This window comes from Photobacterium rosenbergii (assembly GCF_003026455.1).
Classification (GTDB): Bacteria; Pseudomonadota; Gammaproteobacteria; order Enterobacterales; family Vibrionaceae; genus Photobacterium; species Photobacterium rosenbergii.
Window position 1 is genome coordinate 403,701 of the sequence record NZ_PYMB01000003.1, and the last position, 174,029, is coordinate 577,729.

The 174,029-nt window shown below is 46.6% G+C and carries 151 protein-coding genes and 1 riboswitch (1 of these 152 only partly in view); of the genes, 77 read left to right on the forward strand and 74 right to left on the reverse strand.

Annotation, left to right across the window (positions count from 1 at the left end):
- The 4 genes from C9J01_RS11695 to C9J01_RS11710 form a co-directional block, all read right to left on the reverse strand.
- On the reverse strand, positions 1-1,634 hold the 5' portion of the coding sequence (locus C9J01_RS11695; RefSeq protein ID WP_237156945.1) for a methyl-accepting chemotaxis protein. It extends 406 nt beyond the left edge of the window; only the first 1,634 of its 2,040 coding nucleotides appear in the window; it begins with the start codon at positions 1,632-1,634; its stop codon lies off the left edge, out of view.
- Positions 1,635-1,917: 283 nt separating this feature from the next.
- Complete coding sequence (locus tag C9J01_RS11700) at positions 1,918-2,265, reverse strand: DUF3802 family protein (protein ID WP_107298310.1); 348 nt, start codon at positions 2,263-2,265, stop codon at positions 1,918-1,920.
- Between the two features lie 146 nt (positions 2,266-2,411).
- Positions 2,412-3,410, reverse strand: coding sequence for a sensor domain-containing diguanylate cyclase (locus C9J01_RS11705; RefSeq protein ID WP_419686833.1), 999 nt, complete (start codon positions 3,408-3,410; stop codon positions 2,412-2,414).
- A complete protein-coding gene (locus C9J01_RS11710) occupies positions 3,401-4,402 on the reverse strand; it encodes a response regulator (protein ID WP_107298312.1) in 1,002 nt (333 codons plus the stop codon). The genes C9J01_RS11705 and C9J01_RS11710 overlap by 10 nt, the downstream gene beginning before the upstream one ends.
- Before the next feature lie 263 nt (positions 4,403-4,665).
- On the opposite strand from C9J01_RS11710, the gene C9J01_RS11715 reads away from it, so the two are divergent.
- The 3 genes from C9J01_RS11715 (at position 4,666) to C9J01_RS11725 (ending at position 7,110) form a co-directional block, all read left to right on the forward strand.
- A complete protein-coding gene (locus C9J01_RS11715; protein ID WP_107298313.1) occupies positions 4,666-5,025 on the forward strand; it encodes a glutathione S-transferase N-terminal domain-containing protein in 360 nt (119 codons plus the stop codon).
- Positions 5,026-5,168: 143 nt separating this feature from the next.
- A complete protein-coding gene (locus C9J01_RS11720) occupies positions 5,169-5,843 on the forward strand; it encodes a DUF3334 family protein (protein WP_107298314.1) in 675 nt (224 codons plus the stop codon).
- 133 nt (positions 5,844-5,976) lie between these two features.
- Positions 5,977-7,110, forward strand: a complete 1,134-nt coding sequence (locus tag C9J01_RS11725; RefSeq protein WP_107298315.1) for a ParB/Srx family N-terminal domain-containing protein — start codon at positions 5,977-5,979, stop codon at positions 7,108-7,110.
- Between the two features lie 37 nt (positions 7,111-7,147).
- Here C9J01_RS11725 and C9J01_RS11730 read toward each other — a convergent pair whose 3' ends face one another.
- Together C9J01_RS11730 and C9J01_RS11735 are read right to left on the reverse strand one after the other, a co-directional pair.
- A complete protein-coding gene (locus C9J01_RS11730) occupies positions 7,148-7,600 on the reverse strand; it encodes a YaiI/YqxD family protein (protein ID WP_107298316.1) in 453 nt (150 codons plus the stop codon).
- 106 nt (positions 7,601-7,706) lie between these two features.
- Positions 7,707-9,302, reverse strand: a complete 1,596-nt coding sequence (locus C9J01_RS11735) for an ABC-F family ATPase (RefSeq protein ID WP_107298473.1) — start codon at positions 9,300-9,302, stop codon at positions 7,707-7,709.
- A gap of 753 nt (positions 9,303-10,055) precedes the next feature.
- Here C9J01_RS11735 and dcuC point away from each other — a divergent pair.
- From dcuC to C9J01_RS11750, 4 genes are all read left to right on the forward strand, one after another.
- The gene (gene dcuC, locus C9J01_RS11740) at positions 10,056-11,417 is read left to right on the forward strand and encodes a C4-dicarboxylate transporter DcuC (RefSeq protein ID WP_107298474.1); all 1,362 of its coding nucleotides are present in this window, start codon (positions 10,056-10,058) and stop codon (positions 11,415-11,417) included.
- Positions 11,418-11,554: 137 nt separating this feature from the next.
- Positions 11,555-12,550 carry a phospholipase A gene (locus tag C9J01_RS11745; RefSeq protein ID WP_107298317.1) on the forward strand — a complete coding sequence of 332 codons (996 nt, stop codon included), beginning with the start codon at positions 11,555-11,557 and terminating at the stop codon, positions 12,548-12,550.
- A 92-nt stretch (positions 12,551-12,642) separates the two neighbouring features.
- Positions 12,643-12,795: a hypothetical protein gene (locus C9J01_RS29620; RefSeq protein ID WP_158264528.1), complete on the forward strand. Its 153-nt coding sequence runs from the start codon at positions 12,643-12,645 to the stop codon at positions 12,793-12,795.
- A 190-nt stretch (positions 12,796-12,985) separates the two neighbouring features.
- Positions 12,986-13,411, forward strand: coding sequence for a universal stress protein (locus tag C9J01_RS11750; protein WP_107298318.1), 426 nt, complete (start codon positions 12,986-12,988; stop codon positions 13,409-13,411).
- A 97-nt stretch (positions 13,412-13,508) separates the two neighbouring features.
- Here the strand turns inward: C9J01_RS11750 and tdh are convergent, their stop codons facing one another.
- The gene (tdh, locus tag C9J01_RS11755; RefSeq protein ID WP_107298319.1) at positions 13,509-14,540 is read right to left on the reverse strand and encodes an L-threonine 3-dehydrogenase; all 1,032 of its coding nucleotides are present in this window, start codon (positions 14,538-14,540) and stop codon (positions 13,509-13,511) included.
- Positions 14,541-14,621: 81 nt separating this feature from the next.
- Entirely contained in the window at positions 14,622-15,815 is a 1,194-nt protein-coding gene (locus C9J01_RS11760; RefSeq protein WP_107298320.1) for a glycine C-acetyltransferase, read from the reverse strand.
- Positions 15,816-16,029: 214 nt separating this feature from the next.
- On the opposite strand from C9J01_RS11760, the gene C9J01_RS11765 reads away from it, so the two are divergent.
- The 3 genes from C9J01_RS11765 to malZ all read left to right on the forward strand — a co-directional run bounded on the left by C9J01_RS11765 (position 16,030) and on the right by malZ (position 19,609).
- Positions 16,030-16,953 (forward strand): LysR family transcriptional regulator, encoded by a 924-nt coding sequence (locus tag C9J01_RS11765; RefSeq protein ID WP_107298321.1) that lies wholly within the window; start codon positions 16,030-16,032, stop codon positions 16,951-16,953.
- A 196-nt stretch (positions 16,954-17,149) separates the two neighbouring features.
- Positions 17,150-17,599, forward strand: coding sequence for a DUF4174 domain-containing protein (locus C9J01_RS11770; RefSeq protein WP_107298322.1), 450 nt, complete (start codon positions 17,150-17,152; stop codon positions 17,597-17,599).
- Positions 17,600-17,752: 153 nt separating this feature from the next.
- Entirely contained in the window at positions 17,753-19,609 is a 1,857-nt protein-coding gene (gene malZ, locus C9J01_RS11775) for a maltodextrin glucosidase (protein ID WP_107298323.1), read from the forward strand.
- A 78-nt stretch (positions 19,610-19,687) separates the two neighbouring features.
- Here malZ and C9J01_RS11780 read toward each other — a convergent pair whose 3' ends face one another.
- Positions 19,688-21,307 carry a response regulator gene (locus C9J01_RS11780; RefSeq protein ID WP_107298324.1) on the reverse strand — a complete coding sequence of 540 codons (1,620 nt, stop codon included), beginning with the start codon at positions 21,305-21,307 and terminating at the stop codon, positions 19,688-19,690.
- Positions 21,308-21,704: 397 nt separating this feature from the next.
- Between C9J01_RS11780 and C9J01_RS11785 the strand changes: the two genes are divergently transcribed.
- The 5 genes from C9J01_RS11785 to C9J01_RS11810 all read left to right on the forward strand — a co-directional run bounded on the left by C9J01_RS11785 (position 21,705) and on the right by C9J01_RS11810 (position 30,090).
- Positions 21,705-23,144, forward strand: coding sequence for a glyceraldehyde-3-phosphate dehydrogenase (locus C9J01_RS11785; RefSeq protein WP_107298325.1), 1,440 nt, complete (start codon positions 21,705-21,707; stop codon positions 23,142-23,144).
- 203 nt (positions 23,145-23,347) lie between these two features.
- Positions 23,348-24,745, forward strand: a complete 1,398-nt coding sequence (locus C9J01_RS11790; RefSeq protein ID WP_107298326.1) for a sensor histidine kinase — start codon at positions 23,348-23,350, stop codon at positions 24,743-24,745.
- A gap of 1 nt (position 24,746) precedes the next feature.
- Positions 24,747-25,382 carry a response regulator gene (locus C9J01_RS11795; RefSeq protein WP_107298327.1) on the forward strand — a complete coding sequence of 212 codons (636 nt, stop codon included), beginning with the start codon at positions 24,747-24,749 and terminating at the stop codon, positions 25,380-25,382.
- Positions 25,383-25,906: 524 nt separating this feature from the next.
- Positions 25,907-27,019 carry an efflux RND transporter periplasmic adaptor subunit gene (locus C9J01_RS11805; RefSeq protein WP_158264529.1) on the forward strand — a complete coding sequence of 371 codons (1,113 nt, stop codon included), beginning with the start codon at positions 25,907-25,909 and terminating at the stop codon, positions 27,017-27,019.
- Positions 27,016-30,090 carry an efflux RND transporter permease subunit gene (locus C9J01_RS11810; protein WP_107298330.1) on the forward strand — a complete coding sequence of 1,025 codons (3,075 nt, stop codon included), beginning with the start codon at positions 27,016-27,018 and terminating at the stop codon, positions 30,088-30,090. Before C9J01_RS11805 ends, C9J01_RS11810 begins: the two co-directional genes overlap by 4 nt.
- A gap of 103 nt (positions 30,091-30,193) precedes the next feature.
- Here the strand turns inward: C9J01_RS11810 and C9J01_RS11815 are convergent, their stop codons facing one another.
- Positions 30,194-30,685: a CIA30 family protein gene (locus C9J01_RS11815; protein ID WP_107298475.1), complete on the reverse strand. Its 492-nt coding sequence runs from the start codon at positions 30,683-30,685 to the stop codon at positions 30,194-30,196.
- A gap of 524 nt (positions 30,686-31,209) precedes the next feature.
- Here C9J01_RS11815 and folX point away from each other — a divergent pair.
- Genes folX through folM form a run of 3 tightly spaced genes read left to right on the forward strand, consistent with a single transcriptional unit; the run spans position 31,210 to position 32,943 of the window.
- On the forward strand, positions 31,210-31,587 hold the full coding sequence (gene folX, locus C9J01_RS11825; protein WP_107298331.1) for a dihydroneopterin triphosphate 2'-epimerase: 378 nt from the start codon (positions 31,210-31,212) through the stop codon (positions 31,585-31,587).
- Position 31,588: 1 nt separating this feature from the next.
- On the forward strand, positions 31,589-32,227 hold the full coding sequence (gene folE / locus C9J01_RS11830) for a GTP cyclohydrolase I FolE (protein ID WP_107298332.1): 639 nt from the start codon (positions 31,589-31,591) through the stop codon (positions 32,225-32,227).
- Complete coding sequence (gene folM / locus C9J01_RS11835; protein WP_107298333.1) at positions 32,224-32,943, forward strand: dihydromonapterin reductase; 720 nt, start codon at positions 32,224-32,226, stop codon at positions 32,941-32,943. Before folE ends, folM begins: the two co-directional genes overlap by 4 nt.
- Positions 32,944-33,164: 221 nt before the next feature.
- On the opposite strand, the gene C9J01_RS29625 is transcribed toward folM, so the two are convergent.
- From C9J01_RS29625 to C9J01_RS11880, 10 genes are all read right to left on the reverse strand, one after another.
- Positions 33,165-33,332, reverse strand: a complete 168-nt coding sequence (locus tag C9J01_RS29625; protein WP_158264530.1) for a hypothetical protein — start codon at positions 33,330-33,332, stop codon at positions 33,165-33,167.
- Between the two features lie 427 nt (positions 33,333-33,759).
- Complete coding sequence (locus C9J01_RS11840) at positions 33,760-34,203, reverse strand: F0F1 ATP synthase subunit epsilon (RefSeq protein ID WP_107298334.1); 444 nt, start codon at positions 34,201-34,203, stop codon at positions 33,760-33,762.
- Between the two features lie 11 nt (positions 34,204-34,214).
- Complete coding sequence (gene atpD, locus C9J01_RS11845; RefSeq protein ID WP_107298335.1) at positions 34,215-35,600, reverse strand: F0F1 ATP synthase subunit beta; 1,386 nt, start codon at positions 35,598-35,600, stop codon at positions 34,215-34,217.
- A 21-nt stretch (positions 35,601-35,621) separates the two neighbouring features.
- A complete protein-coding gene (gene atpG / locus C9J01_RS11850; RefSeq protein ID WP_107298336.1) occupies positions 35,622-36,497 on the reverse strand; it encodes a F0F1 ATP synthase subunit gamma in 876 nt (291 codons plus the stop codon).
- A gap of 53 nt (positions 36,498-36,550) precedes the next feature.
- Positions 36,551-38,092 carry a F0F1 ATP synthase subunit alpha gene (atpA, locus tag C9J01_RS11855; protein WP_107298337.1) on the reverse strand — a complete coding sequence of 514 codons (1,542 nt, stop codon included), beginning with the start codon at positions 38,090-38,092 and terminating at the stop codon, positions 36,551-36,553.
- A 13-nt stretch (positions 38,093-38,105) separates the two neighbouring features.
- Positions 38,106-38,654 carry a F0F1 ATP synthase subunit delta gene (locus C9J01_RS11860; protein ID WP_107298338.1) on the reverse strand — a complete coding sequence of 183 codons (549 nt, stop codon included), beginning with the start codon at positions 38,652-38,654 and terminating at the stop codon, positions 38,106-38,108.
- Between the two features lie 14 nt (positions 38,655-38,668).
- Positions 38,669-39,139, reverse strand: coding sequence for a F0F1 ATP synthase subunit B (gene atpF, locus C9J01_RS11865; RefSeq protein ID WP_107298339.1), 471 nt, complete (start codon positions 39,137-39,139; stop codon positions 38,669-38,671).
- 52 nt (positions 39,140-39,191) lie between these two features.
- Entirely contained in the window at positions 39,192-39,428 is a 237-nt protein-coding gene (atpE, locus tag C9J01_RS11870) for a F0F1 ATP synthase subunit C (RefSeq protein ID WP_004730405.1), read from the reverse strand.
- 48 nt (positions 39,429-39,476) lie between these two features.
- Positions 39,477-40,247 (reverse strand): F0F1 ATP synthase subunit A, encoded by a 771-nt coding sequence (gene atpB / locus C9J01_RS11875; protein ID WP_107298340.1) that lies wholly within the window; start codon positions 40,245-40,247, stop codon positions 39,477-39,479.
- 1 nt (position 40,248) lies between these two features.
- Positions 40,249-40,647 carry an ATP synthase subunit I gene (locus tag C9J01_RS11880; RefSeq protein ID WP_107298341.1) on the reverse strand — a complete coding sequence of 133 codons (399 nt, stop codon included), beginning with the start codon at positions 40,645-40,647 and terminating at the stop codon, positions 40,249-40,251.
- Between the two features lie 551 nt (positions 40,648-41,198).
- On the opposite strand from C9J01_RS11880, the gene C9J01_RS11885 reads away from it, so the two are divergent.
- Positions 41,199-42,080: a hypothetical protein gene (locus C9J01_RS11885; protein WP_201797820.1), complete on the forward strand. Its 882-nt coding sequence runs from the start codon at positions 41,199-41,201 to the stop codon at positions 42,078-42,080.
- A gap of 66 nt (positions 42,081-42,146) precedes the next feature.
- On the opposite strand, the gene ppsA is transcribed toward C9J01_RS11885, so the two are convergent.
- On the reverse strand, positions 42,147-44,513 hold the full coding sequence (ppsA, locus tag C9J01_RS11890; RefSeq protein WP_107298342.1) for a phosphoenolpyruvate synthase: 2,367 nt from the start codon (positions 44,511-44,513) through the stop codon (positions 42,147-42,149).
- A 755-nt stretch (positions 44,514-45,268) separates the two neighbouring features.
- Between ppsA and ppsR the strand changes: the two genes are divergently transcribed.
- Both ppsR and C9J01_RS11905 read left to right on the forward strand, forming a co-directional pair.
- On the forward strand, positions 45,269-46,102 hold the full coding sequence (ppsR, locus tag C9J01_RS11900; RefSeq protein WP_107298344.1) for a posphoenolpyruvate synthetase regulatory kinase/phosphorylase PpsR: 834 nt from the start codon (positions 45,269-45,271) through the stop codon (positions 46,100-46,102).
- 245 nt (positions 46,103-46,347) lie between these two features.
- A complete protein-coding gene (locus tag C9J01_RS11905) occupies positions 46,348-47,028 on the forward strand; it encodes a hypothetical protein (RefSeq protein ID WP_146157078.1) in 681 nt (226 codons plus the stop codon).
- Between the two features lie 254 nt (positions 47,029-47,282).
- On the opposite strand, the gene fruA is transcribed toward C9J01_RS11905, so the two are convergent.
- From fruA to fruB, 3 genes are read right to left on the reverse strand one after another with little or no spacing between them, the layout of a single operon-like run.
- Complete coding sequence (gene fruA / locus C9J01_RS11910; protein WP_107298346.1) at positions 47,283-49,025, reverse strand: PTS fructose transporter subunit IIBC; 1,743 nt, start codon at positions 49,023-49,025, stop codon at positions 47,283-47,285.
- A 21-nt stretch (positions 49,026-49,046) separates the two neighbouring features.
- Positions 49,047-50,006, reverse strand: a complete 960-nt coding sequence (pfkB, locus tag C9J01_RS11915) for a 1-phosphofructokinase (RefSeq protein ID WP_107298347.1) — start codon at positions 50,004-50,006, stop codon at positions 49,047-49,049.
- 2 nt (positions 50,007-50,008) lie between these two features.
- Positions 50,009-51,127, reverse strand: a complete 1,119-nt coding sequence (fruB, locus tag C9J01_RS11920; RefSeq protein WP_107298348.1) for a fused PTS fructose transporter subunit IIA/HPr protein — start codon at positions 51,125-51,127, stop codon at positions 50,009-50,011.
- Between the two features lie 385 nt (positions 51,128-51,512).
- Here fruB and cra point away from each other — a divergent pair, with 385 nt between their 5' ends.
- The gene (gene cra, locus C9J01_RS11925; RefSeq protein ID WP_107298349.1) at positions 51,513-52,511 is read left to right on the forward strand and encodes a catabolite repressor/activator; all 999 of its coding nucleotides are present in this window, start codon (positions 51,513-51,515) and stop codon (positions 52,509-52,511) included.
- Positions 52,512-52,586: 75 nt separating this feature from the next.
- Here cra and C9J01_RS11930 read toward each other — a convergent pair whose 3' ends face one another.
- The 14 genes from C9J01_RS11930 to C9J01_RS11995 all read right to left on the reverse strand — a co-directional run bounded on the left by C9J01_RS11930 (position 52,587) and on the right by C9J01_RS11995 (position 69,636).
- A complete protein-coding gene (locus C9J01_RS11930) occupies positions 52,587-54,143 on the reverse strand; it encodes a GTPase family protein (protein WP_107298350.1) in 1,557 nt (518 codons plus the stop codon).
- The gene (locus C9J01_RS11935) at positions 54,124-55,257 is read right to left on the reverse strand and encodes a YcjF family protein (protein ID WP_107298351.1); all 1,134 of its coding nucleotides are present in this window, start codon (positions 55,255-55,257) and stop codon (positions 54,124-54,126) included. Before C9J01_RS11935 ends, C9J01_RS11930 begins: the two co-directional genes overlap by 20 nt.
- Before the next feature lie 140 nt (positions 55,258-55,397).
- On the reverse strand, positions 55,398-56,348 hold the full coding sequence (locus C9J01_RS11940; protein WP_201797821.1) for an SDR family oxidoreductase: 951 nt from the start codon (positions 56,346-56,348) through the stop codon (positions 55,398-55,400).
- Positions 56,349-56,480: 132 nt separating this feature from the next.
- Positions 56,481-57,626 (reverse strand): AI-2E family transporter, encoded by a 1,146-nt coding sequence (locus C9J01_RS11945; protein ID WP_107298352.1) that lies wholly within the window; start codon positions 57,624-57,626, stop codon positions 56,481-56,483.
- A complete protein-coding gene (locus C9J01_RS11950; protein ID WP_107298353.1) occupies positions 57,619-58,290 on the reverse strand; it encodes a potassium channel family protein in 672 nt (223 codons plus the stop codon). Before C9J01_RS11950 ends, C9J01_RS11945 begins: the two co-directional genes overlap by 8 nt.
- Positions 58,291-58,322: 32 nt before the next feature.
- Complete coding sequence (locus C9J01_RS11955; protein WP_107298477.1) at positions 58,323-59,222, reverse strand: HlyD family secretion protein; 900 nt, start codon at positions 59,220-59,222, stop codon at positions 58,323-58,325.
- A gap of 17 nt (positions 59,223-59,239) precedes the next feature.
- Entirely contained in the window at positions 59,240-59,449 is a 210-nt protein-coding gene (locus tag C9J01_RS11960) for a DUF1656 domain-containing protein (protein ID WP_107298354.1), read from the reverse strand.
- A complete protein-coding gene (locus tag C9J01_RS11965; protein WP_107298355.1) occupies positions 59,450-61,051 on the reverse strand; it encodes a TolC family protein in 1,602 nt (533 codons plus the stop codon).
- Between the two features lie 58 nt (positions 61,052-61,109).
- Positions 61,110-63,356, reverse strand: a complete 2,247-nt coding sequence (locus C9J01_RS11970) for an FUSC family protein (RefSeq protein ID WP_107298478.1) — start codon at positions 63,354-63,356, stop codon at positions 61,110-61,112.
- A 238-nt stretch (positions 63,357-63,594) separates the two neighbouring features.
- Positions 63,595-64,011, reverse strand: a complete 417-nt coding sequence (locus C9J01_RS11975) for an HAD family hydrolase (RefSeq protein ID WP_107298356.1) — start codon at positions 64,009-64,011, stop codon at positions 63,595-63,597.
- A 29-nt stretch (positions 64,012-64,040) separates the two neighbouring features.
- Entirely contained in the window at positions 64,041-65,378 is a 1,338-nt protein-coding gene (locus C9J01_RS11980; RefSeq protein ID WP_107298357.1) for an amidohydrolase, read from the reverse strand.
- 37 nt (positions 65,379-65,415) lie between these two features.
- Positions 65,416-66,519, reverse strand: a complete 1,104-nt coding sequence (locus C9J01_RS11985) for a lipocalin-like domain-containing protein (protein WP_107298358.1) — start codon at positions 66,517-66,519, stop codon at positions 65,416-65,418.
- Positions 66,519-68,984, reverse strand: coding sequence for an ABC transporter permease (locus C9J01_RS11990; RefSeq protein ID WP_107298359.1), 2,466 nt, complete (start codon positions 68,982-68,984; stop codon positions 66,519-66,521). Before C9J01_RS11990 ends, C9J01_RS11985 begins: the two co-directional genes overlap by 1 nt.
- A complete protein-coding gene (locus tag C9J01_RS11995) occupies positions 68,965-69,636 on the reverse strand; it encodes an ABC transporter ATP-binding protein (protein WP_107298360.1) in 672 nt (223 codons plus the stop codon). The genes C9J01_RS11990 and C9J01_RS11995 overlap by 20 nt, the downstream gene beginning before the upstream one ends.
- Before the next feature lie 261 nt (positions 69,637-69,897).
- On the opposite strand from C9J01_RS11995, the gene C9J01_RS12000 reads away from it, so the two are divergent.
- On the forward strand, positions 69,898-71,361 hold the full coding sequence (locus tag C9J01_RS12000) for a DUF2867 domain-containing protein (protein ID WP_107298361.1): 1,464 nt from the start codon (positions 69,898-69,900) through the stop codon (positions 71,359-71,361).
- 40 nt (positions 71,362-71,401) lie between these two features.
- Here C9J01_RS12000 and C9J01_RS12005 read toward each other — a convergent pair whose 3' ends face one another.
- The 9 genes from C9J01_RS12005 to rsuA form a co-directional block, all read right to left on the reverse strand.
- Positions 71,402-72,406: a LacI family DNA-binding transcriptional regulator gene (locus tag C9J01_RS12005; protein ID WP_107298362.1), complete on the reverse strand. Its 1,005-nt coding sequence runs from the start codon at positions 72,404-72,406 to the stop codon at positions 71,402-71,404.
- A complete protein-coding gene (locus tag C9J01_RS12010) occupies positions 72,399-73,166 on the reverse strand; it encodes an MBL fold metallo-hydrolase (RefSeq protein WP_107298363.1) in 768 nt (255 codons plus the stop codon). The genes C9J01_RS12005 and C9J01_RS12010 overlap by 8 nt, the downstream gene beginning before the upstream one ends.
- Complete coding sequence (locus C9J01_RS12015; RefSeq protein WP_107298364.1) at positions 73,156-74,196, reverse strand: ABC transporter ATP-binding protein; 1,041 nt, start codon at positions 74,194-74,196, stop codon at positions 73,156-73,158. Before C9J01_RS12015 ends, C9J01_RS12010 begins: the two co-directional genes overlap by 11 nt.
- A gap of 13 nt (positions 74,197-74,209) precedes the next feature.
- Complete coding sequence (locus tag C9J01_RS12020) at positions 74,210-75,022, reverse strand: carbohydrate ABC transporter permease (RefSeq protein ID WP_107298365.1); 813 nt, start codon at positions 75,020-75,022, stop codon at positions 74,210-74,212.
- Complete coding sequence (locus tag C9J01_RS12025; RefSeq protein ID WP_107298366.1) at positions 75,019-75,888, reverse strand: carbohydrate ABC transporter permease; 870 nt, start codon at positions 75,886-75,888, stop codon at positions 75,019-75,021. Before C9J01_RS12025 ends, C9J01_RS12020 begins: the two co-directional genes overlap by 4 nt.
- 63 nt (positions 75,889-75,951) lie before the next feature.
- On the reverse strand, positions 75,952-77,172 hold the full coding sequence (locus tag C9J01_RS12030; protein ID WP_107298367.1) for an extracellular solute-binding protein: 1,221 nt from the start codon (positions 77,170-77,172) through the stop codon (positions 75,952-75,954).
- A gap of 222 nt (positions 77,173-77,394) precedes the next feature.
- A complete protein-coding gene (locus tag C9J01_RS12035) occupies positions 77,395-78,060 on the reverse strand; it encodes a DUF2913 family protein (protein ID WP_107298368.1) in 666 nt (221 codons plus the stop codon).
- A 9-nt stretch (positions 78,061-78,069) separates the two neighbouring features.
- A complete protein-coding gene (locus tag C9J01_RS12040; protein ID WP_107298369.1) occupies positions 78,070-79,260 on the reverse strand; it encodes a Bcr/CflA family multidrug efflux MFS transporter in 1,191 nt (396 codons plus the stop codon).
- A gap of 191 nt (positions 79,261-79,451) precedes the next feature.
- Positions 79,452-80,147, reverse strand: a complete 696-nt coding sequence (rsuA, locus tag C9J01_RS12045) for a 16S rRNA pseudouridine(516) synthase RsuA (protein WP_107298370.1) — start codon at positions 80,145-80,147, stop codon at positions 79,452-79,454.
- A 298-nt stretch (positions 80,148-80,445) separates the two neighbouring features.
- Here rsuA and C9J01_RS12050 point away from each other — a divergent pair, with 298 nt between their 5' ends.
- The 3 genes from C9J01_RS12050 to C9J01_RS12060 all read left to right on the forward strand — a co-directional run bounded on the left by C9J01_RS12050 (position 80,446) and on the right by C9J01_RS12060 (position 84,153).
- Positions 80,446-80,940 carry a GNAT family N-acetyltransferase gene (locus tag C9J01_RS12050; protein ID WP_107298371.1) on the forward strand — a complete coding sequence of 165 codons (495 nt, stop codon included), beginning with the start codon at positions 80,446-80,448 and terminating at the stop codon, positions 80,938-80,940.
- Between the two features lie 113 nt (positions 80,941-81,053).
- Positions 81,054-82,799, forward strand: coding sequence for a DNA repair helicase RadD (gene radD / locus C9J01_RS12055; protein ID WP_107298372.1), 1,746 nt, complete (start codon positions 81,054-81,056; stop codon positions 82,797-82,799).
- A gap of 202 nt (positions 82,800-83,001) precedes the next feature.
- A complete protein-coding gene (locus tag C9J01_RS12060; protein WP_107298373.1) occupies positions 83,002-84,153 on the forward strand; it encodes a conjugal transfer protein TraF in 1,152 nt (383 codons plus the stop codon).
- A gap of 70 nt (positions 84,154-84,223) precedes the next feature.
- On the opposite strand, the gene C9J01_RS12065 is transcribed toward C9J01_RS12060, so the two are convergent.
- Entirely contained in the window at positions 84,224-86,371 is a 2,148-nt protein-coding gene (locus C9J01_RS12065; protein WP_107298374.1) for a TonB-dependent hemoglobin/transferrin/lactoferrin family receptor, read from the reverse strand.
- Between the two features lie 373 nt (positions 86,372-86,744).
- Here C9J01_RS12065 and rplY point away from each other — a divergent pair, with 373 nt between their 5' ends.
- Positions 86,745-87,023 carry a 50S ribosomal protein L25 gene (rplY, locus tag C9J01_RS12070; protein WP_107298375.1) on the forward strand — a complete coding sequence of 93 codons (279 nt, stop codon included), beginning with the start codon at positions 86,745-86,747 and terminating at the stop codon, positions 87,021-87,023.
- A gap of 133 nt (positions 87,024-87,156) precedes the next feature.
- Here rplY and C9J01_RS12075 read toward each other — a convergent pair whose 3' ends face one another.
- The 4 genes from C9J01_RS12075 to C9J01_RS12090 form a co-directional block, all read right to left on the reverse strand.
- Positions 87,157-88,383, reverse strand: coding sequence for an ABC transporter permease (locus C9J01_RS12075; RefSeq protein ID WP_107298376.1), 1,227 nt, complete (start codon positions 88,381-88,383; stop codon positions 87,157-87,159).
- Positions 88,380-89,081: an ABC transporter ATP-binding protein gene (locus C9J01_RS12080; protein ID WP_107298377.1), complete on the reverse strand. Its 702-nt coding sequence runs from the start codon at positions 89,079-89,081 to the stop codon at positions 88,380-88,382. The genes C9J01_RS12075 and C9J01_RS12080 overlap by 4 nt, the downstream gene beginning before the upstream one ends.
- Positions 89,081-90,484, reverse strand: coding sequence for an efflux RND transporter periplasmic adaptor subunit (locus C9J01_RS12085; RefSeq protein ID WP_107298378.1), 1,404 nt, complete (start codon positions 90,482-90,484; stop codon positions 89,081-89,083). The genes C9J01_RS12080 and C9J01_RS12085 overlap by 1 nt, the downstream gene beginning before the upstream one ends.
- 133 nt (positions 90,485-90,617) lie before the next feature.
- On the reverse strand, positions 90,618-90,872 hold the full coding sequence (locus C9J01_RS12090) for a DUF1289 domain-containing protein (protein WP_107298379.1): 255 nt from the start codon (positions 90,870-90,872) through the stop codon (positions 90,618-90,620).
- A gap of 269 nt (positions 90,873-91,141) precedes the next feature.
- Between C9J01_RS12090 and C9J01_RS12095 the strand changes: the two genes are divergently transcribed.
- A complete protein-coding gene (locus C9J01_RS12095) occupies positions 91,142-91,453 on the forward strand; it encodes a hypothetical protein (RefSeq protein WP_107298380.1) in 312 nt (103 codons plus the stop codon).
- A 57-nt stretch (positions 91,454-91,510) separates the two neighbouring features.
- Here the strand turns inward: C9J01_RS12095 and cobT are convergent, their stop codons facing one another.
- The 3 genes from cobT to C9J01_RS12110 are packed head-to-tail and all read right to left on the reverse strand — an operon-like array spanning position 91,511 to position 95,736.
- Positions 91,511-92,539 (reverse strand): nicotinate-nucleotide--dimethylbenzimidazole phosphoribosyltransferase, encoded by a 1,029-nt coding sequence (gene cobT / locus C9J01_RS12100; RefSeq protein ID WP_107298381.1) that lies wholly within the window; start codon positions 92,537-92,539, stop codon positions 91,511-91,513.
- 18 nt (positions 92,540-92,557) lie between these two features.
- On the reverse strand, positions 92,558-94,936 hold the full coding sequence (locus C9J01_RS12105; RefSeq protein ID WP_107298382.1) for a DNA polymerase II: 2,379 nt from the start codon (positions 94,934-94,936) through the stop codon (positions 92,558-92,560).
- A gap of 29 nt (positions 94,937-94,965) precedes the next feature.
- Positions 94,966-95,736, reverse strand: a complete 771-nt coding sequence (locus C9J01_RS12110; protein WP_107298383.1) for a hypothetical protein — start codon at positions 95,734-95,736, stop codon at positions 94,966-94,968.
- Between the two features lie 391 nt (positions 95,737-96,127).
- Here C9J01_RS12110 and C9J01_RS12115 point away from each other — a divergent pair, with 391 nt between their 5' ends.
- The 3 genes from C9J01_RS12115 (at position 96,128) to C9J01_RS12125 (ending at position 98,663) form a co-directional block, all read left to right on the forward strand.
- Complete coding sequence (locus C9J01_RS12115; RefSeq protein WP_158264531.1) at positions 96,128-97,576, forward strand: EAL domain-containing protein; 1,449 nt, start codon at positions 96,128-96,130, stop codon at positions 97,574-97,576.
- 48 nt (positions 97,577-97,624) lie between these two features.
- Positions 97,625-98,194 (forward strand): elongation factor P-like protein EfpL, encoded by a 570-nt coding sequence (gene efpL, locus C9J01_RS12120; RefSeq protein WP_107298385.1) that lies wholly within the window; start codon positions 97,625-97,627, stop codon positions 98,192-98,194.
- Positions 98,195-98,336: 142 nt separating this feature from the next.
- Complete coding sequence (locus C9J01_RS12125; RefSeq protein ID WP_107298386.1) at positions 98,337-98,663, forward strand: HI1450 family dsDNA-mimic protein; 327 nt, start codon at positions 98,337-98,339, stop codon at positions 98,661-98,663.
- A 70-nt stretch (positions 98,664-98,733) separates the two neighbouring features.
- On the opposite strand, the gene emrD is transcribed toward C9J01_RS12125, so the two are convergent.
- The 3 genes from emrD to C9J01_RS12140 all read right to left on the reverse strand — a co-directional run bounded on the left by emrD (position 98,734) and on the right by C9J01_RS12140 (position 101,589).
- The gene (emrD, locus tag C9J01_RS12130; RefSeq protein WP_201797823.1) at positions 98,734-99,915 is read right to left on the reverse strand and encodes a multidrug efflux MFS transporter EmrD; all 1,182 of its coding nucleotides are present in this window, start codon (positions 99,913-99,915) and stop codon (positions 98,734-98,736) included.
- A 417-nt stretch (positions 99,916-100,332) separates the two neighbouring features.
- The gene (locus tag C9J01_RS12135; RefSeq protein WP_107298387.1) at positions 100,333-100,932 is read right to left on the reverse strand and encodes a GTP cyclohydrolase II; all 600 of its coding nucleotides are present in this window, start codon (positions 100,930-100,932) and stop codon (positions 100,333-100,335) included.
- A 309-nt stretch (positions 100,933-101,241) separates the two neighbouring features.
- Positions 101,242-101,589 (reverse strand): hypothetical protein, encoded by a 348-nt coding sequence (locus tag C9J01_RS12140; protein WP_107298388.1) that lies wholly within the window; start codon positions 101,587-101,589, stop codon positions 101,242-101,244.
- A gap of 208 nt (positions 101,590-101,797) precedes the next feature.
- Between C9J01_RS12140 and C9J01_RS12145 the strand changes: the two genes are divergently transcribed.
- Both C9J01_RS12145 and C9J01_RS12150 read left to right on the forward strand, forming a co-directional pair.
- A complete protein-coding gene (locus C9J01_RS12145) occupies positions 101,798-103,327 on the forward strand; it encodes an EAL domain-containing protein (protein ID WP_107298389.1) in 1,530 nt (509 codons plus the stop codon).
- A gap of 176 nt (positions 103,328-103,503) precedes the next feature.
- Positions 103,504-104,409, forward strand: a complete 906-nt coding sequence (locus C9J01_RS12150) for a manganese-dependent inorganic pyrophosphatase (protein ID WP_107298390.1) — start codon at positions 103,504-103,506, stop codon at positions 104,407-104,409.
- Between the two features lie 75 nt (positions 104,410-104,484).
- Here the strand turns inward: C9J01_RS12150 and C9J01_RS12155 are convergent, their stop codons facing one another.
- Both C9J01_RS12155 and cydH read right to left on the reverse strand, forming a co-directional pair.
- Positions 104,485-105,699, reverse strand: a complete 1,215-nt coding sequence (locus C9J01_RS12155) for a patatin-like phospholipase family protein (RefSeq protein WP_107298391.1) — start codon at positions 105,697-105,699, stop codon at positions 104,485-104,487.
- Positions 105,700-105,800: 101 nt separating this feature from the next.
- Positions 105,801-105,890, reverse strand: a complete 90-nt coding sequence (gene cydH, locus C9J01_RS30175; RefSeq protein WP_107298392.1) for a cytochrome bd-I oxidase subunit CydH — start codon at positions 105,888-105,890, stop codon at positions 105,801-105,803.
- A 139-nt stretch (positions 105,891-106,029) separates the two neighbouring features.
- Between cydH and C9J01_RS12165 the strand changes: the two genes are divergently transcribed.
- The 6 genes from C9J01_RS12165 (at position 106,030) to panP (ending at position 112,251) form a co-directional block, all read left to right on the forward strand.
- On the forward strand, positions 106,030-106,623 hold the full coding sequence (locus C9J01_RS12165; protein WP_237156947.1) for a hypothetical protein: 594 nt from the start codon (positions 106,030-106,032) through the stop codon (positions 106,621-106,623).
- Positions 106,624-107,031: 408 nt separating this feature from the next.
- Positions 107,032-108,519: a sodium-dependent transporter gene (locus C9J01_RS12170; RefSeq protein WP_107298393.1), complete on the forward strand. Its 1,488-nt coding sequence runs from the start codon at positions 107,032-107,034 to the stop codon at positions 108,517-108,519.
- The gene (locus C9J01_RS12175) at positions 108,516-108,611 is read left to right on the forward strand and encodes a MetS family NSS transporter small subunit (protein ID WP_107298394.1); all 96 of its coding nucleotides are present in this window, start codon (positions 108,516-108,518) and stop codon (positions 108,609-108,611) included. Before C9J01_RS12170 ends, C9J01_RS12175 begins: the two co-directional genes overlap by 4 nt.
- Positions 108,612-108,848: 237 nt before the next feature.
- Positions 108,849-109,361 carry a hypothetical protein gene (locus tag C9J01_RS12180; protein WP_107298395.1) on the forward strand — a complete coding sequence of 171 codons (513 nt, stop codon included), beginning with the start codon at positions 108,849-108,851 and terminating at the stop codon, positions 109,359-109,361.
- Between the two features lie 161 nt (positions 109,362-109,522).
- Positions 109,523-110,515 (forward strand): DUF2860 domain-containing protein, encoded by a 993-nt coding sequence (locus C9J01_RS12185; RefSeq protein WP_107298396.1) that lies wholly within the window; start codon positions 109,523-109,525, stop codon positions 110,513-110,515.
- Positions 110,516-110,589: 74 nt separating this feature from the next.
- Entirely contained in the window at positions 110,590-112,251 is a 1,662-nt protein-coding gene (gene panP / locus C9J01_RS12190; protein ID WP_107298397.1) for a pyridoxal-dependent aspartate 1-decarboxylase PanP, read from the forward strand.
- A gap of 493 nt (positions 112,252-112,744) precedes the next feature.
- On the opposite strand, the gene torR is transcribed toward panP, so the two are convergent.
- Positions 112,745-113,458, reverse strand: a complete 714-nt coding sequence (gene torR, locus C9J01_RS12195; protein WP_107298398.1) for a two-component system response regulator TorR — start codon at positions 113,456-113,458, stop codon at positions 112,745-112,747.
- 201 nt (positions 113,459-113,659) lie between these two features.
- Between torR and torC the strand changes: the two genes are divergently transcribed.
- The 4 genes from torC to C9J01_RS12215 all read left to right on the forward strand — a co-directional run bounded on the left by torC (position 113,660) and on the right by C9J01_RS12215 (position 119,052).
- Positions 113,660-114,826, forward strand: coding sequence for a pentaheme c-type cytochrome TorC (torC, locus tag C9J01_RS12200; RefSeq protein ID WP_107298399.1), 1,167 nt, complete (start codon positions 113,660-113,662; stop codon positions 114,824-114,826).
- 71 nt (positions 114,827-114,897) lie between these two features.
- Positions 114,898-117,429 (forward strand): trimethylamine-N-oxide reductase TorA, encoded by a 2,532-nt coding sequence (gene torA / locus C9J01_RS12205; RefSeq protein ID WP_107298400.1) that lies wholly within the window; start codon positions 114,898-114,900, stop codon positions 117,427-117,429.
- A gap of 177 nt (positions 117,430-117,606) precedes the next feature.
- Positions 117,607-118,260 carry a molecular chaperone TorD gene (torD, locus tag C9J01_RS12210; RefSeq protein WP_107298401.1) on the forward strand — a complete coding sequence of 218 codons (654 nt, stop codon included), beginning with the start codon at positions 117,607-117,609 and terminating at the stop codon, positions 118,258-118,260.
- A 225-nt stretch (positions 118,261-118,485) separates the two neighbouring features.
- Positions 118,486-119,052: a hypothetical protein gene (locus tag C9J01_RS12215; RefSeq protein WP_107298402.1), complete on the forward strand. Its 567-nt coding sequence runs from the start codon at positions 118,486-118,488 to the stop codon at positions 119,050-119,052.
- A gap of 53 nt (positions 119,053-119,105) precedes the next feature.
- Here the strand turns inward: C9J01_RS12215 and C9J01_RS29900 are convergent, their stop codons facing one another.
- The 5 genes from C9J01_RS29900 to hutW all read right to left on the reverse strand — a co-directional run bounded on the left by C9J01_RS29900 (position 119,106) and on the right by hutW (position 122,594).
- Positions 119,106-119,297 (reverse strand): hypothetical protein, encoded by a 192-nt coding sequence (locus C9J01_RS29900; RefSeq protein ID WP_107298403.1) that lies wholly within the window; start codon positions 119,295-119,297, stop codon positions 119,106-119,108.
- Positions 119,298-119,460: 163 nt separating this feature from the next.
- The gene (locus C9J01_RS12225) at positions 119,461-119,856 is read right to left on the reverse strand and encodes a hypothetical protein (RefSeq protein WP_107298404.1); all 396 of its coding nucleotides are present in this window, start codon (positions 119,854-119,856) and stop codon (positions 119,461-119,463) included.
- A 194-nt stretch (positions 119,857-120,050) separates the two neighbouring features.
- Positions 120,051-120,608: a heme utilization protein HutZ gene (gene hutZ / locus C9J01_RS12230; RefSeq protein ID WP_107298405.1), complete on the reverse strand. Its 558-nt coding sequence runs from the start codon at positions 120,606-120,608 to the stop codon at positions 120,051-120,053.
- Positions 120,609-120,634: 26 nt separating this feature from the next.
- Positions 120,635-121,153 (reverse strand): heme utilization cystosolic carrier protein HutX, encoded by a 519-nt coding sequence (hutX, locus tag C9J01_RS12235; RefSeq protein ID WP_107298406.1) that lies wholly within the window; start codon positions 121,151-121,153, stop codon positions 120,635-120,637.
- A gap of 55 nt (positions 121,154-121,208) precedes the next feature.
- Positions 121,209-122,594, reverse strand: coding sequence for a heme anaerobic degradation radical SAM methyltransferase ChuW/HutW (gene hutW / locus C9J01_RS12240; RefSeq protein ID WP_107298407.1), 1,386 nt, complete (start codon positions 122,592-122,594; stop codon positions 121,209-121,211).
- A gap of 358 nt (positions 122,595-122,952) precedes the next feature.
- Between hutW and C9J01_RS12245 the strand changes: the two genes are divergently transcribed.
- The 16 genes from C9J01_RS12245 (at position 122,953) to katE2 (ending at position 139,689) form a co-directional block, all read left to right on the forward strand.
- On the forward strand, positions 122,953-123,699 hold the full coding sequence (locus C9J01_RS12245) for an energy transducer TonB (protein ID WP_107298408.1): 747 nt from the start codon (positions 122,953-122,955) through the stop codon (positions 123,697-123,699).
- 19 nt (positions 123,700-123,718) lie between these two features.
- Positions 123,719-124,393 (forward strand): MotA/TolQ/ExbB proton channel family protein, encoded by a 675-nt coding sequence (locus tag C9J01_RS12250; protein WP_107298409.1) that lies wholly within the window; start codon positions 123,719-123,721, stop codon positions 124,391-124,393.
- Complete coding sequence (locus C9J01_RS12255) at positions 124,390-124,812, forward strand: ExbD/TolR family protein (protein WP_107298410.1); 423 nt, start codon at positions 124,390-124,392, stop codon at positions 124,810-124,812. The genes C9J01_RS12250 and C9J01_RS12255 overlap by 4 nt, the downstream gene beginning before the upstream one ends.
- Entirely contained in the window at positions 124,809-125,642 is an 834-nt protein-coding gene (locus tag C9J01_RS12260; protein ID WP_107298411.1) for a heme/hemin ABC transporter substrate-binding protein, read from the forward strand. Before C9J01_RS12255 ends, C9J01_RS12260 begins: the two co-directional genes overlap by 4 nt.
- A gap of 36 nt (positions 125,643-125,678) precedes the next feature.
- Positions 125,679-126,716 carry a FecCD family ABC transporter permease gene (locus C9J01_RS12265; protein ID WP_107298481.1) on the forward strand — a complete coding sequence of 346 codons (1,038 nt, stop codon included), beginning with the start codon at positions 125,679-125,681 and terminating at the stop codon, positions 126,714-126,716.
- Positions 126,713-127,534: a heme ABC transporter ATP-binding protein gene (locus tag C9J01_RS12270; protein WP_107298412.1), complete on the forward strand. Its 822-nt coding sequence runs from the start codon at positions 126,713-126,715 to the stop codon at positions 127,532-127,534. Before C9J01_RS12265 ends, C9J01_RS12270 begins: the two co-directional genes overlap by 4 nt.
- A 375-nt stretch (positions 127,535-127,909) precedes the next feature.
- The gene (locus C9J01_RS12275; RefSeq protein ID WP_107298413.1) at positions 127,910-128,914 is read left to right on the forward strand and encodes a substrate-binding domain-containing protein; all 1,005 of its coding nucleotides are present in this window, start codon (positions 127,910-127,912) and stop codon (positions 128,912-128,914) included.
- A gap of 192 nt (positions 128,915-129,106) precedes the next feature.
- A riboswitch (cyclic di-GMP riboswitch) is annotated at positions 129,107-129,211 on the forward strand.
- Positions 129,212-129,335: 124 nt separating this feature from the next.
- The gene (locus tag C9J01_RS12280) at positions 129,336-129,926 is read left to right on the forward strand and encodes a TfoX/Sxy family DNA transformation protein (protein WP_107298414.1); all 591 of its coding nucleotides are present in this window, start codon (positions 129,336-129,338) and stop codon (positions 129,924-129,926) included.
- A 222-nt stretch (positions 129,927-130,148) separates the two neighbouring features.
- The gene (locus C9J01_RS12285) at positions 130,149-130,541 is read left to right on the forward strand and encodes a DUF3624 family protein (RefSeq protein WP_237156948.1); all 393 of its coding nucleotides are present in this window, start codon (positions 130,149-130,151) and stop codon (positions 130,539-130,541) included.
- A 139-nt stretch (positions 130,542-130,680) separates the two neighbouring features.
- Positions 130,681-131,268: a carboxymuconolactone decarboxylase family protein gene (locus C9J01_RS12290; RefSeq protein ID WP_107298416.1), complete on the forward strand. Its 588-nt coding sequence runs from the start codon at positions 130,681-130,683 to the stop codon at positions 131,266-131,268.
- 10 nt (positions 131,269-131,278) lie between these two features.
- On the forward strand, positions 131,279-133,543 hold the full coding sequence (gene lpdA / locus C9J01_RS12295) for a dihydrolipoyl dehydrogenase (protein ID WP_107298417.1): 2,265 nt from the start codon (positions 131,279-131,281) through the stop codon (positions 133,541-133,543).
- Positions 133,544-133,560: 17 nt separating this feature from the next.
- Positions 133,561-134,736, forward strand: a complete 1,176-nt coding sequence (locus C9J01_RS12300) for an ABC transporter substrate-binding protein (protein ID WP_107298482.1) — start codon at positions 133,561-133,563, stop codon at positions 134,734-134,736.
- A gap of 55 nt (positions 134,737-134,791) precedes the next feature.
- On the forward strand, positions 134,792-136,522 hold the full coding sequence (locus tag C9J01_RS12305) for an ABC transporter permease (protein ID WP_107298418.1): 1,731 nt from the start codon (positions 134,792-134,794) through the stop codon (positions 136,520-136,522).
- Entirely contained in the window at positions 136,519-137,178 is a 660-nt protein-coding gene (locus tag C9J01_RS12310) for an ATP-binding cassette domain-containing protein (RefSeq protein ID WP_107298419.1), read from the forward strand. The genes C9J01_RS12305 and C9J01_RS12310 overlap by 4 nt, the downstream gene beginning before the upstream one ends.
- A complete protein-coding gene (locus C9J01_RS12315) occupies positions 137,172-137,783 on the forward strand; it encodes a CDP-alcohol phosphatidyltransferase family protein (protein ID WP_107298420.1) in 612 nt (203 codons plus the stop codon). The genes C9J01_RS12310 and C9J01_RS12315 overlap by 7 nt, the downstream gene beginning before the upstream one ends.
- Before the next feature lie 463 nt (positions 137,784-138,246).
- Positions 138,247-139,689: a catalase KatE2 gene (gene katE2, locus C9J01_RS12320; protein WP_107298421.1), complete on the forward strand. Its 1,443-nt coding sequence runs from the start codon at positions 138,247-138,249 to the stop codon at positions 139,687-139,689.
- A 136-nt stretch (positions 139,690-139,825) separates the two neighbouring features.
- Here the strand turns inward: katE2 and melB are convergent, their stop codons facing one another.
- From melB to C9J01_RS12340, 4 genes are all read right to left on the reverse strand, one after another.
- Positions 139,826-141,196 (reverse strand): melibiose:sodium transporter MelB, encoded by a 1,371-nt coding sequence (gene melB / locus C9J01_RS12325; RefSeq protein ID WP_107298422.1) that lies wholly within the window; start codon positions 141,194-141,196, stop codon positions 139,826-139,828.
- 308 nt (positions 141,197-141,504) lie between these two features.
- Complete coding sequence (locus tag C9J01_RS12330; protein ID WP_107298423.1) at positions 141,505-143,628, reverse strand: alpha-galactosidase; 2,124 nt, start codon at positions 143,626-143,628, stop codon at positions 141,505-141,507.
- A 277-nt stretch (positions 143,629-143,905) separates the two neighbouring features.
- Positions 143,906-144,106, reverse strand: coding sequence for a hypothetical protein (locus C9J01_RS12335; RefSeq protein WP_107298424.1), 201 nt, complete (start codon positions 144,104-144,106; stop codon positions 143,906-143,908).
- 46 nt (positions 144,107-144,152) lie between these two features.
- Positions 144,153-144,899 (reverse strand): MipA/OmpV family protein, encoded by a 747-nt coding sequence (locus C9J01_RS12340; protein ID WP_107298425.1) that lies wholly within the window; start codon positions 144,897-144,899, stop codon positions 144,153-144,155.
- Positions 144,900-145,398: 499 nt separating this feature from the next.
- Here C9J01_RS12340 and C9J01_RS12345 point away from each other — a divergent pair, with 499 nt between their 5' ends.
- The 6 genes from C9J01_RS12345 to fbpC all read left to right on the forward strand — a co-directional run bounded on the left by C9J01_RS12345 (position 145,399) and on the right by fbpC (position 153,370).
- Complete coding sequence (locus tag C9J01_RS12345) at positions 145,399-146,034, forward strand: response regulator (protein WP_107298426.1); 636 nt, start codon at positions 145,399-145,401, stop codon at positions 146,032-146,034.
- Positions 146,031-147,626: a signal transduction histidine-protein kinase/phosphatase UhpB gene (gene uhpB, locus C9J01_RS12350; RefSeq protein ID WP_107298427.1), complete on the forward strand. Its 1,596-nt coding sequence runs from the start codon at positions 146,031-146,033 to the stop codon at positions 147,624-147,626. Before C9J01_RS12345 ends, uhpB begins: the two co-directional genes overlap by 4 nt.
- A 96-nt stretch (positions 147,627-147,722) precedes the next feature.
- Positions 147,723-149,027, forward strand: a complete 1,305-nt coding sequence (gene uhpC, locus C9J01_RS12355; RefSeq protein ID WP_107298428.1) for an MFS transporter family glucose-6-phosphate receptor UhpC — start codon at positions 147,723-147,725, stop codon at positions 149,025-149,027.
- A 66-nt stretch (positions 149,028-149,093) separates the two neighbouring features.
- A complete protein-coding gene (locus C9J01_RS12360; protein WP_107298429.1) occupies positions 149,094-150,128 on the forward strand; it encodes an ABC transporter substrate-binding protein in 1,035 nt (344 codons plus the stop codon).
- Positions 150,129-150,208: 80 nt separating this feature from the next.
- Complete coding sequence (locus C9J01_RS12365) at positions 150,209-152,296, forward strand: ABC transporter permease (RefSeq protein WP_107298430.1); 2,088 nt, start codon at positions 150,209-150,211, stop codon at positions 152,294-152,296.
- Positions 152,297-152,311: 15 nt separating this feature from the next.
- Positions 152,312-153,370: a ferric ABC transporter ATP-binding protein gene (gene fbpC, locus C9J01_RS12370; RefSeq protein WP_107298431.1), complete on the forward strand. Its 1,059-nt coding sequence runs from the start codon at positions 152,312-152,314 to the stop codon at positions 153,368-153,370.
- 85 nt (positions 153,371-153,455) lie between these two features.
- On the opposite strand, the gene C9J01_RS12375 is transcribed toward fbpC, so the two are convergent.
- Positions 153,456-154,589 carry an ABC transporter ATP-binding protein gene (locus C9J01_RS12375; RefSeq protein WP_107298432.1) on the reverse strand — a complete coding sequence of 378 codons (1,134 nt, stop codon included), beginning with the start codon at positions 154,587-154,589 and terminating at the stop codon, positions 153,456-153,458.
- 499 nt (positions 154,590-155,088) lie between these two features.
- Here C9J01_RS12375 and C9J01_RS12380 point away from each other — a divergent pair, with 499 nt between their 5' ends.
- The 6 genes from C9J01_RS12380 to C9J01_RS12405 all read left to right on the forward strand — a co-directional run bounded on the left by C9J01_RS12380 (position 155,089) and on the right by C9J01_RS12405 (position 164,143).
- Complete coding sequence (locus C9J01_RS12380) at positions 155,089-156,015, forward strand: carbohydrate ABC transporter permease (protein WP_107298433.1); 927 nt, start codon at positions 155,089-155,091, stop codon at positions 156,013-156,015.
- Positions 156,015-156,866: a carbohydrate ABC transporter permease gene (locus C9J01_RS12385; protein ID WP_107298434.1), complete on the forward strand. Its 852-nt coding sequence runs from the start codon at positions 156,015-156,017 to the stop codon at positions 156,864-156,866. The genes C9J01_RS12380 and C9J01_RS12385 overlap by 1 nt, the downstream gene beginning before the upstream one ends.
- Before the next feature lie 36 nt (positions 156,867-156,902).
- On the forward strand, positions 156,903-158,132 hold the full coding sequence (locus tag C9J01_RS12390) for an ABC transporter substrate-binding protein (protein ID WP_107298435.1): 1,230 nt from the start codon (positions 156,903-156,905) through the stop codon (positions 158,130-158,132).
- Between the two features lie 528 nt (positions 158,133-158,660).
- Positions 158,661-159,944 (forward strand): carbohydrate porin, encoded by a 1,284-nt coding sequence (locus tag C9J01_RS12395; RefSeq protein WP_107298436.1) that lies wholly within the window; start codon positions 158,661-158,663, stop codon positions 159,942-159,944.
- Positions 159,945-160,013: 69 nt separating this feature from the next.
- Positions 160,014-160,922, forward strand: a complete 909-nt coding sequence (locus C9J01_RS12400; protein WP_107298437.1) for a MalM family protein — start codon at positions 160,014-160,016, stop codon at positions 160,920-160,922.
- A gap of 113 nt (positions 160,923-161,035) precedes the next feature.
- Positions 161,036-164,143, forward strand: coding sequence for a beta-galactosidase (locus C9J01_RS12405; RefSeq protein WP_107298438.1), 3,108 nt, complete (start codon positions 161,036-161,038; stop codon positions 164,141-164,143).
- A gap of 121 nt (positions 164,144-164,264) precedes the next feature.
- Here the strand turns inward: C9J01_RS12405 and C9J01_RS12410 are convergent, their stop codons facing one another.
- Together C9J01_RS12410 and C9J01_RS12415 are read right to left on the reverse strand one after the other, a co-directional pair.
- On the reverse strand, positions 164,265-164,495 hold the full coding sequence (locus C9J01_RS12410) for a hypothetical protein (protein ID WP_158264532.1): 231 nt from the start codon (positions 164,493-164,495) through the stop codon (positions 164,265-164,267).
- Between the two features lie 295 nt (positions 164,496-164,790).
- Complete coding sequence (locus tag C9J01_RS12415) at positions 164,791-165,810, reverse strand: hypothetical protein (RefSeq protein WP_237156949.1); 1,020 nt, start codon at positions 165,808-165,810, stop codon at positions 164,791-164,793.
- A 213-nt stretch (positions 165,811-166,023) separates the two neighbouring features.
- Here C9J01_RS12415 and C9J01_RS12420 point away from each other — a divergent pair, with 213 nt between their 5' ends.
- The 5 genes from C9J01_RS12420 (at position 166,024) to C9J01_RS12440 (ending at position 171,499) form a co-directional block, all read left to right on the forward strand.
- Positions 166,024-166,845, forward strand: a complete 822-nt coding sequence (locus tag C9J01_RS12420) for a DUF4437 domain-containing protein (protein WP_107298441.1) — start codon at positions 166,024-166,026, stop codon at positions 166,843-166,845.
- Positions 166,846-167,161: 316 nt separating this feature from the next.
- Positions 167,162-168,766, forward strand: a complete 1,605-nt coding sequence (locus tag C9J01_RS12425; RefSeq protein WP_107298442.1) for a BCCT family transporter — start codon at positions 167,162-167,164, stop codon at positions 168,764-168,766.
- Positions 168,767-169,091: 325 nt separating this feature from the next.
- Positions 169,092-170,096, forward strand: a complete 1,005-nt coding sequence (locus C9J01_RS12430) for a substrate-binding domain-containing protein (protein ID WP_107298443.1) — start codon at positions 169,092-169,094, stop codon at positions 170,094-170,096.
- 425 nt (positions 170,097-170,521) lie between these two features.
- Complete coding sequence (locus tag C9J01_RS12435; protein WP_107298444.1) at positions 170,522-171,145, forward strand: hypothetical protein; 624 nt, start codon at positions 170,522-170,524, stop codon at positions 171,143-171,145.
- Between the two features lie 141 nt (positions 171,146-171,286).
- On the forward strand, positions 171,287-171,499 hold the full coding sequence (locus C9J01_RS12440) for a DUF2986 domain-containing protein (protein ID WP_107298445.1): 213 nt from the start codon (positions 171,287-171,289) through the stop codon (positions 171,497-171,499).
- A gap of 22 nt (positions 171,500-171,521) precedes the next feature.
- On the opposite strand, the gene punR is transcribed toward C9J01_RS12440, so the two are convergent.
- Positions 171,522-172,424, reverse strand: a complete 903-nt coding sequence (punR, locus tag C9J01_RS12445) for a DNA-binding transcriptional activator PunR (RefSeq protein WP_107298446.1) — start codon at positions 172,422-172,424, stop codon at positions 171,522-171,524.
- A gap of 271 nt (positions 172,425-172,695) precedes the next feature.
- Between punR and punC the strand changes: the two genes are divergently transcribed.
- Positions 172,696-173,907 carry a purine nucleoside transporter PunC gene (gene punC / locus C9J01_RS12450; RefSeq protein WP_107298447.1) on the forward strand — a complete coding sequence of 404 codons (1,212 nt, stop codon included), beginning with the start codon at positions 172,696-172,698 and terminating at the stop codon, positions 173,905-173,907.
- Positions 173,908-174,029 lie beyond the last annotated feature (122 nt).

The following is a 174,029-nucleotide window of genomic DNA, read 5'->3' on the forward strand; positions in this document are numbered from 1 at the left end:
ACTACGGCAAACCCCCTTCCCTGATCTCCCGCACGTGCGGCCTCAATCGCTGCGTTTAGTGCTAGCAAATTAGTATTATCAGCAATCGCACTGATCAGTTCGACCACTTCAGTGATTTTATCAACATGGCTATCAAGCTCTTTCATGCGAGTCTCATTCACTGCAAAACGCGCATCCAACTGCCGTAGACGAGACGTGCTCTCATCAATAATATCAACACCTTGCTGTGCCATATCATTGGCCTGCTTAGCCTCTTGCTCTGACTCGTAGGTGCTGGCAACAATTTCTTTGATAGACACTTCAAGCTGAGTAATCGCTGTCGCAATGGCGGTGAGTTCGTCGCTCTGATCTTTGATTGCAATGCGCGATTGGGACGCCGCCTTCTGACTGGTTTCTACAGCCGTACTCAATTGGTGGCTGTTTGCGACAAGTTGCCCCAATGTCTGGCTATTATTGAGGTTCGACTGATTGAGCAGCCCTGCCAAAACGGCAAACTCTTTCGGGGCATCCTGAGTGGCCTTAACGGTTAAATCACCGTTACTCGTTGCCTTAACGACACGGTCAATTTTTTGCAGAGAACGTTTTACCGATTGGCTAATCCAGACACTGGCAATAATGGCGACGACTAAGCCTGCAATACTGAAGGTAATAAATAATGCCATCGCATTTTCACTCGCCTGCATTACGCCAGTTTCACCTTGTTCGACTAACCTATTGGCCCCATCTGTTAACGTGTTAATTTGCGAAGCCATAGAGCCAATTTGCTGCTGCGCGTCTTGTACTTTTACGGCTTGTTCTTCCTGCAACCCTAATGTCTGAAGCTGCAAGGCAATGATACCGTTGTCATTGAAAAGCTCTGTCACCATCGTAAAAGGAACAACAACACTCGTATAATCAGAGATGCTTGGATCAAGGCGATTCATTTCACGCCACGCATATTTCATTCCCGACAAATTAGTACTTTGCAGGCTTCGAACAATACCTTCCGCTTTCGACAAATCCCTCTCGAGCATCAATGCCATTAGATGGCTTGCCATTTCTAGTGAATGGTTCACGAAATTAGTCACATGGTTGAGGCCTTCCAAATCATTAGCAAACACTTCTGTGCCGACCCGACTCATCTCTGCACGTACAGAAGAAACGGCGTAATTCATCATCGCTTTATCGGATTCAATTTTATTTTGATTGATCAAAATATCTTGTTGCGATTGATAAAGTACTGCGGCCGTCGTCCCCACCTGTTCAGCCTGAGCACTCAAGATGCTTATATCATTCGTTAGCCAGCCTAATCGGTTATTGTCAGCTAGGCGCTGCATTTCACCAAAGGCTACAGCCATTGTTTTCTGTTCAGCCTCAAAAGCCTGAGAAGCCCTATCAAGTTCATCAATCGAGGAACTATTAATTATTTCACTAAGGTGCTGTGCGGACTGTAACGATGCCCGAACAATAACACTACTATTCATCGTCACAGGTAGCGCCTGATGGCTGAGTATCTCAAATTCCTGGGCAACATTTTTCAGGCCATTATTGCCAAAATAAGAAAGTAAACCACCGGTCGCGACCAGTAGCATAAAGACGATTTGGATTGAGGCAACGATGGAGAGGCGTGTTTTGCCCCGCAGCTGGTTTTTCATGCTGATCATATCCCTGATTAAGTTCAGCCAGTATCTTGACGGTCTGTGTCACCCATAAAACAGAAACATATTAGTTTAATGTCACTATTTCATCGTATTAATGGCACGACATCTTGATGGCAAACTTACTCAATAAATATGACAATTAGATTTCAACTATCAATTTAATCAATAATATCAATAGGTACGGCTTATTTTATTGCACTACAGATTAAATGATGTACAAAAAGAATAATAATATGGGTAATAAAAAGGAAAAAAGCAGCATTAAGCTGCTTTTTATTTAACTTGCGTTTTGGCTTATTGCACTATCGAATAGGTTTTTTACCAAGCCGACATAGTCCTCAAGGAAGCGGACTTGCTCATTGGTTGGGCAACGATTCCACGCACCGGCGAGTACCTCATTCAAATCTTCCATTACTGCGTCGGCTTCCTGCATTAACTTGAAACGGAAATCAGCTTCAAGGTCAGGGTTTTGCGAAAAAACAGTCATTAAATTGGTCGCGATCATATCGGTCACCACGTCTTCCACTGTCTCGTTACAACCTTCCGTTTCTGCATTTTCAAACAGCGACAGGTGCTCCGTAAAGTACTCAATGAGTGCATGATAACCTTCAGATTCAACAACCATAATCTAATCTACTCTTCCAATGAACCACATTCAGACTGAACCATTGATCTTGATAATCAGATAGTTAGCCTAAGCATAATGAGCAGTCATTTTATGACAAATCAGACCAATAAAATAGGCGAAATTAAAATTTTCGGCTTAGCCAGCTATGACACATCAGGCATAATAGCGGATTGTTCCGGCGTTGATTGATACACGGTACACTGGTTTCGTCCATGCCTTTTTGAGTCATATAACGCACTATCTGCACACTCCAACCACTGCTCATGAGACTTCATCCAAGGTGCCCATTCGCAAACGCCCAAGCTGATAGTGACATGTATATTACGAATATCCATTTTGACCAGTGACTCTTCGACACGTTTGCGTAATCGCTCAGTAAAGTACAAGGCTAATTCTGAACTAGTACCGGGAAGAATGACACCAAACTCTTCACCACCGTATCGCCCAGCGATATCTGACTGACGCTTTGCTCTCTTTAGTAAACTGGAAATAGATTTGATAACTGCATCACCGGCAATATGACCATAAGTGTCATTGACCTTTTTAAAGTGGTCTATGTCGAACATAACCAAACTCGATACCGCTTGAAAGTAGTGACAATGCTCAAATTCAGCCGATAAACAAGACTCCCAGTGACCACGATTATAGAGTTGGGTTAGTTTATCCGTAATGCTCAAGTGGGTGAGTTGAGCGTTACTCTCTCGCAAATGGGTTTTGCTCTTGGCAATATCTGACACATCGGTAATCGTTAAGCAAATATGCCGGTACTCCCCATCCAATGCCTTGAGCGGTGTCAGCGTCATGTTTTGGAACATGGTTGCCATGCCACCAGTTACTGGGCTGAAATTGGTGAAATTAAAGATATAGGGCCTATCTTCCCAGCAGGTAAATGAACGTGTTCCCAACTTAAATGCCGACTGAATTTTCCTTTTCAACCAAGCTTCGGGGAGATCAGGAATAGCTTCAAATAAGTTCATCCCCATAATTTGGTCTGCGCTTATACCACTATATGCCTGCATAAAGGTATTCCAGGTCATGACCCTAAATTCCCTATCAAGCATTACTACACCGGCATCGATATTGTCGATAACCTGCGCGGTCAAGTGAAAATCGGATAAGCTCTCTGGATAGTTCACTGTAATGTCTCCATAAATCGTTTAATCACTTGCGTGGAGTTGTGATCCATCATCAGCAACACATCACAGGCTATATCCATTTTTTCAGACTGATAGCTGTACTCAATAGTAAATAGTTGGTCATTGGGGATTTCTGTAATCCCCCTAACCATATACTCTTCAAGGCAAATAGGTTGTCGAATAGAAAAAGGGATATTCATCTGTTCAGTCAAAGAAACTAAAAACGAAGAAACCATCAAATTGGCGATATCAATAATGACTTCGCCCGGTTTAGCATCAAAGGTGCCAAACCCCAAGCGCTTACCAAACATGCTGATATCTTCACCGTATAGGCACACAAGAGCCTCACCGTGGATACCTCCCCCGACAAACCGTTGAGCAACGGCAGTAGAGTCAGCACGTTGGATCTGATTACTGATCATCATTTCAAGTTCACCGCTGCCCAACATTGCAACATTAGGCAATGGCATCGTAATAAACTCGCCGCAATGATCAGATATAATTGCCGCTCCTCTCCCTAAAGCAATATTGGCAACTTCTTTAAATTGATATAAATAATCATTTTCTCGTGCAACAGAATTCCTTTCTCGCCTATTTACCTCTGCTTGAAAATCGCATTTTGGGATTAAGCTTATCCCTAACTTTTTTAGCGTGGCTTTTATTTGTGGTCTAGTGAAAGGTTTAGCTAGAAAATATTTAGCACCAGCATCAACACAGCGCTCAATAGCCTGCTGCTGCACGTCTGCTGACAGTACAATAATCTCGGTTGGGTAACTGTTAACAGGCAGTTCTTGTAACACGCCAAAGCCATCTAGTACTGGCATGGTTAAGTCAAGAAACATCATATCAATATTATTCTGGGCAAGATGCTCCAGCGCTTGCTGTCCATTCTCCGCGAATAAAAGCGCTATGCCTTCATATTCGCTAAAAAACTTTTGCATCGCTCTATGAACCAGCCGTGAGTCATCACAAATTAAAACAGTCTTGTTATATGACACCAAGATATGACCTAGATTGCTTACCAACTTGATTATGATAACGGCTTTATTTGAATTTTATATTTTTAGCTGTATTAAAATATCGACAGAGTGACATGGATCGCTTTTTGTCACTGATTCAATACCATTATTGACACTCTATTAATTCAAACACTTAAGCTTATCAACATGCCTTACTTATTAGCCTTAACATAAGCAGGGTTTTTTGACATTTGATAAACAGGTATGATGAAAAGACTATAAATCTAAAGGAATTTATTACAATGAAAGTAATCCGCCTCGTGCTTGGCAAGCTCATTTTATTGCTCAATGCCGTTTTTTCTCCCAAGCCTCAGCAACGCAGCACTGAAGAGCAACAACGCATCGACAAAGAATTGGAGTCGATGTCGCTTTACCAATTTGAGTCCTGCCCTTTTTGTGTCAAGGTTCGCCGAGCAGCGAAGAAGATGAACCTACCACTAGAGACTGTTGATGCCAAAAAGCCTGATAATGAGCAAGCCCTTATCAATGGCGGCGGTAAGCGTAAAGTGCCTTGCTTACGTATCGAAGATGAAGCTGGCGATGTTACCTGGATGTATGAATCTAACGATATCATCCAGTATCTAGAGCAACGTTTCGCCTAACTCTGCCAATACCACAAGGGTATAAAGCCGTGGCTTATGGGTTGAAAAAGTGAACCAGCTCAAGCCCCTAAGCCATAGGCTGTGCAATTATCTGCTTTTAATGTCACACTTTTCATTCTTATACACAGCAGCACTCTAGCCTAATGAAAAAAACCAAAGTCATCACTACCGACGATATCTTACTCAAGCTTTGCCAATCATTTTCAAGCGTCCTTTCAGCAGCAACCGACAGTCAAGTTAGTTACTCTGCAATGGTACAAAAAATCAATAAGACCAGCCTAAAGCCAGATATTGGGTGTTTCGTTCTTTTTGATGGTGGCTTTACCGGACTGGTAGTCGCCAACTTTTCTCATCAGGCTGCTTTAGAGCTCTACCAAGAATACATGCTCAAAATGGGCATATCGGCAGATGAACTGGCTATTCACCATACGTCAGACGAGGTCGCCGATGTCCTTGGTGAGTTGATGAATCAGGTAGTGGGCGATTTCACTAGTAAAATTCGCCGAGAACTTCAGGTATCAATCACTCAAAACCAGCCCAAAATGCTAGCGCTCAACAAACAGGTTTTACTGTCTGTTGATACTAACCTAGACCGCCCTCAGGCGCGGCGCGTCAGTTTTACAACTGATAAGAACAACATTTTCTACCTTGAACTGGCCATGGACAAAACTGAGTTCATCCAATTGGAAGAGTTTGACCAAGCTGAAGACTGCGATCCCGACAGCATTATCGAAGCCGCGCAAAGTCAGCCTCAGTCAAAAACTGAAACCAAGGTAGCAGAGGTTGATCTAGACCTTCTCGACGAACTCGGCATCTAACCCTTCACATTATCACTTCTACTCCGCCCCAACTGGCTATTTGACCTCTTGGGGCAACACCACTCACTGATGAAACATATGCTTCCGCTCAGCTTTGCTAGACTGAGTTAAAAAAAGGTTTGAGGCTGTGTTTATGTATCGTCAGCGTTGGTGCTCACTTATTCTAGGTGCGGTTCTGTGTACCCCTTCTCTCTTGCACGCAGAGAAGATCAACTATAGCGAGCTGGAAAACGGTGACTCGATTACCATCCCCTTAGATCAACTCCTGCCAACCCAGGCTGTCCTCGATTACGATCAAATCTTTGCCAACCTGCAGCGATATAAAGCTGATCTCAAGAATATGTATAACGACCTGTGCAGGGTTAACGGTGCCAAAGGTGTTAAAAAGTGGGATGACAATTCCATACCGACCGATCCTGAAACCTATCAATGTACAGGAAAAGCAGGCCAAGATACTGATGTACTGAGTACCGTTGTTATTGGCCCAGAAGAAGGAGTGCTTTACCTGACCGAGGGTCTTACACTGCTATCGACATTCTGGGATATGCCCAATGGTGGAACCAGCGTACCAATCACCGTTAAAGTCAATCACAACCTATTGGGTTCCGGCGATGATTTCTGGGCCGAAATGAACAATGACAATGAGGTTTGGTTGGTCAATGAGAAAGGGAAAAAGATAAAACCCGATGACCTGCCTGAATACATCGGCATGAAACAGCTAAAGCATGATAAATACCTCTCATTGGTGAATTTCCTTAATGGCATCAGTTACAAACCACCCAAACCTGATGGCAAAGACAACAAAACCGCTTCAATCCCTTTTCTGGCTCTCAATTGGGCGCTGGAACTGCGCCAGCATATGAAAATCACCGATTACGATCTTAACGATCCGGAAGAATACGCAACTGCCCTAACTGAAGCCGCCACCATTATGGTTGATCTTCCCGATGATGAAGTGATCGGAAAATCCAAGCGCAGTGCAAGTGAAATGGGCCAATTAGATCAGGTCGACAGCAAAGCACTTGAAGAGTTGGTTACCGACGAAAATTCAGCGTTTGGATTAGCCCTTGCCTACCGGGTGGAAAAGAAAGAGAAATCAACACCTAAAGCGGTGCTCGAAGAACAAGAAGCCCAGAAAGAGAAAGAAGAGCAAGAAAAACAAGAGCAGGAGAAAAAAGCTAACGAAGAAAAAGCTAACGGCGATAAAGACGCTGAAGATGGGCAAGACAAAGAGAAATCAGACAAGGACGGTGAAACGAGTGAGTAGTCTCACCGCCCAATCATACTGCGCGTTAATGTAACCGTTACTTACGGTGATTCTTCGCCAAAAACGCATCAAGCTTATTGGCAAAGTTCTGCCTATCGGCCTGACTCAATGGCGCAGGGCCACCGGTTTGTACACCAGAGCTTCGCATTGTTTCCATAAAATCACGCATTTGAAGGCGCTGCTTAATGGTATCTTTGGTGTACATCTCACCACGAGGATTCAAGGCATGGGCTCCCTTGGTGATCACTTCATCGGCAAGCGGGATATCGGCCGTTATGATCAAATCGCCCGGCTCTGCTTGCTGAACAATGTAGTTGTCGGCTACATCAAACCCAGATTCGACCTGAATTGACTTAATATGCGGTGAAGGTGGTACGCGAATAAACTGGTTTGCCACCAAGGTCACAGCCACCCCTACCCGATTCGCGGCACGGAACAAAATTTCCTTAACGACATTAGGACAAGCATCAGCGTCGACCCAAATCTTCATTTTTCTTCCTTCTATGTATTGAACGCAGTTAGCTTCATTACCGTAATATAACAAAAAGCCGCCTCTACTCGGCGGCTTTTATCACAATATGTATCCAGTAACGTGTTTAGCCGTTCAGGCCTTTCTTCGCTAGGTACTCGTCATAGGTACCGTGGAAATCTTCAACACCGTCTTTGGTAATTTCAAGGATACGTGTCGCAATCGAAGATACGAACTGGCGGTCGTGGGAAACGAACATCAGGGTGCCCTTGAAGTTTTCAAGCGCCAGGTTCAATGACTCGATCGATTCCATATCCATGTGGTTAGTTGGTTCATCCATCAGTAGGATGTTTGGCTTTTGCATAATCAGCTTACCAAACAGCATACGACCTTGCTCACCACCAGAAATTACTTTCACAGACTTCTTGATGTCATTTTGTGAGAACAACATACGGCCAAGAATACCACGAACAGTTTGCTCATCGTCGCCGTCTTTCTTCCATTGACCCATCCACTCAAGCAGTGTCATGTCTTCTTCGAAGTCAGCACTGTGGTCCTGAGCGTAGAAACCAATGTTATTGTTTTCTGACCACTTCACCATGCCGTCCATCGGCTCCATTGCACCAGCAAGGGTATTTAGAAGAGTCGACTTACCAATACCGTTCTCACCGATGATCGCGATACGCTCACCAACTTCAACCAACATCTTCACACCGTTGATCAGAATGTTGTCACCGTAGCCTTGCTTCAGGCCTTCAACTTCCAATGCGTTACGGAAAAGCTCTTTTTCCTGATCAAAACGGATAAACGGTGATTGGCGGCTCGATGCTTTCACTTCATCTAGCTGAATTTTATCAAGTTGCTTCTGACGAGATGTCGCTTGCTTCGCTTTAGATGCGTTAGCAGAGAAGCGGCTCACAAAGGTTTGTAGCTCAGCGATCTGTGCTTTCTTCTTGGCATTGTCTGCATGCAGGCGCTCACGAGCCTGTTCCGCAGCAATCATGTACTCATCATAGTTACCAGCGAATAGGCGAAGTTCACCGTAATCAAGGTCAGCCATGTGCGTACAAACACTGTTTAGGAAGTGGCGGTCGTGCGAGATGATGATCATGGTGCAGTTACGCGCCAATAGAACTTCTTCCAACCAGCTGATTGTATGGATATCCAAGTTGTTGGTTGGTTCGTCAAGTAGCATGATGTCTGGGTCAGCAAACAGCACCTGAGCAAGAAGAACTCGTACTTTAAGGCCTGGCGCAACGGCGCTCATTAGGCCAAAATGCTGCTCTTCAGGAATACCAAGACCAAGTAGAAGTTCACCTGCACGCGCTTCAGCTGAGTAACCGTCCATTTCGGCGAACTCAGTCTCAAGGTCGCCTACACGCATACCGTCTTCGTCAGACATTTCAGGCAATGCGTAAATGCGGTCACGTTCTTCTTTGACTTTCCAAAGCTCTTTGTGGCCCATGATTACAGTATCAACCACTGAGTATTCTTCATAAGCGAACTGATCCTGACCTAACTTTGCCATACGTTCGTTAGGGTCAAGTGAAACAGTACCTCCTGACTGCTCTAGTTCGCCGCCAAGGATTTTCATGAAGGTTGACTTACCACAGCCGTTCGCTCCGATTAGGCCATAGCGGTTACCACCACCAAATTTAACTGAGATATTCTCAAACAGTGGCTTGTCGCCGAACTGCATTGTGATATTAGCTGTTGAAATCAATGTACTGTTCCAATAATGATGTCTATCAAGCAATAAAAAAGCCGCCATTAAAGACGACTTCCTCACCATGTACGCGGAGTATAACAGCTTTTGTGAACTTCATCACGGGTTGATTTCAAAGGCGAATAGCACCACACCGTTACCCCGTCACTAGAAATCAAAAACCTACCTCACAAAACCCAACCTCAGAATAGAAACCAGTTGAATATAAACCAAGTTCTTAGGACAATACTATTAAGAACTGAATGTTACCCTTCTCGCTTAATCAATTAAGCATCATTAACAATTAGGTGAAATATAAAACAAATACGCTTATTTTATTGTTAATTTGTTTTTATATTACTTTAATTACATCAAAGCCATTTACTGATATTTCATCATTCATCTCGCGACATGTTTTGTTACAGTGCTCAATATGACCTAGGTCTCAACAAACATGACGTATTCCTTCTTTCAATAACTCTTTTCAGTAAGATTATGTCAGGCATTCGTTAAATCAATTTCTAAGTTTGAAATCAGTTTGTCTATTTCCATTATGCTAGCGTCAATCACATCTTCGTTTTTGCAGTTAAGTTAGATGTCAGATGCAGCAAGGAATTCATGGATCTATGCGTTGCAGGAGCAACATTTGATACAGGGATGTTAAATAGATTCAAGGTTGTTGGTGATTTTTATTTAATGACGCTCATATACATATTTTGATTATCAACCATCAACATTCTGTACCTATTTATTTTTGCGAGAATAAACATGATCATCCCATTGCTATCGCTACCCATCATATTTGGTGCGGGTTATTTGATTGTTAAGAAATACAACACGCAAGCCGCGCTATTTGCAGCTGGTCTATTAATGATCCTTATCGGTGTCGCTGCCGGTAATAGCGATTTCCTGCCTTCTGGTACTAATTCATCTGGTGCCATTGTTTTTGACTTTTTCCTTGTTATTAAAGCACTTTCATCATCCACGGTTGCTAACCTTGGTTTGATCATTATGAGTGTGGCGGGTTTCTCTAGTTACATGAACCACATTGGTGCCGCCAATGCCATGGTACAGGTTTCAACCAAGCCGCTTTCATTGATCAAGAGCCCTTATGTTGTTCTTGCTCTTACCTACGTACTTGGCCAGATCATCAACATCTTCATCCCATCTGCTGTTGGCCTGGCAATGCTACTCCTTGTTGCCATGTACCCAGTATTGGTACGTATCGGGTGTACGCCTGCTTCTACAGCGGCTGTACTAGCCACAACGGCTTGTTTGGACCTTGGCCCAGCCTCAGGAAACTCGCTGAAAGCTGCGGAAGTTATCGGTATTGATGCTGCAACTTACTTTGTTAACCACCAGATCGTTGTTGCCCCGGTGATCATGGCTGTCATCGCGGTTCTTCACTTCTTCTGCCAGCGCTGGTTCGACAAGAAAGATGCAGAAAATGGCGTCACTCACGAGCTAAAAGAAGTTGAGCAAGAAACGGTTGAGGCGCCTAAGTGGTTTGCAATTCTTCCTATCCTACCACTACTGATGCTACTGACATTCAGTAACTTCGCTATCTCTTGGATTAAAGTCGATGTTGTAACAGCGATGTTCACTAGCTTGTTCATCGCAATGGTATGCGACTTCATCGTTAACCGTGACGGCAAGAAAGTGGCGGCTTCATTGAAGATCTTCCTAGATGGTATGGGTAAAGCATTCGCCAGCGTTGTATCGCTAATCATTGCTGCACAAACCTTCGTTGTCGGTTTGAGCACCATTGGTTTTATCGGCATGTTGCTAGGTGCAACATCGACTGCCGGCCTTGGCTACCTTCCGATGATCATTGTTATGGTCACTATCATCGGTGCAACAGCACTGCTATCAGGTTCGGGTAACGCGCCATTCTTCAGCTTCTCGGATCTAGCTCCGCAAATTGCTGGGACACTAGGCGTATCTACAGCCGCCTTTGCTTTACCAATGCAGTTGTCTTCAGGCATCTTCCGTTCATTCTCACCTGTTGCCGGCGTTGTTATTGCTTGTGCAGGCGTTGCTGGTATCTCTCCAATTGAACTGGTGAAGCGTACCGCTATTCCTATGATGGGCGGCTTGGTTACCCTTGTTGCTATGAGTGCTATTATCGGCTAATGCTGATCAGCAACCAACATTCAAAGAAAAAACGGGCTATCTAGCCCGTTTTTTTCTGACAATTTTCAGACACTTCGCTTTGTATTGCCTTCCTTTTCGAACTAAGTTTGATACAGACGTTTGCTAAAGGATGAGCGATGTTAAAGTTATCCCCCTTATTTACCATACTGCCAATGGCTACCTTTCTGCCGGTATCAAGCTATGCTGCACAAGACTGCCACAGTATTACTGACGATACCGAGCGGTTAGCTTGCTATGATTCGCTTTCTCGCTCAATGAAAAGCCCTTCACTTACTACAGATGGACAAGCTGCAGATAAGCAGCCAGACGATTTCAATCTGGATGAAATGTCCATTAGCGGAATTAGCCATTACTTTAACCAACGAGAACTGTTTCGTTTAACGCCCCATGAGCCCAGCTATATTTTACCGGCATCTTATAACGACAAACCTAATGAAGAAATCTGGCAACAGCTTAGGCCCGGTTCAGAAATGGATAACCTCGAGGTCAAATTTCAGATAAGCGGCAAAATAAAGCTCTGGGATAACCTGTACAAAGATAACTGGGATGTGTGGTTTGGCTATACACAAACTGCATGGTGGCAACTCTATAATTCAGGTGAATCCGCACCGTTTCGAGAAACTAACTACAGCCCTGAAGTTTTTGTCAGTTACTATTCCAATTATGACGTGTTCGGCTTTCAACTGATTGCCACTGATTTTGGTTTGATACATCAATCCAATGGTCGCTCTGAACCGCTATCCCGCAGTTGGAACCGGATATATGCCAATTTTGAACTTACCAAAGGCAACTTCCTGTTATCAATCCAGCCTTGGTACCGACTACCAGAAGATGCTGATGACGATGACAATCCGGACATTGATAAATACCTAGGTTACGGCAACTACCGCTTGAGCTATAAAAATGATGGGCATTTAATGAGTATCCTGTTGCGAAATAACTTCCGCACCAGCGATAACAAAGGAGCTGTTGAGCTAAGCTGGGCCTTCCCTGTCTACGAGACCGTTAAACTCTATTTGCAATACTACAACGGCTATGGCGAAAGCCTTATCGACTATGACCATTACACCAACCGAATCAGTCTAGGTCTGTTGATTTATGATTGGATATAACGGTTAAGCCAGCCTGAACCCCCATTAATTTTAATTGAGTTTAAGTGAACCACCTCCAGCAGTAGACTTTAATTACTGAAACGGAGGTGGTTATGCACGAATTAGATGAATACTGTGAAAAAATTGAATTTAACCTTAATCAAGCCGAAGCCAAAGCATTAGGTTTTAAGGAAAGGTCCAGTCATTCTCATCATTATATTCCCCCCCTCCTAACCTTTGCCTTTCTACTGCTTTTCTTTTTTTGAGGTTTCGATGGAAATGAATATGTTCAAGCGCCTAAATGATCTCTGGTCGTCTGAATTTACCGGACTACTAACTCTGTTTTTAGGCGTGTTGGCCTTAATGGTTTGAAAAGCAAATAAAACAAGCACCTAGCATTATCCTGTTGATTTACGTTTTCGCTAGGGCTGCGTTCTATATGATAAGGAGTGAATTATGAGTTACAAAAACATCATGTTAGCACTGGATTTCGATGATAATACCGAGGCCGTACTAAAAAAAGCCGAAGAAGTCGCTACTGCATTCCCAGACGCCAAACTCAACATTATTCATGTCAACATGGATTTTGAAGATTACGATTTTGGTATTTTGGATATTAATCTCGACGACTACGAAAAAAAAGAATTACATGCATCTGTTGATGAGATGAAAAAACAGATCCAAAATATGCAAGTCGCAGTTGATAAATATCTAGTATGTTGCGGTGTGGTTGAAAACGAAATTCGCTACAGTATCAAAGAGCACAATGTTGACCTATTACTTATGGGCCATCATAAAACCAACGCATTCACTCAAATATTTTCTGAAGCCGCTGCGCTGGTACGCAATATGCCATGTGACCTTCTATTGCTAAAAATATAATGGGCAATATCAGGCCATTTAGTCACTATTCGTTACTCGCTAGATGACCAAATAAAAAAACGGGCTCGAAAGCCCGTTTTTCTCTATCCGGTAAGGATTATTCCCAGTCTAGGATAACCTTGCCTGACATCCCAGAACGCATAATGTCGAAGCCTTCCTGGAAATCATCAATCTTGTAGTGGTGAGTGATGATTGGCGTTAGATCAAGGCCTGATTGAATCAAACTTGCCATCTTATACCAAGTTTCGAACATTTCACGACCGTAGATACCCTTGATGATCAAACCTTTGAAGATCACCTGGTTCCAGTCGATGCCCATGTCTGATGGTGGAATACCTAGCAGGGCGATCTTACCACCGTGGTTCATGCTAGTTAGCATGCTGTTAAATGCAGAAGGTACACCAGACATCTCTAGACCAACATCGAAACCTTCAGTCATGCCTAGCTCAGCCATAACGTCTTCTAGCTTCTCTTCAGCAACGTTTACTGCACGGGTAACGCCCATCTGACGTGCAAGATCCAAGCGGTATTCGTTCACATCAGTGATCACAACGTGGCGTGCACCAACGTGCTTAGCAACTGCAGCTGCCATGATACCGATTGGGCCAGCACCAGTGATCAGTACGTCTTCACCAACAAGGTCGAAAGACAATGCAGTGTGTACTGCGTTGCCGAACGGGTCAAAGATAGACGCTAGGTCGTCAGAGATACCTTCAGGGATCTTGAATGCGTTGAACGCAGGGATCACTAGGTATTCTGCGAATGCACCTTCACGGTTTACACCAACACCTGTAGTGTTGCGACAAAGGTGGGTACGGCCACCACGGCAGTTACGGCAGTGACCACATGTGATGTGACCTTCACCCGACACACGGTCGCCAATTTCAAAGCCACGGACTTCCTGGCCAATGCCTACAACTTCACCCACATACTCGTGACCAACAACCATAGGGACAGGAATTGTCTTTTGTGACCACTCATCCCAGTTGTAGATGTGTACGTCTGTACCACAGATAGCCGTTTTCTTGATGCGGATAAGTAGATCGTTATGGCCAAGCTCAGGCTTGTCCACTTCGGTCATCCAAATGCCTTGTTCAGGCTTTAGTTTCGAAAGTGCTTTGATTTTCATTATTTGTTCCTACTGCAGGGTAGAATTGCAAGGGCTGATACATTGCCAGCCCTTTGCCCTTGAACTACTGGGAATATGGGCTTAAATGATGCCCATGTCTTTGCCCACTTCAATGAAGGCATCGATAGCTTTGTCTAGTTGCTCTGGAGAGTGAGCCGCTGACATCTGAGTACGGATACGTGCTTGGCCTTTTGGTACTACAGGGAAAGAGAAACCAATAACGTAGATACCTTTCGCAAGTGCACGCTCGGCAAATTCAGCCGCAACTTTTGCATCACCCAGCATGATTGGGATGATAGCGTGGTCAGCACCGCCCATAGTGAAGCCAGCCGCTTCCATACGTGTACGGAAGTGCTCAGAGTTTGACCATAGGCGATCACGTAGGTCACCGCTTTCTTTCAGCAGGTCAATAACGCGAATAGAAGCGTTAACGATAGCTGGCGCAACAGAGTTAGAGAATAGGTACGGACGAGAACGCTGACGTAGCCAGTCGATGACTTCTTTCTTACCAGAAGTGTAACCGCCTGAAGCACCACCCATTGCCTTGCCTAGGGTACCTGTGATGATGTCGATACGGTCAACCACATCGTGGAACTCGTGCGTACCGGCACCGGTTTTACCCATGAAACCAACAGCGTGAGAGTCATCAACCATCACTAGTGCACCGTACTTGTCAGCAAGGTCACAGATTGCAGGTAGGTTGGCAACAACGCCGTCCATAGAGAATACGCCGTCAGTTACGATAAGCGTATTGCGGGCACCCGCTTCTTTAGCGGCAATCAGCTGCTGCTCAAGCTCTTCCATGTTGTTGTTCGCGTAACGGAAGCGCATTGCTTTACAAAGGCGAACACCATCGATGATAGAGGCATGGTTCAATGCGTCAGAGATGATCGCATCTTCTTTACCAAGAATAGTTTCGAACAGGCCAGCATTGGCATCGAAGCAAGATGTGTAAAGAATAGTATCTTCTTTACCTAGGAATTCAGATAGTTTCTGCTCAAGCTCTTTGTGGATGTCTTGAGTACCACAGATAAAGCGAACAGATGCCATACCGAAACCGTGCTTATCCATACCTTCCTGACCTGCTTTGATTAGCTCAGGGTGGTTAGCAAGACCAAGGTAGTTGTTGGCACAGAAGTTAAGTACTTCTTCACCCGTGCTGATTTCAACAGCAGCTTTTTGCTGAGATGTAATTACACGCTCAGATTTGTACAGACCTTCAGCTTTTACTTCTTCTATTTGCTGTTTGATTTGATCATAGAATGCGGCAGACATGATGTTCCTCACAATAATATCGTTTGCCAGTCGCCACCGATTGACAACCAGCACAAATACGCGTGTAAAACGCCTATTTGAGCAATATTTCCATTTATAGATTAGGTGATTTACCTGCAATTAATGCAATTTCACAGGATCTTTGAACTACAGCCATTCTAATCAAAGAGTATTCAGACTATTATCCCCTCTCGTGGAAAAGGTCTCGTGAATTATGGACACAAATAAACTAATCGCCTTAATGCCTGAATTGGCAGTCTTTAAAATAGTTGTTGATGAAGGCAGCTTTACTGCTGCAGCAAGAAAGCTTGGTGTCACCCCTTCGGCTTTGAGCAAACAGCTTTCCCGATTGGAACAGACCTTATCAACCAAACTGCTCGAACGTACTACCCGCAAGCTAGTAATCACGCAGTCGGGCAAGGGTATCTACGATCAATGCTGTGCATTGCTAGAAGCGACCAAGCAAATTGTCGAGTTCACCAGCTCAGAGCACGAAACGCCTTCAGGCTCAGTTACTGTAGCAGCGCCGAAAGCTTTCTTGAGTATCGTCCTGCAACCTATGGTTCTGCCTTTCTTGACCCAATACCCTGATATCGAGCTAAAACTCAAAGCTAGGGATGGTGACATAGACCTTATTTCCGAAGGTATCGATGTCGTTTTTCGCCTCACAGAAAAACCCACCGAAGGCTTGGTCTTGAAGCAGCTTGGAAAAGTCAGTTTGAGCTTATGTGCTAGCCCAGATTATCTTGAGCAACGAGGTACACCTACTCACCCGACGGAACTGTTGGACCACGACTGCCTCTACTTGGGTGAAACCACAACCGACCATATCTGGGATTTCGTCAAAGATGGCGAGATGCACACTATCCCCGTCAAAGGGCGCTACGCGGTCAATCATTCCCAAATGCGCTTACGCGGTGTCATGGATGGCTTAGGGATAGGCATTTTCCCAGACTTTGTTATCAAACAGGCCCTCGAAGAAAACGAGGTCAAGCCGGTATTGGAAGATTGGACTATCAAAGGTAATTACCAGGGGGATATCGCCTTGCAATTCGCCCAAACCAAATTCATGCCAGCACGTCTCCGTGTGTTTATCGACTATGTTGCTGAGCATATGGCAAAGTACACCGTTTCCTAACCCTTATAGTGGGAGTGTTCCCTCCCGCTTCCCCTGCCCTCCGGCACTTGGTATATACTAAAAGGCACAACAATGAGACAAGATTTGCACCTTTGATCCAATCCGACAAGTATGTCGTTAGTTATTGGCAGCAGCGTTGAATATTACCCAGCGCCATCACCGGCTTTCCACCGTACCACTAGGAAGGAAGACGACAATGAGTAAGCTGTTTCAAAATCTGTTAGCGACGATCGTATTGGTATTTAGTGCAAACGCACTCTCCTATCCTATGGGATCCATGCACTGGAACCATCGCAGTATTCTCTACTTCGCCCCCGAAAAAGACCAACACGTCAATACCTTCATAAAAGAATCCTTGATGCATGATTGTATGTTGCAAGAGCGGGATATTGTCGTTGTTGTGATGACCAAAGATGGTTTCAATAAGCCTTCGGATGTTTTCAGCCCAGAAGATATCGTCAGGTTAGAAAAGCTCTACAAGGTATCCCGAAACGAACATACCGCTATCCTGATTGGTAAAGATGGTCTGGAAAAATACCGCTGGAACGAGCAAACCAATTGGCAGCACATCACCCAGTTGGTCGACAGTATGCCAATGCGCAAAAAAGAAATCGCATATACCTCAAACAGCCGCTGCTCTATCTAGCAGCGGTAAGTCATTTCTCCGCAAAAATACGACATAACAGACATTTCACTCTACGCCCCCGCCTACGCCTGAATTTTTTGAATCGGGAGGATTCATTTTTGCAATAAAACCATTATGGTATTGAGAACATCGACTTCTGAGGGCGGAATAACAATGACGACTAAGCCTTTTTTTTACCACGGACAGGACAAGCAATGGGTAACAGTGTCAGAGAATACCCTAACTCTGACGCTAGCTAGCGAAGCAGATACCCTCATTTCCACCATCTTCATTCGTTGTGAGCCAGACAATGAAGAAATGCTCATTGATATGGAAAAAGGGAAAACCGATGGCAGACTCCAATACTGGCATGGTCAAATCCCACTGAATAAAGACAAAGCGTTAACTCATTACTGTTTCAAAGTGATGCAAAATAGCCGCCAGTGGTGGCTAGACAGTAAAGGGATCAACCCTCGTATGCCGGGCCGAGAGTCCCATTTCAAGTACAACGCCCAGCACCAGCCTCCTCAATGGGTCAAGAACCAAGTCTTCTACCAGATCTTCCCTGACCGCTTTAACAACGGGGACCCATCAATCAGTGTGGTAGATAATGAGTACTACCTAAAAGGCGATGAAAAGCCGACTATCGCCAAAAAATGGGGTGCGCCGGTCTCAGATTCTCATGACAGCAATGGGCCGAATGAATTTTATGGCGGAGACCTGAAAGGTATCGAAGATAAGTTGGACTATCTACAATCTCTAGGGGTCACAGCGCTTTACCTAAACCCTATCTTCCAAGCTCCAAGTAATCATAAATACGATACCACCGACTACACCTGTATCGACCCGCATCTGGGTACCAACGAACAGTTTGGTAAGATGGTAGACAACTTGCATCAGCGCGATATGAAGATTGTGTTGGATGCCGTCTATAACCACACTTCGGTTAATCACCCTTGGTTTAACCGCTATCAACAACCGCAAGAAACGGTGGGCGCATTTGGCAACCCAGACTCCCCTTTTCGTGACTATTACCAATTCGATGGCGAAAGTAACAACTACATTGGTTGGAAAGGGATTGATTCGCTGCCAAAACTCAATTTCTCAAACCCTGAAGTACAAGACTATATCTATGCTGGTGAGGATGCCGTCATCAAGCAATGGCTCCGCCCACCTTACAACATCGACGGCTGGCGCTTTGATGTCATCCATATGCTGGGCGAAGGTGTGGGTGCGGCGAACAATGCCCATTATGTCAAAGCCTTCCGTAACGCGGCGAAATCAGTAAACCCGGAGTGTTATGTACTGGGTGAGCACTTCTTCGAAGCCACCAACTGGCTCGAGGGCGATCAAGAAGATGGCGCAATGAATTACTATGGTTTTGCCCATCCAGTGCGCGCCTTCTTTGCCAACAAAGATATTGCCTACCATAACTGTAAAATTGACGCGGCCGAGTTCGCCGAATGGTTGGAAGAAGTTCGTGGCAAAGTGCCGTGGCATAACCAGTTAGCCCAGCTCAACCAGTTGGACAGCCATGATACCATGCGTTTTTTGACCACCCTAAACGGTGATCAAGACACTATGAGGCTAGCCCTGTTGATGCTGTTTACCTATGTGGGTACACCATGTATTTACTACGGTACCGAGGTTGCGCTAGAAGGCGGACATGATCCAGACAACCGCCGCTGTTTCCCGTGGGAACGTACAGAATCGCCTAACTCAACCTTCGATTTTGTCAGTAAGCTTATCGAGACACGAAAGTCCCATTTGGCGTTACAAGAAGGTAGCATCCAATGGCTGTATGCAGAGCAACAACAATTGGCTTATGCTCGTAAGCTGGAAGGAAAGCAATTAATCACCCTGATTAACAATAGTGACTCATCCAAAGCGATCACTCTACCGATTTGGCAATTAGGCTTGCCGGAGGATAAGGTGTTAACCGACCTGTTAACTGGCGACGAATGGGAATGCAAAGACGGTGAGCTAAACATCACCTTAGCTGGTAAAGAAGGCTTATTACTAAGCGCATAACACTGAGTGTATGAGCAACATTGCTCTCTACATAAGAACTTAATCAGGCCCTTATCATTCGCCATATTGATAAGGGCTTTAACTTACCGCATCTGCACTCAACACACTAAGCAAAGTACTGAACAAATTAATTTTGATAATGGGCTTTGCTAAATATGCATCCATTCCAGCATCAAAACATTGTTGCTTTTCGCTTTCCAACACGTTGGCCGTTAGGGCGATAATTGGGAGCTGCGCACAATTTTGCTTTTCGCGGATTTTTCTTGTTGCTTCTAATCCTCCCATTACGGGCATTTGGCAATCCATTAAGATGAGATCCGGTAGGTTTTTATCTAGGTAGTTAACCGCCTCTTCACCATTGTCGACCACATCAATATTGCACAGCCCCATAGATTTGAGGAATGCAATCACGAGTTGTTGGTTGACGTACTGATCTTCAGCCACGAGTATCCGACAGTGAGAGAACTTGGATAAGTCACAGACTTCATCACTACTAAGAGCAACCGACTGGGGCTCAGTCGTATTCAACGCTTTTTTTAACCTCAAGCGGAACGAGAACTCGCTCCCGACGCCTTTTTGGCTAACCACCTTTAATTTGGACCCGAGTAAATCACAGAGACGACTCGACACTGCAAGCCCTAACCCCGTACCGCCATATTGACGAGAGATAGAACCGTCAATTTGACTGTATGCATCAAATATTTCCTCACATTGACAATCGGAGATGCCGATCCCGCTGTCAATCACCCTGATACAAACTTCAATTTCATTCGCCTCTTCACGCAACCAATCGATGCTGACCTTAACAAACCCTTGATCTGTAAACTTAACCGCGTTACTCAGTAAATTAGTCAATATTTGCCGTAGGTGCTGCCCATCGGCATGAACATCGCAGCGCTCTTCTTCCGGTAAGTTCACCTCAATTTTCAATCCTTTCAGGCTAGCCTCTTGCGCTACAGAGTTAACGCAAGATTGAACCAAACGAGATAAATTACAATCACTTTCACAGAGCTCAACCCGGTCGCTTTCTAACCTTGAAAAATTAAGCACTTCATTGATTAAGGTGAGTAAAGTGAAAGCGGAATCCTTAATATATTCGACCTGCTGGTTTGATTCCCGACCAAGGTTCTTTTGCTGTAGACATTGAATGAAACCGAGTATGCCATTCATAGGAGTGCGAAGCTCATGGCTCATATTTGCCATAAACTCAGACTTTACCTGATATGCCTTTTTAAGTTGGATTGACTGTCGTTCCAACGCCTCATTGAGCTGCAAGAGCTTGTTATTACGATAAAATAGCTTGGAGTCGACGGATTGGATTTGTCGTGCAAGATGGCCTATTTCAGAATCTTTGTCGGTCAACTCTTGCAGGGTCACCTGGCCTTTCCCAACTAAGGAAAGTTGTTCCGCCATTAAAGCAATTGGGCGTGTTACCCGTGAGTGAAAGAGATAACCTGCTACCAAGACGAATATAGTCAGTGGGAGAAGTAGATTAACCAGAATAAACACTGATGATGGTGGGCTTTCACTGCTAACCAATAACATCAACATTGCAGTCATCAATAGCAAACTCAAAGATACAACCCCCATCAAGATTAAGAACTTGCGGGTCAACAATTGGCGATATAGCCCTAATAGCGAAGAGGACAATAAAGAGGAAATTTTCTCAGATGCGGTTACTGCACGTTTATCCACCATCTTACTCCTGTAAATCTTATCGACGAAAAGTCCTGACTATTTTAAGAAAGCAAGATGCGCACCAATAAATAACAAACATAAGCATCTGTTTTTAATAAATAAAATAATAATCAAACTCCCAGTTACGGATAATCACCAATTTGAGAGTCAAATTGCTAACACTATTTGTTATCGCTCAAAAATAAGTCTGAACATTTTTTACGGGCCACAGAATCACAGCAACAAAAAGCTTGCGTTACATCACTGTTTCAACTTGCTCAAGATCACATTTCTAACCCGTTAATTTTACTAGGATAAAAACCGCGCAAACGTTACACTCTTCGCCATAAAATCTATAACAAAAAAATTACAAACCGCTCTGCGGTCTCTTCCCTAACGTGAAAGGTCCTAACTAACGATGAGTCCAGAAAAATACCTTCTAGACTGGCAAACAAGCCAAACCAATGCTGAATCTATTTCCCCGCTACTGGGACAGCTATACCGACAGAAAGGCGTTGAAGTCCTAATGTTCGGCAAGCAGATCGTAAATACCTCAGTTATCGATATCGTTAAATCCCACCGTCTTTCCCGCCGCTACACTGGCTCTGAATTGTCGCCAGCCCAAACGCTGCCTTTGATCCAAACACTGGCAACCCTTGATCTATCACCATGCCGAGTCGATGTTGGCCAACTTGCACATAGCTACTGGTCTACCAATGACGATGAGAACAATATCAGTGACTTCCTACAGACCGCTTTACTGGAATCACTAAACAGCACGCAATCTGTTGAAACCCGTGATGTGGTGCTTTACGGCTTTGGTCGTATCGGTCGCCTACTTGCAAGACTGCTGGTAGAGAAAAGTGGCCAGGGCTACCCGCTTCGCCTCAAAGCCATTGTGGTTCGTGGCGGTAAAGATGGCGACTTAGAAAAACGTGCGAGCTTACTACGTCGTGACTCGGTACACGGCCCGTTCAACGGCAGCATTACCGTTGATGAAAACCGCAAAGCAATCATCGTCAACGGCAACTATATCCAGGTTATCTACGCCAATAGCCCAGCCGAAGTTGATTACACCGCGTTCGGTATTCATAACGCACTTGTTGTTGATAACACAGGTATGTGGCGAGACCGAGAAGGACTAACCCAGCACTTAGGCTGCAACGGCGCAGAAAAAGTGCTACTGACTGCACCAGGTAAAGGTGACCTGAAAAATGTCGTATTCGGGGTCAATGAATCAGTCATTCAAGAAGATGACACCATTGTCTCGGCAGCCAGCTGTACCACCAATGCTATTACGCCAATCCTGAAAGCGATTAACGATAAGTACGGCATTGACTCCGGTCACATCGAAACTGTGCACTCGTTCACCAATGATCAGAACCTAATTGATAACTTCCATAAGGGAGAACGCCGCGGTCGCTCCGCTTCGCTGAACATGGTTCTGACCTCTACCGGTGCAGCGAAAGCAGTTGCCAAAGCGCTACCTGAACTGGCTGGTAAGCTAACTGGTAATGCGATCCGTGTACCGACCCCGAACGTCTCAATGGCCGTCGCAAACCTCAACCTAAACAGCGTGGCTGAAAAAGACGAGCTTAATGCTTACCTGCGTGACATGGCACTTAACTCGCCGCTGTCTGGTCAAATCGACTACACAGAATCAACCGAGATTGTTTCATGTGACATCGTTGGCTCCCGCCATGCCGGTGTGGTCGATGGCGCAGCGACCATCGCCCAGGACAAACGCTGTGTGCTTTATATCTGGTACGACAACGAGTTTGGCTACAGCTGTCAGGTTGTTCACTGTATGGAACAAATGATGGGTGTACGCTACAAGACTTACCCTGAAGTGAAATAGAGTTTGCTAATCACCTCAAGCTACTGACGAGAGTGGGTAGCTTGAGACTATTTCCCTTCCACCACTACAACAATAATATTCCTAGCACTTTTGCCGCCTGTTTCCTGGCGGCTTTCTTTTTTCAACCATATTGTTTAGGTTGCTTAAATTGCGTAAAGCGTAATACCCTCAAGAAGCGGCACTTCACTTCGGACTCGTTTGAAATGAGCTACTTCTCAACCTTTCTCGTCTACTTATTTTATGGCCTTGCCTTCTTTTCTATTGGCTGCGCCATTTTGTTTCGTAACTTTCGCTACAGTAAGCTCACCATTTCCCATAGCTTGTGGGCGCTTGCCGCCTTCAGCTTTGCCTATGCCTTCTATGAGTGGTCTGAGCTATACATCAACCTGTTTGGTGACCGAATTCAAGAGCCCAAATCCACCTACGTGGAATGGTTGCGGCTGAGTAAACTGAGCCTGGCTTTCCTGTTCCTGCTCCTGTTTGCCTGGATGGTCACGGTAGTTCAGAGTAAAAGGATTCGCCAAATAATGAGAGCGGTGTTGCTTATAGTATCTGCCGTTTATTTGGCTGTTTTTCTCAATGGCCTGTCTGGCCCTTCGTTGAGCAAAGAGGCTATCACGAGCTTGGAGGTCTACGCCCGATTCATCCTTGCCTTTCCGGCAACACTCATCGCCGGTGCCTGTATGATCAGTTACGGTCGCCAGCTAGCCGATGACAAAAAAGCCTACGGTCGCTACTTCCGTTACACTGGCTACACTTTTTTGTTTATGAGCCTGAGTGCAGGTGCCTTCCCTGTCGAAATGGACAGCAGTTTCTTTTACTTGCGTGTTGGTGTTGCCTACCTATTGCTATTGTTCCTCTACCTCGCGCTCAATGTCTTCGATAAAGAAAAAGCGCGTATGGTAGAGTCCCAGCTCCATCAAGCGTATTTATCTGATAAATATAAGGCTATCGGCCAACTGGCCTCCGGTGTCGCGCACGAAATCAATAACCCCCTAGCCTCATCGACTCTTTCTCTCGATATGCTAGAAAACCGCTTAACTGAGCAAAAGCAATTGGATTTGGTAAAAAGAACCCGGTTAGGGATAGATAGGGCTGCAACAATTTGTACTGCCCTGCTCAACTATTCTCGCTCTGCGGAGGAAGTGACCCAAAAAACATTCATTAATAAAGCCGTCAGTTCCGCTCTACAATTACTGGCCCATAAAGCGAGGGGCTATAATATTTCCATTTGCGGTAATGACACTATTTATTTATTCTGCAACCCAATAAAACTTGAAGAACTGGTTATCAACTTAGTCAGTAATGCAATAGATGCTTCAGGCAAAAATAAAGACATTATGATAAGGTTCGAAGAAAAGGTTATTGATGGGTATGAATATATTCTCTTAACAGTTACCGATAACGGATGTGGAATGGATATACAAACACAAAATAAAGCAGTTGAACCTTTTTTCACCACCAAACCTATCGGTCAAGGAACAGGATTAGGGTTGGCTATTTGCGCGCAAATTGCAGCAGACCAAAAAGGAACGCTTGCGATTAACAGTTCAAAAGGGGTTGGCACTACCGTCACCGCAACACTGGCCAAGGAGATCTAACATGAGCCATAAAATCCTCGTGGTCGAAGACGATCAACTACTGAGAGAGAACATCACCGATATTCTCGAAGATGCCGGCTATGATGTTTACTCAGCAGAAAGTGCCGAGCCTGCAATGGCATTGTGCCAAGAACATATTTTTGATCTTGCCATCCTAGACTACTTACTGCCGGGCTTGACCGGCACTGAAGCGATATCCAATTTGCGCCAGTTCAACCCAAACCTTTCCATCGTACTTATCACAGCATTTGCAACGGTAGATATCGCGGTTGATGCCATGCAAAAAGGGGCGAATGACTTCATTGCCAAACCCTTTAACAGCACTAAATTACTGATGACCGTAAAACGTTGTATTGCTGAGAAGGCTTTTTTCCCTGAAGACAGCGAGTTGAACCTCGACAAAGTTTATTCGGCACTCTCTAACCCGATCCGTCGCGAAATCATCAAGCAACTCACTGATAATAAAGAGTTGAAGTTCATGGAAATCTTCCATTTACTGGATATAGAAGACCACACCAAACTTAACTTTCATATCCAGCAACTTAAGAAAACAGGGCTAATTACTCAAGATGACAATCGAATTTATCGTTTGTCAAAAGCAGGCGCACAAATTTTCCGCCATCAAGTTAACCGATAAACGACTCACAACCCCTACCGCTTGTTAATTTAACTCAGAATAATAAAAATCAAATCAAGATAACCTCAACTATCAGATATTAATCATCTGATAGTTGAGGTTATCACACCTTAATAAAAGTCATTATATTCATTAAAAAATCTATTTTTCAATTCATTTCAATATAATTTCAACTCCATGATCCTGACTGCAAAATAAATCAAAAATATTGTTTAGCTGAGTTAGCTTACATATATTCCGCTTTTAACTGATGATTATTGGTATATTCAGGAACGCCTAGATGGTTTTTCTCTCTTATTTCGTTGTCTCATTTCTTGCTGTCATCGTCTTCTTTACCCTTTCGCTAACCAGTGAAAGTCGCTGGAGATATATGTTTTTCATGCTCTCATTCGCCTTTTCACTCCTTATCCTTTTCCTGATGATGACTTATGACTCAATGAATGCGCTCGCTGCCAGCACACTTAGTGCCAATTATCGACAGACAGCTTTGACTACTTACTAAATACTCTATGAAACATAAGCTTATGACATACCGATCGCACTTTATTGCCCTGCCTGTAGTGGTGGGTATATTGGCATTGACTGGGTGCAAAGACAACGCAACCCAAGAAGAAGATGCACCTCTCAGACCCGTTAGAATCACCGCGGCAACCAACAGCCCAGTTGACTTCCAACACCGCTTCGCCGGCACCACCGTATCAGCCTCAACAACTAACCTTAGTTTCCAGGTATCCGGCACCATTGAGTCATTTCCGGCAAAAGCCGGCACCCGACTGCGTGCCGGCGATGTCATCGCAACACTCGTTGATGACGACTTGCAGCTCGCCCTAAACAAAAATGAAGCTTTGCTTGAGCAAGCAGTCACCAATGCCAAAGCCAGTACATCCCGCTATCAGCGCATGAAAGAACTCCACACCAAACAACTGATTTCTGAGATGGACTATGACGTAGCAAAGGCTGACTATCAGGTAGGCCTGGCCAAAATCGATCAGGCTCAGCAAGCTGTCGATTTAAGCCAACAGCAAGTTCAATACGCCACCTTGCGAACCAGTGAAGAGCATTGCTCAGTCACCCAAACCTATGTCACCGAAAATGAAAATGTCTCCGCTGGACAGATGATTGCCGTGATGAGTTGCGGCAATGTGATGGAAGTCAAAGCCAATATCTCAGAAGCGACAGTCTCGAGCCTGAGGATCGGACAACCTGTCGAAGCCATTATTTCAGCGGCCCAGTCACAGCCTGTCGATGCCCATATCAGTGAAATCGGTCTGAATACGGGCAGTAACGGTACCTACTTTGTCACAGCGCAAGTTGACACCCGCAACACGAAGCTGCGCCCCGGCATGGCAGCAGAGTTGCTCATCAGCCGTGACTTCCTAGTCAATAATGACAGCCTTTGGGTGCCGATGAACACGGTCAATGAGTCTAATGGACAACGCTATGTCATGACCTTTGAGCCAGAAGACGGCAATCGTGGCATCGTTCGAAAAGTAGCAATAGAAACCGGTAAGTTTGTCGCAGGCTCAATAGAGATCACCCATGGTCTGGTTGAAGGCCAGAAAGTCATTACGGCTGGCCTCAATCAAATCTATGACGGCCAGGAAGTCTTGATGCTCGTCGAGGATAACCGATCATGAATATCACCCAGCTGGCCTTGCAAAAAAAGCAGCTAATGGGGCTTGTTATCCTCGCGGCTGTTATGCTCGGCATCACCTCATTTCTTTCCATACCGCAAGCACAGGATCCGGGCTTTCCTATCCGAACCGCACAAGTGATAACCTCGTTTCCCGGCGCATCACCCGAACATGTTGAAGAGTTGGTGACCGACAAACTGGAAAAGGCTATCCAGGAGATGCCTGAACTCGACAGTGTCAACAGCCTGTCGAAATATGGTGTGTCAATCATCACCGTCGACATCAAAGACAGCTACAAGGAGCTTCGGCCTGTTTGGGACTCACTCCGTCGCAAGGTCGACGGCGTGCAAAACGAGCTACCTGCTGCCGCAGGGCGTTCATCGGTCAATGATGAATACGGTGACGTCTACGGTATAGTTATCTCGGTAGTTGCCAACGACTACCATTACAGCGAACTCAAAGATATTGCCGATCAAGTACGAGATGAGTTCTTGCGCTTGCCGCTGGTTGGCAAGGTCGATATCTACGGTGCTCAAGAAGAACGAATTTTCGTCGAATACGAAAATAGCCACCTTCAGGAGCTTGGGATTTCTCCCAATTACCTGGCGCAATTTCTAGCCAGCAAAAATACCCTGTTAAGCGGTGGAGAGTGGCATACCGAGCATGAGGTCATGAGCATTGAGCCGAGCGGTAACCTTGAGTCTGTTGAAGCGCTAAAACGCACCTTTATCCCGTTGCCAAATACCCACGAAGTGCTTCCGCTCGGCAATATTGCCAACATCTACCGGGGTTACGAGACGCCGGCTCGCTCTATGGTAACGACCAATGGTGACAACAGCCTTGCACTTGCCATCGCCATGATTGATGGCGGAAACATCGTTAAACTGGGCGAGCAAGTCGATGAGTTGCTTGATCAACTCGAGCAAACCTATCCATGGGGGGTAAATTTCGAAATCATCGCTTACCAACCCGAACTGGTAGAAAATACCGTCGATAGTTTTGTCAGCAACCTATTCCAGGCCATCGCCGTAGTGTCTGGTGTTATGCTTGTCACACTGGGGCTTCGGACCGGCCTGATTGTCGCGAGTTTGATCCCGGTAACCATCGCCGCCACTATCGGTATTATGTACTGGTTGCAAATCGGTCTTGATCAGGTCTCGCTCGCGGCCTTGATGATTGCGCTTGGTATGCTGGTCGATAATTCCATCGTCATGGCAGAAAGTATCATGACCAGAATGGAGCGTGGGCAAAAGGCATTTGATGCGGCAATTGATGCCGCCGGTGAACTCAAGCTATCTTTGCTGACCTCCTCCCTCACGACCTCAGCGGCCTTCCTACCGATTTTCCTTGCCGAGTCAACGACCGGTGAATACACCGCCCCGCTGTTCAAAGTGGTTTCTATTACCTTGTTGGCATCTTGGTTTTTCTCGCTAACCATGATCCCTATGTTGTGCCTGCTTTTCTTGAAGATAAAAAGACCGGCGGAGAAAGCAATATCATCTCAAGAACCACAAGATTCCCGCTTCGAAAGGCTTTACAGCCAAGCCTTGTCTACCTTGCTGAGATATCGATACCGGACTCTCTCAGTGGTCGTAGTGGCGTTTGGTATGGCAATTTACAGCTTCAGGTTTATTCCTGTTATCTTCTTCCCGCCGTCAGAGGATCCAACTTTCAAACTGGAAATAGAGCTACCCGTTGGCTCTCCGCTCAGCAAAACTGTCGCAGTCACAGAGAGCATTGATGACTACCTTGAAACACTCAAAGCTGACCCAGAACTAGCGAGTGAAGGACTGACAAACTGGGCGGCTTTTATCGGCAATGGAGGTCCTCGATATGTACTCTCCCACACCTCCAAGCCAGCAAGTCCAAACTATGCCGTCTATTTGTTGAATACCACCAGCGGTGAAGTGGTTGATAAGCTAATGGCGGATATAGACCGGCATTTTTTCAGCCAATATCCCGATGTCGTTCACAGCACCCGGAAGATTGAAAATGGCGCGGCTATCAAGAACCCTATCGAGGTCAGGATCATGGGCAGTGATACCGAGCAGCTTTTCAGCCTAGCCGATGCGGTCAAACAGAAACTCAGCATGATTAACGGTGTTCGTTCTATCAACGACGATTGGGGCAATAAGACCAAGAACCTATTCGTTAATATCGACGAAGCCCAAGCCCAACGCTTGGGGATCAATAATGCTGATATTGCGCAGGTTATCCAAGCCAGCACCACAGGTATCCAGATTTCTGAGTACAGGGAAAACGAGGATATTATCCCCATCATGCTCAAGGCCAGCTCTCAGCAATACAACGGAAAAGATCTGCCTACTAGCATGAACGTGCTGACCCACACGCTTGATTCTATTCCGCTGGGCCATGTCGCCAAAGCCAACTTGGAGTGGCAGCCAGCATTAATCCCGCGCCGCGACCGAATGAAGGCCATTACCGTTTCGGCAAGTTTGGCGCCAAACCTTACCGCCGCCGAAGTCAACAAGCAGCTAAGGCCTTGGCTCAATGAGCAACAAGATAGTTGGCCGACAGGCTATCGCTGGGAGCTAGGGGGAGTGGCGGAATCATCTGGCAATGCCAACAAGTCAATTTTTGACAAACTGCCAATTGCTGCCGTCATTATCTTGATGTTGTTGATGGCACAGTTTAACTGTATCCGTAAAACCAGCATCATTCTGATGACAATCCCATTAGGGTTAATCGGCGTTGCGGTAGGTTTGCATTTGGCCCAATCCTACATTGGTTTTATGACCTTGCTTGGCATCATTTCACTGGCCGGTATCGTGATTAATAATGCCATCGTCCTTATCGACCGGATTGATATTGAAAGGCAGGATGGGCTTGGGCATTACGATGCCATTGTTGAAGCAGCAAAGCGGCGTATGCGCCCTATCCTACTGACAACGGCAACGACAGTTGTTGGTATGATCCCGTTGTGGCTTGGGGGCGGTATCATGTGGGAACCAATGGCAATCGCCATAATCTTCGGCCTGCTAGGCGCTACCCTATTAACATTGGGGGTAGTACCGGTGCTCTATGCGGTATTTTTTAGAGTAAAAGCGAAGTAGAGCAACGGCTGCATATTTTATCACTCAAGCTGGATCTGACGTTGGTCAGATCCACTGCTGTCTTTTGCCCTGAAGCAATATTTTAAGGCGTTTTGTTTTGGAGTTAGTGCCCAGTTTTGAATTGAATCTGGAATAGGTTAATTGCAAAGGGCCCAGATTTTTTATCTGCAATCAACATCCCAACTTGTCTAATATCCCTTGCGGCAAGTGCAGGTGCATCGGTAATAAGCCGGCCTCTGAACACAGCTTGAAAGTTATTGAGATCAAAAACCTTTTTCTGGCGTTGCCCACTATTATCAGTGGAAAACTCGTGCTTGTAGGTAATTCGATTCCCGTTCTTCCATGTCGCAAGCCTCAGTTGGTATGTACGACCATCGCCGATAAACTCCACTTCAACTTGCTCTACCTCGGCAGGCAGTGATTCTATTGGTCGGTTGACCGAACTAAAACCGCCATTGTTGGCTAGCGACAACTCCCCCAAAAACCGACTCGACTGACCATCAAACGTTAGCTGCCCCTGTGAAATTCCCCCCATCACGTTGTCGTTAGTGGCTTGCCACCGTTGGTATTCGCTAGGTCGTGTTAAGTCGATCATAATGGTCCCTGATGCAAAGGTGTTGTGGGAGAATGGGAGGAAGGCGATGAGCAAACTACAGAGCTGTATCATTAACTTGATTTTGTACCGCAAGCGTGAAAACAAATAGCCCATTCATCCACCTAATTTATACTGGTTATCCATTTTGTCACCATGGGAACAAATATAATCGAACACTCTGAGAAACTCTTTTGTGGTGAGTCTATTATCCATGTGTCACTCCTGTTTAGGATTCAAAGCGAACAAGGCTTGGTTTATCCAACACTACTTTCACAAATTACGATTTAGCACGTCTCTCCGATCACCTTTACGACTAAAGACTTCAATGAATACAAGCAGGTACTCTGCTTTACTGGGCATATTCCATCATCCTTGATGCCATGTTGAGCCTCGATTGTATTGCTAACTCAGGTGGAAGGTTACGCTCCCTATCGGGAGAATTCTATGACTGACTTTGACTAAGTTCATGATCCTTTCCAAGTTATCTTGCGTTTAAGTTAGACCTCAATCTGTGAGAATCGACAATGAACCATAATGCGATCATAAAGATTACCAATCTCAGGCTAAGAACTTTTATCGGCTTTAATGACGAAGAAAGGCAGAAACAGCAAGACATCATTATCAATGCTGAAATTCATTACCCTGCTAACAATTTGTGCCTGAGCGATGATGTTGAAAATGCACTTAATTACAAAACCATCTGTAAAAGCATTATTCACCATGTTGAAAATGGGAAGTTTCTATTACTAGAAAAACTCACCAGTGATGTGCTTGGTTTATGTATTGACCACCCATGGGTGACTTACGCCCAAGTGACAATTGATAAACCCCACGCATTGAGATTTGCCGACTCGGTCTCTCTGACATTGAGTTATGTCGCCGACAAAAACGTAAGTGAGTAGCATGATGAATATCGAAGCGAAACTAGTCAAACAAGCTCTAATCCAGCAAGGGCTGGAAACCCCCATGTTACCCAACGAAATGAACCCTGAGCAGAAATATGAGCGCATCAAGGGGTTGCTGACTGAAGTAATTGGAGTATTAGGACTAGACCTAAGGGATGATAGCCTTGCAAGAACGCCTCACCGAATCGCGAAAATGTACGTCAACGAGGTATTTTCAGGTTTGGACTACGATAACTTTCCCAACATATGCGTCATTGAGAACAAAATGCGCGTTGATGAAATGGTCAAAGTATCAGATATCAGCCTCACCTCCACTTGCGAACATCACTTTGTCACCATTGACGGTATAGCCAAAGTGGCTTATCTGCCTGAGTCGAAAGTGATTGGCTTATCTAAAATCAACCGGATTGTGCGCTTTTTCGCTCAACGCCCCCAAGTACAGGAGCGTTTGACCCAGCAAATTCTGGTCGCTGTTCAAACCTTAACGGAAACAGAAAATGTTGCTGTGACCATTGAAGCCACCCATTACTGTGTGAAATCAAGAGGTGTGATGGACGTTAATTCAAAGACCACTACAACGGCACTAGGTGGCCAGTTCAAAACCAACCCTCAGACCCGCGCGGAGTTTCTACAATGAACCAAGTCGTCGTCATCACCGGGGTTGGTAAGCGCCTAGGTTTCCAATTGGCCCAAACTCTTCTGCAAGAAGGTTATGATGTTGTGGGCACTTATCGCACTGAGTACACAATGCTGAGTGAACTCAGAGAATTAGGCGCTGAATTGCATCAGGTCGACCTTTACCAACAAGAGCAGGTTGACACCCTTATAGCGACATTATCAAAGCGCTATCCAACAATTAGGGCCATCATTCACAATGCCTCAGATTGGATGCCCGATCCAAAAGGCAAAAAGAACGCACAGACAAGTGCCGTTGAAGCCATGCAGAAAATGATGGCGATCCACGTCGCAGTCCCCTATCAAATCAACTTAGCATTACAAGACCAGCTCAGGGAGAATGGTCATGCTGATGTTATTCATATTGGCGACTACGTGGCAGAGAAAGGCAGTAAGAAACACATCGCTTACGCCGCAAGTAAAGCGGCTATGAACAACCTAACCTTGTCATTTGCCTCACTACTTGCCCCCGAAGTCACAGTAAATTCAATTTCACCCGCACTGCTCAAGTTTAATCCTGAAGATGGTGAAGGTTACAAACAAAAAGCGCTCGCCAAAGCACTACTGCCAAGAGAAGCTGGATTCGAGGAAATCATAGAGGGCGTTAAGATGCTGCTAAACAGTCATTTTATGACTGGCAGGAACCTACAGTTTGATGGTGGGCGTCATTTAAAATAAAAAAAGCTTCTCTTGCAGCAATCCAACAAGAGAAGCAAAACCAATGATGATAAATTTTAATTGCCTTAAAGCTTAATCAAAGCATGTGTATTATTTCAGATATAAATAATTTAACTAGATAATATTCACTATCAAAAACTGATAAATATATTACTGTTGTTCACATTAACTTCGATAATTTATTTTATTACTTTATAAAGCAAAAGCTTAGGCTGTTTATTTTAAACCATCATTTGAGCAGTACGCGCATGCTCGATAACGTGATCAACTTTCTGGCCTTCTGTTGTAGGCTCATAATATGGTAGAGATTCCATACCACTCTGAACCGAAGAACAACCAGAAACAAGGCCTGAAATTAGAATAGATACAAGTAAAAACAGCTTTTTCATTTCAACTAACCAACAAATAATACGTAAAATTATAATTTGTGCTTTTAATCATTTTTAATGAGCACATGAATACCCTGACCCAAAAAGCCAGAATTAATACGATGAGAGTAATTTTTCGCCGCGAATTGTATGGATTTTGATCAGCCATTACAAGCAAATTTGCTCTTATATATTTAACCGGTCAAACATTACGCACAAGAATGCGATTTGCTTATTTTTTGACCGCGCACGTTTAGCATTCAATATGAATCAATCATCTTATAACTATTGGGTTTCGAAACAATAAAATACATCAAGATAAAAAAGCCCCGAACATTCAATGTCCGGGGCAAAACAACTATAAAGAATGGAATTTAATAAGCTTTTCTGAAACCTTATTGAAAACTGGGCTGCCGGTCGGTAAGCCGTGCCCAGCATCAATATCGGTTTATCGGCGCATTTGCTTTTGACTCAGTTCAACAGCACGAAGCTGTGCCATCGCTTTTGCCAAATCCATCTGTGCCTGTGCGAAGTTCACATCATCTGCATGCTTAACAATGTTCTCTTCGGCTGCACGGCGCGCTTCGTCCGCGCGGGCTTTGTCGATGTCCTTCCCGTGCATCGCCGTATCGGCTAGCACGGTTACTACTGAAGGTTGTACTTCAACAATCCCGCCAGAGATGTAAAGGATTTCTTCAGGATCCTTTAGATCGGTAACGAAACTCGCCACACCTGGTTTGATCCGGCTCAGCAAAGGAGAGTGGCCCGGGCGAATACCCAATTCACCATCGAACCCTGCAATCGCCAGCGCATGGGCCGGACCAGAAAACAGCGGGCCTTCGGCACTCACAATGTTGAGCTGGAACGTATTCTGAGTAACGCCAATTGCCATAACTTCCCCCTTTAGATCTGCTTCGCTTTTTCAATTACTTCATCGATATTGCCGCAGTACAGGAATGCCTGCTCCGGAATATCGTCATACTCACCGCTTAACAGCCCCTTAAAGCCCTGGATCGTTTCTTTCAGTGAAACAAACACCCCAGACTGGCCAGTAAAGACCTCTGCTACGTGGTATGGCTGAGTCAAGAAACGTTCAATCTTACGAGCACGAGCAACGGTTTGCTTGTCTTCTTCTGACAGCTCATCCATCCCCAAAATAGCGATGATATCCTTGAGCTCTTTGTAGCGTTGCAACACGGTTTGGACACCACGTGCGACCTGATAGTGCTCCTGACCCACAATCAGCGGATCAAGTTGGCGTGACGTTGAGTCCAATGGATCAATCGCTGGGTAGAGGCCGAGTGCTGCAATGTTACGTGATAGAACCACGGTCGCATCCAGGTGAGCGAAGGTGGTTGCAGGTGATGGGTCCGTCAAATCATCTGCTGGGACATAAACAGCCTGGATCGAAGTGATCGAGCCTTTCTTGGTCGAGGTAATTCGCTCTTGCAGTACCCCCATTTCCTCTGCCAGTGTCGGCTGGTAACCCACCGCGGATGGCATACGGCCCAGCAAAGCTGATACTTCGGTACCGGCTAGGGTATAGCGATAAATGTTATCGATGAAAAGCAGGACGTCACGACCTTCATCACGAAAACGCTCAGCGATCGTCAAGCCAGTAAGCGCAACACGCAGGCGGTTACCCGGTGGCTCGTTCATCTGGCCGTACACCATTGCAACCTTGTCGAGTACCCCGGCTTCTTTCATTTCGTAGTAGAAGTCGTTACCTTCACGGGTACGTTCCCCTACCCCGGTAAACACTGAAAGGCCTGAGTGCGCTTTAGCGATGTTGTTGATAAGCTCCATCATGTTGACGGTCTTACCTACACCAGCACCACCGAATAGGCCGATTTTGCCGCCTTTAGCAAACGGGCAAATCAGGTCAATAACCTTTACCCCGGTTTCCAGCAGTTCGGTACTGTTGGCCTGCTCTTCATAGGAAGGAGCCTCACGGTGGATGGCATACGTCACGTCTTCACCAATTTCACCGCACTCGTCAATCGGCGTACCCAATACATCCATGATCCGTCCCAATGTCGCTTCACCAACAGGAACAGAAATTGGGGCACCCGTGTTCTTTACGGTCAGACCACGACGCAAGCCGTCTGATGAACCCATCGCAATACAACGAACAATGCCGCTACCGACTTGCTGCTGGACCTCTAATACCAACGATGCATGATCGCCATCAATAATATTCAGCGCGTCATACACACGCGGCACACTGTTCTGGTCAAATTCCACATCAACGACCGCGCCGATGACTTTGACAATTTTACCCGTACTCATTTGTTATCCTCGGAATTTCAATTACACGGCCTGGGCACCCGCCACAATTTCACTCAGCTCTTGAGTAATTGCGGCCTGTCGGGCTTTGTTGTAAACCAGTTGGAGATCGTTAATCAGGGTGCCGGCGTTGTCTGTTGCCGCCTTCATTGCCACCATCCGGGCGGCTTGCTCGCACGCACTGCTCTCTACCGTTCCCTGATAGACCTGCGATTCGATATAGCGCAGCATTAACTCATCCAATAGCGCCTTGGGATCTTGTTCATAGATATAGTCCCAGCGACCTTTTAGCTTCTCGCTTTCACAGTCATCAGCCTGCGCCAATTCTGGCCGTGGTAGCAGTTGAACGACTTGTGGCTTTTGAACCATGGTGTTCACAAACTCGTTGTACACCAGATAGAGGCGGTCAATTTGCCCTTCATCATACTGCTGTAGCATGGCTGTAACCGGGCCAAGCACTGCTTCCAGTTTGGGTTTGTCACCCAGGCCAGAGGCCTGAGCGACAACATTACCGAATCGATGGAAGAAAGAGATGGCTTTGGAGCCAATCAGCGTTGTATCAACGCCAACCCCTTTGTCACGCCATTGCTGCATTTCTGCCAGCACTTTCTTAAACAGGTTGTTATTCAAACCACCACACAGTCCCCTATCCGAGGAAATGATGATGTACGCAACCCGTTTTGCATCCCGTTCTTCGAGATATGGGTGCTGGTATTCCAGCGAACCCGAAACAACATGGCTAATGACCTTACGCATGTTGTCTGCATAGGGACGCGTTGCTGCCATGTTGTCTTGCACCTTGCGCATTTTGCTCGCGGCAACCATTTCCATCGCACTGGTGATCTTCTGGGTGTTCTGGACACTACTGATCTTGGTGCGAATTTCTTTTGCGTTTGCCATTTTTCGCTCCTGTCTACCTCATTGCTATGCCGCTGTGCGGCCTTCCCTGCCGATTAAAACGACTGAGTGTCCATAAAGGTCTTCAACAGTTGGTGCAGGCTGGCTTCAATCGCATCGTGGTAGTCGCCCGATGCGTTGATTGAGGCCAGCAAATCAGGTTGGGTACTCTTAGCAAAAGCCATCAGCTCAGCTTCAAACTCACCAATTTGCGCGAGTGTGATGCCATTTAGGTACCCTTTCTCGGCGGCAAAAATCGCGATGGCTTGCTCGGCAACTGACATTGGCGAGTACTGCTTCTGCTTCATCAACTCGGTTACTTTCTCACCGTGATCTAGCTGTTTGCGAGTTGCATCATCCAAATCAGAAGAGAACTGGGCAAAGGCTGCCAACTCACGGTATTGTGCTAATGCTGTACGGATCCCGCCTGATAGCTTTTTGATGATCTTGGTCTGGGCAGCACCACCTACACGAGATACCGAGATCCCTGGATCAACCGCCGGACGCAGACCTGCATTGAACAAGTGGGTTTGCAAGAAGATCTGACCATCGGTAATCGAAATCACGTTGGTTGGTACAAATGCAGACACATCACCCGCTTGTGTTTCGATAATCGGTAATGCGGTAAGCGAACCGCTCTTGCCCTTCACCTCACCGTCGGTAAAGCGGGACACATACTCTTCATTAACTCGAGCTGCACGCTCTAGCAAACGAGAGTGAAGATAGAAGACATCACCAGGGAAAGCTTCCCGGCCCGGTGGGCGCTTAAGTAGCAGGGAGATCTGACGGTAGGCGACGGCCTGTTTGGACAAATCATCGTAGACAATTAAGGCATCTTCACCACGGTCTCGGAAGTATTCTCCCATGGTACAACCGGCATAAGGAGCCAAGTATTGTAGGGCCGCCGCTTCTGAAGCTGAGGCAACAACGACGATGGTATTTTGCAGAGCACCATTCTCTTCAAGCTTGCGAACTACGTTTGCAATGGTCGATGCCTTCTGGCCAATTGCGACATAGACAGAGTAGATACCAGAATCTTTCTGGTTGATGATGGCATCAATGGCCATCGCTGTCTTACCGGTTTGACGATCCCCGATGATCAATTCACGCTGACCTCGACCGATTGGCACCATAGAGTCGACCGCCTTATAGCCAGTCTGAATAGGTTGATCAACAGACTTACGATCGATAACCCCAGGGGCAATAATCTCAACAGGTGCAAAGCCGTCATTTTCAATTGCACCTTTACCGTCTAGCGGTTGGCCTAGGGTATTCACAACTCGGCCCAATAGGCCTTTACCTACAGGTACTTCAAGAATGCGACCTGTGCCTTTTACTTTCATGCCTTCTGCTAGGTCAGCATATGGGCCCATGACTACCGCACCCACCGAGTGACGCTCTAAGTTCAACGCCAATGCATAGCGATTACCCGGTAGTTCAATCATCTCCCCTTGCATCACATCGGCTAGACCATTAATGGTAATAATGCCGTCACTAACAGAGATAATGGTGCCTTCATTACGAGCTTGGCTGGCTACGTTAAAGGTCGCGATCCGTTGTCGGATAAGATCGCTGATTTCATTTGAGTTCAATTGCATTTCTAGTACCTAATTACGCCTCTAGGCGGCTAGCTAGTCTGTGAATGGCGCTTTTCAGCGAACCATCAATCACCAACTCTCCGGCAGTGATTTTCATTCCCCCAACCAGTGACGGATCAATCTGGCATGTCAGGGCGACAGTGCGGTTTAATTTCCGCTCTAGGGCTTGGCTCAAGCTAGCTTTTTGCTGTTCATCGAGTGGTTCAGCCGTAGTGACACAAGCCTCAACAGTGCGTTCAAAATCAGATTTAAACGTCTGGTAGAGTTCGGCCACCTGAGGAAGTACCTCCAGCCTGCCATTTTCAGCCATCAGCTTGACCAGGTTTTGCCCATGTTCATCAATCAAGCCATCACAGATAGCTAGGAATGATAGGGTAAATGCCTCGTGAGCATCTGGGCCCTGCATATCGAGAGCTTCGATCTGGCTGGCAACAGCAGGGGCTTCAACAACTTCTTTCATCACTACCAACATTTTTTCCCACGCTGCTAGCTGGGACGCATCACGGGCATAGTCAAAGGCCGCTTTTGCGTATGGGTAAGCGATGGTTTGTGGATCGGACATTATTGGCCCCCTTGCTACAGCTCGGTAATGATCTTATCGACCAAAGCCCGGTTAGCGTCCGTATCTAATTGACGGCTGATTAGCTTCTCTGCACTTTCAATCACCAAGGCTGTCATCTCATGGCGTAATTCTTCGCGGATACGATGACGCTCAGCTTCCAATTCCGTCTGACCTTCGGCAATAATGCGCGCTTTCTCTTGCTCAGCCTCTAATTTGGCTTCGTCGATGATCTGTGTACGACGCTTGTTACCCTGCTCAACCAAACCACTCGCTTGTTGCTTAGCTTCTTCCAGTAACTTTGCGCCATTGGCTTTGGCCAATTGCAGTTCTTTTGCCGCAAACTCGGTTTGAGATAAACCTTCGGCGATAACTCGCTGGCGCTCATCAAGCAAAGCCGTCAAAGGAGGCCAGACGTATTTCATACAAAGCCAGACAAAAATCACGAATGACAGTGCCTGTCCCAGCATGGTGGCATTTAAGTTCATTCCATCCTCTCTTTTGGTAACCCAATGTTAATTAATCGAGTGATTGAATGACTTATGCCACCGCGAAGATAATGTAGAGGCCGATACCCACACCAATCATTGGTACCGCATCAACCAGACCCATCATGATGAAGAACTGAGTGCGTAGCATTGGGGTCAAATCAGGTTGACGAGCGACACCTTCAAGGTATTTACCTGCCAAGTTACCAATACCGCTTGCAGCACCAGCAGCACCAAGACCAATTAGCAGTGCACCCGCAACGTAAAGAACCGCACTAACAATATCCATGAAAAACTCCGAATTAGATTATGAAAAACGTAACTTAAGAAAATAAATTTAATGATGCTCTTCTACAGCCATTCCCAGGTAAACAATGGTCAGTACCATGAAAATGAAAGCCTGCAAGAACACAATCAAGATGTGGAACAGTGCCCACGGCACACTCAGCGCCCATTGCATCCACCACGGCATCAATGCGATAAGAATAAAAATCATCTCACCTGCATACATATTTCCGAACAGTCGCAAGCCAAGTGAAATGGGTTTGGAAATGAGTGTGACTAATTCCAAAATAAAGTTCACTGGGTACAACAGTGGATGTGTAAAAGGTTGCGTCGTTAACTCTTTAATGAAACCGACTAAACCTTTATTTTTTAGCGTATAACCAATAATAAGGATGAATACACCAAGTGCCATAGACATAGGAACATTGACATCAGCAGAGGGTAAATCCCTGAAATGCTCCAACCCCAGAACACGTGCAAGCATTGGCACGTAGTCAACAGGTAATAAGTCAATGGCATTCATTAAGAAAACCCATACGAATATGGTTAATGACAGAGGGCCTATCAATTTATCTTCTGTTTTAAATATTTCCTTTACTAGGTTATTAACAAATTCAAATGTGACTTCAATTAAACACTGCAATCGTCCAGGAACACCACTTGTCCCTTTTGTTGCAACATACCTAAACACACCAATAAATGTTAAACCTAACACCCAGACCATGAACATGGAGTCAAGATTAATACTCCAGAATCCTTCGCCTGCAGTAAGGAATGTCAGATGGTGCTCAATATATTCATGAGCAGTAGTAACGATTTCCACCTTACGTCATCCTAAATTGAGGTTTATTAAGCATAGGGGTTAAACAACTTCCCAGATAAGTCAGCGAGTAAGTCATCAGCATCACTACCTCATTGATTTCAAAAATCTTTGAAACCAACAACATAAGCAGAGCTGTGTACGTCCATTTGATGACTTCATTAAACCAAGCCAGTTGGTTGATGTTACTTCTTTTATTACGCTTAACTTTAATAGCAACAGCTAGTAAACCTAATAAAGATGGAACAACAGCAATGACTACACCGATTAATGCTGACTTAACACTCAGATAATCACTCGATACAACTTCATGCAAAACAACAATTGCACCAATTATAGATTGTGCTAAGAGCAAAGATTTCACAGCGGAAATAATATCAGAGCACGGAGAGTGACCTTCCATAGATATATCCTCTTACGTTAATTAATATGTATGTATATACCTCCTGATATATTCAAAAGAATTTAATCCTTCGTGCCGAAATGTTTTTTTAACTTAACACATTTTTTTTGAATGTCACCCCAAAATTATTATTTTTTAAATATTTTCTTATTCCCACAAATAAAACACATTCCAATATTAAACATCCAAAGTTTTATAGCAGCTTACATTTCAAATAATGAACAATAAGAAAAAACTTTACTAAAGACATTATTAACACTCAGAAAGTTAGAATATTTAAATCAATTCCAAAAAAATAAAGCCGTGAAAACTTACGCTTTGATAAATATGATTAGAACATCAAATTTTGCAATCATTGATTTTCAATTTTGGTGGTTGATTATTGTGGCGTATAGGAGGAATATGCACTTGACTCGTGAATAAATATTCAAGAAATATCCAAACAAAAATACAATAACTACAATAAAATCAAACCTTTCCAGTTGGAAAAAGTTGAAATCCTGCCTTGCAATCGTAGTGAGCTGGCAAGAGAAAGTTGCGAAGATGTAGATATGAGAAAGACCAAAGCGATGTTCGTTGACGAGTCACGGGCTTTTCATAATGGAAAATACTCTTATGAAAATTTCGTGTATATAAACGCTAAAACCAAGAGTTTCATCACCTGCCCTATCCATGGCGATTTTGAACAACGCCCTGATGCCCATCTCGCAGGCAGGGGTTGCCCACAATGTTCAGGTAAAAAGAAGCGGACAAAAGAAGAGTTCGTTGAAAAGGCGCACACTGTTCATCAGAACAAATACAACTACGAGAAGTTCGTTTACCTCGGCTCGTTAGAAAAAGGCATTATTATTTGTCCAATACATGGTGAGTTTGAACAGCGACCAAACTCTCATCTCGCAGGTAAAGGCTGCCCACAATGCTCACGGTCTAGTCCGGTGACTCAAGAGCAATTTGTTCAACGTGCCAATGCCATTCACCATGGTAAATACCGATACGATAATTTTGTCTATGCCGGAGCGCTAACCAAGGCAACCATTACTTGCCCGTTACATGGGGATTTTGAGCAGCGACCAGATACCCACCTTCGCGGGGCAGGTTGCCCTGTATGCGCTAAACATAACCGAAAAAAAACTACAGATGAGTTTGTGCTCCAAGCACTACGCTTACATCGACAGCGCTATAGTTACGAACATTTCAAATACGTGAATGCCCGAACAAAAGGTAAGATTACCTGCTCGATTCATGGTGTTTTCGAACAGCACCCCTATAACCATTTAGCGGGTAACGGTTGTCCCCATTGCGCGTCAGAAAGCCGCCAGTCACCAATAATGAAGCCATTGTCATTTGCAACCTTTAAACCATTAAAGGATTACCCATTGGTTGCATTGTGTTTACGGGCTCTGCCATCGCGTTTAATGCAGATAACCACTTAATCAAGAATGCCGGCCAATAAAAAAGCTCGCTAAATAGCGAGCTTTTTCATTATATCAGCCTGTCGGTTATGACTGTTCACCCAAGTGCAGCCAGGTCTCAACCACAGTATCAGGGTTTAAGGAAACCGAATCGATCCCCTGCTCCATCAACCATTGTGCTAGATCATCATGATCGGATGGGCCTTGGCCACAGATACCGACATACTTACCGGCTTTGTTTGCAGCCGTAATAGCCATTGCCAGCATTGCCTTGACGGCTTCATTACGCTCATCAAACATATGGGCAATTTCGCCGGAGTCTCGGTCAAGGCCAAGTGTTAGCTGGGTCATGTCGTTTGAGCCGATAGAGAATCCATCAAAATACTTGAGGAAGTCATCAGCCAAAATGGCATTCGATGGCAATTCGCACATCATGATCACCTTAAGGCCATTCTCACCGCGACGCAGATCGAACTTCGCCAACAGATCAATGACCGAGGCTGCTTCGCTGACGGTACGGACAAACGGGATCATGATTTCAACGTTCTTCAATCCCATCGTTTCACGAACGCGCTTGATAGCTTCACACTCAAGGGCAAAGCAATCTTGGAACTGCTCGGAAATATAGCGTGACGCACCACGGAAACCGATCATCGGGTTTTCTTCCGTCGGCTCGAAGTTCACACCACCGACCAAGTTACGGTACTCGTTTGACTTGAAGTCAGACATACGCACGATAACGCGTTTTGGCCAGAAGGCCGCAGCCAATGTTGAAATCCCCTCAGTCAGTTTTTGGATGTAGAACTCAACCGGATCAGGATAACCGACAATACGCTGGTCAATTTCAGCTTTGAGCTCATCCGATTGCTGGTCGTAGTTCAGCAAGGCTTTAGGGTGGATACCGATCATCTTGTTGATGATAAATTCCAACCTTGCCAAGCCTACCCCTTCGTTTGGAATACAGGCAAAGTCGAATGCCCTATCCGGGTTACCGACATTCATCATCACTTTCAGTGGCAAGTCTGGCAGATCGTCTACCTCAGAGCGGCGGATTTCAAAGTCCAACTCACCTTCATAGATGTAACCTGTTTCACCTTGCGCACAAGAAACCGTTACTTTCTGACCGGTTTGTAATAGATCAGTGGCGTTACCACAACCTACAACTGCAGGGATACCCAGTTCACGGGCAATAATCGCAGCATGACAAGTACGGCCACCACGATTAGTCACAATCGCTGCCGCTTTTTTCATTACTGGCTCCCAATCAGGGTCAGTCATGTCCGCCACCAGCACATCGCCAGCTTGTACCTGATCCATCTGAGACAGATCGGACACGACTCGAACCTCGCCACTACCGATACGTTGACCAATCGCGCGGCCTTCGATAACCGCATGCCCGGTATCGTTGAGGTGGAAACGCTCCATCACGTTGGCATCATCTCGTGAACGCACGGTTTCTGGGCGGGCCTGAACAATCAGTAGCTCACCAGTGATACCGTCTTTTGCCCACTCGATATCCATTGGGCGGCCATAGTGCTTCTCGATGATCAGCGCTTGCTTAGCCAAAGACTCAATTTCTTGGTCAGTTAGGGAGAATTGCGTTTGCTCTTCTTTGTTGGTATCGAGGATTTCTACCTGTTTACCCAGCGAAGTGTCGTCGGTGTAAACCATCTTCAATAGTTTAGAGCCGATGGTACGGCGCACTACGGCAGGGTTCCCCGCCTGAAGCGTTGGCTTGTGAACATAGAATTCATCAGGGTTTACCGCACCCTGAACAACCATCTCACCAAGACCCCAAGAGGATGTGATAAATACTACTTGGTCAAAACCAGATTCAGTGTCTAGGGTAAACATTACACCAGATGAGGCTTTATCAGAGCGTACCATGCGTTGGATACCCGCCGATAGAGCAACACCCTTATGATCAAAGCCTTGGTGGACACGGTACGAGATTGCACGGTCATTAAATAGCGAAGCAAAAACGTGTTTAACCGCTTCGATTACCGCGTCAATACCACGCACATTGAGGAAAGTTTCTTGCTGGCCTGCAAATGAGGCATCAGGTAGGTCTTCTGCTGTTGCCGATGAGCGAACAGCCACAGACAGCATCTCGTCACCCTGAGCCAGTTCAAGGTAACACTCGCGAATATCCTGTTCCAGATCCTGTGGAAGCGGTGCTTCTAGAACCCAATTGCGGATAGTCTCGCCAGCTTGCTGCAAGGCATTTACATCTTCAACATCAAGTTCATCAAGAAGTGTATAGATACGCTCATTGAGCGAGTTAGCTTCCAAGAACTGATTAAAGGCATGGGATGTTGTCGCATAGCCATTAGGGACTTTTACTCCCGCATTAGCCAGATTCGCCACCATCTCGCCTAGAGATGCATTCTTACCACCGACTTTATCAACATCGTTCATTGACAAAGCATCGTACCAAACAACATTCTGTTGCACGGCAATTCTCCTTATTGGATTCAACAGTTTAAAGCAGGTAACCCATTAGTAAACGATTGCTTTTTGCTGCAAAAAAAAGCGAAAAGTGTCAATTTTCAGAGCAAAACGCTAATCATGTCTCCTTATGTGTACTTTACTGACAAATAATCCGTCAGCTAAGCACAGTTACCCTGTAGGTTTTTGTTATAAATTTAATTGCTAAAATTCTGTCAAATCTTTTTCATTTTCAATTACTTGAAAACGTATATCTATATGCGATACAGCGATATACACACATACATAGACATTTTCTTATTCGAATTACAGATACATAACCCTTAAAGTCATACCCTGTAGCACCGAATTGCTATATTCAGTTTTCCACCTCTCATAAAAATTATCTAGCAAGTTATCAAAAAAATTTGAAGCACATCAGATTTTTGATCTGGCTCAACATTGGTAGGCTATGTGCTAAGGCTAGGACCAAAACCAACTTATACTTTACATTTCAACAACTTAACCATCAGCCAACTCTGAAATCACTAGATAACTCATCAATGATGGATTTATCGACAATTTCAAATTCGGTTAAGGTACCGTTGAAGCTCTGGCTCCCCAAATACAGTTTTGTAAAAACCTCTAAAACAGGATGTGACCGAGACAAAAACAAGATTGCAGCAAAGTGTGACAATGAATCTGGAAACTTGTTTATCAGATGATTATATTGAGTGCACTTATGCTTTTGGCTAAAAATAATTTCAAGGGTTAAAATTTTCATGCAATCCAAGTCCAATTTTCGTGACGTGTTCTTCGTATCTGACGGGACAGCTATCACCTCTGAGACCCTTGGCCACGCGGTCCTTGGCCAGTTTGATATCACAACGCGCCAAACCACCCTACCTTTTGTAGAAAGCATTGAACGTGCCAACAGTGTTAAACAGCAGATTGATAGAGCCTATGAAGAAACTGGGGCGGAACCTTTGGTGTTCTACTCCATCGTCCTTCCAGAAGTAAAAGCAATCATCGAGCAAAGCAAAGCCCACTTTTACGATGTACTTAATGCGCTCGTCGCCCCATTGAGTGAAGATTTACGGATGGCACCACAACCGCAGTTACAACGCTCGCATAGCATTGCCAAAGATGCCGATAGCTATCAAGACCGTATTGCAGCGATTGAATACACCCTGGCCCATGACGACGGCGTCTCTCTCAATAACCTCGACCAAGCCGACATCATTCTATTGGGTGTCTCCCGTTGTGGTAAAACACCGACCAGCCTCTATCTTGCAATGCAATTTGGGATCAGGGCAGTCAACTACCCCTTTATTGCCGAAGATATGAGCAAACTGCGCTTGCCGAAGGCCATTGAACCCTACCGGTACAAAACTTATGGCTTAACTATCGATACCGAGCGATTAGTTGAGATCCGCCACGAGCGCTACGCCAACAGCCACTATGCCAGTATTGAGCAATGTGAGAGTGAACTCAGCAAAGTGGAGGCAATGTTCAGGCGAGAGGCAATCCCTTACCTGAATACCAGCCGCCTTTCGGTAGAAGAGATCGCCACCCGGTTGCTTGATATCAGCGGTCTAAAACGCAAGATGTGCTAACACTTTTGAGTTATTTGTCTCAGTGATCATTTATCGGCGAGTATTCTGTTTTTTGCTACTCGCCCTCTTCATATGGACGGATTATCACTAACACATCGCAAATTCTCAATGATGAGAGATAAAAAAACACAACAATTCAATCACTTATTAATTTCTTATTTTTCTCCCTATTATTCATCAAAAAATTATCAATTCTTGAATATGCTTAATTTGAGCTTCAGAAAATATAATAACGAGGTTCCAAAATGATTAGGGTTGCGCTTACAGCATTATCAACAGTTTTTTTATTTGCGTGTGGTGGAGGATCTTCAAGTGGTTCATCTGAACCTAACGTTGTCACAATGGATGAAGTCAGTGTTAGAACACTTGGTATAGATCTAGTCAATATATCTGGCGCAGCTGCAGACTTCTTTGTTAAAGAGTCGAGTGGGTCTAGCCCGTTATTTGACGAAAATAACAAAGTTTCATCAGTACCAGATTTTAATTCTTACTATCACTCGGTAAGTTGGACGACAGCTACTCCAATGAAACTTGATATTGGTACTATTGATACCAACACCCAAACAGCAAACGCTTTATCTGAAGATATTTTACTGAATAACAAAGAAAAATTATGGGCTATTGCATGGAGTGACGAAGGTGACCTTACCTTGTCTACCGGTATTCAAGAGCCCTCTCCTGTTGAGGATAAATATCGCTTAAGGTTGTTCGCTGTAGAAGACGTTACGGTAACAGTTAATTCTACTGCCTTCTCAGTAACAAATTTATCTAAAGGTAATTTTTCAAACCAATTACTTGTAGATAATTGCAATAAAGAGCTTATTTTAAGTGCAAACCAAATAGATATATGTGAATTAGAAATCGGTAAATCTTATTTACTGATTGTTGATGGGGAAGATGTGCTATTAGCAGCAGAAGAAAAATAAAACAATAAATTTAAAACAATAACTTTAGGGTAAATTATAAATATAAAATGCGCTTTTTATAACACGCAGGGAACGTCTACATAATATACGTCTGTCTTAACAGAGATACTAAAAAAATCTTATTTCATGGAAAGATAACTCTGTTAACCTGTTGAAGGTTTTGGGGCAAACGCAAAAAATACCGTAGGCAGCGGTGGCATCAGCCCCGGCATTTATGCCGGGGCTTTCTTTATCTAACAGAAGTCACTCAACCGTTATTTTGCTTCAGCAACTGCCATTTGCTCTTCGTCAGATTTCTTCAAGAATGCATAGGTCACACCGGTTACCACTGTACCTGCGGCAATAGCAACCAAGTACATCAACACTGGTGTAATCGCATTCGGGATGAACAGTACAAACAGACCACCATGCGGAGCCATCAACTTAGCACCGAATAGCATTGATAGTGCGCCAGTTAGTGCACCACCCGCCATACAGCTTGGGATAACACGCATTGGATCGCGGGCTGCAAACGGAATCGCCCCCTCAGAAATGAAGCATAGGCCCAGTACAAAAGAGGCTTTACCTGCTTCTGCTTCACTGGCGTTGAACTTACGCTTCGCGAGGAAAGTCGCCAAGCCCATACCCAGTGCTGGAACCATACCCGCTGCCATTACTGCTGCCATAGGCGCATAAGTCTGAGAGGCTAGCAGACCAACCCCAAAGGTGTATGCCGCCTTGTTAACCGGGCCGCCCAAGTCGAAGCACATCATACAGCCAAGAATGATACCCAGTAGTACTGCGTTTGCTGAGCCCATGTTATTCAAGAAATCAGTCAGGCTAGTCATTGCAGCCGATACTGGACCACCGACGACATAAATCATGATAAGGCCGGTGATCAAGCTTGATAGCAAAGGAATGATCAAGATTGGTTTCAACGCTTCCATTGATTGCGGCAATTTAACATGCTCTGCCACAAACTTCGCGCTGTAACCCGCCAAGAAACCGGCAACGATACCGCCAAGGAAACCTGCGCCAGTCGAACTCGCCAACATACCGCCAATCAAACCCGGCGCCAGACCAGGGCGGTCAGCAATCGAGAAAGCAATGAAGCCAGCCAGTACTGGAACCATCAAGGCAAACGCGGAACCACCACCGATAGTCATCAGTGCAGCAGCTAATGTCCCCTCTTGTTCGAATGCGGTAATACCGAAGACAAATGAAAGTGCAATAGATAGACCACCAGCAACCACAAGTGGCAACATGTGTGACACACCTGTCATCAAGTGTTTGTAGGCACCGGTTTTCTCTTGCTTAGCTTCACCCTCAGACGAAGAGCCAGCTTGGTGCTGATACGGTACTGCCGTCGCAAATGCTTTTTCAAATTCTTCTGTTGTTTTCTTTAGTGCTGCGCCTGTACTGGTTTTGTACAGCTTCTTGCCAGCAAAGCGAGAAAGATCAACCTCGATATCAGCGGCAATAATCACCAAATCAGCGGCAGCGATTTCTTCAGCCGTCAACTGGTTCTTTGCGCCTACAGAGCCACGGGTTTCAACCTTGATTTGATGGCCCTGACGCTTACCTTCCTCTTCCAAAGCTTCTGCAGCCATAAAGGTGTGTGCGACACCGGTTGGGCAGGCAGTGATTGCCACAATTTTCTTGGCAGAAGAATCGCTGCTATCTACTGCTGCAACAGAGGTGACTTCAGTGAGCACTGTCGCTTGGCTAACAGCTTGTGAAAGTGTGGCTTTCGGATCAGCCAGTACATCTTCGATAGCAATCTGAGACAGCTTTTTGCCTTTGAACCGGGTTGTATCTACCGCTGTATTTGCGGCGACAACAATACAATCAGCCTCATCGATGACAGTTTGGCTTAGCGTCTTTACCGGTACAACTGAAGACTGGCACTCTACCGCTGCTGTCCATTTAAGATCTGCTGCTGCCTTTTCAATCAAGCCAGCGGCAATAATGCTATTTGCGATACCGCTTGGGCACGCTGTTATTACTGCAATTTTCATTTCAACACCCTCTGATCCGAATCAGCTCTTCACGTTATTTACTTGGACACTTTCTTTTACTTTTAGCACTTGGTTGATGTCTTCAACCCCGACGCCAACCTGGCTGACCGCCAGTGCCGATAGTGCTGTGGCAAAGCCCAATGTCTCTTCTTTATTCCACTGATTCAGCTGTCCCCAGCACAAACCAGCAACCAATGTATCCCCTGCACCCACGGTGCTCACGACGTTCATTTTGGGTGGTTGAGAGCGAAGCCAACCTTCGCTGTTTAGCCACATCACACCTTCAGCGCCCAGTGAGACCACCACATTGGCAATTCCTTTGGCTGACAATTGCTCTGCCGTTGCCAGCAATTCCTGCTCTGAATCCAGTTCTCGGCCCGCCCAGTCAGCTAGCTCTTCATCATTTGGTTTGACCAACCAAGGTGAGGCGTCTAGGCCCGCAGCCAATGCTGCTTTGCTGCTATCAAAGAAGACTTGCTTGCCATTATCATGTAACCATTGGATCCAAGAGGCACATTGCTCAGGGGTAATGCCGCGAGGAAGACTACCGGCAATCACAAATACGTCATGGCTTTCAGCCAGGCTTTTCATTGTGGCTTCAAAAGAAGCTAAATCCTGTTCACCCACTTCCACACCGGGGAAGTTGATATCACTGACTCGGCCATCTTGCTCAACCAACTTGACGTTAATACGGCTAGCACCTTTGACACGCACGAAGGCATCTTTGGCGCCCAACTCTTCAAATAACTGGCAAAATGGTTCTTGGTTATCCGCCCCAAGCAAACCTGTTACAGTCACGTCTGCGCCTAACTCAGCCAGCACCTTGGCAACGTTGACGCCTTTACCTGCTGGGTGCAGCGTTCCTGTATTAACAAGATTGACGGTGCCTGGGTTCAGTGACTCAAGGCTACCTGTTAGGTCCAATGCCGGATTGAGTGTTACCGTGACAACTTTCAGCGGTGAAATGTTTGTTTGAGTCATAACTATTTACCCTCGCCAAGGCCGTCAGCAATAGCTTGGCCAATTGCTGCCAAGGCTTCATCAGCGTCATCGCCTTGAGCAATGAACTGTAATTCGTGACCTTGTTTAACACCCAATGCAATCACTTTCATCAAGCTCTTGGCATTGACCGCTTTGCCTTCGCCGTTAAGGTTGGCGACCAGAATGTTACTGTTAAATTTCTTAGTAACGCTAACCAGCATCGCGCCCGGGCGGGCATGCAAGCCGTGTGGGTTGCGGATCTTGAAGACTTCGGTATTACCTTCTAGCGCTTCTTCGGTTAGCAACGTCACGACCTGATCCGCAGCGGCGTTGAACAACTTATCCGCTTGGTTCTTGAATAGCAGCTGTGCCAAATAGTTCATGTTGTTCACATGGGCACCATTACACGCGGCCACGAACAAAAGACCTTTTACTGGTGAGCCTGCTTCTTCAAAAGGTTCTGCCGGTGTAACAAATGACAAAGCTGTACGGCTTACGCCTTTATGGCTTTTGGCAATCCATAGGCCTTGGCCAAGGTGCGTTGCACCAGAGGCAATCGCATCTGCAACCGTATCGTTGCTGGCTGATTGGTGATTTTTCACCAAACCAGCGGCGACTGCGGTCAACTGAACAAGGTCAGTGGCTGGGAAAGCAAGTTGAACGTAGCTCTCATCAAAATCAGCTTCTAGTTGCGCTTCACCATTAAGGATGGCAATAAGGCCCTCAGCACTATCACTCGTCTTCAGTTTGTCCTCTACGCCATCAGCAGAAAGCACCTTCGTCAATTGCTTTAAAATGCCTAGGTGTTCATCAGATTTAGCCGCAATACCGATAGCAAGATAAACCGTTTTGCCATCTCCCCAGTTAACGCCCTGCGGAAAATGATGAACCCTGACACCCGTCTCTTTCACCAAACCTCGGGTGTCGGTTGTCCCGTGTGGGATAGCAATACCGTTGCCAAGGAAGGTTGAGTTCTGCGCTTCACGATCAAGCATGCCGTTGACGTAGCCGGTTTCGACCAAACCTTGTTGCTCAAGACCCGCAGCAATCGCCTTGATGGCTTCCTGCTTATCCGCTGCTGATTGTTTAAGCTGAATATCTTTTGTTGAGAGTGACAGCATGTGTTTACTCCAGTTTCGTTAAACCTGGTGAAGACCGATAGCCTTCTCTCCCCGTCTACACAAATATAAACCTAAATGACCAACTTGATACCTTGCTGACTGAATCGATTCAGCTATTGGTCAAAATAAAATTCCAGCACAATCTAGTTCAAAATTATATCGATGCTGAAACCATTCAGCTGACATGCTGAATGGTTTCAGCTAATATTGCAAATGTGCTCTGAAGATCATGAGTGTTTTTATGATCCGCCGCACAAAACAGTGGCTATATCCCTAGGTAATCGGGATATAACGCGCATATTATTCACCGAGCCTGCCTCTTTCTGTTCTAGGTGTGAACCAGTAGAATGAAGGCGCCCGCTAACTGTAACCAACAAGAATCAGAATGAAGCTAGATGAAATAGCAAAGCTTGCCGGCGTATCGCGCACCACTGCCAGTTACGTGATCAACGGCAAAGCGCAGAAATACCGGATCAGCGAAAAGACCCAGCAAAAAGTCATGGCTGTTGTTAATGAACACAACTATCGGCCCGACCACGCTGCTACATCCTTGCGCGCAGGAAGCAGCCGTTCATTTGGTTTGATCATTCCTGATCTAGAAAACAGCAGTTACGCCAAGTTAGCAAAACTGCTTGAAAGCAATGTCCGCAAAGCAGGCTATCAACTGATCATCTCGTGTTCTGATGATGATGCTGACACAGAAATGAAGGTGGCAGAAACTTTGCTTAGCCGCCGTATCGATGCCCTGATTGTGGCCAGTGCCCTACCCACCGAAAACGATTTCTATCAACGGATTCAAAATGGCGGTGTACCCGTTATCGCGATTGACCGTGCGATGAATGATGAAATGTTTGCCAGTGTGATCAGTGAAGATCTCGATGGTGCCTTTGATCTTACCCTGAGCTTGTTGGAAAAAGGGGTCGAGAGCATCGGTCTAGTTGGTGCGGTCCCTGATCTAGGTGTATCCAAAGAGCGTGAACAAGGCTTTCTGTCTGCTATCCGCTCGTACAGCAGCCAAAAGCAGGTAGCGGAAGCCAATACCTTGATTGCCAATGGCGATCACTTCAGCCAACAACAAGGGCAGCAGCAAGTACAAAGCTGGATTGATAAAGGGTGTATGCCAGAGGCAATTCTTGCCACCTCTTATACCCTGTTTGAAGGCGTTCTTGACTGTTTGCTAGCTAACCCTGAGCTCATGCAAAAGACTCACTTAGCCACCTTTGGTGATAATCGCCTGCTAGATTTCTTACCAATTAAAATCCAATCACTCCCTCAGCAATTTGAACTGATTGCCGATAACGCACTGGAACTGGCCCTTAACGCGATTGCTGGCCGCTATCGTACCGGTGTGGAAGTGATCCCTCGAAAAATTAAGCGCCGATAGTCCTTCGCAGTCCCATAAACAAAAGCCCAAGCTGTTTTGCTTGGGCTTTCTGTTATTGGCTTAGTCAATGTCGCGTCATGATGTATAGCGTTTCACCGCAACCTTGCCAAGGCGATACAAGCGCTTCGCCTGTTGGGTTAATGCCTCGCTTTTGTGCTCTAACCTCCGGCGGTTAAGCTGGGTATTCACACCCTCTTGAAAAGCAGCCAATAGCGCCTCAGCAAGGCTATCCATATTGTAAGGCTGCTCATCCGGCGGCATAGCGACAACGACAGCATCATCCGGCTTTAGCTGCTGTGAATTAAACGTCAATGCCGCTTTGATTGTTTTGCCTTTTGCAGATTGCGCGTTGTCTAAATCATAAGGGGGTTGCCACTCCTTAACAGGCGTTAGACGATCCACCTGATTGAGCACCATAATGATCTTCGGCTTCTTTCGGCTACGGTTCTCTTCCTGCACGTAATACTCATCGAGTTGTTGACGCAAAATCGCATCACTCTTTCTCGCAGGCTGGTTGGCCTTAAGTACCCAAAGCACAATATCACTTTGCGCCATCTGTTTGACCAACAGCTTGTTTGTTGAATCACTCCCATCGATACCCGGCAAATCCACCAGATGAATAATATCAATGCCATCGACATAACAGCGGTGAAGGACAATGTTTTCGGTTGAGGGAATAGCACTGACCTCTGCGACGATATTGCCAACAAAGGTATTTACCAGCGACGATTTACCCGCACTGACCTGACCAACGATAGCAACCCGAAGCGGTTCCAACTCCTCGGCAAACTCACTATCCGCTTCACTACTCTTCAACTCGCCTTCAGCCGCTTTGTAGCGGCCACTGTATAAGTCGATTGCCACAGACAAGACTTCCTGAAGCAGTACTTTTTTCAATGTAAACTGTACTTCCTCATTTACCTCATCAAATAAACGACCGAGTAATTGCCCCCTCGCCTCAGCAATCAAGCCTGCAGGTGTCACCGCCCGGAACACCCGGTACACATCGTAAACCTTTTTCGCAGCCCCTAGTTTATCTTTATGCTGATAGCCTTGCTGGAAGTGCGACAGTTTCAAAGTCTCTGCAAATGGCACATGGTTAAGTAGAAAGTGGCGGTAGCGGTGACTGACTTTCTCCAGCATCAGAAGAAATTCTGGTGCAGTAAATGACAGGGCTTTCGTATCACGCTCTGGATAATACTGGCTGGCAACCTCCATAGACAACGCAAGGGCATGATCCCTGAGAGCCGTCCAGCTATCATCTTTAGAAAGGTAACCTCCTATCTCGGGGTTCAAAGTATCCCAAACTTTGCGGTCAAACTCCCCCCATTCACCAGATGGACCGACTTCATAGTCGCCTTCAAGTTGCCCTGCTTCACCAGCAGCACTTCGCCGAGTTTCACCGGAAGCGTTTCGCCGAATGTGCCTAAACCAAATAGCCCCCGCAACAACCATAAATGATGACAAAGCAATAAGCGCAGACAAGAACAACCAATGGTCATCCTCGATGATCTTCACCAGGCCCCAGCCCGCCAATACCAACACAGGTATGATCATCGAAGCCAAAAATAAAGGGACGAAGCCTGCCGAGAAACGGCCCATCAGGCTGACACTACTGATTGTCTTTTTCATGGCTTTCCTTTGCCTGCTTCAAAGCTTGCTCGAAGATATGACGAATATCTGTTTCATTAACCGGCTCTCCCCGGCTGATGTGATAGAGGTACTTGCATCCAGCCCTACCAATGGCGTAAGTCATACCAAAACTGATAGCGACAGCAACGGCACTTCCGACTGTTTGCCCATAAACCGGAATAAACTTCGCCAATTGGCGAACCCCAAGTTTAGTGGCATATTTCAACGCAAAGCTACTGCCCAACAAACCGGCAAATTCGGTGAACCGCTTTCGATTCCACTCTACCCCATATTGCCGGGCCAAGCTGTGCAGCATCTTGCCCTGAATAGCAGGAACAGACACTAATCCGACACCGGGCAACGCATCTGAAGCGGCAGCACTGCCCGCATACCACATAATCTCTTGTTGTAGTTTGAGAAAGTTATTGTGTTCCGCATCACCATGCTGTTTGGCTTGCTGCATTAACTGAATGATTGGCAGCAGCTCAGCCAATTGTGTGTTTAATGCCGATAGCCCAAACAGCTCATTATTATATCCTGCAACGCTATCAGCCGATTCTTCATGGAAATCGACATGAACCGACATCAAAGTGGTTCCCCAGACTTTTTCCACTTGATCCTGATTATAACGAATAGCCTGAAGTCGCTGCTCAGGGTCGATAATGGACAAACAAGCCGTATGAACCAGCAGCACACTGTCTATCCGGCCATCTTTTCGGATCTTCTTGAGTGCCGCTAACACATCACTTTGCTCTGGCTCTTCAGCTTTCATGACAATAACCAAAGCATGGCTTTGAGCCTGGCAAGCTTCAATGTCATCAGATGGGTCGTAGTCTGCTTCTGACAGTCCACGGGTATCTAGGAAACGTAACACCGGGTTTTCTTCAGGAAACGCGTATTCGACAGCCGTCTGGGTGCAAGGCTGAAAACCATTGCCTACCTCGACAAGTTCGTTGCCAGTAACGGTTGCAACAAGGGTCGACTTACCAGCTCCCGTTTTGCCCAACAGCCACAAGGTAGGTAGGGATGACTCCCACTCCTGATTTGCAGCTTGAAGCGCAGGGTCCTTATCTGGGTTGATATACTGGTATATGTTTTTGAAAAATCGCTGCATGCCTATGGTGTAGCCTATTGATTTTTATATTCACGGATATAAAGGTGACAATACCATATTCAACTGAATATTTAGGGGCAATTAACAAAAAGTGTTGAGAAATAGGTCAGTCAGCCCTCGTGGTCTGAGGGCTAAAAGGGTCAACTTAAAAACAAATCCCGCTGCAAAGAGGCTCCTGGCTTGCAGGCATAGTCGGAAAAGTCTGTAATACCTTGGTGTTGCAACACCTCCTCATCAATAAAGAACCTGCCTGTGCACTCTTTAGCGTCTCTAGTGATAATCTCATAGCATGCATCAGCCATGATGGTTGGATGACGGGAGTGCTCCATGATTGTCTTGCCATTCTTCATATGGGAAATAGCTGCGGTGGCAATGGTGGTTTTCGGCCACAACGAATTGGCAGCAATACCATACTCTTTCAGTTCGTTGGCGAACGTCATAGTCATCATCGACATGGCATATTTTGAGCTGGTGTAAGCGCCATAGTTTTTGAACCACTGCGGACTTAAATCAATTGGTGGTGACAGGGTCACGATGTGCGGGTTGGAGGATTGACGTAAATAGGATAAGCAAGCCTGAGTGAGTAGGTAGGTGCCGCGTACGTTGATAGAAAACATCAGGTCGAAACGCTTGCTGGGGGTATTTTCCATGTTCTGCAAATGAATACTGCTGGCATTGTTGATGACAATATCGATACCACCCGTTTGCTCGACAACCTGATCTACCGCATGTTGAATAGCAGCCTCATCGCGGATATCCAATACAACAGGGATCGCCTTCCCCTTTCCCTCCTGATTGATTTCATCTGCTGCCGTATAGATAGTTCCGGGTAGTGTGGGATGAGGTTCTGTCGTTTTCGCGGCGATAATCACTGTTGCCCCTTCTTGTGCACAGCGCTTGGCTATCGCAAAACCTATCCCCCTTGAGCCTCCGCTGATAAAAACGGTCTTGCCTGTTAAGGAGCTTGACTGCTCAGTGAGTGGTTCACTGTTATTCTCTTCACCCGCCTTTACCTTAGGCATAGAGATAGTGTTTACCATCACTTCCAATTGGTTTATTGCCCTTCTTGCTTTATCAAAAAAATTACCCATTACCTTCAATCCTTTAGGCTTATGTTCAATCAAGTATAGAGTAATTATTCAACTTGCAAGCAAAGAAAAGCTGGAACCTAAATGCCTCGTGGCATTCAGCATTCCAGCTCTTTAATATTACCGTTGTATCAGTTATTCAGCATCAGGTTGAGCAGCCGAGGGAGCACCAGTGTCATCCTTACTGACGACTTCTGACGTACCTACTTCCTCCTGTGGCATCTTCATCCAAGTGGTGAATAACTCGTACCAAATTGCAAGGATAACGGCGCCAAGGAACAGTCCGATAATACCAGCGGAGATCATCCCACCAATGGCACCGATCAATATAACCGGCATCGGGATCTCCACACCCCGCCCCATCAGCATCGGTTTCAAGATATTGTCTGATAGCCCAGCTAGCAGCACCCACACGGTGAATATCGTCGCAGGGGTCGTGTCCATATATGAGAACACATAGATGATAACAGGCAATACGATTAGCAAAGCTGGCAGTTGGGCAATGGCAAGAATGAATACGACAAAGGTGATAAGCCCTGCTGCCGGGATCTTAAATACAAACATGGCGGCACCAATCAAAATTGACTGGATAAACGCAACACCGACCACACCGAGCAATACACTACGGATAGTCGCTGCAATTAATCCCGCCCACTCTTCCCCGTGCTTGCCCACTACACGAACAGAAACTTGCTTCACGGCAGTAGCCATTGACTCAGAGTGAGCCATAAAACCGGCGGCGATCAACAACGAGATAATGAACATAACCACGGTTGCCAAACCACTCCCTAACGCGCCAGCAAACGCCGATACAGCAGCCTTGACCTCTTCTGAGTACTTCATCAACGCGGATTCCATATTGGTGGCAAACAAAGCCCAGGTGCTATGTAGCTTTTCACCCACCATGGGAATTTCAGCCACTCTCGCTGGCGGCCCCGGTAGCTTGACAGTTTCGCTCTGAAGGAAGTTAGTCAGAGCAACCACACCATCAAAAACGGAGCCCATCACAATGACCAGCGGTACGACTAAAATAGCAATACCAATCAATGCTAGGACAGTAGCAGACAGCCCTCGCCGCCCTTTCATCACCCCTTCTAGCTTCAATGTCAGTGGCATCAAAGCTACCGCAATGATTGCGCCCCACAGAACCGGGATAACAAATGGTTTGATAATGTCGTACGTCCATACCAGCAGAATGACTAACAAGCCAATCCGGATAAATGACTCCAACATATTATTGACAAATATCTTGCTCTTGTACTTTTCAAGTTGTTTATCCATCGTTGTTTTCCTGACTGTTTTGGCTGGCGCCGACCAGGCTGGCTACAACAATTGCCATATAGAACACACCAGCAATCGCTTCCAAATACACAATGACCTGAGCAACGGGAGAGATTGGGCTCATATCGCCGTAGCCCAATGTGGTTAAGGTGACAAAACTGAAATAAGCAGCATTGGAGAAGTTATCTCCCCAGTCCTTAGCTTCCAAACCGGTGAAGGACTCAGGGGAAAATTCCAATATCAACAGATAAGCGATAGCCCACATCAAACCGAGCAATAAGAACAGCGCCAATGAGCCTACAACCTTATTGTTATCAATCGTCCCGGTGAACAATATTTGCCGCATGATCGATTTGAACGTGCCGAAAAAGAAAGTCAGCATCAATACCAACATAGCGACATCGACTTGCTTGAACGCAAAGAGCTCCTTAATCACTATCAGCCCTACCCACGCGAAAACAAGGCTTATCAGAAACCGGTACCACCCCGAATCAAACCGCAAACTGACCAGGCAGACGACAAACGTCAACAAGGTGATCCCTTGCATGATCTTGTCCAACCAAGTGATATGGAGCACTTGATCCAATGAGGAGCTCACCAGCAAAATAATCAATGCGATGGTGAGGTAGTAAAAGTTATTTTGTTCAGTGATTTTCTTACCCATTTCCCCATCCCGCCACGTAATGAAATATCAAGTTATTGAGTTTGTTCTGATTCTGAGCTTTGCTGCTCTTCCATCACCATAATCGACGCCGTCATACCAAAGCGTAAACTCACGCCGTCAGGTAAAGAGGCCAAAGTGATTTTCACCGGAATACGCTGGGCGAGCCGGATCCACTGGAAAACCGGGTTAACGCTCGGCAGTAAGTTATAGCCCACCGCACCATTTTGTGGGGCGATACCCCACCCGACAGAATCAACCACAGCTTCGATGGGTTGCTCTGGATAAGCCATCAAGGTCACCTTGGCTTCATCCCCTATTTTGATATTGGCCAGTTGGTTCTCCCTGAAATAACCAAAGACCCAGAAGCTATTAACATCCACCAGCGCCAGCAACGGTTGGTTGGCTACCGCTTGGGTCCCTTCACGAATATCCAGGTTGGAAACATAACCATCTACCGAGGCAAAGACTTGGGTAAATTCCATATTCAATTTAGCGGCTTCCAATTTTTGCTCAGACACCTTTATCTGGATCAACGACTCCTCATAGGAAATCTGGCGGCGGGTAATGTCTTTCAGCGACACCGCCCCCCTGTCTTTGCGTTGAATATCGAGCAATCTGTCCAGTTCTATCTTCTTGCCTTTGGAGCTTATTTTGGCCCGCTCTAATGATGATTCGGCCTGTGATAGCGTGTTCTCATAGGTCGTTGGATCAATCTGAAATAGCAGCTCGCCTTTGCGAACAAACTGGTTATCAACCACCGCCACATAAACCACCGGTCCAGAAACCCGCGGGGCAACTTTGATAATATTTGCCCTGACCTGTCCATTGCGGGTCCAAGGGTTATCAAAATACTCTTGGTATTTTTGGTAACCAAAGTAAATGGCTCCACCAATGATGATGAGGTTAAGCGCAATCACGAATAGCTTTTTTATACTCTTCATTGGCACACCTAAAACTGGATAAAGTAAGCATCTATCGCCACGGAATAGAGCACCGTAATAGCAATGAATGTCATCGATGGATACGCAATCAACCTTGATAAGCGGGTCTTATTCAAAATCACCACAGTTATCCAAGTCGCTATTACTGACAAGATGATGACAAGCAAAAAGGGTGAGTAGTACACGTCTCCCCAGGACAGTTCGTGTGGTACTTCCATTTATGGTCCTCCTGGGTAGCTTTGCTTGGCCGGGTCAATAGGCTCACCAAACGGCGACTTCGCCTTGGGCACCTCGCTCGGCGCTAAAACCGGCAACTGCGTTTCTTCGAGCATCTCTCCCCAATCACTGCGGCTCTCCATCTGTGAGCGAATTGCATCATTGAGGTATGAGCGCCCTGTCTCCGCCTCCCAACCTCCACCCAATGACTTGTAAAGCGCCACGACTTGATTGGCGACATTCCCTTTCACAACCGCATAGGCATCCTCGCTTCTGGTCATCTTCTCTAGTGAGTTGAGCAAGCGCTCGAAGCTAATCTGGCCATTCTCATACTGGGTCAAAGAGATGTTGTAGGCCCGTACAGAAGCATCTACAGAACGAAAGGCCAACTTCTTCTGGACTTGGTTGAGTTGGTATGACTCTAAGGCGTTAGTGACTTCTTGTACTGCTAGCAGCACTTGTTTGTTGTAATTGGTTAATGTCTCTTGGAAGCGTGCGTCTTGGGCGCGGATTGAGCTTTCTACCCGGCCGTATTGGAAGATATTCCATGAAAATGATGGGCCAAGTGTTAAGTTTAGTGAGTCACTGAAACTAAAATCGTTACCGGCCGGTACGGTGCTGTTGAGGCCAATAACCCCAAACAATGAAAATTGTGGATATAGGTCAGCTTCCGCTATACCTATTTGGCTACTTTGGGCATGGGCCTGAAGCTCTGCAAGTTGTAAGTCGGGCCGACGCAGTACCAAGCCCGCTTCAATCTGGGTACTGATGGGGACCGTAGCCGGGATCAACGAGTACTGATCATAATCGCTCGTCAACCGACTGTTTCGCGTCGCTTCGTATTTGTTGTCAAACGCTTTTACCTTGGCATTAATCCAAGGGCTATCAAGCAGCACCATGGCTTGTTCCGGCAAAATACCAAGCAATACAGCAATCGCGTTGCGTGATTGCATCATCCCGATTTTCAAACTCGGCAATGCCGACTCAGTATTATAAAGCTGAGTTCTCGCCTGTTGGACATCAAGCTCGGTGACATCCCCTGACTCATATTGGATCTCAGTGATCCTTTCAACCCGGCGCTGGATCTCTATATTGCGCTCGGACAGCATTACCCTTTCTTGGAATGTGCGGTAATTAATATAGTTACGGGCGACTTCAGAGGTGATAGTGACCAAAATATCGTGATAAGAGGCAATAGAGGCATACAATGTCGCTTCAGCTGATTCGACACCTAGCGCATAGCGCCCCCAAACATCCAATTCCCAAGCGGCATCAAAACTTAATGAGGCATTGTCGAAGGTATTTTCATTTTGATAGATCTTCGCCACACTGCCCGAGACATTTTGCCGTTGCGGATATTGGAACGACTCGGCCACACCGACTGCCGCACGCGCCTGAAGAATACGCAAACCAGCCGCTTCTAAATCTAGGTTCTGCTGGCTGGCTTTCTCCACCAACTCATTGAGTACCGGATCGTTGAACTGCAGCCACCAGCGAGCCGTTTTGGTCTTGCTCCGTTCAAGGTCCCATGTTGTCCATGATGTTGGCAAGGTCGCCGGCGCTACCCCTTCAAATTTCGGGCCCAGCACTGTACAGCCTGACATGACAAGCAAAGACACCACTGTTATACAAACGCTGATCTTACTTCTCACGCACCGCCCCCTAAAACCGCTTCATCTGCAGTTCGCCCCAAGCAACTTCATCACTCACCTGCTTGCATTGGAGTAATGATTCAAAAATATTTTTCTTCAAGTTTAGGAAGATATAGAAACCAGCAATGTCTGAATTCGAATACTTCTCTAACTCGAGATGAGAAAAATATTGATCCAACTTAGCTTCCAACGCTTGATAGTCTTGTTTCAAATGTTCGCTGTTTAGCGCTTCAACACCAGAAGAATCCAGCTGCCACAATGCCTGTGACAATGCAGGAACCACCGTATCCCGGTTACCTTGTTTGGCCTCGACAAGGAGCGGATTATCATCCAACTTCTTGCGAGCCTTAATGAATGTCATCAGGTGATGGTGGAACAAATCGCATTGGTCGATGTAACTCGCAAGTTGCTCGGCGGTGACTGACGGGTATGGGTCTGTTTTGAACTTAGATCCCCAGACTTGCATTTTTTTTAGCGCAACCACCATGGTCGTTATCCGCCAGACCAACTGTAATTTTTGCCACAGCGACATTTTGTCAACCTGCAGCAAGCGGATCACCCCTGTCGCATGGCGGAAAAACCGTTCCCGAAATACCAGCAGCAAATGTTCAGGACGACTGGAGAATGGCAGGTAATACGAGATCACCACAGACAACACGGTCATATAGAACAAGGTGACAATGGTGAGAGTGATACCAAAGTGATAAACCATGTTGTTGTCGATACCTAGGGTAAACATGCCCAGTAAGAAGAAGATGGTTATTGGGCCTTTGAGTACATAAAAGCCGATAAAGGTATAGGTAAAAATAAATACCGCCAACTCTGCTCCTAGAGTCAGTTGTGGTAGGAGAAACACATAGGCGGGAACAGAGAAAACAAAACCCAATGTAAATAGGATAAATAGCATGACAGGGTGGAAAGGCAGGAAAGAGAGGATCGAGACAAACAAGGTACTGAAAATAACAAAGTTATAGCCGCCGGGCGGGTTAAACTGAATCCAAAAAGCACCAGCAACCCAATAAGTCACGAACACCTTCACTGCCGATTTGGCATTTTCAGCATCCCACCAGTTAAAATTGGGCTTTGCTTTTAACGGCGGTAAATCAAAACCGACATTGCCGGTTAGTGAATCAATACTGCTGATGCAGCTTTCAAGCTTGGTCAATCTCTCTCTAAGTTGATTAAACAAATAGCCCGATGACAATGCTTCTCCTCGATATAAATGACCTTCTTGTTTCAGTTTCTCGCCATTATATTCAACATCATCCAATGCCTGAGGAGCATGGGCGTCTTGCTTTTCCCAAGCATCAGGCAGCCTATCGAAAAGCTCGATCACTTCTGATCGAAGTTCATTAAAGTTACGCAGGTAATCGACTGGGTGCCCCCCCGATCGTGAATGATCCTTTGCGGCAAACAACAAGAGTTCAGTGATCTGGCTGAATAAGGCAACAGTCCCATCCCACTCTTTCTTATAAGCCGAAATCTCACTGCATTCGCTGTTTAGGGCCTGATATCTGGTTTCAAAAGCTTGCTGGGCGGCAAACAATGCCTTACTCAATTCCGCTAAGCTTGGAGGCGTTTCCTCTTCTTCCTCCGCCTCTCCCTTTTCACCAAGGTTAGGCTCATGCTGGGCTTGCTCTTCTGGTTTATCCGTATCCAGTTCTTGTTGTGAGACCGGCACCTGCATCTCTTGTTGAGCTTCAGGGGTTTCCTCAGGCGGTTGGCTCATCGCTTCAAACAGCGCCCTTTGTGCCGAAGCTAAACTATCACCGAGTTGCCGGAGGTTCTGCTCAACTTTTGGCGGGAATAAGAAAACACCAACCAAGGTATACACAACAACGCCGAACACCGTCATAAAGGTGCGATCTAAACCGTAGAGAAATGCCCCTTCAGGGTCACCACCGTTATACATCATGAGGATCATGACACCGGTCAGCATAAATAAGGTCGGATCGTTAAGGTAGGCAGACCGGATATAGAAAACAACGACGATTACCAAAGAGACTGCGAACATATACAGCAATCTGTCTTGGGCGAAAAAGCCGACTAATATCAAGCCAATAATACCCCCCGCGATGGTACCAAGCACACGCAATGTGCCTTTAGCCAGCGACTCGCGGCGGCTACCGGTGGAGGCGATTAACATCACTGTTGTCGCAGCTGTTGAAGGCTGTGTCCATCCTAATGCCATTGGGATCATGTACGCGAGAGTTAGACTGACTGCAACCCTGAACGCAAACTTGAACTTGTCGCTCAGACAAAATGGGATCAGCCAGTTCCCCAATTGGAAAACCGACAACCTATCTCTGATGCGAAGTATCTGAGTATTGGTGTTGCTCAAGCTGCGCCCCTAAATCTCGCCCCGTAAAGACGGTTATGCCCCTGTTGGCATAATTAATAATCCTAGGAGGTTTTTGATAAAGCGCAGCAAAAATTTGTCTTATCTCTCGAACTGTTAGGCCTCTAAAACAGTTCATGCAACATTGAGACGCCACTCATATCTGAGTCATTTCACTGGGTTCAGAAAACAAGAAACGGGGAGAGTGCTGTTCAAGCTCTGCTCTTGAACCATAGCCCCACAATACGCCAGTTGACTGCAGACCATTGCGATGGGCAGCCGTCAGGTCGACATACCGATCACCAATCATCAACGACTTTTCTGTTATCACACCTTTCTCTTTGAGCACTTGTAGCTGTTGCCACTTCTCGATCCCGACATCACCACCATCAACAAAGTCAAAGTGCTCATGCAAATCAAACAACGCAAGGATCTGGCAGGCAAAATCAGCCCGCTTGGAAGTACACACTCCCATTCTATATTTACCTTGTTGTTTAAGCTTATCTAGGGATTCTCTTATCCCAGCATACAAGTGATTCTCCGCATAACCGATTTCGGCCGTTTCCAGATACAAAAAGCCCCAGTGTAATACTGGGGCTCAAATCAATTACTGGTTATCGACGGCTCATCTATTGGCTCTTCCACCAATGGCGGTTGCTGTAGTGCATTCACCGCATTGAGCAATAACTTCACCGCCGGTAGCATACGGCTCTCATCAATATCAAAGTCACCATTATGATGCCCTGCTGTTAAGTCAGAGCCGACAAGGCAATAAATCGCCTTACCACCACGGGACTGAACGCGATCGACCAAATAGCCGGCATCTTCACTGGCGCCGAAATCTTTCTCTCGAACTACTTCACTAAAACCACTTTCAAGGCCAATACACTCAAGCAGTTCGACGAGTTCAGTGTCATTTTCTAGGCCAATCGCTTCGCCCTGAGCACACAGTTTTACTTTCACTCCGTGCATCATGGCTGCTGCCTCAGCAATGTTCTCGACTTGCTGGAACATATAAGAGTTCAAAGCACGGTTCTCACCACGGGTTTCACCTAGAAGAACAGCACTGGCCGGGATGACATTTCGGCCGTCCCCAGCGTGCATCTGCCCAACGTTAATGCGGGTCATACCGTCTCGGTGACGCGGAATCGCCAACATTTGACTGACTGCCGTACAGGCCGCCGCCAAGGCATTCTGGCCTGCATTTGGCTCAATACCCGCGTGGGCTGGTTTCCCCGTAAAGTGAAGGTCAAATTTAGAACTGCATAAAAAATGCTGGGGATCGCAGACCAAAGTACCACTGGGTACATTCATACCGATATGGGCGGCAAAGAAATAATCGACATCATCCAACCAACCACTTTCGGCAATCGCCTTACCGGCACGACAGCCCTCTTCAGCAGGTTGGAACAGAAGCTTGATCTTACCTTTTAGCTGATCTTTATTTTCAGCCAACACCTCAGCAATGCCCAAACCAATTGAAGCATGGGCATCATGGCCACATGCGTGTGCAACACCAGGGGCTAGCGAAGCAAAGCCTAGGAAACGGGGACGGTGTGCGTCCTCTTCACTTTCCATCACTTCAACGGCGTCAATATCAAAGCGCAACGCGATAACAGGACCTGGCTTACCGGTATCCAATACCGCACCTACCCCGGTGACCCCATCCATATGAGCCAGATAAGTAATATCAGCGCCCCAACTGATCGCGCGTTCTTGAGCTTCAGCGACCAACACTTCATCACGCCCCATTATCGAGGAGCGAAGAATGATCTCATCGCTGAAATGCAGCGAATAACCTAAGTTTTCGAGGTGACTAGCGATACGGCTAGTCGTGAAGAATTCTCGCCATGCGGCTTCCGGGTAGCGATGGAACTCCCGGCGATGATTCATCAAACGCTGTGACAACGTCTGCTCATCGAATTGCAAGTTACTTGACACTATTTGTTCCTAATCATTTTTACAAAGCTCGTTGGGCTCAGTAGCCTGTCAGCTCCATAAATCCTTGTCCTGTGTGACTTCCCGAAACCCTTATCGGCCCTTCCCAATATGAGAAGATAAACGGAAGCCATTGCTCCTTTCGGACCACATCCACTTTAAGCTCAATGCCTTGAGAAGGCACTTTTACCTGCCACACAATAGGATACGTTTTACCGCCATAGGTTGAAAACGTTATTGGTGACAATTGAAGATCTTTCGCTGATAAAACCTCTGTTTTACCATCAGGCCAGCTTAGCGAACCAAAATAATATGGTCGCACATCTTTTTCCCTGATCTGGTACAGCATTAATGCACTTCCGTCGTCTAGGTGAATAGAGAACCAATCCCAACCCTGTTGGTTCTCAGCCAGCCCGCGGCTACTCCACTCGCGGTCATACCAAGCATCACCACTGACGGTAAACTGCTTGCCATCCAGTTCCAGCCGCCCTTCTATGTTCAAAAATGGCGCACTGTAATAGTAAGAAGCTATGTCTTCCGTTGCGTGTTTTTTACTGTAGCCTTTATCACCCTGAAACACGATAGCGCCGGTTTGTTGGATAGCAAATTTTCCTGCCATACCACTGCCATCCGCAAATGATAGCACCCCGGGAAACGGGGAATCAGAATAAGAACGCCACTCCCAGTTATCCAACCATGCTCGGTATGGATGGCCTAACACCCCCGCTTGACCAATGCCACCGCGGGCGAAACGCTCAGCTGACCACACTTTGTCTTTGCTGGTTACGACCAAATGGGCCATGTAACGCTGAGGGCTTTCCCAGCCACGTCCTTCTTCAGTGGTTGAGCGAAAGCGGAACAAAGTCCACTGCAAGCCAAACTGCTCGCCATCTTCGGCTTGTAAGTTTGCAGTCAGGTACCACCACTCGGCACGGAAATCAGGATGCGGCAAATGATCGCGGGGAAATTCGAACTGATAGCCCGGCACGACCGGAGCAAACTGCGCATTATCAGGGTTCGTCATCATAGAGACAGATGGACTATCGCTGATTTCTTCTTGATCGTAGCTAAGCAGAACCAGTACGGTAGCAACAGCAATGACCGAAATAATCAAATACCAACGAGGAAAGCTCGCTCCCTTCATCAGAACGACTCCCTAAGTGACATAATCGCCGACTGTTTTACCAAGCGCCAAACAGGCCATGCACCGGCCAACAACAATACAACCAAAGCAGAGCCCAAAGAGAATAAATAATTAGTCGGGAAATACTCTATCGGCATTGTCCAGCCAAATGAGTACTTCAAGACAACATCAATCAGCAACTGAGCCAGCACCAACCCTAGCGGCAAAGCAATCAGTGCTGTCAGAAGGCCGATCATCAATAACTGACCACCGCCCAACAAAGCGAGTTCCCGTCCGGTCATCCCCATGCACCGCAACAACGCAAACTGCCGCAGACGTGACGTCTCTCCAGCAACGGTAGCGAAGAACAAACCACAAACCGCCACAAATAGCGTCAGCTTGCCAAGTGTCGCTGTCACAATGAAGGTACGGTCAAACACATTCATCGCTTGGAGCATCAACTCATTGTTATTCCTGATCCTCTCCGGTGGTAGCCGGAAGGTTTCACCAAGCGAACGGATCATTTGCATTGCCTGCGAATGGTCATTGAGATGAATGGCTAAGCTCACCTGCCCTTTATAAGGCCAGACTGCTTTCCAGCGTTTCTGAGACATGATGATCTGCCCATACGGGTTACCATAGTCGTAGAAAACACCCGCAACCAACCACTGCTTATTAAGCGGTGGAGGAAGGTCGATAACTTGCCCAGGCTTAAGGTTTTGTTTCAGCGCCATAGATTCGCTGACCAGAATTGCCCTGTCGTGATGAAGCTTCTGCCAATAATCTGGAATAGCCACTTTTACTGCCAGCGCTTTTTTCTCATCCGCTGTTCCGCCAATACTTACAACCTGCAACGTACCCGCTTCAGTCGGCAGCATTTTTCGCCATTGCCACCAAACCTGTTTGACTTCATCTTGGTTTTCCAACCATTGTGTCATTCTCGGTGCCATGTTGACTGCTGGACGAATATAGATATCGGCAGCCAAACGTTGCTCTAACCAGGTTTGAGTCGTATTCCTAAAGCTCCCAACCATGGTTTCCATGCCAATATTCGATGCCAACGCCAACATGAAGGCCATTGAAGCCACACCACGGTAGCTCAAACTTGCTGCTGCATCGGAGAAGAACCAGCGCAAACGTGCTGAACGCACAACAACACCTAGCAAACGGAAAAGCTGCCACAGTAAGAATGGCATCGCGAGTGCCGAAGCAATCAAAATACAGGCGATAAGGACAAAACCGGCCTTTTGCCCATGCGGCAACTGGTAGACAGCTATCGCCGCACCAATGAACATACACGAGAAGATCGCTTGCAGGGCAAATTCGCGACCACTGAAACGTACAATGGACATTCGGCTTGATAACCGAGCAGGCTGAGTACGAATAAGACGAACCAGTGGCCAGCCACAGGCCAGCAGACAGCCACCGACGGCAATCAGTGCAGAGGCTAGCCCCCACTCCCACTGCCAACGAACAATCAAGCTGACATTTGCCCCATAGAGGTCATTGAGCGTCTCGGCGACCGAAGGCAACAGTTTTTCAGCCAACAACAAGCCAAAAAGGTTACCACCAACCAACCCAACGACTATCCAAACTATGAGTTCCAAGCTCAAGGCACGAACCAATTGACCAGAAGACACTCCAGCCTGTCGCATCAAGCCAACTAAAGGTTGACGCTGGGAAAACGACAGTGACATCGCCTGGTAGAAAATAAACAGGCCAACCACAAACGCCAACATCCCCATCGCAAACAGGTTGAGGTGGAAGGCGTCAGTCAAGGGCTCAAGCCCTGCGGTTTCTTGTTTTTCCAGCTTGAGCGCGGCAGGTAATTTATCTTGTAGCCGGCTCAGCGACTGCGAGTCTAAATCACCACACAAAATGGCCGTTAAGCCGGAGCCTGGCTGAAGTTGCCTAACCAAAGACATATCTGCAATTAAACGAGGGCCTTTTATCCGCTCTTCATTGACAACATGAAGAGGGCCAAGGGTCCGACCTGATTCCAGTTTCAGCATCTGGCCGTCTTCAAACCCCATATAGTTGGCAAGCTGATCACCCACCAGTACGGGGTATGGCGGCTGCATCAAAGACAGCATCTGTTGCTGATCATCGTTGCCCGACATGGTGCTTCGACGGAAACTGGAGAACAACGCAATAGGATCAACGCCAACAACTTCAATGCTTCGACCGTTTTCCAGCACAATACGCTGCTCTTCCAACGGCACACATTGATTGAAACCATCTCGGCGAAGCTGCACATAAAAGCCTTGTGGCACTTTCAATGCAGGTTGGCTGTGACGAATGCGATAAGGAAAAGGATTTGAAAACAGGAGTTCGCCGTCACGGTAGCTTTCTCGAGCTTGTTGGTTAACCCCCATTACCCCGACTAGCAAAGCAATGCCCAAGGTTAGCCCCAGCCATACAAGAACAATTTGAAGAGGGTGACGCTTGTAATGTCCCCAGAGCGCTTTAGCTACGGGGCTTGACATGCAAATGCCCTCCTTGCAGGCGAATGCAGCCATTCATATGGGCGGCAACCTGTTTACTGTGCGTCACTAATAGCAAAGTACAATCCAGTTGTTTGGTAAGGTTCGTTAATAAGTTAATCACGGCAGCAGCATTTCGTTCATCCAGGCTACCGGTTGGCTCATCAGCCAAAAGAATTTGCGGCTCCATGTACAGAGCCCGGGCAATCGCAGCCCGCTGCTGCTGGCCACCCGACATCTCTTCCGGGTAACGGCCGAGCAATGGCATCAAGTCCAAAGCTGCAATGATCTGCCGCCAAAGCGCCGGTTTTTCAGGCAACCCTTTAAGCTGACGACAGAAACGAATATTGTCTGCCGTAGTCAATGTTGGCAGTAGATTGAATTGCTGGAAGACCAAACCAATGTTGTTACGACGAAAAGCGGTTCGCTCACGCTCTGAAATGGTGTGAATGGGTTTATCACCCAGCCATACCTCACCTGAATCGACAGTATCCAACCCTGCGATCAGGTTCAGCAAAGTACTCTTGCCAGAGCCACTTTCCCCCATTAGCGCCAGTTGTTCACCTTGCTTTAAATTCAGTTCTGCACCCTGCAATACTGAATGGTACTCGTCGCCATCCATATAGCCTTTGCAAAGGTCAACCAGTCGTAACATTGTTATCCCCAGTGATAGGAAGTCTTTGAACTGAAATTTACAGTAAACCAATTGTTCTATAAAGCCCTTTACGGAACATCGATATAAAATACACCTAATGCGTTACATTCGATCTACATTTCCGTCAAAGCCAGAACATGCCCCTCACAAATTCCCTCTACACAACCCCGTTTGCTGTTGTATATTTTTATTGTATACCTTTGTTTGGAAACCAGTCTTTGTTTCCGACGTTTTTATCCCGCTACATGGAGCAGTCAGTTTATGGACAAAACAGTTTTAGTTGTCGGTGCATCTGGTTACATTGGTAGCCATCTTGTGCCCGAATTGGCCAGCGCAGGCTACAAAGTCAGAGCGACAGGCCGCAACTTAAAATTGTTGGAAAAACGAGGCTGGCAAGACATAGAAAACGTCAGTGTTCATTATTTGGATCTCAACGAAGCAGATAATCTTGCTGAACTTCTCGACGGCGTGGACAGTGTCTTTTTCCTTGTTCACGGTATGAACCATGGGCATGATTTCATCGATATTGAGTTGGAAGCTGCACATAACTTCAGTGATGCCCTCAAAGCGTCTGCCGTCGAGCGCGTCATTTACCTAGGAGCCCTGCAACCCTCTGATGGTGAGCCTTCCGATCACCTCCAGGCTCGCAAAGCCACCGGTGATATTCTCAGGGACAGTGGAAAACCAATCACTGAATTACGAGCCGGTATTATTGTCGGCCCTGGCTCAGCCGCTTTCGAGGTGATGCGAGATTTTGTCTACCACTTCCCGCTGCTCATCACTCCTAAATGGGTCTATTCAAAAAGCTCCCCCATCGCCCTGCGCAACCTGCTGTATTATTTGTTGCAGTTGCTCAATTTCAAACCGACCAAGCATCAGATCATGGATGTTGCTGGCCCGGAAAACATTACCTATGCCCAGCAACTAAAAACCATTGGCGAACATATCGGTAAAAAAGCCAGGATCTTAGCCGTTCCTTTCCTGACACCCAAATTTGCAGCGAGGTGGCTGCACCTAGTCACTTCTGTACCAACTAACATTGCCCGGGCACTTATCGGGGGGCTCGGGCATGACTTGCAAGCCAATGGTAATGCCCTACAGTCCCTTATCCCCCAACGGCTTCTCAGCTATGACGAATCTGTAGAAGAAAGCCTAGGGCACGAGAATGAAGTCGTCAGGAGTGATATTTGGGGGTTTGATCCTGACGCCCTTGCCCGCTGGCAGCCTGGCTTCGGTTATTACCCTAAGCAAGCGGGGTATCGACTCAAAACCGATGCCACTGCCGAGCAACTTTGGCGGCAGGTACAACTCGTCGGAGGCAAAGAAGGTTACTTTTACGCCAATTACCTATGGCGGATAAGGGAATGGATGGACTTTGCCATCGGCGGCGATGCACTCAAACGCTACCGCCGGGATCCTGAGCAACTTGAGCTAGGCGATAAAATTGATTCATGGAAAGTGATCAACATAGTACCAAACCAATTTTTATCTCTGCTATTTGGTATGAAGGCACCGGGACTGGGCCGGTTAGAGTTCACTATCGAAGACAAGGGCGACCATCGTGAAATCGATATTCGAGCATGGTGGCACCCGGCAGGTTTCTCTGGCCTGCTCTACTGGTTTGCCATGATGCCAGCCCACCTATTTATTTTCAGGGGTATGACCCATGCACTGGTCGAGCGCTGTCAGGCCAAGGCACAAGAAGGGAAAACCGAGACGGTTTAAGGTTAATCCCATAGAGGGGCATCATTATTGGTTTCACCCTTCACGTTTTCCTATCAATAAGGGCCGGTTTGATTCGAACTATGGTATTTGTTTCTAACTGGCCCTGCCATACCTGCTCCAGACAAACATAGGCTTGCTCTGCAATTTCCTCGACGGGTTGGGCAACGGTAGTCAACTGGTAGCCCTGCCAATCCGCTAGAGGAACATTGTCGCACCCGATAACACTCAACTGACCGGGTATAGCCAAGCCTAACTGCTGTCGGCAGTAATCAATTAAACCCAATGCCAATGCGTCGGATGCACAAAACACCCCCTCCAACCGACCCAAAGCCATGCTTTCCTGCTGCGCGATGTCATAACCAGCACGATAGCCATAGCGGCCTGCTTCCAAGCGAACAATCTCGCTGATACCACTCTTGCAAAGCGTCTCGTAAAACCCCTTAAAACGTTCATTCGATGCTTGCCCATCGGTTCTACCGGCAACAAACCCAATACGAGAAAGCCCTTTTTCAATAAAGTAGTTGGCAGCTAGAAAGCCGGCATAATAGTTATCGGTTTGTACTGAAGGACTTTGTCCTGCAGGGTCCGAGCGTCCCAACGTAACCAAAGGGAGGGACAATTTCTGGCACTGGGCAACACTTTCGATAGGTAATGAACCCATTACAGCAATCACGCCATCAACCTGATAACCAGACAGCCTCATTAATGCCGCCTCCAGATCTTCGGCTTGTTTTACATTGAGCAACATAGGTTGCTTACCGTAGCGCTGCAGCACAGATGATAATGTCTCGAACAAATGGGACTGATAAGGATTGGAGAAATCACTTATCAATATCGCGACCAAATTCGATCGGGCCTTTTGTGCAGGTGTACTCAAGGTCCTAGCAAAAAAGTTGGGCTGATACCCCAGTTTTTGTGCAGCCTTCAATATCTGATCCCGTTTCGTTGCATTAATGCTTGCCCCTTCGGTAAACGCCCGGGATACCGCTGAACGCGATACCCCGACATATTCCGCAACATCCGATGCTGTAACCTTTTTATTCATGGAAGATTAAATAGTCCTTCTTTTCAATGCCTTTAAAAATATATCCATCTTCAGCAACATCCAACCCGATCTTCGATTGTACCTGTGCCTTCAATACCTCACGACATTGTGAGTCAATATGATAAAGCCACCATGAACTTCCGGGCTTGCGAGAATAAGCCTCTATTTCCTGCCAAGAGCCGTGGCTAGGATGGCTTGCCAAGGTCTCGCATTCAACGAACACCCAATCGGACTGTGCAGCCAGATTTCTTCCCTGCTCCAGAAGTTTACCGTCACCGGAATAAAATAGCGCCTGCCCCGAGGGCAGCCTCAATTGCACGCTAAGGTTTGACACCGCATGTTGAGTCGGAGCGACTTCAACCGCCCAAGGACCGATCACCTCGACACTTAGGCTGTCACACCAGTCAACCTCAAACCCCAGCGCTGCCAGTGGCCAATAGGCAAATTCAACCAAAGGCTTTAGCACCTCCCATTGGGTTCGCTGCGCAACAATAGTCAGCGGCCTCTTGCGCCCTTTGGCATCCATCCAGTTAAGCAGCGTCGTCAGCCCCGAACAATGATCGGGATGGCTATGGGTTATATAAATGGCATCTAACTGATTCGGCTCCAGCAAGCCATCCAGAAGTTCTTTAGGCACCCACGGCCCGCAATCAATCAACAGCGAAAAATCGGACTGCTGCACCAGCAAACTGGCATTAGTCCGTTCGCTGTCATAGGCATCACCGCTACCGACAACCCGGAAAGAAAAGTCATGCGGCATTGGCAACCTCTGACCTTTCGATCCTTTGTTCTTTCTGATCAAAATAATGGCAAACCGACTTCGACAGGCTCAATGGTAACTTGTCACCTTGAGCGTATGCGTTTTCGCTTTCAACGACAAAGGTTTCTCCGGCCAATTCACCGTAATACAATCTGGCATGGCCGAGTGGCTCAACCACATTGATGGTCATTTCGCAATCATAAGCGGTTGGATCTACGACTATCTGGTTCGGTCTAAGTCCGATACTTTTCACTCCTTCGGGAATTGGCATATTCGGTGCAATCATACCCAGAGCAGTATGTGGCAGGAAGTTCATCACCGGTGTACCGATAAAAGCGGCAACAAAACGGTTTACCGGGCGGTTGTAGAGTTCTTCCGGTGCGCCAACCTGTTCGATGTTACCTTTGTTGAGTACCACAATTTTATCGGCTAGCGTCATCGCCTCAACTTGATCATGGGTCACATAAACCATGGTCGCATTGAGTTGCTGATGGAGTTGCTTGAGGTAGACACGCATTTCCCCTCGAAGCTTGGCATCGAGGTTAGATAATGGCTCGTCAAAGAGGAATAGTTCAGGGTCACGGACTATCGCCCGTCCAATAGCAACCCGCTGCCGCTGGCCACCAGATAGTTTCCCAGGAAGGCGGTTCAATAGCGCCTCGAGTTGCAGGTGACTGGCTGTCTCTTTGACTTTTTTGCTAATGTCTGACTTATCGACACCAGCCATTTTCAACGGAAAGCCCATGTTCTTCTCGACGGTCATATGTGGATACAAGGCATAAGACTGGAACACCATAGCCACTTCCCGCTCTGAAGGGTGAATCCCATTAAGGCACTTACCATTTAGCTTGATCTCACCGCCACTGATTGACTCGAGGCCTGCGATCATCCTCAGCAAGGTCGATTTACCGCAGCCCGATGGCCCCACAAACACCACAAACTCACCGTCATTGATCCCCAGATCAACACTTGGGATCACCAAATTGTCGCCGTAAGCTTTCTTCAGGTTGTTAATTGCTAATTTCGTCATTTTCTTCTTCTCTTTATTTCAAACCCATCGAAAAGCCACGCAGCAAATAGCGCTGCATATAGCCCGCCAGCGCCAGCATTGGCAGCGATGAAACAATTCCGGCAGCCATTAATTCACCCCATGCGGTACCGTCTTCAGTCATGAAGTTAGAAATGAACAGCGGGATGGTGAATTTATCCGGGGTATGGATGAACAGCAGCGAAAACAGAAACTCATTCCAGCCAAGGATCATGGCGAAAATGGCTGTAGCCACCAAGCCAGGTGCGCATAGCGGGAACACGATATGCGCTAGGCGGTTAAACAAATGGGCGCCATCCATTGCCCCTGCCTCCTCGATTTCCAGCGGAATATCGCGGATAAAGCCAAGCAGCATCCAAATACAAAACGGTAGGGTATACACTTGATAAGCTAGGATAAGACCCAGTTTACTGTTGAGCAGGCCCAGCTGATTCATTAATGAATACAGAGGGATAGCAACAACAATTGGCGGCATCATTTTAATCACCAATACCAACAGCAAAAACACATTATCGAGCTTGGCTGGAAACTGGTAACGGACCAGTGCATAGGCAGTAAAGAAGGCGACAATCACAGACACCATGGTTGCCGAAAGCGCAATCAATACCGTGTTGCCGATCAATATTTGGAAATCACCCTCCCATAAGGCCTTAAAGGCCTCAATACTCAGTTGGGATGGCAGCAGTGAAGCTCCCGAACGCAGGATTTCTCCCGGTGGTTTGAATGCCGTACCGAACATCCAGATGATTGGCAAAAGAAACAATCCCACTGCCAGCCAAACCAGCACCGAATGGACAAAACGGTTCATGCCTTACCTCCTTGCAGTGCTTTGCGGGCATAGAACAGGGTCATGGCTAAAGAGATGGCCAACATCACCAAGGCTGCAGCACTTGCCATCCCAAGGTTGAAAAAGCGGAAGCCATACTTGTAAACAAACATCGACAAGGTTTCAGTCGCATTGCCGGGCCCGCCCCCTGTCATGACATAGACTTTATCGAACAACTTGAAGGTATCGATCGAGCGAAGCAACAGTGCTAGCATCAGTTGCTTTTGTACCAAAGGCAAAGTGATATAAACAAAGTTGCGCCAGCCTTTGGCCCCATCAACCATTGCAGCTTCACCGATATCCTTCGGTATTGACTGCAGGCCAGCTAAGATGATCAAAAAAGCCATCGGCGTCCATTGCCATGTGTCAACCAAGGCGATGGCATAAAGAGCAAGATTAGGATCAAACAACCATTCTTGGGCGGGTAACCCAATACCCACCAGTACATTGTTCAGTAGACCAAAGTCATAGTGATACCAAGAACGCCAGATAGACGAACACACCAAGGTCGATAACATCATCGGGTAAATTATCACCGGTAAAGCGAATTTGCGGCCCGGAAACTGACGTTGAAACAACAAGGCCAAATAAAGCCCCAGCAAGACCTGAGCAATAGAAGCAACAAGGGTGAAAACAAAGGTATTCTTGATTGCTGATATAAAGAAAAAATCTTCCAGTAGCTCGGTAAAATTAGCAATGCCGACAAACTGATAGGTTTGATTGGCGTAATCCACCTCACCAAAAGCGTTATAAATCACACTCAAGATGGGATAAACCGTCAGCAGCCCCAGAATGACCAGAGCTGGAGCCAGCAATAAACCCAACTGTTTACGGTTTTCAAATAACATAAGACACCTTAGTAACCTAACACCCAATCGCTGCCCCGCCACGAGGCAGCGACAGGGGTTAAATTACACTTTGATAATGCGTTCAATACGACGCTGTGCTTGGTTCAGGGCTTGCTCGGCGGTCATCTGGCCCATCATGGCCATTTGCAGGAAGTCTCCCAATACGCTTTCCACCTCTGCCCAGTTATGAATGCGAGGGCGGGCCTTGCCCGTTGTCAGGGCTTTTGCCTGCTGCGGGTACCAACGGTATTTCTCCACAACCTCTTCATCCAAGTAGACGCTTTCACGTGTTGGCGGCATACCGTGTTCCAGTGCTAGTGCTTTCTGGATAGCTGGACTTGTTGCAAACTGCAGGAAGGCTTCTGCTTCTTTTTTGTTGTTCGAATCTGCCGGAACGGCCAGCTGCCAGATACCCAGCATAGGTGCAGGCGCACCAACCTCGGCAGGCGGTGCCGTAATTTCCATATCACCGACAACATCCGACATGTCAGGGTTATCGAGATTTGGCACCCATGCCGGCCAAACTTCTATCGCCATTGCTGCAGTACCTTTTTGCAGCGAATCCCGAACTTCATCCGCGTTGTACACATCGACACCTCGCGGGGCGTACTGCTTCATTGCCAAGAATGTTTCAAGCGCTTGCTTGGCTTCGGGAGTATTGAGCGTTGCTTTGCCATCGCTACCTACCACATCGGCACCGTAGCCCCATAAAATTGGCAAGAATCCTGTCACGATCGGGTTCCCCTTCACGCCACGGAAAACCACACCGCTGGTCTCGGATGCGGCATCGATTTTTGCAGCAGCCTGAAGTACATCAGACCATGAGTTTGGTTCAGCCAGGTCAAGGGATTCAAAAGTCGCCCGGTTCCAGGCAAACATTGCCACATTACCAACCATCGGCATCGCGTAGAGATCACCAGATGCATCAGGGTAGCGGCCAATATCAAAAGGGGCTTTGACAAAATCGTTATCAACCACTGCCTCGGACAAAGGAGCTAGCCAACGGTTGGCCATGAACTCCGGCGCCCAGGTGTCATCCATCAAGACCACATCGTAATTACCCGTCTTTTCTCGCATAGACAACACAATACTCTCGTAGAGGCCATTGTTTGGTCGCTGAACCAAGGTCACCTTTGCATCAGGGTTTTCCTTTTTGTATTCGTCGACAATGTACTGCATGGCTTGGCCATAACTACTGTCGCGACCCGCGATAACGAGTTCTCCGGCAATAGTGGTGAATGATGCTCCGATCATGGCAGTCGCCAGTAATGTGCGTTGCAGCATGGAATTCGCTCCTTGTTCCGTCTTCAACTAAACGGCATTGGTATGTGAGTGTGTTTTGAAATCTTGCACGCGCGTGCAAAATCAATGCACACAAAGTTAACGGCGGAACATGTCACTTACATGAAGCAATGGTGAAGGTTTTACGAGAGGCAATGGATACAAAAACGGGAACCGATAGGTTCCCGTTTGGCATTACTGTAATGATGTGCAGGCAGCGTTAGCTTACTGATTGCTTGGCAACTCAGGCAAATGAGTACCTGCGTTACACGGGAACAGCTTGTACTCGCCGTGGTATTTCACAATCGATTTATAGTCCGTCACTTTGTAAAGGAGCATGCCTTGGGCATAGGCAAGATCAATCAAGGCACGGATATCACCGCGAACAAACAAGGACAACGGTTTGACCATCTCCCCTGCCTCGTCGAAAGCTGCAGCATACTGGGCTGAACACACAACAAGCGACGCCTGACCATCGGTATGGTGGGTCACTTTACGGTTAACCTCATACTCTGTGGTAACCAGCCAGTCTTGCTCATCCAGTTGCTCGTAGAGTGCTTTTAGCTGGGCATCATTCAAGTTATTGGCTTGGATTGTGTCAGCGGATTCGCCATCTTGAGGGATCCCTTCATAGCAAGATTTGATTTGCTCGAACTGGTTCTTGAGCTGGGCATTCTTACCCATGCTTCGCGCCTGTTTCTGCCAATCAACCAGTGTCTTGCCAACCACATGGTCATAGCGCTGCTGCTTGATAACCTTGGTCACCCAAGCATTGAGGTACAGGGTCTCGCTTACTGGGTTTTTCGGGGTTTTCCCAGCTTGCTGTGAGTCTGACAGCTCTTGCAGACCTTGTGATACAACCTTATAGATTTCTTGATAAAACGTAGCCATTGATAACCTTTATGCTTCTCGTGAAAGGAACCAATAAAACAAGGCTGAAAGTACTGCACAGGCAGCCATTGTCATTGCCATCGGCCACGGCGTGTTGTTGTGCATCAATGCCACCAGCCCGCCGACAACAGTACCCGTACCAAAACGCAAGGTGCCCGCCAACGATGAGGCCGTACCCGCCATATGAGGATAGCGAGCAAGTAAGCATGCCATGGTGTTACTGCCGATAATTGAGATGGTTCCGACAAATAGCATGACAGGGATCACTACACCCCACAAGCCCAGACCCAACAGCTGGCCACAAACCAAGCCAAGACCGGCGATTAACTGTACAGTCAGGCCAAATCGTAGCATCCAGTGTGAACCAACCTTTTTCACCATTCGGCCATTGATACTGGTCATCAGGATCAAACACACCACATTCAGGCCAAACAACAAGCCAAAGTACTGGGTACTCACATGGTAGATATCAATGTAGACGAATGAGCCAACGGTCAGGAAGGTAAACATACCGGCAAAAGAGAAGCCGCTACTGAATACCAGCCCCACCGCCACCGGTGTGGTCAACATCTTGGCGTAGTTACGTAACGTCGAGCCAAGATGGAAAGGCAGACGTTTTTCCTTTGGCAAGGTCTCGGGAATTCTAGTCGCAACCGCCAAACCGATCACAACGGCAAACAAGGCCAATACCCAGAAAATCGAGCGCCAGCCGAACCACACAGCCAGAAAACCACCCAGCATAGGGGCAATAAGAGGGGCAACTGTCATCACCAAGGTAATAAATGACATCATTCGTGCGAAATCTTCACGCTCGAACATATCGCGTACCAGCGCTTGGATAATCACCGCAGCCGCTGCTCCAGCAAAACCCTGGGCGGCACGGATCCATGTCAGCTCGATAATGTCTCCAGAGACAGCACAGAATACGGCAGCAATGGCAAACAGAATAATGCCGACAATCAAAATAGGCTTACGGCCATAACTGTCAGCAAGCGGGCCATGAATTAACTGCCCGATAGCAAAACCGGCGGTATAGGCAGTCAACGTCGCCTGAACCAAACCCGGATTGACCATCAAATCCTTCGCGATCGTTGGCATCGCCGGAAGATACATATCAATGGCCAGCGGTGTGAGTGCACCAATTGCCCCCAATATGATAATGAGTTGAATACTTAGTTTCTGGCTGTCTGTCGCAGTCATGTGTTCTCTGTAGTGCTGGGAAAAGTCAAAGACTTATATTGTACGATGAATTAACTGAATACACTCTTTCCCCCTAGGAAATAGTGCGTTTCTGTCATGTCATAGGGTTTGGGCTGAAAATAATGGTGAAAAGTATAGAAAGCAGAGGGATCACTAGCATGATCCCTCTTCGGGTAATCGCAGAAAAAGTGTTACTTGGTAAAAGAGGCCACTTCTTCAGAAGTGAGTGCGCGGTATTCGCCCGGTTCGAGATCTTCATCTAACTCGACGCTACCGATTTGTTCGCGGTGCAAGGCTTCCACTTTGTTACCGACTGCGGCAAACATACGTTTCACTTGGTGGTACTTGCCTTCTGAGATAGTGATCAAGGCTGCTTTCTCATCGAGGATTTCTAGCTTGGCAGGACGAGTCAGATCCTTTTCGCCACGCAGCTGCACACCTTCGGCAAATTGCTCAACGGTTTCCGGGGCGATAGGATCAGCTGTCTCTACGTAATAGACCTTTTCACAAACATGGCGTGGCGAGGTAATACGGTGCGACCATTGTCCATCATCGGTAAGCAGCACCAAACCAGTGGTGTCACCATCCAGACGGCCTGCTACGTGCATTTTTTCTGGGCTGACAACGTCGAGCAGGACAAACACTGTCGGGTTGAAATCATCAACATGGGAGCACACAAACCCTGACGGCTTGTTCAGCATAAAATAACGTGGACCTTCAAAACGTAACGTACGACCGTTGAACTCAACGTCGCAGTCATCGGTCACTTTCTGGGAACCGTTCTTAACAATCTCGCCGTTAACTTCAATTTGTTTGTTTTTTAATAGCTTACCGGCTTCTTTACGGGTAATTCCAAGTGTCGTGCTAAGAAACTTATCAAGCCTCATGGTTGGCTCCAGATGGTACAAAAGCGCGTATCATATCAAGTCTAGCGCCCTTGGGCATTATCCCTTTCTTGTTATGGGCTAAAATAGAAGCATCTGAACAAAGAATCCACGAAGCGCCTCTTCGTGAAACAATTTGATCCCAAAAGTTCAGTGCAAAATCTCAGAACGTAACTAACCTCAAAGTCTCGAACATTTTTCGATGTATCTTTAAAATTCAATGGACGTATTCAGGCAATAGTTACGTATAACAAGTATCATCTACGCATTGGTTATACCGACTAACTGTGAAGGTTACGATATGAACATCTCACTTGTTGCGCCAAGTATTTCATCAATGGATATGCTACTCAGTTTGGTTGAGGAGCTTTTTGACTATGAAGTACTGCCAAAAAAGAAAGAACAAACTCAACTGGCTATCCAGCATCTGCTTACTAACCCTGAGTTAGGACAAGCTTGGTTTATCGAAGTCGATAACGATGGTGAAAAGCTTATTGCTGGCCACATCATCATCAGTTACAGCTTCAGCCTCGAGCACGGGGGGCGCGTCGGGTTAATCGACCAGTTCTACCTCAAGCCGGAATGGCGCCAGCAAGGGATCGGCACGGACCTTATCCCTCAGGTAGAAGCACATGCCGCCTCCGCCGGGGTCCATGCGCTATCCCTTGAGGTAAATATTGGCAACAAGGGTGCACGTAAGTTTTACGAAAAGCATGATTTTGTGCCTCGCCGCCAATTCTGTATGATGACCAAAATCATTGCTCCACAAGAAGTCCCGTTAAACATCGCTTCTTAAGCTCTTATTCTGTATATCACACCCGCTGACAAGCTTTTGTTGGCGGGTGTTTTCTTTCATCCTCCCTACCTGTACACTTACACAGTATTTTTTGCTCTGGCCACTACACCCTTATGTATACGCTTCGCCCTTACCAGCAAGACAGTGTCAATGCGACCATCCATTACTTCAGAAAGAACGCCACACCTGCAGTACTAGCCCTACCTACCGGGGCAGGTAAAAGCTTGGTCGTAGCGGAGCTTGCCCGTATTGCCCGAGGCCGTGTCCTGGTGCTAACCCATGTGAAAGAGCTGGTTGAGCAAAACCACAGCAAATACGAAAGCTATGGCCTCAAAGCGTCGATTTTCTCAGCAGGTCTGGGACGGAAAGAAACGGATAAGCAGGTCGTCTTCGCCTCGGTACAGTCTATGGTGAATAGCCTCGACCAGTTTGCCAATGAGTTTTCTCTACTGGTTATCGATGAGTGCCACCGTGTCCCCGATGATGAAAACAGCGCGTACCGCCGGGTGATTTCCCATGTCCAGAAAATCAACCCCGGCATAAAAATCCTTGGCCTCACCGCCACCCCTTACCGTCTTGGAATGGGCTGGATTTACAAATACCATACCCGTGGGCAAGTCCGTACCGAGCAAGAGCGTTTCTTCAGGGATTGTATTTTCGAACTTCCTATCCGCTACCTGTTGGATGAGGGCTTCTTGACCGAGCCTAAAATGATGGACATGGCTGTGATGGGTTATGACTTCTCCCAACTTAAGCCCGGCAACAATGGTCGCTACAAAGAAGCAGACCTTGATAGCGTGATTGAGCAGTCTGGCCGAGCCACCCCGATGATCATCGATCAAGTGATTGAATATGCCAAAGACCGCCGTGGAGTCATGATTTTTGCCTCTACCGTCAACCATGCCAAGGAAATTATGGGCTACCTTGAAGGTGAGAATGCTGCCTTGGTTATTGGTGATACCCCACTTGACGAGCGTGACCGTATTATCGAGCAGTTCAAGAAACGGGAGATCAAATACCTAGTCAATGTGTCGGTGTTAACCACCGGCTTTGATGCCCCCCATGTCGACCTCATTGCTATTCTGCGCCCGACTGAATCCATTAGCCTTTACCAACAGATTGTTGGCCGAGGGCTACGCCTTTTCGAAGGCAAAAAAGACTGCTTAGTGTTGGAGTATGCGGGCAACTGCTATGACTTATACCAACCTGAAGTCGGCGACCCTAAACCAAATAGCGACAGTGAAGTTATCATGGTGCCCTGCCCGGCCTGCGGTTTCAAAAACAGCTTTTGGGGCAAACTCGATCCTGCCGGGTTCCTAATTGAACATTATGGCCGCCGTTGCCAGGGATATTTCGAAGATGACGATACCGGTGAGCGGGAAGAATGCGGTTACCGGTTCAGGGCTAAATATTGCGAAGAGTGCGGTGCAGATAACGACATCGCTGCAAGGCGCTGTAATGTCTGTGATGCAGTGATGGTTGACCCTGACAAAAAGCTGCGTGATGCCCTGAAACTCAAAGATGCCATGATCATGAACTGTCATGATCTGCGCCTTGAACCCGGCAAAAACAAATTTGGCAAACCCCAGCTCAAAGTCATTTATATCGGTGATGAAGGTGCCGAAATTAGCGAAGTGTGGCCTCTGTCGACCAAAGGGCAAAAAGATAATTTCATGAAGAAATTTGTCAATCCGCATCTCGCCGATCGCCACCGCCCCTTCACCGACACTGCCCCAACCAAAGTGGCCAACAACGAGCATCGCTTCCGTCCGCCGGAAATCGTTATTGCCCGCAAGAGCGGCCGCTTCTGGGCGATTCGCGACAAGCTATTCGACTTGGATCAATATCAAAGCAAATAATAATCAAACACTTAAGCCGTGCAACAGCTTACTTTTCGTTACACGGCATCGATTAAATTACAAACTCAAATATTAACTTACTCTTTCAATGGCTAAAGCTATCTAGTTGTTTAGTTTCCGTACAAGGAAACATAGATATGACTTTTTCAATCATTAGAATGCCCCGACTCATAACACATAATAATGAATCAGGGGTAAAGCATTGAAATTTAATAAGGTTATTTTTCCGCTCCTAGCAATTGCCACGCCATTGACCACCAATGCAATGACAGCATTTGATACTCGAAGTGTTGGTATGGGAGGTACAGGGGTCGCCTCGGCAAACTATCTAACATCCAGCTTCCATAACCCAGCCTTAAGCGCTGCCTATGGTGAGCGCGACTCATTTGGCATGATTCTTCCAATGGTTGGCGCCAGAGTTCATGATGGTGATAACACCATAGATAAACTTGATCATTTCCAAGATTTGGATGACAACCTTGGCTCAGACCCAAGCGAGGAGGCTCTAGAACAGTGGCGAAATGCACTCCGTGATCTGGACGATGGGACCGTGAATGCTGAAGCAAACTTAGGGATGGTTTTCGCTATCCCAAACCGCTACTTAAGTACAAACTTTTTTGTTAAGTCACAAGTTTCAGTAATAGCGGCATTTGATGTTGATGAAAATGACTTAACCTTGGATGACCCTTCAAATGCAGAACTCAATTCGCGAGGACAAGCCATTGGTGGTGCGACCGTCGATATCGGTTTTACCTTTGGTAAAGAGTTTGAGCTAAACGACAAACCGCTATATCTAGGTATTTCGCCAAAGTACCAACGCATTCTCGCCGTCAACTACATAGAAGCCGTCGATGATTTTGATGACGAAGATTTTGACTGGGCTGATGAATACGTTGAGAAATCAGCTTTCAATGTTGATATCGGTGCCGCATACCAACTCAATGATAAAACAATGGTTGGTCTAACAGGCCGCAATCTTATCAAACAAACTCTCAAAGCCAACCCTCAGCAGGGTATGGATGCAACCTATATTGTTAACCCCGAATACGTGCTAGGCGTTGCGCATAACCGAGGTTGGGTAAACCTTGCCGCTGATGTTGACCTAAATGCCAAGAAATATTTCAAAGAATATAGCTACAAAACCCAATATGCGCGTCTAGGTGTAGAGTTTGATGCTTGGGGCTGGTCACAAGTCCGTATGGGTTATATGCACAGTATGACTGACTATGCCGATGACTTAGCTACCCTTGGTTTGGGCTTCCGCCCATTTGGTTTACTGGGTATCGACTTGGGTGCACAGGTTGGCAAGGATGACAATTACGGCGTCTCTGCCCAAATGACCCTGACATTCTAATATCCCCAAACTATCCCTATAAAAAAGGTCTAGCCATGTTGGCTAGACCTTTAATTTAGTCATTACAGAATTAGAAACTGTAATCTAGGTTGATACCCCAGTTACGGCCAGGCTGTGTACGGCGGTCGATACCCTCCGTCGATGCTGTTGTACCCTCAAGATCTTGGTACTGCCAGTACTTCTCATCAAAGGCATTGAACAGGCCTGCTCGTAACGTCAGATCCTGAGTTGGACGGTAGTAACCGGTCAAGTCAACAACCGTGTAGCTTGGCGCCTTAAGGTTATCGCTATCTTCCCACTCATCCTTAGCAGCAACAGAAGTAACAGTCAGAGCCGTACCCCAGTTCTCTGAAGGGGCATCGTAGCCAACGCCAGCAACAGTGGTGAACGGCGCAATCGTATCAAGCGTGTCACCTGTTTCTTTATCTTCACCATCCAAGTAAGCCATCGACAGGCGAGCGTATGTCCCCATTGGCACACCAAAGGCTTCATCTAGCCATAGGCTACCTTTGAACTCTGCACCATAGATACGTGCTTTATCGATGTTCTCGTTAGTCGTCACATCGATACCGTTTACTTCCTCAGTCTTTGACTTAATAAAGTTATCGTAATCGTTGTAGAATGCTGCCAGCTCAAGTGCACCCAGACGATTGTTTGCACGCAGGCCAATTTCATATGACTGACTTTCTTCCGGTTTCAGATTAGGGTTAGAGACAATCTTGTAACCGTGTGCGGCATTGTCTTTATCGTAGTAAAGCTCATAAATTGTTGGAGAACGGAAACCTTCACTGTACTGAGCATATGTACTGAAGTTGTTATTCCAGTGATAAACAGCACCTAGTCGGGTCGTTAGTGCATCGCTGCTGTGCTCTTCAAGGCCAGAAGATGAGTCCGGCTTCGCCTTGTAATCATCATAGCGAAGACCTGCTGTCACAACCAACTTCTCATCCATTAGGAACATCTGATCTTGTACGAATACAGCCCACTTCTCCTGATCAGATTTTGGAACCTCTGTGGAGCCTGGCTGATTGGTGCCTGAATCCAAAAAGTAATCGGTGTAATCCAGTTCAAATGATGCGTCAGACGCTGCAAGACCGTAAGTCAACTCATGGCGACTTGTTGCCAGTTGCAGTTCTTTTTGCATTTGAACATCAAGCTGCAAACTTTCATCCGTACCAGATCGGGAGCGGTTACGGTTGCCATAGGTATCGGTATGATCAAAGTTATTATGTTCTGTTTCACTCTTAGACCAGTTTAGCTTCCACTCCAAGGTGTCAAATGCGACGTTTCCAGCTAGCCATTCATGCTCGAAACCAAGGCGTAAGCGATCATCCTTATCATCACCTTTAACGTTGGTGTAGACAAAGCCCGGCATAAAGCCACCACCACCGTCGTAGCCTTCACGGCTCAATGTGGTTACCTTCTGATCGCGTGTGTAAAACTCACCGGTTAAACCAACGCGGTGATCTTCATTGATCTGATAAAAAATCTTACCAAGCACATTATGCGATTCATAACTCAGTGGATCTGCAGCACCACGCTCAGGTCCATTGATGTTTGCCCCATCACCGTGGGTTTCAGTTTCATTACCGTCGCGATAAGTGTAAATCACCATGGTTTCAACATCGCCGGTGCGATTTGCAACTTCGACGGTTGCTTTATATTCATCATTAGCACTGGCGTAACCTGTTTTTAGGCCAACGTGGGTATCATCACCAGCACCTAATAAATCTTCCGGGTTCTTGGTGCGCATCAACACCGTGCCGCCAAGGGCATCACTTCCGTAAAGTGTTGAGGTTGGTCCCTTATTCACTTCAATCGCAGTCAGTGTATCAACTTCAAACGTATTGGCGTTTTTACGCATCACGTCAGCACCAGGATTGTAAGATGCAGGCTGCTCCACTCCATCTACAAGCACCTTCACTCGGCTGCCGCTCATACCGCGAACGGTAAAATCTTCCATACCAAATCGGCCTTGGCCATTTACCTGTACACCCGGTTCGTATTTCAGCGCTTGCTTAACATCAGTTGCCAAGTTTTGTTCGATATCTTCAGAAGACACTTTCGATACTGACGATGGGATATTTTTGATGCTTTGCTCAGAGCGAGTCCCTGAAACAACGACTTCATCAAATACTGAAAACTCATCTTGAGCGTGTAGTGAAGGTGAAAGCGCAAGTACCACTGAACTTGCTACTAAAGTAAGCTTGTAACTCATATTCCCTGCTTATTTATATTTTAGTTGGTAACGAAACTGGCAAGGATTATTACAAATACAAACGAGAATTACTATCATTATCATATATATTTTTCTTTTTAATTGGATGCAGGATGAGTTTCGTCCAAATTAGCGTTTAAGGCTGACTTTCTATAAAGTCTTTTGTTATAGTTTTTCGCCCCTATCGCAAACGCTCGGCTTTTATGCTGAAAAGTGCCTTTTCATGCTAATCGGCTAATTTTTAAGTCATTGAATAAAAGGTATGATTTTTTCACTTGCCGCATACTAGGATCGCTGCTAATATTCGCGCTCGTTTTTACGACATTGAGTAAGGTCGCATTACTCAGTGAATTTAATTGAAAGAGTATTTAACATGAAATTTGAAGCAGTAGTACGTACTGACCTAGGTAAAGGTGCGAGCCGCCGCCTACGTCACGCAGGTAAATTCCCAGCAATCGTTTACGGTGGCGAAGCAGCTCCTGTATCTATCGAGCTAAACCACGACGAAGTGATCAACCAGATGGACAAGCCTGAGTTCTACGAAGGTATCGTTCTAGTGATCGACGGTCAAGAAGTTGCTGTTAAGCCACAAGACATCCAGCGTCACGCGTACAAGCCAAAAGTTGAGCACATGGACTTCAAACGCGCTTAATAGCCGTTGATTCATACTCAATATTAAAAAGCGCCTTTATGGCGCTTTTTTTGTATCTGCTTGGGCAGACAACAAAAATGGCTGGTAATCAATCACCAGCCATTTCCCTTGGTATTACACACTATCCAGGCGACTATTCATGCCTCAAGGCTTCAATAGGGTCGAGCTGTGACGCTTTGTAAGCAGGATAAAAGCCAAACCCTACCCCAATCATGGCGGTTGCAGTAATGCTCACTAATATAATCATAGGCGACACCACCATCTGCCAACCTAAACCATGCTGAAGCACCAAGACCGCAAGCAGTGACAAGACAATACCAATAAAGGCCCCGAGCAAGCATAACACCACACTCTCAATCAAAAACTGAGTGAGGATATGCTTAGGTTTCGCACCTACTGCCATACGTAAACCAATCTCACGGGTACGCTCCGTCACACTGACCAGCATAATATTCATCACCCCTATTCCCCCCACCAGCAAAGAAACACCAGCAACCCCTGAAAGCAACAAAGAAAAGACCTTGTTGGCCTCAGCGCGGGTCTGCAGCATGGCTGTCAGGTTCATAATGGTAAAGGGACTTGGCAGGTGAGAGGCGACACGATGCTTTTGCAGCAGCAGTCGCTCGACCTCTTCCGCTACCATATCCATGTCTTTTTCGTCCTCGACCGACAATGTAATGCGGCTGACACGGTTAGCATTATTGTCATTACGGCCAATTACCCGGCGGTTAGCGGTAGTAAGTGGCAAGATTATCAAGTCATCCTGGTCCTGGCCGCGAATATCTTGCCCTTTTTCATCCAAGATACCGATGATCCTCAGCGGCACTTTATTGATACGAACCACTTCATCGAGTGCAAGATCGGGATGGTCAAACAACTCCTTGGCAACAGTTGTCCCAATCAGGGCAACCTTGGCATTGCGGCGCAAATCCTCATCGGTAAACGCCATGCCCTGAGAGATTTCCCAGTTACTGGCTGTCAGGTAGTCTGCATTGGTACCCTGGATGGAGGTATTCCAGTTCTGGTTGCCAAAAACTACCTGTGCCTGCCCTTGTACATTCGCACCTGCAGCAATCACTTCCGGGATCTCAGCCTTGATTTGCGTAACATCAGACATAGAAAGTCTGTTGGTTGCCCCAGCGGCAGACGATGCCCCGCCACTGCGGATAGCACCCGCCCTAACCATCAATAGGTTGGTGCCATGGCTCTCGATCTGTTTCTCGACTTCTCGCTGGGCCCCCTCACCAAGGGCAAACATAATCACCACAGCACTGATACCGATAATAATACCCAGCGTGGTCAGGATAGAGCGCAACAAATGTGTTCGCAGCGACGTTAATGCCGTTATCAAGGTCGTCATGCGATGGCCTCCAGACGGTTCTGCTGATCCTTGACCAACTTGCCGTCTTTGATGTGCAAAATACGACTGGCCTGCGCGGCTACCTCATTGTCGTGGGTAATAATAACAATCGTCTGACCCTTGCGGTTAAGCTCTTTGAACAACTCAACAATATCTTCACTGGTTTTACTGTCCAGTGCCCCTGTCGGCTCATCAGCAAGTAAAATATCCGGCTGATTAATCATTGCCCTTGCAATCGCAACCCGCTGCTGCTGGCCTCCAGAGAGTTGATTTGGGTGTGAACCCAGTTTATCTCCCAAGCCAACGAGTTCGAGACAGTATTTCGCCCTCTCGTCGGCATCCACGACTTTTTGCTCCTGATACATCAAAGGCATTTTGACGTTATCCAATGCGCTGGTACGTGACAGCAAGTTAAACTGCTGGAACACAAACCCAATATGGCTTTGCCGAACTTCAGCCAGTTGGTCTTTGGTCATTGCAGGTGTCGGATTGCCAAGGATCTCGATGTCGCCTTGCTCTGGCGTCATCAAGCAGCCAATCACATTCATCAAAGTCGATTTTCCCGACCCAGATGGCCCGATAATCGCCACCATCTCACCTTTAATGATCTGAAAACTGATATTGTCCAGCACCTGAAACCGCTCTTCACCAACAGGAAAGCTATGGCTCAGCGCTCGACAAGTAATAGCGGCGTCCATTAGTTATCCCTTACCTGAGTGACGATTTGCATACCAGAAATATCTGGGCTCAATACCGATGAATAACTGTCATCGCTCACACCGAATTCTGCCTGGATAACTTCAAGCTCACCGTTTTTGAGTACCAGCAGCGGACCTACCTTGACCTCACCGTTGCGGATCCTTCTTTGCAGCTCACGTTGCTCGGCTGTCAGAATCGAAGACAGTACTTTCTGCATTTGCTGGCGCTGTTGTCTCATTGCCGTATTTGACTGCCCGCCCTGACCTGGAGACGCAGTTGGCATCGCTTTTTTCAGTTCGGTTTTTTGATCATTGGTTAAATTAAGATGTTCGAAGCGGGAAAGGAAATCTCCTCGCCCCCCTTTCTGCTGGTTACTCGGCGCGTATCGGCTGGCGGCACGCACCGCAGCATTACTGACTCTTTGAGCATCACGGATACTTTCAATGGAAATATCCAGATTTGCCGTCATTCCCGGTAGCAAACTGTTGTCGGCGTTACGTGCCGAAACAATAACGATATAACTGATCACGCCGCTATTATCTTGGGGAGCCTTACGGATCTGGCTCACTTTGCCATTGAATTGGCGTTCAGGGTAAGCATCAACAGAAAATTGCACCCCCTGATCCAGCTTCACCAAGCCAATATCAGATTCATCGATAAATGCTTCGATTTCCATCTCAGACAAATCTTTCGCCAGTGTGAAGAGCTCCGGTGTGTTGTAGCTGGAAGCCACGGTTTGACCGGCTTCAACCGTCCTGTTGATCACAAAACCTGAGATAGGTGCAACGATACGGGTACGGTCCAAATCAATCTGCGCTTGCTTCAAACTGGCTTCGTTCGCATCGTTAGTCGCTTTAAGGATGGCTAACTGCGAAGCGCTTTGCTCCCAGTCAAGCTTGCTCAGCTTGGAGTTAGTTTCAATCTCATCAAGCGCATCTTCAGAGATACTTTTGTTGTTATAAAGAGTGCGGGATCGCGACAGCTCCCTCACCGAGCGCTGGTAATTGAGCTTTGCACGCTCTATTACCAGTTTTTGGGCTTCAATATCAGCTGTACTTTTGTCCCTTAGCGCTTGGGCCTGTGCTACTTTTGCCGCGAAATATTCAGGATCGATCTCCGCCAACAATTGGCCTTCTTCTACGGTGTCATTGAAGTCCGCATGGATCTTAATAATCTGCCCTGATAACTGGGCGCCGACAACAACATCATTAACAGCTGTGAGCGAGCCCGTGGCACTCACACGGTTACTAACATTACCAATTGTCACCTGTTCGGTACGAAAAGTTTGGGTAGAAGAGCGTTCCAAATTGAAACTATCAGGGGAAAGTGTATAGAAAGAAATGGCACCTGCCGTTGCCAGTGCAGCCACAGTCACTGCAATTTTGGATCGCTTGGTTTTCATCTAAAAAGGTTCCAATATTTTTTATTGTATTGAAAACCTTAACAACTGTAGGTGCATAGGAGAATGGGATTTACAGTGTTTTACTCACCAATAAAGAACAGAAACACTTACGATAATGGATAAGCAACCGTTCTCAGAAGAGTTCCTGTTGCGGAGATGCGTCGTTACCTGAGTCATCTTGCCTAATTTGCTGAGCTTTAGCACGCATGACTCTCTGGTAGCGCTGTTTACAGAGCCTAATAACATTGCGTTTTTGTTCATTGGTCAATTGCTGCCAATAAAAGCGTTCATCTCGGCTACGAAAACACCCTTTGCAATACCCTCTGTTATTCGCCTGGCACACCCCAACACATGGGCTTGGAATCGTGAAAAAGTCGAGTTGTTCCATTCTTCTCCCCCCACAGTTCGTAAAGTGATAACTATTAATGATAATAATCCCTTAGGGCTTATTACCCAAATTCAAAGACCGAAATATAGATATAGAGATAATTTAGGATATAAGACGAATTTTCTCACTAAAAATGAATGCTCATTCACAGCCTTGTACTTTTGTTGATAATTTTGCTAGTCTCTTGTGGTTATCAGGATCGATAGCACTATCTCATTTGCAGTCAAATCGTCTTTTTCCAACGACTGCTGTTCAACCAGGAGGGAACCATGGATTTCTTTGTACCATCGGCATCTAGCCCGCAGCAAGCAGAAGCAGTATTCAACTCAATCGCCAACCACGTTTCTGCACCAGAGCAAAACCAACGCATTTACAAACTTGTTTGGCAACATGAAGGTGCCGAGTGTTCTTGTGAGATTGGCAAGCCACTTCCTGAGATTTTCAGAACCGACGAGACCGTACTAGCTATTTTCGAGTGCGATGAAGTATACAAAATCTGCACACCAAACCGTGGAGCGATCGCATTTGATCCTATCCATGCGATGAAGACCTCAGTATCTAGCGTCGAATACTTCGGCTAATCACGCCAACCGTCAGATATAAAAAAACCGCATTCCCATGCGGTTTTTTTATTGCTTTTATACGGTGACACCCGCTTCGGCGAAACTAGCCATATTGTTGTAAAACTCAGCCGCAGCTTTGAGCAAAGGAACGGCTAACACCGCACCGGTTCCCTCTCCAAGACGCATTGAAAGGTCCAACAACGGCTTTGCATCCAATCGCTCCAGAGCAATACGGTGGCCCGATTCATGAGATTGATGGGCAAAGATAAGGTAATCGCGGCAACGAGGATCAATTTGGTTTGCCAGCAATGCTGCCACCGTGACAATAAAGCCATCAACCAAAACAGGTATCCCTAGTTTCGCAGCCGCAAGGAAGCCACCTACCATTTGTACAATTTCAAACCCGCCCAGCTCGGCAAGCAATTCAACTGGCTCTGAGGTCGTACATCGGGCGACACCTTGGCTCACTAGGCGCTTTTTCTTCTCCAGTTGCTCGGTTGAAACGCCGGTACCATAGCCGACACAATGCTCGACGGGTTCACCCGTTGCTGCCGCCAATAGCGCCGCTGCACTGCTGGTATTACCGATCCCCATTTCGCCGAACATGATCAGGTTACAACCTTGGTTGATCACTCCTTCTACCACTCCCTGACCCAATGCCAAGCCTTGCTCTACTTGCTGCTTAGTCATGGCTGGCTCCACCGCAATGTTAGCCGTTCTCTCACCAAGGCGTTGCTTTACCAATAATGGTGAATCCTGCTCTACCGGTAATAAGATACCGCAATCAACCACCTTGATCGCCACATCATTGGCACGGCAGAAACAGTTAACTGCTGCGCCTCCGGCCAAAAAGTTCAGCACCATCTGCTGGGTTACCGCGCTCGGGGCAATACTCACCCCCTCCTCAGCGATACCGTGGTCGCCAGCGAAGACCAATACAGTAGGTTGTTCAATAGTGATTTTATCTACTGCCTGTGTTCTACCTTGGCTCTGAATTAAAGCTAACTGATGGGCAACACTTTCCAACTGGCCCAAGGCACCCAAAGGTTTGGTCTTTTGATCAATACGCTGTTGGATCTCAGCGCTAAAACGGGCGTCAAACATGCTATTTCCTTGCTGTACTTAAAATAATCCCAACTGCGGTGCAGTAATGTCATCAAAGTGCTTACCGATGAAAGGCAAGATCCCGTCAGCGACCGGCCGCAGTTGTTTATCAATGTAATGTTCGTAGTCAATTGGGCTTTGTTGCGCTTCAATAGGCTCCGGGCCATTGATGGTAATCACATACTCAATCCAACCGCCGTTCTGATATTGCAGCGGACGCCCCTGACGTTGGTTCATTTCATCGGCCATTCTTGCCGCCCTGACATGAGGAGGGACATTTTTCTGATACTCTGAGAGGTTACGGCGTAATCGCTTGCGATATACCAGCACCTCATCATATTTACCTGCCCGTGTTTCTTCTACATATTGTCGAACGTACTCTTCAACTTCCTGATCATGAAAGACACGATAGTAAAGGGTCTGCTGGAAGGTCTGAGCCAAACGCGTCCAGTCAGTCCTTACCGTTTCCAGACCCTTGTAGACCATTTCCTCTTCGCCATTGTTGATCACCAAACCCGCATAGCGCTTTTTGCTGCCCGTCTCCTGGCCTCGGATCGTTGGCATCAAGAACTTGTGGTAGTGCGTCTCGTATTCCAACTCCAGTGCTGATTCAACACTGTACTCATCACGCAAATGCTCAGTCCACCATTGGTTAATATAAGCCACCAGCGCATGACCGATTTCATCAGCTTTGTCGGCTGAATGGGCATGCTTTAGGGAGACAAACGTCGAGTCGGTATCGCCATAAATGACCTCGTAACCTTTAGCTTCGATCAATTCACGGGTCATTTTCATGATCTCATGTCCCCGCATGGTGATCGAAGAGGCCAAGCGATGATCAAAGAACCGGCATCCCGAAGATCCCAGGACACCATAAAACGAGTTCATGATAATCTTGATTGCCTGAGAGAACGCTTTTTCACCATCACGCTTGGCTTGATCCCTCGCCGCCCAAAGTGATTCGATCATTTTTGGTAGAAAATGCTTGGTACGGTGAAAACGACCGCCCCTAAAACCGGCAATCGCTTGCCCGTCCTCTTTGCCTTCTTCTTGTAGCAAGCCTTCGACCAAACCCAGTGGGTCGATACGGAAAGTACGAATAATAGAGGGATACAGTGATTTGAAATCCAGTACCAATACCGATTCGTATAAGCCTGGCTTGGAGTCCATTACGTAACCGCCCGGGCTGGCTATCCAATTTTCGCTGTCCAAACTTGGGGCAACATAGCCGGCACGGTGAAGCTGTGGCAAATACAAATTGGTAAAGGCCGCCACCGAACCGCCTACCCTATCTAGCTCCACTCCTGTCAGACAACTTCTCTCGATGGCAAAATCGAGCAAGTGGGTATGGTCAAAGATGCGTGACACTAACTTACAGTCTTGTAGGTTGTACTTGGCGAGCGAGACTTTATCTTCACGAAACATCTGGTTGATTTCAGCCATCCGGTCGTGAACATTGTTGATCTCCTTTCCTTCACCGAGCAGCTCGCGTGATACTGATTCCAGAGACCAAGAGCGGAAATTGTAGGTAGCAGTTTTTAGCGTATCGATACCATCCAATACCACCCTACCAGGAATGGAAATAAACCCTTGGTTAGGGTTCTGGCTAGACTGACGCCAATGAGGCGGCTGCTTTCCCCTCCCCATCCTCAGTGTGATGGCATTCCATTCAGCGCGTTTAAGCAACAGGCGGAAATCAAAATCAATGACATTCCAACCGATAACAATGTCGGGATCAAACTCGAGGAACCATGCTTCCAAGGCAAGCAACAAGTCTTTCTCGGAGTCTACCCACTGGATCCAGTCATGAGTTGCTTGATCGCAAGACGCATCACCGACCATGATGACCCGGCTATCTTTATGACAATGCAGCCCAACAGAATAGAGTACCCCTTTCTCTGAACACTCTATGTCCAACGACACAACAGAAAGCTGGGGTTTATACTCTGCGGTTTTGGCTTTAACCTGATGGTATTCTTCAAAACCAGATCTCTCGACACGTTCGCCTGTGAAGGCGATACCTCCACAGATAAACCTCTCCATTAGAAAACGGTCAGCCAAGCGAATATCAGATTCAAAGGCTTCTATACCCGCAGCCGCAAGTACCTGAGGTAGTTGGAGGCTATCTTTTATGGAATGGCTATAACAAGCGACCATAACGTCATGCTGAAAGTTTTTCAGGGTCAGTGACTTGCATTCGACGCGGATACCGGCCTTGTGGAGCTCAGCTTGCACTGATGCTTGGTCTTGCTGGCGGATAAAGCACACGGGTTTATCATTGCTCACCACCAACCTCGCAGGCCCGCTCTCGGTGCTCACCCAAAGGACAATTTCTGTTTGGCCGCGTACATCACGGCTTTGCCTTGTTAATACAAAGCCTTTTGACTGAGTTTGCAAAAAAACCTCATTTACTTACTGGTAAACGCTTAACCAATCTTACGTTCAATCTTATCAAATTCAGAGACGATCCACTGTCCAAAGCCATTGATCATAAAAAGCACTGCTTTTTTGGGTACTTGCTGACCCGAATCAAGAAGAAACAAGCGCTCAATCGACACTTCGTGTTGGGGGTAATACAAGAGAAATTGCTGTGCAGCTTGCTCCAGTGATAAGGCTAGCTTTCCAGAGCGATGGAAGACCAGAGAATAGCAAGACCAAATCATCTTTTTAGCGACCTCCTGACAGAAGCCCAAATAATGAGATACAACCCGGGTGGCCATGATTTTTCGACGATAATCATTCAGTTGATCCACCAAATCATCATTCATTGCTTTGCCAATATCCCAACTCGGTTCGAAGCAACCAAAACGACTAGAAAGATCATCGCCATAAACACACGTACAGCAATGTTTAAGCCAGAACCCCCACTTGAAAATCATTGCAATATCAAGTACCTCCCGCTTCAAAATGATAGTCATATTGATCGCTGTTACTTGCGGATACTGACTTTCAACTCGGCTAGTGATGCTAGTTAGTATCGCTTGTTCAGACACTTCAAGCGGCTTTGACACCACCATAGTCACATTCAAATCTGAACGTCCGGGAAGAGCCTCAAGTCGTGCAACACTGCCTGCTATATAAAGGCTATGTAGTCCTGAAAAGCAATGCTTGAGCTGATACACCAATTCATCAACAACTACATCGAATGCAGGTTGAAGTGATGGCGGAGAAGCGAAAGCAGGTAAAGCACGAGTCACAGGTTTTCCTCTTAGTATAAAGCTGCAGTGATCTAAAAATACGTCAAATCACTTTTCTACAGATTATACCAAAACATACCCTTTCATTATCTATACCGAACACTAAGCGAGCAATTAATGTACAGCTCATGCCAGATAATTGGCAAGTATATAAATCAAAGCGACAATATAATGACCACGCTAAAAAATGTTCATAAAGCGACACATTTCCATGTAATTGCTCATGAAACTATTATAGTATTCGCGTACTTTTTCGCTTCCACTCAATATAATGAATATAAAGAATCAGTTTTTTATTTTTATTTGCATGATATTCATAGGCTTAGTTACATTCTTTGCCTACATTAATGCGTATGCGCTTGAAAAGTCAGAGTACACGGCGAAAGTATTAATGTCATCAATAGATGCTGAAATCACCACAATCGAAAAACAATTAAACACCATAACCAAGCTATATCCAGATTGTAGTGAAGATAGTCAACAAGCTCTTGAAAACATAACACTAAATAATAGTGTTCTTAATGAGGTTATCTTCATAAGAAGCCACTCTGTAATATGCAGTGACCGCAGTACAACGCTAACCAAGGAAGAAGTCGCTGATTTAGAAATAGCAAATCTAGAACCCGATGAGCATTATGCTATATATAAAATACATGATAAAAAGAATGGGAAAACTGCTATTTTCTTTATGATGTATGTAGACTCGGGTTGGTATCAAATACGTTTTGAAAAAAACTATTTAGAGCTGTGGTTAAAAGAGATATCCAGCCATCATGAAGTGTATTCCTACATTTACGATAAACATCGTAAATACTTTGCTAACATTGACGATGTTAATTCCCGGGAGTCCATATTTTATAAAACGATGAGGGAATCCTCTCGTTACCCTGTGGGAATTTCTGTCGGCTATACCAAACCGCTATTGTTTAATCTTATTTGGACCTTTTTACCAACGGGTATCTTATTAATTGTCGCCAATGCGTTCGGGATAACACTCCTTGTCCATTGCTTTTTCTTTAAGCGGGTTCCTTTGTATGCGGAAATTCAAAAAGGTATCCACAACAAAGAGTTTTACGCCGAATACCAACCTATCGTGTCTGCACAAACTGGCCAGTGGATCGGCGCAGAGCTACTCGTTAGATGGCTTCACCCGAAAAAAAGAAAAGTCATGCCAGATGAGTTTATTCCGGCCGCTGAAAAGTCAGCGCAGATAAATGAGATTACACTTCAACTGATTGAGCAAGCTGCCCAAGAAAAGGCGAAGATGGTGATGATAGATAGCCCTTTCTATTTATCAATCAATGTAACAGCCTCTATGATTGCGTCCCCTACCTTTGTTGGTTCGGTTGTCGAACTGCTAAAGCGCTACCCGTTATTGCAAGATGGGGTTGTCATGGAGTTCTCCGAACGTGAGAACTTTTCAAATACTGATGTCTCACAGTTACAAAACGGCATGCAGGCTTTACGTGATCACGGAATAAAATGGGCACTCGACGACTTTGGGACAGGCTACGCCGGACTGTCAACGCTACAGGCTTTGAGCTTTGATATTATTAAAATTGACCGTGCCTTTGTTGCCGCTTCCGTCACCGACTCGGTGACCCACTCTATTCTCGGCAATATCGCTCAAATTGGCCATACGCTAAATTGCCAATTAATCGCTGAGGGTGTTGAAACCCAGGAGCAAGCACAGCATGTGAAGTCACTGAAGATTCAAAGCTGCCAAGGTTTCTTCTACGCGAGGCCTATGCCGTTTGAACGTTTTTTAGCTAAATTCAAAATACATTCAACACCTGCATCAGAAGTCAGTCATTCTGTGCAGGAAATTGTTGGTGTTTAGCGATAACCGTGATAATTTTCGATTTTTACCAACAGAAAGATATAGTCCATGCCAAGAGCTAGTGAAATTAAGAAAGGTTTTGTCATTGTTACCGGCGGTAAAACGTTGTTAGTCAAAGATATTGAAGTTACAACACCTGGCGGCCGTGGCGGTACAAAAATCTACAAAATGCGTTGTACCGATCTAGCAACAGGTCACCGCGTTGACGAGCGTCTAAAAGCAGACGACGTTGTAGATACTGTTGAGATGACAAAGCACCCTGTGGCTTACTCATACGCAGATGGCGAAAACATTATCTTCATGGATACAGAAAACTTCGATCAGTACACCTTCAGCGCTGAAGAAATTGCTGATGAAATGCTGTTTATCACTGAAGAAACCCAAGGCCTACACGTTATCCTAGTGAATGAGAAAGCTGCTGGCCTAGAGCTTCCATCTGCCGTTGAGCTGGTTATTGAAGAAACTGACCCATCAATCAAAGGTGCTTCAGCTTCTGCCCGTACTAAGCCAGCACGTTTTGCTACTGGCCTAACAGTACAAGTGCCTGAGTACATTTCTACCGGTGAGAAAGTCAAAGTCAACGTTCAAGAACGTAAGTTCATGGGCCGCGCTGACTAATATTTCGGTACACAGCCAATTTTATAAGGGAAGCATCTGCTTCCCTTTTTTATTGCTCAAATTAGCCAAAACAGCTGAAACTTGCACCTTCATATTGCTTGGGTATACTTCAGTTTCAATTAACAAATGACAGATAGAGTTCATGGACACACCAAACCTAATTTCTTACGACGACGTTATCGATGCTGCCTACGATATTTTCCTAGAGATGGCTGCTGATAACCTCGAGCCTGCCGACGTCTTGCTATTCACGATGCAATTCGACGAGCGCGGTGCTGCAGAACTGGTTGAAACAAAAGATGACTGGGCTGAGCACGTTGGCTTTGACGTTGACAAAGAAGTGTATGCCGAGGTGCGCGTTGGTCTGGTAAATGAAGAAAATGACGAGTTGGACGATGTCTTTGCCCGTCTTCTTGTAAGCCGTGATCCTGACAACAAGTTCTGCCACATCTTGTGGAAGCGAGACTAAGCCAGAGCAAAGTTTAGAGAATTGAAAAGGCGGAGCCCATTAATGGCTCCGCCTTTTTCTTTGGCGTTAACTACACCAGAACCGGAGTATCATGGCGGTTACTATGGCGTACCCAAAGCAAACTCAGAACAACCAAAATAGCCATCACTGTCATTACAGCACCTAAGCTGTACTGATCTTCTGCTCGCATCATGGAAGCTGCCAGTGTTGCCAAACCTGCACCGAGGTTCTGCAGCCCACCTAACACAGCACCTGCAGTTCCGGCATGATGCGGAAACGGCTGGATAGCTGCCGTCGTTGCTGCAGGAAACAGTACCCCAGCACCAATGAAGTAGACAAAAGCACCTCCAATCAAAGAGCTAACCGTTACCAAACCAGCCATACCCGGGATGAAAATAGCCAATGCACCTGCAATGATTGCCAGCATACCCAAATACATGACACGGGTATTGCCAAGTTGCTTAGCCAGCACTGCTGACAACCAAGAGCCTGCCAAATAGCCCGGTAAAGGTAGGATAAACAGGATACTTACCGTTTTGGGGTCCAGCTTAAGCACACTCCCTAACAATACACCTGCCGCTGCTTCGAAAACGGCGATACCTGCGAAAGTAGCAATAAGGCACAGAACGTACCCCTGAAACCGGCGGTTACCAAGTACATAACGGTAACTGACCCATACACGTTCATTGCGGCGGTTCTCTTTCGGCAGTGTTTCATCAAACTTGAACATCATTGCAATGGTGACTAGCGTACCGAAGATCAATAAGAACCAGTAGCTTGCCTGCCATTCAAACGCTGAAGAAAGATAACCACCCAGCACAGGCGCGATCAAGGGTGAGAAAATCACACCCATGCTCACCAAACTGTTAGCGCGATGAAGCTGATCGCCGTCAAAGCAATCACGGGTCACTGTACGGCACATTGCCCCACTACAGCCCGTACCCATCCCTTGGACGAAAGTAGCAACGAGGAACCACTCAAAGCTTGGTGCAAACAGTGCTGCCAGTGAGCCCACTAAGAAAATGACCATACCAATAATGATCACTGGCCTACGGCCTACCCTGTCTGACAAAGGACCATAGATAAACTGCGACAAACCATATGGAATCAAATATGCCGCCATCACCGCCTGTAAATATGCCGATTTAACCGAGAAAAAATCCGACATCGCCGGAATAGAAGGCACATACATTGTTTGGGTCATCTGACCCACAGCTGCAAGAATGATTATTAGAAATAACAACCTTGCCATGCTTGAAGAAGTTGATTGCTGTTTCACAGCCAATATCCTCATGACAGAAAAATATTTTGGGAAACTGCGCCATCTTTGATAAATTTCATTAACAAATAAAACTTAATGCTATTTTTTGGAATTAGCGCGGGATATATACTCGAGGAGTTAAGGTAAATTAGATTCAACTCCTAATTTGATGATCGGAATCTTATAGCTGAACTCTAATCAAGGCAAGCAGTTAGCAATGCTTGCTGCACGATTGTTTATTATCAATTGCATTAGAAAAAGTAATGAAAAATCGAAATGTTTTACCTGCTGGTTTTCTATCCATTGTTAACTAGCAAGGCTATCACCCCTTCTCGAGTGAATAAAATGCCAAATTTTAAGCAAAAAAAACCCTGCATTAGCAGGGTTTAGAAATCATTGATTTTTAGGTTAATCAAAGTGGAAACGGTGCTTACCGTGGGCCGCTTTGGTTTTTAGGTAATTTTCATTACCATCTTTAAGATGCGCCTTGGTACCCACGACTTCACTGATCACAATACCTAGAGCTTCAAGCTCTCGAATCTTTTTCGGATTATTAGTGATCAAGCGAATTTCTTTCAAGCCTAATGCCGTTAACATATAAGCCGCTTCAGAGAAGTCACGCAGGTCATCACCAAATCCAAGGTGGTTATTCGCTTCATAGGTATTCATGCCCTGGCTTTGCAGCTCATAAGCATCAATCTTGTTATAAAGGCCGATCCCGCGACCTTCTTGGCGCAAATACAGCAGTACCCCGCCCTGCTCACCCATCTTTTCGATGGTCTCATCTAACTGTTCACCACAATCACAACGAGAAGAATGGAAAACATCACCTGTTAGACATTCAGAATGCATACGCACAAGTGGTGGTATAGAACGCTGATCGGCATTTTGGAAAATGACAGCGACATGTTCTTTGCCAGACTCTAACCCGTTAAATGAAAGCAGTTCAGCAGGAATATCGCTTCTTTGACCGACTTTAAAAGGCACGCGGGCCCTTACTTTAACCATGTTGTTCCTAAGTACTTCTACAGCCAAACCAGTAGCAGCAATCAACTCGATATGAGCCTAACGGTTAAGGCTAGAGGCTTACTGTTTGACTGACTATTCTTTACACAACACCCAGCGGTGGAATACTCGATAGTAAAGCTATCGCTAAGGCATTACTCTATTACTCGGGTTGATAGCCCATAATGATATCTAAAATTATCGCACTAAAACAGCATAAAGGCACAGGTTGCTGGTTATCAGAGCAATATTGGCCTCACCCCATAGGTGATGTTATAACATAACATAAAATAAGGTAAAACCATAAATTTCTTACGGATTAGATGACGTAAAGCCGTAGAAAGCTATTAACTTTCGGCTTTGGAATAGGCTAATCGACACCAAGGTAAAGCACACCACACCGGCCATAATAATAGACATCCGTAACCAGTCGTCCCCCATCATCAAGCGCACATTAACCATGTCGTATGTCACCTGCAGCCATTTCAGCGCGACAAGACCCAAGCTCAACGACATTACATAGGGTATCCATCGATGACGTATTAACAGCAATAAAGGATAAACGAGTAAAATAATACAAGGCAGCATGGCACCAAAGCGTAAGAAGTGTGCGGCAAGCAACCAGAAACTCATAACAATAGGGACAATTCGAAAGAACATAATACGCCTCCATTAAGAGGTATAATGTATACACCTTTAGTGTCTATTTATAAAGCTATATCTATACTCTCAGTAGGTTAATGATGGCTTAGAAAGCATATAAGCATTTAGGTGCAATTTTTTTCACTCACTCAATACATTCACGCTGTAATATCTAATTGAGTTATGTTTCAATAGCGGCCTTTTTGACCGACTCGATACTGATTAGATGGACAAGACTCTTTGGCTGCGCTGGCGATATCCTATCCTAGTTTTTTTTCTGGGTGCGATAGCTATTGTTTATTCGTCACAACCTATCAGCCTTGTATTGTTCAAACATGAAGTTGAGAAACGGCTTGAGAATATCCACCTCTTCTATCAAGAGAGATACCTCAACCTCGGCCAAGAATTAGTTGAACTGGCAAAGGAACTCCGATACACATGTAACCAACATGATATTGCTTTGCTGCGTGATACCATTGAGCAATCATCAGGTATCCAGTTGCTAGAACTGCAAACCCCTACAGGGGATTGTTCCGTTTATGGTAAGAATGTTCGATTAATTAAAGATTTCGATGACAGCTCTGCCAGTATCCACCACGAAAACGACTTGTTCAACTACAGTGTCAGCCCCTATCACAACCATCGCCTGAAGGTTCAATATAGGCTTCCTGATGCAAAATTAACCCTGATCACAGAACCGGTACAGAACGTCTTTACCCAAAGTGAAGTGTGCTTTGGCTGCACGGCTATGACACTAGGCCGTGACGGTGAAGAAATCGATGTATTCCCAAGACTCGATAAAAAGCAATATACCCATATAGCGAGCAAATATTTCGGGCCAAACTACGCATTCAACGTTTATGCGACGGAAAGTGGCATTACTTACGTTACCGAAAGTGACTTGTTCATCACCCAACTGTTGCTCTTCTTTATGCTGTTATCAGCCTGCCTGATGATCGGGCTGTACCGCACCCCGGAGCGAACCCTAAAAGAGATGATCAGCTATGGCCTGATGAAAAAAGAATTTATCCCCTACTACCAACCCATCGTTGATAGCACAACCGGAGCCATAACGTGTTGTGAAGTGTTGATCCGCTGGCAACGCTCTGACGGTGAGCTAATTTCTCCTAATCAGTTTATCCCAATTGCTGAACACAATGGCCAAATAAAGCTGCTTACCAACTATATCATTGAGCATGTCATCGATCAGTTTGAAGGTGAGCTCATTGCTGACAGTCAATTTTATATCAGTATTAACGTCACCCCGCAGCAGTTGGAAGACGATGAATTTCTCAGTACCACAATCAATTTACTCAAGCAAAGAAATGTACCTGCTCACAGACTAGCATTCGAAGTGACAGAGCGGATCCCGTTTAGCGATCTGGCTAAAGCCAGGCGCATCATCCAGCACCTAACTGACTTCGGTATCTCCATAAAGCTCGATGATGCCGGAACGGGTTATGGCGGATTTAGTTACCTGCAGAACCTGCCAATTGATACGCTAAAGATCGACAAAATGTTCGTCGATACCATAGGCACCAATGACATAAAGTCTAATATTCTTGACTCCATTATCCTATTTGCTAAGCACGCAGGCTTAAAAGTCATTGCCGAAGGTGTGGAAACCAAAGCACAGGTGGATTATTTGCATCAAAGGGAGATCTACTTGATGCAAGGCTATCATTACGCCAAACCAATGCCGTTCAATGAATTTAAGCAGTATTTACAACAAGATCTGATGATATCGAAGCGCTAAATTAGCTGCGATATTAATCAACCAAACATTTTTTGCGCAACTTCAATTGTTATTTCTGACAGAAACTCTAAAATTGCGCGGTTACATTCCTAAAGCACCTGCCACTGAGCAGGTCCAGGATAAATTAATTAGTCTTGCTGCTTACTAGCAGTGATTGACGCAGTAAAGGAAACGACATGATTCAAGTAGTTGGTCACAAAAACCCTGATAGCGATAGCATCTGTTCAGCACTTGTTGGTGCTGCTCTTCTTAAAGCTCGTGGCGTTGAAGCTAAAGCTGTTCGTCAAGGTGAAATTAACCGCGAAACTCAGCACATCCTAGCAACTGCAGGCGTAGATCAGCCTGAAATGTGCACTGGCGTTGCTGGTGAGAAAGTTTGGCTTGTTGACTACACTGACTTGGCACAAGCACCAGACGACATCGCAGAAGCTGAAATCGTAGGTATTGTTGACCACCACCGCCTAGGCGACGTGATGACAGTTAACCCACTTGAAGCATGGATTTGGCCTGTTGGTTGTACTTGTACCATCATGTTCAACCTATTCAAGATGGAAAACGTAGAGATCACTCGCGAATTGGCTACGCTAATGATGTCTGCAATCCTGAGCGATACTGTTGGCTTCGCTTCTCCAACTTGTACTCAAAAAGACAAAGATGCTGTTGCTGAGCTAGCTCCGCTTGCTGGCGTTGAAGATCTTGACCAGTTCATCAAAGATCTTCTGATTGCAAAAACTGACATCCAAGGCCTATCTGCAGCTGAGCTTGTAGAGAAAGACCTAAAAGCTTACCCGTTCAAAGAGCGTAATGTTGTTGTTGGTCAGATCGAGCTTGCGACTCTAGAGCAAGTTGAAGACATGATCGCAGATCTTGAAGCAGATCTTCAGCGTCGTTGTGACGAAGAAGGCCTAGCAATGGCTGCTCTGATGCTAACTGACATCACCACCAGCACTACCCGCCTTCTATACAAAGGTGAGTGGAACGAAGTGCTAGATGCACACGCTAAAGACGGCATGCTAATGATGGAAAACACCCTTAGCCGTAAGAAGCAAGGTTGGCCATGGCTACAGCAAGTACTTGCTTAATCGCCAGTACTTCTGCCAATGAAAAAAGGAACGCATCAGCGTTCCTTTTTTATTACAAGCTCTCTTACAAACCGATTATTTACTACGTTTTACCGCTGAAGTTTCATTAAGAATGTCGGCAAAATGCGAGACAAACTCACGGCCAATGAGTTTCCCCTCACGGTAGTCTATTTCCAAATCATCCTTACTGCTCAGCAATGCCCTGCTCTTGAGGCTTTTTTCCGGCGCGATCTGGATAATCTGAAGGCCTTCCGGGGGTGACAACATAAACTCATGAGCACCTTGGTATGTGGAGTAGTAGCGGTTTAGCATATCGATCACCTCTAGACGCTTACTATTACCAGTAAGCGCCAAGAACCGCTCGATATTATCTGCCGAAAGTAAACTCCACCCTTTCCCTTTGCTCTCGATTGTCTGCTCACGATCGGCTTCTAGTTGCTCTGGCGATGCTAACGGATCTTTATCTCGCCAGTTTGATTTCCAGCCCTCAAACTTCGTCGTCAGTTCACCGTGGAGAGATTTCACTTTATCTAGAGACTGATTAAGGCTCAGGCGCTCAATATACTCAGGCAGTGCCGTTTCTACTTTGCTGCGCCAATCATCGAAGCGGCGACCTTCACTACCCGGCAGCAATACTGGCTCGGTTCTGACGACTATCACCAAATCAGCCCCTCGCTGCCACGCCTCCTTGACGGGAACTGCGGCACTAACGCCACCATCAACCCATTCCAAGTCATCAATATTGACCGGTAAATTATAAATTACAGGTATCGCACACGATGCACGAAGTACTTCGCACCAGTTATCTTGATACATCGGCATATAGATATCTTGCAGGGTATCCTTTCGCGTTGCACAAGCTAACGCCGTGCGATGCTTTAGCACATCACGAGCCTTCAAGACATCAAGCGGAATGGCGCCATGTGACCGGACCTCTTCCAGGGCCCAGTCAAGGTTCATTGATTTCTGTTGGCTCAAATACTTATAGAGGTTGAAAAACTCATTGTCAGTGGTGTAGTTAACAATGAATTCATATCCAAAGCGAGGCTGGCGGCTAATAAAGGAGGACAGGTTGAGTGCGCCGGCAGAAGTGCCGATGTAGAGTTCGAAGGGATCAAAGCCACTTTCCAAAAAAGCATCAAAAACGCCAGCTGTAAAAATACCGCGCTGCCCGCCTCCCTGTACAACAAGCGCTATTTTTTTCTGTTTCGCATTCAGTAGCTGGCGCGAAAAGTTGTTAATTAAAGGTAAATCGAATGCCTTAAGGCTAAACGGTAAATGGTTTGTCATACCCCTGACTCACAAACTACAAAAATCCATCCCGGCCAGTATACCTTCCTTAGTTTGATAAAACTTTAATATCAACGACAAAATTTTGCTATATTAATAACTTACGCAGTAACTGAAACGAGACCAAAGCCCATAATGACGGTCATAGTGATGATTGCTGTTAACACAGCGTACTTAAATTCAGATTCCATAATAATTCCCTACTCCATTTGGGCGCTTAACAAACTGTTAACTCTATTTTAGGGAGAGTTCAAGATTCTGGCTAATGAAAAAGCAATAATTTAAGAAAGCTGTCACACTAAACATTATATTTGCGCTATGGATAATGGTATGAAAACTGGACATTTGTTTATCATTGCCGTGGGATTAATAACGGCATCGCACTCAGCTACGGCCAACACTATCTATGTCACGCCTTATGTTGGATATACTTTTTCAAATGGCATTACTGATGATAACGGCATCGAAATAGAGCCAGAAAGTGACCCGCATTATGCCATCAGTATTGAAACCGATTTAGACCAAGGCCGTGTCGGCCTGTTTGTCAGCCACCAGCCCACTGACTACGAGACTTTCTCAAACTCCGGCTCACTCACGTACGTACATTTTCAAAGCTCATTACGTTTCGATACGTTTACACACTTTGATACCTACCTAGGTGCAAGCATTGGTACGACCATTATTGATGCTGACTGGAGCGACAAAGATATGGTGTTCTCTGGGGGCTTTTTAGGTGGTGTTGAGTACAAATTTACACCAAACTTCTCAGTGCTGCTTGAGGGGCGTTGGTTGGCCAACCTAATGGATGGTGATACCACAACTATCTGTAACCTGCCTGAAGGTAACCAAACTTGTAGTATCAGAGTCGACTCCGAATGGCTAACCCAATTCCAAACTAATCTTGGCTTTACCTTCTCATTCTAAGTATCTCGGCATCAGTTCGGCTTCATATCCGATATCGTATTCCGCACATTAGCCTCCAGCGCTAATGTGTGGAAAAACTGATTTTCTGCCATTATCCAGAGATTACCGTTAAGTTTGTAAAATAATATTTCCCTCCAAGCATTTTCCATCTCGGTAGTTTTTTCCCACCTCTTCGCAGAAGATCACAGTTTTCTTGTCTGGAATCCAAAGCAAAACCAACAATTAACAACTAGCCAATTATATATTTACAACCCTACTCTCTATTGCTTTACATATTTACTCTAGTTAATCTCGTCCCATCAGCGTGGTCTTACCTTTCAATTCACACGCTAAGTATAGATATTAATTGGAATAATTCTCTGACCAATCCTATTCCTATAGTGATTTGCAGTACATAAGGAGATGTATATGAAACGAGAACAATGGGGCTCTCGCGCAGGGTTTATCCTTGCTGCAGTTGGCTCTGCAATTGGCCTAGGAAACATTTGGCGTTTCCCGTATATGGCTTACGAAAATGGTGGTGGCGCCTTTTTTATCCCTTACCTTTTTGCCATGCTCACCGCCGGTATCCCGTTTATGATCATGGAGTTCAGCCTTGGCCATAAACTACGCGGTGCCGCGCCAAGGGCTTTCTCCAAGCTGGGTATGAAGTTCGAATGGCTAGGTTGGTTCCAGGTATTTATCGCAGCCATTATCGCTGTTTACTATGTTGCGATTATCGGCTGGGCAATTTCCTACCTAAGTTACTCATTCACTCAAAGTTGGGGGAGCGACACCAATGGTTTCTTCTTCGGTGAATACCTCAAGCTGGGTGACAACACACCAAGTCAGCTAGGCAGCCTGCAAAGCCATATTGCCATTCCGATGGCTATTGCATGGGCGATTACCTTTGCCGCTGTCTTTACTGGCGTCAAAGGCGGTATTGAACGCGCCAGTAAAATCATGATGCCTCTATTGTTTATCATGGTGGTTGCACTGATTGGACGCGTAATCTTCCTACCGGGTGCTCTGGATGGCCTGAACTACCTATTCCAGCCAGATTTCAGCAAGATTATGGATGCCAAGGTATGGTCAGCAGCTTATGGTCAGATCTTCTTCACCTTGAGTGTGGGTTTCGCCATCATGATTGCTTACTCAAGCTACTTGCCTGAGAAATCTGATATCAACAACAACGCTTTCATGACGGTACTGATCAACTGTGGCTTCTCTATCACCGCAGGTGTATTGATTTTCGGCGTGTTGGGGTACATGGCACAAGAGCAGGCCAAACCGATCACAGAAGTTGTTTCAGCAGGTGTGGGCTTAGCATTCGTCACTATCCCGGCCGCTATCAACTTGCTACCGGCTCCGTTTATCCTTGGCCCACTATTCTTCTTGGCACTGGTTGTTGCAGGTCTTAGCTCGCACATTTCAATTATCGAAGCGGTAACCTCTGCCATCATCGATAAGCTGAAGATCACCCGTAAGCTTGCGGCCTCTTTGGTATGCGGTATCGGCTTCATTGTATCCATGGCCTTTGCCACCAATGGCGGCCTACTGTTGCTAGATTTGGTTGATTACTTCATTAACAACGTTGCACTGCTGGCCAGCTGCTTGGTTGAGCTAGTGGTTATTGCATGGCTGCTTAAAGTGTCTGACATCCGTAGCTATGTAAACAGCATCTCGGAATTCAGCATCGGAAAATGGTTTGAAATCTGTATCCGCTTCCTGAGCCCGGCAATGCTAGCGGTTATCCTAGGTACTAACCTTGTGAACACCTTCAATGATGGCTACGGCGGCTATGAAGCCTCTGATCTACTGATGCTAGGTTGGGGTCTGGTTGCAGCAATGTTTGTTGTTGCCGTTATCATCAATGTTTCGTCAAAACCACAGCTTCAGCAGGAGGCAAAACTATGACCACTGGTGCGATTATTATGATGCTTTTCGGCTTGGGCATTACATGGGGTGGCGCAGCGTACTGCATCTCTGTGGCAATGAAGAAGCAATAGACAAAGGCTAAGCAATCAAAAAGGAGGCATTTCGCCTCCTTTTTTTGTTCCGAGGAAGCAGTAAATATGTTAACAATGATGCATTCCCATAAAGAATTCTTTTCCTTATGGCAATCAGATAGCTACAATCGGATGTCATATGATGGCAAATGAAAAACAACAGCTTAAAAATAGAGCAAGCTATCAGATCAGATTTATCTGTTGAGCCCAATGAAAATAAAGAATCAAGGATTTGAAATGAAGTTAGCAGCATTAGTACTCTCAGCGGCACTCATCCCTTCTGTCACTTTGGCTTCTTCATCCAGTTGCGAAAGTGATAAATACCACCAATACATTGACGCTTCGCTCAACTGGTATGAAAACCTCGTCGAACTGGCCGTAGAGAAAGAACCTAATCTCAAAGATGTGGGGGATTGGTTTCTAGAAGGACGTAAACACCATTTCGAACTCAATCGCGATGCCTTCGATTGGTATCTTGCCAATGACAAAGAAAAGCTCGCCCTATCCCTACCTGTTGAGTCTTGGCTAAATCTCACTCAGCAGGATGTCAAAGCCCTATCTGAGCAAGACTCAGAATTAGGCAAAGCGGCAAAACTGGCTTTTGATGACCGCCAAAGCAAGCCACACCCGCAAAACTACGCATTACGCAGTGCTTTTGCTGAACTGTTAACCCATCCGGGCAACATTGAAAAACCACTCAATGCCTATAACGAAAAAATGGCTGCGATTGCTGAAATGGAATGTAAGTAATCGCACTGAAAGTGGCTCAATATAAATTTTATATAAATTGGGCTACTTTCTTATTTTTTTCAATTGCATACCTCAATTGATTCATAGAAGATTAACGGTTTTTTGCTACAGTCAATCCACCCTTTTTCGCCATGAATCCCTTTGATTAGGAAGGACCCAAGATGACAAAACGGTACGCTAACGCATTATGCATTCTTCTCCCAGCGGCTTGTTTATCCACACAAGCGCTAGCCAACCAGCCACAGCCTTGGTCTGCCGGTTTCAATGCTGATATCTCTGTGTTAGCTGGATACACCCAAAGCACCTCTCCCTTTAACACGGATGGGAGCAGTACCATATCTGACTTTGGCAAAGCAGATAGTGAGAGCAATTTTCTGGTTGCCCCTCTGGGCACTATCAGTTACACCACCCAAGATTTGAATAACCAAATCTATTTCGGTACCAGCCGCTCCGATCTAGCGTTTGGCCGCTTCCACCTAGAACTGGGCTACAAACGCAAGTTAGAAGATAACAGTACGTTAGTCTTCAGTTATGTTCCCGGCCTTATTTCAAGTGAAACCTGGCAAGACCCATATTTGCGTGATCAGCCTCGTGCAAAAACAGACAGCAAAATAAAAGGGCTACGTTTCCAATACAACCAGATCTTGGGAAGCAACTTTTCTCTTGAGTTGTCCGGTGGTAATCAAGATATTGATGATGAGAAAAGCGGACAATCTTACAACTCTGAGACTCAAAAATTACTCAATCGTCAATCAGATATTTACTTTGCTGAGCTAACCCACTTCCAACCATTGAGCCGAACCCAATTCTTGCGTACTGCACTTAACTACACCCGTAATAATGCAGACGGAGACGCAATGGCCAGCGACGGTTACGGCGCAGAGATTGGTATCGTTCAGGCAATCAACAAAGCTAGCTTCGCCCTAACCTTCAGTTATAGCTATGTTGACTTCGATGAACAAAACCCTATTTTCACCCGTACCCAACAAGATGACCGCTGGGGCGTGTTCCTAGCATCACAATACAACGAGCCTATGGGCTGGGAAAACTGGAACCTAGTCTCGCTAATAGGCTATAACCAAAGTAACTCAAACATCACTTTTTATGATGAAGAGAGCTTACTATTTACAGTGGGTATGAATTACCGTTTCTAATTTTTTTCGACAGCGGCGGCAAATTGCATTAAATTAGCTGCAATTTGCCGAATAGTTACAAGTTATTAATCGTTATGGCAGTAGTGGATAACAAAAAAGCCGATGCTACCCAAGAGTCGCTGCATCGCATTTTTACAGTGCCGGAAGCACCCGAATCGACCCTAGGTCGAATCGAAAAAGAGATTTCAGAGAACCTCAATGCGTTCTTACAAACGCATATTGCTGCCCGCGAAAAGCCTTTGGCAGAAATCGAGAAGGACTTCTTGTCCGCCGATATTCCCGAGGCTCCGAGCTTTGTTTCTGATCATACCCATTTCCTTTTGGACAAGCTGGTCGCACAGTCCGTGCATACCTCTGCGCCGACGTTTATCGGTCATATGACATCAGCCCTGCCCTACTTCTTGATGCCGCTGTCCAAGATCATGATAGGTTTGAACCAGAACCTAGTTAAGATCGAGACCTCCAAAGCGTTCACACCGTTGGAACGTCAAGTATTAGGCATGCTGCATAACCTAATTTACAGCGAGGATGATGCCTTCTACCAACAGTGGATGCACAGTGCCAACCACTCCCTTGGGGCATTTTGCTCTGGCGGTACTATTGCAAACATCACCGCCCTCTGGGTAGCGCGAAATAGCGCCCTCAAGCCGGATGGTGACTTTAGAGGTGTCGCGCAGGAAGGCCTGTTCAAAGCCATGAAGCATTATGGCTATGAAGATTTGGTTGTGCTGGTTTCCGAACGAGGTCATTACTCGCTTAAGAAAGCCGCAGATGTCTTGGGGCTTGGTAGGGATTGCCTGATCCCTATCAAAACCGACAGCCAGAACCGTGTTCGGGTTGATGAGATGCGCAGCAAGCTTGAAGAGCTCAAGCAAAACAATATCAAAGCCTTTGCCATTGTCGGCGTAGCCGGCACAACGGAAACCGGTAATATTGACCCTCTTGAGGAGTTGGCTGATTTGGCTCAGGAATATGACTGCCATTTCCATGTCGATGCCGCTTGGGGTGGTGCGACGCTGATGTCGAACACCTATCGCCCACTGCTAAAAGGGATCGAGCGTGCAGACTCTGTCACCATTGATGCCCATAAGCAGCTATATGTGCCAATGGGTGCCGGTATGGTCATCTTCAAAAACCCAGCCCTGATGACGGCTATCGAGCATCATGCCGAGTATATTCTGCGTAAAGGCTCCAAAGACCTTGGTAGCCATACTCTGGAAGGCTCACGAAGCGGTATGGCGATGCTGTTATATGCCAGCCTTAATATTATTAGCCGCCCGGGCTATGAAATGCTGATCAACACCAGTATCGAAAAGGCCAAGTACTTTGCCTCTTTGATTGATCAAAATCCAGATTTTGAGCTGATTTCAGAGCCTGAACTGTGCTTGCTGACCTATCGCTATGCGCCAGCTCGTACGCAAGAAGCCTTGCGCCTTGCCGATCCGGCTCAACGTGAAGAGTTGTTGGCTGCCCTTGATGATATGACCAAATTCATCCAGAAGCGCCAGCGTGAATCTGGTAAGTCGTTTGTATCTCGTACCCGTATTACGCCAGAGGCATGGGACCGCAGGCTAACGACCGTTTTCCGCGTAGTCCTTGCCAACCCGCTAACCACAGAGCAGATCCTCAAAGACGTACTGGATGAGCAAAAAGACATAGCCAAGCAGAGCTTGATCAGCTTCCCTAAAATCAACATGCTCACCGAGAGTATTCTCAATCAGCAAGTCGCACTCTGAATGCACTCGCAACGAATAAATGTATGATTGCAAAGCCTGGCGAAAGTCAGGCTTTTTTACTTCAATGACCCCTTCTCGCAGTATATGCCTTAAAAGCCGATTTCATATTTCTTCACAGCCTGCTTCAAAAGCCACCAGCCGCCACAAAATAATTTACACCAAGCACTTAACTGCTTGAATAAACACCGCCGCAAAGCTTAAATACTAACCAAACAGTCATTTCATCTAATACCAACGGCCAATCTAGAACTCTGATTCACATACAAATAAACCCAAAATGCGCAACCAAGTTTTAACTTTTAACCATTAAATATAAAATAACGGGTGAATGTCTTATTATTGAGACTCTTCTAACTATTCATAACGCGTAACAAAAATTGATCTAAATCAACAAGAGTGCCGGTAAAAGCGATCAAAAAAGGCCGATACCCTATGGATATCGGCCTATTTATTACAAATTATTTCAGCGCATCAGTACATCAATGCCGGGTTATCAGTCACCCGCAAACATGTAACCTTCACCATGAACCGTAACAAAAATCTGCGGGTTTTTCGGGTCAACTTCCATCTTTGAACGCATGCGTCGGATAAGTACGTCGATAGTACGGTCATTCGGCGCTTCTACCCGGTGACTGAGCATATTGAGGATGCGCTCGCGGCTAAGCACAACATTCGGGTGGGAAGAGAATGCTACCAGCAATTCATACTCAGCTTTGGTCAATTTAACCGGCACACCGTTATGAGTCAGCGCGCGCTTATTAATATCAAATTGCCAATCCCCAAAGCGGATAATGCTGTCTTCCTGCATCTCAACAATGGTTTCATCACGTGCTTTTTCGACAAGAGAGATACGCCACAGCAGGTTTTTGACCCTTACTAAAAGCTCACGCAATTCAAAAGGTTTTGTCACGTAGTCATCGGCACCCATCTCCAAGCCGACAATACGATCAATGCTGTCTGTACGCCCTGTAACCAGGATGATACCCACTTCTGAACGGCTTCTCAGTTCACGCGTCAGCATCAGGCCATCTTCGCCAGGAAGGTTAATATCGAGCATGACCAGATCGATCTTTTCACTGGCCATGACTTCGCGCATTTGGGCGCCACTTTCGGCCTGACTGACTTTATATCCCTCGTTCTCAAAGTACCCAACCAATTTGGTACGGGTAACAATTTCATCCTCTACTACAAGTACGTGATGACTCATTTCTTTCTCTTTATGTCTTATTTACTGTTCTATAAAACGTTAGCACAGGAGGCAGCTATTCACAATTTGTCATAATCCCGCAAATCCTGTTCACTGCCGCCATTAACCTTATTCACATCGTGGAATTAAGATTACCTCATAAAAATTTATACGTCACCGTAGTTTACGGCAGACATTCATTCTAAATTGGAATCTTCCACTATGAAAAAACTTTGGCAAATGTTGACTAAGCCTAGCAGCAAGTATTCGATTCTTGCGCTGGTCTTGGTTGGTATTGGTATCACTTTGGCGGGTGTTGTGACCGTTCATAAGAGTTTTGAATTCGCATCTACAACAGAATTCTGTACTTCTTGCCACACAATGGAACAGAACTACGAAGAGTACAAACAAAGCATCCACTTCAAAAATGCCTCTGGTGTTCGTGCCGAGTGTGTAGACTGTCACCAGCCAAAAGATTTGCCAGGCAAGGTTCAGCGTAAACTTGGCGCATGGAAAGACGTATACAACCACTTCATCACCAAGAAGATCGATACCCCGGAGAAACTGGAAGAGCATCGTCTAGAACTGGCGACGGCTGTTTGGGATCGCATGAAGAGCCAGAACTCCAAAACCTGTAAGAGCTGTCACTCTTACGATGCAATGGATCACAGCAAGCAGTCTGCACAAGCCGCTTTCGAAATGAACAAGGCCGCCGCAGAAGACATGAACTGTATCGAGTGTCATAAAGGTATTGCCCACGAACTGCCAAACATGGCTGGCGGCTTCCAGAAAGACTTCGAAGAGCTTCAGGCAACAGCTAGCTCTCAAGGTGCGGTAGCTGAGACTCTATATTCACTTAGCGAGAAAAATATCTTTGCCGTTGCTGATGCAAACAGCACAGTATCAGGCAGCCTACTACCTGCTTCAGAAGTGACTGTCCTAGAGCGCGACGGTGACATGATGAAAGTGAAGATTGATGGCTGGCTAGAGAAAGAAGGTCGTGGCCGAGTTCTGACTGAATACATGGGTAAACGTGTATTCAAAGCAACAATCCGTGGCGAAGTGAAAGAGTCAGAGCAGCTTATCGAAGAGCAAACAGACGCATCGACCAACATTGTATGGCAGCACGTTTCTGTTGAAGGCTGGATCACCAAAGATGACATGATTGATGACATCCAACCTATCTGGAACTACGCAGAGGGCATGTACGGTTCAACCTGTACGGCTTGTCACGCAGCACCGGCACCTGGCCATTTTACTGCAAACGGTTGGATCTCAAGCCTAAACGGCATGAGCGCGTACTACCGTCTAAGCAAAACTGAAGAGCGCACCCTTCTGAAGTACCTTCAGAACCACGGTAGTGACACCGGCGGCGCTGGCGCACATTAATTCCTAATTAGCAGAGGGGAAGCCCCACTTCCCCTCCCAAGCAAAAGAATTTAAATTTAAGGAATTGCTCAATGGCAACTCAAATTCTAAACAAAGGCATATCTCGCCGTCGTTTCCTATCAGGCATGGTTGCAGCAAGTGCTGCATCAGTGGTTGGTACTAGCCTACTTGCGCCGCGTAACGCTATGGCTGCCACCGAGACCAAAGCAAACTTCTCTGGTGAGGTGCTATCTGGCTCCCACTGGGGTGCATTCCGCGCCAAGGTTGAGAACGGTGTATGGGTTGATACCGTACCGTTCGAAAAAGACAAGCACCCTACCACGATGATCGACGGTGTCCGTGAAGTGGTTTACAACCCTGCACGTGTTAAGTACCCAATGGTACGTCTTGACTGGTTGAAGCACGGTTACAAGTCTGACACCACCCAACGTGGTGACAACCGCTTCGTTCGTGTGCCTTGGTCACAGGCTTTGGACTTTTTCTACCATGAGATGGAACGTATCCAGAACAACTATGGCCCAAGCGCACTTTACGCTGGCCATACCGGTTGGCAGTCAGTAGGTAAACTGCACTCTGCTGGTACCATGATGATGCGTGCAATCGGCCTGCACGGTACTTTTCTTGCTAAAATGGGTGACTACTCAACGGGTGCAGCGCAAGTCGTACTCCCTTACGTTGCCGGCGCAATGGAAGTTTACGAGCAGCAGACCTCTTGGCCGCTAGTTCTCGAGCACTCAGACACCATCGTGATCTGGGGTTCTGATCCGATTAAAAACCTGCAGGTTGGTTGGTTGGTTCCAGACCACAGCCCGTACGCTTACTTCGATCAGCTTGCCGAGAAAGTGAAGAACAACGAAATCAAGGTTATCTATGTTGACCCTGTTGTCTCTGATACCCAGAAATTCGTTGGTGGTGAACAGGTTAAAGTGAACCCGCAAACCGACGTTCCTTTGATGCTGGCTATCGCCCATACGCTTTACACCGAGAACCTTTACAACAAAGAGTTCATGGCTGACTACACCACAGGCTTCGACAAGTTCTTGCCTTACCTGCTTGGTGAAAAAGACGGCACACCAAAAACACCTGAGTGGGCCGCGAAAATCTGTGGCATTGACGCAGATACTATCCGTGAACTTGCTCGTCAGATGGCTTCTGGCCGCACCCAGATCATCGGTGGCTGGTGTCTGCAGCGCATGCAGCATGGTGAGCAGTACGCGTGGATGCTGGTTGTTGTTGCTGCAATGCTTGGTCAAATTGGCCTACCGGGCGGTGGCTTCGGCTTCGGCTGGCACTATAACGATGCAGGTTCAGTAACCTCTGCTGGCCCACTGATGTCTGGTTTCAGCGGTGTGACTGGTGTTGACCCGATCCATAACGGCTCATACAAGGGTTACTCAAACTTTATTCCTGTTGCACGCTTTGTCGACTGTATTGAAAACCCTGGCAAAACTATCGACTGGAACGGCCACCCGGTGAAGTTCCCAGAAATGAAGATGGCGATATTCTGTGGTAACAACCCGTTCCACCACCATCAGGATCGCAACAAGATGATCAAGACCTGGCGTAAGCTGGAAACGGTTGTCTCTGTCGACCACCAGTGGACTGCAACATGTCGTTTTGCCGATATCGTTCTTCCTGCTACTACTACGCACGAGCGTAATGACATCGAGCAGTACGGTAACCACTCTAATGCCGGTATCATTGCCCTACCGAAAGTGGTTGAGCCAATGTACGAAGCGAAAGATGATTTCGATATCTTCCGTGAGCTTTGCCGCCGCTATGACCGTGAGGAAGCCTTTACCGAAGGCAAATCACAGATGGAATGGATTGAACAGTTCTACAACGGTGCTCGCCTGCAAGGCCGTGGTATCGGTGTACGTATGTCTAACTTCAAGAAGTTCTGGGAAGAAGAAGGTTTCATTGAGTTCCCGGCTGGCACCGAGTGGGTTCGTCACGAATCGTTCCGTAATGAACCTGACCTAGAGCCACTTGGAACAGCGACGGGCCTTATCGAGATCTACTGTAAGACCATTGCTGACATGGGTTACGACGACTGTCAGGGCCACCCAATGTGGTTCGAGAAGAAAGAACGTAGCCACGGTGGTCCTCGTTCGGATAAATTCCCGCTGAATATGCAAAGTACTCACCCGAAACATCGCCTGCACTCGCAGCTATGTTCTTCTACCGAGCACCGTGCAACTTATGCGGTTGCTGACCGTGAGCCGGTATATATGAGCGTCGAAGATGCCAAAGCACGCGGCATCAAATCTGGTGATCTTGTCCGCGTATTCAACGACCGTGGTGAAGTATTGGCAGGTGCCGTTGTCTCTGAAGACTACATGAGTGGCGTTTGCCGTATCCATGAAGGTGCATGGTACAGCCCTCTGGAAGGCGGTAAGCCAGGTACAATTTGTACTTACGGTGATCCGAACGTACTGACTCAGGATATTGGTTCTTCGAAACTTGCCCAGGCGACATCAGCCGCCGCCGCGCAGGTAGAGATTGAGAAGTACACAGGTACTGTACCAGCGGTGACAGGTTTCCATGGTCCAACCGCCGTAACTGACATTAACCCTCTATTCCCAGCAATGGATCTAGACTAAGTTAATATCAACTAATACCCAGTCAGGGGCTCAGCCCCTGACTGATTTTTACTTCTATAACAGTGTGTTTAAAGAACCTATTCACGTATAATAAGTAGATTAAATACATCAATATTCTACCTGAATATGTTTTTAATACGGTGAGCACAGCACCGTATGCCTTGATTTGGAGTGATCATGAAAGAGTTTATTGCTTTCAACGAACAGCGCGCAGAAATTTATTGGTGGATGTCATCCCTTTTCGCTCGTGAGCTGACCGAGCAGGACATCGAACAGTACCGTGGTGGCGATATGGTCACTTTCTTGTCAGGCTTGGCAATGACCCCTGAGCTTAAGCAGCCGGTTGAAGCATTCCGTGATGCCCTAACCCGTCTGGAAAGCCGTGAAGACGCCCAGCTAGAGCTTGCCGCTGATTTCTGTGGTTTGTTCCTGAGCACACCTAAATCCGGTGCCTTACCTTATGCCTCTATGTATGTCGGTGAAAGCGGCCTGATGAATGACAAGCCAGCACAAGACATGAACAAGCTGATGGAAGAGTACGGCATTGCACAGCGTAAAGAATTCAACGAGCCTGCCGACCACCTCGCAGTTGAACTCGACTTCATGGGTAACCTGATCATCATGGCCAACCAGCAAGGCTCACAAGAGCAGGCTGAGCCACTCATGCAAGCTCAGTTAGACTTTATTAACACTATGCTACTTAACTGGCTGCCTGCATTTGCCGCTGAAGCGAAACAGCGTGACCAGTTCGGTTTCTATGCAGCTGCCACACAAGTGCTTATCGCATTCTGCCATTTGGACGCTCAGTTCCTAAAAGGCGAAGAACAATAAACCTGACTGGCAGAAGCCAGCGTATCAAAAACACTATCTTCATTTGCCGGCATATGGATTGCCGGCTTTTTTGTACTTAGCCTTCCTTACAAAGCCCATATTCAAAGGCAGCCTTCTGCTTGTTCAGTTCTTATCCAGCATACATGACACAATACTGACATTCTGCTTTGGGAGCTTTTATACATTGCAGACATAGCGAAGATAACCACCGATAAAGGTTAAAATATGCAAAACAGCAAAACGCGTACCCAGCAACAACCTAATTCAGTATTCAACCTAATGAAATACGCCCTTCCTTTGATGCTAGTGACTTTATTCGCATTCAGTCCTGCTTCGAAGGCAAGTGATGCAGCAACCGATACAGTTGCAAGCCAGAAAGAAGTGACTCACCGTATTAATGCAATTCAGCGCGACCTGACCAGCATCCGCCAGCAAACACTGCAGGCGCATCCAGAGCTTGTTGAACAAGCTAAAGCCTTTGAAGCGGCCTACAAAGAGAAGGCCAAAGAGATTGGTTACAACCCTGATGATTTCGTTAGTCAGGCTCAAGAGATCCAAGACAAAGTACGCAATGCTGAAACCAGCGAAGAAGAGCGTGAAGCTTTGATTAAAGAGTTCGCAGCCGCTAAGCGCCAACTAGCAGAACAACGTGAAAGCATCCTTGCCGATGAAAAGCTAATGGCGATGCAGGAAAAACTTCAGGCTGATACATTTGCAGCTATGAAAGCAAGTAACCCTGAGACTGAAAACCTGATCCAAGAGCTTAATGGCCTACTTGAATCTCTTCAGTAAGGAACAACCCATATATTCATTAAAACACCGCAGCAATTCGCTGCGGTGTTTTTTTATCGACCATCTTCATAGTCACTCATGTTGATTCCCATCTGTTCGGCAACTTCCGACCAATAAGGCTCAGCTTCGCATACACAACAGTCACACCAGTTGGCTATGCCTTCATGCATGCTCATTTTTTCCTTCGGAGCTAAAAGTTCTTTGTCTGTATGGGAGCTACTTGGGGCTTGCACTTTTTCCGCCATAACAAGGCACCTTCGTTACTATCCTTATCCCTAATATTATAGTGAAACACGGCTTATACCTTGTGGCTTTGCTTGCCGCCTTTGACCACAAAACAACATATAGTGCATAAAAAAACCGCCGTTATCTGGCGGTTTTAGGAAGTTCAACCTGGCCTGCCGACCATTACAATTCCATTGGCTGGTTAGCCTTAAGGAGTTTCATTCCTTGGATATGCTGGATGAACCACTTCACAATGGCAAGCAAAGCGATAACAAGGCCAACAACGGGAATCGCCTGCAAGATTTTATGTAATACAGGGCTGTATACCCAATACTCCGCTCCTGCAATGATCCCCGTAGTGGTTGCTGCGGTTACACCTAACACCACAAAGAAGGTGAAGAAGTAAAAGAAGGTACGGATGATGGTGTAGTAGTGGCTGTAGCTAAGCTCATCAGTGCCCTTGTTCAGCTTATACGCTGAGTAAATCACAGCAATGATGCCTGAGATCATTAATGTCAGTGGAGTAAGGAAACTGGCAATATAGGCAAATCGCACTTCGCGGCGAGGATCAGTAGACATGACTTTATCCGTTGATAATTATCTTTATGCTAATTATCACACGTATTTTTGCGCTATCAAGTTTGGATAATCAAGACGCTGATCACGATCAAGCCTATCCGCTATTGTCTGTTATAGTCACTTATAATGACAGATAAAAAAAACAGCCTAGGTTGAGCGGCCTAGGCTGTTGGAAGTTAAAACTTTATTTTACATTACAGCTCTTCAGTCGGCTGAGTCACTTCGCTACCGTCTTTGATTCGACGGTGACCTTCTTGCAAGTGAACGGAATCGACTAAATCATCTCCACTTACCTGAAACGCTTGACCAAAGCCTTTGACGAATAGTCCTTGAGTCGGTTCGAAACGGAACATCTTGAAATCTTCTAAGCCGCTTAGTCCATCGATGATCTCACCAAAACGCGACTTCAACTCTTCAACTGCTGCCAGCCATTTCTCGCTTTCACGCTCAACCACAACGACGTTGGCTTCAAAAGTTAGTCGCTTACGGGCATAGATGGTTTTAGATGACGCCTCATCTTCAATCATCATCAAAGAAACCTGCGGATTCTCGAGTAAATTGCGAGCATGCTTAGCAATCTGACTAATCAGCACGTAGTAACCGTCATCAAGCAATGCAAACGGTGCATAACTCACGTTTGGCTTTCCATCAGCATCAACGGTCGCCAACTGGATAGTCTGGCAAGACTGGCGAAATTCTTTAATTTCTGGACCTAAACGATTTTGAAGGCGCTCTTGCTTTACAGCATTCATTCTGACTTTCTCCGGGATATTATTATTTATTTGAATTTAGTTTTAAGTTCTTGGAATTTTTCAATTTGCTCTGGGAACAACTGACGTTTCTTATCGCGGCCCAGGTAAACCTTGAACACACACTCACCGCCTTTTGCAAAGAAGCCGATGAAGTAGCTTTCTTGCCCCATAAATGGCTTGCTTACCAAAGCAATGTCAGTCACGAGATCAAGACGTAGGTGACCGTGCAATTCACCTTCTTTACCCATTAGATTGTAGTAACCACGTGCCTCTTTACCTTTAGGGAAAGGCGCTTTTACTTCAAAAATAGAGGCCATTGAGTGAACAATGGTCGTAACTGGGCCCCAGTTAGGCAGTTCTTCAAGAATCGTTTGGGCTTGCTCACCTGGCAGTGCAACCACCAACTCTTCAGGGAAAGCCATCACGACTTCACCTTCAGTTACACCTAAGGTTTCGGCAATCGCCATTGCATGAAGTTTAGGTTCAGCGGCAAGTTGTTCTGCAACCTGAGCTTTTAGCGATTCAAATGAAATTTTTTCAAACACGTTTTATCTCCAGGTACTTCAATGTACGAATTTTGGTTGGTTATTTCTAATACGTTTATGCTGCGACTTTTGCCATCGCATGCTGTTGTAAAACTTGAATCATCGACTGAGCCAAGGTCACAGACCAAAACGTTCCCGCTAACGTCAAGGATAAGTACTGACCATCTAACTTAACCAAGCCATTCTTTTGCCATGCTTCAAAAAGCGGCTTGCAAAGAGCAAAGATGTCTTGCGAGAACTTCTGCTGGAAATCTCGTGCAGATAGGAAACCACGATCAAAGCTCGCTTTGATCTCTGCATGTAGCACAGCCTGAGGGCTAGATTTCGTCATCATAGCAAGTGGCAGTTGCTCGGCTTTAATTGCTTCGATATAGGTGTCCAAGGTCCGATGCTGCATGAAGCCAAATCCGCCAACGTTACCGCCAGCCCCGGCTCCTAACGGCAGCACTTCGGCAGATGTCTTCGCCAAGCTGTTGTATATACTCCGTTCGCGGTTGTCTCGCGCCCAGTGGTTTCCGCTGAGTCGACGTAAGTGGTGCTCTGCCATAAAGTTTACGCCATATTCAAACATTGATGCTTTGGTCGGCGTATCAGCAGGCTCTGGCAGGCGCCCTTTCTCTATCATGCCTTTCATAGGCGTGCCGCCCATCTCGATCAGCTGATAGAGATCGACACCATGTGCGCCGCTGTCCAAGAAATCACTCAGATCTTGCTGCCAAACATCCATATCTTGATAAGGAAGGCCAAACAACAAATCGATGACAATGGGGGCTTCATTGGTTGCACTCAAAGATTGGATCCGCTCCATAACTGGCTCGCGGTCATCCAGACGTTTGGCTTTTCGACGTACCGTTGTGTCAAAGCTTTGCACACCAAACGAAAAACGGTTAAACCCGCCTTCTAGAGCACCTTCGAACATACGGTCATCGAAGCGATTGATTCGTCCTTCGAGGGTAATTTCACAGTCTGTCGTCAATGGGAAGTGAGCTTTCACCATTTTGCCCAGACGGGTCACTTGTTCAGCGGTTAGATCAGTTGGTGTTCCGCCCCCTACATATACTGCACGGAAAGGTGCAGCCTGAGTCCAGGGCATTGCCGCCTTTGCTTTCAACTCCACCATCAGTGCTTCGAAATAATCATCGATCAATGATTGGCTAGATGCATACTGAAAAAAATTACAGTAAGTGCAACGCACACGGCAAAATGGGATATGAATATAAAGACAACGACTATTAGGGCTGTCCGGCACTGTTGATAGTGTTTTTCGCGCTAAATCTTGTCGCTCTTCCTCTGCGATCATGGCCGACATACCACCGGCATGTGCCGAACGCTTGTTAGCAAACGCATATCGAAGTGGATCGGGCGTGTGCTTTCCTACCACCGCTTCGGTCAGTAGTTCCGGCGCCAACACAGCAGATTGTAATGCTTGTTTTTCAATCATCGACTTATTCGTTGAGCTAGATACCTAGCCCCTCCTCAACAGGCTGAAACCTGTCAGTTTTACTCACTAGAGCAACAGTACTTTGCTGTTAACTTCTAGCACCACGTTGAGCAAACGTGCTTGACTACTTTCTGTTGGGCTATGCCCTATTTATTGAGTGAAATGATAACCACTCTTATTTGCAGGCAATCATAAGCACCCTTAAATAATATTGCAAATGATAATTGATATTATTTCGATTACATGGATAATGATAACCATTCTTGATTTGGACAGCTAATTGATAAGTTGCTTTTTATACAATTTCTCAATAGTTACAGACAGATAAAGCATTATTTTGCATGGTTGGAGAGAAACAGTGAACGCGAAGAGATATGCCATTGCAGGTGTTGTATCAGTACTTGCCCACAGCCTATTGCTTTCAGCTGTGCCTAACAAAATGGTGATGGCGATGCCGGTTGGTACAGACTCAACCAAAGTATCGTTGAATCTCGTCTCGGCACCAGCTCCTCAGCCCACTGAGCCCGTTGCAGCCGAGCCAACACCTCCAGCGCCGGTCGAAGTGCCTAAAAAAGTCGTTAAAGAAGAAGCCGCGGTTAAAAAGCTGGTAAAGAAAAAGCTGCCTGAGCCTAAACCCGAGATAAAAAAGGTCACTAAGCCTGCACCGAAAAAACCAGTTGAGAAGAAGGTCGAACAAAAGGTCGCAAAGAAACCAACACCTGTTCAGAAGCCCGTTGAGAACGATAAGCCTAAAGCTATTGAAGAAGTGATTAAATCGCCGGCACCGGCTCCCGCTCAGACCGCTTCAGGAGTAAATAGTGAGCCTCAGCTCGTGACAAAACCAACGTTCGCCACCCGGCCGAGCCCTGTTAAATACCCTCGAATAGCAAAACGTCGTGGTATTGAAGGACAAGTACTGGTTGAGATTTGGATTGATGAATCCGGCAAGCAGGTTAAACAAAATCTATTGAAGTCATCAGGTACAGAGATCCTTGATGATGCAGCCCTAGAGGCTATCAAGCGCTGGCGTTTTTCTTCCCATATTGTTGATGGCCAAGCCATTGCCCATCGCGTACAAGTTCCTGTCCGCTTTAAGCTGGACTAGCAATTAATTGGATTCACTCATGGAAATGTTTCACTCCCTACAAAACCAATTCGGCCTAATGACAGCGCCTTTGCTGCTCTGCTCGGCACTAACGCTAATGATACTCATCGAACGTTGTATACAGGTATTGCTATGCACTGGCGTGGGCAGAAGTAAAATTGATGCACTGTTAGCTAAACAAAGCCGTACGGATGAAGCCGGACTCGACCAGCTAGCAACTTCACTGAAGGAAAAGCGCCCTTTACTGTTCAAAGGTGTATCAATGCTGATTTCGCACCGTCATTTTGCCAAACCGTTGCGCGAAGATGCGGCTGGTATTTGGCTGCAACAAAAACGCTCACAGCTTCGTTCTGGGTTACGCCTACTTGGTCTTATCGGCGTCATCAGCCCCCTACTTGGCCTACTGGGTACGGTCCTTGGCTTGATTGAAATGTTCAAAGGTATTGCAATGAGCTCCGGAGCCGTTACCCCGAACGATCTTGCTGATGGCCTTGGTCTAGCCATGCGTACTACTGCTGCAGGCTTGATCATTGCCCTGCCTGCCATCACCGGTTCACAACTGTTAGGCCTTTGGGCTGATAAAGTAACGGCAAAGCTTGAGCATAGCCTTAACCACTGCAACCTGTGGCTGGAAGGGCTTTCACTTGATACCAACTGCCAACCAAAAGCCGATAAGGTAGAGGCTGTATCATGATTCGAACTCATCAAGGCGTTACCAGTGATGATGAGCTCAGGCCTGACCTTACCCCACTGCTCGACATCATATTCATTGTCATGGTTTTCCTGCTATTGACTGCGAGTGTGAAGCTGCAGTCCCTAGATGTCGAACTGCCTCAGACAGAAACGCGGGCACTGCAAGAAACAGAATCAGATCCTATTACTGTCAACATCACCTCTGCGGAACCCTATTGGGCACTTCAAGGGGAAGAAATTGACAGCTGGGATGCCTTCAAGACCGCTCTTCTCAAAGAAGTAAAAGCCAACCCTGATAAGCCCGTCGTGATCGGTGCGGATAAGGCTGGCTCGGTTGAAAACATGCTAAAACTCCTCGCTTTTCTTCAACAAAATGAAATCAAGGCGACACAGTTATTAATGGAAGAGGATAAATCATGAAGCGTATTGCTCTAGCAACCGCATTAATACTCGCTGCAAATTCATCATATGCCAGTGAGCGCATCATCAGTGCAGGGGCAGCGATTACCGAAATTATCAATGCCATGGGTGCACAGGAACAACTCGTTGCCGTTGATGTAACGAGTAAAACAATGGTTGAAGAAGATATGCCGGTTCTTGGCTATCATCGCCAACTCTCTGCCGAGAGCCTAATCGCTTTAAGCCCTACCCGCTTGCTTGGCTCGAATGAAATGGGGCCTAAAACTACATTGGATTTGATTAAACAAGCAGGCATCAAAGTGGACGTCGTCAACTCCGGTGAAACCGTGGACGATCTTATGACACGTATCGAGCAAGTCGGCGAGTTGACGAAAACTGAGCAGGAAGCCCAAGACCTCAAGGTACAGGTGCAAGAAAAAATTGATTCAATCAACCAGAACCTAGCGAAACACAGCGATAAGAAAAAAGTCTTATTCCTAATGATCCACGAAGGCCGCCCAGCCAATGTTGCAGGCCGAAATACGACCGCTGACAGCGTTATCCGCCTTGCAGGTGCCGTCAACCCAGCAGCCGATGCCGTCGATTCTTACAAGCCAGTTTCCCTTGAAGCTATGGTTGAAATGCAGCCTGATATCATCCTACTGAGCTCTCGTACTCTTAGCCAAATTGGGTCTGCTGATGACCTACTCAAGAAGATGCCTTTACTCTCTGCGACACCTGCAGGCCAAAACAAAGCGGTTGTAACCATTGATGGGACAGCACTGATTGGCGGCCTTGGCTTGAAAAGCCTAAGCGAAGCAGAACGCCTGAACCAAGTGTTTTACAACTAATAACGGTTTGCCGTTCAATTAAGCAAAATAATTATGATGCAGTTACAACGAATTCCAGCCAGCATCGTTTTCCCAGTTGGCCTGACGTTTCTGGTGTTTGCTATTACCTCCTCGATTGCGGTCGGGCCGATGGATATCAGTTTCGCTGACAGCTTCAAAGCACTATTGCCTGTCCAATTGGATTTACCTGCCCATATTGAAATCGTTATCCATCAAATACGTTTGCCGCGTACTTTGCTTGGTATGGCCATAGGTGCCATTTTGGCACTGTGTGGCGCAGTCATGCAGGGCCTGTTCCGTAACCCGCTGGCGGATCCCGGCATCATTGGGGTTTCAGGTGGTGCGAGCCTTGGTGCCGCTCTTTCCATTGTTATCTTTGCCCCGCTGGCGGCTAGCTTTCCGCTGCTACTGACACTAGGCACTGTCCCAGTTTTCGCCTTCATCGGCGGTGCCGTCAGTACCTTTTTGGTCTACCAGCTCGGTACAGATAAAAATGGCACCTCGGTCACCATTATGCTTTTAGCGGGTGTTGCTATCGGCGCTTTATCCGGTGCTGCGCTTGGCCTGATGAACTACTATGCAGATGATCAGGCATTGCGTGATTTATCTTTGTGGACAATGGGCTCCCTCGCTGGAGCCACTTGGCCGGGGATTGCCCTTGCTTATATTACTCTGCTTGGCCTGCTGTTCTCTTTCGACCGCAACGCCAACGCCCTCAACGCTTTTTTGCTAGGAGAAGCAGAAGCCAAGCACCTTGGTGTGAATGTCCAGCGCTTGAAGCGCATGTTGATCCTACTATGCGCTGCAGGCGTCGGTATTGCCGTATCGCTAACCGGTGTCATTGGCTTTGTCGGACTGATTGTCCCTCATATTGGCCGTATGATTTCAGGACCGAACCATAAAACCTTGCTACCTCTATCAGCCTTGCTAGGTGCCCTTATTTTGCTAGTTGCCGATATGCTTGCCCGTGTTGTTGCGGCTCCTGCAGAGTTGCCTGTTGGTATCATCACAGCCCTACTTGGCGCACCATTCTTCATTTACTTATTGATCAAGCAAAGAGGCAGACTGTCATGAGCCAGTTAGCCAACTCAGTGCAATTACAAGGCGCAAACAGTGATATTGCCATCGAGGCACGTAACCTATCGCTCAGCCTAGGTGGTAAAACCCTACTGGATGACTTTTCGCTTCAAATCAAACGCGGTCAACTGACTGCTTTGCTCGGCCCTAACGGCGCTGGCAAGAGTACATTGCTGAAAGTGATGTGCGGTGAGGTTGAGGCAAAAGGTGATGTTGACCTTTTCGGTCACCGCCGACAAGACTGGCAGCCAGGAAGACTGGCTAAGCATCTTGGTGTCCTGCCTCAACACAGCTCGCTGACCTTTGCGTTCACCGCACAAGAAGTTGTAGAACTAGGGGCATTGCCGCTTGAACTACCCAATGCGAAAACCAAACAGATCGCCCACCAGAAAATGGAAATGGTTGGCGTAACCGACCTTGGGCCGCGCCTCTACACAACAATGTCTGGCGGTGAAAAACAACGGGTACATTTTGCCAGGGTACTGACACAACTCAGCCAAGCGGGTGAAAACTGCATCTTAATGCTAGATGAACCTACATCTGCCCTTGATCTTGCCCACCAGCACAACGCGTTGATTGTGGCCAAACAGATGGCACAGGCGGGAGCTGCCGTCATCATAGTGATTCATGATTTGAACCTCGCGGCCCAATATGCAGACCGACTAGTAATTATCAATCACGGCAAGATACAAGCAGACGGTACACCTCACCAGGCACTGACGGCTGAAACCATAGAGTCGGTGTACGGCTGGCCTGTTTGTATTACCCGCCACCCTGTCGATGGCTACCCCATCGTGCTTCCGGCCGCAGCCTAAAAAGCACACATCAAAATGGAATCCAACGGGGCCAAAATTTGGCCCCGTTGCCTTTCTCGCAAGCAGAAAAGCGTATGTAGACCACGAAAATTGCAATTTGAGATAACAAGCATTGCACTCTAGGCCACACTAAGTAAAATGTGAACGCAAGCGATTAAACCATGCAACATGTGCGATATGCACATTATGCTGGTACGCAGCAAAACCGACAGGATTAAGCCGCCCATTTGAGATGCGGCCATTTGTCGTTTCTGCTTTTTGTACCCAACAGAAAAATGAGCTACTCGAATAGAAGACGGTGAACTAGTTCATTTTTCTGTTGAGTAAATGATTAATTTATAAGGTTCTCTGACCTTTATTATTAGAAGAATAACTATGGCAACGATTAAAGATGTTGCACGTATGGCTGGTGTGTCTACAACGACAGTCTCTCACGTGATTAACAAAACTCGCTTCGTCGCAGAAGCAACCCAAAAGAAAGTGCTGGCTGCGGTAGACGAGTTGAATTATGCACCTAGTGCAGTTGCACGAAGCCTAAAATGCAACACAACAAGAACCATTGGTATGTTGGTGACTAAATCAACCAACCCGTTTTTTGCAGAAGTCGTCCATGGCGTTGAAGAGTTTTGCTACGGTGCAGGCTACACCCTGATCCTTTGTAATACCGAAGGTAACCTGTCTAAACAGCGTGATTACCTGCGCATGTTGGCCGAAAAGCGTGTTGATGGCCTTCTTGTTATGTGTTCAGACCTAGATGAACAACTGCTAGGCCTGCTTGAGCGCCAAAAAGAAACGCCAATGGTGATTATGGACTGGGGTCCAGAAAGCCCGCATACTGACAAAATCCAAGATAACGCCGAGCTTGGTGGATATGTCGCAACCAAGTTCTTCATCGAGCATGGCCACAAAGCCATTGGCTGTTTGACTGGTCACAGTGAGAAAACAGCGTGTCGTGAACGCCTGAAAGGTTTCCGCAAAGCCATGAGCGAGGCTGGCCTAGAGGTCAAAGAAGATTGGATTCTTGAAGGTGACTTCGAGTGTGAGTCAGCGGTAACTGCCGCCAAACAAATCATTGCGATGGAAGAACGCCCAAGTGCGATTTTCTGTTTCAACGATATTATGGCAATGGCGATGATCAGTACCTTCCAGCAGGCAGGTATCAACGTACCTGAAGATATCTCTATCATCGGCTACGACAACATTGATTTGGCGCCTTACTTCTCACCGCCGCTTACCACTATTCACCAGCCAAAACGTCGTTTAGGCAAAAGCGCAGTCGAAATTTTAATGCACCGAGTCAAAGACAAAGAACATGCAACCCAGGTTTTCGAAATGGTGCCTGAATTGGTGATTCGTAACTCGGTCAAAAAAATGAACTAAGTAACCGACAGCGTTTACTTTTTTAGAATCTAAGCGGAGGCCTATGCCTCCGTTTTTTATGGCTGCTCACTTTTGTTTTGGGGTGAAAATTTCTATTCACGAGCAGATTTAGACGGCAATTTCTGGAATCAACATCACATTTCCAAAGTTGCGATCAAGTTCAAAAATATCATCTGAGATATTCTTAAATTGTCACGAACAAGGCAAACCTATCGAAAGGTAGGGACGCAAAGCTTCCGGCCTAAGAGTCGTCAGGTTTTATTAAATCCGTCAACTTATGGTAGCGGGGTTGCCGATGGATATAGCAACTCGTGTCAAGAAAGTCTTACTTTTTCCTGACAGTGTAATGTATTGATATTTGCTATTCTTGAATCCTCGCTCTGTTGTTAGGTGACCCAAGAAATTTTCACCGAGAAGAAGCATGGACAAACCAATTTTAAAAGAATCTTTACGCCTATTTAGTTGTTTCAATAACGTTAAATCGCGTTCAATGTTTGGTGGCTTTGGGATTTTTGCGGGTGAAACAATGTTTGCACTCGTCGTAAATGACAAACTTCATCTTCGTGCTAACGCAAAAAACGAACAAGAATATAAAAAGGCAGGGCTTAAACCGTACATATATAAAAAACGTGGCTTTCCAGTTGTAACAAAACATTACGCAATTCCTGATGAATGGTGGAATGACACCGGAAAGATCATTGAGCAGGCTACTCGTTCTCTTGATGCTGCAAATGTTGATAAAGAAACAAAAGAAAAAGCATCACCAGACCGAATAAAAGACCTACCAAACCTTCGTCTAGCAAATGAAAGAATGCTCAAGAAAGCGGGCATTTGCACTGTGGACGAATTGATGGAAGCAGGCTCTATCAATGCCTTTAAAGCATTGCAAGATACCCATCAAGGCAATGTGAGTATTGATTTGTTATGGGCGCTAGAGGGAGCTATCTGCGGCCAGCACTGGTCGGTTATTCCTAAAGATAGACGCTCCGAACTGCTAGCAAAATTAAGCTAGCAAAAACAAAGTGCATATATATAAAGAGGCCTTTACGGTCTCTTTTTTATATTTATTCCGTCAATGATAAGTGTCAATAATCAATCATTCCATTGACAACTTTTTGTCAATTTTCGTTAAATATTGAATTATCTCACAACACTGTTTATAAATCGCTCAACACCCTTTTATTGCAAACTCACGCTTGTAAAATATGTTTCAAAATAGCACCAGGGGGTAATTATGAACTGTTCCAAACCTTTTCCAGGACAGAGCGATCAAATGTTCAAGGATAAGTTTGGCAAGTGGCCGCGAATTATGCGCTTACTTGTTTTGTTTAGCCTGCTTCCTCCCCTCGTCGCTTTTATTCTTGTACAGAATAACATCACCACCTATCAGTCACTTCACAACTTACTGGTTTCTATCGCTAGCTTGAATGCGTTTTTATTGTTTTGGGGCCTGCTGCTGAAAATCAGGGCACGCAAGTACTGGTACCGTAATTACCATATTGGCAAAACTATGCTGCTTGCCTTTGTCCCTTTGATGGCCTGCGGCTATATTGTGCTCACTGAACTCACCTCTGATAAGGTGATCACTCAGTCAAAACCACAAGCTGTACAAATATCGGTCAACTAACCACTTTTTTCTGCCCACAGTGAAATAATTTGCTTCCTAGTAAGGTCTTTGTCTCATAACTATCTGATAATTTCGGTAATAATTACCGCCGCTATCCTGATAGGCTCACAGTAGCATAACAAAGAGACAAGGGGTCACCGTGCGCATTTCCGCCAAAGAAAACTACTCACTATTTATCAAGCCACTGCTATGGCTACAAAAACGCCACTACGGCAAAGTTCTGAATCCCGCTAAGTTGTGGGGGCGCCGCCCTACGCTATTTTGGCTTGTTGCCGGCTTCTTTGGTTATTTAGATCGCCGCTCATCCCCATTAAGCCCAGTGCTTCGTTCGTTGGTTTGCGTCAGGGTTTCCCAACTAAATGACTGTGCATTCTGTGTTGATGCCAACGGTATGAAGCTTGCTGAGCGCTGCGATTCTGTCGAGAAAATCAAAGCACTCGCAAACTGGCAGCACAGCGAACTTTTCGATCAACAAGAGCAAGCAGTTCTGGGCTATGTTGAAGCGATGACAATTACTGGTCAGCGTGTTACTGATGAAATGCTTTCAGATTTAAAACAATGGTTTGATGAAGATGCTATTGTTGATTTAACCGCACTGGTCGCTTTCCAGAACCTGTCGGCAAAATTTAACACTGCACTTGATGTACCTGAGCAAGGTTTCTGTTCACTTCCGATCCAGCCCGGTGAGCAGCAATCCACTGATGCCCCTACTCATACGGACAAATAAGGAGCAAATTATGGACAGAAAAAAACTGCTGGTGATCAGTATTGTTGTATCCCTGATTGCTGTTTGGTTTGCGTTTGATCTTGGCCAGTACTTTACCCTAGAACAAGCCAAGGCACAGCAGATCGCATTGACTGACACCATCCATGCCAAACCTTTCCTATCAAGCATGGTTTACTTTGTCCTGTACATTGTTGTCACAGCCCTGTCTTTGCCAGGTGCTGCAATTATGACCTTGCTCGGTGCCGCCTTATTCGGTTTTTGGTGGAGCCTGTTACTGGTTTCCTTTGCCAGCACGATTGGTGCTACCCTCGCCTTCCTATTCAGCCGCTTTATCCTACGCGACTGGGTACAAGCGAAGTTCGGTCACCGCCTGTCAGCGATCAACCGAGGCATAGAAAAAGACGGGGCCTTCTACTTATTCACACTACGTTTGATCCCGGTCTTTCCGTTTTTCATCGTTAACTTGCTGATGGGCTTGACTCCGATTTCTACACGCATGTTCTATCTGGTTAGCCAGTTGGGTATGCTTGCAGGCACCGCCGTATATATCAACGCCGGTACTCAACTCGGCCAGATCGATACACTCAGCGGCATTATATCCGCTCCTGTCTTGGTATCCTTGGCTCTGTTGGGGGTTTTCCCGCTTGTCGCAAAAGCCATCATGCAAATTATAAACAAGCGCCGCGTTTACGCTGATTGGGAGAAACCAAACCATTTTGACCAAAATATGGTGGTGATCGGTGCTGGCGCCGGTGGTTTGGTCAGTGCTTACATTGCAGCCGCAGTTAAAGCCAAAGTGACCCTGATTGAACGCCATAAAATGGGTGGTGACTGTCTAAACACCGGCTGTGTCCCTTCAAAAGCCATTATCCGTGCCGCCCATACCATGGCTGAGATCACCCGTGCCAAAGATTTTGGTATCGAGACCGGTGAAGCCAAGGTGGATTTTGCCAAGGTCATGCAGCGTGTCCACAACGTCATTGGTAAAATCGAACCCCATGACAGCGTCGAGCGCTACAGCAAACTGGGTGTAAACTGTGTTTCAGGTGAAGCAACTATCCTGTCGCCATGGGAAGTCGAAGTAAACGGAGAGCGTATTACAACCCGTAACATTGTGATTGCAACCGGTGCCCGACCTCTGGTACCTGGTATCCCCGGCTTGGATAAGGTTAACTACCTGACCTCTGACTCTATTTGGTCTTTGAAAGAACAGCCTAAGCGACTTTTGGTTCTGGGTGGTGGTCCTATCGGCTGTGAGTTAGCACAAAGCTTCCAGCGCCTAGGTAGCGATGTCACCTTGGTCGAAATGGCGGAACAGCTCCTTATTAGGGAAGATAATGATGCGGCTGGTTTGGTGAAGTCGAGCCTTGAGCAAGATGGTGTAGACATTAAAACTGGCCATAAAGCGGTTAAATTCGAATCTATTTCTGACGAGAAAGGTAACGAACAACAGCGTGTCTTGCTTGAAACGGCAAACGGTGAATCACTGACTATTGAGTTTGACGCCGTCATGCTCGCCCTTGGACGAGTTGCCAATGTGCAAGGCTTCGGCCTTGAGAAACTGGGTATTACAACCTCTGATCGTGGTACTGTGGAAGTTAATGAATACCTTCAAACTAAGTACCCGAACATCTTTGCCGTTGGCGATGTTGCCGGTCCATTCCAATTGACCCATGCCGCTGCTCACCAAGCATGGTATGCCGCCGTCAATGGGCTATTCGGTCAGTTCAAGAAATTCAAAGCTGATTATTCAGTCTTGCCAGCAGCAACATATACCTCACCAGAAGTGGCCCGTGTCGGTATCAATGAAAAAGAAGCCAAGCAACAAGGTATTGATTTTGATATTGTTACCTACGGAATTGATGACTTGGACCGTGCTATTACCGATGGTGAAGATCATGGCTTTATCAAAGTGATCACACCAAAAGGTAAGGATAAAATCCTTGGGGCGACCATTGTTGGTCATAATGCCGGCGAGTTGCTTGCTGAATTTACCCTTGCAATGCGCCACGGCCTAGGTCTGAATAAAATCCTCGGTACCGTACACCCTTATCCAACCATGAGTGAAGCTGCGAAGTACACGGCTGGGGTATGGAAACAGGCTAATGCTCCACAAGGACTACTCACTTTGGTTGAAAAATACCATGGCTGGATGCGCAAAGATGAGCAAACAGCAGCTAGCGAGCAACAGCCTGTATCAGAAAGCAGCGTTGAAATAGACACTGTTGAAACATCACCAAAGCGCAGCAATGAAGGTGCGCTGAGCGAAAAATAGGGATGAAAATTAGGATCATGAAAAAAACACTCCTGGGGCTGGCGCTTGCGCTGGCCTCTGGCCTTAGCACGGCACAAACGGCTCCCGCACCAGAGCAGAGCTGGGATGACATCGTTAAAAAAGCTGATGGACAAACTGTCTACTTTAATGCCTGGGGGGGTAGCCAAGAAATTAATGACTACCTTCGCTGGGCAGGCCGTCAACTGCAAGCCCAGTACGGTGTCAGCCTCAAACACGTTAAAGTCGCTGACATAGCTGAGACCACCCAGCGTTTGCTGGCAGAAAAAGCGGCAGGTAAAAACCAAGGCGGCAGTGTTGATCTGGTTTGGATCAATGGTGAAAACTTCCGTTCGATGAAACAAAGCAACCTGCTACATGGCCCATTTACCCAACAACTACCCAATTGGCAGTATGTTGATACTCGCCTACCGATCGATGAAGACTTCACCGAACCAACAGTGGGCCTTGAGGCCCCATGGGGTGTCGGTCAATTGGTTTTTATCCATGACAAAGAAACCCTGAACAACCCACCAAAGAATTTCGCCGAGCTTTTGAGTCTGGCAAAAGCCTTCCCGGGTAAGGTGAGCTATCCACAGCCCCCAGAGTTTCACGGCAGCAGCTTTCTCAAAGCCGCATTGCTGGAACTGACTAATGAACCGGATTCACTCTACACTGCCATAGATAGCCAAACAGAACGTCAGCGTTTTGAGCAGGTGACTGCGCCATTGTGGCAATACCTCGACCAGTTGCACCCTGTCGCTTGGCAGCAGGGCAAGCGCTTCCCGTCGGGTACCAGTGAAACCATCCAGTTGCTTGATGATCAGCAGTTACTGTTGGCGATAACGTTTAACCCTAATGCTGCCAATGCCGCAATAGAAAATGGCAACTTGGTTGATACGGCCCAAACCTATGCCTTTGAACAAGGAGCACTGTCCAATATTCACTTTTTAGCCATTCCATGGAATGCGCAGGCTAAAGCGGGGGCTCTGGTCACCATCAATTTCTTGATGAGCCCAGAAGCACAAGCGCGTAAGGCTGATGCCAAAATATGGGGGGATCCATCTGTACTGAAACCCGAATCCCTAGCTAACAGCGGCGCGCAAGGCTTTTCGTTGTACAAGTCTATTCCCGAGCCACACCCAAGTTGGTTGACCGCCATTGAACTGGAATGGCAAAAGCGCTACGGCAGCTAAAATTAAAAGGCTAAGCCTAAAGGGTGGGAGCTCGCTTCCACCCAATGAGTAATTTATGATTCATCTATTTTTTATTTTTGCCCTTATTCTTTGTTTTTTGCCCCTATTGCCGGGCATTGTCGGGCTGCTACTCCCTTCGCTGTCTTACATCCCGACATTAGGTATTGATAATATCAGCCTATCGGCATTCTATGATGTTGCCATCTGGCCGAACCTGACTGCATCAGTAGCCTTAAGCTTGTCTACAGGGCTTGGCAGCACCCTACTCGCGCTTTTTTTTACCTATACCATCCTAAAGCGCTATTGGGGAACCGCGCGCTGGCAAAAACTAGAACGTACTCTTTCCCCCATGCTAGCAATGCCGCATGTTGCCTTTGCTATTGGTTTTGCGTTGCTATTTTCTCCTACCGGTTGGGTTTTCAGGCTAATCGACACACTGGGCATATCGGATATGGCGGGTATAAGCCTTATCCAAAACAACCTGACTCAAGATAATTACGGGATTGGCCTGATGTTGGCACTCGCCATAAAGGAAACACCCTTCCTGCTGATCATGAGTATCCCTATTCTCAAGCAACTCAATGTAGAGCAACTCAGTAAGGTATCTGCTAGCTTGGGCTACAGCCATTTTGAAACGTGGCGGAAAGTCATCCTGCCACAGTGGCTTCCCAAATTGCGCCTCTCCCTGTTTGCCGTTTCTGCTTATGGCTTATCCGTCGTCGATATTGCATTGATTTTGGGCCCAACACGCCCTTCAACCTTGTCAGTCCTTGTATGGCAGTGGTTTAACGATCCCGACCTTCAACTACTTCCCCGTGCTGCTGCGGGCGCATGCCTGTTACTGTTCATTACGGCTGCAAGTCTTGGTCTTATCAGGCTCATCGAATGGTTTGGCTTCAAGCACCAGCGAGGATGGATAACCAAAGGCGCCAAAGAAGCTAAACGAAACCAGCAGAAACCTAGGCGTCACCTGGCGTTATACAGCCCATTCATCGTTATTCCCATTATGATCGTCCCGCTTCTGGTCGTCTGGTCTTTTGCCCAGCGGTGGCGTTTCCCTGATTTGTTACCGAGTCGGTACAGTGACCGATTCTGGCAACAAGAACTGCCAACGGTGACCGATCTAATGGGCACTAGCCTATCACTGGCCATTGTGTCCAGTACGGTCGCTTTGCTTTTAGTCATTGCATGCCTTGAATACCGCCAAAAATACCAGCGCGCAATTCCTGTATGGCTTATCGCAATTCCGTTAGTGACACCGCAACTCTCCCTGTTGTTCGGTATCCAAATCGTGACGTATATGCTCCCCGGCCAGCACTACTGGCTATGGGTCAGTTGGAGCCACTTGATATTTGTCTTCCCTTATATGTACCTAGCCTTAGACGGAGCATGGCGCAGTTATGACTGTCGGCTTGACCAATGTAGCAGGAGCCTTGGCTTAACCGCGTGGCAAACCTGGTGGCGGGTCAAGCGCCCCCAAGTCCAGCCCGCTATTATATTTGGCCTAGCTATCGGGATCAGCGTCAGTCTCGCACAATATCTGCCAACCCAAATGCTTGGAGCAGGACGCATCAGTACAATCACCACCGAGGCTGTTGCCCTTGCAAGTGGCCAAGATCGCAGGGTGATGGCGATATATGGCTTGTTGCAGGGCATATTACCTTTTGTTTTCTTTACTCTGGCTATTGTTGCAAATCGCCTGAGTTATCGCTGGCGATACTATCGCCAGCATTCGCGACAAAACACTCATATAACCAATAAATCAAAGGAGTACACTCACGGATGACTTTATCTGTGAAAAACCTAGCAATCCAGCACGGTGAAAAAGCCCTGTTCTCACCGGTTAGTTTTGACGTCAGTCCTGGCGAGGTTTTTACCTTAATGGGCCCAAGCGGTTGCGGGAAATCAACATTATTAAGTGCTATTGCCGGACATCTTGTCACAGACTTCTCTTTTTCCGGCGAAGTGACCCTCAAAGGGACAAGTGTGATGGCATTGGCACCCGATCAGCGCAAGATCGGTCTGCTGTTTCAAGATGACCTACTTTTCCCCCACCTAAGCGTGCTGGAAAACCTTATGTTTGGCATTCCCCGCCGCTACAAAGGTAAAGAGCGTGTAGAGCGTGCCGAAACAACGTTAACAACGATTGGTTTACCTCAATTAGCCAGCAAACAGCCTAATGAGATATCTGGTGGCCAACGAGCGAGGATAAGTTTGATGAGGATGCTGCTTTCAGAACCACAAGCTGTTCTACTGGACGAACCGTTCAGTAAGCTCGATAAAGCCTTGCGCAATGAATTCCGCCAGTTTGTATTTGATCAAATCCAAAGCCGTCAGATCCCCGCGATCATGGTTACCCATGATCATGATGATATTCCACCTCAAGGCCGGGTATTGAACTGGCCTTGGACAAACGCAGTTCAGGAACAACCAACATGCTAGACAGATATGCGATCAAAGTGATCCGCTGGCCGCTCACTACCTTTTCTGCATTGCCTGATAAGCTAGGCATTACCGCTAATCAGGTCACATTAGCAGGGTTTGTGATTGGTTTGTTTGCCCTCCCCGCCTTGGCACTGGAGGCTTACAGTTGGGCATTGGGCTTTATTATCATCAACCGGATCTTCGACGGTCTGGATGGGGCTATCGCTCGCCGGCAAGGTATCACCGACTGTGGCGGTTTCCTTGATATCACCTTGGATTTTCTTTTTTATTCTATGGTGCCGTTCGGTTTTGTATTAGCCAACCCCGAAGCCAATGCTGTCGCGGGCGCTTTCCTCATTTTCTCATTTATCGGTACCGGTTCCAGCTTTCTTAGCTTTGCCATCATGGCTGGCAAACGTAACATTGAAAGCCCGGTGTATAAGCAAAAATCACTTTACTATATTGGTGGTTTGACAGAAGGGACTGAAACTATTGCTTGTTTTGTTCTGTTCTGCCTATTCCCTGCCCACTTCGCGACTATCGCCTGGGTATTCGGTACGCTGTGCTGGGTAACAACAACGACACGAATCTGGGCTGGGTATCATACGCTCAAAGAAGTGTAGCCTGACAATTGATGACGGCAGCTGACAATGTATTAGCTGCCTCATTTTACAATTTACGATATTTTCCTCCGGCAAACTTTTTTCTCTTTACAATTTATTGTTCATAAAGCGAGCACCTCTACAAAGCCTACCTCCCGACAGCAACATATCAAACAGCGTTTCACCCCATCTTTTGTAAACCTTTCATTACAGTCAATGTACAGCATAAATAACCTCACCTATTCACAATTAACTTATTTTCTTTCGCGAATTATTCGTCAACTATTCACCTTGAGATTAAAACAAAGCCAAAAACATTCACCAAAACTGTAAATCAAGCTGCACGCTAAACACCTTCCAATCACTTCTCATAAAATGATAATCACTAGTATTTGGAAAAGCCTCTAGGTACAGTTGCCATGTACCCGGCAATAGCAATCACTATTCAGACGCCATTAAAAAACATTAATAACTGAGAAAGTATATGAACAAAAAATTAACCACTGCCGCTGGTTGTCCAGTTGCGCATAACCAAAATGTCATGACTGCTGGCCCACGAGGCCCACAGCTGCTGCAAGATGTTTGGTTCTTGGAGAAGTTGGCTCACTTTGACCGTGAAGTCATTCCTGAGCGCCGCATGCACGCCAAAGGCTCTGCTGCTTACGGTACGTTTACTGTTACAAAGGACATTACCAAGTACACCCGCGCTAAGCTTTTCTCTGAGATTGGCAAAAAGACTGAGCTATTCTGTCGCTTCACCACGGTAACTGGTGAACGCGGTGCTGCTGATGCTGAGCGTGATATTCGCGGTTTTGCCCTGAAATTCTACACAGAAGAAGGTAACTGGGATCTAGTAGGTAACAACACGCCGGTCTTCTTCCTACGTGACCCGCTAAAATTCCCGGACCTAAACCACGCAGTTAAGCGTGATCCGCGTACTAATATGCGTAGCGGCGTTAACAACTGGGATTTCTGGACGTCACTACCTGAAGCATTCCACCAGGTAACAATCGTAATGAGTGATCGCGGTATCCCTGCGACATACCGCCACATGAACGGCTACGGCTCTCATACATTCAGCTTCATCAACTCTGACAATGAGCGTTTCTGGTGTAAGTTCCACTTCAAAACGCAGCAGGGCATCAAGAACCTGACTAACGAAGAAGCGGAAGCAATCATTGGTAAAGACCGTGAAAGCCACCAGCGCGATCTGCTTGAGTCTATCGACAATGGCGATTTCCCTAAATGGACCATGTACGTTCAGATCATGCCGGAGCTAGAAGCAGACGAAGTTAACTTTAACCCGTTTGACCTAACCAAAGTATGGTCACAGAAAGACTACCCACTGATCGAAGTGGGCGAGTTCGAACTAAACCGTAACCCAGAGAACTACTTTGCAGAAGTTGAGCAGTCTGCATTCAACCCAGCAGCTATAGTTCCTGGTATCGGTTTCTCTCCTGATAAAATGCTTCAGGGCCGCCTATTTGCTTACGGCGATGCGCAGCGTTACCGCTTGGGTGTTAACCACCACCAGATCCCGGTAAATGCCCCACGTTGCCCAGTGCACAGCTACCACCGTGACGGTGCGATGCGTGTAGATGGTAACTTCGGTTCGACTATCGGTTATGAACCTAACTACCACAAAGAGTGGGCAGAACAGCCAGATTACTCTGAGCCACCACTGCGCATCAAAGGCCAGGCCGATAACCACGATCACCGTGAAGACGAAGATTACTTCACACAAGGTGGCGATCTATTCCGCCTGATGAACGAAGAGCAGCGCCAGACACTACTAAACAATACAGCGGGTGCCCTACAGGGCGTGCCAGACTTCATTGTTGAGCGTCACCTTAAGCACTGTTACCTAGCTGATGAAGCCTATGGTGCAGGTCTAGAAGCGGCGATAAAAGCGCTGAAAGAAGACTAACCATGATGGGTTCGCTGAGTGTTCTCAGGCTACTTAGTGTCGACTGGCTAGTCATCTACTACTAAGCGATAAATAAAAAACCGCTACCTTTGGGTAGCGGTTTCTTTTACTGAATTAACCTTTGTACTTATGAGCTTTAAGCCTGAACAGGTTTTGCATCAACCATATCTGCTTCAACATCATCTTTATTAAAGCCATCGTGCAAGCGGTAGTAACGCTGGTAAACAAAACCACTCACAGCCATAAGGATTGCTGGCAGACCAACCATCATAAAGTGAAGACCCATAATGGTATCAGCCGTCTGCTCGACATTTGGTACATAACCCACAACAGACAAGCCCACACCCACAATGAAACCACCCGCTGCACCTGCAAACTTAACTAGCATGGTCTGGACCGAGAAGATAACACTCTCACTGCGACGACCTGTTTTGTACTCACCGTAGTCAACCACATCAGCAAGCATCACAGTCTGAAGTGCGTTGGCAATGCCCACACCGAACTTGATTGCAGCACCGGCAAGGCCAATTAGGAATGCGTTGCCCGGGAACATTACGCCCATCACAAGCAGGACAATACAAGACAGAATCGGGAAGCCACATGCCATTTGCCATAGATGCTTACGAGGTAACTTAGCCGCGATGCGAGGGAACAAGAACACACCTGCAACTTCCGCCGCACCAGCAACCATCATGTAGACCGGGAACAATTCAGGGTTACCCAGTGCGTAAGAGAAGTAGTAGATTGCAAAGCCACCTACAAGCAGGTTAGCAATCTGGAATGACAGTACGGTACCGATCAACGCTTTAAGTTGGTCGTTCTTACCGATAATCACCAATACATCTTTGAAGCTAAATTTCTCTGCCGGCTTGGCGTTGGCTGGCGCTGCTTTCTCTTTAACATTACGGGCAATCAGGAATGCACTCATCACGAACAGAACAGCAATCAGCATTGCAACGTTGAAGAAGCCGTCACCTTGGTTGCCTTCACCCAGCACACCAACAATGTGCAGGCCATAAGTACCCGTGATAAACCATGCAAGGCTTGCAAACAAACGCGGCCATACCACTAATTTCTCACGCTCTTGGCGCTCACTTGAAAGCGCAGGGATCATTGACCAGTATGGGATATCCATAATGGTATAAGTCAGGCCCCAAAGGATGTATGCGGCAGCAGCATAAAGGTACAGGGCTGGGCCTTCAAACATATGGGTACTGAACAAGCCAACCAATACGATAGCGTTAAGTAGCGTACCAATGACAATCCATGGGCGGAACTTACCGAACTTAGAACGGGTGTTATCAACAATCACCCCCATCATAGGGTCAGTAACCGCATCAATAATTCGGGCTGCAAGGAAGATCGTACCCACAAAGGCAGCAGACAGGCCCGCTACATCCGTGAAGTAGAACATCAGGAAGATGTAAATTGGTGCACACGCGAAATCTTTACCGAGTGCGCCAAGACCATATGATAACTTGGTTTGTAGTGTGATTTTGTCAGACATGTTTTATCCTTCAGTCTGTTCCACACCCCTTCCCTAACTAAAAGGGTGCGTACAGCATTTATTTAATTTTTTGTATCCGTCAAGCTCTGGGCTCAAAAGGTATATTAAGGATCTACAGAAGGATAACTGTGATCTAAGCCCCACCCATGGAAACGTTTCCATGGGTTCCATGAATAGAATGCCAAAGTGCGATTTTGATCACTTAACACACCGTAGCAGCAAAAAATAGCGATATAACATACTGCAAAAGGATAAAAAAATGGGACCTATAAGGTCCCATTATATCAGTTAGATTTTACTAACGAGGATTACTCAGCAATTAACCTAATTAGAATCGCACTCTCGGCATCGAGGATAGGCATCGCTAACCCAGCCTTGTGACACCACTCCCCGCTCAAAGACACGGGTTGCTTCGTCCATGCAGGCTGTTGGTTCACCAAGCCTTCATGGAAGTTAACTGGATGATCAAGCACGGATATCTTATAGACTTTGCTGGCATCCAGTTCAGGGATCCTCAACGCACCACTCAAGGAGTTTGTCGGCATAGCTAACTGGGCCACCATCACCAATGCCTCATTGCCATCTTGGCTGATCACCGCCTTGGCTAACTGGCCATCACTGTCGTCAACCGGGATACGTACCGATTTGCCGCTATGAAGCAAACTTCGGAACTCCTTATGCAGCTTGATATAACGCTCAAAGCCAGCCTTTTCTTCAGCCCCCTCCCTCACCGGATCTAGCTCGATACCCATATGGCCAAACAATGCTGTTAAACCACGAAAACGGATATCATGGGTACGACGGGTACTGTGGCAATGGCGCGCACCGATATGGCTTCCCATCACTTCTGGTGGGAAGAAATAGCTAAAACCTCGCTGGATCTGTTGTCGTTCCAACGCATCATTGTTGTCTGACGTCCAGAAACGATGGGTCCGCTTAAGCACCTCGTAATCAATCCGGCCGCCACCAGCAGCACATGACTCAATTTCAACCTCAGGATGGCGCTCACGGATCTTTTCGACTAATTCATAGTAACGCTTGACCTGATTGTTACCTGCAGCCCGGCCCTGATGGCCCGGTTGGACAATCTCACGGTTCATGTCCCACTTGATGTAAGCGATATTAAGGGTCGATAAAAAGTGATCGAGCCTTGCCAATAAGTATTCAAAAGCATCATCATTTTGCAGGTTTATCGCATACTGATTACGGCCCGTTGGCTGCTCATACCCATCGACAGCAAGCAACCATTCTGGGTGAGTACGGTATAAATCAGAGTCCTTGTTAATCATCTCCGGCTCAAACCACAATCCGAATTCCATGCCCAATTCGTTCACATGGTTTACGATGCCCTCAAGCCCGTTAGGATACTTGGCTTCATCAAGATACCAATCACCCAAAGCCGCTTTGTCGCCATTACGCCCTTTGAACCAACCATCATCAATAATAAAGCGCTCAACGCCCATTTTTGCTGATTCTGTCGCCATCTCTTTGATGTAATCAGGATCATGATCAAAATAGATCCCCTCCCACGTATTGAGGTGGATAGGACGGGCTTTCTCACTGATTTGTGGGGCTAAAATAGACTCACGCACATGACCGTGAAACTGCTGGCTCATCCGGTTCAACCCATTGGCACTATGTGTGGCATACAGGACAGGCGTGACTAAACTTTCCCCCGGTTGTAGTGACATCTCGCCCGGCAGGTACAACGCTTCGGCCTGAACAACCCGACGCCCGTCAGCCTTAACGTCAACCCGCATACGGTGGTTACCACTCCACGCTAAATGGAAGCCCCAGACATCACCATCACACTCGCCAAACCCTTTGGTACCTGCAATGAAGGCCGGATAATGTTCATGTGACGTACGGCCACGGCGATTCTCTTGCTGGTAGCCACCTTGCAGCAGAGGTTGGCGTACTTGCTGGAACTCTTTTACCCAACGGCCATAATAGGTGAGAAGCTCATTGGCACGCTCTGGCAAAGGAAGCGTATTGGCCAGACGGTTCACCTGATACTCCCCGTCGCCAGTATTGGTCAGAGTCTGCTTGATTTGGATAACATCGTTGCTATCAACTTCCAGATGCACTACTAATGACAGACCAGCAATAAGGTCCTGATTTTCCACAATCAGGCTCCCACCCTCATGATGAACTGAAGTAATGCTAAATGCTGGCGACCAATGTTGCCCATTGCGGTGGCCTTCAAGCGCCGGACTACCAAAGAGGCCCCGCGCAAGTTCTGGGTGCAATGAAACAGGCACATCATTATCTAACCGGCCATAAGGGACTGGGCGTTTCAAGGCAATATCTGCCCCTTGGGGTAGCTCGGCTAATGCTTCTCCCCAGTAAATCACTTCAGCGATTTCTCCAATCTCGACGATCATTTCAGACTGTCGACCTTTCAGACGAATGATTTGCTTATCCATTGTCATGGTTTCCTATTAAGCATGAAATTTCACCTGATCATAATGAAATACCCAGTAGATACTGTGAGCCAACCCGCACACTGGAAACGTTTCCATTTAAAGTCAGATCTGAATATACGTTTTACGTAAGATAATGCTTCTAAACAGAAAGGCATCTCAGTGCGAGAAAAGAGATCAGGAATAGTACGGGATCTGACGTGACCCCGTAACTCGGTGAGCATTCAAATATCTTTAGCCCAGTAGCAGAAGTCCTGAAAGTTAAACTATGCGCGTTAAATCTGGGCTAATAGGTTGAAGAAGCCTTGTCCTTCTTTTCTGAAGCTTGCTTCTTCATTTCGTTGCATTCAGTTATCAGAACATGTTTGTGGATAAGCTTGCCATCGATCACACAAGGAGGGCTAGGAATACCACCACTGCCAGAGCCACCAGCCTGAACAGAAACACTGAACAACATGATACCTAGCAAACCAATTAGCTTTTTCATGTTAGGGTCCTACAAATGTAAAAAGGCACTTATAAGGATAGATGACTTAAAACCGATAGGCCGCCCCAACACTAAACTTCCAACCAAGATCATTTTGCACCAGTGGGCTGTTGCTATCGTGGTATTCCAGTTCCAGCTTAGAAACGCCCAGAATATGTCGGCTTATATCATAGAGCGCTGTAAAACCGCCTTTGTAGACCCATGTATCATCAGCTTCGAATGCCGACAATCCAGAAGCACTGGCCTCGTTGGCAGAAACACTATAGATGTGTTGGGAGAGCTTATCATCACGGTAATTCAGCTCGACATAAGGGGCAATGGTCAGCTTATCCAAGGGGGTATCAAAAGCCCTACCTAAATGTAGTTGTAGTTCATAACCATTGTGCTTATCGGTCACATCATGCAAATAGGTTAGCCTTGCCCCTACTGTGCCAAGGGTAAGCCCCAATTCCCCACTACTGTCCCTGTTTTCTATGCCACTTGGAATATCGGTGAAGTCATCAGATACTTCTGACAAGCGTATGTTGCCAGAAAGGCCAAACCAAGGCGTCAGGGCTAAGTTGGCCAAGCTACCGTCAATGAAGCCATAGTCACTTTGATGGAAGATATAAGGTTTCACGCTGAACTCACTACCATCACTGGAAAAGACCGACTCCCCTATCGCTGCTCCTGCCCCCAAAAATGTGTAATGTTTATATTTTTCCTGAGGCTGAAAAATTTCTTGTGAATTGGCTGCTGCCGACGAAACCAATACCCCAAAACCTGCAATCAACAATACCGCTGAGTTATGCATAGCGCTTCTCCTCTTTAAAGTAAGTAGAAACGCCATTGCCGATATTTATTTCAAAATACCTAAAAACAATTCACCTAATGCCAGCCAAAATCATTCATTTTCATATTTAGATAACCGTAAACGCTGGGTTAATCTCACTTATATACGGGAAGATTATTCTTTCCGGTTGGTATACTCCGAACGAGCAAAACCATAATAAACAATTGAAAATATTAGTTAAAAAACACATCCCCATAGTAAACCAAAGCAAAAATCACCAGCAAGATCGTCATCATATTGACGAATTTACCTTATAAAATCAGAAATATATCTCTGCCTTGACAATTATTGTCACTCACCTTTAAAGCCATGCAAAACATACAGACAACTCTATATTGGTGTATGAACTGCCTAAGCTTCAAACTTTAGCGACAGTTATCACACCTTCACTGTTCGAATGTGCATTAATGCTATGAGATTGATATTTTCTAACCTGCTGACAATGAAGTAGGTTCCAAAAATGATTACTGTCACTTTAGTCGATGACCACATTGTGGTTCGTTCGGGCTTTGCACAATTACTCTCTATAGAGCCTGATATTCAAGTGCATAGCGAATACAGCAACGCTAAAGAGGCATTGCGTGGACTTTCAGAAACAGCAGTCGATGTAGCAGTTATTGATATTTCAATGCCTGATGAAAGTGGTCTGATATTACTGGAAAAACTGCGTAAGAAGCACCCCGATTTCAAGGCGATTATTCTCAGTATCTACGATTCTGCTTCTTTTGTTAGCAAAGCCATTGATGCAGGAGCTTATGGCTACCTTTCCAAACGCTGTGGCCCGAGCGAACTTGTCACAGCGATTCGTACCGTTGCAAATGGTGACAGGTACCTCTGCGCTGATGCGCTAGTTAATTTAAGCAATGCATCTGCCGGACCCGATGTGCTGCATGATCTCACCAAGCGCGAGCGGGAAGTGTTCGACCATTTGATTTTGGGAAAAGATGTCAAAGAAATCGGTAGTGAGCTCTTTATCAGCCATAAAACAATTCATGTTCACCGGGCGAATATTCTTAGCAAGCTTGGGCTTTCCAACAATGTCGATTTAATTCGTTTCGCCCTGCACCACAAATTGCTCAATGATGAGCCAGTATGAATGAGATCACGCGACGGCAACATCTGCCCCGGCTTATCCTAACCCACGCATTTACGTATGCCTTCAGTTTGGTTGTGTACTCCATTAGTTGGTTTTGCCTGTGGAATATCAGCCGGTACCTCGTTCCCGACCTCTTATTAGCAGGACTCTTCCTTCCGACTGGATTAAAACTGGCCGTCTACGCGCTCAGCCCCCGCCGCCTCTGGCCTCTATTTACCTTAGGCGAGATAGGGCTTATTGCCCTCATGCTGCCAGTCATCAACGATGACAGTACACTCTACCTGCTCATGCTGTTCTCCATTTTCAGCCATAGCTTGGCCATCGCTTTTCAGCCTTATTGGCGAACGCTAGACGTTTACTGGAAGCAGTTGCTAGCACTGTGCGGTTTTGCATTCGCTTATGCCAACCTCTGTGGCCTCGCCCTCTTAATGGTTTTCAAACCTCTGGGGATGACCATTGACTACGCACTGGAAGGGGCTGTCTCAGCATTGACTGGCGGCATTCTCTTAATGCCTTTTTTCTTTTTGCTGTACGACTACCTCCACCGCCAAATATGGCAGCCTTTAAGCCCGACTCTCATCCATCAGGAAATTACGCTGCGCGGCTCTGCATTGGTGTGGTGCCTCGTCTTTTTCAGTATCGGCCTTGCGGCAGAGCTGACCTTCCTTGAAGAGATGAAGTCCCTTTCATTGCTGCTTTTCCTGCTACCGAATATCTTTATGGCCTACCGCTACGGCTGGCAAGGGGGGGTACTTGCCAGTGTGATGAACAGTATCTTACTCGCCACCGCACGGCAGATTTCAGGTTCATTTGAATCCGACCTTGAGCTTCAAAGCTTTATTGCGACTCAGGCACTAATTGGATTAGGGTTGGGTATCGCTATCAGCCGCCAATACCTGCTCTCCCAGCAGTTGAAGAAAGCCAACGCGGATTTGCAGACCGAACTGCACAATAAGAACCAGCTGGCCAAACAGCTTGTTCACGTAGAGGAAGATATCCGCAAGTCTGTCGCCCGGGAGCTTCATGATGAGATAGGTCAAAACATCACTGCGATACAAATTCAATCTATGCTGGCAAAAAGGCTCGCTGTCAATGAACAAGCAGAGAAAATAGCCGATACCACCCATGAGCTGGCAATGCGGATCCATACATCTACCCGCCAATTGCTCAAGCAGTTACGTCCACAGGCGCTCGATGAAATGGGCCTCGAGGCTGCAATCCGCCAGTTAGCAACAGAAATGCGCTTCAAAGAGCGACATGTCGATTTCAAGCTCAATTTCGGGATTTTGGCAGACAGACTAGACGAAGTCACAGCCGTTACCCTATACCGAATCGTTCAGGAATTACTTAACAATATCTGCAAGCACGCCCAGGCAACTGAAGTTCAGCTCTCCCTGATGCCAGGTAGCCAATTTAGCCTCGAGCTTCGTGATAACGGTATTGGCCTACCCAGTGACTGGCGAGACCGAGGTCACGGTCTAAAGGGTATGGAAGAGCGTGTTCAAGCACTAGGCGGGCAAATGACGATTCGAAGCAATGAGCTCGGCTGCCGTATAACTGTTAACTTACCCACAAAATCCGATACCACTTAGCCTCAACTAGGAAATTTTCCTAGTCATTTATGAAACTGTCTCATTCTTTTCATCCACATTATCAATAACATCAACTTCAGCACTTAAGGAGAAGTGATGACGTTTGCAGTCGCAACTAGCCCTAGCCAAGTTAACGAAAGCTACCGCTACTGGCGTCTTCATTTGATGGCCGCGATGTATATCGGTTACGGGGTGTTTTATTTCACCCGTAAAAGCTTGAGTTTTGCCATGCCCGCAATGCTTTCGGATCTCGGGCTGAGCACTGCCGATTTTGGTGTACTCGGTACCCTGTTCTACATCACTTATGGCGCATCGAAATTTCTGTCCGGTATGGTCAGCGATCAGACGAAACCGAACTATTTCATGGGGCTAGGCCTCATCGCAACCGGTGTCATCAACATACTGTTTGGACTTAGTTCATCGCTCTCTGCCTTCATACTGCTATGGACACTCAACGCGTTGTTCCAAGGCTGGGGTTGGCCACCCTGTGCAAAGTTACTGACCAGTTGGTATTCACGTTCTGAGCGCGGCTTTTGGTGGTCAATTTGGAACACTTGCCACAACTTGAGCGGTGCACTTATCCCAATTTCTATCGGGATCATCGCAATCAGTTGGGGATGGCGGTTTGGCTTCATCTTGCCGGGCCTGCTCGCCATCATCGTGGGCACAGTGTTGTGCTTTCGGCTAAGGGACAAACCACAAACCTTGGGTTTGCCAAGTGTTGGCGAGTGGCGTGATGACGAGTTGGAAAAACGGCACGAAGATGAAGGTAAAGGGCTGTCATTCAGGCAGATATTGAAAACCTATGTCTTGGGTAACAAGTATATCTGGCTACTGTGCAGCTCATATTTGCTGGTCTACGTGGTGCGCATTGCTATCAATGACTGGGGGAATTTATACCTGACCGAGCGTCATGGTTACCCGTTAATCACGGCCAATACCACAGTATCGATGTTTGAAGTCGGCGGCTTTCTCGGATCCCTGTTTGGCGGTTGGGGATCAGACAAATTTTTCCGTGGTAACCGAGCGCCGATGAACCTGATTTTTGCGCTGGGTATTTTCATCTCTGTTGCAGCGTTATGGCTAACACCGCTCGATAACGTGTTGGTGCTATCGGGTTGTTTCTTCTCCATCGGTTTTTTCGTCTTCGGACCGCAAATGATGATAGGCATGGCCGCAGCGGAGTGTTCACACAAAGACGCTGCCGGGACCGCGACAGGGTTTGTCGGGTTGTTCGCCTACTTAGGAGCTGCGCTAGCTGGTTATCCGCTAGCAGTGCTTATAGAAAGATTTAGCTGGGAAGGTTTCTTCGGTGTCATCACGCTGTGTGCAGCGTCGATTGGGCTGCTGATTTTACCTTTCGTCAAAGCACAACAACGGGCAGGGATCGCCGTTAACTAAAATTATGATTCCTCTCGTTGTCACTTATCCAACCCTACACGTTGGAAACAACAAGAGGAAATAATAATGAAAGTTAGAACTAAACGCTCGCTACTCGCCGCCTGTATTCTGGGTTCAATGTTTGCAGCTCCACAGGTTATGGCTGACGGTCGATTAGTCGTATATTGCAGTGCAACCAACGCAATGTGTGAAGCGGAAACTAAAGCTTTCTCTGAAAAATACAATGTGAAAACGTCCTTTGTCCGTAACGGCTCAGGCAGCACACTGGCCAAGATCGAAGCCGAAAAGAAAAACCCACGTGCCGATGTCTGGTACGGCGGTACGCTTGACCCTCAATCCCAAGCTGGCGAAATGAACCTGCTTCAAGCCTACCCTTCCCCACAGCTTGAAAACATCATGCCGGACTTCCGGGATCCTGCTAAACGCAAAGGTAACTACTCTTCTGCTGTTTATATGGGCATTCTTGGCTTTGGCGTCAATACAGAGCGCCTTGCAGAAAAAGGCTTGCCAATCCCACGTTGCTGGAATGACTTAACCAAGCCGGAATATACCGGGGAAATCCAGATCGCCGACCCTCAAAGTTCAGGAACCGCCTACACTGCACTGGCAACTTTCATCCAACTTTGGGACGAAGACAAAGCCTTCAACTACTTTAAAGCGCTGGACAAAAACGTTTCCCAATACACTAAATCAGGTGTGACCCCTTCTCGAAATGCAGCTCGTGGCGAGATTGCTATCGGCATCGGCTTCCTGCACGACTACTCACTTGAGCAATCAAAAGGTGCCCCTCTTGAGTTGATCTCACCTTGTGAGGGTACCGGGTATGAAATCGGCGGTGTCAGTGTTATCAAAGGTGCCCGTAACCTTGATAACGCGAAGAAATTCGTTGATTTTGTACTTTCAAAAGAAGGCCAGGAAACTGCGTGGCAGAAAGGCCAATCATTCCAGATCTTAACTAACATCAAGGCCGAGCAATCACCAAACGCCTTGAACCCTGAAGATCTCACACTGATCAGCTACGACATGGACAAATACGGTTCGTCTGACGAACGTAAACGTCTGATCAACAAGTGGGTCAATGTCGTCAAGATGGGAGAGTAATCCCCTTTGGGGCTGCCTGGCAGCCCCTGTCCTGCACCACCAGACAAGACCAACACAGCTCTACATTTCAGGTACAGACAATGAACGAACTTGCCGCACAAATCACGCCAAGTACCATAAAACGCGACCCTGTCTTCTATTGGGTATTAAGCCTGCTGGCAGCTTTTATTTTGCTGCCGGTCTTTGCTCTCGATTGGGGACTGTTTGAATCCACCTCAGAAGAGTTTAGGGCAGCGATGGGCTGGAGTAGCATGAATATCTCATGGCTATGGTTCGCCCTCCCTGCTGTTTTATTGATCCGCCCTGCCCAAGTGCAGGATAAATATGCCAAAAACCGACACTACTTCGACATCGGCTTCAGTGCTTTCTGCATGTTGTTTGTAGTGTTCTCTTCTTGGTATACCGCGCAAGGAATGGGTTACGCAACCATCGCCCTGTTTGTTGTCCTTGGCGCAGTCATGACCTTGGCTTTCTCGAGGCTAGAATACCTTGGCGGCGATACCTTTGTTATTGGCTCGCTCATCGCAATCGTGTTGCTGATCACCACATTTATTATTTTCCCGAGCATCGCCATCTTTGTCCCTATGTTCAAAGATGACATGGGGAATTTTGCCGCTTGGCAATTTCTCGAGATCCTTGGCCGCGCCCAAATCATCCAGATCATCATGAACTCAGTCATGCTGGGTACATCTGTGGGTATCGGTGCAACCTTCTTCGGTTTGGTCTTTGCTATCTACACCACCCGCATCGCCAAGCGCAGTGCTTTTATTGCCCGAATCTTCTCTATTTTACCTATCGTTACCCCGCCATTTGTAGTCGGATTGGGTGTCACACTGATGCTGGGGCGCTCTGGCTATATCACTGAATTGATGGTGGATTGGTTCGGGCTTACCCAAACCAACTGGCTGTATGGCTTTACCGGCATATGGATGGCACAGGTACTGGCATTCGCGCCAATGTCGTTCATGATCCTTGATGGTGCGATGAAGTCGCTGCATCCTTCACTGGAAGAAGCGTCTTATACCCTGCGGGCCAATCGCTACCAGACCTTCTTTAAAATCGTTATGCCGCTGCTCAAACCGGCATTGGCGAACAGTTTTCTAATCATCTTCGTCCAGTCTCTGGCAGACTTCAGTAACCCACTGGTGCTCGGTGGCAGTTTTGACGTACTGGCCACCCAGATCTACTTCTACATTGCCGGTGCCCAGTTAGATTACGCCTCAGCGAGTACCCTTGGCGCAGTATTACTTCTGTTCTCGCTGGCTATTTTCGTCGTGCAGTATATTTGGATAGGCAAACGCTCTTACGTCACCATCTCCGGTAAGTCTTACCGGGGCGATGTCCAACCACTACCTGCGACATTGAAGCACAGTGTATCGGGCCTGTTGTACTTCTGGATGGCATTCAACATCCTGCTGTACGGCAGCATTATCTACGGTAGCTTTACCGTCAACTGGGGGGTTGATTACAGCTTGACCTTCGCCAACTACATTAACTTGTTCGGTATGGGTATGAGCGAAGGGGCCTGGCCATCACTGATCACCACTATGACCTATGCCGGTATTGCCGCACCACTTACTGCGCTGTTCGGGCTATTGATTGCTTACATTGTCGTGCGCCAGCAGTTCCACGGCAAAAAGGTAATCGAATTTGCCACTATGTTGTGCTTCGCAGTACCGGGAACCGTTGCCGGTGTGTCCTATATCCTTGCGTTTAACGATGCCCCTGTGTACCTAACCGGTACTGCCGCCATCGTAGTTATTTCCATGGTGATGCGAAACGTCCCGGTGGGGATCCGCTCTGGTGTCGCCGGTCTCGGCCAGTTAGATAAATCATTGGATGAAGCCTCGTTGAGCCTGAGAGCCAACTCGCTGAAAACCATCACCCATATTTTATTGCCTCTACTTCGCCCGGCGATTCTATCTACGCTGGTATACAGTTTCGTGCGTGCAATGACCACAGTGAGCGCCATTATCTTCCTGGTAACGCCAGAAACCCGGGTGGCAACCTCTTACATCCTCAACCGGGTAGAAGACGGTGAATACGGTATCGCCATTGCCTACGGCTCCATACTGATTGTTGTGATGCTGAGCATCATCCTTATTTTTGATTTCCTTGTCGGTGAAGCGCGCATTTCGCGTTCCAAAGCCAAAAACGACGCGTCTTAACTGGAGAATAAATTCATGGCAACTGAAAACTTTGTAGTGCTCAAAAACGTCTGTAAGCGCTTTGGCGATAAAACCGTTATCGGCAACCTCGATTTAAAGATCAAAAAAGGCAGCCTAGTCACCTTGCTGGGGCCATCGGGCTGCGGCAAAACCACGGTACTCCGCCTTGTCGCGGGTCTGGAAAAACCCACCAGCGGCCAGATTTTCATTGATGGCGAGGATGTCACCAACACCTCTATCCAGCATCGTGATATCTGTATGGTATTCCAGTCTTATGCCCTGTTTCCCCATATGTCCCTGCACGAAAACGTCGGTTATGGCTTGAAGATGCTTGGCCTTGATAAGGCTGAAATCAAAAAGCGTGTCGATGATGCGCTCAAACTTGTTGATTTGGAAGGTTTTGGCGAGCGCTTCGTCGACCAGATCTCCGGCGGTCAGCAGCAGCGTGTTGCACTGGCAAGGGCACTGGTGCTCAAACCCAAGGTGCTGCTGTTTGATGAACCTTTGAGTAACTTAGATGCGAATTTACGCAGGAATATGCGCGAGACCATTCGCGATTTGCAGCAGCGCTTCAATATTACATCGCTTTACGTTACCCACGACCAATCCGAAGCCTTTGCGGTTTCTGACACTGTTATCGTCATGAAAGATGGCGATATCATGCAACAGGGTAGCCCGACAGATTTGTACAAGCACCCAGCTTCAATGTTTATGGCCAATTTCATGGGTGAAGCTAACATGTTCGAGGGTCACTTTAACGGAGAAACCATAGACATCCACGGCTATAGCCTGCCTGCAGCCAAGGGCAATGTTTCAGGTATTGGCCCAGGCGACTACCAGATTGGCGTTCGTCCTGAAGCCATTTTACTGGCCGAACATGGAGAGCCTTGCCAACAATGCCGGGTAACCAGTACCGCTTATATGGGTTCTATGTATGAAGTCGTGGTGGAGTGGCAAGGGCATGAACTTCTGTTGCAATTAAACTCCGCACAATTTGATACTAGCTTTACCGACCATGCGTACCTAACGATTAACCCGAACGGTGTGTTCCTATTACCCCCAGAAACAAACTAAGGTTTATCGTCTAGTGCAAGCCGCTCATTAGAGCGGCTTTTTTATTCTGCGGGAACAGTAATTGTTTGGGACTGAGGTAAGTGCTCTACGCACAAATCTGAGTAGGTACATCAGCATCACTGTACTGACGAATAGAAAGGCCTTTTTCGTTGAACAGGTGCAGGTTGTGGTTATCCATATACACCTTCACCTTGTTGCCGGTAACGACAGGCTCGTCAGTCGGTAGATGGATTTTAAAGCCATCGACGCCTGCATACTGACCGAATAAATAGGTGCTATTACCTAGCCTTTCAACCACATCAGATTGGAACTCAATTCCAACAGTGCTTTCCTCACTGCCCTGTGGTTTGAGGAAGATATGCTCAGGGCGGATCCCCACTTTGACCGCCTGGCCGGCTTCAACACCATCAGTATGGGCAGCAATGGAAACAGATTGTCCATCGGGCAAGGTAAGTGTCAGAGATTGATGCTCTTTTTTTGCAATCATAGCCGGGATAAAGTTCATTTTCGGCGAACCGATAAAACCGGCGACAAATTCATTTGCTGGCTGATAATAAAGCTGCAGTGGTGAGCCTACCTGCTCTACCCTACCATCGCGCAATACCACAATCTTGTCGGCCAGTGTCATGGCCTCGACCTGATCATGGGTGACATACACCATGGTGTTACCCAATTGCTTGTGCAGCCTGGCAATTTGGATTCGCATTTCAACCCGCAACTCTGCGTCTAGGTTGGATAACGGCTCATCGAACAAGAAAACTTCCGGATCGCGGACAATCGCACGACCAATAGCCACGCGCTGCCTTTGACCACCAGACAACTCCTTCGGTTTGCGCTTGAGCAGCGCCTCGAGTTGGAGAATATCACTGGCATGCTTCACCCGCTGCTTGATCACCTCCGGTTTCTCTCCCACCATCTTGAGACCAAAGCCCATGTTTTCTTCCACTGTCATATGCGGGTATAACGCATATGACTGGAACACCATCGCAACACCACGCTCAGAGGGTTCAACATCATTCATGTTGACCCCGCCAATAGAGATATCACCTTCGGTAATGTCTTCCAAGCCGGCAATCAGCCTAAGCAAGGTGGATTTTCCACATCCTGACGGACCAACGAAGACAGTAAACTCGCCATCTTCAATAGTAAGATCGATACCGTGGATAGTTTGTACTTTTCCAAATCGTTTCACTGCGCGATTTAGGGATATACCAGCCATATAATTTCATCCTCTGAGAGTACGGACGTCAGCAAAGGCCATTTAGCAAACAACTAGAACGTTATTTACGCTACCCGATTGTAACGCCACAGTAAACGTTTCCAGCGCAATAACGCTCAACTTTTTAACATAGTGTGAGCTGGGTATACCTTGCCGCATTCACATAGCGCAATAGTGACAGGGGACGCATTTCATCTCTTTAAAACAATATATTGGGTTGAAAAATCTACATATTAGCCTTATGCGCGAGAAAGATACCAAGCTATTTATTACCCATACTATCCAGATCCATGTCACACATCGTAAGTAATATCACCACCATTTATGGAAACGTTTCCTTGATCACGTTTTATTAACACCATTGTCGATATCGTAACCACGCAAATCACTTTGCGTCATCAAACAGCTATCAAAACAACACCTAGAACATACAGAACAACTTGGTAAGCACGCTTACCAATGAACCGAGATCTCTGCATACATGGAATCGGAGCCTAGTATGATTCATTCTTCTTCAGCAGAAGCGACAATAAATAGAGCCAGTGACTCTAAACAAAAAAGGAAGCGGATTATTCCTATTTCTTTAGTGCCGTGGGTCTTTCTTGCCCCGGCGTTGGTGCTATTTGCAATATATGTTCTCTACCCCATTATAAATAGCTTCAACCTCAGCCTTTACCAATGGGACGGTATGGGCGAGAAAGTCTGGGTGGGTTTTGAAAACTACATCGAGTTATTTGATTCAGAAACCTTTTATACCGCACTGACCAATAATTTGTTGTGGCTGGTGATGTTTATGCTTGCCCCACCAATTGGTCTGGCTATCGCACTATTTCTCAATCAGGAAGTGAAAGGAATACGTTTGATCAAAGCGTTATTCTTTTTCCCATTTGTTATATCCCAAGTCATTGTTGGCTTGGTATTTACTTGGTTTTACGACCCTAGTTTGGGCCTGTTAAATAGTATTCTGGCATTTTTCGGTGCAGAGCCTATTGCGCTGTTATCGAGTGATCAGTATGTCACCTACGGCATTATTGCTGCGGGCCTATGGCCGCAAATTGCCTATTGCATGATCCTCTACCTCACCGGGCTCAACAACCTAAACCCTGAACTGATTGAAGCAGCCCGACTCGATAACGCAAAGGGATTCAAGCTCTTAAGGCATATCATTCTGCCCCAACTATCACCAGCGACCTTCATAGCAGTGGTAGTAACTGTGATTGGTGCCCTGCGCTCATTTGACTTGGTTGCCACCATGACCGCTGGCGGCCCTTGGGGAAGCTCGACGGTGCTAGCTTACATGATGTATGAGCAGTCAATCTTCAACTACAGAATGGGTTACGGTGCCGCTATTGCTGTCGTGCTCTTCCTGATAATGGCTATCTATATCGCCTTTTTCTTAACTCGCATGTTAAGGAGTGAGAAATAATGTTTCCGACACCTATAAATAAATCATCGCGGACTATCAATATTGCCTACCGGGTAGCACTGCCTTTTTCAATTATTCTATGGCTATTACCACTTCTGGCTATATTGCTGACCTCGGTCCGCTCGATTGAAGATATCAACCAAGGAAACTATTGGGGTTGGCCCACCAGCTTTAATTTAATCGAAAATTATCAGATGGTGTTCCAAACCACCGATATGGGACAATATCTGCTTAGCTCATTGATTATTACGCTACCTGCCGTAACCGGTGCTGTTGCCCTTTCGACTCTTGCGGGTTTTGCATTGGCAAAATATAAGTTCAGAGGCAATATTTGGCTGCTGGCTATATTTATTGCCGGTAACTTTGTTCCCTTCCAAATATTGATGATCCCTGTTCGTGACCTCACTATCAGTGCAGGGTTATATGACACCCACCTTGGGTTAATCATTTTCCATGTCGCTTTCCAAACGGGTTTCTGCACCTTGTTTATGCGTAACTTCATCGTCAGCTTACCCAATGAATTGCTTGAGGCTGCACGGGTTGAAGGCGTCAGCGAGTTCAAGATTTTCTGGTACATCATCTTGCCACTGGTTCGCCCTGCCTTGGCAGCGCTGTCGGTGCTGGTCTTTACCTTCATTTGGAACGATTACTTCTGGGCACTGGTACTGGTGCAAAGTGAAGAAGTCCGCCCGGTCACCGCAGGGATCAGCGCCCTACGCGGCCAATGGTTGGCTTCCTGGAACTTAATTTCCGCCGGCGCCGTATTGGCAGCCCTTCCGCCCGTCGCTTTGTTCTTCGCGATGCAGAAGCATTTCATTGCTGGGTTAACCCTAGGCGCGACCAAAGGTTAAACGGACATACAACTACCCTACTAATAAGGATAAATGATGAAAAAACTACATAAGATCATCACCGCTACCACGTTGGCGATGAGCATGGCATCGGCTTCTTTTGCCTCTGAGCTTATTATCAACTCAGATCAAGCCGACCCGGCGCCAAAGGCCGTTTTTGACAATATGGTTGCCCAGTTCAAGCAGGAAAACCCGGATATTACCGTCAAATACAATCTGTACGACAAAGAAGCCTATAAAACAACGCTGCGTAACTGGTTGGTCACCTCACCACCCGATGTGGTTTTCTGGCATGCCGGTAACCGTATGAAGACCTTTGTAGACCGTGGCTTGCTGGAAGATGTCAGTGACGTATGGCAAGCCAACAATATGTATGAGGACTTCACCAGTACCATTCCTGCCATGACGGTTGACGACAAACAATGGGGCGTGCCGTTTACCTATTACCAGTGGGGCATTTACTACCGTAAAGATATCTTCGACAAGTATGAAATCAGCGAGCCTAAAACGTGGGATGAATTCCTTGCCGCGTCCGAAACATTGAAGCAAAACGACATTGCCCCTATCGCCATCGGGACAAAATACCTTTGGACAGCAGCAGGCTGGTTTGACTATATCAACCTGCGCGTCAACGGGTTGGACTTCCACCTTGATCTAATGGATGGCAAAGTTCCTTACACCGATGAGCGTGTTCGCAATACCTTCAATACTTGGCGCGAGCTGATCGACAAAGGTTACTTCCTAGAAAACCATGCGGGTTACTCTTGGCAGGAGGCCCAACCGTTCTTGTACCGTGGGGAAGCGGCTATGTACTTGATTGGTAATTTCATAACCCCTAACTTCCCTGAGGAACTGGAAGGTAAAATGGGCTTTATGCAATTCCCAGCTATTAACCCTGAGATTGCAATGGCCGAAGAAGCCCCAATTGATACCATTCACATCCCTAGCAAGGCCAAAAACAAAGACAATGCCCGTAAATTCCTAGCCTTTATCGCACGCGCTGAGAACCAGACCAAAATGAACGAAGCATTGCTTCAGATCCCGACTAACAATAAGTCTATGGTCACTGACGATGTGTTCCTCAACAAAGGTATCGCCATGCTAAACAGCGCATCTGGGACTTCACAGTTCTACGACCGTGATACTGATCCGGCAATGGCACAGGAAGGAATGAAAGCGTTCCAGGAATTCATGGTCCACCCTGACCGATTGGACCGAATCCTCAAGCGCCTGGAGCGAACCCGTGCTCGCACCTTCGACAAGTAACTGATACTGGTGAAATCGATACCACACCAGTAAAAATGCGGTGTTTTGGGTTGTAATTCCATTCAAGGAGTTTCACATATTACTTGAATTCACACTAATAGCTGACGTATTCTGTGACTATTGTGATTCAGAGTGAAACGTTATCCTTGGGTTCCTAACTCAAAACACTCATAGATAGCTTCTTTACTTGGCTTACCGAGCAATCTGTACTGCTTGGGAAAGAAGTTTGTTTCCATTGATCAAAAAAGCCCAACCCATTGTTTTGTTGGGCTTTTTATTTCCTTCTCTTCACCTCCAGCCAACCTATCTGTAATCGTTTCCGGTTCATTAAAGTTACCCACTGTGCATTTTATCATCAAAAACAGCCGAAATACGCCTTTAATGTGAGCTAAATTACAGTTTTATTAATTGATTTAACTTTCTTAGGTAAAATACGCCACACCTCACTGTAAACGTTTCCAGAGCAATGCTAGGATCGCTCTTGAGTTAGGACCCATACATAAAAAAACAAAATGATGGAGACGTTTCATGAAACAGAAGATGCTAGCAAAAGCAGTCGGCATAGCACTGATAATGGCCCCACTAGCCAGCCAAGCTGCCGTAGAGAATATTCAATATTTTGGCTATGCCAAATGGGGAAATATCTACACAGACAATGATGACCATAATGGTGGTAAAGGTGAGCGTAACGATGTGATCCGCGCCAGCGAAGGTTATGGTAACTACCGCTTGGGTAATGAGCTTAACTGGTGGGAAGCCGGCTTAAAGGCCGATGTGTGGCAAGACGGTGATGCTTACTTCGATACTACCCTTTACCTAGGCAGCGGCGAGAGCTGGGGTGATGTCAGCATCATCCAGTTGTGGTCAGCCGGTCATGGGTTAATAGCTTCACAGCCAAATGCCATTCTTTGGGGTGGTGAGCGCTTCTACCGCCGCCACGAAGTCCACATGGTTGATATTAAATACTGGGATACATCAAGCACAGGTATTGGTGTTGAGAACTGGGACCTTGGTTTCGGTAATGGTCATTTAGCCTGGATGGCACCAGATTCAACCTCTGATGGTCGAAGCTTGCATAACATTGACGCCCGAATCAGCGACATTGCTATTAGTGACACCGCCGATCTAACTTTTGGTGTCAATTACGTTTTCACTCAAAACTCTAGCTATGATGAGCCAGATATCACCACTTCTGGTGCCATGCTATCGGCCCTTTATCGACAAGCTTGGGACTATGGTTCAAACACTTTAGCTTTCCAATATGGTACCGATGCCCTTGCTGGTGGCTTGATGAGTGCTGAAGGTGGTCCAGCTAATGGCAAAGCGACCAAATACAGCACTGGAGTTGACCACGACGGTTACAGCTGGCGCGTGTTCAATCATGGTGACTTAAACATCAGTGAAGACTTCCAGGTAATGTATAACATTGCTTATCAAGACAAAAATCTTGATAACGACAATGGCGATAAGTGGTTCAGTGTCGGTGCCCGCCCTCAGTACAGCTGGACAGATTATATGGCAACGGCTCTGGAAGTTGGTTATGAAACCGTCGAAGCACAGAACGGTGCTGGTACCAATGACATGTTCAAAGTCACCATTGCCCAAATGTTCCAAGCCGGTAAAGGCGTCTGGGCTCGTCCAACACTTCGTGTGTTCGCAACGTACTCTGAGACTAATGATGAGTGGCAACGGGAAACAGGCTTAGATTCTGACGGAAATGCTACTCGTAATGCTTACGGAAATGCACAGAGCATTGGTAAAAAGTCGACTGATGAATTCACCTTTGGCTTCAATATTGAAACTTGGTGGTAATAACCCGCTCGCACAAACTTGACTAAAAATGGTACAGGCCTTTTGTGGCCTGTACCCTAAGGATAAAGCATGAAGAAGAATCAGTTGGCGACCATTCTGCTGAGCCTGAGCCTAACCGCTTGCAGTAGTATCCCAGACACGGCACTCAATACCGACCTCAACCAATCGGCTTGCTGTGAATCTATTGCTGCGCTTTCAATCCAACCGTTGGCATTAGATAGCCAACAGTATGTGATTCTCGATGGCAATGGTCAGACCCTCCCTATTGCCCCAAATGGCAATGATGAATCAGACCGCTCGCCAGCCAAAGCTTTTGTCTTGCCGCAAACGGCTTCTCCATTCATGCTGACAGTCAAAGCTCCAATTAAAAACAACCAAGTTATCGCCCCGGCCATTAACATTTACGACAATCAATGGCAGTTGATCGAACAGTACACCACAGAAGATTTTCATTACTTCACCAGTAGCCTAGGTGGTCTCGAGCGCATTGAAGGTAAGTTTATTCTCAGTACGCAACTTAACAACATGGCTTATTTGGTGATCCAGCACGATCCTGCACAGATAGGCAATCAGCTGGAACGTATCCACCCAGAACAAGAATTTGCCGAATCACAGAACATTATCGGCAATAAACGTCTTCCGCTTTATGCGACATTGTCGCCGGTCGGCGTAGTTGAAATCACCACACAGCAGCATTTCGGCAACCCTGTGGTTGACCTGCTTTCGAGCTTAACAACGAAAGAGGCCTCAGCTGCAACTGTATCAAAAACAGCACCGACTACTGCATCAGAACCTATTTCAGCAACACCCAAACTGACTGCATCTGTTGACACAGACAACTGGCACTATTTCAAACAGCAAATTGATGAAGCAGTAGATAGTGGAAAGCTTAAACAAGCCGTTGATTGGGCCAGCAAAGCCGAGTCAGCAGGCCATGAACAGGCCAAAGATTACCTGTTGGACACATTGGCCCAATAACAGCCAATTCAAAAAGCACAAAGAATAACTAGCCGCAGGGCACCAGCTATCGCCGTGCGGTACAGCAACTAAAATTTTCAAGATTAAGTAAGATCAATATAAGTAGGATAACGATGACGGCATTTTCTAACATTATTCAGCGCCGAGACTGGGAAAACCCTCAGTCAGTGAACATCCATTGTTTGTCTGCGCATAGCCCACTGGCCAGCTACCGTGACATTGAAAGTGCACGCGATGCAAAAAATGCCCAGCGCCAATCATTGAACGGCGAATGGAAATTCAAGCTTTTCGATGCCCCGGAGCAAGTCGACGGCGAGTTCGTGACTCCTAGCTTCAATGATCAGGCTTGGGACAATATTCCAGTCCCTTCAAACTGGCAACTGCAAGGCTATGACAAACCGATTTATGCCAACGTAAAGTACCCGTTTGAAGTCAACCCGCCTTTCGTGCCGAAAGACAACCCAACAGGTTGCTACCGTACAAGTTTCGTGGTTGATGAAAGCCAGCTAGAGCAAACCTACCGTATTATCTTTGATGGCGTTAACTCCGCTTTTCATTTGTGGTGCAACGGCCATTGGGTCGGTTACAGCCAAGATAGCCGCCTACCGGCAGAATTCGACCTTTCCCAGTACCTTGTTGCTGGAGAAAACACCTTAGCAGTAATGGTGATCCGCTGGAGTGACGGTAGCTACCTAGAAGATCAGGATATGTGGTGGCTAAGTGGTATCTTCCGTGATGTAACCTTATTGACCAAGCCTTCGCAGTGCATTGAAGATGTATTTATCACGCCAGATCTTGATGCGTGCTACCGTGATGGCAGCTTATCTGTAGTGACCCATATCAATGCTTCCGCTGATCATCAGGTACAGATCCAGCTATTTGACGGTGAACAGGCAATTACAGAACCCGTGGTTGACCGTCCGAACAACCGCCGTATTGACGAACGCGGCAGTTACAACGACGTGGTATTCCAAACTGTTTCGGTACGCGAGCCGAACAAGTGGAGTGCCGAGACGCCAAACCTATACCGCTGTGTAGTCTCTTTACTTGATGCCGATGGCAACCATATTGAAAGTGAAGCCTACCAAGTTGGTTTCCGTAAGGTCGAAACCATCGGCGGCCAACTTTGCCTCAATGGTAAACCACTTTTGATCCGTGGTGTTAACCGCCACGAACACCACCCAGATCTTGGCCATGTCATGACCGAAGCGGATATGATCAAAGATATCTGCTTGATGAAGCAGTATAACTTCAATGCTGTCCGCACCGCCCACTACCCGAACCACCCTCGTTGGTACGAACTGTGTGACGAGTACGGTTTGTATGTGTGCGACGAAGCCAATATCGAAACCCACGGTATGGAGCCGATGAACCGCCTGTCGGCCGACCCTATGTGGGCACACGCTTACATGAGCCGCTATACCCAAATGGTACAGCGTGACAAGAACCACCCATCAATTATCATCTGGTCGCTGGGCAATGAATCCGGCCATGGCAGTAACCACAACGCCATGTATGCTTGGTCGAAGAACTTTGACCCATCCCGTCCGGTGCAATATGAAGGTGGCGGTTCCGATACGACTGCAACCGATATCATTGCCCCGATGTATGCCCGTGTGAACACCACTATTGCCGATGAAGCCGTGCCAAAGTGGTCAATCAAGAAGTGGGTCTCCCTACCTAATGAGAACCGCCCATTGATCTTGTGTGAGTATGCCCATGCAATGGGGAACAGCCTCGGTAGTTTCAACGAGTACTGGGATGCCTTCCGCGACTACCCTCGCCTGCAAGGCGGTTTTATCTGGGACTGGGTGGATCAAGGGATCAGCAAGTTTGATGACAAAGGTGATCACTTCTGGGCCTACGGTGGTGACTTTGGCGATACCATCAATGACCGCCAGTTCTGTATCAACGGATTGGTGTTTCCTGACAGAACCCCGCACCCGACTCTGGAAGAAGCCAAGCACTGCCAACGTATGATCACTGTCCAGCTTGATAGTGAAGAGCAACTGGCAAACTGTGTGGCATATACCCTTACGGTAACCAACGAGAACTTGTTCCGTGCCACTGACAATGAACAACTAAAATGGTCCCTGCTTGAAGATGGTCGTGAGATTGCCTCTGGTGAACAAACACTGGATGTGCCTGCCGATAGCCAAAAGACCTTATGCATCGATGTTGACTTAAAGCCTCGTGCTGGTGCGGTTTACCACCTCAATACTGATATCAAGCTATGTGAATCAACGCCATGGGCAGAAGCCGGACATATTGTTGCCAGTGAGCAGTTTGCAGTGACCAACCGTAACTCCTTAGCTTACCCTACTTTCAGCCAAAGCAAGGCCCCGTTGGCGACTGAAGATGATCACAACATTCTGGTCAGCAGCAAAGACGGTAAACACAATTGGAGCTGGAATAAAGCGAGCGGATTGCTGGAGCAATGGTCAATTGAAGGCAAGCAACAGTTAGTATCTTCACCTATTGATAATTTCTTCCGTGCCCCACTGGATAACGACATCGGTGTGAGTGAGGTAGATTTCGTTGATCCTAATGCCTGGGTATGTCGCTGGGATGCCGCAGGTATCGGCAAGTGGGATCGCGAGTGCGTAGATTGCCAAGTGAATGCCCTTAGCCATCAAGTAGCGGTCACTTCAACGTTCGTATATACCTTCAACGGCAATGTTCAGGCAATCACTGTTTGGACTTACACCCTGGACAGCCAAGGCCAAACCAAGGTTGATGTTTCGGTAAAACTTGCTGATGAACTACCACCAATGCCGCGTATTGGTATTGAACTAGCTCTGCCGCTTCAACAAGAACAGCAGCACATTGAATGGCGTGGACTAGGCCCATTCGAGAACTACCCTGACCGACTATCGGGTGCGCGTTTTGGCCAGTACACCCAAACGCTAGAAAGCATGCATACTTCGTACATCTTCCCGACAGATAACGGACTGCGCTGTGGCTGTAAATCGCTATCTATTGGCCGCTTAGGTATCTCTGGTGATTTCCAGTTCAGTGTTAGCCGTTACAGCCAGCAGCAACTGGCGGTAGCGAAACACACCAACGAACTTGAGGCCGAACAGCAAATTTACCTGCGTATCGACCACCAGCACATGGGTGTCGGCGGTGATGACTCTTGGAGCCCAAGTGTCCATGACGAGTTCAAACTGACAGACAAGCAATACACCTACAACTTGTGCATTGAGCCAGTAGGCGCTTAATAAATAAACCAGCCTTACCAAGGTAAGGCTGTTCACATATTTGTGGCCTCACCTCTGGTGGGGTCATACTCCCCTACCATTTAAAATTCAACACTCTGGCTCATTAAATTACTTTGATAATTCAATGCACTGTTGCGCCGGCGCGTATTTCGTCAGCTGTAACATCGGTTTGGTCTTCAGGCAACCAAACGACAAAAGCTCCGTTCTCACCGATAAAATCATCCCAACCGCCGTTCAATACTTTCGACTCACACAGCGCCTTGATTTCCTCTTTGCTTTTACCGAGCTTGAGAACGGCTTGATCGAGTGTGAAGGGTTTTATCCAATTGGTTTGAAATTGCGAGGCTGACATGTCTGGTTTTCTCGTTCGACTGTTGATGGTATAGGGCTGCCAACGAGCTATACCCCAAATACCGATGATTATGCGTCGCAACAATACCAATTCCCTTCGTTTAAGATCAACCAATCGACGAGCTTGTTAGGAGTAATTCCGCCTGATTCTTAAAGATAAGACAGCGAGCACTATTTCACTGATTCCAGCCATGAGATTTATGACCGTTTAGCATGGTCCTTATCCCGTTGCGGAAACTGTTAAATTCCAATACGTGCTCGCTGTGGAGCTGGGAACTCCTGCCCCCATCTGGAATTTACCTGTTTTGATTTTCGAAACACGGTAATACATCTTGCTCAAAATATGGCTCTTGGTTTACCCAGAACATGTAGTCAACATCCAAGAAATTCTGCGCGAATGAGTGCAATGCCGGCACAATAATTTTCCGCTCTTTAACAACGGTTGTATTGTCCGTTTCTCCAATATAGTTCCCGTCCTGGATCGCAATACCCAATGGGACGCTATATTCATTTTCATGCATCATTGCCAAAGCATGATTTAGTTGTCCCCGGCGGCGCATCATTAGATCTGGCCCACCAAGACCGACACCAATTTGCTCCCCGTAGGCATAGATTTCTTTAAGGTAACCTTTATCCTCCCACGGCAACCATTCACCAGGCATAAAATTGGCATATTGCATGGTAGAGCTTTGGGTAAATGACTTGCTCAAAGCTCGCATATTGGCTTTTATGCCTGCAACATAACCTGACTCCGAGAATGTAGGATCAGTCTCTGAATCAGCTGCCGCTGCGGTCTCTTGCAGGTTAATGCCCTCGATTTTCCCGTCATATGATTTGCCAAGTTCCACGATTAACAACGCAAACCGATGCTGCACCTTCGGGTTCCAGCGCTTGGCACTCCAGCCATCTTGCTTGCCGTTGTCATAAAACCTTGGCACCGAGCCACCATCGAACTCATCGCTATTTAGGTAATCGGGTACCCCTCGGAATTCAACGCTGAAGGTCGCATCTTGAAGTTGTATGAATAGCTTTTTGCCATGGGCTTTTAGGTACTGATAGTCCTCTTCGATAGCTGAGAAGTCGTACTGGTCTTTTTCCGGTTCAAGCAAAGCCCATGGGTACATGATTTGTGCCCCGGTAAAGCGCTCACTGGTGAGTAAAGGGTGGTCTTTTAGAGATGCTCGGTCACCGGCGAAATACACAAAGTGCTTCATGTCGTCTTTCGCTAAGGGGCAAGTAGCATCGAGATGATTCTTATATTCATCTTGGTATCTATCTGCAAGGTTTTCCCATTTCGCAACCGCTGGGGGGCTCAAAATTAGTACTGCTGAGATACCTAAACTTAACGAGATCCTAGTAAGCATTGCCATCAATCCATTCAAATCAAGTGATTGGCACAATATACCTTTCCCCAGTCTTCGAAACCACCTGCTTCGTCACCACATTTATTAGTACAAATCTCAATAGCTTCGACTGGCACTGTTATAGTTTATAAAGGCAAATTAACGCCACTAAAAACGGGATAAGTTATGACATTAGATTTCAAAAAGTCAGCTACCGCTTTGGCTGTCGTACTGCTCACTGCACCGGCCCTCACAGCCGAACCTACCTCTAAAGTAGTTGCCGTTGATGACATTGAATGGGGCTACCTCAACCCGTTACGTGGCGAATTGAGTCCCGGAGCCGCCGACCTGTGGGGGGATAGAACAGAAGATACGGCTACAGGTATGCTAGTCCGATTCCGGAAAGGTTTTGAATCACCTCCGCATATCCACAACATCACCTATCGTGGCGTAGTCATTGACGGCCTGATGCACAATGATGACCCAACAGCTGAGAAAATGTGGATGCCAACCGGTTCATTCTGGACCCAACCTGCAGGTGAGGATCACACTACTGCCGCAAATGGCGAAGTAAACCTTATCTATCTGGAGATTGATGCTGGCCCTTACCTTGTGAAGCCTTCGAAAGAGAAATTCGACAACGGCGAGCGTCCATTGAACCTGCACAAAGATAACATCGTGTGGCTTAATGACAGTGACCTACACAACCTAGAAGCTGACGGTGTACAGTCAACCTACTTATGGGGAAATACCGCTGCGATTAATGGCTCAATGGTCAAATTACCTTCTGGCTTTGAAGGCTCTATTTCGACAGAAGCCAGTGAGTTCCGTGCAGTTGTTATTTCAGGAGAGATTAGCTATGACTCGAAAGACTTGGAAACAGCAGTGAAACTAGGGGCTGGCAGTTATATCGAGTCTGAGGGGAAATTTACCCACGAAATTACCAACTCAGGTAATGAAGCAGTGACAATATATATCCGTTCAGATGACAAATACAACGTAAAATAATACTTCCGCTTAGATACAATTAACTCATTACCGGCCTAAATGGTCGGTTTTTATTTCTCCTAACGCTTTGTATTCATAGTGCTTTGATAGGTTTTGTAAACGTTATGAAATACAAAAAGGAGCGCTAAATCACAAAATACCCTGATTATGTGTTAAGGTAGTCGCCTCGGGATTAGGTGTAAATACATCGAAGAGGGCCCAGTCAAGGTCATGGAAAAGACCCGCCACTCGAATGATATTTACATACTAATCAGTCGATTAATAGACATGGAGTTGGTCATTACATTCGGGGTTCGAATGTACAAGCCTCTTAATTATGGGTTTTAAATCAAATAAATACAGCATAGATTCAACAGATTACCAAGTAGGTCAGGACAACGTAACCAAATGGGGTATGGATGTCCACAACACCGTTTTTACCGTATCCGCGGGCTTATCCATTCTTTTTATTGTTACACTTTTAATCCTTTCACCAGCAGATTCCAAAGCCGCAATTGATGCCGTTAAGGCCGCTGCCCTTTCGAAGTTTGACTTCATCTTCATGTGGGGCGCAAACATACTGCTACTGTTTGCCGTTGTTATTGCTTTCTCACCTTTGGGTAAAATTCGCTTAGGTGGCGATGACGCGACTACTGACTTTTCGACCCTATCATGGATCTCCATGCTATTTGCTGCAGGCATGGGCATCGGGCTTATTTTCTGGGGGGTCGCAGAACCAACAGCATTTTTCACTAATTGGTTTGGCACGCCGCTAAATGTCGAGCCATATACTGCCGAAGCGAGAGAGTTGGCACTAGGCTCTGCCGTCTTCCACTGGGGCTTCCATGCCTGGGCCATTTATGGCATGACAGCACTCTCACTGGCGTACTTTGTGTATAACAAAGGTCTACCACTTTCGATGCGTTCCGTTTTCTACCCACTGCTTGGCGACAGGGTATGGGGAAGAATCGGTGATGTGATTGACGTGTTGGCCGTACTGGTTATTTTGTTCGGCCTAGCAACATCACTGGGGCTGGGTGGCTCCCAGGCCGCAAGTGGCATCAGCCATGTATTCGGCCTAGAGAATAGTTTATTCCTTCAAATTTTGATCATCTTGGTCATTATGGGTCTGGCCATTATTTCTGTCGTCCGTGGCATGGATGATGGTGTAAAAATGTTGAGTAACCTCAACATGATTATCGCCTTCCTTTTCTTGGGCTTCCTCGCGGTGCTGAATTTCACCACAACCTTCGACTCGCTGTTTACCGCTGTCACTGGTTATGTGAAAAACATTATTCCGCTAAGCCAAAGTGCTGGCCGTGAAGATACAACCTGGTTGCACGGTTGGACTGTATTCTATTGGGCTTGGTGGGTCGCCTACGCACCTTTCTTTGGTATGTTTGTTGCCCGTATTTCAAAAGGCCGTACGATCCGCGAGTTTTTGGTCTGTGTACTGGTTGTTCCAACACTGGTTACAACTGCGTGGATGTCTTTCTTTGGCGGCATAGCCATCGAGCAGGTTATGGATAAAGTTGGCCTACTCGGTGCAGAGCAAGGGATCACCGACGTATCACTAAGCTTGTTCTACATGCTAGATGCGTATTCAATCGGCAATATCCTTTCTCTCATCGCGGTTGCATTGATCATTGTCTTCTTTGTAACAACTCTGGATTCAGGATCAATTGTTGTCGATAGCATGACGGCAGGTGGTAAGTTAGAGCTACCTATCAGACAAAAAGTCATTTGGGCAGTTATCTCTGCCACCATTGCGATGGTGATGTTGTGGATTGGTGGTACTGACTCCATTCAGGCTCTTCAGTCGATTACCATTATCGCGGCACTACCTTTTACGATCATTCTGATCCTAGGTTGTGTAAGCCTGGTGAGAGGCTTGTTTACCGAGATTGACCAAACCAAGGCATCTCATAAAAAATCAGCTTAAGAAACGAGGGACTTATCGAGCTAGCATCTCGTTAACTTCTTTCTAAGCAAAAGAGGCCTCACGTGCAAACGTGAGGTCTTTTTTTTGTTTTGACCAGCAGGCGTCGCATTTACCAGTTTATTATCGAACATCACTTTGGCATGCCCTTCTCACTTGCCGATGGCCTGCCCACAATAGGCTTCCGTATATTTTTCACCCTACTTGAAAATGAGTAGGGTGATTCAGGTTGCAATAATTAATTCATTCCTTGAAAAAACACTGACTGGGGTTTGTCTTATCCCTCTAACCATTGTTTAATGAGCCAGCAGTAAAGAAAGAGGGCTCTATGGCTACCATCAAGGATGTCGCAAAAGAAGCAGGCGTTTCCGTCGCCACAACTTCAAGGGTGATAAACAACGCACCACACACCAGCGAAACGGCGATCAAGGCCGTTAAAGCGGCAATGGCAAAACTCGGCTATCGCCCCAACGCCAATGCAAGAGCACTGGTGAGCAAATCAACCAACACCATTGGCGTTTTGGTCAATGATGTCTCAGCCCCTTTCTTCGGTACCATGGTAAAAGCCATAGATACCATCGCCAACCAACATGAGAAACAGTTGCTGATCGGCAGCGGTTATCACGACCCGGTAAAAGAGCGCAATGCGATAAACCTGCTCATCAACAGCCGCTGTGAATCCTTGGTCATCCACAGTAAAGGACTGGACGATCAAGAACTCATCGACCTAGCCAACGAAATACCTGGGCTTGTCATCATCAACCGCATCGTACCGGAAATTGCCTCACGCTGTATTTCTCTCGATAACCGCAAAGGTTCATACCTCGCGACTGAATACCTCATCCGCCACGGTCACAAACATATCGGCTACCTATGCTCTAGCCATAACATTGAAGATGCCAGGGATCGTAAAGCCGGCTATCTGGAGGCGCTCAAAGATCATGGTCTGGAAGCTAACGAGGAATATATCGAGTACGGTGAACCAGATGAGTTGGGTGGTGAATATGCGATGACAAACCTCCTGTCAAAGAACTTGCCCGTCACGGCTATAGCCACCTATAACGACTACATGGCAGCAGGTTGTTTATCCGTTCTGCATGAGAATAATTTGCGTATTCCTGAAGATATTTCAGTAATCGGTTTTGATGATGGCGATATTGCCCGATACGTTCATCCAAAGCTCACAACCATTCGCTATCCAATCCAAGTAATGGCAGAACAAGCGGCAAAACTGTCTTTGCAACTGGCAAGCGAAAATAAAAATACCAATCAAGCAAGATTGTATAACCCAACATTAGTGCGTCGTTTATCAGTCGGTGTCGCACCGCTGTAACCCTGATCTAACTAACAAAACAAACGTCCTAACAATGAGAGCCAGACAAAAATGTTTGGCTTTTTCACGCCTCAAAAATGCCTAAAATTACCCACCTAGTAATATGGCAAACCCAACTCCCCTTATGGGACTTGATGTCTAAAAAAGTCGGCCCGCAAGTATAAGCAAAATAACGCAATTAACGTCAAATCAGATTTTTGTTGTGACTTATTTGTCTTAACTATCACTATTTTGAACTTTTCCACAGGCGTATCTTGAGACAGTCTCAATGATCAACAAACAAAGAAAATTCACACAAAAGCCATACTACGATGTAGGCATTTAACCACACCTTTTTTTCTCAATAGTCAGAAATACGCCAGTAAAGGCCGAATTAGTCTTTAGTTGCCAATCAATAAAAGAAACTACATTTCATGGAGAAAACTATGTCTTCTAACTTCAAGTTGGCAGCAACTACTGCGGTACTACTATCTACTCTTTCATTCACAGCAACGGCAGGTGACGATAAGCTTTTTGCTGATATAACTCCTCTAAATTGGGCAAATGAACTTACATGGGACTTTGAAGCTCTAAACAGAATTGACGAAGATACACCAAGTGAAAGACGATTTATCGTTGGGGTCGGAGCACTAGATCCTAATGATGAATATGTTGATAAGTTTGGCAATACTTTCACTATCGTTGATGATGTTGATGAGGACTGCGAAGACCCCGTTGATGATGAAGGTGTTTTGATTACTTCCTGTGAGCTAGCTAACCCTTTTATTGTTAAAGTTTTCAGAGGCTCAAGCCTAATCCTCAAAGAAGAAATAACCGAGGCTATCTGGGAGGATGGCTTCCCTGAGTGTGGTGGAGCTGAACTTGTATTAAGAACTGATAATGGAGATCCTGTTCCTGTCGTCCAGGATGGCGATAAAATTGTAATCCAATTGCAAAAAGCCAAACCTAAAAAGGTTGGACAAGGTTTCTTCTCTGAAGATGAACCTCTTCCCGGCGAAGCAATTGAAGGCTGCCCAGAGCCAGAAGTAGAAGTTGAAGACGAAGGTTGATCTAACAAAGTCTCATTTTCTAAGTGCCGGGTTCTTCCCGGCACATCACCATTGTAAGAAATATAAATAAAACCACTCCCCCTTTCTTTCTCCTACATTTCCCCCTAGAATTGCCAGCCAATTTCGATTTGGTATGTAAACATGAACCGCAAGAAGAAAATTAACGAAGCGCTAAAGAAAAAGCAGAAGAAAGCAAACGCCAAGTTGCACCGTAGCAACAAACCGCGCTATATCTCTAAAGCCGAGCGTGCCAAGATGGAAGCTGAAGCCCAGCAGGCTGCCGAACAAGCACAAGATGCAAGTGCAGTCGAAGGCAATGCAGAAAGCATTGATAGCAATAAACCTGCTGAATAAGCCCGAATTTTAAGCGCCTTACCTAGCGCATCCATTCGCGATGGAGCTGCTCACTATCACCCAGATAATCGAGCAGCCATTCAATTGCTGGGTTTTGGCTCTCTTTGTTCCATGCCAAACAACACGGGCTCACAGGTGGTTTTACTGCTAACTGCTTTTCCACCAGCTCGCCACTTTCGATAAGTGGTAATGCCTTGTGCTCAGGCACGACACAGATCCCCAGCCCCGATTTCAAACATGACATCGCACTGTGCCAGTTCGGCACCATGATCCGTCGCTGGTTATCCATCAACCATGTCACACGCTTAGGCAGCACCCGTGAAGTATCTTCTAGGCAGATCGCTGGATACTCAATAAGCTCTTCGGCTTCCAAAGGATAATCGGTTTGCGCAAGTGGATGATCAGGGCTTATTACAAAACGCCACTCTAAAACCCCCATGTCTCGATAATCGAAGTGACCACTTACTGGTACCGCCGCAGTTGCACCGATAGCAATATCTGCCCTGCCATCGGACAAGGCATCCCAGACACCATTGAATACCTCCATCGTGAGGTGTAGTTCCATATCAGGGAATTGGCGGTAAAAGTCACGAACTAGGGTATTCACCCGGCTCTCACGAACCACAGTGTCCAGCGCAACAGAAACACTCTGCGACCAGCCGTTAGCCACCCGTTGGGTTTGCATTTTTAGCTGCTCCATTTGCTTGAGCAACGCCCTTGCCTCCTCGACAAAGAACTCTCCGGCAGGTGTTAGCTGAACTTGGCGATGGAGCCTGACAAACAAATCGACTGCCAATCGCTCCTCGATCACCCTGACGGTATAGCTAATGGCACTGGGGACTTTGTGCAATTCTTCAGCAGCTGATGAAAAACTGCCACGCCTTGCAACGACATCAATTACTTGTAAATCATTATAAGAAAACATTTTGCTGTTCCATCTGAATCGTTCTGAGCGCCTTTCGCCCCGGTCAAAGCCGCTGCATTTAGCAGCAGAGTTGTAACTTATTGCTGCCAAACAACACAAACTGATTGATATTAAACCTAGCGCATTGCACTCGGTATAAACACATAAGATTGGTGAAGAAACACTCACATCAATTTTTTTGAAAGCAATGTTTAAATTTTACCGTTTCACACTATGAAAAACCATGTATAGACTTGCCGCAAAGCACAAAACAGTTAATAGAAATAAAGTTATGACAAATCAACCTTCAAAAATGACCATTATTTGGTTTGCATGTTTAAGTATGCTGGGCTTCCTAGCAACCGACATGTACCTCCCTGCTTTCGAAGTTATTCGAGAGGATTTTGATACATCACAATCACTTATCGGCCTAACATTGAGTATTTTCTTGTTGGGTATGGCACTTGGCCAGCTGATTTATGGCCCGCTGTCTGATCGTATTGGCCGTATCAAAGTGTTGTTGGGCGGTATGACACTATTTAGTATCGCTTCCGTTTTCTGTGCATTTGCACCGAACGTTGAACTGATGCTGGTTGCCCGCTTTGCACAGGCACTTGGTGCATGTAGCGCAACGGTTATCTGGCAGGCTGTTGTGGTTGACCGTTACGAAGGGAAAGTCTCTGAGCGCGTTTTCGCAACCATTATGCCTTTGGTAGCCCTGTCTCCAGCGCTAGCTCCGCTGGCAGGTGCAATGCTTGAACACCAATTCGGCTGGCGCAGTATTTTTGTTGCTCTCGTTGGTTTTGGTGCAGTTTTGTCGATCATGACATTGAAAGAAACTGAAAGCGCTAATTTGACTAAAAAACAGGAAAAAGTCTCTGTGCAATTGCGCCGTGATTATGCCCAGATCCTTAGTTCAAAAAAATTCATTGGTAACATGATTATCTTTGCTGCTTGTTCTGCTGCATTCTTTGCTTACCTGACAGGTTCACCATTTGTAATGGCGGCAATGGGTTATTCAGGCGCTGATATCGGCCTTAGCTATGCACCCCAGACTGTTGCCTTCATTGTCGGTGGTTACGGTTGTCGTGCCCTATTGAACAAATATGACAGCCAGCAACTACTTCCTTGGATCCTGAAGTTGTTCTTTGCCAGCGTTGCAGTCATGTTCATGATCTCTGTACAGACTGAACCAACAACGATTTGGCCTATCCTAGTACCATTCTGTTTCTTGGCTGTGGCTAACGGTGCCATCTACCCGTTGATCATCAGCAAGGCACTGGAAGATTTCAAAAACTGTAGCGCAACTGCTGCCGGTCTTCTGAACTTCCTCCAGACCATGGTGTGCTTCGCAGCAAGCGGCTTGGTATCAGCATTTGCAGTGCACGGCTTGATCACAGTAACGACAGCAATGTTTATCACAGGCTTCGTCGCTGTTATCGGTTACGCGTTTGTGGTTAAAGCCCGCCGTGAAGAATCAGCGGCAATGGCTCAGACCGCATAATTCCAAACTGAACTAATCGCTAAACATCTAAGGCCACTCTCGTAGTGGCCTTTTGTATTTACCGCCTTTCCTTCAAGTGACTTCATCATCTGCTCTATGGAAGTCATATCAATCCCGCACCC

What these genes read in the sequence shown, in the direction of transcription:
- C9J01_RS11700 (WP_107298310.1), bottom strand. Translation starts at nt 2,265, where the DNA reads ATGGTTGTTGAATCTGAAGGTTATCATGCACTCATTGAGTACTTTACG.
- C9J01_RS11715 (WP_107298313.1), top strand. Translation starts at nt 4,666, where the DNA reads ATGAAAGTAATCCGCCTCGTGCTTGGCAAGCTCATTTTATTGCTCAAT.
- C9J01_RS11720 (WP_107298314.1), top strand. Translation starts at nt 5,169, where the DNA reads ATGAAAAAAACCAAAGTCATCACTACCGACGATATCTTACTCAAGCTT.
- C9J01_RS11725 (WP_107298315.1), top strand. Translation starts at nt 5,977, where the DNA reads ATGTATCGTCAGCGTTGGTGCTCACTTATTCTAGGTGCGGTTCTGTGT.
- C9J01_RS11730 (WP_107298316.1), bottom strand. Translation starts at nt 7,600, where the DNA reads ATGAAGATTTGGGTCGACGCTGATGCTTGTCCTAATGTCGTTAAGGAA.
- C9J01_RS11745 (WP_107298317.1), top strand. Translation starts at nt 11,555, where the DNA reads ATGTTAAAGTTATCCCCCTTATTTACCATACTGCCAATGGCTACCTTT.
- C9J01_RS29620 (WP_158264528.1), top strand. Translation starts at nt 12,643, where the DNA reads ATGCACGAATTAGATGAATACTGTGAAAAAATTGAATTTAACCTTAAT.
- C9J01_RS11750 (WP_107298318.1), top strand. Translation starts at nt 12,986, where the DNA reads ATGAGTTACAAAAACATCATGTTAGCACTGGATTTCGATGATAATACC.
- tdh (WP_107298319.1), bottom strand. Translation starts at nt 14,540, where the DNA reads ATGAAAATCAAAGCACTTTCGAAACTAAAGCCTGAACAAGGCATTTGG.
- C9J01_RS11760 (WP_107298320.1), bottom strand. Translation starts at nt 15,815, where the DNA reads ATGTCTGCCGCATTCTATGATCAAATCAAACAGCAAATAGAAGAAGTA.
- C9J01_RS11765 (WP_107298321.1), top strand. Translation starts at nt 16,030, where the DNA reads ATGGACACAAATAAACTAATCGCCTTAATGCCTGAATTGGCAGTCTTT.
- C9J01_RS11770 (WP_107298322.1), top strand. Translation starts at nt 17,150, where the DNA reads ATGAGTAAGCTGTTTCAAAATCTGTTAGCGACGATCGTATTGGTATTT.
- malZ (WP_107298323.1), top strand. Translation starts at nt 17,753, where the DNA reads ATGACGACTAAGCCTTTTTTTTACCACGGACAGGACAAGCAATGGGTA.
- C9J01_RS11780 (WP_107298324.1), bottom strand. Translation starts at nt 21,307, where the DNA reads ATGGTGGATAAACGTGCAGTAACCGCATCTGAGAAAATTTCCTCTTTA.
- C9J01_RS11785 (WP_107298325.1), top strand. Translation starts at nt 21,705, where the DNA reads ATGAGTCCAGAAAAATACCTTCTAGACTGGCAAACAAGCCAAACCAAT.
- C9J01_RS11790 (WP_107298326.1), top strand. Translation starts at nt 23,348, where the DNA reads ATGAGCTACTTCTCAACCTTTCTCGTCTACTTATTTTATGGCCTTGCC.
- C9J01_RS11795 (WP_107298327.1), top strand. Translation starts at nt 24,747, where the DNA reads ATGAGCCATAAAATCCTCGTGGTCGAAGACGATCAACTACTGAGAGAG.
- C9J01_RS11805 (WP_158264529.1), top strand. Translation starts at nt 25,907, where the DNA reads ATGACATACCGATCGCACTTTATTGCCCTGCCTGTAGTGGTGGGTATA.
- C9J01_RS11810 (WP_107298330.1), top strand. Translation starts at nt 27,016, where the DNA reads ATGAATATCACCCAGCTGGCCTTGCAAAAAAAGCAGCTAATGGGGCTT.
- C9J01_RS11815 (WP_107298475.1), bottom strand. Translation starts at nt 30,685, where the DNA reads ATGATCGACTTAACACGACCTAGCGAATACCAACGGTGGCAAGCCACT.
- folX (WP_107298331.1), top strand. Translation starts at nt 31,210, where the DNA reads ATGAACCATAATGCGATCATAAAGATTACCAATCTCAGGCTAAGAACT.
- folE (WP_107298332.1), top strand. Translation starts at nt 31,589, where the DNA reads ATGATGAATATCGAAGCGAAACTAGTCAAACAAGCTCTAATCCAGCAA.
- folM (WP_107298333.1), top strand. Translation starts at nt 32,224, where the DNA reads ATGAACCAAGTCGTCGTCATCACCGGGGTTGGTAAGCGCCTAGGTTTC.
- C9J01_RS29625 (WP_158264530.1), bottom strand. Translation starts at nt 33,332, where the DNA reads ATGAAAAAGCTGTTTTTACTTGTATCTATTCTAATTTCAGGCCTTGTT.
- C9J01_RS11840 (WP_107298334.1), bottom strand. Translation starts at nt 34,203, where the DNA reads ATGGCAATTGGCGTTACTCAGAATACGTTCCAGCTCAACATTGTGAGT.
- atpD (WP_107298335.1), bottom strand. Translation starts at nt 35,600, where the DNA reads ATGAGTACGGGTAAAATTGTCAAAGTCATCGGCGCGGTCGTTGATGTG.
- atpG (WP_107298336.1), bottom strand. Translation starts at nt 36,497, where the DNA reads ATGGCAAACGCAAAAGAAATTCGCACCAAGATCAGTAGTGTCCAGAAC.
- atpA (WP_107298337.1), bottom strand. Translation starts at nt 38,092, where the DNA reads ATGCAATTGAACTCAAATGAAATCAGCGATCTTATCCGACAACGGATC.
- C9J01_RS11860 (WP_107298338.1), bottom strand. Translation starts at nt 38,654, where the DNA reads ATGTCCGATCCACAAACCATCGCTTACCCATACGCAAAAGCGGCCTTT.
- atpF (WP_107298339.1), bottom strand. Translation starts at nt 39,139, where the DNA reads ATGAACTTAAATGCCACCATGCTGGGACAGGCACTGTCATTCGTGATT.
- atpE (WP_004730405.1), bottom strand. Translation starts at nt 39,428, where the DNA reads ATGGATATTGTTAGTGCGGTTCTTTACGTTGCGGGTGCACTGCTAATT.
- C9J01_RS11880 (WP_107298341.1), bottom strand. Translation starts at nt 40,647, where the DNA reads ATGGAAGGTCACTCTCCGTGCTCTGATATTATTTCCGCTGTGAAATCT.
- C9J01_RS11885 (WP_201797820.1), top strand. Translation starts at nt 41,199, where the DNA reads ATGAGAAAGACCAAAGCGATGTTCGTTGACGAGTCACGGGCTTTTCAT.
- ppsR (WP_107298344.1), top strand. Translation starts at nt 45,269, where the DNA reads ATGCAATCCAAGTCCAATTTTCGTGACGTGTTCTTCGTATCTGACGGG.
- C9J01_RS11905 (WP_146157078.1), top strand. Translation starts at nt 46,348, where the DNA reads ATGATTAGGGTTGCGCTTACAGCATTATCAACAGTTTTTTTATTTGCG.
- fruA (WP_107298346.1), bottom strand. Translation starts at nt 49,025, where the DNA reads ATGAAAATTGCAGTAATAACAGCGTGCCCAAGCGGTATCGCAAATAGC.
- pfkB (WP_107298347.1), bottom strand. Translation starts at nt 50,006, where the DNA reads ATGACTCAAACAAACATTTCACCGCTGAAAGTTGTCACGGTAACACTC.
- fruB (WP_107298348.1), bottom strand. Translation starts at nt 51,127, where the DNA reads ATGCTGTCACTCTCAACAAAAGATATTCAGCTTAAACAATCAGCAGCG.
- cra (WP_107298349.1), top strand. Translation starts at nt 51,513, where the DNA reads ATGAAGCTAGATGAAATAGCAAAGCTTGCCGGCGTATCGCGCACCACT.
- C9J01_RS11930 (WP_107298350.1), bottom strand. Translation starts at nt 54,143, where the DNA reads ATGAAAAAGACAATCAGTAGTGTCAGCCTGATGGGCCGTTTCTCGGCA.
- C9J01_RS11935 (WP_107298351.1), bottom strand. Translation starts at nt 55,257, where the DNA reads ATGCAGCGATTTTTCAAAAACATATACCAGTATATCAACCCAGATAAG.
- C9J01_RS11940 (WP_201797821.1), bottom strand. Translation starts at nt 56,348, where the DNA reads ATGGGTAATTTTTTTGATAAAGCAAGAAGGGCAATAAACCAATTGGAA.
- C9J01_RS11945 (WP_107298352.1), bottom strand. Translation starts at nt 57,626, where the DNA reads ATGGATAAACAACTTGAAAAGTACAAGAGCAAGATATTTGTCAATAAT.
- C9J01_RS11950 (WP_107298353.1), bottom strand. Translation starts at nt 58,290, where the DNA reads ATGGGTAAGAAAATCACTGAACAAAATAACTTTTACTACCTCACCATC.
- C9J01_RS11960 (WP_107298354.1), bottom strand. Translation starts at nt 59,449, where the DNA reads ATGGAAGTACCACACGAACTGTCCTGGGGAGACGTGTACTACTCACCC.
- C9J01_RS11965 (WP_107298355.1), bottom strand. Translation starts at nt 61,051, where the DNA reads ATGTCAGGCTGTACAGTGCTGGGCCCGAAATTTGAAGGGGTAGCGCCG.
- C9J01_RS11985 (WP_107298358.1), bottom strand. Translation starts at nt 66,519, where the DNA reads ATGAAGGGAGCGAGCTTTCCTCGTTGGTATTTGATTATTTCGGTCATT.
- C9J01_RS11990 (WP_107298359.1), bottom strand. Translation starts at nt 68,984, where the DNA reads ATGTCAAGCCCCGTAGCTAAAGCGCTCTGGGGACATTACAAGCGTCAC.
- C9J01_RS11995 (WP_107298360.1), bottom strand. Translation starts at nt 69,636, where the DNA reads ATGTTACGACTGGTTGACCTTTGCAAAGGCTATATGGATGGCGACGAG.
- C9J01_RS12000 (WP_107298361.1), top strand. Translation starts at nt 69,898, where the DNA reads ATGGACAAAACAGTTTTAGTTGTCGGTGCATCTGGTTACATTGGTAGC.
- C9J01_RS12005 (WP_107298362.1), bottom strand. Translation starts at nt 72,406, where the DNA reads ATGAATAAAAAGGTTACAGCATCGGATGTTGCGGAATATGTCGGGGTA.
- C9J01_RS12010 (WP_107298363.1), bottom strand. Translation starts at nt 73,166, where the DNA reads ATGCCGCATGACTTTTCTTTCCGGGTTGTCGGTAGCGGTGATGCCTAT.
- C9J01_RS12015 (WP_107298364.1), bottom strand. Translation starts at nt 74,196, where the DNA reads ATGACGAAATTAGCAATTAACAACCTGAAGAAAGCTTACGGCGACAAT.
- C9J01_RS12020 (WP_107298365.1), bottom strand. Translation starts at nt 75,022, where the DNA reads ATGAACCGTTTTGTCCATTCGGTGCTGGTTTGGCTGGCAGTGGGATTG.
- C9J01_RS12025 (WP_107298366.1), bottom strand. Translation starts at nt 75,888, where the DNA reads ATGTTATTTGAAAACCGTAAACAGTTGGGTTTATTGCTGGCTCCAGCT.
- C9J01_RS12030 (WP_107298367.1), bottom strand. Translation starts at nt 77,172, where the DNA reads ATGCTGCAACGCACATTACTGGCGACTGCCATGATCGGAGCATCATTC.
- C9J01_RS12035 (WP_107298368.1), bottom strand. Translation starts at nt 78,060, where the DNA reads ATGGCTACGTTTTATCAAGAAATCTATAAGGTTGTATCACAAGGTCTG.
- C9J01_RS12040 (WP_107298369.1), bottom strand. Translation starts at nt 79,260, where the DNA reads ATGACTGCGACAGACAGCCAGAAACTAAGTATTCAACTCATTATCATA.
- rsuA (WP_107298370.1), bottom strand. Translation starts at nt 80,147, where the DNA reads ATGAGGCTTGATAAGTTTCTTAGCACGACACTTGGAATTACCCGTAAA.
- C9J01_RS12050 (WP_107298371.1), top strand. Translation starts at nt 80,446, where the DNA reads ATGAACATCTCACTTGTTGCGCCAAGTATTTCATCAATGGATATGCTA.
- radD (WP_107298372.1), top strand. Translation starts at nt 81,054, where the DNA reads ATGTATACGCTTCGCCCTTACCAGCAAGACAGTGTCAATGCGACCATC.
- C9J01_RS12065 (WP_107298374.1), bottom strand. Translation starts at nt 86,371, where the DNA reads ATGAGTTACAAGCTTACTTTAGTAGCAAGTTCAGTGGTACTTGCGCTT.
- rplY (WP_107298375.1), top strand. Translation starts at nt 86,745, where the DNA reads ATGAAATTTGAAGCAGTAGTACGTACTGACCTAGGTAAAGGTGCGAGC.
- C9J01_RS12075 (WP_107298376.1), bottom strand. Translation starts at nt 88,383, where the DNA reads ATGACGACCTTGATAACGGCATTAACGTCGCTGCGAACACATTTGTTG.
- C9J01_RS12080 (WP_107298377.1), bottom strand. Translation starts at nt 89,081, where the DNA reads ATGGACGCCGCTATTACTTGTCGAGCGCTGAGCCATAGCTTTCCTGTT.
- C9J01_RS12085 (WP_107298378.1), bottom strand. Translation starts at nt 90,484, where the DNA reads ATGAAAACCAAGCGATCCAAAATTGCAGTGACTGTGGCTGCACTGGCA.
- C9J01_RS12090 (WP_107298379.1), bottom strand. Translation starts at nt 90,872, where the DNA reads ATGGAACAACTCGACTTTTTCACGATTCCAAGCCCATGTGTTGGGGTG.
- C9J01_RS12095 (WP_107298380.1), top strand. Translation starts at nt 91,142, where the DNA reads ATGGATTTCTTTGTACCATCGGCATCTAGCCCGCAGCAAGCAGAAGCA.
- cobT (WP_107298381.1), bottom strand. Translation starts at nt 92,539, where the DNA reads ATGTTTGACGCCCGTTTTAGCGCTGAGATCCAACAGCGTATTGATCAA.
- C9J01_RS12115 (WP_158264531.1), top strand. Translation starts at nt 96,128, where the DNA reads ATGTCATCAATAGATGCTGAAATCACCACAATCGAAAAACAATTAAAC.
- efpL (WP_107298385.1), top strand. Translation starts at nt 97,625, where the DNA reads ATGCCAAGAGCTAGTGAAATTAAGAAAGGTTTTGTCATTGTTACCGGC.
- C9J01_RS12125 (WP_107298386.1), top strand. Translation starts at nt 98,337, where the DNA reads ATGGACACACCAAACCTAATTTCTTACGACGACGTTATCGATGCTGCC.
- emrD (WP_201797823.1), bottom strand. Translation starts at nt 99,915, where the DNA reads ATGGCAAGGTTGTTATTTCTAATAATCATTCTTGCAGCTGTGGGTCAG.
- C9J01_RS12135 (WP_107298387.1), bottom strand. Translation starts at nt 100,932, where the DNA reads ATGGTTAAAGTAAGGGCCCGCGTGCCTTTTAAAGTCGGTCAAAGAAGC.
- C9J01_RS12140 (WP_107298388.1), bottom strand. Translation starts at nt 101,589, where the DNA reads ATGTTCTTTCGAATTGTCCCTATTGTTATGAGTTTCTGGTTGCTTGCC.
- C9J01_RS12145 (WP_107298389.1), top strand. Translation starts at nt 101,798, where the DNA reads ATGGACAAGACTCTTTGGCTGCGCTGGCGATATCCTATCCTAGTTTTT.
- C9J01_RS12150 (WP_107298390.1), top strand. Translation starts at nt 103,504, where the DNA reads ATGATTCAAGTAGTTGGTCACAAAAACCCTGATAGCGATAGCATCTGT.
- C9J01_RS12155 (WP_107298391.1), bottom strand. Translation starts at nt 105,699, where the DNA reads ATGACAAACCATTTACCGTTTAGCCTTAAGGCATTCGATTTACCTTTA.
- cydH (WP_107298392.1), bottom strand. Translation starts at nt 105,890, where the DNA reads ATGGAATCTGAATTTAAGTACGCTGTGTTAACAGCAATCATCACTATG.
- C9J01_RS12165 (WP_237156947.1), top strand. Translation starts at nt 106,030, where the DNA reads ATGAAAACTGGACATTTGTTTATCATTGCCGTGGGATTAATAACGGCA.
- C9J01_RS12170 (WP_107298393.1), top strand. Translation starts at nt 107,032, where the DNA reads ATGAAACGAGAACAATGGGGCTCTCGCGCAGGGTTTATCCTTGCTGCA.
- C9J01_RS12175 (WP_107298394.1), top strand. Translation starts at nt 108,516, where the DNA reads ATGACCACTGGTGCGATTATTATGATGCTTTTCGGCTTGGGCATTACA.
- C9J01_RS12180 (WP_107298395.1), top strand. Translation starts at nt 108,849, where the DNA reads ATGAAGTTAGCAGCATTAGTACTCTCAGCGGCACTCATCCCTTCTGTC.
- C9J01_RS12185 (WP_107298396.1), top strand. Translation starts at nt 109,523, where the DNA reads ATGACAAAACGGTACGCTAACGCATTATGCATTCTTCTCCCAGCGGCT.
- panP (WP_107298397.1), top strand. Translation starts at nt 110,590, where the DNA reads ATGGCAGTAGTGGATAACAAAAAAGCCGATGCTACCCAAGAGTCGCTG.
- torR (WP_107298398.1), bottom strand. Translation starts at nt 113,458, where the DNA reads ATGAGTCATCACGTACTTGTAGTAGAGGATGAAATTGTTACCCGTACC.
- torC (WP_107298399.1), top strand. Translation starts at nt 113,660, where the DNA reads ATGAAAAAACTTTGGCAAATGTTGACTAAGCCTAGCAGCAAGTATTCG.
- torA (WP_107298400.1), top strand. Translation starts at nt 114,898, where the DNA reads ATGGCAACTCAAATTCTAAACAAAGGCATATCTCGCCGTCGTTTCCTA.
- torD (WP_107298401.1), top strand. Translation starts at nt 117,607, where the DNA reads ATGAAAGAGTTTATTGCTTTCAACGAACAGCGCGCAGAAATTTATTGG.
- C9J01_RS12215 (WP_107298402.1), top strand. Translation starts at nt 118,486, where the DNA reads ATGCAAAACAGCAAAACGCGTACCCAGCAACAACCTAATTCAGTATTC.
- C9J01_RS29900 (WP_107298403.1), bottom strand. Translation starts at nt 119,297, where the DNA reads ATGGCGGAAAAAGTGCAAGCCCCAAGTAGCTCCCATACAGACAAAGAA.
- C9J01_RS12225 (WP_107298404.1), bottom strand. Translation starts at nt 119,856, where the DNA reads ATGTCTACTGATCCTCGCCGCGAAGTGCGATTTGCCTATATTGCCAGT.
- hutZ (WP_107298405.1), bottom strand. Translation starts at nt 120,608, where the DNA reads ATGAATGCTGTAAAGCAAGAGCGCCTTCAAAATCGTTTAGGTCCAGAA.
- hutW (WP_107298407.1), bottom strand. Translation starts at nt 122,594, where the DNA reads ATGATTGAAAAACAAGCATTACAATCTGCTGTGTTGGCGCCGGAACTA.
- C9J01_RS12250 (WP_107298409.1), top strand. Translation starts at nt 123,719, where the DNA reads ATGGAAATGTTTCACTCCCTACAAAACCAATTCGGCCTAATGACAGCG.
- C9J01_RS12255 (WP_107298410.1), top strand. Translation starts at nt 124,390, where the DNA reads ATGATTCGAACTCATCAAGGCGTTACCAGTGATGATGAGCTCAGGCCT.
- C9J01_RS12260 (WP_107298411.1), top strand. Translation starts at nt 124,809, where the DNA reads ATGAAGCGTATTGCTCTAGCAACCGCATTAATACTCGCTGCAAATTCA.
- C9J01_RS12265 (WP_107298481.1), top strand. Translation starts at nt 125,679, where the DNA reads ATGCAGTTACAACGAATTCCAGCCAGCATCGTTTTCCCAGTTGGCCTG.
- C9J01_RS12270 (WP_107298412.1), top strand. Translation starts at nt 126,713, where the DNA reads ATGAGCCAGTTAGCCAACTCAGTGCAATTACAAGGCGCAAACAGTGAT.
- C9J01_RS12275 (WP_107298413.1), top strand. Translation starts at nt 127,910, where the DNA reads ATGGCAACGATTAAAGATGTTGCACGTATGGCTGGTGTGTCTACAACG.
- C9J01_RS12280 (WP_107298414.1), top strand. Translation starts at nt 129,336, where the DNA reads ATGGACAAACCAATTTTAAAAGAATCTTTACGCCTATTTAGTTGTTTC.
- C9J01_RS12285 (WP_237156948.1), top strand. Translation starts at nt 130,149, where the DNA reads ATGAACTGTTCCAAACCTTTTCCAGGACAGAGCGATCAAATGTTCAAG.
- lpdA (WP_107298417.1), top strand. Translation starts at nt 131,279, where the DNA reads ATGGACAGAAAAAAACTGCTGGTGATCAGTATTGTTGTATCCCTGATT.
- C9J01_RS12300 (WP_107298482.1), top strand. Translation starts at nt 133,561, where the DNA reads ATGAAAAAAACACTCCTGGGGCTGGCGCTTGCGCTGGCCTCTGGCCTT.
- C9J01_RS12305 (WP_107298418.1), top strand. Translation starts at nt 134,792, where the DNA reads ATGATTCATCTATTTTTTATTTTTGCCCTTATTCTTTGTTTTTTGCCC.
- C9J01_RS12310 (WP_107298419.1), top strand. Translation starts at nt 136,519, where the DNA reads ATGACTTTATCTGTGAAAAACCTAGCAATCCAGCACGGTGAAAAAGCC.
- C9J01_RS12315 (WP_107298420.1), top strand. Translation starts at nt 137,172, where the DNA reads ATGCTAGACAGATATGCGATCAAAGTGATCCGCTGGCCGCTCACTACC.
- katE2 (WP_107298421.1), top strand. Translation starts at nt 138,247, where the DNA reads ATGAACAAAAAATTAACCACTGCCGCTGGTTGTCCAGTTGCGCATAAC.
- melB (WP_107298422.1), bottom strand. Translation starts at nt 141,196, where the DNA reads ATGTCTGACAAAATCACACTACAAACCAAGTTATCATATGGTCTTGGC.
- C9J01_RS12330 (WP_107298423.1), bottom strand. Translation starts at nt 143,628, where the DNA reads ATGACAATGGATAAGCAAATCATTCGTCTGAAAGGTCGACAGTCTGAA.
- C9J01_RS12335 (WP_107298424.1), bottom strand. Translation starts at nt 144,106, where the DNA reads ATGAAAAAGCTAATTGGTTTGCTAGGTATCATGTTGTTCAGTGTTTCT.
- C9J01_RS12340 (WP_107298425.1), bottom strand. Translation starts at nt 144,899, where the DNA reads ATGCATAACTCAGCGGTATTGTTGATTGCAGGTTTTGGGGTATTGGTT.
- C9J01_RS12345 (WP_107298426.1), top strand. Translation starts at nt 145,399, where the DNA reads ATGATTACTGTCACTTTAGTCGATGACCACATTGTGGTTCGTTCGGGC.
- uhpB (WP_107298427.1), top strand. Translation starts at nt 146,031, where the DNA reads ATGAATGAGATCACGCGACGGCAACATCTGCCCCGGCTTATCCTAACC.
- uhpC (WP_107298428.1), top strand. Translation starts at nt 147,723, where the DNA reads ATGACGTTTGCAGTCGCAACTAGCCCTAGCCAAGTTAACGAAAGCTAC.
- C9J01_RS12360 (WP_107298429.1), top strand. Translation starts at nt 149,094, where the DNA reads ATGAAAGTTAGAACTAAACGCTCGCTACTCGCCGCCTGTATTCTGGGT.
- C9J01_RS12365 (WP_107298430.1), top strand. Translation starts at nt 150,209, where the DNA reads ATGAACGAACTTGCCGCACAAATCACGCCAAGTACCATAAAACGCGAC.
- fbpC (WP_107298431.1), top strand. Translation starts at nt 152,312, where the DNA reads ATGGCAACTGAAAACTTTGTAGTGCTCAAAAACGTCTGTAAGCGCTTT.
- C9J01_RS12375 (WP_107298432.1), bottom strand. Translation starts at nt 154,589, where the DNA reads ATGGCTGGTATATCCCTAAATCGCGCAGTGAAACGATTTGGAAAAGTA.
- C9J01_RS12380 (WP_107298433.1), top strand. Translation starts at nt 155,089, where the DNA reads ATGATTCATTCTTCTTCAGCAGAAGCGACAATAAATAGAGCCAGTGAC.
- C9J01_RS12385 (WP_107298434.1), top strand. Translation starts at nt 156,015, where the DNA reads ATGTTTCCGACACCTATAAATAAATCATCGCGGACTATCAATATTGCC.
- C9J01_RS12390 (WP_107298435.1), top strand. Translation starts at nt 156,903, where the DNA reads ATGAAAAAACTACATAAGATCATCACCGCTACCACGTTGGCGATGAGC.
- C9J01_RS12395 (WP_107298436.1), top strand. Translation starts at nt 158,661, where the DNA reads ATGAAACAGAAGATGCTAGCAAAAGCAGTCGGCATAGCACTGATAATG.
- C9J01_RS12400 (WP_107298437.1), top strand. Translation starts at nt 160,014, where the DNA reads ATGAAGAAGAATCAGTTGGCGACCATTCTGCTGAGCCTGAGCCTAACC.
- C9J01_RS12405 (WP_107298438.1), top strand. Translation starts at nt 161,036, where the DNA reads ATGACGGCATTTTCTAACATTATTCAGCGCCGAGACTGGGAAAACCCT.
- C9J01_RS12410 (WP_158264532.1), bottom strand. Translation starts at nt 164,495, where the DNA reads ATGTCAGCCTCGCAATTTCAAACCAATTGGATAAAACCCTTCACACTC.
- C9J01_RS12420 (WP_107298441.1), top strand. Translation starts at nt 166,024, where the DNA reads ATGACATTAGATTTCAAAAAGTCAGCTACCGCTTTGGCTGTCGTACTG.
- C9J01_RS12425 (WP_107298442.1), top strand. Translation starts at nt 167,162, where the DNA reads ATGGGTTTTAAATCAAATAAATACAGCATAGATTCAACAGATTACCAA.
- C9J01_RS12430 (WP_107298443.1), top strand. Translation starts at nt 169,092, where the DNA reads ATGGCTACCATCAAGGATGTCGCAAAAGAAGCAGGCGTTTCCGTCGCC.
- C9J01_RS12435 (WP_107298444.1), top strand. Translation starts at nt 170,522, where the DNA reads ATGTCTTCTAACTTCAAGTTGGCAGCAACTACTGCGGTACTACTATCT.
- C9J01_RS12440 (WP_107298445.1), top strand. Translation starts at nt 171,287, where the DNA reads ATGAACCGCAAGAAGAAAATTAACGAAGCGCTAAAGAAAAAGCAGAAG.
- punR (WP_107298446.1), bottom strand. Translation starts at nt 172,424, where the DNA reads ATGTTTTCTTATAATGATTTACAAGTAATTGATGTCGTTGCAAGGCGT.
- punC (WP_107298447.1), top strand. Translation starts at nt 172,696, where the DNA reads ATGACAAATCAACCTTCAAAAATGACCATTATTTGGTTTGCATGTTTA.